Annotated in this window: 198 protein-coding genes, 3 tRNA genes, 1 other RNA gene and 2 pseudogenes (1 of these 204 running past the window's edge); 70 read left to right on the top strand and 134 right to left on the bottom strand. The window is 71.4% G+C overall.

The genetic code is table 11. The features are described from left to right. Positions 1 to 219: 219 nt before the first annotated feature. The 15 genes from ACIBM5_RS26420 to ACIBM5_RS26490 all read right to left on the bottom strand — a co-directional run bounded on the left by ACIBM5_RS26420 (position 220) and on the right by ACIBM5_RS26490 (position 14,434). The gene (locus ACIBM5_RS26420; RefSeq protein ID WP_396009112.1) at positions 220 to 1,401 is read right to left on the bottom strand and encodes a lysophospholipid acyltransferase family protein; all 1,182 of its coding nucleotides are present in this window, start codon (positions 1,399 to 1,401) and stop codon (positions 220 to 222) included. Next, complete coding sequence (locus tag ACIBM5_RS26425) at positions 1,394 to 2,413, bottom strand: NAD-dependent epimerase/dehydratase family protein (protein ID WP_396009113.1); 1,020 nt, start codon at positions 2,411 to 2,413, stop codon at positions 1,394 to 1,396. The genes ACIBM5_RS26420 and ACIBM5_RS26425 overlap by 8 nt, the downstream gene beginning before the upstream one ends. Positions 2,414 to 2,703: 290 nt before the next feature. Further along, positions 2,704 to 2,802, bottom strand: a complete 99-nt coding sequence (locus tag ACIBM5_RS26430; RefSeq protein ID WP_012854759.1) for a 30S ribosomal protein bS22 — start codon at positions 2,800 to 2,802, stop codon at positions 2,704 to 2,706. A gap of 119 nt (positions 2,803 to 2,921) precedes the next feature. After that, positions 2,922 to 3,125: a helix-turn-helix domain-containing protein gene (locus tag ACIBM5_RS26435; RefSeq protein WP_020549639.1), complete on the bottom strand. Its 204-nt coding sequence runs from the start codon at positions 3,123 to 3,125 to the stop codon at positions 2,922 to 2,924. Between the two features lie 146 nt (positions 3,126 to 3,271). Beyond that, positions 3,272 to 4,090 carry a phosphatase gene (locus ACIBM5_RS26440; RefSeq protein WP_396009114.1) on the bottom strand — a complete coding sequence of 273 codons (819 nt, stop codon included), beginning with the start codon at positions 4,088 to 4,090 and terminating at the stop codon, positions 3,272 to 3,274. Between the two features lie 54 nt (positions 4,091 to 4,144). Continuing rightward, a complete protein-coding gene (locus ACIBM5_RS26445; protein WP_396009115.1) occupies positions 4,145 to 5,347 on the bottom strand; it encodes an acetoin utilization protein AcuC in 1,203 nt (400 codons plus the stop codon). A gap of 32 nt (positions 5,348 to 5,379) precedes the next feature. After that, entirely contained in the window at positions 5,380 to 6,579 is a 1,200-nt protein-coding gene (locus tag ACIBM5_RS26450) for an MFS transporter (protein WP_396009116.1), read from the bottom strand. Between the two features lie 65 nt (positions 6,580 to 6,644). Beyond that, positions 6,645 to 7,328, bottom strand: a complete 684-nt coding sequence (locus tag ACIBM5_RS26455) for an HAD family hydrolase (RefSeq protein WP_396009117.1) — start codon at positions 7,326 to 7,328, stop codon at positions 6,645 to 6,647. Continuing rightward, positions 7,325 to 8,134 (bottom strand): pyrroline-5-carboxylate reductase, encoded by an 810-nt coding sequence (gene proC, locus ACIBM5_RS26460; RefSeq protein WP_391586470.1) that lies wholly within the window; start codon positions 8,132 to 8,134, stop codon positions 7,325 to 7,327. Before proC ends, ACIBM5_RS26455 begins: the two co-directional genes overlap by 4 nt. Positions 8,135 to 8,218: 84 nt before the next feature. Then, positions 8,219 to 8,956 (bottom strand): ABC transporter permease, encoded by a 738-nt coding sequence (locus ACIBM5_RS26465; RefSeq protein WP_396009118.1) that lies wholly within the window; start codon positions 8,954 to 8,956, stop codon positions 8,219 to 8,221. After that, on the bottom strand, positions 8,953 to 9,768 hold the full coding sequence (locus tag ACIBM5_RS26470; RefSeq protein ID WP_396009119.1) for an ABC transporter ATP-binding protein: 816 nt from the start codon (positions 9,766 to 9,768) through the stop codon (positions 8,953 to 8,955). Before ACIBM5_RS26470 ends, ACIBM5_RS26465 begins: the two co-directional genes overlap by 4 nt. A 138-nt stretch (positions 9,769 to 9,906) precedes the next feature. Continuing rightward, entirely contained in the window at positions 9,907 to 11,760 is a 1,854-nt protein-coding gene (gene ilvD / locus ACIBM5_RS26475) for a dihydroxy-acid dehydratase (protein ID WP_396009120.1), read from the bottom strand. Between the two features lie 145 nt (positions 11,761 to 11,905). Continuing rightward, complete coding sequence (locus ACIBM5_RS26480; RefSeq protein WP_396009121.1) at positions 11,906 to 12,523, bottom strand: TetR family transcriptional regulator; 618 nt, start codon at positions 12,521 to 12,523, stop codon at positions 11,906 to 11,908. Continuing rightward, entirely contained in the window at positions 12,516 to 13,484 is a 969-nt protein-coding gene (locus ACIBM5_RS26485; RefSeq protein WP_396009122.1) for a sugar phosphate isomerase/epimerase family protein, read from the bottom strand. Before ACIBM5_RS26485 ends, ACIBM5_RS26480 begins: the two co-directional genes overlap by 8 nt. A gap of 23 nt (positions 13,485 to 13,507) precedes the next feature. After that, the gene (locus ACIBM5_RS26490) at positions 13,508 to 14,434 is read right to left on the bottom strand and encodes a Ppx/GppA family phosphatase (RefSeq protein ID WP_391586568.1); all 927 of its coding nucleotides are present in this window, start codon (positions 14,432 to 14,434) and stop codon (positions 13,508 to 13,510) included. Between the two features lie 295 nt (positions 14,435 to 14,729). On the opposite strand from ACIBM5_RS26490, the gene ACIBM5_RS26495 reads away from it, so the two are divergent. Then, on the top strand, positions 14,730 to 15,473 hold the full coding sequence (locus ACIBM5_RS26495; protein WP_396009123.1) for a hypothetical protein: 744 nt from the start codon (positions 14,730 to 14,732) through the stop codon (positions 15,471 to 15,473). A gap of 22 nt (positions 15,474 to 15,495) precedes the next feature. Here ACIBM5_RS26495 and ACIBM5_RS26500 read toward each other — a convergent pair whose 3' ends face one another. After that, on the bottom strand, positions 15,496 to 17,085 hold the full coding sequence (locus ACIBM5_RS26500) for a hypothetical protein (RefSeq protein ID WP_396009124.1): 1,590 nt from the start codon (positions 17,083 to 17,085) through the stop codon (positions 15,496 to 15,498). 186 nt (positions 17,086 to 17,271) lie between these two features. Further along, positions 17,272 to 18,777 (bottom strand): hypothetical protein, encoded by a 1,506-nt coding sequence (locus ACIBM5_RS26505; RefSeq protein WP_396009125.1) that lies wholly within the window; start codon positions 18,775 to 18,777, stop codon positions 17,272 to 17,274. A 133-nt stretch (positions 18,778 to 18,910) separates the two neighbouring features. Between ACIBM5_RS26505 and radA the strand changes: the two genes are divergently transcribed. Then, complete coding sequence (gene radA / locus ACIBM5_RS26510) at positions 18,911 to 20,302, top strand: DNA repair protein RadA (RefSeq protein ID WP_391586462.1); 1,392 nt, start codon at positions 18,911 to 18,913, stop codon at positions 20,300 to 20,302. Between the two features lie 335 nt (positions 20,303 to 20,637). Beyond that, positions 20,638 to 21,747, top strand: coding sequence for a DNA integrity scanning diadenylate cyclase DisA (disA, locus tag ACIBM5_RS26515; RefSeq protein ID WP_391586461.1), 1,110 nt, complete (start codon positions 20,638 to 20,640; stop codon positions 21,745 to 21,747). Between the two features lie 79 nt (positions 21,748 to 21,826). Here the strand turns inward: disA and ACIBM5_RS26520 are convergent, their stop codons facing one another. Beyond that, entirely contained in the window at positions 21,827 to 22,687 is an 861-nt protein-coding gene (locus tag ACIBM5_RS26520; protein ID WP_391586460.1) for a hypothetical protein, read from the bottom strand. Between the two features lie 181 nt (positions 22,688 to 22,868). Between ACIBM5_RS26520 and ACIBM5_RS26525 the strand changes: the two genes are divergently transcribed. After that, entirely contained in the window at positions 22,869 to 23,822 is a 954-nt protein-coding gene (locus ACIBM5_RS26525; protein WP_391586459.1) for an A/G-specific adenine glycosylase, read from the top strand. On the opposite strand, the gene ACIBM5_RS26530 is transcribed toward ACIBM5_RS26525, so the two are convergent. Beyond that, on the bottom strand, positions 23,746 to 25,518 hold the full coding sequence (locus tag ACIBM5_RS26530; protein WP_396009126.1) for a hypothetical protein: 1,773 nt from the start codon (positions 25,516 to 25,518) through the stop codon (positions 23,746 to 23,748). The genes ACIBM5_RS26525 and ACIBM5_RS26530 overlap by 77 nt on opposite strands. Positions 25,519 to 25,995: 477 nt before the next feature. Between ACIBM5_RS26530 and ACIBM5_RS26535 the strand changes: the two genes are divergently transcribed. Then, complete coding sequence (locus tag ACIBM5_RS26535; protein ID WP_396009127.1) at positions 25,996 to 26,232, top strand: hypothetical protein; 237 nt, start codon at positions 25,996 to 25,998, stop codon at positions 26,230 to 26,232. 88 nt (positions 26,233 to 26,320) lie between these two features. On the opposite strand, the gene ACIBM5_RS26540 is transcribed toward ACIBM5_RS26535, so the two are convergent. Further along, positions 26,321 to 28,591 carry an MMPL family transporter gene (locus ACIBM5_RS26540; RefSeq protein WP_396009128.1) on the bottom strand — a complete coding sequence of 757 codons (2,271 nt, stop codon included), beginning with the start codon at positions 28,589 to 28,591 and terminating at the stop codon, positions 26,321 to 26,323. 175 nt (positions 28,592 to 28,766) lie between these two features. Here ACIBM5_RS26540 and ACIBM5_RS26545 point away from each other — a divergent pair, with 175 nt between their 5' ends. Both ACIBM5_RS26545 and ACIBM5_RS26550 read left to right on the top strand, forming a co-directional pair. Beyond that, entirely contained in the window at positions 28,767 to 29,939 is a 1,173-nt protein-coding gene (locus ACIBM5_RS26545; protein ID WP_396009129.1) for a sensor histidine kinase, read from the top strand. Continuing rightward, positions 29,914 to 30,576 (top strand): response regulator, encoded by a 663-nt coding sequence (locus tag ACIBM5_RS26550; protein ID WP_396009130.1) that lies wholly within the window; start codon positions 29,914 to 29,916, stop codon positions 30,574 to 30,576. Before ACIBM5_RS26545 ends, ACIBM5_RS26550 begins: the two co-directional genes overlap by 26 nt. A 69-nt stretch (positions 30,577 to 30,645) precedes the next feature. On the opposite strand, the gene ACIBM5_RS26555 is transcribed toward ACIBM5_RS26550, so the two are convergent. Continuing rightward, positions 30,646 to 31,101: a GNAT family N-acetyltransferase gene (locus ACIBM5_RS26555; protein WP_396009131.1), complete on the bottom strand. Its 456-nt coding sequence runs from the start codon at positions 31,099 to 31,101 to the stop codon at positions 30,646 to 30,648. Positions 31,102 to 31,515: 414 nt separating this feature from the next. Between ACIBM5_RS26555 and ACIBM5_RS26560 the strand changes: the two genes are divergently transcribed. The 3 genes from ACIBM5_RS26560 to ACIBM5_RS26570 all read left to right on the top strand — a co-directional run bounded on the left by ACIBM5_RS26560 (position 31,516) and on the right by ACIBM5_RS26570 (position 34,358). Continuing rightward, the gene (locus ACIBM5_RS26560; protein ID WP_396009132.1) at positions 31,516 to 32,652 is read left to right on the top strand and encodes a DUF2382 domain-containing protein; all 1,137 of its coding nucleotides are present in this window, start codon (positions 31,516 to 31,518) and stop codon (positions 32,650 to 32,652) included. Between the two features lie 168 nt (positions 32,653 to 32,820). Further along, positions 32,821 to 33,681 carry a sterol desaturase family protein gene (locus ACIBM5_RS26565; protein ID WP_396009133.1) on the top strand — a complete coding sequence of 287 codons (861 nt, stop codon included), beginning with the start codon at positions 32,821 to 32,823 and terminating at the stop codon, positions 33,679 to 33,681. Further along, positions 33,678 to 34,358: a lysoplasmalogenase gene (locus ACIBM5_RS26570; protein WP_396009134.1), complete on the top strand. Its 681-nt coding sequence runs from the start codon at positions 33,678 to 33,680 to the stop codon at positions 34,356 to 34,358. Before ACIBM5_RS26565 ends, ACIBM5_RS26570 begins: the two co-directional genes overlap by 4 nt. A gap of 7 nt (positions 34,359 to 34,365) precedes the next feature. On the opposite strand, the gene ACIBM5_RS26575 is transcribed toward ACIBM5_RS26570, so the two are convergent. The 4 genes from ACIBM5_RS26575 to ACIBM5_RS26590 form a co-directional block, all read right to left on the bottom strand. Beyond that, positions 34,366 to 34,716 (bottom strand): tetratricopeptide repeat protein, encoded by a 351-nt coding sequence (locus ACIBM5_RS26575; RefSeq protein WP_391586449.1) that lies wholly within the window; start codon positions 34,714 to 34,716, stop codon positions 34,366 to 34,368. A gap of 93 nt (positions 34,717 to 34,809) precedes the next feature. Beyond that, positions 34,810 to 35,850, bottom strand: coding sequence for an NAD(P)-dependent alcohol dehydrogenase (locus ACIBM5_RS26580; protein ID WP_396009135.1), 1,041 nt, complete (start codon positions 35,848 to 35,850; stop codon positions 34,810 to 34,812). A gap of 144 nt (positions 35,851 to 35,994) precedes the next feature. Then, positions 35,995 to 36,747 carry an SDR family NAD(P)-dependent oxidoreductase gene (locus ACIBM5_RS26585; protein WP_396009136.1) on the bottom strand — a complete coding sequence of 251 codons (753 nt, stop codon included), beginning with the start codon at positions 36,745 to 36,747 and terminating at the stop codon, positions 35,995 to 35,997. Positions 36,748 to 36,821: 74 nt separating this feature from the next. Next, positions 36,822 to 37,511: a TetR/AcrR family transcriptional regulator gene (locus tag ACIBM5_RS26590; protein ID WP_396009137.1), complete on the bottom strand. Its 690-nt coding sequence runs from the start codon at positions 37,509 to 37,511 to the stop codon at positions 36,822 to 36,824. 144 nt (positions 37,512 to 37,655) lie between these two features. Here ACIBM5_RS26590 and ACIBM5_RS26595 point away from each other — a divergent pair, with 144 nt between their 5' ends. Next, on the top strand, positions 37,656 to 39,836 hold the full coding sequence (locus ACIBM5_RS26595; protein WP_396009272.1) for an MMPL family transporter: 2,181 nt from the start codon (positions 37,656 to 37,658) through the stop codon (positions 39,834 to 39,836). A gap of 129 nt (positions 39,837 to 39,965) precedes the next feature. Here the strand turns inward: ACIBM5_RS26595 and ACIBM5_RS26600 are convergent, their stop codons facing one another. Then, positions 39,966 to 42,488, bottom strand: coding sequence for an ATP-dependent Clp protease ATP-binding subunit (locus tag ACIBM5_RS26600; protein WP_391586445.1), 2,523 nt, complete (start codon positions 42,486 to 42,488; stop codon positions 39,966 to 39,968). Positions 42,489 to 42,948: 460 nt separating this feature from the next. Here ACIBM5_RS26600 and ACIBM5_RS26605 point away from each other — a divergent pair, with 460 nt between their 5' ends. Then, entirely contained in the window at positions 42,949 to 43,662 is a 714-nt protein-coding gene (locus tag ACIBM5_RS26605) for an SCO3374 family protein (RefSeq protein WP_396009138.1), read from the top strand. A gap of 112 nt (positions 43,663 to 43,774) precedes the next feature. Here the strand turns inward: ACIBM5_RS26605 and ACIBM5_RS26610 are convergent, their stop codons facing one another. The 4 genes from ACIBM5_RS26610 to ACIBM5_RS26625 all read right to left on the bottom strand — a co-directional run bounded on the left by ACIBM5_RS26610 (position 43,775) and on the right by ACIBM5_RS26625 (position 46,466). After that, on the bottom strand, positions 43,775 to 44,116 hold the full coding sequence (locus tag ACIBM5_RS26610) for an Lsr2 family protein (RefSeq protein WP_396009139.1): 342 nt from the start codon (positions 44,114 to 44,116) through the stop codon (positions 43,775 to 43,777). 230 nt (positions 44,117 to 44,346) lie between these two features. After that, positions 44,347 to 44,856: an amino-acid N-acetyltransferase gene (locus ACIBM5_RS26615; protein ID WP_396009140.1), complete on the bottom strand. Its 510-nt coding sequence runs from the start codon at positions 44,854 to 44,856 to the stop codon at positions 44,347 to 44,349. A 221-nt stretch (positions 44,857 to 45,077) separates the two neighbouring features. Beyond that, positions 45,078 to 45,947, bottom strand: a complete 870-nt coding sequence (locus ACIBM5_RS26620; RefSeq protein ID WP_396009141.1) for a DUF11 domain-containing protein — start codon at positions 45,945 to 45,947, stop codon at positions 45,078 to 45,080. A 162-nt stretch (positions 45,948 to 46,109) separates the two neighbouring features. Next, entirely contained in the window at positions 46,110 to 46,466 is a 357-nt protein-coding gene (locus ACIBM5_RS26625) for a BlaI/MecI/CopY family transcriptional regulator (RefSeq protein ID WP_396009142.1), read from the bottom strand. A 315-nt stretch (positions 46,467 to 46,781) separates the two neighbouring features. Here ACIBM5_RS26625 and ACIBM5_RS26630 point away from each other — a divergent pair, with 315 nt between their 5' ends. Beyond that, entirely contained in the window at positions 46,782 to 47,636 is an 855-nt protein-coding gene (locus ACIBM5_RS26630; protein ID WP_396009143.1) for a M23 family metallopeptidase, read from the top strand. A gap of 58 nt (positions 47,637 to 47,694) precedes the next feature. Here the strand turns inward: ACIBM5_RS26630 and ACIBM5_RS26635 are convergent, their stop codons facing one another. From ACIBM5_RS26635 to ACIBM5_RS26690, 12 genes are all read right to left on the bottom strand, one after another. After that, positions 47,695 to 48,324: a GDSL-type esterase/lipase family protein gene (locus ACIBM5_RS26635; protein ID WP_396009144.1), complete on the bottom strand. Its 630-nt coding sequence runs from the start codon at positions 48,322 to 48,324 to the stop codon at positions 47,695 to 47,697. Between the two features lie 126 nt (positions 48,325 to 48,450). Then, positions 48,451 to 49,959: a bifunctional lysylphosphatidylglycerol synthetase/lysine--tRNA ligase LysX gene (lysX, locus tag ACIBM5_RS26640; RefSeq protein ID WP_396009145.1), complete on the bottom strand. Its 1,509-nt coding sequence runs from the start codon at positions 49,957 to 49,959 to the stop codon at positions 48,451 to 48,453. Positions 49,960 to 50,212: 253 nt separating this feature from the next. Continuing rightward, a complete protein-coding gene (locus ACIBM5_RS26645; RefSeq protein WP_396009146.1) occupies positions 50,213 to 51,493 on the bottom strand; it encodes a hypothetical protein in 1,281 nt (426 codons plus the stop codon). Between the two features lie 90 nt (positions 51,494 to 51,583). Continuing rightward, positions 51,584 to 52,372, bottom strand: coding sequence for a type III pantothenate kinase (locus ACIBM5_RS26650; RefSeq protein WP_020549599.1), 789 nt, complete (start codon positions 52,370 to 52,372; stop codon positions 51,584 to 51,586). A 110-nt stretch (positions 52,373 to 52,482) separates the two neighbouring features. After that, positions 52,483 to 53,373 carry a carboxylating nicotinate-nucleotide diphosphorylase gene (gene nadC, locus ACIBM5_RS26655; protein ID WP_391586435.1) on the bottom strand — a complete coding sequence of 297 codons (891 nt, stop codon included), beginning with the start codon at positions 53,371 to 53,373 and terminating at the stop codon, positions 52,483 to 52,485. Further along, positions 53,370 to 55,019 (bottom strand): L-aspartate oxidase, encoded by a 1,650-nt coding sequence (locus ACIBM5_RS26660; protein WP_396009147.1) that lies wholly within the window; start codon positions 55,017 to 55,019, stop codon positions 53,370 to 53,372. Before ACIBM5_RS26660 ends, nadC begins: the two co-directional genes overlap by 4 nt. Beyond that, positions 55,016 to 55,447, bottom strand: a complete 432-nt coding sequence (gene panD / locus ACIBM5_RS26665; RefSeq protein WP_396009148.1) for an aspartate 1-decarboxylase — start codon at positions 55,445 to 55,447, stop codon at positions 55,016 to 55,018. The genes ACIBM5_RS26660 and panD overlap by 4 nt, the downstream gene beginning before the upstream one ends. After that, positions 55,444 to 56,304, bottom strand: coding sequence for a pantoate--beta-alanine ligase (gene panC, locus ACIBM5_RS26670; RefSeq protein WP_391586432.1), 861 nt, complete (start codon positions 56,302 to 56,304; stop codon positions 55,444 to 55,446). The genes panD and panC overlap by 4 nt, the downstream gene beginning before the upstream one ends. Continuing rightward, on the bottom strand, positions 56,301 to 57,239 hold the full coding sequence (locus ACIBM5_RS26675) for a Rossmann-like and DUF2520 domain-containing protein (RefSeq protein ID WP_391586431.1): 939 nt from the start codon (positions 57,237 to 57,239) through the stop codon (positions 56,301 to 56,303). The genes panC and ACIBM5_RS26675 overlap by 4 nt, the downstream gene beginning before the upstream one ends. Positions 57,240 to 57,303: 64 nt before the next feature. Beyond that, on the bottom strand, positions 57,304 to 57,738 hold the full coding sequence (locus ACIBM5_RS26680) for a hypothetical protein (RefSeq protein ID WP_396009149.1): 435 nt from the start codon (positions 57,736 to 57,738) through the stop codon (positions 57,304 to 57,306). Positions 57,739 to 57,934: 196 nt separating this feature from the next. Continuing rightward, the gene (locus ACIBM5_RS26685) at positions 57,935 to 59,116 is read right to left on the bottom strand and encodes a cytochrome P450 (protein ID WP_396009150.1); all 1,182 of its coding nucleotides are present in this window, start codon (positions 59,114 to 59,116) and stop codon (positions 57,935 to 57,937) included. A 34-nt stretch (positions 59,117 to 59,150) separates the two neighbouring features. Next, complete coding sequence (locus ACIBM5_RS26690) at positions 59,151 to 59,609, bottom strand: 2,4'-dihydroxyacetophenone dioxygenase family protein (RefSeq protein ID WP_396009151.1); 459 nt, start codon at positions 59,607 to 59,609, stop codon at positions 59,151 to 59,153. Positions 59,610 to 59,748: 139 nt separating this feature from the next. Here ACIBM5_RS26690 and ACIBM5_RS26695 point away from each other — a divergent pair, with 139 nt between their 5' ends. Then, positions 59,749 to 60,558, top strand: a complete 810-nt coding sequence (locus ACIBM5_RS26695; RefSeq protein WP_396009152.1) for an SDR family NAD(P)-dependent oxidoreductase — start codon at positions 59,749 to 59,751, stop codon at positions 60,556 to 60,558. Positions 60,559 to 60,634: 76 nt separating this feature from the next. Here the strand turns inward: ACIBM5_RS26695 and ACIBM5_RS26700 are convergent, their stop codons facing one another. The 3 genes from ACIBM5_RS26700 to ACIBM5_RS26710 all read right to left on the bottom strand — a co-directional run bounded on the left by ACIBM5_RS26700 (position 60,635) and on the right by ACIBM5_RS26710 (position 63,858). After that, on the bottom strand, positions 60,635 to 61,333 hold the full coding sequence (locus tag ACIBM5_RS26700) for a response regulator (RefSeq protein ID WP_391586426.1): 699 nt from the start codon (positions 61,331 to 61,333) through the stop codon (positions 60,635 to 60,637). Continuing rightward, a complete protein-coding gene (locus tag ACIBM5_RS26705; RefSeq protein WP_396009153.1) occupies positions 61,330 to 62,562 on the bottom strand; it encodes a sensor histidine kinase in 1,233 nt (410 codons plus the stop codon). Before ACIBM5_RS26705 ends, ACIBM5_RS26700 begins: the two co-directional genes overlap by 4 nt. A gap of 117 nt (positions 62,563 to 62,679) precedes the next feature. After that, entirely contained in the window at positions 62,680 to 63,858 is a 1,179-nt protein-coding gene (locus tag ACIBM5_RS26710) for a sensor histidine kinase (RefSeq protein WP_391586424.1), read from the bottom strand. Between the two features lie 106 nt (positions 63,859 to 63,964). Between ACIBM5_RS26710 and ACIBM5_RS26715 the strand changes: the two genes are divergently transcribed. Continuing rightward, positions 63,965 to 64,939, top strand: a complete 975-nt coding sequence (locus ACIBM5_RS26715) for an SAM-dependent methyltransferase (protein WP_396009154.1) — start codon at positions 63,965 to 63,967, stop codon at positions 64,937 to 64,939. A gap of 225 nt (positions 64,940 to 65,164) precedes the next feature. Here the strand turns inward: ACIBM5_RS26715 and ACIBM5_RS26720 are convergent, their stop codons facing one another. Genes ACIBM5_RS26720 through ACIBM5_RS26730 form a run of 3 tightly spaced genes read right to left on the bottom strand, consistent with a single transcriptional unit; the run spans position 65,165 to position 68,319 of the window. Beyond that, entirely contained in the window at positions 65,165 to 66,418 is a 1,254-nt protein-coding gene (locus ACIBM5_RS26720; protein ID WP_396009155.1) for a CaiB/BaiF CoA transferase family protein, read from the bottom strand. A gap of 36 nt (positions 66,419 to 66,454) precedes the next feature. Then, positions 66,455 to 67,825: a PH domain-containing protein gene (locus tag ACIBM5_RS26725; RefSeq protein ID WP_396009156.1), complete on the bottom strand. Its 1,371-nt coding sequence runs from the start codon at positions 67,823 to 67,825 to the stop codon at positions 66,455 to 66,457. Then, the gene (locus ACIBM5_RS26730; RefSeq protein ID WP_396009157.1) at positions 67,822 to 68,319 is read right to left on the bottom strand and encodes a PH domain-containing protein; all 498 of its coding nucleotides are present in this window, start codon (positions 68,317 to 68,319) and stop codon (positions 67,822 to 67,824) included. The genes ACIBM5_RS26725 and ACIBM5_RS26730 overlap by 4 nt, the downstream gene beginning before the upstream one ends. A 70-nt stretch (positions 68,320 to 68,389) precedes the next feature. On the opposite strand from ACIBM5_RS26730, the gene ACIBM5_RS26735 reads away from it, so the two are divergent. Further along, complete coding sequence (locus ACIBM5_RS26735) at positions 68,390 to 69,541, top strand: NADH-quinone oxidoreductase subunit D (RefSeq protein WP_391586419.1); 1,152 nt, start codon at positions 68,390 to 68,392, stop codon at positions 69,539 to 69,541. 43 nt (positions 69,542 to 69,584) lie between these two features. Here the strand turns inward: ACIBM5_RS26735 and ACIBM5_RS26740 are convergent, their stop codons facing one another. The 4 genes from ACIBM5_RS26740 to ACIBM5_RS26755 form a co-directional block, all read right to left on the bottom strand. Further along, the gene (locus ACIBM5_RS26740; RefSeq protein WP_396009158.1) at positions 69,585 to 71,357 is read right to left on the bottom strand and encodes a hypothetical protein; all 1,773 of its coding nucleotides are present in this window, start codon (positions 71,355 to 71,357) and stop codon (positions 69,585 to 69,587) included. Between the two features lie 212 nt (positions 71,358 to 71,569). Further along, on the bottom strand, positions 71,570 to 72,466 hold the full coding sequence (locus ACIBM5_RS26745; RefSeq protein WP_391586566.1) for an ABC transporter substrate-binding protein: 897 nt from the start codon (positions 72,464 to 72,466) through the stop codon (positions 71,570 to 71,572). A 50-nt stretch (positions 72,467 to 72,516) separates the two neighbouring features. Then, on the bottom strand, positions 72,517 to 73,191 hold the full coding sequence (locus ACIBM5_RS26750) for an ABC transporter permease (RefSeq protein ID WP_396009159.1): 675 nt from the start codon (positions 73,189 to 73,191) through the stop codon (positions 72,517 to 72,519). Further along, a complete protein-coding gene (locus ACIBM5_RS26755; protein ID WP_396009273.1) occupies positions 73,188 to 73,928 on the bottom strand; it encodes an ABC transporter permease in 741 nt (246 codons plus the stop codon). The genes ACIBM5_RS26750 and ACIBM5_RS26755 overlap by 4 nt, the downstream gene beginning before the upstream one ends. Positions 73,929 to 74,096: 168 nt before the next feature. Here ACIBM5_RS26755 and ACIBM5_RS26760 point away from each other — a divergent pair, with 168 nt between their 5' ends. Continuing rightward, complete coding sequence (locus ACIBM5_RS26760) at positions 74,097 to 75,245, top strand: ABC transporter ATP-binding protein (protein WP_396009160.1); 1,149 nt, start codon at positions 74,097 to 74,099, stop codon at positions 75,243 to 75,245. A gap of 120 nt (positions 75,246 to 75,365) precedes the next feature. Here ACIBM5_RS26760 and ACIBM5_RS26765 read toward each other — a convergent pair whose 3' ends face one another. From ACIBM5_RS26765 to dacB, 11 genes are all read right to left on the bottom strand, one after another. Next, entirely contained in the window at positions 75,366 to 75,851 is a 486-nt protein-coding gene (locus ACIBM5_RS26765; RefSeq protein ID WP_396009161.1) for a DUF3180 domain-containing protein, read from the bottom strand. Beyond that, entirely contained in the window at positions 75,848 to 76,435 is a 588-nt protein-coding gene (gene folK, locus ACIBM5_RS26770; RefSeq protein ID WP_396009162.1) for a 2-amino-4-hydroxy-6-hydroxymethyldihydropteridine diphosphokinase, read from the bottom strand. Before folK ends, ACIBM5_RS26765 begins: the two co-directional genes overlap by 4 nt. Then, positions 76,432 to 76,794: a dihydroneopterin aldolase gene (folB, locus tag ACIBM5_RS26775; RefSeq protein ID WP_391586564.1), complete on the bottom strand. Its 363-nt coding sequence runs from the start codon at positions 76,792 to 76,794 to the stop codon at positions 76,432 to 76,434. The genes folK and folB overlap by 4 nt, the downstream gene beginning before the upstream one ends. Before the next feature lie 192 nt (positions 76,795 to 76,986). After that, positions 76,987 to 77,451 (bottom strand): nuclear transport factor 2 family protein, encoded by a 465-nt coding sequence (locus ACIBM5_RS26780; RefSeq protein WP_391586413.1) that lies wholly within the window; start codon positions 77,449 to 77,451, stop codon positions 76,987 to 76,989. Beyond that, positions 77,448 to 78,332, bottom strand: coding sequence for a dihydropteroate synthase (folP, locus tag ACIBM5_RS26785; RefSeq protein WP_396009163.1), 885 nt, complete (start codon positions 78,330 to 78,332; stop codon positions 77,448 to 77,450). Before folP ends, ACIBM5_RS26780 begins: the two co-directional genes overlap by 4 nt. Positions 78,333 to 78,440: 108 nt before the next feature. Beyond that, positions 78,441 to 79,046, bottom strand: a complete 606-nt coding sequence (gene folE / locus ACIBM5_RS26790; protein WP_020549572.1) for a GTP cyclohydrolase I FolE — start codon at positions 79,044 to 79,046, stop codon at positions 78,441 to 78,443. 2 nt (positions 79,047 to 79,048) lie between these two features. Then, complete coding sequence (gene ftsH, locus ACIBM5_RS26795; protein WP_391586411.1) at positions 79,049 to 81,103, bottom strand: ATP-dependent zinc metalloprotease FtsH; 2,055 nt, start codon at positions 81,101 to 81,103, stop codon at positions 79,049 to 79,051. Between the two features lie 307 nt (positions 81,104 to 81,410). Beyond that, the gene (hpt, locus tag ACIBM5_RS26800) at positions 81,411 to 81,977 is read right to left on the bottom strand and encodes a hypoxanthine phosphoribosyltransferase (protein ID WP_078979398.1); all 567 of its coding nucleotides are present in this window, start codon (positions 81,975 to 81,977) and stop codon (positions 81,411 to 81,413) included. Between the two features lie 46 nt (positions 81,978 to 82,023). Further along, positions 82,024 to 83,004 carry a tRNA lysidine(34) synthetase TilS gene (gene tilS / locus ACIBM5_RS26805; RefSeq protein WP_391586410.1) on the bottom strand — a complete coding sequence of 327 codons (981 nt, stop codon included), beginning with the start codon at positions 83,002 to 83,004 and terminating at the stop codon, positions 82,024 to 82,026. Between the two features lie 228 nt (positions 83,005 to 83,232). Beyond that, complete coding sequence (locus ACIBM5_RS26810) at positions 83,233 to 84,381, bottom strand: zinc-dependent metalloprotease (protein ID WP_396009164.1); 1,149 nt, start codon at positions 84,379 to 84,381, stop codon at positions 83,233 to 83,235. A 134-nt stretch (positions 84,382 to 84,515) separates the two neighbouring features. Continuing rightward, a complete protein-coding gene (dacB, locus tag ACIBM5_RS26815) occupies positions 84,516 to 85,919 on the bottom strand; it encodes a D-alanyl-D-alanine carboxypeptidase/D-alanyl-D-alanine-endopeptidase (protein ID WP_396009165.1) in 1,404 nt (467 codons plus the stop codon). 151 nt (positions 85,920 to 86,070) lie between these two features. Here dacB and ACIBM5_RS26820 point away from each other — a divergent pair, with 151 nt between their 5' ends. After that, complete coding sequence (locus ACIBM5_RS26820) at positions 86,071 to 86,562, top strand: inorganic diphosphatase (protein ID WP_020549566.1); 492 nt, start codon at positions 86,071 to 86,073, stop codon at positions 86,560 to 86,562. A 113-nt stretch (positions 86,563 to 86,675) separates the two neighbouring features. Here ACIBM5_RS26820 and ACIBM5_RS26825 read toward each other — a convergent pair whose 3' ends face one another. The 4 genes from ACIBM5_RS26825 to ACIBM5_RS26840 form a co-directional block, all read right to left on the bottom strand. Next, positions 86,676 to 88,052, bottom strand: coding sequence for an NlpC/P60 family protein (locus tag ACIBM5_RS26825; protein ID WP_396009166.1), 1,377 nt, complete (start codon positions 88,050 to 88,052; stop codon positions 86,676 to 86,678). Positions 88,053 to 88,271: 219 nt separating this feature from the next. Further along, positions 88,272 to 89,210 (bottom strand): hypothetical protein, encoded by a 939-nt coding sequence (locus tag ACIBM5_RS26830; RefSeq protein ID WP_396009167.1) that lies wholly within the window; start codon positions 89,208 to 89,210, stop codon positions 88,272 to 88,274. 40 nt (positions 89,211 to 89,250) lie between these two features. Beyond that, positions 89,251 to 89,970 (bottom strand): DedA family protein, encoded by a 720-nt coding sequence (locus ACIBM5_RS26835; protein WP_396009168.1) that lies wholly within the window; start codon positions 89,968 to 89,970, stop codon positions 89,251 to 89,253. A 146-nt stretch (positions 89,971 to 90,116) separates the two neighbouring features. Continuing rightward, the gene (locus tag ACIBM5_RS26840; protein ID WP_396009169.1) at positions 90,117 to 90,995 is read right to left on the bottom strand and encodes a metal-dependent hydrolase; all 879 of its coding nucleotides are present in this window, start codon (positions 90,993 to 90,995) and stop codon (positions 90,117 to 90,119) included. A gap of 118 nt (positions 90,996 to 91,113) precedes the next feature. On the opposite strand from ACIBM5_RS26840, the gene ACIBM5_RS26845 reads away from it, so the two are divergent. Then, positions 91,114 to 91,872, top strand: a complete 759-nt coding sequence (locus tag ACIBM5_RS26845) for a hypothetical protein (protein ID WP_396009170.1) — start codon at positions 91,114 to 91,116, stop codon at positions 91,870 to 91,872. Between the two features lie 103 nt (positions 91,873 to 91,975). On the opposite strand, the gene ACIBM5_RS26850 is transcribed toward ACIBM5_RS26845, so the two are convergent. Then, positions 91,976 to 92,956 (bottom strand): LLM class flavin-dependent oxidoreductase, encoded by a 981-nt coding sequence (locus ACIBM5_RS26850; protein WP_391586402.1) that lies wholly within the window; start codon positions 92,954 to 92,956, stop codon positions 91,976 to 91,978. A 120-nt stretch (positions 92,957 to 93,076) separates the two neighbouring features. After that, positions 93,077 to 93,493 (bottom strand): MarR family winged helix-turn-helix transcriptional regulator, encoded by a 417-nt coding sequence (locus tag ACIBM5_RS26855; RefSeq protein ID WP_396009171.1) that lies wholly within the window; start codon positions 93,491 to 93,493, stop codon positions 93,077 to 93,079. A 111-nt stretch (positions 93,494 to 93,604) separates the two neighbouring features. Here ACIBM5_RS26855 and ACIBM5_RS26860 point away from each other — a divergent pair, with 111 nt between their 5' ends. The 3 genes from ACIBM5_RS26860 (at position 93,605) to ACIBM5_RS26870 (ending at position 96,893) form a co-directional block, all read left to right on the top strand. Then, positions 93,605 to 94,456: an SDR family NAD(P)-dependent oxidoreductase gene (locus tag ACIBM5_RS26860; RefSeq protein WP_396009172.1), complete on the top strand. Its 852-nt coding sequence runs from the start codon at positions 93,605 to 93,607 to the stop codon at positions 94,454 to 94,456. 107 nt (positions 94,457 to 94,563) lie between these two features. Beyond that, entirely contained in the window at positions 94,564 to 95,487 is a 924-nt protein-coding gene (locus ACIBM5_RS26865) for a TIGR03619 family F420-dependent LLM class oxidoreductase (RefSeq protein WP_396009173.1), read from the top strand. Between the two features lie 140 nt (positions 95,488 to 95,627). Further along, a complete protein-coding gene (locus ACIBM5_RS26870) occupies positions 95,628 to 96,893 on the top strand; it encodes a TerD family protein (RefSeq protein ID WP_396009174.1) in 1,266 nt (421 codons plus the stop codon). 107 nt (positions 96,894 to 97,000) lie between these two features. On the opposite strand, the gene ACIBM5_RS26875 is transcribed toward ACIBM5_RS26870, so the two are convergent. Continuing rightward, positions 97,001 to 97,702, bottom strand: a complete 702-nt coding sequence (locus ACIBM5_RS26875; RefSeq protein WP_396009175.1) for a L,D-transpeptidase family protein — start codon at positions 97,700 to 97,702, stop codon at positions 97,001 to 97,003. 94 nt (positions 97,703 to 97,796) lie between these two features. After that, entirely contained in the window at positions 97,797 to 98,477 is a 681-nt protein-coding gene (locus ACIBM5_RS26880) for an HAD-IA family hydrolase (protein ID WP_396009176.1), read from the bottom strand. A 220-nt stretch (positions 98,478 to 98,697) separates the two neighbouring features. Here ACIBM5_RS26880 and ACIBM5_RS26885 point away from each other — a divergent pair, with 220 nt between their 5' ends. Together ACIBM5_RS26885 and ACIBM5_RS26890 are read left to right on the top strand one after the other, a co-directional pair. After that, on the top strand, positions 98,698 to 99,027 hold the full coding sequence (locus ACIBM5_RS26885) for a hypothetical protein (protein ID WP_396009177.1): 330 nt from the start codon (positions 98,698 to 98,700) through the stop codon (positions 99,025 to 99,027). Positions 99,028 to 99,081: 54 nt separating this feature from the next. Next, positions 99,082 to 99,855, top strand: coding sequence for a phosphotransferase (locus ACIBM5_RS26890; RefSeq protein WP_391586394.1), 774 nt, complete (start codon positions 99,082 to 99,084; stop codon positions 99,853 to 99,855). Between the two features lie 238 nt (positions 99,856 to 100,093). Here the strand turns inward: ACIBM5_RS26890 and ACIBM5_RS26895 are convergent, their stop codons facing one another. Together ACIBM5_RS26895 and ACIBM5_RS26900 are read right to left on the bottom strand one after the other, a co-directional pair. After that, positions 100,094 to 100,363: a DUF4235 domain-containing protein gene (locus ACIBM5_RS26895; RefSeq protein WP_396009178.1), complete on the bottom strand. Its 270-nt coding sequence runs from the start codon at positions 100,361 to 100,363 to the stop codon at positions 100,094 to 100,096. A 53-nt stretch (positions 100,364 to 100,416) separates the two neighbouring features. Continuing rightward, on the bottom strand, positions 100,417 to 101,202 hold the full coding sequence (locus ACIBM5_RS26900; protein ID WP_396009179.1) for a hypothetical protein: 786 nt from the start codon (positions 101,200 to 101,202) through the stop codon (positions 100,417 to 100,419). A 927-nt stretch (positions 101,203 to 102,129) separates the two neighbouring features. Here ACIBM5_RS26900 and ACIBM5_RS26905 point away from each other — a divergent pair. After that, entirely contained in the window at positions 102,130 to 102,756 is a 627-nt protein-coding gene (locus tag ACIBM5_RS26905; RefSeq protein ID WP_396009180.1) for an Ig-like domain-containing protein, read from the top strand. Between the two features lie 79 nt (positions 102,757 to 102,835). Here ACIBM5_RS26905 and ACIBM5_RS26910 read toward each other — a convergent pair whose 3' ends face one another. After that, entirely contained in the window at positions 102,836 to 103,030 is a 195-nt protein-coding gene (locus tag ACIBM5_RS26910) for a DUF5708 family protein (protein WP_391586390.1), read from the bottom strand. 669 nt (positions 103,031 to 103,699) lie between these two features. Here ACIBM5_RS26910 and ACIBM5_RS26915 point away from each other — a divergent pair. Both ACIBM5_RS26915 and ACIBM5_RS26920 read left to right on the top strand, forming a co-directional pair. Continuing rightward, complete coding sequence (locus tag ACIBM5_RS26915) at positions 103,700 to 106,453, top strand: SdrD B-like domain-containing protein (RefSeq protein WP_396009181.1); 2,754 nt, start codon at positions 103,700 to 103,702, stop codon at positions 106,451 to 106,453. Between the two features lie 133 nt (positions 106,454 to 106,586). Continuing rightward, a complete protein-coding gene (locus ACIBM5_RS26920; protein ID WP_396009182.1) occupies positions 106,587 to 107,387 on the top strand; it encodes a hypothetical protein in 801 nt (266 codons plus the stop codon). A 37-nt stretch (positions 107,388 to 107,424) separates the two neighbouring features. Here the strand turns inward: ACIBM5_RS26920 and ACIBM5_RS26925 are convergent, their stop codons facing one another. Beyond that, on the bottom strand, positions 107,425 to 108,732 hold the full coding sequence (locus tag ACIBM5_RS26925; protein WP_396009183.1) for a nitrous oxide reductase family maturation protein NosD: 1,308 nt from the start codon (positions 108,730 to 108,732) through the stop codon (positions 107,425 to 107,427). A 160-nt stretch (positions 108,733 to 108,892) separates the two neighbouring features. On the opposite strand from ACIBM5_RS26925, the gene ACIBM5_RS26930 reads away from it, so the two are divergent. Continuing rightward, complete coding sequence (locus ACIBM5_RS26930) at positions 108,893 to 110,041, top strand: Dyp-type peroxidase (protein ID WP_396009184.1); 1,149 nt, start codon at positions 108,893 to 108,895, stop codon at positions 110,039 to 110,041. A 79-nt stretch (positions 110,042 to 110,120) separates the two neighbouring features. On the opposite strand, the gene ACIBM5_RS26935 is transcribed toward ACIBM5_RS26930, so the two are convergent. The 13 genes from ACIBM5_RS26935 to ACIBM5_RS26995 form a co-directional block, all read right to left on the bottom strand. After that, a complete protein-coding gene (locus tag ACIBM5_RS26935; RefSeq protein ID WP_396009185.1) occupies positions 110,121 to 110,888 on the bottom strand; it encodes a DUF4365 domain-containing protein in 768 nt (255 codons plus the stop codon). Between the two features lie 66 nt (positions 110,889 to 110,954). Continuing rightward, positions 110,955 to 111,028: transfer RNA gene (locus tag ACIBM5_RS26940), tRNA-Thr, on the bottom strand. 81 nt (positions 111,029 to 111,109) lie between these two features. Then, the gene (locus ACIBM5_RS26945) at positions 111,110 to 112,660 is read right to left on the bottom strand and encodes an alpha/beta hydrolase (RefSeq protein ID WP_396009186.1); all 1,551 of its coding nucleotides are present in this window, start codon (positions 112,658 to 112,660) and stop codon (positions 111,110 to 111,112) included. A 286-nt stretch (positions 112,661 to 112,946) separates the two neighbouring features. Then, positions 112,947 to 114,578: an alpha/beta hydrolase gene (locus ACIBM5_RS26950; RefSeq protein WP_396009187.1), complete on the bottom strand. Its 1,632-nt coding sequence runs from the start codon at positions 114,576 to 114,578 to the stop codon at positions 112,947 to 112,949. 106 nt (positions 114,579 to 114,684) lie between these two features. Next, a complete protein-coding gene (locus tag ACIBM5_RS26955) occupies positions 114,685 to 115,782 on the bottom strand; it encodes an alpha/beta hydrolase (protein ID WP_396009188.1) in 1,098 nt (365 codons plus the stop codon). Positions 115,783 to 116,546: 764 nt separating this feature from the next. After that, positions 116,547 to 117,731: a DNA polymerase III subunit delta' gene (locus ACIBM5_RS26960; protein ID WP_396009189.1), complete on the bottom strand. Its 1,185-nt coding sequence runs from the start codon at positions 117,729 to 117,731 to the stop codon at positions 116,547 to 116,549. A 285-nt stretch (positions 117,732 to 118,016) separates the two neighbouring features. Next, the gene (gene tmk, locus ACIBM5_RS26965) at positions 118,017 to 121,217 is read right to left on the bottom strand and encodes a dTMP kinase (protein ID WP_396009190.1); all 3,201 of its coding nucleotides are present in this window, start codon (positions 121,215 to 121,217) and stop codon (positions 118,017 to 118,019) included. Between the two features lie 184 nt (positions 121,218 to 121,401). Continuing rightward, positions 121,402 to 124,272, bottom strand: coding sequence for a type I DNA topoisomerase (gene topA, locus ACIBM5_RS26970; protein ID WP_396009191.1), 2,871 nt, complete (start codon positions 124,270 to 124,272; stop codon positions 121,402 to 121,404). Positions 124,273 to 124,688: 416 nt separating this feature from the next. Further along, the gene (locus ACIBM5_RS26975) at positions 124,689 to 126,221 is read right to left on the bottom strand and encodes a methyltransferase (RefSeq protein ID WP_396009192.1); all 1,533 of its coding nucleotides are present in this window, start codon (positions 126,219 to 126,221) and stop codon (positions 124,689 to 124,691) included. Positions 126,222 to 126,248: 27 nt separating this feature from the next. Further along, positions 126,249 to 127,016: a hypothetical protein gene (locus ACIBM5_RS26980; protein WP_396009193.1), complete on the bottom strand. Its 768-nt coding sequence runs from the start codon at positions 127,014 to 127,016 to the stop codon at positions 126,249 to 126,251. A gap of 134 nt (positions 127,017 to 127,150) precedes the next feature. Continuing rightward, the gene (locus ACIBM5_RS26985; RefSeq protein ID WP_396009194.1) at positions 127,151 to 129,505 is read right to left on the bottom strand and encodes a sodium-translocating pyrophosphatase; all 2,355 of its coding nucleotides are present in this window, start codon (positions 129,503 to 129,505) and stop codon (positions 127,151 to 127,153) included. Positions 129,506 to 129,759: 254 nt separating this feature from the next. Then, the gene (locus tag ACIBM5_RS26990; RefSeq protein ID WP_396009195.1) at positions 129,760 to 130,227 is read right to left on the bottom strand and encodes an ATP-binding protein; all 468 of its coding nucleotides are present in this window, start codon (positions 130,225 to 130,227) and stop codon (positions 129,760 to 129,762) included. 74 nt (positions 130,228 to 130,301) lie between these two features. After that, positions 130,302 to 130,643, bottom strand: a complete 342-nt coding sequence (locus tag ACIBM5_RS26995; RefSeq protein ID WP_020549531.1) for an STAS domain-containing protein — start codon at positions 130,641 to 130,643, stop codon at positions 130,302 to 130,304. A gap of 126 nt (positions 130,644 to 130,769) precedes the next feature. On the opposite strand from ACIBM5_RS26995, the gene ACIBM5_RS27000 reads away from it, so the two are divergent. Next, a complete protein-coding gene (locus tag ACIBM5_RS27000) occupies positions 130,770 to 133,133 on the top strand; it encodes a DEAD/DEAH box helicase (protein WP_396009196.1) in 2,364 nt (787 codons plus the stop codon). Positions 133,134 to 133,222: 89 nt separating this feature from the next. Here ACIBM5_RS27000 and ACIBM5_RS27005 read toward each other — a convergent pair. The 7 genes and pseudogenes from ACIBM5_RS27005 to ssd all read right to left on the bottom strand — a co-directional run. After that, positions 133,223 to 133,498, bottom strand: a pseudogene (locus ACIBM5_RS27005) (Rv3654c family TadE-like protein); the annotation flags it as partial. After that, a complete protein-coding gene (locus ACIBM5_RS27010) occupies positions 133,495 to 133,923 on the bottom strand; it encodes a TadE family type IV pilus minor pilin (protein ID WP_396009197.1) in 429 nt (142 codons plus the stop codon). The pseudogene ACIBM5_RS27005 and the gene ACIBM5_RS27010, both read right to left, overlap by 4 nt. Further along, entirely contained in the window at positions 133,910 to 134,125 is a 216-nt protein-coding gene (locus ACIBM5_RS27015; RefSeq protein ID WP_396009198.1) for a DUF4244 domain-containing protein, read from the bottom strand. The genes ACIBM5_RS27010 and ACIBM5_RS27015 overlap by 14 nt, the downstream gene beginning before the upstream one ends. A 42-nt stretch (positions 134,126 to 134,167) precedes the next feature. Next, entirely contained in the window at positions 134,168 to 134,725 is a 558-nt protein-coding gene (locus ACIBM5_RS27020; protein ID WP_396009199.1) for a type II secretion system F family protein, read from the bottom strand. A gap of 309 nt (positions 134,726 to 135,034) precedes the next feature. Beyond that, positions 135,035 to 135,886 carry a type II secretion system F family protein gene (locus ACIBM5_RS27025; protein WP_396009200.1) on the bottom strand — a complete coding sequence of 284 codons (852 nt, stop codon included), beginning with the start codon at positions 135,884 to 135,886 and terminating at the stop codon, positions 135,035 to 135,037. Next, positions 135,883 to 137,271 carry a TadA family conjugal transfer-associated ATPase gene (locus tag ACIBM5_RS27030; RefSeq protein ID WP_396009201.1) on the bottom strand — a complete coding sequence of 463 codons (1,389 nt, stop codon included), beginning with the start codon at positions 137,269 to 137,271 and terminating at the stop codon, positions 135,883 to 135,885. The genes ACIBM5_RS27025 and ACIBM5_RS27030 overlap by 4 nt, the downstream gene beginning before the upstream one ends. Continuing rightward, positions 137,268 to 138,362: a septum site-determining protein Ssd gene (ssd, locus tag ACIBM5_RS27035; RefSeq protein WP_396009202.1), complete on the bottom strand. Its 1,095-nt coding sequence runs from the start codon at positions 138,360 to 138,362 to the stop codon at positions 137,268 to 137,270. Before ssd ends, ACIBM5_RS27030 begins: the two co-directional genes overlap by 4 nt. 594 nt (positions 138,363 to 138,956) lie before the next feature. On the opposite strand from ssd, the gene ACIBM5_RS27040 reads away from it, so the two are divergent. After that, the gene (locus ACIBM5_RS27040; protein WP_396009203.1) at positions 138,957 to 139,763 is read left to right on the top strand and encodes an HAD family hydrolase; all 807 of its coding nucleotides are present in this window, start codon (positions 138,957 to 138,959) and stop codon (positions 139,761 to 139,763) included. Between the two features lie 436 nt (positions 139,764 to 140,199). Here ACIBM5_RS27040 and ACIBM5_RS27045 read toward each other — a convergent pair whose 3' ends face one another. After that, entirely contained in the window at positions 140,200 to 141,006 is an 807-nt protein-coding gene (locus ACIBM5_RS27045; RefSeq protein ID WP_396009204.1) for an oxidoreductase, read from the bottom strand. 258 nt (positions 141,007 to 141,264) lie between these two features. On the opposite strand from ACIBM5_RS27045, the gene ACIBM5_RS27050 reads away from it, so the two are divergent. Further along, on the top strand, positions 141,265 to 142,245 hold the full coding sequence (locus tag ACIBM5_RS27050; protein WP_396009205.1) for an ATP-binding protein: 981 nt from the start codon (positions 141,265 to 141,267) through the stop codon (positions 142,243 to 142,245). 61 nt (positions 142,246 to 142,306) lie between these two features. On the opposite strand, the gene acs is transcribed toward ACIBM5_RS27050, so the two are convergent. Together acs and ACIBM5_RS27060 are read right to left on the bottom strand one after the other, a co-directional pair. Continuing rightward, positions 142,307 to 144,295 (bottom strand): acetate--CoA ligase, encoded by a 1,989-nt coding sequence (gene acs / locus ACIBM5_RS27055; protein WP_391586360.1) that lies wholly within the window; start codon positions 144,293 to 144,295, stop codon positions 142,307 to 142,309. 148 nt (positions 144,296 to 144,443) lie between these two features. Then, positions 144,444 to 146,792: a SulP family inorganic anion transporter gene (locus ACIBM5_RS27060; protein ID WP_396009206.1), complete on the bottom strand. Its 2,349-nt coding sequence runs from the start codon at positions 146,790 to 146,792 to the stop codon at positions 144,444 to 144,446. Between the two features lie 245 nt (positions 146,793 to 147,037). Between ACIBM5_RS27060 and ACIBM5_RS27065 the strand changes: the two genes are divergently transcribed. The 5 genes from ACIBM5_RS27065 (at position 147,038) to ACIBM5_RS27085 (ending at position 152,693) form a co-directional block, all read left to right on the top strand. Next, positions 147,038 to 148,039, top strand: a complete 1,002-nt coding sequence (locus ACIBM5_RS27065) for a sulfite exporter TauE/SafE family protein (protein ID WP_396009207.1) — start codon at positions 147,038 to 147,040, stop codon at positions 148,037 to 148,039. A 262-nt stretch (positions 148,040 to 148,301) separates the two neighbouring features. Continuing rightward, entirely contained in the window at positions 148,302 to 149,585 is a 1,284-nt protein-coding gene (locus ACIBM5_RS27070; protein ID WP_396009274.1) for a hypothetical protein, read from the top strand. 263 nt (positions 149,586 to 149,848) lie between these two features. Beyond that, positions 149,849 to 151,171 (top strand): Na+/H+ antiporter NhaA, encoded by a 1,323-nt coding sequence (gene nhaA, locus ACIBM5_RS27075; protein WP_396009208.1) that lies wholly within the window; start codon positions 149,849 to 149,851, stop codon positions 151,169 to 151,171. Between the two features lie 110 nt (positions 151,172 to 151,281). Beyond that, on the top strand, positions 151,282 to 151,701 hold the full coding sequence (locus ACIBM5_RS27080; RefSeq protein WP_391586355.1) for a phage holin family protein: 420 nt from the start codon (positions 151,282 to 151,284) through the stop codon (positions 151,699 to 151,701). Between the two features lie 71 nt (positions 151,702 to 151,772). Next, a complete protein-coding gene (locus ACIBM5_RS27085; RefSeq protein WP_391586354.1) occupies positions 151,773 to 152,693 on the top strand; it encodes an alpha/beta fold hydrolase in 921 nt (306 codons plus the stop codon). A gap of 478 nt (positions 152,694 to 153,171) precedes the next feature. On the opposite strand, the gene ACIBM5_RS27090 is transcribed toward ACIBM5_RS27085, so the two are convergent. The 4 genes from ACIBM5_RS27090 to nth all read right to left on the bottom strand — a co-directional run bounded on the left by ACIBM5_RS27090 (position 153,172) and on the right by nth (position 156,919). Continuing rightward, a complete protein-coding gene (locus ACIBM5_RS27090; RefSeq protein WP_396009209.1) occupies positions 153,172 to 153,858 on the bottom strand; it encodes a metal-dependent hydrolase in 687 nt (228 codons plus the stop codon). Positions 153,859 to 153,938: 80 nt separating this feature from the next. Further along, entirely contained in the window at positions 153,939 to 155,123 is a 1,185-nt protein-coding gene (locus tag ACIBM5_RS27095) for a MarP family serine protease (RefSeq protein WP_396009210.1), read from the bottom strand. A 150-nt stretch (positions 155,124 to 155,273) separates the two neighbouring features. Further along, entirely contained in the window at positions 155,274 to 156,008 is a 735-nt protein-coding gene (locus tag ACIBM5_RS27100) for an NUDIX hydrolase (RefSeq protein WP_391586351.1), read from the bottom strand. Beyond that, positions 156,005 to 156,919: an endonuclease III gene (gene nth, locus ACIBM5_RS27105; RefSeq protein ID WP_396009212.1), complete on the bottom strand. Its 915-nt coding sequence runs from the start codon at positions 156,917 to 156,919 to the stop codon at positions 156,005 to 156,007. The genes ACIBM5_RS27100 and nth overlap by 4 nt, the downstream gene beginning before the upstream one ends. 217 nt (positions 156,920 to 157,136) lie before the next feature. On the opposite strand from nth, the gene ACIBM5_RS27110 reads away from it, so the two are divergent. Then, positions 157,137 to 157,811 (top strand): Crp/Fnr family transcriptional regulator, encoded by a 675-nt coding sequence (locus tag ACIBM5_RS27110; RefSeq protein WP_020554920.1) that lies wholly within the window; start codon positions 157,137 to 157,139, stop codon positions 157,809 to 157,811. A 64-nt stretch (positions 157,812 to 157,875) separates the two neighbouring features. Here ACIBM5_RS27110 and ACIBM5_RS27115 read toward each other — a convergent pair whose 3' ends face one another. The 5 genes from ACIBM5_RS27115 to ACIBM5_RS27135 all read right to left on the bottom strand — a co-directional run bounded on the left by ACIBM5_RS27115 (position 157,876) and on the right by ACIBM5_RS27135 (position 160,883). Further along, positions 157,876 to 158,709, bottom strand: coding sequence for an MBL fold metallo-hydrolase (locus tag ACIBM5_RS27115; protein ID WP_396009213.1), 834 nt, complete (start codon positions 158,707 to 158,709; stop codon positions 157,876 to 157,878). An 82-nt stretch (positions 158,710 to 158,791) separates the two neighbouring features. After that, complete coding sequence (locus ACIBM5_RS27120) at positions 158,792 to 159,667, bottom strand: NUDIX hydrolase (protein WP_396009214.1); 876 nt, start codon at positions 159,665 to 159,667, stop codon at positions 158,792 to 158,794. A gap of 114 nt (positions 159,668 to 159,781) precedes the next feature. Then, positions 159,782 to 160,249: a RidA family protein gene (locus ACIBM5_RS27125; protein ID WP_396009215.1), complete on the bottom strand. Its 468-nt coding sequence runs from the start codon at positions 160,247 to 160,249 to the stop codon at positions 159,782 to 159,784. Next, on the bottom strand, positions 160,246 to 160,419 hold the full coding sequence (locus ACIBM5_RS27130) for a hypothetical protein (protein ID WP_396009216.1): 174 nt from the start codon (positions 160,417 to 160,419) through the stop codon (positions 160,246 to 160,248). Before ACIBM5_RS27130 ends, ACIBM5_RS27125 begins: the two co-directional genes overlap by 4 nt. Positions 160,420 to 160,430: 11 nt before the next feature. After that, the gene (locus ACIBM5_RS27135; protein ID WP_020554915.1) at positions 160,431 to 160,883 is read right to left on the bottom strand and encodes an Lrp/AsnC family transcriptional regulator; all 453 of its coding nucleotides are present in this window, start codon (positions 160,881 to 160,883) and stop codon (positions 160,431 to 160,433) included. A 180-nt stretch (positions 160,884 to 161,063) separates the two neighbouring features. On the opposite strand from ACIBM5_RS27135, the gene ACIBM5_RS27140 reads away from it, so the two are divergent. From ACIBM5_RS27140 to ACIBM5_RS27155, 4 genes are all read left to right on the top strand, one after another. Beyond that, complete coding sequence (locus ACIBM5_RS27140; protein WP_396009217.1) at positions 161,064 to 161,939, top strand: tryptophan 2,3-dioxygenase; 876 nt, start codon at positions 161,064 to 161,066, stop codon at positions 161,937 to 161,939. Positions 161,940 to 161,962: 23 nt separating this feature from the next. Beyond that, complete coding sequence (gene kynU, locus ACIBM5_RS27145) at positions 161,963 to 163,258, top strand: kynureninase (protein WP_396009218.1); 1,296 nt, start codon at positions 161,963 to 161,965, stop codon at positions 163,256 to 163,258. A 148-nt stretch (positions 163,259 to 163,406) separates the two neighbouring features. Then, positions 163,407 to 164,480: an ArsA-related P-loop ATPase gene (locus ACIBM5_RS27150; protein ID WP_396009219.1), complete on the top strand. Its 1,074-nt coding sequence runs from the start codon at positions 163,407 to 163,409 to the stop codon at positions 164,478 to 164,480. Continuing rightward, positions 164,477 to 165,685: an ArsA family ATPase gene (locus ACIBM5_RS27155; RefSeq protein WP_396009220.1), complete on the top strand. Its 1,209-nt coding sequence runs from the start codon at positions 164,477 to 164,479 to the stop codon at positions 165,683 to 165,685. Before ACIBM5_RS27150 ends, ACIBM5_RS27155 begins: the two co-directional genes overlap by 4 nt. 238 nt (positions 165,686 to 165,923) lie before the next feature. On the opposite strand, the gene ACIBM5_RS27160 is transcribed toward ACIBM5_RS27155, so the two are convergent. Next, positions 165,924 to 166,238, bottom strand: coding sequence for a WhiB family transcriptional regulator (locus ACIBM5_RS27160; RefSeq protein WP_020554910.1), 315 nt, complete (start codon positions 166,236 to 166,238; stop codon positions 165,924 to 165,926). A 369-nt stretch (positions 166,239 to 166,607) separates the two neighbouring features. On the opposite strand from ACIBM5_RS27160, the gene ACIBM5_RS27165 reads away from it, so the two are divergent. Further along, complete coding sequence (locus ACIBM5_RS27165; RefSeq protein ID WP_396009221.1) at positions 166,608 to 168,965, top strand: transglycosylase domain-containing protein; 2,358 nt, start codon at positions 166,608 to 166,610, stop codon at positions 168,963 to 168,965. Between the two features lie 276 nt (positions 168,966 to 169,241). On the opposite strand, the gene ACIBM5_RS27170 is transcribed toward ACIBM5_RS27165, so the two are convergent. Continuing rightward, positions 169,242 to 169,697 carry a GatB/YqeY domain-containing protein gene (locus tag ACIBM5_RS27170; protein WP_020554908.1) on the bottom strand — a complete coding sequence of 152 codons (456 nt, stop codon included), beginning with the start codon at positions 169,695 to 169,697 and terminating at the stop codon, positions 169,242 to 169,244. Between the two features lie 246 nt (positions 169,698 to 169,943). On the opposite strand from ACIBM5_RS27170, the gene ACIBM5_RS27175 reads away from it, so the two are divergent. Both ACIBM5_RS27175 and ACIBM5_RS27180 read left to right on the top strand, forming a co-directional pair. Beyond that, entirely contained in the window at positions 169,944 to 170,876 is a 933-nt protein-coding gene (locus ACIBM5_RS27175) for a metallophosphoesterase (protein WP_396009222.1), read from the top strand. Positions 170,877 to 170,925: 49 nt separating this feature from the next. Beyond that, a tRNA-Pro gene (locus tag ACIBM5_RS27180) sits at positions 170,926 to 171,002 on the top strand. A gap of 195 nt (positions 171,003 to 171,197) precedes the next feature. On the opposite strand, the gene ACIBM5_RS27185 is transcribed toward ACIBM5_RS27180, so the two are convergent. Continuing rightward, positions 171,198 to 174,497, bottom strand: coding sequence for a CHAT domain-containing protein (locus ACIBM5_RS27185; protein WP_396009223.1), 3,300 nt, complete (start codon positions 174,495 to 174,497; stop codon positions 171,198 to 171,200). A 59-nt stretch (positions 174,498 to 174,556) separates the two neighbouring features. Between ACIBM5_RS27185 and ACIBM5_RS27190 the strand changes: the two genes are divergently transcribed. Further along, a complete protein-coding gene (locus ACIBM5_RS27190) occupies positions 174,557 to 175,114 on the top strand; it encodes a hypothetical protein (protein ID WP_396009225.1) in 558 nt (185 codons plus the stop codon). 189 nt (positions 175,115 to 175,303) lie between these two features. Here ACIBM5_RS27190 and ACIBM5_RS27195 read toward each other — a convergent pair whose 3' ends face one another. The 4 genes and pseudogenes from ACIBM5_RS27195 to ACIBM5_RS27210 form a co-directional block, all read right to left on the bottom strand. After that, positions 175,304 to 175,954: a DUF6338 family protein gene (locus ACIBM5_RS27195; protein ID WP_396009226.1), complete on the bottom strand. Its 651-nt coding sequence runs from the start codon at positions 175,952 to 175,954 to the stop codon at positions 175,304 to 175,306. 198 nt (positions 175,955 to 176,152) lie between these two features. Beyond that, positions 176,153 to 176,344 (bottom strand): annotated as a pseudogene (locus ACIBM5_RS27200) (Txe/YoeB family addiction module toxin); the annotation flags it as partial. A 20-nt stretch (positions 176,345 to 176,364) separates the two neighbouring features. Beyond that, positions 176,365 to 177,675: an SWIM zinc finger family protein gene (locus tag ACIBM5_RS27205; RefSeq protein WP_396009227.1), complete on the bottom strand. Its 1,311-nt coding sequence runs from the start codon at positions 177,673 to 177,675 to the stop codon at positions 176,365 to 176,367. 58 nt (positions 177,676 to 177,733) lie between these two features. Then, positions 177,734 to 180,685, bottom strand: coding sequence for a DEAD/DEAH box helicase (locus tag ACIBM5_RS27210; RefSeq protein WP_396009228.1), 2,952 nt, complete (start codon positions 180,683 to 180,685; stop codon positions 177,734 to 177,736). 51 nt (positions 180,686 to 180,736) lie between these two features. Here ACIBM5_RS27210 and ACIBM5_RS27215 point away from each other — a divergent pair, with 51 nt between their 5' ends. Next, a complete protein-coding gene (locus ACIBM5_RS27215; protein WP_396009229.1) occupies positions 180,737 to 181,297 on the top strand; it encodes a hypothetical protein in 561 nt (186 codons plus the stop codon). Between the two features lie 21 nt (positions 181,298 to 181,318). On the opposite strand, the gene ACIBM5_RS27220 is transcribed toward ACIBM5_RS27215, so the two are convergent. Next, positions 181,319 to 181,861 (bottom strand): ATP-binding protein, encoded by a 543-nt coding sequence (locus ACIBM5_RS27220; protein ID WP_396009230.1) that lies wholly within the window; start codon positions 181,859 to 181,861, stop codon positions 181,319 to 181,321. Between the two features lie 147 nt (positions 181,862 to 182,008). Between ACIBM5_RS27220 and ACIBM5_RS27225 the strand changes: the two genes are divergently transcribed. The 7 genes from ACIBM5_RS27225 (at position 182,009) to ACIBM5_RS27255 (ending at position 188,186) form a co-directional block, all read left to right on the top strand. Continuing rightward, positions 182,009 to 182,851: a helix-turn-helix domain-containing protein gene (locus tag ACIBM5_RS27225; RefSeq protein ID WP_396009275.1), complete on the top strand. Its 843-nt coding sequence runs from the start codon at positions 182,009 to 182,011 to the stop codon at positions 182,849 to 182,851. Continuing rightward, positions 182,848 to 183,039, top strand: a complete 192-nt coding sequence (locus ACIBM5_RS27230) for a DUF397 domain-containing protein (RefSeq protein WP_396009231.1) — start codon at positions 182,848 to 182,850, stop codon at positions 183,037 to 183,039. The genes ACIBM5_RS27225 and ACIBM5_RS27230 overlap by 4 nt, the downstream gene beginning before the upstream one ends. 322 nt (positions 183,040 to 183,361) lie before the next feature. Beyond that, positions 183,362 to 183,739, top strand: coding sequence for a hypothetical protein (locus tag ACIBM5_RS27235; protein ID WP_396009232.1), 378 nt, complete (start codon positions 183,362 to 183,364; stop codon positions 183,737 to 183,739). Further along, a complete protein-coding gene (locus ACIBM5_RS27240; RefSeq protein ID WP_396009233.1) occupies positions 183,736 to 184,302 on the top strand; it encodes a hypothetical protein in 567 nt (188 codons plus the stop codon). Before ACIBM5_RS27235 ends, ACIBM5_RS27240 begins: the two co-directional genes overlap by 4 nt. A 211-nt stretch (positions 184,303 to 184,513) precedes the next feature. Further along, positions 184,514 to 185,836, top strand: a complete 1,323-nt coding sequence (locus tag ACIBM5_RS27245; RefSeq protein WP_396009234.1) for an MFS transporter — start codon at positions 184,514 to 184,516, stop codon at positions 185,834 to 185,836. Continuing rightward, a complete protein-coding gene (locus ACIBM5_RS27250; RefSeq protein WP_396009235.1) occupies positions 185,820 to 186,305 on the top strand; it encodes a cell wall hydrolase in 486 nt (161 codons plus the stop codon). The genes ACIBM5_RS27245 and ACIBM5_RS27250 overlap by 17 nt, the downstream gene beginning before the upstream one ends. Positions 186,306 to 186,317: 12 nt before the next feature. Next, complete coding sequence (locus tag ACIBM5_RS27255; RefSeq protein WP_396009236.1) at positions 186,318 to 188,186, top strand: prolyl oligopeptidase family serine peptidase; 1,869 nt, start codon at positions 186,318 to 186,320, stop codon at positions 188,184 to 188,186. A 116-nt stretch (positions 188,187 to 188,302) separates the two neighbouring features. Here ACIBM5_RS27255 and ACIBM5_RS27260 read toward each other — a convergent pair whose 3' ends face one another. The 9 genes from ACIBM5_RS27260 to ACIBM5_RS27300 all read right to left on the bottom strand — a co-directional run bounded on the left by ACIBM5_RS27260 (position 188,303) and on the right by ACIBM5_RS27300 (position 198,020). Continuing rightward, positions 188,303 to 189,094: an SURF1 family protein gene (locus ACIBM5_RS27260; protein ID WP_396009237.1), complete on the bottom strand. Its 792-nt coding sequence runs from the start codon at positions 189,092 to 189,094 to the stop codon at positions 188,303 to 188,305. Positions 189,095 to 189,271: 177 nt separating this feature from the next. Then, a complete protein-coding gene (locus tag ACIBM5_RS27265) occupies positions 189,272 to 190,261 on the bottom strand; it encodes a DUF4232 domain-containing protein (protein WP_396009238.1) in 990 nt (329 codons plus the stop codon). After that, a complete protein-coding gene (locus ACIBM5_RS27270) occupies positions 190,258 to 190,845 on the bottom strand; it encodes a SigE family RNA polymerase sigma factor (protein WP_391586561.1) in 588 nt (195 codons plus the stop codon). Before ACIBM5_RS27270 ends, ACIBM5_RS27265 begins: the two co-directional genes overlap by 4 nt. Positions 190,846 to 191,230: 385 nt before the next feature. Then, positions 191,231 to 192,298 carry an aspartate-semialdehyde dehydrogenase gene (locus ACIBM5_RS27275; protein WP_020554885.1) on the bottom strand — a complete coding sequence of 356 codons (1,068 nt, stop codon included), beginning with the start codon at positions 192,296 to 192,298 and terminating at the stop codon, positions 191,231 to 191,233. Beyond that, entirely contained in the window at positions 192,295 to 193,563 is a 1,269-nt protein-coding gene (locus ACIBM5_RS27280; protein ID WP_391586322.1) for an aspartate kinase, read from the bottom strand. The genes ACIBM5_RS27275 and ACIBM5_RS27280 overlap by 4 nt, the downstream gene beginning before the upstream one ends. Positions 193,564 to 193,806: 243 nt before the next feature. Next, complete coding sequence (locus ACIBM5_RS27285; protein WP_391586321.1) at positions 193,807 to 194,427, bottom strand: DUF5063 domain-containing protein; 621 nt, start codon at positions 194,425 to 194,427, stop codon at positions 193,807 to 193,809. Continuing rightward, positions 194,420 to 195,019 (bottom strand): recombination mediator RecR, encoded by a 600-nt coding sequence (gene recR, locus ACIBM5_RS27290; RefSeq protein ID WP_391586320.1) that lies wholly within the window; start codon positions 195,017 to 195,019, stop codon positions 194,420 to 194,422. Before recR ends, ACIBM5_RS27285 begins: the two co-directional genes overlap by 8 nt. Before the next feature lie 237 nt (positions 195,020 to 195,256). After that, positions 195,257 to 195,601, bottom strand: coding sequence for a YbaB/EbfC family nucleoid-associated protein (locus ACIBM5_RS27295; protein WP_020554881.1), 345 nt, complete (start codon positions 195,599 to 195,601; stop codon positions 195,257 to 195,259). Between the two features lie 268 nt (positions 195,602 to 195,869). Next, positions 195,870 to 198,020: a DNA polymerase III subunit gamma and tau gene (locus ACIBM5_RS27300; protein ID WP_396009239.1), complete on the bottom strand. Its 2,151-nt coding sequence runs from the start codon at positions 198,018 to 198,020 to the stop codon at positions 195,870 to 195,872. 380 nt (positions 198,021 to 198,400) lie between these two features. Between ACIBM5_RS27300 and ffs the strand changes: the two genes are divergently transcribed. Together ffs and ACIBM5_RS27310 are read left to right on the top strand one after the other, a co-directional pair. Continuing rightward, positions 198,401 to 198,499, top strand: an RNA gene (gene ffs / locus ACIBM5_RS27305) — signal recognition particle sRNA small type. A gap of 83 nt (positions 198,500 to 198,582) precedes the next feature. Further along, positions 198,583 to 198,670 (top strand) — tRNA-Ser (locus tag ACIBM5_RS27310). A gap of 154 nt (positions 198,671 to 198,824) precedes the next feature. Here ACIBM5_RS27310 and ACIBM5_RS27315 read toward each other — a convergent pair. Together ACIBM5_RS27315 and ACIBM5_RS27320 are read right to left on the bottom strand one after the other, a co-directional pair. Then, on the bottom strand, positions 198,825 to 199,784 hold the full coding sequence (locus ACIBM5_RS27315) for an alpha/beta hydrolase (RefSeq protein WP_396009240.1): 960 nt from the start codon (positions 199,782 to 199,784) through the stop codon (positions 198,825 to 198,827). A 97-nt stretch (positions 199,785 to 199,881) separates the two neighbouring features. Continuing rightward, a complete protein-coding gene (locus ACIBM5_RS27320; RefSeq protein WP_396009241.1) occupies positions 199,882 to 200,199 on the bottom strand; it encodes a putative quinol monooxygenase in 318 nt (105 codons plus the stop codon). 144 nt (positions 200,200 to 200,343) lie between these two features. Between ACIBM5_RS27320 and ACIBM5_RS27325 the strand changes: the two genes are divergently transcribed. From ACIBM5_RS27325 to ACIBM5_RS27370, 10 genes are all read left to right on the top strand, one after another. Continuing rightward, positions 200,344 to 201,249: an AraC family transcriptional regulator N-terminal domain-containing protein gene (locus ACIBM5_RS27325; protein WP_396009242.1), complete on the top strand. Its 906-nt coding sequence runs from the start codon at positions 200,344 to 200,346 to the stop codon at positions 201,247 to 201,249. A gap of 157 nt (positions 201,250 to 201,406) precedes the next feature. Next, positions 201,407 to 202,156, top strand: a complete 750-nt coding sequence (locus ACIBM5_RS27330) for an SDR family oxidoreductase (protein ID WP_396009243.1) — start codon at positions 201,407 to 201,409, stop codon at positions 202,154 to 202,156. 732 nt (positions 202,157 to 202,888) lie between these two features. Continuing rightward, the gene (locus ACIBM5_RS27335; RefSeq protein ID WP_396009244.1) at positions 202,889 to 203,923 is read left to right on the top strand and encodes a hypothetical protein; all 1,035 of its coding nucleotides are present in this window, start codon (positions 202,889 to 202,891) and stop codon (positions 203,921 to 203,923) included. Between the two features lie 480 nt (positions 203,924 to 204,403). Beyond that, positions 204,404 to 206,242, top strand: a complete 1,839-nt coding sequence (locus tag ACIBM5_RS27340) for a DUF262 domain-containing protein (protein ID WP_396009245.1) — start codon at positions 204,404 to 204,406, stop codon at positions 206,240 to 206,242. An 832-nt stretch (positions 206,243 to 207,074) separates the two neighbouring features. Next, the gene (locus tag ACIBM5_RS27345) at positions 207,075 to 207,497 is read left to right on the top strand and encodes a cupin domain-containing protein (RefSeq protein WP_396009246.1); all 423 of its coding nucleotides are present in this window, start codon (positions 207,075 to 207,077) and stop codon (positions 207,495 to 207,497) included. A gap of 134 nt (positions 207,498 to 207,631) precedes the next feature. After that, the gene (locus ACIBM5_RS27350; RefSeq protein WP_396009247.1) at positions 207,632 to 208,483 is read left to right on the top strand and encodes an NAD-dependent epimerase/dehydratase family protein; all 852 of its coding nucleotides are present in this window, start codon (positions 207,632 to 207,634) and stop codon (positions 208,481 to 208,483) included. A gap of 29 nt (positions 208,484 to 208,512) precedes the next feature. Next, positions 208,513 to 209,127 (top strand): GNAT family N-acetyltransferase, encoded by a 615-nt coding sequence (locus tag ACIBM5_RS27355; protein WP_396009248.1) that lies wholly within the window; start codon positions 208,513 to 208,515, stop codon positions 209,125 to 209,127. Between the two features lie 35 nt (positions 209,128 to 209,162). Further along, entirely contained in the window at positions 209,163 to 210,587 is a 1,425-nt protein-coding gene (locus ACIBM5_RS27360) for a PLP-dependent aminotransferase family protein (protein WP_396009249.1), read from the top strand. Between the two features lie 94 nt (positions 210,588 to 210,681). Continuing rightward, a complete protein-coding gene (locus ACIBM5_RS27365) occupies positions 210,682 to 211,575 on the top strand; it encodes a phosphorothioated DNA-binding restriction endonuclease (RefSeq protein ID WP_396009250.1) in 894 nt (297 codons plus the stop codon). Positions 211,576 to 211,782: 207 nt separating this feature from the next. Beyond that, complete coding sequence (locus ACIBM5_RS27370) at positions 211,783 to 212,568, top strand: SDR family NAD(P)-dependent oxidoreductase (RefSeq protein ID WP_396009251.1); 786 nt, start codon at positions 211,783 to 211,785, stop codon at positions 212,566 to 212,568. Between the two features lie 101 nt (positions 212,569 to 212,669). Here the strand turns inward: ACIBM5_RS27370 and ACIBM5_RS27375 are convergent, their stop codons facing one another. From ACIBM5_RS27375 to ACIBM5_RS27385, 3 genes are all read right to left on the bottom strand, one after another. Continuing rightward, positions 212,670 to 213,296 (bottom strand): pentapeptide repeat-containing protein, encoded by a 627-nt coding sequence (locus ACIBM5_RS27375; protein ID WP_396009252.1) that lies wholly within the window; start codon positions 213,294 to 213,296, stop codon positions 212,670 to 212,672. 384 nt (positions 213,297 to 213,680) lie between these two features. Continuing rightward, a complete protein-coding gene (locus ACIBM5_RS27380; RefSeq protein ID WP_396009253.1) occupies positions 213,681 to 214,589 on the bottom strand; it encodes a PDR/VanB family oxidoreductase in 909 nt (302 codons plus the stop codon). Positions 214,590 to 214,762: 173 nt separating this feature from the next. Beyond that, positions 214,763 to 215,392 (bottom strand): MSMEG_1061 family FMN-dependent PPOX-type flavoprotein, encoded by a 630-nt coding sequence (locus ACIBM5_RS27385; RefSeq protein WP_396009254.1) that lies wholly within the window; start codon positions 215,390 to 215,392, stop codon positions 214,763 to 214,765. Between the two features lie 197 nt (positions 215,393 to 215,589). Here ACIBM5_RS27385 and ACIBM5_RS27390 point away from each other — a divergent pair, with 197 nt between their 5' ends. Beyond that, the gene (locus ACIBM5_RS27390; protein WP_396009255.1) at positions 215,590 to 216,225 is read left to right on the top strand and encodes a TetR/AcrR family transcriptional regulator; all 636 of its coding nucleotides are present in this window, start codon (positions 215,590 to 215,592) and stop codon (positions 216,223 to 216,225) included. Between the two features lie 261 nt (positions 216,226 to 216,486). Here ACIBM5_RS27390 and ACIBM5_RS27395 read toward each other — a convergent pair whose 3' ends face one another. The 5 genes from ACIBM5_RS27395 to ACIBM5_RS27415 all read right to left on the bottom strand — a co-directional run bounded on the left by ACIBM5_RS27395 (position 216,487) and on the right by ACIBM5_RS27415 (position 224,799). Next, entirely contained in the window at positions 216,487 to 218,973 is a 2,487-nt protein-coding gene (locus ACIBM5_RS27395) for a protein kinase (RefSeq protein ID WP_396009256.1), read from the bottom strand. 559 nt (positions 218,974 to 219,532) lie between these two features. Continuing rightward, the gene (locus ACIBM5_RS27400) at positions 219,533 to 220,186 is read right to left on the bottom strand and encodes a response regulator (protein ID WP_396009257.1); all 654 of its coding nucleotides are present in this window, start codon (positions 220,184 to 220,186) and stop codon (positions 219,533 to 219,535) included. A gap of 85 nt (positions 220,187 to 220,271) precedes the next feature. Beyond that, positions 220,272 to 221,588, bottom strand: coding sequence for a sensor histidine kinase (locus ACIBM5_RS27405; protein ID WP_396009258.1), 1,317 nt, complete (start codon positions 221,586 to 221,588; stop codon positions 220,272 to 220,274). A 262-nt stretch (positions 221,589 to 221,850) separates the two neighbouring features. Continuing rightward, a complete protein-coding gene (locus tag ACIBM5_RS27410; RefSeq protein ID WP_396009259.1) occupies positions 221,851 to 223,230 on the bottom strand; it encodes an FAD-binding oxidoreductase in 1,380 nt (459 codons plus the stop codon). A gap of 234 nt (positions 223,231 to 223,464) precedes the next feature. After that, positions 223,465 to 224,799, bottom strand: a complete 1,335-nt coding sequence (locus ACIBM5_RS27415; protein ID WP_396009260.1) for a BTAD domain-containing putative transcriptional regulator — start codon at positions 224,797 to 224,799, stop codon at positions 223,465 to 223,467. Between the two features lie 124 nt (positions 224,800 to 224,923). On the opposite strand from ACIBM5_RS27415, the gene ACIBM5_RS27420 reads away from it, so the two are divergent. From ACIBM5_RS27420 to ACIBM5_RS27435, 4 genes are all read left to right on the top strand, one after another. Next, on the top strand, positions 224,924 to 225,517 hold the full coding sequence (locus tag ACIBM5_RS27420) for a hypothetical protein (RefSeq protein ID WP_396009261.1): 594 nt from the start codon (positions 224,924 to 224,926) through the stop codon (positions 225,515 to 225,517). Positions 225,518 to 225,703: 186 nt separating this feature from the next. After that, positions 225,704 to 226,537 (top strand): isocitrate lyase/phosphoenolpyruvate mutase family protein, encoded by an 834-nt coding sequence (locus ACIBM5_RS27425; protein ID WP_396009262.1) that lies wholly within the window; start codon positions 225,704 to 225,706, stop codon positions 226,535 to 226,537. A 430-nt stretch (positions 226,538 to 226,967) separates the two neighbouring features. Further along, positions 226,968 to 228,416, top strand: coding sequence for a hypothetical protein (locus ACIBM5_RS27430; protein ID WP_396009276.1), 1,449 nt, complete (start codon positions 226,968 to 226,970; stop codon positions 228,414 to 228,416). Between the two features lie 75 nt (positions 228,417 to 228,491). Beyond that, a protein-coding gene (locus ACIBM5_RS27435; protein ID WP_391586262.1) for an AAA family ATPase crosses the window boundary here: on the top strand, positions 228,492 to 229,781 show its 5' portion. 582 nt of this gene lie beyond the right edge of the window; 1,290 of the gene's 1,872 nt are visible here — the first part of the coding sequence; it begins with the start codon at positions 228,492 to 228,494; its stop codon lies off the right edge, out of view.

A 229,781-nucleotide genomic window follows, 5' to 3' on the forward strand; every position in this document is an offset into this window, starting at 1 on the left:
GGGGCGGCCGGCCCGGGGGGGATGGGGCACACCCCGGCCCGCCCCCGCCGGGGCGCCCCCGCCGGGGTGCGCGGCCCCCCCCCCCCCCCCCCCGGGCCCCCCGGCCGGGGGGGGGGCCCCCCCCCCCCCCCCGCCGCTCGCGTCGTCGTGCGCCAAAAGCCTCGCTCCCGGCCCGCAACGCCCCGGGGCCCAGGCCGTGTCCGGCGGATCGGACACGGCCTAGAAGAAAACCGACCGACGCTGCATCAACAGCCGGTAGATGGTGTGCTGGATGGTCTCGCGCACCTCGTCGGTGAGGTTGAAGACCACCATCGGGTCGTCCGCCGCCTCCTGCGCGTACGTGTCGGTGCGGATCGGCGCGCCGAACTCGATCCGCCACCGGGTCGGCAGCGGAACCAGGCCGAGCGGGCCCAGCAGCGGGAAGGTCGGGGTGATCGGGAAGTAGGGCAGGTTCAGCAACCGGGCGAGCGTTCGCACGTTGCCCACCATCGGGAAGATCTCCTCGGCGCCCACGATCGAGCACGGCACGATCGGCACCCCGGTGCGCAGCGCCGCCGAGACGAAACCGCCCCGCCCGAAGCGCTGCAACTTGTACCGCTCGCTGAACGGCTTGCCCAGGCCCTTGTAGCCCTCGGGCCACACGCCGACCAATTCGCCCTTCGCGAGCAGGCGTTCGGCGTCGGCGTGGCAGGCCAGGGTGTGCCCGCTCTTGCGCGCCACCGACCCCACCAGGGGCAGTTGGAAGACCAGGTCGGCGGCGAGCAGCCGCAGGTTGCGCCGGCCGGGGTGGTGGTCGTGCACCGCGACCTGGGTCATCAGCGCGTCCACGGGCAGCGTGCCGGAGTGGTTCGCGACGATCAGCGCGCCGCCCTCGGCCGGGATGTTCTCCAGGCCGCTGACCTCGATCCGGAAGTACTGCTCGTAGACCACCCGCAGCGCGGCCATCAGCGTGTCGTTGAGCTCGGGGTCGAAGCCGAACTCGTCCACCTCGTAGTCGCCGGCGATCCGCCGGCGAAGGAAGGCGAGCCCGTCCGCGGCCTTGTCCTCCCAGCCCGGTCCGGCCACGCCGTCCAGCAGCCCGGCGGCGGCACCGCCCACGACCCCGCCGACCGCACCCGCGAGCGACCCGAGCAACGAGCGACCGCTCCCCGGTGCCCGCCTGGGCCCCGGGCCCGCGCCTTCCGCACGCTCGCGAACCGGCCGCTCGCCGGTCGGGTGCTCGTCGGCCGAACGCTCCCCGGTCGGGCGCCCCTCGATCGACCGCACCGGCACCTCGCCCTCGACCGGCTCGGGCACCCGAACCGCCCGCGCGGGTCGGGTGGGCCGTCGCCCCGACCGGGGCGCGGGGGTCCGCGCACCGGAAGCGGCACCGTCGAAGGGAATGATCCGGGCGTCACCCATCGGGGCTCCTCCTGGTGAGCAGCAACGTGGCGAGTCGATCGGGCACCTGGGCCAGGCGCCTCGGGTCGAACAAGCCGGCCGATTGTCGACCCCAGGCGTAGTCGGCGAACGTCTCGGCCGTGTTCCTGGCCGCGACGAAGCCCAGTTTCTCCCGGGCACGCGTGGGGTCGACCACACGCCCGTGGGTGAGCAGCCGCACCTGCTCGGCGGACAGGTGCACCGAACCCGCGCGGCGCAAACCCTGATTGACCAGACCGATCGCGGCGGCCGGGAAGGGCATCACCGGTCGGCCCAGCCGACGGGCGGCCTGAGACAGGAACAGCACGCCCTCGGCGGCGATGTTGTAGGTGCCCGGCCGATCGGCCAGCACGGCGATCCGCAGCGCCTCCAGCAGGTCGTCCTCGTGCACGAACTGCAGGCGCGGGTCGTAGCCGAGCACGGTCGGCAACACCGGGAGCCCGAAGTAGGAGCCCATCGGCGAATCGGTGCGCGGCCCGAGCTGCGGCGCGAACCGCAGCACCGTGACCGCGACATCCGGCCGGCGCCGGGCGAAGCCGCGCACGTAGCCCTCGATCTCGACCGCGTCCTTGGCCCAGCCCGCGGAGGGCTGCACGCGCGGTTCGGTGTCCTCCGCGAACAGTGCGGGGTCGCGCGGCGAACCGCCGTAGACGGCGGTGGTCGAGCGCACCACGAGGCGGCGGATCGACGGCGCCTTCTGGCAGGCGGCGAGCAGCTGCATGGTGCCGATGACGTTGGTCTCCTTGACCGAGACCGCGCCGCCCTGGGTCGCCGGCACCTCGCTGGGGCTCAGGTGCACCACGGTGTCCACCGCCGCCGATGCGACCACCTTGGCGATCATCGGGTTGCGGATGTCGGCGAGCACGAAGTCCACGCCGTCGGGTCTGGTCGCGGGCTCGACCATGTCGACCCCGATCACCCGATCGACGCCGGGCTCGTCGCGGATCATCCGCACGAAATCGGCCCCCGGGTCGCCGGCTACACCGGTGACCATGACGACACGTCCCATGCTGTGCCTGCCCCCGCCCATGTTTGCTCGCCAGGTGATCGCCATGCAGCCGAATGGTTACGGAACGCATACGCGAGACGACAAGTTCCAACGTATCCGTCCCGACTACCCACCGGGCGCGCGTTTACGAGGCGTTCACACCGACTCCGTCCATCCGGGTGCCGGGACATCCGCTCGCCACGCCCCGAAACGCACGACGACCGCCCGACGCGTCCCCCGAAGGGAACACGACGGGCGGTCGCCCAAGGCTTCAGCGGCATACGCCGGTGGGATGCCTACTTCTTGTTGCGACGCTGCACACGCGTCTTCTTGAGAAGCTTGCGGTGCTTCTTCTTCGCCATGCGCTTGCGACGCTTCTTGATGACAGAGCCCACCGACAACCCTCGCTCACGTGACGTTCCTACCGCGCGGAGCCGGATCAGCCCGCACAACTGGGGGCCAGCCTACTCGCCGCCCCGGCCCACCTCTAAACGAGGCGGTCCGTAATGCCCCCCTACGCTGTTTCCACGTAGGAGTCTCGCAGGTAGTCGTGGACGGCCTGCTCCGGAACTCGGAAGGACCGACCAACCCTGATGGCCGGCATCTCGCCACTGTGGACCAGGCGATACACCGTCATCTTGGACACCCGCATCACCGCGGCCACCTCGGCCACAGTCAAGAAGTTGACCTCGTTGAGAGGCCTCTCTCCAGAAGCCATGACGCACCGAACCATTCAGCACGCGTCGGGCGCCGGCTTCCCCTCCGGCGACTGCCACACGCACGTGCGTCCCTCCAGAGTAGTGGCGTGTGGTACCAGTGGGGAAGAGGAGTAGTTATCCCACCTGAATCGCCCATCAGGCTGTTTTATGGATTGATTCCGGACAGTCCGGACCGGTCGAGCAGATAGGCCATGAGCGGTTCGTACAGGTGCGGCGCGACGTTGTCGTCGAGCGGGACGACCACCTCGACCCGGCCCTCCTCCGCCGCCACGAACAGCGCGGGGTCGTTGCAATCCGCGAAGCCGATCGTGGAAACACCCGCCTGACCTGCACCTCCGGCCCAGCCGTGGTCACCGATCAGCAGATCCGGGAGTGGCTCGCGCGCAGCCGCCAACTCGGCCAGCATCGCCCGGACGCCGCGCGCGGAGTGGGTGTGCCGGAAGTCTCCCTCGTCGTCGACGACCATCGCCACATCGCCCCGGTAGCGGATCGTGCGACCCTCCCCGCCCTCGGCGGTGGGCGTGCGATAGGCCCATCCGGCGGCGGGGCGCAGGAGCGTGCACCCGGCGCCGCGCAGCACACGCGCCAGTGTGCCGTACCACTCCTGTAGCCCTTTCGGGTGACCCGTGGCCACGATCACCCGCTCGCGGCGCTCGGCGGCCAGCGCCACCCGGTCCGCGTACGCGTCCAGGGCGGCGATGGTCAGATCCGGGTCGATGGTGTCCTGGCCGTTGCGGTGCGCCGGGTCGGCGACCACACCGCAACGACGCACCATCAGTGCCAGCACGTCGTCCGCGTTCCACCGGCCGTCCGGCTCCAGGCCGAACAGGTGCCCGGGGTGCCGCTCGCTCATCAGTCGGTAGTGCCGGAGGTTGTTCTCCCTCGTGGTCGCCACGTCGCCGGCGATCCGGCCGCGCACGAGGTGGGAGCGAAGCTCCGCGGGGGTGGGAACCGCAACGGTCACGCACAGCTCCTTGGGTCACGGGTCGAGGTCACGGCAGGCGTCGGGGGCGCCGGATCACAGGTCGAACATCGGGTCGAGACCGTGCGCCGGGAAGACCGCCCGCCGAGTGGCCAGAATTGATTGGTCGGTCCGATCCGCCGGGTCGTAGCCCGTAGAGAACGGCCGAAAATCGCCGGTCCCGCCGTCGGTCATCCGCTGTGGTCCCGTCTCGCGGGTCAACATCCGGACCTCCTCGCGCCAGTCCAGCGGCACGTCCCGGGCGGGATCGATGGGGTGCCCGGCCGCCTCGGCCACCAGGTGGGTCCAGGTGCGCGGGACCACGTCCACCGCCGCGTAGCCCCCGCCGCCGGTGGCGATCCAGCGCCCGCCGGCGTGTGCGTGCGCGAGTGCGTGCAGCGCGGCGTGCGCCGCGCGCTGCGCGTCCACGCTCAGCGCGAGGTGGGCGAGCGGGTCCTCCACGTGGGTGTCCGCGCCGTGCTGGCTGACCAACACGTCCGGGCGAAAGGCGGCGAGCAGCGGCGGCACCACGGCGTCGAACGTGCGCAGCCAGGCCGCGTCGGCGATCCCGGGCGGGAGCGCGACGTTGACCGCGAAGCCCTCGGCGTCCGGGCCGCCGATCTCGTCCGGGAAGCCGGTGCCCGGGAACAGGAAGCGCGGGCTCTCGTGCAGGCTGACGGTGAGCACGCGCGGGTCGTCCCAGAAGGCCCGCTGCACCCCGTCGCCGTGGTGCACGTCGATGTCCACGTAGGCGACCCGTTCGGCGCCGAGTTCGAGCAGGCGTGCGATCGCCAGCGCGGGGTCGTTGTAGACACAGAATCCGGCCGCGGCGGCGGGCATCGCGTGGTGCAGACCGCCCGCGAAGTTGATCGCGTGGTCGGCGCCGTCCGGGTGTTCGGGTCCCAGCCACACCGCGTCCGCCGCGGCGATCGAGGCGCCGGCGATCAGCGCGGACACGTCGTGCATGTCCGCGAACGCGGGGGTGTCCTCGGTGCCGATCCCGAACGCCGGATCGGCGTTTCGGGGGTCGAGCGAGGCGGCGCGCACGGCGGCGACGTAGGCGTCGGTGTGCACCATCGCCAGTTGCTCGTCGGTGGCGACGTGCGGTGCGCGCACCCGCAGTTCCGGCAGGTTGTGCAGGCCGAACGCGCGGATCAGGTCGATGGTCAGGCGCAGGCGTACCGGCTTCATCGGATGCCACGAGCCGAAGTCGTAACCGGTCATCCGGTCGTCCCACATCACCTGCACGGCTCGACTCATGCGGTCACGCTACCGCCCGGGCCGGCCCGCGATCATCGGTCGTGAGCGGGTTCACCGTGCGGGGCGAAGGCGCGGGCCAGCGGCACCACGGCGAGCACCAGGAACAGCGGCACCAGCATCGCGACGCGGAACGAGGCGAGGTCGGCGATCCCGCCCACGAGCGGGGTGCCGACCAGGAAGCCGACGTAGTTGAAGATGTTGAGTCGGGCCACCGCCTCGTCCGCGTCCTGCGGCGACTGGCGCCCGCCCGCGGCGAACGTCTGCGGGACCAGGACGCACAGGCCCACGCCCAGGATCACGAAGCCGAGCAGACCCACCGCGGCGTGTGGGGCGGCCAGGACCACCGCGAAGCCGGCGGCGGCGACCACGGCTCCGCCGCGGACCACGTTGACCATGCCCCAGCGGCGGACGCCCAGGTCGCCCACGCTGCGGCCGATCAGTGTGGTGATCATGTACGCGATGTAGGGGACCACCGCGAACGCCTCGGAGCTGTCCAGCACCTTCTCCAGGTAGACCGCGCTCCAGTTGGCCACTGTCGAGTCGCCGATGTAGGCGAACGTCATCACCAGGCACAGCGGGATCAGCGGGCGCCAGGGCAGCCTGCGGGCGGAGCGATCCGGGTCGGCGACCGGCGTCGCGGTGTCGGTGCCCAGGTAGCCGGGGCCGACCACGAGCAGGGCCGGCACGGTGACCACGACGGCTCCCGCGTACATCCACGCCAGCGGGACGTCACCCCACGCGCACAGCCCGGCGGCGCCGGCGCCGGCCAGGCCGCCGAGGCTGTACGAGGCGTGGAAGCCGAGCATGATGCTGCGTCCGGCCCGGGCCTGGATCGCCACGCCCTGCATGTTCATCGTGGCGTCCACCGCACCGAGGGAGAGCCCGAACACGAAGAGCACGATGGCCAGTTGCCACAGCCGATCGCCCGCACCGACGCCGATCAGGATCGCGCAGGCGATCGGCTGGGACACCCGGAGCACAAGCCGACTGCCGAAGCGCTTGGCCAGCGCGCCGGCGATCACGCTGCCCACGCCCGCGACGATCGGCACCACCGACAGGACCGCGGTCAGCGTGCCGTCGCCCATGTCGTAGCGGCGCTGGATCGCCGGGATCCGGGTCACCAGGAGGGCGAAGGACGCGCCCTGGATCAGGAAGCACGCGAGCAGGCTGAACCGCGCGCGGCGCAACATCTCGTCCTTGGACGGCCCGGCCGCCGGTTCGGTCACCTGCATGGGCGTGCACGCTACCGACGGGTCACTTCGACGGACAGAGGCCGGGAAGATCTTTTGATGAATCGTCAGATTCCGTGGCCCGGCAAACCGGGTGCAACCGGCCCGATTCCCAGCAGCTCCGGCAGGTCGGCCATGTCCTTGAACAACGAATCGGCGTCCGCCAGCCGCTCCGGCGGGGTCATCGCGGCATAGCCGTGGACGGTCATCCCCGCCGCCCGCGCGGCCTCGACCCCCAGCGGGCTGTCCTCGATCACCACGCAGCGCGCCGGGTCGACGCCCATCGTGGCCGCCGCATGCAGGAACAGGTCGGGCGCCGGCTTGCCCTGCGCGACGTCCTGGCTGCTGAACCGCACCGCGTCGGGGAAGTGCCCGATCAGGTCGGTCCGGGTCAGCGCGAGCCGGATCCGCTCGTGCGTGCCGGACGAGGCCAGGCAGTACGGGACACCCGCGAGGTCGAGTGCGGCGAGCACGTCGGCGACCCCGGCCACCGCCCGCAGTTCGGCCCGGAATCCGGCGAACACCCGCTCGTGGTAGACGTGATCGAAGTCGTCGGGCAGCGTGACGCCGGCCCGCTCGCGCACGGTCGTGTGCACGCGGGCCATGGTGCCGCCGAGGTAGTCGCGCAGCGAGTCCTCGTAGCTGGTGGGCACGCCCAGCTCGGTGAGCAGGCCGGCGAGCGCGCGGTTGGCGATCGGCTCGCTGTCCACCAGCACCCCGTCGTTGTCGAAGAGCACCAGCTCGGGCTTCACTTGAGGCCCTCGGCGATCTCCTGCGACCGGTTGCTCGCGGCCTCCAGCGCGGCCAGCAGCGCGGCCCGCACGCCGTGGTTCTCCAACTCGCGGATCGCGGCGATCGTGGTGCCGGCCGGGGAGGTCACCGCCTCGCGCAGCAGCGTGGGGTGCTCGCCCGAGTCGCGCAGCATCACCGACGCGCCGATCGCGGCCTGCACGATCAGGTCGTGTGCGGCGGCACGCGGCAGCCCGAGCAGGATGCCGGCGTCGGTCATCGCCTCGACCAGGAAGTAGAAGTAGGCCGGGCCGGAGCCGGACAGCGCGGTGACCGCGTCCTGCTGCTTCTCCGGGACACGGATGGTCTTGCCGACCGAACCGAAGATCTCCTCGACCCGCGCCAGGTGCTCCTCGGTGGCGTGCGCACCGCCGGAGATCGCGCTCATCCCCTCGTCCACCAGTACGGGCGTGTTCGACATGACCCGCACCACCGGGGTACCGGCGGCCAGGCGCGCCTCCAGGAAGGAGGTGGTGATGCCCGCCGCGCCGCTGACGACCAGCCGGTCGGCGGGCACGTGCGGGGCCAGTTCGTCCATCAGCGCGGCCATGTCCTGCGGCTTGACCGTCAGGATCAGGATGTCGGCCGCCTTGGCGGCCTCGGCGTTGCCGACCGCCTCCACGCCGTAGCGGCGGCGCAGATCCTCGGCACGCTCGGCCCGGCGCGTGGTGACCAGGAGGTCACCCGGGCTCTTGCCCGCCCGGATCATCCCGGACAACAGCGCTTCACCGATTTTCCCGGTGCCGACGACGGCGACCCGCTGAGCCATGGCCCCACACTTTCTCGCGTCCGTTGCTCCACCGGAGGCACGCCGGGTGCCTCCAGTGGCCACCGTACGGTACGTACACGTGTCCTACGGGGTGCGCCGGCGCAGGGTCAGCGCACCGAGGCCGAGAGCCGCGAGCGCGCAGCCGGCGACCACCGCGACATCGCGAAGCAGCAGGCCGGAGACCTCGCTGTCGGTGGTCAGTCGGAGCATCGCGTCCACCGCGTAGGACAGCGGAAGCACGTCGGAGACGGCTTCGAGCGCCGGCTGCATCTGCTCCCGCGGCACGAACAGCCCGCACAGCAGGAACTGCGGCAGGATCACCGCGGGCAGGAACTGCACGGCCTGGAACTCGGTGTGGGCGAAGGCGCTCACCAGCAGCCCGAGGGCGAGTCCGAGCAGCGCGTCCAGCACCGCGACGCACAGGATCAGCCAGGTCGGCCCGGCCACGTCCAAGCCCAGCAGTCCGATCGCGAGACCGGTGGCCGCGGCCGCCTGGACCACCGCGACCAGACCGAAGGCGAGCGCGTAGCCGCCGATCAGTTGCAGCTTGCCGATCGGCATGGTGAGCAGCCGCTCCAACGTGCCGGTGGACCGCTCGCGCAGCGTGGCCACCGAGGTGACCAGGAACATCACCACGAACGGGAAGATCCCCAGCAGCGGTCCACCGATGTGGTCGAACTTGCGCGGGTCGGCGTCGTAGAGCCAGTACAGCAGCGTGAGCAGCAGGCAGGGCACGAGCAGCATGAGGGCGATGGTGCGCGGGTCGTGCCGCAACTGGGCGAGCACGCGGCGCGCGGTGGCGGTGGTGGCGGTGCCGGTCATGACGCGCTCCCGGAGGCCGAGGCCGTGGACTCTGCCGAGGACTCGGGCGAGCCCGAAGGCGAGGGGGTGGTGGAGGTCGAGCCCGGCCCGGCCGCCGCGTCGACCAGCGCGAGGAAGGCCGACTCCGCGTCCCGCGTCCCGGTGCGATTCAGCAGCGCGGCCGGGGTGTCGTCGGCGAGCAGCACACCGTCGCGCAGCAGCAACAGCCGCTCGCAGCGCTCGGCCTCGTCCATCACGTGGCTGGACACCAGCAGCGTGACGCCGGTGTCGGCGAGCCGGTGGAACAGGCCCCACAGGTCCCGCCGCAACACCGGGTCGAGGCCGACCGTGGGCTCGTCCAGGACCAGGAGCTCCGGTGCCCCCAACAGCGCGGCGGCCAGCGAGACCCGGGCCCGCTGCCCGCCGGACAGTCGGGCCACCGCCGCGTCCTGGCGGTCGACCAGGTCCACCTCGCCGAGCACCCGGTCCACCTCGCTCGCCGCGGCGCCCAGGATCGAGCCGAAGTAGCGCAGGTTCTCCCGCACGGTCAGGTCCGCGTAGACCGACGGCGCCTGGGTCACATAGCCGATCGCGCTGCGCAGCCCGCGGTGTCCGGCGGGCCGGCCCAACACGTCCAGCCGCCCGCTCACCTTCGACTGCACGCCGACGATCGCGCGCATCAGCGTGCTCTTGCCGCAACCGCTCGGCCCGAGCAGCCCGGTGACGCTCCCGCGCGGCACCACGAACGAGACGTCGTCGAGCACCACGCGCCCACCACGTACGACCCGCAGCCCCTCGGCCCGGATCGCGTCGCCTCCGGCATAATTCATCATGTGTTGAATATGAGCCTGTCGCCCCACGCCGTCAAGCGGTCGGGACATTCCTGTTCACCGCGTCGGCCCGATGAGTCCGAACGCCGAAAGGGGCGCCCCGGCCGCAGCCGGGACGCCCCTTTCGAAAAGCGCCGTGGGTCAGTCGAACATCGACACGTCGCGCACGGCGCCCCGGTCCGCGCTGGTGGCCATCGCCGCGTACGCCTTCAACGCGGTGCTGACCACCCGGTCGCGGTCGACCGGGCGGTACTTGCCCAGGTCGTGCAGCAGCCGCTCGCGACGCTCGGCCAGCTCCTCGAAGGAGACCTCCAGCTCGATCCGCCGGTTCGGGATGTCGATGGTGATGATGTCGCCGTCCCTGACCAGCGCGATCGTGCCGCCGGCCGCCGCCTCCGGTGAGACGTGCCCGATGGACAGACCCGAGGTGCCGCCGGAGAAGCGCCCGTCGGTGATCAGCGCACACTTCGCGCCGAGCCCGCGGCCCTTGAGGAAGGACGTCGGGTAGAGCATCTCCTGCATGCCCGGACCGCCCTTGGGGCCCTCGTAGCGCACGACCACGACGTCGCCCTCCTTGACCCGCTTGGTCAGGATCGCGTCGACGGCCGCCTCCTGCGACTCGACCACCACGGCCGGCCCGGAGAAGGTCCAGATCGACTCGTCCACGCCCGCGGTCTTGACCACGCAGCCCGCCTCGGCGAGGTTGCCGTACAGGATGCCCAGGCCGCCGTCCTTGCTGTACGCGTGCTCGACGTCGCGGATGCAGCCCGCGGCCACGTCCAGGTCGAGCGAGTCCCAGCGCTCGGACTGGCTGAACGCGGTGGCCGAACGCACGCAGCCGGGCGCCGCGTGGAACAGCTCGACCGCCTCGGCGGAGGGCGAGCCGCCGCGCACGTCCCAGGTCTTGAGCCACTCGGCGAGCGAATCGGTGTGCACCGAGCGCACGTCCTCGTGCAGCAACCCGGCGCGGTACAGCTCGCCGAGCAGCGCCGGCACGCCGCCCGCGCGGTGCACGTCCTCCACGTGGTAGGGCGCGTTGTTCGGCGCCACCTTGGCCAGACACGGCACGCGCCGCGAGAGCGCGTCGATGTCGGCCATGGTGAAGTCCATCTCGGCCTCCTGCGCGGCCGCGAGCAGGTGCAGGATGGTGTTGGTCGAGCCGCCCATGGCGATGTCCATCGCCATCGCGTTCTCGAACGCCTGCCGGGTCGCCACGTTGCGCGGCAGCACGCTCTCGTCGTCCTGCTCGTAGTAGCGCTTGGTGATCTCCACCACCGTGCTGCCCGCGTTCTCGTACAGCGCCCTGCGCGCGGTGTGCGTCGCGAGCACCGAGCCGTTGCCCGGCAGCGCCAGGCCCATCGCCTCGACCAGGAAGTTCATCGAGTTGGCGGTGAACATGCCCGCACACGAACCGCACGTGGGACATGCGGCGTCCTCGATCCGCTCCAGGTCCTCGTCGGAGACCCGGTCGGACGCGGAGTCGGAGATCGCGGTGATCAGGTCCAGGTGCGGACGCACCCGGCCGTCCACCATGACCGCCGTACCGGCCTCCATCGGACCGCCGGAGACGAACACGGCCGGGATGTTCAGCCGCAGCGCGGCCATCAGCATGCCGGGGGTGATCTTGTCGCAGTTCGACACGCACACCATGGCGTCCGCCTGGTGCGCGTTGACCATGTACTCCACGGCGTCGGCGATCAGCTCGCGCGAGGGCAGCGAGTAGAGCATGCCCGAGTGGCCCATCGCGATGCCGTCGTCGACGGCGATCGTGTTGAACTCGCGCGGGATGCCGCCCGCGGCGGAGATCGCCTCGGACACGATCCGGCCGACCGGCTGGAGGTGGGTGTGCCCCGGTACGAACTCGGTGAAGCTGTTGGCGACCGCGATGATCGGCTTGCCGAAGTCTTCACGCTTGACGCCTGCGGCCATGAGGAGCGCACGGGCGCCCGCCATTTCGCGACCGTGGGTGACCGTCCGAGACCTGAGTTGCGGCACTGCACACACCCTCTCAGCAATTGGTCCGGTGGATCCGGGGTGCTTTCGAGCTTACGTCCGCGAACGGGAACGACGGGGCGGACGTCCACCATGCGACCCGCCGCGGGCCGGTCCCGGGTGGGCGTGCGCCCCGCCCGGTCGGCGCTCAGCCGGTCAGATGGCGCTGCAGGATCGGCGCGAGCCGGTCGGCGACGTGGGCCGCCGACGTCGAGGCGATCGGCTCCAGCCGCAGCACGTAGCGGGTGAGCGCGACCCCCAGGAGCTGGCTCACGCACAGGTTCGCCCGCAGCGCCCCGTCCTCGCCGCCGATCCCCTCGGCCAGGCGCGCGATCAGTTCGGCACCGACGAACTCGCGAAACGCCGGGCTGCCGCCGTCGGACACCGCGGTGCGCAGGATGGCCAGCAACCGGGTTCCGGTGTCCGGGTGCTCCCACAACGTCACGAACGCCTCGGCCAAGCGCTCGCCCGCATGCTCGACGCCCGCCGCGAACACCCGGCCGATCAGCTCCTCGGGCTCCAGCGGCAGGTCCATCGCGGCGATGAACACCCGGTCCTTGGGGCCGAAGTAGTGGTGCACGAGCGCCGGATCCACCCCCGCACCGCGGGCGATCGCGCGCACCGACGCACCGGCGTAGCCGCGCGCGGCGAACTCGGCGCGGGCCGCCTCCAGGATGCCCTCGCGGGTCGCCGAGGCGTCGCCGCGCCGGCCGGGCGGTCGGCCCGGACCGCGCCGCGCGCCGGCCGCGGTTCGCGCCTCAGCCATAGCGCCGCTCCGCCTCCGCCTCGGCCTCGGCCGCCAGGTGCAGCCGGGTGTACGCGAGCGCCTCGGCCAGATCCGCCTCGCGTTCGGCGCGCGAGGCGGCTCGGCGGGTGTTGACCTCCAGCACGATCGCCCCGGCGAACGAGGTGCGGGCGAGGTGTTCGAGCAGTTCCGCGCACGGTTGGGTGCCGCGCCCGGGCACCAGGTGCTCGTCCTTGAGCGAGCCGCTCCCGTCGGCCAGGTGCACATGCCCCAGCCGGTCGCCCATCCGGGCCAGCATGTCCAGCGCGTCCGAACGCGAGGTCGCGGTGTGCGACAGGTCGAGCGTGAAGTGCCGGTAGTCCTCGTCGGAGGGGTCCCAGTCCGGCGCGTACGCGGCGACCTCCTTGTCCCGGTAGCGCAGCGGGAACATGTTCTCCACCGCGAACAGCACGTCGGTCTCGCCCGCCATGCGGTCGATGCCGCGCACGAAGTCGCGGGCATAGCTGCGCTGCCAGCGAAACGGCGGATGCACCACGACGGTCTTCGCGCCGAGTCGCTCCGCCGCGTCCCGCGCGCGCACCAGCTTGGTCCACGGGTCCGTCCCCCACACCCGCTGGGTGATCAGCAGGCAGGGCGCGTGTACGGACACGATCGGCACGCCGTGATGGTCGGACAACCGGCGCAGCGCCTCGACGTCCTGGCTGACCGGGTCGGTCGAGACCATGACCTCGACCCCGTCGTAGCCCAGCCGGGCCGCGATCTCGAAACCGTCGGCGGTGGATTCGGGATAGACGGAGGCGGTGGACAGGGCGATCTTCGCGTCGGGGACGCGCAGAACCGCGTCCGGCACCCGCGCCTCGGACGTCTCGGCCCCCGTACCGTGGAGTATGTCGTGGTCGGCCACGTCGCCCAGAGTAGAACCATCCGCCGCCGACCCGGCCATTTCCCACCCATCGGTACGGGCGATCCGCGCGTCGGCCACGGCATCCGGGTGACCGGCCGGCCTCAGTCCATCCAGTCCAGCCGCCGCAGGATGATCCCCTCGCGCAGCGCCCACGGACACACCTCCACGGCGTTCACGTCGAACAGGTCCAACGCCGCGTCGGCCACTATCGCGCCCGCGACCAGTTGCGGGGCCCGACCCACGGACACCCCCGGCAGGCCGGCCCGCTCGCTCGCGGCCATCGCCGCGAGCCGGGGCAACCATTCGGCCAGGCCGGCCCGGCTGAGCGAGCGCTTGACGTAGGGGCCCTCACCCGAGGACGCCGCGCCGGCTATCCGGGCCAGCTGCTTGAACGTCTTGGACGTGGCCACCACGTGGTCGGGCCGACCGAGCCGGCTGAACTCGGCGACCGTGCGGGCGATCTCCGCGCGCACGTGCTTGCGCAGTACCCGCATCTCGTCCGGCGACGGCGGGTCGGTGTGCAGCCAGGACCGGGTGAGCCGGCCCGCGCCCAGCGGCAGCGAGGCCGCCGCGTCCGGCTCCTCGTCCACGCCCGCCGCGATCTCCAGCGACCCGCCGCCGATGTCGAGCACGAGCAGCCGCCCGGAGGACCAGCCGAACCAACGACGCACCGCCAGGAACGTCAGCCGGGCCTCGTCGGCGCCGGTGAGCACCTGGAGGTCCACGCCGGTCTCGCGGCGCACCCGATCGAGCACCGCCTCGGAGTTGGCCGCCTCGCGCACCGCCGACGTGGCGAACGGCAGCAGGTCCTCGACGCCCTTGTCCTCGGCGATCTCCAGGGCGGCGGCCATCGTCCGGACCAGCAGATCGACCCCGTGCGGGGCGATGCTCCCGTCCGGCTCCAGGAGCTCCGCCAGGCGCAGCTCGCGCTTGTGCGAGTACGCGGGAAGGGGTCGAGCACCCTGATGGGCGTCGACCACGAGCAGGTGGACCGTATTGGAGCCCACGTCGAGAACACCGAGTCGCATGGTCATGAAGGTAATCCGTCGCCCCCGGCGCGCGAGCGGGGGCGTTCCCTCGGTTGCCACACCTTTGCCCGACGGACCCCCCGGCCGCGAGCCCGAGGCCGGGTCCGGCGGATCCCGGTGGGGCCGCGCCGCCCGGCATCCGGCCTTCGGGCTCCTCGCTGCGCTCGTCTCGCCGCACCGGAGAAACAGCCGAAGGGAACGACTGTGCGGCCCCTTCTCCGGCCCGCCGAGCCACGGCACCCCACGACGCGACCTGATCCACCAGGATCCGCCGGACACGGCCTAGGCTTGTCCCGTGCCTGAGGTAGACCTGGATTTTCCGCGCGCTTGGTTCGAATTCCCCGACCCCGAGGACGCCGATCAGCTCTTTCGCTGCGACCTGACCTGGCTGACCTCGCGTTGGCAGTGCATCTTCGGCTCCGGCTGCCACGGGGTGGTGGCCGGGCGCGCGCCCGACGGGTGCTGCTCGCTGGGCGCGCACTGGTCGGACGAGGACGACGAGACACGGGTGCTGACCTGGGCCGAACGGCTCACCCCGCAGACCTGGCAGTTCCACGACCTGGCCATGGAGCAGGGCGTCAGCGAGTTCGAGGACGGCGACAAGCGCACGCGCCTGGTCGACGGGGCGTGCGTGTTCCTGAACCGGCCCGGCTTCGCCGGCGGCACGGGCTGTTCGCTGCACGCCCTCGCGCTGCGGGAGGGCGTGCACCCGCTGGAGACCAAGCCGGATGTCTGCTGGCAGCTGCCGGTGCGCCGGACCTACGACTGGATCGACCGGCCGGACGAGACCCGCGTGCTGATGGTGACCATCGGCGAGTACGACCGCCGGGGCTGGGGACCGGGCGGCCACGACCTGCACTGGTGGTGCACCGGAAGCACCGAGGCGCACGGCGCGGGCGAGCCGGTGTACGAGTCGTACGGCCCGGAGCTGCGCGAATTGATGGGCGAGGCGGCATACGCGGTGCTGGTCGCGGCATGTGAGGCCAGGCTGGCCGGCGGCCGGCCGTTCGCCCCGCACCCGGCGGATCCGATCGACTGAGCCCGGCCGGGGCCGGCTCGGCTCAGCCGGTCGGCTCGGGGCTGCGCGGCGGCGGCGTGCTCGCGGGGGGTGTGCTCGGCGGCGGGATGGAGGGGGTCGGCTCACCGGTACTGCCCTCGATGGTGATCACGGTGCCGCCCGGATCCACCACCATCCCGGCCGTCCACGCCCCCCGCGGGGCCCGCTTGGGATCGACCGAGACGGTGACGGTGTCCTGCTGCCCCGGGGCGAGCGTGCCGTGTGCGGGGCTCGGGCGCAGCCAGGTCGCCGCCGTGCGGGCCTGCCAGTCGACCGGGACCGAGCCGATGTTGCGCAGCGTGACGACCGTGCGATCACCGGTGTGGGTGGCGCTGACCAGAGGCGGCACGGGAGCGGGCGGCCCGGGCGGCGGGAGGACGGCGACACCGGGCGCGACCACCTCGGCGGCGAGCGGGGCGGGCGCCGGCGCGGAGGAGGTCGGGGTGAAGCCGGGTCCGCGCGACGCGCCCGAGGCGGCGGGGCTCCCCGTCGTCGCCGGCGACCTCGCCGGCCCGATCGGCGGCGCGGCCGTGCCGGGGCCGGCCGGGCTCTCCACCCGTGCGGAGGCGATGGTGACCGCCTTGGCGCCGGACTCGCCGGCGGACCCGCCGGACGCCTGCCACAGGGCCAGCGCGGGCGCGGCGACCACCGCGGCCACCACGACCGCCGCGATCACCGTGGCCCGGCGACGGTTGCCGCGCTCGACCACGCCGGCCCGAAAGACCGGGAAACCGGCTCGGTCGAACTCGGCGACCCGCCGGGCGATCTCCGGCGGCCGCTGGGCCGAGCGCCCCTTGCCGACCTCGCCCAGCACCTCGATCCGCAGCGCCGCCGGCGGCGCGACCAGCGCAAGGGTGACCGGCGCCGCCGCCGCACCCGTGGTCGGCGCCAGGTAGGTCGCGGCGCGACGCACGTGCGGTCCGCATCGCCGACACGTCTCCACGTGCGCGATCAGCCGCTCGCGCAGCGCGGAGGTGAGCCGCCCGGTGGCCAGTTCCCGGCCCTCTGGGCACCCGGACGAGGCCTCGACGCCGGCGATCGCCGCCCGGGTGCGGTCCACCTCCCGACCGGCCGCCAGCAGCAGGCTGCGGGCGTGCTGTTCGTCGCAGCCGAGCACGGCGGCCAGGCCGCGCGGGTCGAGCCCGTGTCGCACGGACAGTTCGAGCGCCTCGCGCTGCTCCGGTACCAGGCCCACCGCGTCCGGCCAGGCCAGTTCGTCCAGGTCGCCGCGCCGGGCGGGAGGGCGGCCCGCCTCGGTGCCGGGGAACAGATCGGCGGGCTCGTCGGCGCCCGCGGCCAGCGGCGGCAGGCTGCGCTCGTGTGCCCACACCACCCGCACGTCCTCGGGCCGCCCCGGCCCGGTGCCCACCCGCACGTGGGCATCCAGGCGGACCAGGCACTCGTACCGGGCGAGCGCGTACAGCCACGGTTTGAGCAGGTCCAGGTCGGGGAGCCGGCCGATGTGACGATCGGCCAGCACGAACGTGCTGCGCAGCGACTCCGCCGCCGCGTGGTGATCTCGGAGCACCGAGAGGCAGTAGGTGTAGAGCCCTTCGGCGTAGGCGTCGTAGGCGGCGCGTCCCCATGACAGCACCGCGGCGGGGGGAGCGGAGCAAGGAGCTCCGCCAGGAGCGGCTCCCGGGCCGGTTACCGAATCCGTCACGCTCGTGAACGTAGGTGTCCGAGAGCCGTCGACTCAGGCGATTTGCACTTTCATACGCCTTTCGAGGTCGACAATCATACTTTCGAGTGAATGTCCGTCACCTTTGGCCGGATTCTTTCATCGAACGTCCACACGACGACCCTCGCCGTTGACCACGAGCGAAGCACCCGTCGGATTCGCCGAAAGGATCACCTGCCACGTGGCGGCCGGGGTCCTGTCCGAATTCGCGGAGATCGTGATCGATATCGACTGACCATTGGCCAGCGTCCCGGAATTCGGACTCACCGTGAGCCAATCATTTTCCGCCATGGCCACGGACCACGTGACCGGCCCGCCGGTCGCGGTGAGCCGGACGGTCTGCGCGGCGCCGTCCGCGCCGAGCCCCACCGACGTGCGCGACCACGCGAGCGTGCCCCGCGGCGCCGGGTTGCCCGTCGTCTCCAGCGCCCGCGGCCGATTCACCGGCACCCCGCCCACCGACGCGGGGCCGGCCGTCGAAGGCTTGGCGCTCCTGCTGGTGCGGGCGGTCGGCTTCGCGCTGCCGGCCCGCGTACTCGGCACCGAGGTCGGCGCACTCGACCCGGGCGACCTCGACGGGGCGACACTGGGCGCGGGCGGGGGCGCAAACACCGTGGGCGGCCCGCCGACCGCCGGCTGATCCGGCGCCTCGGTCGAACCCAGCGCGACCGGCGATCCCGCGTCCCCGTCGCCCGGCCGCACCAGCACGGCCAGGCCGAGCACCAGCGCCACGGCCACCGCCCCCGTCACCACGACCGGAACCCGCGAGCGGGGCCTGCCCATCCCCTTCGGGAAGCCGCTCCGGTCGACCGGCCCGCCGCCGTCCCACCCGCCCGCGGCCGTCGCCCCGGCCCCGAGCAACCCGGTCCGGATCGAATAAGGCGCCGCGGGCGGTACGGCGGCGACCAGCACCGCCCGCACGTCCACCTTCCCCGGCCGCAACACCACACAGTCGGGGCACGAGTCGACGTGCAGGTAGAGCGGTTGGCGCAGCGACGCCTCCACCGCCGCACCCGCGTCCGGCAGCAGCAGCGCGAGTTCGGGGCAGTCCCGCCGCGCGTGCGTGGCCACCGCGTACACCGCGAGCGCGTGCTCGAACTGCTCCCGAGCGCGGATCAACGCCCGCTCCACCCGCCGCTCGGAGAGCGCCAGCACATCGGCCAGTTCGCGCTCGTGCAGGCCGTGCCGTACGGACAGGTCCAGCGCGATCCGCTCGACCTCGTCCACCGCCCACAACGCGTACGGGACCAGCGGCACCAGGCGCCGGCGATCGGGCACGCTCCAGGCCGCCCCGCCCGCGGCCAACACCTGCTCGACCACCCCGGGCCCGCGTCGGTCGACCGCGGTCAGGGCACACTCGGCCCGGGCCAGCCCGTACAGCAGCGCCCGGGCCCGGCCCGGCTCGCGCAGCGCGCGGATCCGCTCGGGCGCCACCGCCAGCGTCGCGCGCACCGCCTGTGCCGCGACCCCCGGCTCGTATCCCAGCGCCACGCAGAACCCGAACAGGGCGTCGCCATGGGCGTCGTACAGCGCGACGGCATCGGGCACCGCACCGCTCACGTCCGTCGTACCCGATCCCTGCCCCGCAACGTCCCCACCCGCCATGCCGCCTCACGGTAGGGAGAACGTCCCATGGTCACCATCGCTTTGCCGGCTCGGTGACAGGATCAAGACATTCCGACCATGATCGATCGGCGGCCGGCGATCGATGTCGGCGCGGGCCGTTAACGTTCCTGGCATGGCCAGGACCACCACGAAGGATCGCCCGTCGTACCGCTGCACCGAATGCGGCTGGACCGGGCCGAAATGGCTGGGCCGCTGCAACGAGTGCCACGCCTGGGGCACGGTCGAGGAGTTCGGCGCGCCCAAGGCCCGTTCGATCGTCGCCGGACCCGTCACCACCGCCGCGCTGCCGATCGGCCGGATCGACGTCCAGGCGGCCAAGTTCCGCTCGACCGGCGTGGAGGAACTGGACCGCGTGCTGGGCGGTGGCCTGGTCCCGGGCGCGGTCGTGCTGCTCGCGGGCGAGCCCGGCGTCGGCAAGTCCACCCTGCTGCTGGACGTGGCCAGCAAGTCCGCCTCGCCGGCCGCGCGCACGCTCTATATCACCGGCGAGGAGTCCGCCGCCCAGGTCCGGCTGCGCGCGGGCCGGATCGGCGCGTTGAACGAGGAGCTCTACCTCGCCGCCGAGACCGACCTCGCCGCGCTGATCAGCCACGTCGACGCGGTCAAGCCCGCACTGCTCGTGGTCGACTCGGTGCAGACCATCGCCTCGCCCGCGATCGACGGCGCGCCCGGCGGCGTGTCCCAGATCCGCGAGGTCACCGGCGCGCTGATCCGCATCGCCAAGGAACGCAACATCGCCACCGTCCTGGTCGGCCACGTCACCAAGGACGGCTCGATCGCCGGCCCCCGCGTGCTGGAGCACCTGGTCGACGTCGTGTTGCACTTCGAGGGCGACCGGCATGCCCGGCTGCGCCTGGTCCGCGCGATCAAGAACCGCTACGGCACGGCGGACGAGGTCGGCTGCTTCGAGCTGCACGACGAGGGCATCACCGGCCTGACCGACCCCAGCGGCCTGTTCCTGACCCAGCGCCAGGAGCCGGTCTCCGGCACGTGCGTCACGGTCACCCTGGAGGGCAAGCGCCCGCTCGTGGTCGAGGTGCAGGCGTTGGTGGCGCCGTCCCAGATCCCCACCCCGCGCCGGGCCACCTCGGGGCTCGACTCGGCCCGGATGGGCATGGTGCTCGCGGTCCTGGAGCGACGCGGCGGGGTGCGGCTGGAGAAGACCGAGATCTACACCGCCACCGTCGGCGGCGTGAAGCTCACCGAACCGGCCGCCGACCTGGCCGCGGCCCTCGCGCTCGCGGGCGCCGCCGCCGACCACCCGCTGCCGTCCAAGCTGGTCGCGGTCGGCGAGGTCGGCCTCGCCGGCGAGATCCGTCGGGCCACCGGCGTGCAGCGCCGGCTCGCCGAGGCATTCCGGCTCGGCTTCACCCACGCGCTGGTGCCGCCCGACCCGGGCAAGATCCCCAAGGGCATGAAGGTGATCGAGGTGGCCGACATCCGCGAGGCGCTGCGCGCGTTCAACCTGGTCTCGCACCGCGAGCGCAAGGCCGACCGCGAGTGAGCGGGCCGCCGCGGGCCCGCCCGGACACGACGCAGGCGGCACCGCGCCGTGCCGGCCGGCAACTTTCCGGTGCCCCGAGGAGTGACCACGTGTCGCCTCGGAGATACTCGACAAGCGGAACGGCATGCGCGACCTGTGCCGAAACACGGCTTCGGGCCGGATAAGGCGACCGGTCGGCGGCCGGGAGGCACTAGACTTTTCCACCGATCTTCCGACGTAGCGGCCGACCTGTGTCGACCGCAGGTCCTGAGGCGCTCCCGGCCGTGCATACCGGAGCAAATGCCCGGGTGACGGCCGATGGCCGGCCGAGGATGGCAACGACCACGGGGAGTTCTGTGGCTACGAATGACCGGACCGACAAGGGCACGAGCGCCGATGCGGCCCTCGTGAGGGCCGCGCTGCAGTCCGTGGCCCCGGGCACCGCACTGCGCGACGGCCTGGAGCGCATTCTCCGGGGCAACACGGGCGGCCTGATCGTGCTCGGTTTCGACAAGACGGTGGAGGCGCTGTCCACGGGCGGCTTCGTGCTCGACGTCGAGTTCTCCGCGACCCGGCTGCGCGAGCTGTGCAAGCTCGACGGCGGGGTCGTGGTCGACCGCGAGTGCACGAAGATCGTCCGGGCGGGCGTCCAGCTCGTCCCGGACCCGTCGATTCCGACGGAGGAGACCGGCACCCGACACCGCACCGCCGAGCGGGTCAACAAGCAGACCGGCTATCCGGTGGTCTCGGTGAGCCAGTCCATGCGGCTGATCGCGCTCTACGTCAACGGCAAGCGGCACGTGCTGGAGGACTCGGCGGCGATCCTGTCCCGGGCCAACCAGGCGCTGGCCACCCTGGAGCGCTACAAGCTCCGGCTCGACGAGGTGTCCGGCACGCTGTCCGCGCTGGAGATCGAGGACCTGGTCACCGTGCGGGACGTGTGCGCGGTGTCCCAGCGCCTGGAGATGGTGCGCCTGATCGCCCGCGAGATCGACGGCTACGTCACCGAGTTGGGCGTCGACGGGCGGCTGCTCTCGCTGCAACTCGAAGAGCTGATCGCGGGGGTCGAGGACGACCGCAAGCTGGTCGCCCGCGACTACGTGCCCGAGCGGGCGATCAAGCGCGGCCGGACCGAGGCCGACGTGCTCGCCGAGCTCGACGGTCTCGCCCATGCGGATCTGCTCGATCTGCAGACGGTGGCCCGGGCGCTCGGCTTCACGTCGGGCCACGAGGTGCTCGACTCCGCGGTCAGCCCGCGCGGCTACCGACTCCTCGCCAAGGTCCCCCGGCTCCCACCCGTGGTGATCGAGCGGCTCGTGGAGCACTTCGGCGGCCTGCAGAAGCTGCTCGCGGCCAGCGTCGACGACCTCCAGGCCGTGGACGGCGTCGGCGAGGCCAGGGCGCGCAGCGTGCGCGAGGGCCTGTCCCGACTCGCCGAGTCCTCGATCCTGGAGCGCTACGTGTAGCCGCGGTCGTACGCAGGACACGAGAAGGGCCCCGGCGCGTGCGCCGGGGCCCTTCTCGTGCTCGGATGCGGAACTCCCGCTACTTGCCCACCGTCGCGGTGAACACGAACTCGCCGGACGGCTCCAGGCCCGCCAGCGTGCCCTTGGCGCGGTAGGCGGCCTTGTCCGCGGGAGCCGCCTTGGTCTGGCCGCCGTTGGTGGCGCACTGCCCGGCGTTGGAGCGGGTCCAGGCCCAGTCCCGGGTGATCGACACGGCCTGGGCGGCGCCCTGCTGCAACTGCCGCACGTCGGTGGGGGCACCGGCGGCACAGTCGGCCGAGCTCCACAGCCGCTCGCTGCCCGAGAGCACCTCGATGTAGGCGCGGCTCGGCGCGAGGTCGACGTAGCAGGTCGGGCCGGACTCGTTGGTGACGATCAGCTTGAGCGCCACGTTCTGCGAGGCGTTGTACGCGCTCTTGCCCGACTCCACCGGCTGGATCTGCACCCGGATCATGCTCGGCGTGCACCAGTTGCCGCCGGCCGGGGGCGCCGCCTTGCCACCGCCGGGCGCGCCGCCACCGGGTGTGGTGCCGCCGCTGCCGGCGCTGCCCGCGGACTGCCCGGCGCTCTGGCCCGTTTGCCCCGCGGACTGGCCGGCCGTGCCCGCCGACGCGCCGGCGCTGCCCGCACCGGGCGTGCCGGTACCACCGCCCGGGATCGGCGGATTGGCACCGTTGGTCGGGTTGGGCCCCGGCGTGATGGCGCTCGGACCGGGCGAGCCCGATCCGGTCGCGATCGGCTTCTTGTCCGAGGCGTTCTTCTTGTCGTCGGAGTCCCCACCGGCAGTACATGCCCAGGCCACCAGCGCAATCAACAGCGCGAGGGCGAGCAGCACGACGACCCGCCGTCGCCAATACACGGTTGACGGCAGGTGACCCACGGGACGGCGCATCGAGTCCACGCGCAAACTCTAGGGGTAATCGTTACGCCGTCCGGTGTAGCCACACCGTCGAAAGCGTTGGAATTTCGCGCCGTGTCGCGGCCGAAGAAGCCCTGGTCGCAGGCTCATTCCGGCATTTGCGGGCAGAAGCCCCGGTCACTCGCCCGAGTGACCCCGCGTAACGTGCGAGGATCGGGGAGAGATGTCACACGCACTGCACGAGCCGATCCTCGACTGGTATTCGGCCCATCGACGCGATTTGCCCTGGCGCGCCCCCGACGCATCCGCGTGGGCGGTCGTGGTCAGCGAGTTCATGCTGCAACAGACTCCCGTGGCGCGGGTGTTGCCGGTCTACGACGCCTGGTTGACCCGCTGGCCCACGCCGGCCGCGCTGGCCGCCGACGAGCCGGGCGAGGCGGTCCGGATGTGGGGCCGACTCGGCTACCCGCGCCGCGCGCTGCGGCTGCACGGCGCGGCCGTCGCGATGGTCGAGCGCCACGACGGCGAAGTCCCCTCCGCACACGCGGATCTGCTGGCGCTGCCGGGCGTCGGCGAATACACCGCCGCGGCGATCGCCTCGTTCGCGTTCCGGCAGCGGCACATCGTGCTGGACACCAACGTGCGCCGGGTGATCGGCCGGGCGATCGACGGCGTGGAGTACCCGCCGCAGGCCACCACGCCGGCCGAGCGGCGCACCGCGACCACACTGTTGCCCGCCGCCGCGGAACGTGCCGCGACCTGGGCGGTGGCGATCATGGAACTGGGCGCGTTGGTGTGCACCGCGAAGTCGCCCAAGTGCGTGGGCTGCCCGATCGCCGCCCTGTGCGCATGGCGGCTGGCGGGCAAGCCCGCGTACGACGGCCCGCCCCGGCGCGGCCAGACCTACGCGGGCACCGACCGCCAGGTCCGCGGTCGGCTGCTCGCGGTGCTGCGGGAGAGCGCCGGACCGGTCTCCCAGGCCGCGCTGGACGCGGTATGGGACGAGCCCGTCCAACGCGCACGGGCGCTGGACGGGCTGGTCGCGGACGGACTGGTCGAGCCGCTGGCGGCGGGCGTGTACCGACTGCCCGCCGGTCCGCTCAGTGGCAGTACCGCTTCTCCGCATCGATCGGATTCGTCGGAATCCGCATCGAGTTCCGTTTCGGCGACCCGATGAGGTTCTTCCAGAATCGCGATACCGACATGGGTTCGCGGGTCGCTTCCCGGAGTTCGCGAATACCGCCGCAGTTCAATGCCCGCCGAGCCGCCTCGACCTTGGCCGGATCGACATTGCGCAGGTCCAGTGCGGTACCCGGCTCGGTGAAGTCGGCCAGAATCCATTCGATGTAGGTCAGCTTGTCGTGCCCGGACCGGGTGCGATAGTCGAGGTCCAGGTGCGCACCGAGCGGATTGGCCAGGCCGAAGATGTCGATCGCCAGTCCCGAGGTGGGCACCAGCACCGCAGGCTGCCCGAGCGCGCCGTAGACCACCGAGTCGGTGACCGGGACGTGGTACTTGAGCGGCGCCGAGCGGAAGTCGAAGTTCAACATCCAGAACTTGTCGGGCTCGTGGTAGTAGGTCAGGTAGACGAACTGCGCACCGGGCGTCGCGGTGTCCTTGCGCCACTCGGTGCCGACGCCTTCGAGCCGCTTCACGAAGGCGTCCCGGTAGGCCTTCGAGGTGACCGGGTTCCGCTCACCGGTCCAGGTCACGTACCACGAGCGGGTGTCCTCGATGTTCTTCGGACCGAAGCCCTGGTACGGCACTCGCATCGAGGCCGCGCAGATCACCGACCACACGGCCAGCCCCGCCGCGGTGCTCGCGTACAGCCGCTGCAACGGCAGCACCAGGACCGGCAGCAGGAACGCGAACGTGCCGGGCAGCAGCAGTCGGGCGTGCATGAAGTCGCCGCCCACCACGATCACGTAGCCGAGCAGCACCGTGCCCACGACCAACGCGGTCGCGGTCAGGACCCGGATCCGGTAGCGCTCGAAGTCGCCGATCGAGCGGCCCACACCGACCAGCAGACCGACCGCCACCACGGTCAGCAGCAGCGGCGCCCAGATGTTGTACGGGCTCGCGTAGTCCTCGAAGTAGGTCCAGCCGCGACCGACGTCGGTCTTGGTGCCCTCCTTGGCTATCGCCGTGTTGGGCAGCAGGACGCCGTAGTAGCCCATCCGGAAGATCTGGTAGAGCACCGGGAGCAGGCCGCCGCACAGCGCGAGCAGGGCCAACCGCTTGCGGGAGGGCCGCAGCAGCAACCACGCGGCCACCGCGAAGACGATCGTGCCCAGCGCGAGGTCGGGCCGCACCAGCACACCCATCCCGAGCGCGAACGAGGTCCACGCCTGGCGGGCGAGGGAACTGTCCCGGTCCAGCCGGCCCAGCAGCGACCAACTCGTGCCCAGCCAGACGAAGATCAGCCCCATCTCCAGGCCGGAGGTGGCGAAGTCCCAGAACGGCGGCAGCGCGGCGATCACCAGCGCCCCGGCGGGCAGCGGCCATCCACCACCCGGGAGGTCGCGGTACAGCCGCCGCGTGCCCATCGTGGCGATCGCCAGACCGGCGACCGCGCACACCAGTGAGCCGTACACCGCGACGGCGACCAGGTCGATCCCGGTCACCCCGCCGACCAGCGCGAGCAACCACGGCCACAGCGTGGACGTGGCCGCCTCGGCGCGCTCGCCCACGTTGAAGTTGGGCCCGTTCCCGTCCAGGATCTGCTGCGAGACGCGGACGAAGATCAGCCCGTCGTCGCCGATCCAGCGTCGCCGGAAGGCGGCCAGTCCGAGCAACAGGGCCGGGACCAGCACGACGGCCAGGGCCCATCCGGTCCGCGCGTCCGGCCGATACCACGGCCTTTTTCGCGACATTTCCGGATCGGCATTCTCCGTGCCCTCGGTCGCATTCTTTTCGACCAAGGCGTTTTCTACGCCCATCGCCTTGCTCCCGAGCTCTTGTCGTCCCGCACACCGATCGGCGGCATAATATCATCGTGGAAATAGCCGCCTGAAATTGACCCTCATCGATGTTCGGCAATTCGATCGAAAACTGTATCGACGATCCGAGCGGCGCGTGTCATTTCGGCGACCATTGTTTTCCAACGCGGCGGAACAACCGGGCAAAGGGATTGCAATGCGCATGCCGGCCGACCGGCCCCGGGTGCCGCAGCCCCCGCGCCGCGGCCGAGCCCCTCGGCTCGCCGCACTCCGGCCGCAACCGACCCGGAAACCTTTCTGTCCCGAATCCCGGCACCCGGCGCACGGCCCGCGAATACTGGGTGTACACACGCCCATCACGGAACGCGATACGGCTCGATCGTGGGCGCACACCGATCGAAGGGGAACGCGGTGACGGAGGAAGCCGGACGCGACGAGTCCACGGCGGGCGAGGCGATCCGCTGCATGGGGTGCCAGGGCACCGGCCTGGACACCTCCGGCCGGGTGTATCGCAGCCGGCATCGCGAGGTGTCGACGATCTGGGCCGGTACCCGCTGTCCGCACTGTCGAGGCACCGGCTGGCTGCACAACGGCCCCACCGACCCCCCGGAGGGCTCCCTCGGCGGCCCTTGGCGCACCGGCAGGTGACGCCGGGCGGACGCGGCTGTGGCGAGCGACCGCGGCAGCGGTTCGAGGGCGTGATCCGGCGGTTCAAGACGGGCGGGCAGGAGTTGTGTCACCGGTCGACCAGCCGTGGACGCGGGGCCTCACCCGTGGATCCCGCGTCGGTGTCGTCGGTGCCGACCGGGCTGTGGGGAAGCATCCGGTCCAGCCACTTCGGCAGCCACCAGTTGGTCCGGCCGAGGAGTGTCATGGTCGCCGGTACCAGCACCATGCGTACGACCGTGGCGTCGATGAAGATCGCGGTGGCCAGGCCGAGCCCGAACATTTTGATCGAGGGGTCCTCGGAGACGGCGAAGGACAGGAAGACCGCCACCATGATGAGGGCGGCCGAGGTGATGATCCGGGCGGTGCCCGAGATGCCCTCGACGATCGCCGTGCCGTTGTCGCCGGTGCGCACGTACTCCTCGCGTACTCGGGAGAGGAGGAACACCTCGTAGTCCATCGACAGGCCGAACAGGATGGCGAAGAGGAACATCGGGATGAACGACACGATCGGAACCGTCGCTTCCAGCCCGATGAGTGCGCCTCCCCAGCCCCACTGGAAGACCGCGACCATGATGCCGTAGGCCGCGCCGATGCTCAGCAGATTCAGCAATACCGCCTTGAGCGGTACGAGTATCGAGCGGAAGACCAGCATCAGCAGCAGGAACGACATCGCCAGCACGGCGGCGATGAACGCCGGCAGGCGTTGGCTGGTGCGTCGGCCCACATCGGACAGGCTCGCGGCGGCGCCGCCGACGTGGGCCCTGGCCGGGCCGTGCCCGATCGCCGTGGGCAGCACGTCGGTGCGCAGCCGGGCGATGGTGTCGGCCGTGGCCTTGTCCTGAGGGCTGGTGGTCGGGAACACCACGAGGGTCGCGATCCCGGTGGCCCGATCGATGTGCGTCGGCGCGACGGATGCGATGCCCGGATCGGCGGCGACGCCGGCGACGAGTCGGTCCAGCACTCCCGGATCGCCGGTGGGGTCCGCGGCGATGACGAGGGGACCGTTGGTGCCCGGGCCGAACCCCTCGGCGACGAGGTCGTAGGCCCGGCGCTCGGTACGGCCGTGGGGCAGTGAGCCGTCGTCGGGCAGGCCGACGCGCAGGCCGAGCACGGGCAGCGCCGCGGTCAGCAGCAGCCCCGCCGCGCCGACCGCGTACGGCACCGGGTGTCGGCTGACGTGCCCGATCCAGCGACGCCACCCGGCGGCGTGGGCGGCGCCTGCCGCCGAGTCCCGCCGCCGCGCGAGTCGGCCCGGCCTCCCGGTCTGCAGAGCCCGGCCGATCCGGCCGACCCGGGCCAGGCGCGGGCCGGCGGCGCCGAGGAAGGCCGGCAGCAGCGTCACCGACGCGAGCACCATGGTCAGCACGACGATCGAGACGGCGAACCCGCCCACCGTCATGAACGGTACGTTCGCGACCGCCATGCCGAGGATCGATACGACGACGGTGCCGCCGGCGAAGACCACGGGCCTCCCCGCCGTGGCCACCGCTCGCCCGGCCGCCTCGCGGGGATCGAGCCCGCGCGCGAGGTACTCCCGGTGCCTGGCGAGCACGAACAGCGCGTAGTCGATGCCCACTCCGAGCCCGACCATGCTGCCCAGGACGGGGGCGAAGGTCGGGACGTCCGTCACCCCCGCCAGTACCGTCATCACGGCAACCCCGACGGTCAGCCCGAAGACCGCCATGCCGATCGGCAGCGCGGCGGCGACGAGCGAACCGAACGCCAGGAACAGGATCGCGGCCGCGGCGAGGATGCCGATCAGCTCGCTCGCGCCGCCGTCGGGGTCGGAGAAGGCGTAGAAGAGATTCCCGCCCATCTCGATGCGCAGGGGCAGTTCGGCACGCAGCCGGCCGCCGAGATCGACGAGGGCGTCGAGGTCTTCGGCCGACAGCCGGCTCTGGTCGGGGTACTGCACCCGGACGACCGCGATCCGCCCGTCGGCCGAGACCAGGCCGCCGCGCACGCCGGTGTCCCCGCCTGCGTCGAGTGCCCCCGCGGGGTCGCTCGTGCCGAGCACGTGCGGCAGTCGCTGCACCTCGGTCTGCAGCCGCGTGAGAGCGGTGCGCGCGCTGCCGTGGTCGAAGAACGTCGCACCGCCGTCGAGGGGGGTGACGACCACTTGGGCGGTCATCCCCTCCTGGCCGGTGCCGGCCCGCTCGATCAGTTGCGCGGCCCGTTGGGAGTCCAGTCCCGGAGCGGTCATCGAGTCCGCGGTCCGCCCGCCGAAGGCGATCGCGGCGAGGACGGCAAGCGTGGCGGCGATCAGCCATGCCGCGATCACCCGCCAGGGATGGCGGGCGGCGCTTGTGCCCAGGCGCAACAGGGCTTTCGAGAGCATCGGTTCCTCCAACCACCTCGGCGGCCGTCCTTGTACGGTCGCCGATGCCGAGGTTCCTCGCCACGGCGCTCCGCGGCATCGGCTCGCGGGCCGCGGATCCTTCGGCCCCACGGCGGAGTGACGCCCCGTCCTTTCGGCCGATGCGCGGCACGGCGCGGTCCCTAGGCTGAGAAGCGTGCTGCGAGACGACCTGCGAACCCTGTGGACCGAACCCCCGCCACCCGACGCGCCCGCCCGGGTGTGGCGGGACTGGGCGCTGCTCGCCGCGAGCCTGGGCGGTGTGGTGCTGGAGGCCACCCTGCGCGAGAACGTCGTGTGGCGGCCGGTGGCGGTGGTGTGCGCCGTATGGCTGTGCCTGCTGCCCCTGTGGCGCCGGACCCGCCCACTGGTGATGGTCGCGCTGGCGTTCGGCTCGGTGATCCTGCTTCAGCTGGCCTCGCTGGTCGCCGGACCGCGCGAGCCCGTCGGCCTGGACACCGGCGCGGTCGTGCTCGTGCTGGTGTATGCGCTGTCCCGGTGGGGATCGGGACGGGAGATCGTGTTGGGCGGCGCGGTGATCCTCACGGCCTTCGCGCTGTGTGCCGTCACGGGCGAAATCCCGGCCGCCGAAACGGTCGGGGGCTTTGTCTTCCTGTTCCTGCCCGGCTTGATCGGGGCTGCCGTGCGGTTCCGGGTGACCGCTCGCGAGCGGCAGTTGGAGCAGGTACGTTCCCGCGAACGTGAGCAGCTCGCCCGGGAACTGCACGACACGGTGGCCCACCACGTTTCGGCCATGGTGATCCGCGCCCAGGCGGGCCAGGTACTCGCGGGCACCGACGCGTCCGCCGCCGTCGAGGCGCTGGAGGGGGTCGAGGAGGAAGGGGCGCGCACGCTGGAGGAAATGCGAGCCATGGTCGCCACGCTGCGCAACCGCGGGACCGGCGCCGAGCTGGCGCCGCTTGCCGGTGTCGCGGATCTGGAGCGCCTGGTGCGCACCCCGGGCGGTCGCCTCAGAGTCGACCTGGGGCTCGACGGCGAACTGGACACGCTGCCCCCGGCCGTGGACGCGGCCGTCTACCGCATTGTGCAGGAGTCGATGACCAACGCCACGCGCCATGCGGTCAACGCGACCGAGGTCGTCGTCCGGGTCACCGCGGAACGGCACACGGTACGGGTGAGTGTGCGCGACAACGGCCACCGCACGGGCCGAGGCCGTGCCGGATACGGACTTGCCGGACTGCGTGAGCGCGCCGCCCTGCTCGGCGGCAAGCTCCGAGCCGGCCCCGGCGCCGACCAGGGCTGGCATGTCGAAGCCGAGCTGCCGAGAGGGAGGACCGAGAACGGTGCCCATTCGCGTCCTCGTCGCTGACGACCAGACCATCATTCGCACCGGGCTGCGGATCATGCTGAACGCCCAGCCCGACATCGAGGTGGTCGGCGAGGCCGCCGACGGACGGGAAGCGGTACGTCTGGCCCGCGAACTGCTCCCCGACGTCTGCCTGTTCGACATCCGCATGCCCGTGATCGACGGGCTCGAGGCCACCCGGTCGGTCGCCGGCCCGGGCGTCGCCGACCCGCTGGCCGTGGTCGTCATCACCACTTTCGACCTCGACGAGTACGTCTACGGCGCGCTGCGTGCCGGCGCCCGCGGATTCCTGCTCAAGGACACGGGACCGGACCTACTGGCCCAGGCCGTACGGTCGGCGTCCGGCGGTGAGGCGCTCATCGCGCCCAGCGTCACCGTCCGTCTGCTCCAGGCATTCGCGGACCTGCCCGCCGGCCGGCCCGTGGCCCAGCCGGTCTCCCCCGTCACCGCCCGCGAGGAGCAGGTACTCCTCGCCGTCGCTCGCGGGTTGACCAACACCGAGATCGCCGATGCACTGCACATCAGCCTCAGCACGGTGAAGACGCATCTGGCCAGCCTGATGGCCAAACTCGGCGCCCGCAACCGGGTCGAGATCGCGATGTGGGCCTACGAAACGCGCCGCATCCTCCCCGGAACCTGAGCCGGGTGCCGGGCCATGTCCCAAGACCCGCCGGACACGGCCTAGTCGGGCACGACCGCCGGACACGGCCTAGTCGGGCACGACGGATCGCAGGTATCGGCGGAAGCCGAGAGCCGTGGTCCCGAAGCCACAGGCCCGGTAGAACTCCTGCGCCTCGGCGGTTTCCGCGGCCAGGAGTTGCAGCTTGTAGCACCCCGCATCGGCGGCGAGCGTGCCGGCGGCGGCCAACAGCCGGCTGCCGGTCCCCCGTCTGCGGCGGGCCGCCGCCACCACGATGTTCTCCACGAACATGATCGAGTGCCCGCCCCGGGTGAGGTTGGGCAACACCACGCAGTCGGCGGTGCCGACGATGTCCCCGTCCAGATCCGCGACCAGCACCGTGCGACCGCGCTGCGTGGCGATGTCCGCCCAGATCAAGTGGGCGTCCTCGATCGGCAGCGGCACGTCGTCGGGATGGAATTCCGCGTACAGCGCGAGCAGCCCGGGCAGATCCCGAGCCGTCGCGGGGCGGATGGTCATGGTCATAACGAAAGCCTACAAATCCCGAACTGCCCACCCCGAGTGTGCGCCGACCCGATCGTCGCCGAATCGGTCATCGGGCATCCGTCCTCGGCCATCGGAAGCCCGACCGCCCGCCCGGCCCTCGCCGCACTCCCTCCGCAGGCGCCCCGAGCAGCGCGGATCCTCTTCTTGATAACCGCTCCAGCCCGACTGGTCACTCACCCACACGGGTGAATCTCGCCGACCCCGCTCGTCGGCCGACACGGGTTGCATTCCCGCTGATGACAGCGCCGCGACGGGCCCTCGACCGGCACCGCCCCGACCGCCTCCGGTTGTCGCTTCGACCGAATCGCCGTCTGCTGGTGATCGGAGCTCCCACACGACGACCGCCATGTCGCGACACCCTTGCCGCGACGCCGGGAACAGGAGCGTTGGCTCGTGAAGACGAATGTCACCCCGCAGGAACTCATCGGCCGCAAGGTCGTCGATTCCGAAGGCAACAAGATCGGGACCATCGGTCAGGTGTACCTGGACGACCGCTCCGGCGAGCCGGAATGGGTCACCGTGAAGACCGGCATGTTCGGCGGACGCGAGAGCTTCGTGCCGCTGGGCCCGGCCGACATGCAGGGCGACGACCTGCGTGTGCCGTTCGACAAGGAACTCGTCAAGGAGGCGCCGAGCCTGGGCACCGACGAGCACCTCTCGCCGGAGGAAGAGGCCCGCCTCTACCGTCACTACAGCGTCACGCCGTCCAGCGGCATGACCCGCACCGAGACCTCCCAGGGCACCGGCACCGGTACCGCCGGTACGGCCGCCGGAGCGGCCGGCGCCGCCGGCGCGGCCGGCACCCACCGGCGGGCGGACATGTCCAAGTCCCAGCTCGCGGGTTCGGACGACGGTTACGAGGAGCTGACCGGCAAGCACGATCCGTCGGTGCGCACCAACGACCCGCCGACCGGCCGCACCCGGACGCCGTCGCCCACGGCCACCGGGCTCACCGGCACCACGACCGGCCGGCACGCCCGGTCGGGCATGGATCCGGATGCCAAGGCAGGCATGGCGTCCTCCACCACGGCCCGCACGACCGGTGTCGGCACGGGCACGGCCCGGGCCGGGTCGATGTCCGGCAAGGCCGGTTCCGACGACGCGATGACCCGCTCCGAGGAGCGGCTGGACGTGCACGTCGAGATGGTCGAAGCCGGGCGTGTGGCACTGCGCAAGGTGATCGAGACCCAGCAGGTGGAAAAGGTCGTGCCGGTGATGCACGAGGAGTGGGAGATCGTCCGCGAGCCGATCGACAGCTCCAACCGCGGCGCCGCGCTCGAAGGTCCGGACATGCGCGAGAGCGCGCAGGAGATCGTGCTGCACGCCGAGCGGGTCGTCGTCCGCAAGGAGGTCGTCCCGATGGAGCGCATCCGGCTGGTCGCCAAGAAGGTGCAGGGCGAGCAGCGGGTGACCGAGGAGGTTCGGCGCGAACGCATCGAGTTGCACGACGGGGACAAGGTGCAGGTCCTCGACGGCAAGGGCGAGCGACTGGACAAGAACGACCGCATGGACAAGAACAAGAACATGTAGGCCCGTTCCGCTCCGCCTCCCGCGAAGCCCCCGATCGCCCCGCCCCCGGCACGTCCGCGACGGCGGCCGGGGGCTTCGGCCGTATTCGGGGACGACCGCCACGACCGGGGGAAATCAGCGGGAAATCACCTCTTCCGCCCGGCGTTACTCGCCAGTAGGGTCCGAGACATGGACCTCACGGTGTTCGCCATTCCGGCCTTCACCCTCCTCCTGGTCGTCGAGTGGGTGTCGTACCGCTTCGCCCCCGACGACGACGAGCGCGGGTACGCGGTGAAGGACACCGCGACGAGCCTGACCATGGGCCTCGGCAGTATCGCGGCCGGGCTCGGCTGGGGGTTGTTGACCGTATTGGCCTGGGACGGGCTGCACGAACTCACCCCGCTGCGGCTGGGGCACACGTGGTGGGCGTGGGTACTCGTGATCGTCGGCGTGGACTTCTTCTACTACTGGGAGCATCGCGCCGGCCACGAGATCCGGCTGTTGTGGGCCAGCCACGTCGTGCACCACTCCAGCCGGCACTACAACCTCTCCACCGCGCTGCGACAGACCTGGACCGGGGCGCACCACATCGTGTTCATCGGGCCGATGTTGCTGCTCGGGTTCCCGTTGGCGATGGTGGTCACGTCCTTCTCGATCAACCTGCTCTACCAGTTCTGGATCCACACCGAGCGGATCGACAAGCTCTGGAAGCCGATCGAGTACGTCTTCAACACGCCGTCCCACCACCGCGTGCACCACGGTTCGAACCGGCAGTACCTGGACCGCAACTACGGCGGCATCCTGATCCTGTGGGACCGGCTGTTCCGCAGCTTCGAGCCCGAGGGCGAGCCGGTGAACTACGGGCTCACCAAGAACATCGAGACGTACAACCCGCTGCGGGTGGCCTTCCACGAGTACGCGGCCATCGCGCGCGACGTCCGGGCCGCGGGCACCTGGCGGGTGCGGTTCGGCCGGGTGCTGCGCGGACCCGGCTGGCAGCCCGCGACCGAGGCGGTCGAGGCATCGGCCGTCGCCCGGGCCGGCGCGTGAGGGCGCGCGCGCTGCTCGCCACATATCTGACCCTGGGCGTCGTCGACACGGTGCTCGCCGCGAGCGGTGTCGACGGGCCCCGCTGGGTGACCAAGACGTTGCTGATGCCGGTGCTGATCGCCTTCGTGTGGGTTGCCGCACGCCCCGGTGCGCGACCCGACCTGCGGCTGCCGATCGGTGCCCTGGCGGGTGGGTTCGTCGGCGACGTCGGGCTGCTCGTGGACCACGACGCGACCTTCATGATCGGAATGGCCGGGTTCGCGGTCGGCCACGTCTGCTACCTCCTGGCCTTTCGGCGCATGGGTGGCACGCTCTCCGCGCGCCGGGCCGTCGGGTACCTGCTCGCCTGGGGCGCGACGATGGCGCTGGTGTGGCGCGGCCTGGACGACCTCCTGGTGCCGGTGCTCGGCTACAGCCTCCTGCTCACCGCGATGGCGGCGTACGCGGCGGGGGTCGGCCGGCGCACCGGGCTCGGCGGCACGTTGTTCCTGCTCTCGGATGCGGTGATCGCACTGGGCATCGCCGACGTGGACCTGGTGCCCGGTCAGGACGCGGTGGTGATGCCCACCTACGTGGCGGCCCAGTTGCTCCTCGCCCTCACGTGGGCGACGTGGCCTTTCGGCCGCCCACACGCCGACGAGGCGGTGGACCGTCGGTCCACCGCCTCGTCGGGCTGAGTCGGCCTCAGTCGGCGTACTTCGCCGCTGCCGCCGTGTACTGCGGCTCCGGGTTCATCGCCGCGGCGAGCCGCAGGAACGGTGCGGCCTCCGCACCGCGGCCGGCCCGCTCCAGGGTCCGGCCCAGTGCGTGCGTGGCCCACGCGTCACACGGGTCCAGCTCGACCACCCGCCGCAGCGTCGCCTCGGCCCGGCGCAGTTGGAGCGAGAGGAAGTACGCCCGGCCGGCCAGCTGCTGCACGGCCACGTTGTCGCGCTCGTCCTCCAGCACCGGCTCCAGGATGCGCAGCGCGCCCAGCGGGTCGCGTCGCTCGACCAGTTCCTCGGCAACTCGGTAGTTCTCCAGGGTCAGCGTCACGGTGGCTCCCTTCGCAATGCTCGTGACGGCGTCGGACACCAGGCAGAACCGAGTACCCCGGCCGGGTATTCCGCAGGTGGCTCGGTGCCCGAGTCAGGCCCCCGGAACGAGCACGGCGCGGCCGTTGATCCGGCCGTGGTGCAGCCGGTCGTACACATCGGGAGCCTGGTCGAGCGGGAACTTCTCCACCTGCGCGCTCACCGCGCCGCGCCGGGCCAGCTCGATCAGTTCGATCAGTTCGGCGCGGGTGCCCCAGTAGGGCGTGCTGACCGAGCACTCGAACGGGATCAGGCCGAAGCCGACCGGGAGAGTGCCGCCGCCGATGCCAACGATGGTCAGATCGCTCTCCGTGGCGGCGCACTTCGCGGCCAGGTCGACGGTGGGCTGGACACCCGCGAAGTCCAGCACGAGCTGCGCGCCGACGCCGTCGGTGGCCTCGCGGACGATGTCGGCGGCCTTGTCGTCGGACCTGATCGCCAGATGCGCACCCGAGGCGCGGGCCAGTTCCAGCTTGTCCTCGCTCACGTCCAGGGCGATCACCCGGGTGGCGGACAACGCGCGCAGCAGCTGCACACCGATGTGGCCGAGGCCGCCGACGCCCAGGACCACGGTCGTGCTGCCCGCGTGGAGCTTGTCCAGCGAGCGCTTGATCGCGTGGTACGGGGTCAGCCCGGCGTCGGTGAGCGGAACGGTCTGCACCGGGTCCAGGTCGCCGATCGGGACCAGGTGCCGGGCGTCGTCGATCAGCACGTAGTCGGCGAGCGCGCCGGGAGCACCCAGCCCGGGCGGACGGATGCCCAACTCGGCGGCGCGCGTGCAGTAGTTCTCCTTGCCCTGCGCGCAGGCGTGGCAGGCGCCGCAGCCCCACGGTCCGTACACCACGACGGCGTCGCCGACGTCGAAGCCGGTGACCCCCTCGCCCAGGGCGGCCACGATGCCGGCGCCTTCGTGGCCGAGGGTGAGCGGGGCGTTCGGGCCGAAGGTTCCCGGCGGTTGACTCATCACGAAGATGTCGGAGTGGCAGACACCGCCGGCGGTGACCTCGAGCAGCACCTGTCCGGGGCCCGGTTCGGGCGCGGGGATCTCCCGCACCTCGACCGGCTTGCCGAACTCGACGTATTGGACGGCCTTCATGGGTTTCTCCCTTTCCGGCGTACCGGCCCCCACGTGGGTACCCGGGTGGTGCTCGGGTGGCACGGTGGGCCGGCGACGTCAATGGTCAGGCTATTACTCGCCAACCGATTGGATTACCGGGGCGGGGTATCCGTGCGCCCGGCGCTACGGCGCGGTGTAGCCGCCGTCCACCAGGTGGTAGCTGCCCGTGACGAAGGAGGCCCGATCGGAGAGCAGGAAGGCGACCGGTTCGGTCACCTCGTCGACCGTGCCCAGCCGGCCCATGGGATGCAGCCTGGCCAGTGCGGCGTGCGCCTCGGCGTCGGATTCCTTCAGCAGTGGGGTCTCGATGAAGCCCGGGCCGATCGCGTTGACCCGGATCCCGCGCTGCGCGTACTCGATCGCGGCGGTCCTGGTCAGGCCCAGCACGCCGTGCTTGGCCGCCACGTAGCCGACCGCGTTCGGGAAACCGACCGAGGACAGGATCGACGCCATGTTGACGATCGCGCCGCCCCCGGATTCCAACATCGCCGGGATCTGGTGGCGCATCCCGTAGAAGACGCCGCTCAGGTTGATGTCGATCACCTTGCGCCACCCGTCCGTCGGGTACTCGCCGGTGTGCGCGTGCGGGCCGGTGATGCCCGCGTTGTTCACCGCGAGGTGCAGTCCGCCGAACGCCTCCACCGTCGCCCGCACGAGCGCGGCGCAGGATTCCGGCTCGGCCACGTCCACTCGCATACCCCGGGCGGTTCCGCCGGCCTCGGTGATCTCGGCGGCGACCCGGGCCGCACCGGCGTCGTCGAGGTCGGCGACCACGACGCTTGCGCCGTCGGCGGCGAGCCGGCGGGCGATCGCGGCACCGATGCCCGAGGCGGCACCGGTGACGATGGCGGTCCTGGTTGCGAAGTCGGCGCTCATGCCTTCGATCCTGCGAGCGGGCGACCGCCGGCGCCCGTCGGACGGGACCTAATGGGGGATGGCGGCGCCCGGCCTCACAGACCGCTCAGGGCCACGTCGATGCCGCGCCGGACGATGTCCGCCTTGATCTCGTCCGGGAGGTGGGCCAGCTCGGTGTCCAGCAGCAGCACGCTCAGGCCGTGCACGGCGGACCACATCACCACGTCCGAGTACTTGCGCCGCTCGGCGGGGAGTCGTCCGAGCGCGACCAGTTCGTCCAGCGCCTGGGACATCAGCGAGTAGGACTCCTCCGACTCGTCCGGTGTCCCGGGCAGATGCCCCTCGTCGTCGCCCGCGGCCCGAGCCGCCTGCCGGCGACCGATCATCCGCTCGCCCTCGGTGACGCCGTGGAAGATGGTCCGGAACAGGCCCGGTTCGGCGAACGCGAAGCGCACGTAGCCCAGCCCCGCCGCGCGCAGCCGACGCAGCGCCTCGTCGCCCGGATCCGGACACGGCTCCCCCTCGGCCAACTCGGCCCGCATCGTCGCCGCGAGCATCGCCAGGCCGCGATCCTTGACCGCCACCACCAGCTCGTGATGGTTGGCGAAGTGCCGGTAGGCGGCGGTGGAGGACACGCCCGTCGCGCGCGCGACCTCGCGCAGCACGATCGCCTGCGGACCACCCGCCCGGGCCCGTTCCACCGCAACCTCGGTCAGCGCGTTCCGCAGGTCGCCGTGGTGATATCCGCGGCGACCGGAGGCGCCGGCCGCTTGTTCGCTTGGCATGGTTCTCCGTTCGATCCAGCCCCATGTTGACACCGCGCACATTCGATGCCAAGTTATCGATGCAAACATTGTTATCGGCGTCAACATGGCTTTCCCGGCTCTGGCACGCCGTCTCCCCACGGACCGCATGGAAGGTCGATGATCATGCTCGAACGACTGGGGGATCTCGTATTCCGCCGGGCACGCGCGGTGCTCGTGGTCGGCGCGTTGTTGTTGCTCGTCTCGGCCGGGGTGGGCTTCGGCGCCTTCGGCAAGCTCCAGGCGGGCGGATTCGACGCGCCGAACTCGGCCTCCACCCGAGCCCAGGACGAGATCAAAAACACTTTCGGCGGCCGGCCCAACCTGGTGGTCGAGGTCCGCGCCAAGGACGGCTCGAACGTCGACGCACCGGCCGTCGCGGAGGCCGGCCGCCGCCTCACCGCGTCCCTCGCGGCCGTACCGGGCTTCGACCAGGTGGCCTCCTACTGGACCACCAACGCGCCCGGGCTCAAGGCCGACGGGGGCCGCGGCGCGCTGCTCGTCGCCCACTCGGTCGAGGACGACGTCAGCGAACTGCCCAAGGCCGCACAGCTGCCCCCGGACAGTCCGCTCGAGGTCCGGGTCGGCGGCGACGCCTCGATCGGGCCGGCCGTCAACGGCCAGGTCGGCAAGAGCCTGGCGATCGCCGAGTCGATCGCGATACCGCTGACCCTGCTGCTGCTCGTGCTCGCCTTCGGCAGCCTGATCGCGGCCCTGGTCCCGCTCGTGATCGGCTTCATCGCGATCATGGGCACCTTCGCCGAGTTGTTCGTCCTCGGCAGCCTGACCGACGTGTCGATCTTCTCGATCAACCTCACCACGGCACTCGGCCTGGGCCTGGCGATCGACTACGCGCTGTTGATCGTGGCACGACACCGCGAACTGCTGCACGCGGGGCACGACCTGCACGACGCGGTGGTCGGCACGCTGCGCACCGCCGGGCGGACCATCGTGTTCTCCGCCGCGACGGTGGCCGCCGCGCTCGCCGTGCTGCTGGTCTTCCCGCAGTACTTCCTGCGCTCGTTCGCGTACGCGGGCATCGGAGTGGTGATCGTCTCCGCGCTCGCCGCGCTGATCGTCGCCCCGGCCCTGCTGACCGTGCTCGGACCGCGCGTGGAGTCGATGCGGATCAAGGGCGTCCGAGGCGTCCAGGGCGCGGAGGCGCCGATGTGGTCGCGGCTCGCCGGCTTCGTCACCCGCCGGCCCGCGCTCACCGCGCTGCCGGTGCTGGCGGTGTTGCTGCTGGCCGCGTCACCGCTGCTGGGGGTCACGTTCGGCACGCCCGACGAACGGGTCCTGCCGACCGACACCCAGGCGCGCCAGGTCGGCGACACGTTGCGCGCGGACTACAGCCTCGACGACACCCGCACGCTGGACGTGGTGCTGCTCGGCTCCGGCGCCCAGGCCCCGGTGGACGCCTACGCGGCCCGGCTCGCCACGCTGCCGGGAGTGACCCGGGTGGACAGTGCGGGCCCGGACCGGATCCGGCCGAACGCGCGCCTGCTGTCCGTGGTCACCACGCTGCCCGCCAAATCGGACGCCGCCCAGGACCTGGTCCACGACGTCCGGGCGATCCCGGCACCGGACCGCACCGAGGCCCTGGTCGGCGGCACGGACGCCCGCCTGGTCGACACCAAGACCTCGATCGGCGACCGGCTGCCGCTCGCCTTCGGGTTGATCGTGCTCAGCACGTTCGTGCTGCTGTTCCTGTTCACCGGGAGCGTCCTGCAACCGCTGCGCGCGTTGCTCCTGAACGGGATCAGCATCACGGCCGCGGTCGGCATCACCGTCTGGGTCTTCCAGGACGGACACCTCTCCGGCCTGCTCGGCTTCACCCCGCTGCCCATGGACACCTCGATGACAGTGCTGCTGTTCTGCATCGCGTTCGCGCTGTCGATGGACTACGAGGTGTTCGTGACCAGCCGGATCAAGGAGCTGCACGACGCCGGCGCGTCCGACGAGGACGCGGTCCGGCAGGGTCTGGGCCGCACCGGACGGATCGTCACCACCGCCGCGGCGCTGCTCGCGGTGACCTTCGTGGCCTTCCTGACCAGCAGCGTGAGCTTCCTCCAGCTGTTCGGCTTCGGTGCGGCGCTGGCGATCCTCCTGGACGCGACCCTGGTCCGGGGCATCCTGGTGCCGGCCGCGATGCGCGTGCTGGGCCGGCACGCGTGGTACGCCCCGCGGTTCCTGCGCCGGGTGCACGACCGGGTGGGCCTGCACGAGTCGACCGAGCCGGCGGTGCCGTCGGCCCGGTCGGCTGCCGCGAGCGAGACCGGCGAGCGCGTACCCGACGGCATGCACTGACCCGGCGCGGCCGATCGGCCCTGCCCGGTTCGCCGACGGCTCGGTCGGCAAAAAAGGGGCCGCCTCCGGGAAGTGATTCCCGGAGGCGGCCCCTCCGTCGTTGCCGTGCGCGGTCTCGCGCGGGCCCGACTACTCCTTGGTCAGGTTCGGGCCCGAGCCGGTCGCCTCGATGGGCGGTGCGTCCGGCAGCGGGGCCTTCTCCATGCCCTCGAAGGTGAACTTCTCGTCCTTGCCCTCACCCTCGGTGTCGACCACGATGATCGACCCGGAGCGCAGCTCGCCGTAGAGGATCTTCTCGGAGAGGTTGTCCTCGATCTGGCGCTGGATCGTCCGCCGGAGCGGACGGGCACCCAGCAGCGGGTCGTAGCCCCGCTTGGCGAGCAGTGCCTTGGCGGCGGGACGGAGCTCGATGCCCATGTCCCGGTCGCGCAGCCGCTCGTCCACCTTGGCGATCATCAGGTCGACGATCTGGATGATGTCTTCCTCGGAAAGCTGGTGGAAGACGATCGTGTCGTCGACACGGTTGAGGAACTCGGGACGGAAGTGCTGCTTCAGCTCTTCGTTGACCTTCGCCTTCATCCGGTCGTAACCGGTCTTGACGTCGGACGATCCGGAGAAACCGAGGCCGAAGCCCTTCGAGATGTCCCGGGTACCGAGGTTGGTCGTCATGATGATGACGGTGTTCTTGAAGTCCACCACCCGACCCTGGGAATCGGTCAGTCGACCGTCCTCCAGAATCTGCAGCAGCGAGTTGAAGATGTCCGGGTGGGCCTTCTCGACCTCGTCGAACAGAACCACCGAGAAAGGCTTGCGACGGACCTTCTCGGTGAGCTGGCCACCCTCTTCGTAACCCACATATCCGGGCGGCGAACCGAACAGCCGGGAGACCGTGTGCTTCTCGGAGAACTCGCTCATGTCCAGCTGGATGAGCGCGTCCTCGTCGCCGAAGAGGAACTCGGCGAGCGTCTTGGACAGCTCGGTCTTACCGACGCCGGACGGGCCGGCGAAGATGAACGAACCACCGGGACGCTTCGGGTCCTTGAGCCCGGCGCGGGTGCGCCGGATGGCCTGGGAGAGCGCCTTGATGGCGTCCTTCTGGCCGATGACCCGCTTGTGCAGCTCGTCCTCCATGCGGAGCAGACGGGCCGACTCCTCCTCGGTCAGCTTGAAGACCGGGATGCCGGTGGCGGTCGAGAGGACCTCTGCGATCAGTTCCTCGTCGACCTCGGCCACGACGTCCATGTCGCCGGCCTTCCACTCCTTCTCCCGCTTCGCCTTGTCGGCGAGCAGCTTCTTCTCGCTGTCGCGCAGGGACGCGGCCTTCTCGAAGTCCTGCGCGTCGATCGCGGACTCCTTGTCCCGACGCACGTTGGCGATCTTCTCGTCGAACTCGCGCAGGTCCGGCGGCGCGGTCATGCGCCGGATGCGCATCCGCGAGCCGGCCTCGTCGATGAGGTCGATCGCCTTGTCCGGCAGGAACCGGTCGGAGATGTACCGGTCCGCGAGCGTCGCCGCGGCCACCAGGGCCTGGTCGGTGATCGACACGCGGTGGTGCGCCTCGTAGCGGTCGCGCAGACCCTTGAGAATCTCGATCGTGTGCGGCAGAGACGGTTCCGCGACCTGGATCGGCTGGAACCGGCGCTCCAGCGCCGCGTCCTTCTCCAGGTGCTTGCGGTACTCGTCGAGCGTGGTCGCACCGATCGTCTGCAGCTCGCCGCGCGCCAGCATCGGCTTGAGGATGCTCGCCGCGTCGATCGCGCCCTCGGCGGCGCCCGCACCGACGAGCGTGTGCAGCTCGTCGATGAACAGGATGATGTCGCCTCGGGTGCGGATCTCCTTGAGCACCTTCTTCAGCCGCTCCTCGAAGTCACCGCGGTAGCGGGAGCCCGCCACCAGCGCGCCGAGGTCCAGCGTGTAGAGCTGCTTGTCCTTGAGCGTCTCGGGCACCTCGCCCTTGACGATCGCCTGGGCCAGGCCCTCGACGACGGCGGTCTTGCCGACGCCGGGCTCGCCGATCAGGACGGGGTTGTTCTTGGTGCGGCGGGACAGCACCTGCATGACCCGCTCGATTTCCTTCTCGCGCCCGATGACCGGGTCGAGCTTGCCTTCGCGCGCCGCCTGGGTCAGGTTGCGCCCGAACTGGTCGAGCACGAGGGACGTCGAAGGCGTCCCCTCCTGGCCGCTTCCGCCCGGCGCGGTGGATTCCTTGCCGGTGGAGTAGCCGGAGAGCAGCTGGATGACCTGCTGGCGGACCCGGTTCAGGTCGGCGCCGAGCTTCACGAGGACCTGGGCGGCGACGCCCTCGCCCTCGCGGATCAGGCCCAGCAGAATGTGCTCCGTGCCGATGTAGTTGTGGCCGAGCTGGAGCGCCTCGCGAAGCGACAGCTCGAGGACCTTCTTCGCACGGGGCGTGAAGGGGATGTGACCGGACGGGGCCTGCTGACCCTGACCGATGATCTCCTCAACCTGCTGACGCACTGCCTCAAGCGAGATGCCGAGGCTCTCCAGGGCCTTCGCAGCGACGCCCTCACCCTCGTGGATGAGGCCGAGGAGGATGTGCTCAGTACCGATGTAGTTGTGGTTGAGCATCCGGGCCTCCTCCTGAGCCAGGACGACAACCCGCCGCGCGCGGTCGGTGAACCTCTCGAACATCGTTATCGCTCCTCAGAGCGGTCGTGCAGATCGGGGACGGTCCCCTCCCTGTCCTTCCGCATGCTAGTCCTGCACGCAGGACCGCTCGATTCGTCCGTGAAGACGTGCGACCCACGTGTTGCGGACCGCGTTGGACAACTAGTCAAACCCGATGGTGCGTGTCGGTGTTCCCGCCGGCCACGTCCTGAGGCCGATTCCGAGTACGCCAGAAGCGAACGCGGCTTTTTCCGGCACACACTCGCCCCGGCACCGACGCCGATTCCGCCTCCCCGACTCCCCACCATGTCCGGGTCATACCCAGGACGACACCCGCTGTATACCGGCAGGTCACGACCACCGTGCAGGCAATCGTGCGGGCGCTCGGCGAGATTCGGCGCGGCCGTGCCGCGCGTCATGTCACTCATCGCGGTTGCCATATCACCTTTCGTAACCTCGCTGTCGTCCCGGAGTTGAACACGTTATGGCAGCCACCCTTGTTTTCGCGTCCCGTTCGGCGCCCGTCGTGCCCGGTCCGTTGGACGAGGCCCTCTGGTACGCGCGGGCCCTCGGCTGGCCGGCGGGCCCGGGATCGCCCGACGCGGCGGGCGGGCCCGCGGTGGCGACCACCGATCCGCAGGCGCTCTCCCGGTACTGGGCGGCCGACCCGGCGGCCTCGGTCCGACTGGCCGCCGGGGTGCGGTTCGACGTCCTGGATGTTCCCGGGGCGGCCGGCGTCCGGGCCCTGGACCGGGCCGAGCGGCTCGGGGCCCCGGTCGGGCCGGTGGCCGCGACCGGCACGGGTCGGATCCAGTTCTTCGTGGCCCCCGGGGTCGCGGGCGACCTGCCCGCCCTGCTGGACTGGCTGGACTGGGCCGATCTGGACCTGGACCTGCGCGCGTACGGCGAGGGCGACACGGTGGCCGCGCCGTCGCCGTGGCCGGCCACCTGGCGGGCGCCGTGGCCGCGCGCGTGGGAGCACGCGCGCTGGTTGCGCCCGCCGGTCGACCCGGGCCGCGTGCGCCCCGTCGGGGACCTCGGGGCCCTCGGCGCGGTGCTGCACGTGGACGTGCGCTTCCCGGACGTCACCCGGCTGCTGAGCACGTTGGCGCACGCGTGCCAGCACGTGCGGCTGTTCCCGCGGCCGCGGGCCACCGAGCCGAGGCCGCTGACCCACCACCGTCCGGTACCGGCCTGAGCCACGGCCGGCCACCGGCCCCGGCGCCGATCCGGCCCCGGGAAAACGACATGAGCGGTGCCCTCCCCCGGTTCGTTCGGGGGAGGGCACCGCTCGATGATGGCGTCGACGATCAGGCGTGGGCCTTCTCGTAGGCGTCGCGGATGTTGCCCGGCACGCGACCGCGCTCGCTCACGTCAAAGCCGTTCTCCTTGGCCCAGGCGCGAATCTTGGCGGTGTCGCCGGAGGCGGCACCACCCTTGGCCACCTGGCGGACGCCGCGGCGAGCCGCGACCCGGCCACCGGTCTTACGGCCGGCCTCGACGTAGGTCGTCAGGGCCGCGCGGAGCTGCTCTGCGTGCGTGGCGCTCAGGTCGATCTCGTAGGAGACACCGTCGAGCGCGAACGTCACCGTCTCATCGGCCTTGCCGCCGTCGAGGTCGTCAACGAGAAGAATCTGGACCTTCTGTGCCACCAGGATTCCCTTTCATCGGGAGGGTTCAACCAACTCAAGAAAAGGAAACCGCTTTCTGCGGGAAAATACAAACCCACCCGCGCGGAACCCGTCGAGTCGGCAATACGTTACCGGGTTTGTGGTTGCGACTTCCCCGCACACCACACCGTCATGGGCAAGAAGCGTCAAGGGGTTCGCCGGCGCGGGGCACGCGATCTCCACCACACTCGCGCGGTCTACGCGGATCGAGATCACTGCCAGAGATGGAGCAGCATCCGCGTGTTGCCAAGGGTGTTGGGTTTGACGCGTTCCAGATCCAAAAACTCGGCGACGCCCTCGTCGTACGAACGCATCAGTTCACTGTAGACATCGCGGTCGATCGGGGTCTCCTCGATCTCGACGAAGCCGTGCTTCGCGAAGAAGTCGACCTCGAAGGTCAAGCAGAATATCCGTCGAACACCGAGCCAACGCGCGGTCTCCAGGAGTTTGCTGAGCAAGAGGTGGCCCACTCCGTGGCCGCGGCACGCCGGATCCACCGCGAGAGTGCGCACCTCGGCGAGGTCTTCCCACATCACGTGCAGCGCACCGCACGCGACCACCTCACTGTCCGCGTCCCGCTCGGCGACCCAAAACTCCTGCACGTCTTCGAAGAGGGTGACCGTGGGTTTGTCCAGAAGGATACGCAGCCCCACGTACCCATCCACAAGGCGTCGAATGGCCCGCACATCGGACGTTCTGGCACGTCGGATCGTCACTTCCATGGGCTGACGCTATCGCGATCACGATAGCCGTCGCCGCTCCGCCCTGTTTACCACCGATCTGCCCCGGTGGAAGCGGAAACACCCGGACCGACGACGGAGGTCCGGGCGGGGTTTCGCACCGCCCGGACCTCGCGTTCTTCATACATCCGGCACCGATACCCGCAGCCCGCCGCCACCGTCGTGGAGTGATCGGGTCGGATATGGACCGATTCCCCCGGTGATTACCGGGTCTTCGAATCGGCCACCCGCGTGCTCGCGCAAGCCGCCTCGGCGTCGTCGCTACACGCGTTGCGGATGACCGGCTTGGCACCCGGCGCACTGACGAAACTCGATCGCGCCGTCATCTCGGATCCGGCCGCGCCTTGCGGCACCTGGAACACGAGAATCAGGGTGACCTCGGAGCCGCCCTTGATCCCGCCGGTCTTCCACACTCCGGTCGCCGCGTCGAATTCCCCCTGCGAGACCTTGGATTTCGTCGGTTTCACACCCGCCGGCAACGCGTTGCGCACGACCGCGGACTTCGCCTCGTCGCCGCCGGAGTTTCGTACGGTCACCGTGTGGGTGACCGTGTCGCCCGGCTTGGCCTGCACGGGGTCGGCCGTGCGGCGCAATTCCAGCTTCGCCGTCGAGGCCGGGTCCACCGCCCGGGTGGGCGGCTGGTCCGGCAGCGTCACCGAGGTCGTGTCCACCCCGAGGTCGGCCGGGTTCGGCAGGTCCGGCAGCGTCACCCCCGGCGGCAGCGACGTGACCGGCGTGCTCATCAGGCTCCCGAGCGTGTCCTGGAGCCGCTGCCCGAGCGTGGCCCGCAGCTGATCGAGTTGGCCGCGCAGGTCGGCCATCGCGTCGTCCAGCGCGGTCATGTCGGACCGCGAGGGTGCGGGCACGCGCGAGGTCGACCACAGGGACCACCCGTGCGACGTGGTCCACCCGTTCGCGGTGGTCCACTCGTACGACCTCGTGACCGGGTCCGGCTGCTGCCGGGGTGCGGCTGCCGCCCGGCCGACCGTGGCCGGAACGGCGCCCAGCACCGCGCTCACCGCGACGCCGGCCACCACGAGGGCGCGTCCCGTCCGGGTTTTCACTCGCATCATGTCGGTCCACTTTCCGTTCCGCCGTGCAGAAGTCGCATTTCTTACGTAGATCATTAATACGATTACGCAGAGTTGCACTCCGAGGCGGCGCGAGCTGCGCCGAACGAATTGGCAACGCCCCCGAACAGCCCAGGGCCGCATCGAACGGGCCGTCGATTCGGCTCAGGGCAGGGCGACCCGCAACGCGTCGCGCAACGCCTGGATCTGTTCCGGCGTCATGCCCTCGACGAAGTGCACGAGAGCCCCGGCGCGACTGTCGCCCGCCGCCCAGTCCGCGCGCATCAACTCGGCGGTATACGCGTCCCGCGAGCGCACGGCTTCGTACCGAAAGGCCCGTCCGTGCAACCTGCGGCGCAGCAGACCCTTGCGAAAGAGTTTGTCGAGCACGGTCATCACCGTCGTATAGGCGAGTTCGCGTTCCGGCAACAGCGCCTCCTGCACCTCGCGCACCGACGACGGGCGATTGAGCCGCCAGATGCAACGCATCACCCGGGCCTCGAGTTCGCCGAGACGCCGCATACCGACCCCTTCCCGAAACCTCGGCGCGTCGTGAGCTGCATCACGCATGGCGCGCGATCTCCTACGCGGCATCGTAGACACGGTTTCGTCCGGAATCGTGGCATTCGGCTCGCCTGCGTCTCGCCTGCGCCTCGAATGCGGCGATTCGAGACTCGGGCGTATGCGCGAGCACGGAACGAACTACTACGCAGCCGCGTAGTGTCCGCTCCGTCACGACTTGGTCGATGTGCGGTGGATTGTTACCACTGATCCCGGCCCAGTCGTCGATTCCCCGAGGTGTTCGTGCCGCACTCCCCCGAAGCTCCGCACACGTCCGTGTCCACGTCCACGTCCACGTCCGCCGATCGGCTTTCGCGGCTGAAGGCGCTGCGTCCGAGCCGTCCGGTCACCGTGGTCGCCGGCCTCGCGCTGCTGGCCATGGCCGTCACCACCGGGGTGCAGGCGTCGGGGTCGGACGCGGACGCGGGCGCGAAGCGGGCGGCCGGCTCGCCGAGCGCCGATCCGGAAATCGCACAGCGGCTTGCCGGCCGCGGCGCGGACGTCGCGGCCCGCTCGCAGGAGCGCCCGGCGTTGGACGCCGCGCGGGAGGCCGCGCGGGAGGCCGAGCGACAGGCCGCGGCGGACGCGTCCGCGCGGGCGGAGGCGGAGCAGGCCCGAGAGGCCGAGCGAGCCGAGCAGGCGGAAGCCGAGCAGGCCGAGCAGGCCGAGGCCGAGCGGGTTCGGGAGGCCGAGCGGCAGGCCGAGGCCGAGCGGGTCGCGGCCGAACGGGCCGCCTCGGGATGGGTCGTGCCGACGTCCGGCTACACGCTGACCGGCCGCTTCGGCAACAGCGGCGCACGCTGGGCGCACACGCACACCGGCCTGGACTTCGCGGCGCGTTCCGGCACGCCGATCAAGGCCGCCGCCGCCGGGAAGATCGCCTCCGCGGGCACCGCCGGCGCGTTCGGCAACCGGATCGTGATCACCCACCCCGACGGCACCCAGACCTGGTACTGCCACCAGTCGCGATTCGCGAAGACCTCCGGCTCGGTGACGGCGGGCGAGGTGATCGGCTACGTCGGTACGACCGGCAACTCCACCGGTCCGCACCTGCATTTCGAGGTGCATCCCAAGGGCGGCGCGGCCGTGGACCCGAACAAGTGGCTGACCGGCAAGGGCGTCGCGCCCTGATCGCCCTGCCCCACGGCGCCCGCATCGAGCGGGCGCCGTGCGCGCTTCGGCCGAGCCGTCAGCTCCCGACCGCGAGCGAGTCCAGCCAGTCCCACCAGCCGCCCACGGCGATCAGGGCGGCGAGCTTGGCGTAGCCGGCCGAGTCGCAGTGTGCCCCGTCGCCGTACGCCTCGATGCTCGCCCACCACTCGGGGTCCTCGCGCAGGGTGCGCTGGAGGGGCACGAAGGTGATGCCGCGCGCGGCGCACGTCTTCGCGTAGGCGTCCTCCAGGGCCAGCGCGTCCTCGCCGCCGTCCACCTCGCCGGGGACCGGCGGCGCGCCGACGACCAGGCAGGTCCAGCGGGCGCCGGTGGCGGTGTCCAGTATCGCGTCGAGGTTGGCGACGCTGTCCTCGTGCCCGACCCGGCGTCGGCCGCGCTCGATCTTGACGTCGTTGACGCCGAACGCGAAGACCATGCCGGTGCCGTCGGCGTGCCGCATCCGCGGGACCGCCTCGCCGTACCAGCGCTCCGCGACGTCGGCCGAGGTCTCCAGCCGCACGCCGAGGTTGTACGCGGTCAACTGCCGGCCCCGGCGACGGGACTCGGCCGCGAGGCGACCGACCCATCCGCCGCCGGCGAGATCGCCGACGCCTTGGACGAACGAATCGCCGGCGACGCAGATCCGGAGATCGGGGGCTGCTTCCATGCGGCCGACCCTATGCGTACGAACGGGTGATGCGCCCGGGAATACGACAGGAGCCCCCTCGGGGGCGACGATCGGTCACCGAGAGGGCTCTCCCGCGCCGGAGCGGCGGACCCGCCCCGGGGTGGATCAGTCGGTGGTCGGCTTCACCAGCGGGAACAGGATCGTCTCGCGGATGCCGCGGCCGGTGAAGGCCATGATCATCCGGTCGATGCCCAGGCCCAGACCGCCGCTCGGCGGCATCGCGTATTCGAGCGCGCGCAGGAAGTCCTCGTCGATTTGCATGGCCTCGACGTCGCCACCCGCGGCGAGCAGCGACTGCTCGGTGAGCCGACGACGCTGCTCGACCGGGTCGACCAACTCGGAGTACGCGGTGCCCAGTTCCATGCCGAAGCCGATCAGGTCCCACTTCTCCGCAACACCCGGCGTACTGCGGTGCTGGCGGGTCAGCGGCGACGTCTCGATCGGGAAGTCGCGAACGAAGGTCGGCTCGGCGAGGGTGTGTTCGACCAGCGCCTCGTAGATCTCCTGAACCAGCTTGCCCTGGCCCCACGCCTTGTCGTACTCGATCTCGCGCGCGTCGGCGAGCTTGCGCACGGTCTCGATCGGCGTCTCGGGGGTGACCTCCTCGCCGACCGCCTCGGAGACCGAGCCGTAGACGGTGATCTCGCGCCACTCGCCGGAGATGTCCACCTCGCGGTCCCCGTAGCGGAAGGTGTGCGTCCCGAACACGGCCTGGGCCACGTGCTGGTACACCTCGCGGGTGAGCGTGGCCATCGTGTTGTAGTCGCCGTACGCCTCGTACGCCTCGAGCATGGTGAACTCGGGGTTGTGCGTCGAGTCCGCGCCCTCGTTGCGGAAGTTGCGGTTGATCTCGAAGACCTTCTCGGCGCCGCCGACCACCAGGCGCTTGAGGTACAACTCCGGCGCGATGCGCAGGTAGAGGTCCATGTCGTACGCGTTGATGTGGGTGACGAACGGACGCGCGGTGGCGCCGCCGTGCACCGGCTGCAACATCGGGGTCTCGACCTCCAGGAAGTCCCTGGTGTCGAACCACTCGCGGATCGAGCGCACGATCCGGCTGCGGGTGCGCAGCATCGCACGCGACTCGTCGTTGACGATCAGGTCGACGTAGCGCTGGCGAACCCGGGCCTCGGGGTCGGTCAGGCCCTTGTGCTTGTCCGGCAGCGGGCGCAGGCACTTGGACGTGATCGCCCAGGTGTCGACCATGATCGACAGCTCGCCGCGGCGGGAGGTGATGACCTGGCCCTCGACGCCGACGTGGTCGCCCAGGTCGACATCGCTCTTCCAGGCCGCCAGCGACTCGGCGCCGACGCCGTCGAGCGAGACCATCACCTGAATGTCGCCGTCACCGTCGCGCAGGGTAGCGAAGCACAGCTTGCCGCCGGTGCGGTACAGCACGACCCGGCCGGTGAGGCCGACCCGACGCCCGGTCTCCACATCGGCTTCGAGACCGTCGAACTCCGCGCGCAGGGCGGCCACCGTCGTGCTGCGGGGGAATCCGACCGGGTACGGGTCGGTCCCCTCGGCGCGAAGTCGATCGAGCTTGTCGCGGCGGACCCGCATCTGCTCGGGAAGGTCGTCGATCTGCGGCTGCGCTGCGCTCTGCTCGGTCACGGGACAAGGCTACCCATGGCCGACCGGCTCCCCGAACCGATATCCGCCGGACCGGACAGGGCCCGGCCGTGGAACAACCCCGGCGGCGGGCTCCCGGTCGGGGCTGCGACGAGGATCGCGTGGGGGCGGCGCCGACTCCGACGGTCGAGGTCGGCGATGAAGCCGTCCCGGCTCTCGTACGCCGGATCCGGGCCGGAAGGATCGCCGAACGGGGCTTCGGCCGGACGCCGCGCCCGAACTCGGTGTGGCGGCGTCAACCGGTGCCGGTGTGCAGGATTTCCGGGGCCGGGAGTTGGCCGAGGGGGCGGCCCTGACGGCGGTGCGGAATGACCGGGGAGAGGGTTTCCCGGGTGGGGGCGGGCCCGGTGGAGGGTCGGGCGGGGTCGGGCGCGTCGGGCTCGGGTTCGGCCGCGTCGGGCTCGGCCGCCCGGGCTTCGGCGGGGTCGGGCTCGGGCTCGGCGCGCTCGGCTTCTGCGCACTCGGGTTCGGCACACTCGGGTTCGGCACACTCGGGTTCTGCGCACTCGGCTTCGGCAGGCTCGGGGGCAAGAGTTGCGCGCTCCGGAGCCCCGTCGTCCGGGGTCTCCCGGGCTGCCGACTCGGGTCCACAGGCTTCGCGTTCGGCCGGCTCGGGTGGGCAGGATCCGGCTTCGGCGGGCTCGGGTTCGGGGGCTTGGGGTTCGGGGGCTTGGGGTTCGGGGGCTTGGGGTTCGGGGGCTTGGGGTTCGGGGGCTTGGGGTTCGACCGTCGGAGGTTCGACCCCTTGGAGTTCGACCCCTTGGAGTTCGACCCCTTCGAGTTCGACCCGTTGGGGTTCGCTCGCTCCCGATTCGGCTGCCTCGGGTTCGGCCGGTTCGCGGTATTCGGCCGTCTCCGATTCGGCCGTCTCGGGTGCGGCCGTCGCCGATCGGGCCGGTTCGAGGGCGGCCGGGTCGCCGTGGGTGGTCGGCGTGGGGGCGGCCTCCGGGAGTGGTGGTGCCGCGAAGGGGGTTGCCGGCGGCGGGGCGGCGGAGGGGGCCCGGCGTCGGGGTTGCGCCGCGGGGCGGGGGCGGGTGGGGATCAGGATGTCCAACGGGTCGGTGCGGGTGGCCCGGTCTGCCTCGGCGGCGGCGCGGCGGTGGGCCCGGGCGACGAGGCGCTGTTCGAGGTCGGCCTCGGCCAACCGGGTGCAGCGGTGCAACAGCGCGATGCGGCTTGCCCGTTCGCGCTCACCGCAGGGCAGGTCGACGGTGCTCCGCAGGGCGGCCAGGTCCTCGGCCGACGGGATGTGCGCGACCTCGTCCACCGCGTTCCGCAGGCAGTCCAGGAACGTGGACGCGGTTCCCGGCAGTGCGGCCCGATAGCGCCGCAACTCGGCCGTCATGAACGTGCGCAGCCGCTCCCGCTCGTCCTGCGCCTCGCCGATCGCCCGGCCGAGCAACCAGAAGTCGACCGAGTCGCGACCGCCGCGCAGCGCAACGGCCAACGCGCGGCGCAGTACCCGCACCTCGTGCGCGCTGAAGGCCATCCCCTGGTCACCATGTGGCGTCGGCATACCACGCACTGTATGTGGCGAGATGGACAATCCGGCTTATTTGATGCGTGTGTTTTTCCGATATGGAGCCGGCCGCGAGGCCGGCTCCGCTCAGACCGCCGCGTTGCGCTCGTAGACCATGCGCAGGCCGATCAGGGTCAGCCACGGCTCGTGCACGTCGATCACCGAGGCCTCGCCCAGAACCAGCGTGGCCAGCCCGCCGGTGGCCACCACGGTGACCGCGTCCGGGTCGTCCGGGGACAGTTCGGCCGCCATGCGCTTGACCACGCCGTCCACCTGCCCGGCGAAGCCGTACAGGATGCCCGCCTGCATCGCCTCGACCGTGCTCTTGCCGATCACGCTGCGCGGGCGCATCAGCTCGATCTTGCGCAACTGCGCGCCGCGGGCACCCAGCGCGTCCACCGAGATCTCGATGCCGGGGGCGATCGCGCCGCCGACGTACTCGCCCTTGGTGCTGACCGCGTCGAAGGTGGTCGCGGTGCCGAAGTCGACCACCACGCACGGGCCGCCGTACAGCTTGACCGCCGCGAGCGCGTTGATGATCCGGTCGGTGCCGACCTCCTTGGGGTTGTCCATCAGCACCGGCACGCCGGTCTTGACCCCGGGCTCGACGACCACCGTGGGGATGTCGCCGTAGTAGCGCCGCACCATGTCGCGCATTTCGTGCAGTACGGACGGCACGGTGGAGCAGATCGCGATGCCGTCGATGCCGTCGGCACCGATCAGCGGGTGCTGGCCGAGCAATCCCGCGAGGACGACGGCGAGTTCGTCCGCGGTCCGCCGGGCCTCGGTCGAGATGCGCCAGTGCTCGACGATCTCGTCACCGTCGAACAGGCCGAGCACGGTATGCGAGTTACCGACGTCGATGGTGAGCAACATCGTGGGCGTCCTTGGTGTTCTGGCTCGGGCCGTGGGGGACGGAGCGCGGCTTCGGAAGGGGAAGAGCGGCGGGGCGGGGACGGGCTGATCCGGTGAACGGTACCGGTCGCTCAGGCGCGCAGATCCACGCCGACGTCCAGGATCGGGGCGGAGTGGGTGAGCGCACCGACCGCGATGTAGTCCACGCCGGTCTCGGCGACCTCGCGGGCGGTCGCCAGGGTGAGGCCGCCGCTGGCCTCCAGGCGGGCCCGGCCCGCAACCAGGGTCACCGCCTCGCGCATGCGGTCCGGCGTCATGTTGTCCAGCAGGATCAGGTCGGCGCCCGCGTCCAGGACCGGCGGGATCTGGTCGAGGTGGTCCACCTCGACCTCGACCGGCACGTTCGGGAAGGCCGCCCGCACGGCCTTGAACGCCTCGGCGACGCCGCCCGCGGCGACCACGTGGTTGTCCTTGACCATCGCCGCGTCGGACAGCGACATCCGGTGGTTGACCCCGCCGCCGCAGCGCACCGCGTACTTCTCCAGGGCGCGCAGCCCCGGCGTGGTCTTGCGGGTGTCCCGGACCGAGGCACCGGTGCCCTCGATCGTGTCCGCCCACGCGCGGGTGGCGGTGGCCACGCCGGACAACCGGCACAGCAGGTTGAGCGCGACCCGCTCGGCGGTGAGCAGCGTGCGGGTGCTCGCCTCGGCGGTGAACAGCACCGTGCCGGGGGTCACCGCGTCGCCGTCCCGGACGTGCCGGGTGACCACCAGGTCGGCTCCACAGACCAGTTCGAGCACCGCCTCGGCGACCGGGAGGCCCGCGACCACGCCCGATCCGCGGGCGGTGAACTCGGCGTGACCGCGCGCGTCCTCGGGCACGGTGGCCACCGAGGTGACGTCCACGCCGCCGTCGAGGTCCTCGGCGACGGCGGCGGTCACCAGCGCGGCGACGGCGAGCGGGTCGAGCCCGGCCTCGGCCAGGCGCGACGTGAGATCGGCGGACAGCTGGGCGGTACTCACGCGGTCGACTCCTTGGGTTCGAGTGCCTGGTAGGCGACGTGCAGGGCGCCCTCGCGCAGCGACGTGACCAGGTTGCCGCGCCACGCGGCATCGTCGAGGTCCGGGCGGTCCTCGCGCCAGTGGCAACCGCGCGTCTCCTCGCGGATCAGCGCGGCCCGGGCGAGCGCGCTCGCCACCAGGTGCAGATTGGTGGTCTCCCACGTCCGAGTGCACGGATCGGTGCTGGTCCGGGCGGCCAGCGCGGACAGTGCCTCCTCGGTGTCGGCCAGGCCGGCCGCGTTGCGCAGCACCCCGGCGCCCGAGGTCATCGCGCGTTGCAGGCGCAGCCGGACCTCCTCGCCGAGCAGCCCCGCCGGGCCCTCGGGGGCGACCGGCGCGGCGAACGGCGGCATGTCCCGGGCCAGATCGGCCGCGATCCGCTCGGCGAAGACCAGGCCCTCCAACAGCGAGTTGGACGCGAGCCGGTTGGCGCCGTGCACACCCGTGCAGGCCACCTCGCCGCACGCGTACAACCCCGGCACGCTGGTCCGACCGTGCAGGTCGGTGCGTACGCCTCCACTCGCGTGGTGCGCGGCGGGCGCCACCGGGATCGGCTCGGTCACCGGGTCGATCCCGTGGGCACGGCAGGCGGCCAGGATGGTCGGGAAGCGGTGCTTCCACATCTCCGCGCCGAAGTGCCGGCCGTCCAGGTACATGTGCTCGGTGCCGGTCTCGGCCATCCGGCGCATGATGCCCTTGGCCACGACGTCGCGCGGGGCCAGTTCGCCGAGTGGATGACGATCCGTCATGAACCGGATGCCGGCCGCGTCCACGAGGTGCGCGCCCTCGCCGCGGACCGCCTCGGAGACCAGCGGCTGCTGGCCCTCGGCGCCCGCGCCGAGCCACAGCACGGTCGGGTGGAACTGGACGAACTCCAGGTCGGTGACCTCGGCCCCGCCGCGCAGCGCGAGCGCGACCCCGTCGCCGGTGGACACCGACGGGTTCGTGGTGGAGGAGAAGATCTGGCCCATGCCGCCGGTGGCGAGCACGACGGCGCGCCCCAGGGCGGCGCCGACCCCGTCCCGCGCGCCCTCGCCCATCACGTGCAGGGTGACCCCGCAGGCGCGCCCGGTGGCGTCCTTGAGCAGGTCGAGCACGAGCGCGTTCTCGATCACCTCGATGTCCGGCGTGGCCTGCACGGCGGCGACCAGCGCCCGCGATATCTCCGCACCCGTCGCGTCGCCGCCGGCGTGCACGATCCGGTTGCGCAGGTGACCACCCTCGCGGGTGAGCAGCACGTCGCCGTCCGGTCCCCGGTCGAACTCGGCGCCGGTGTCGATCAGTCGGCGCACCGCGTCCGGACCCTCGGTGACCAGGACCCGGACCGCGTCCTCGGCGCACAACCCGGCGCCGGCCACGAGCGTGTCGTGCAGGTGCTGTTCGGGGCTGTCGCCCTCGCCGAGCGCGGCCGCTATCCCGCCCTGCGCCCAGCGTGTGGAGCCCTCGTCGAGCTGTGCCTTGGTCACCAGCAGGACCCGGCCCGCCCGGCGCGCCCGCAGCGCGACGGTCAGGCCGGCCACCCCGGAGCCGACCACGATGACGTCCGCGCGCACGCTCCACCCGGGATCGGGGGCGGCCAGGCGCGCGGGAAGTGCGGGCGTGTTCATTGCGCGACCCGGTCGCCGACCACGCGGTCGCCGCGTACCGTTTCGCCACCGGGAAGGGCCTCGGCCGGGTCGTGACCGGTTCCGGTGATCGTGTTCGCCGCGTCCACGAACACCACGCGCGGCTTCAACGCCCGCGCCTCGGCGTCGGTGACCTGGGCATAGGCGATGATGATCACCAGGTCGCCGGTGTGCACCAGGCGTGCGGCGGCACCGTTGATGCCGATCACGCCGGTGCCGCGCGGGCCCGCGATCGTGTAGGTCTCCAGGCGGGCGCCGTTGTCGATGTCGACCACGTGCACCAGTTCGCCGGGGAGGATGTCGGCGGCTTCGAGCAGATCCTCGTCGATGGTGATCGAGCCGACGTAGTGGAGGTCCGCCTGCGTGATCGTCGCGCGGTGGATCTTGGACTTGAACATCGTGCGCATCATGACCGGGGGACTCCCGTGATCTTCAGGCGGGCGTTGTCGATGAGCCGGGTGGCGCCCACGCGGGCCGCGATCGCCAGGATCGCCGGGCCGACGTGGTCGGCGGCCACCGGGGTGAAGTCGTCGATGTCGACCAACTCCACATAGTCGGGTTCCAGCACGGCGCGCAGCACGTCCTCGGCGGCGGCGCGCACGGCGTCCGCACCGTCGCCGGCGCGCCGGGCGCCCGCGTCGAGCGCGCGGCTGAGCGAGAGCGCGATCTCCCGCTCGGCCGGGGACAGGTAGCGGTTGCGGCTGGACCGGGCCAGCCCGTCGGGTTCGCGGACGGTGGGCACGCCCACGATCTCGACGGGGAAGTTCAGATCGCGCACCATGCGCCGGATCAGCGCGAGTTGCTGGGCGTCCTTCTCGCCGAAGAAGGCGACCTTCGGTGCGGTCAGGTGCAGGAGTTTGGCGACCACGGTGAGCATGCCGTCGAAGTGGCCGGGTCGAGAGGCCCCTTCGAGTACCGCGCCGGTGGGTCCGGCGGCGATCCGCACCCGCGGCTCGCCGCCGGGGTAGACCTCGTCCACCGAGGGCGCGAACACCACGTCGGCGCCCGCCTCCCCGCTCAGTTCCAGGTCGGCGTCCAGGGTGCGCGGGTAGCGGTCCAGGTCCTCGCCCGCGCCGAACTGGAGCGGGTTGACGAACACGGTGACCACGACGTGGCCGGTCGGACCGACGAACTCGCGTGCCGCCCGGATCAGCGCCGCGTGGCCCTGGTGCAACGCGCCCATCGTCATCACCACGGCGCGCAACCCGTACGGCCTGGTGTCCTCGGTGAGCTCCGCCGCGGTCCGGGCCACCCGTACGGCGGTCACGGCCGGCCTCCCTCGGCCAGCACGCCCAGCAGCGCCTCGGCCGCCTCGGCCTTGAGCAGGCCGGCGTTCAGCGCCCGGTCGGCGGTCAGTCGGGCCATCGCCACGTAGGCGGCCAGCGCCTCGGGCGAGACCCGGCGCAGTTCGGCCACGTGCGCGGCCACGGTGCCCGCGTCGCCGCGCGCGACCGGGCCGGTCAGCGCCTGATCGCCGGCGCGCAGCGCGTTGTCCAGGGCGGCGCCGAGCAGCGGTCCGAGCATGCGGCCCGGGGCGCGGACGCCGGCCGCGCCGAGCAGTTCGATCGATTGCGCGACGAGGGTGACCAGGTGGTTCGCGCCGTTGGCCAGGGCCACGTGGTAGAGCGCGCGGTCGCGCTCCTCGATCCACTCGGGTTCGCCGCCCATCTCCACCACGAGCGCCTCGGCGACCGGGCGCAGCGGCTCGGGCGAGGTGACCCCGAAGGAGCAGCCGACCAGTCGTTCGAGGTCGATCGTGCTGCCGGTGAAGGTCATCACCGGGTGCAGCGCGAGCGGGAGCGCACCGGCGCGCGTGGCCGGTTCCAGGACGTCGACGCCGTAGCGGCCCGACGCGTGCACCAGGAGTTGACCGGCCTTGATCGCACCGGTCTCGGCCAGGCCCTGCACGAGCGCTTCGAGCGCGTCGTCGGGCACGGTCAGCAGGGTCAGGTCGGAGGCCGCGATCACCTCTTGCGGGGTGACCAGCGGAACACCCGGCAGGAGGTCCTCGGCGCGGCGCCGGGAGGTCTCCGATACGCCGGAGGCGGCCACCACCGAGTGCCCGGCGAGGGCGAGGGCGGCGGCCAGGGTCGGGCCGACGCGGCCGGCGCCGACGACTCCCACGCGCAGCCGCGCGGGGCGGTCGGCGGGGTCGGGCGAGCGGCCGTGTGGATGCGGACGTGCGGTGATGTCGTTGTTCACGCGAGCGAGCCTTCCGTTCCAGTCCGCGGCGGGTACCGGACGAGTACTGGCCCGATCAGGGTACTCACGCGCCGCGCGAGCCGGTCCCCGGGTTGGTCGGCAGGTCGGTCGGCAGCGGGCCCGGCGGTGCCCACCGATAGCGGGTGGAGCCCGCCTGGTGGACGACGCGGTGCACGACCTTGCGTCGGATCAGCTCGGGCCCGCGCATGCCGATCGCGCCGAGCGCGGTCAGCACGAGGCCGGTCAACAACATCGTGCCGGTGACCACCCGGGCCACCCGGACGCTGCGCGGGCCGCCCTGGGTCTGCAGCGTGTAGGTGGAGGAGGTCGAGCGGTCCGTGTCGGCGGTCGATTCCACCGATGCGGCGCTACTGCGCTCGGGTGACGGCGAAGGGGGCGGGCCGGCGTCCAGGGCCCCGGCCGCCGCGACGATTCCGACCGCGGCGACCGCGAGCGCACAGCGTCGACCCGCGCGTATGACCAGCTGACGGCTTCCCATGGGGAGCCTCCCGGAGACCGGTGACGATTGACCAGGGGCGAGGGTTCGGCCCTCTTCTTTCCCCGAGTCGGTCGCTTATGTGTCCCCTTTCGACCGCCTTCGCATGCCTCCCGTCGTGCCGAGGACCCGGCGGCCGGGCCCTGCCGGGGCGGGCCCCGGGCGACCCGGCCGCCGGTCACCGAAAGTCACCCCGGCGCTACCCGAGGCGGACCGGCAGTCGGGTGAGCGCGTTGTTGAGGTTCGAGCGCAGCCGCTCGGGCTCACCGGTCGCCTCGATCGTGGGGTATCGCGCGAGCAGCTCCTCGAAGAACACCCGCCCCTCCAGCCGCGCGATGTGCACGCCCAGGCAGAAGTGCTCGGCGAAGCCGAAGGACAGGTGCGGGTTGGGCCTGCGGGTGATGTCGAAGCGCTGCGGGTCGGTGAACACCTCCTCGTCGCGGTTCGCGGAGGTGTAGTACATGGCCACCTTGTCGCCCGCCTTGATCGGCACGCCGCGCAGCTCGGTGTCCCGGGTGGCGGTCCGGCGGAAGTAGTGCAGCGGGTTGGCCCAGCGCAGGATCTCCTCGACCGCGCCCGGGACCAGGGCCGGGTCCGCGCGCAGTGCCGCGAGTTGCTCGGGGTGGGTCAACAGCGCGTGCAGCCCGGCGGACAGCATGGTCTTGGTGGTGTCGTTGCCCGCCGTGACCAGCTGCACGAAGAACTGGCCGAAGTCGAGGTCGGTCATCATCCGGCCGCCGAACTCGGACTCAAGGATCAGCGAGGTGACGTCCTCACGCGGCTCCTCGGCCCGGCGCGAGGCGGCGAAGCCGATCGCGTAGCGGGCCATCTCGATTGCCGCCCCGCCGCCCTCGCCCGCCGTGTTGCGCTCGGCGAGCGCGTGGATGTGGTCCCAGTCGGCCGGCGGCAGGCCCATCAGCTCGCCGATCACCTGGGTCGGCAGGCTGGAGGTGACGTCGTGTACGAACTCGACCTCACCGGTGCCCACGCGCGCGAGGATCTCCCGACAGATGGTCCGGATCCGGTCCTCCATGCCGCCGACCACCTTCGCGGTGAAGGACTTCACCAGCGGCTTGCGGTAGGCGCGGTGGCGGGGCGGGTCCATCGACAGCAGCGTGCCGCGCAGGGCTTCGAGCCGCTCGGGTTCGAGGTCCTCCAGGATGATCCCGCCGGCCTCGGCGGAGAAGATCGCCGGGTTCTGCGACACGTACTCGACGTCGGCGTGCCGGAGCACGGCCCAGTAGCCCGGCTGTCCGGGGATGTCCTGCCAGTGCACGGGGTCGGTGCGGCGCAACTCGGCGAACAGCTCGTGCGGCGGGCCGTCCATGTACAGATCGGGGCTGTAGAGATCGGGTCCGGTCGGGATGGGTGTGACGGTCATGGCATCTCCCTCGCAATCTCGGATCGGACCGTCGTCAGCCCACGACCACGTTCGGCCGGCCGAAACCCTGCGCCTCGCACAGGGCGTAGTAGGCGCGCAGCGTGCCCGCGCCGTCGGTCACCGAGGTGATGTTGCCCTCGGCGTCCAGGTTGAGGTTGGCGCCGTACATCTGGAACCACACCCGGGTGTCGGGCTCGACGCAGGTGAGCGTGTGCACGGAGCCGGCGGGCTCGTACAGGAACGAGCCGGCCCGGTTGACGTAGTCGTACTCGGTGTACTTCCAGGCACCGGACACGGTGTATCCGTAGACCGGACCGGTGTGCCGGTGCGTTTCGACGGCGAAGCCGGGCTGGAAGACGTTCTCCACGATCCACAGGCCCTCCTCTTCCTTGACGCACAGCACCTTGAGCTTGTTGCCGCCGCCGATCTCGACGAACGGCAGGTCCTCGGCGCCGATGTGCACGGCGGGACGTCCGGTTTCGGTGGTGGTCATGCGGTTCCTCCCGAAGGCGAGCACTGCTTCTGTAACGGTGTAACAGCATGCCTCAAGGATCGGTGAGTTTCGAGGGCCGCGTGGGATGGGCAACACCATCGATCGCACATGCGACGGGGATGGAGACGGGGGGCGGGAGATGGGGCAGCTCGACGGGAAGGTGGCCGTGGTCACCGGCGGCGCCAACGGGATCGGTCGTGCGTGTTGCGAGCGCTTCGCCGAGGAGGGCGCCGACATCGTGATCGCCGACCTCCTGGACGAGGCCGCGATCGGCACCGTCGAGGCGGTCGAGAAGCGCGGCCGGCGGGCCACCTACATGCACACCGACGCGAGCAGCCCGACCGACATCGGAACGGTGATGCAGCACGCGATCGACACGTTCGGGGCGATCGACGTCCTGGTCACCGCGGCGGGCATCAGCACGGCCGACTACGTCAGTGGCCGACCGAGCAACACGGCGGCGGTCGAGCGGGACCCGATCACGCGGTTCGTGGACAGCCCGCTCGCCGAGTGGCAGCGCGTGCTCGACGTGAACCTGACCGGGACGCTGCTCGCGGTCCAGGCCGCCGCGCGCTGGATGGTGGCCCAGGGTCGACGCGGCTCGATCATCACCATCGCCTCGATCGCCGCGAAGCACCCCGAGGCGGGGTCGGCGGCCTACTCCGTGTCCAAGGCGGGCGTGTGGATGCTGACCAAGCAGGCCGCGCTCGTGCTCGGCCCGGCCGGGATCCGGGTCAACGCGATCGGTCCGGGCTTCATCGAGACCAACATGACCGCGGTCCTGCGCGGCATGCCCGAACTCGAGCAGCGCCTGCTCGGCAGCGTGCCGCTGGGCCGGATGGGCAGCGCCCGCGAGGTGGCCAACGCGGCGCTGTTCCTGGCGAGCGACCAGTCGTCCTACTTCACCGGCGAGATGTTGCACCCGGACGGCGGCTTCTACACCGACTGAGCCACCGCGTGCCCGCACCCGCACGCGGGTCGCACGATCCGCGTGCGGGTGCGGGTACCGGTGCGATCGGCGGGACCTACCGTCCCCGGGCCTTGACCAGGCCCGTCTCGTACGCGAGCACCACGACCTGGACCCGGTCGCGCAGTCCCAGCTTCATCAGGATGCGACCGACGTGGGTCTTGATGGTGGCCTCGGACAGGAACAGCCGCTGGGCGATCTCCGCGTTGGACAGGCCCTGGGCGACCAGCATCATCACCTCCAGCTCGCGTTCGGTCAGCGCGTCCACCACGTCCGGCCGCGGCTCGTGGTCGCTGGGCAGGATCGGCGCGAACCGGTCGAGCAGGCGCTTGGTCGTGCTCGGCGCGACCACCGCGTCGCCGGAGGCCACCGCCCGAATCCCGGACAGCAGCTCCGGCGGCGGGACGTCCTTGAGCAGGAAGCCGCTGGCTCCGGCCTTGAGCGCGGCGAACGCGTACTCGTCCAGGTCGAAGGTGGTCAGCATGAGCACCTTGGGCCGCAGCCGGCCCTCGGGCAACACCAGCGCGTTCTCACCGCCCTCGGCGCAGATCCGCCGACACGCCTCGACCCCGTCCATGCGCGGCATCCGCACGTCCATCAGGACCACGTCCACGTCCACGTGCCGAAGCTTGTCCAGCGCCTCGACCCCGTCGCCGGCCTCGGCGACCACGCTCATGTCCGGCTGGGCCTGCAACACCATGGTGAAGCCGGTCCGCAGCAATTCCTGGTCGTCGACCAGCATCACCTTGATGCTCACTGAGCTCCTTGAAGAGTCGTCCTGATGGGCGTGGCGGAGGAGATGGAGGAGTCGTCGGGACGGCCGGCGTAGGGCAACATCGCGCTGACCGACCACCCGCCCCCGATGCTCGGCCCGGTCCGCAACCGACCGCCCAGCATCGCGACCCGCTCACGCATGCCGACCAGGCCGTGGCCCATCCCGTCGCCGGGAGCCGCCGCACCTCGGCCGTCGTCGCTGATCTCCATTTCGAGCCCATCTTCCCCGTAGCCGACACCGACCGTCGCGGTGGCATCGGGGCCGGCGTGTTTGCGCGTGTTGGTCAGCGCCTCCTGGACGATGCGGTAGGCGGTCAGCGCGACGCTCTGCGGCAGTTCGACCGGCACCCCCTCGACCCGGAGCTCGACGTTGAGGCCGGTGGTACGCACCTGCTCGACCAGTTCGCCGAGCTGTTCGACACCCGGCTGCGGCACATACGCGTCGGTCTCGCTCTGCGAGCGCAACACCCCGAGCAGTCGGCGCATCTCGGCGAGCGCCTCGCGCCCGGTCGCCGCGATCGTGCCCAGCGCCTCGCGGGCCCGGTCCGGCGACGACTCGATCGCGTACGCGGCGCCGTCCGCCTGCACCACCATCACCGACACGTTGTGCGCGACCACGTCGTGCAGCTCGCGGGCGATCCGGGCCCGCTCGGCCGCCGCGGCGATCTGCGCCTGCTGGTCCCGCTCGAACTCCAGCCGGGTGGCCCGCTCCTCCAACTCGGCGTAGAACGCCCGTCGGGTGCGCATCGAATCGCCCAGCACCCACGCGATCGCGAGCAGCACCACGAGGAAGCCGAAACCGATGACGTTGTCGCGGAACGAGGCGTCGTCCGATTCCGGGAAGCGCCCGAGCAGGATCGCCGGTCCGAGCAGGATCATCACGAGCCCGGTGCGCGAGAGCCATCGCGGGCCGGACTTGGCGGCCGTGTACAGCGCGACGAGCATCGCGTAGTTGGCCGAGGTGAGCGTGTCGTCCCAGACCAGCTGCATCAACCCGCCGACCACGACCAGGGCGGTGGCGGTCAGTGGCCGCACCCGGTGCAGCGCCATGCCCAGACTGAGCAGCACCACGATCACGAGCCACCACCAGCGCGGAACGGATGCGGCGGGGTCCTCCAGGACCTGGAGCAGCGCAAGGCCGAAGACCGGAATCGTGCATACCGAGTCGACCCACAGGGGGTGTGCTCGCAGCCACGCATAGATTCGTTGCACACTTCGACGCTACGTGGCGCCGGGCCGTATGCGCGTCAACCGACGTATCGAATCGTTCCTCCGCCACAAGTCGCACCCGACCATGCGGCGCGCACACCCCTGGTGCCGTCGGGACGCTCAGACGCCCTCCCCCGGGCGTACCGGCAGCCGGGCCAGGACCTGCCAGCCGCCGCCCGACCGGGGCCCGGTCTCCAGCCGGCCGCCGAACAGGGCGACCCGCTCGCCCATGCCGACCAGGCCGTGCCCCATCCCGTCGCCGGGAGCCGCGGCGCCTCGACCGTCGTCGCCGACGTGCAGTTCGACGTCCTCGCCCAGGTAGCGCAGCCGCACCAGCGCCTTGACGTTCGGCCCACCGTGCTTGCGGGTGTTGGTCAGCGCCTCCTGAACGATCCGGTACACGGTCAACGCGACGCCCTGGGACAGTTCGACCGGCACCCCCTCGACGGTCAGGTCGACCGCCAGGCCCGCGCTGCGCACCCGCTCCAGGAGGTCTTCCAGCTGCTCGACGCCCGGTTGCGGAACGTAGGCGTCGCCCTCGTTCTGAGCGCGCAGCACGCCCAGCAGTCGGCGCATCTCGGCGAGCGCCTCGCGTCCGGTGGCGGAGATCGTGCCGAGCGCCTCACGGGTCAGCTCGGGCGCGCCGTCCAGCGCGTATGCCGCGCCGTCGGCCTGCACCACCATCACCGACACGTTGTGCGCGACCACGTCGTGCAGCTCGCGGGCGATCCGGGCCCGCTCGCTCGCCGCGGCGATCTGCGCCTGCTGGTCCCGCTCGCGCTCCAGCCGGTCGGCCCGGTCCTCCAGTTCGACGTAGTACGCCCGCCGGGTGCGCATCGAATCGCCCAGCACCCACGCGATCACGAACGGGCCCATCAGCAGCAGCGTGAAGAAGACGATGCCGGTGGTCGGCACATCCGGGTTGTCCCACCAGCGCAGCATCGCCGCGATCGGCGCGAGCACTCCGCCGACGAGCGCCGAGCGCGAGGCCCAGCGCGGGCTGTACGCGGCGGCGCTGTAGGCGATCGCGGGCATGGCGAGCGCTTCCAGACCGGGCGGTATGTCGTCGAAGAGCTGGAAGATCCCGATCGCGAGGGTGACCACCAGCGCGTGGGTGGGCAGGCGCCGCCGGATCAACAGCACGAGCGACATCGTGCCGAGCGCGATCAGATGCGGGACGTCGGGCGGGCCGGGCTGGTCAATGATCACCTCGAACAGGCCGAACATGAGCAGCAGCAGCGCCCACGCTCCGTCCACGAGCAGGGGGCGTCCGCGGAGCCAGGCGTACAGGTGGTGCACACAGGCAGGGTAGACGGGCACATCCGGCCGTCCGCAGGCCGGACGGACCGGCACGGACCGACCTCGCTCGCACGGCGGCGATCTCGGGCCGGTACCGTCGGGAGCGATGGAACGACGGCTGACCTGGAAGGAAGCCACCCGTCGGGCGTTGTACGGAGCCGAGGGCTTCTACCGCCGGGCCGAGGGCCCCGCCGGGCATTTCCGCACCTCGGTACACGCCTCCCCGCTGTTCGCCCGCGCGCTGGCCGAGCTCGCGCGCACCGCCGGTCTCGACACGATCGTGGACGTGGGCGCCGGGCGCGGCGAGTTGCTGGTCGCGCTGCGCCGGGTCACCCCGCACCTGGAGCTGATCGGCGTGGACATCGCCGGCCGGCCGGAGGCGTTGCCGCCGTCGATCGGCTGGGAGCCGGAGACGCCGCCGGGCCGAACCGCGCTGCTGATCGCCAACGAGTGGCTGGACAACGTCCCCGCCGACGTCGCGGAGGTGGACGAACACGGCGTGCCCCGGGTGGTCGAGGTGGACGTGCGCACCGGGGAGGAGCGGCTGGGTGCGGCCACCCGCGATCGGGACGCGCGCTGGCTGGATCGCTGGTGGCCGCTGGTCGGCGCGGAGCCGGGCACGCGGGCCGAGATCGGCGAGCCCCGGGACGCCGCGTGGGCGCACGCGATCGAGCGTCTGGAGCGCGGGGTCGCGGTGGCGATCGACTACGGGCACCTGTCCGGCGGGCGTCCGTCGTACGGCTCGCTCACCGGGTATCGGCAGGGCCGGCAGGTGCCGCCGGTTCCGGACGGCACCTGCGACGTGACCTGCCATGTCGCGATGGACGCGGTGGCGGCGGCGGGCGAGGCGGCGGGGGCGCGGGACACGGTCCTGACCACCCAACGACACGCGTTGCGCGCGCTGGGCCTGACCGCCCACCGCCCACCCTACGAACTGGCCCGCACCGACCCGACCGCCTACCTGGCCGGCCTGCGCGACGCGGGCGAGGCCGGCGAACTCACCGCGCACGGCGGCCTGGGCGACTTCCACTGGCTGGCCCAGGGCGTGCGGATGTCGGTCCCCGACCGACTCCACCCCTGAACCGGGCGACCGTCGACGGGGCCGGCACTCGAACCGGCCGGAGCACGAAGCACCAGCCGACCCGAGCCACCCGGCCCCGCCGGCGTTCGAGACCGCCGTTCGGCCCGGCCGGCGCTCGCACCCCGCCGGGCCGACGCACGAGGCCGCCAACCCGCCGAAGCCGACCCGGCCCGGCCGGCGCTCGGGGCCACCACCCCGGCAGACCCGGCCGGGCTCGGGTCGCCGTCAGCTCTCGCCGAGGACGCCGGCCGCCCGAAGCTCGGCGATCCGGGCCTCGTCGTACCCCAACAGGTCCGCGAGCACGGCCGCACTGTGCTGCCCGACCGTGGGTGCGCGCTCCGGGACGGGCAGGGACTCGCCGACGAACTTGATCGGCGACGGCAACTGCTCCGCACCGAGCCGGTCCTGCCCGATCCACGGGAACCGGTGCTGGAACTGCGGGTCCTCGGCGATCGTCTGCGGCGTGTTCACCGGCGCGATCGGCGTGTTCGCCTCGTTGCCGAACTCGATCCACTCGCGCGCGGTCCGGGTCGCGAAGATGTCCCGCAGAATGCCGCGCAGTTCGACGTTGCCGACCGCGTGGTCCGCGTACTTGGAGCCGGGCCAGCGCTCGAACAGGTCGGCGCGGTCCACCGCCTCGCAGAAGTTCTTCCACAACGACTGCTCGGACGCCATGAACAGCACGTGCCGATCGTCCTTGGTCGCGTAGATCTGGTAGCGGACACCCTTCTCCATGCCACCGGTCCCGGGCGCACGCCGCTCGTAGTTGTCCGACTTGTTGCCGGTCACCTCGGACTCCGGGCGCTCGTACGCCTTCCAGGTCTCGCTGCGCAGCCAGTCCATCGACGCGGCCGCGTCCGACTGGGCGATGTCGATCACGCTGCCCTCGCCCGTGGCCCGGGCACGGATGATGCCCGCGAGCACACCGAGCGCGCCGAACATCGGGCCGGCGTGGATACCGATCGAGGCGTGCTCGGGCAGGTACGGGAAGCCGTCCTCGTCGATCGCCGGCTTCACCACGCCGGCCCAGGTGTCGTAGGCGACGCCGTGGCTGGGCATGTCCCGGTAGGGGCCGGTGGCGCCGTAGCCCGAGATCGTGCAGAACACGATCCGGGGGTTGATCTTCTTCAGGTCCTCGTAGCCGATCCCGCGTCGGGCCAGTCCGCCCGGCCGCATCGCCTCGATCACCGCGTCGGCGTCCTTGACCAGCGCCTTGAAGGTCTCGATCGCCTCCGGCTTGCGCAGGTCCAGGACCAGTGACTTCTTGCCGCGGTTGACGTGCAGGTGCATCAGTGACGAGCCCTCCACGATCGGCCACGTCATGTCCCGGATGTAGTCGCCCTGCGGCGGCTCGATCTTGATCACCTCGGCGCCCAGGTCCACCAACGACGAGGTGATCGCGGCCGGCCCCAGCATCGAACACTCGATGATGCGCACCCCTGCGAGCGGGGCCCCACCCTTCGACTCGACCTGACTCATCGCTGCCTCCCTGCGAATATGACGATGCGTCAGATATTAACCGGCGCCCTCGCCGAGGGAAGAGGCGGAACCTGACGAACTGTCAGATGCGGGTGCGATCCAGCGCTCCGCACCCGCCTCGCGACGGCCGGTACGCGAGCGTTCGGCCTGTTCGGCGACCATCGTGTGCGCCTCGGCCGCGTCCCGTCGGGCCGCCTTGACGTGTACCGGACCCGGCGTGGAGTCCAGGTGCACGGTGGCCAGGCCGAGCCGGCGCTCCCACGGCCCCTGGGTCCGCCGCACGCTCTGCACCTTCGCGTGCGGGATCACGTCCAGGATCCGGTGGAACCGGCCGCTGCGGGCCACGAACACCTCGGTGTCGGCGCCGTAGGCGTATGCCGACCAGCCGACGGGATCGTGCCACCGGGCCCGACGCGGCGCCGGGATCAGCTCGACCGCGTCGATGTCGACGCCCGGCAGGATCTGCCCGAGCAGCCCGTGGGCGACCGCGCGCGGCGCGACCGGCAGCAGGATCGTCTCCTTGTCGTCCGTGTCCTTGCCGCCGTAGCCGGCCACGTTGATCTCGACCCGGACCCAGCCGCGCAGCCGCCACAACCACGGCTGCACGATCCGCACCGCCTGGACCCGGCCGGGCGGCACCGTCTGATGCCGCTGTTCGAGCAGGCCGTGCCGCAACCGCAGACCGTCCGGCGAGCGGGCCACGGTGAAGTCGAAATTCCGGATCACCCGCCCGGCGGTGAACTGCCACGCGGCCAGGAACAGCGGCACCGACCCGAACACGAAGGCGGGCGCCTGCAGTGCGAAGGCCAGGACCACCACCGCCACGCTGGGCGCGAGCGCGGCCCAGGTGCCGACCGAGAGCAGCACCGAGCCGACCACCGCCGACAGCGGCACCGACACCAGCGCCTGCTCGGGCGCCTCCCCCACGTCCGGACGCACCCCCGCCGCACGCGCGAGCAGCTCGGCGCGCAACTTCTGCGCGTCCGCCTCGGCCAGGTACGACAGGCTCGCCTCGGCCTTGTCCCCGCCGGCGACCTGGAGCTGCAACTCGGCGAGTCCGAACAGCCGGGCGGCCAGCGGGCGGACGATGTCCACCGCCTGGAGCCGGGACAACCGCACGTGCCGGGTCCGGCGGAACAGCACCCCCGAATCCAGCCGCAGGTCGTCGCCCTCGATCCGGAACGTGGTGAACCACCACGAGACGTAGCCGTAGCCGAACGCGAGCGGCACCACCACGGCGAGCCCGATCATCAGCCGACTCGGGGTCGCCCACCCGGAGTTGACGTTGTGCACGACCACACCCAGGCAGGCGGCGATCACCACCCAGCCACGGGCGGGCGGCGTCAGCGGGTGCAGTCGGCGCGGCTCGCCGACACCGCCGACCGGCCGCTCGACCCCGGTGCTCACAGCCCCGCCGATCGGGCCTCGCCCAGCGCCGCGAGCCGATCGCGCAGCCGCGCGGCCGCCGCCGGCGGCCGGCCGCGCCCGACCGCGTCCGAGGAGGCCGACGCGGTGTGCAGGGTCACCGTGGCGATGCCGAATCGGCGCTCCAGCGGGCCCGCCTCGACGTCCACGAACTGCATCCGCCCGTACGGCACCACCACCAGCCGGCGAAACAGCACGCCGTGCGCGATCAGCAGGTCGTCGGCCCGCTCCGCGTAGCGCCACGAGCGCTGGTTGCGCCGGATCGCCGGCAGGCCCCAGGCGCCCGCCCCGACGCAGGCGAGCACCACCACGGCGCCCGCCCACCAGGCCACGAACCAACCGAGCGGACCGCCGGCGAGCACGGCGAACAGCACACAGCCGGCGAGCAGCAGGGCGCGGCGCATCCGGTACAGCTGCTCCGAGACGGCCAGCCAGTCGAGGTCGGGCGGAGCCAGGGCGTCATCGGCCGGTTTCATAGGGGCAACCTTCCCAGGTGGGCATACAAGGGTGCGAAGGAGCACACGACTACTGGCAGACTCAGGGTCCATGACCGCCAGGACCGTGGGCGTGGGTATCGGCGCCGACCAGCTCGACACGACCGACATGGTGCTCAACATCGGGCCCCAGCACCCCTCCACGCACGGCGTGCTGAGGTTGCGACTCGTGCTCGACGGCGAGCGGATCCTCTCCGCCGAGCCGATCGTCGGCTATATGCATCGCGGCGCGGAGAAGCTCTTCGAGGTGCGCGACTACCGGCAGATCGTGATGCTCGCGAACCGGCACGACTGGTTGAGCGCGTTCGCGAACGAGCTGGGCGTGGTGCTCGCGGTGGAGCGCATGCTGGGCATGGAGGTACCGCAGCGCGCGGTGTGGGCGCGAACCCTGCTCGCCGAGCTGAACCGAGTGCTCAACCATCTGATGTTCCTCGGCTCGTATCCGTTGGAGCTGGGTGCGATCACCCCGATCTTCCACGCCTTCCGCGAGCGCGAGGAGATCCAGGCGGTGATGGAGGAGATCTCCGGCGGCCGGATGCACTTCATGTTCAACCGGGTCGGCGGGCTCAAGGAGGATCTGCCGGCGGGCTGGACCGGGCGGGTGCGGCACGCGGTCGCGACCGTGCGCACGCGGCTGGCCGGGCTGGACGGCCTGGTCTCGGGCAACGAGATCTTCCGCGCCCGCACCCGGGGCGTGGGGGTGCTGACACCGGCCCTGGTGGCCGCGTACGGGGTCAGCGGTCCGATCGCGCGGGCCTCGGGGGTCGACTTCGACCTGCGCCGGGACGAGCCGTATCTGGCCTACGGCGAGCTGGCCGACGTGCTGCGCGTGGTCACCCGCGAGGAGGGCGACTGCCTGGCCCGGTTCGAGTGCCTGCTGGAGCAGGTACACGTGAGCCTGGACCTCGCCGACGCGTGCTGCGACCGGCTCGACGATCTCCCGCAGGGTCCGGTGAACCTGCGGCTGCCGAAGGTGCTCAAGGCGCCCGAGGGCCACACCTACGCGTGGACCGAGAACCCGCTCGGCCTGAACGGCTACTACCTGGTCTCCCGGGGCGAGAAGACCCCGTGGCGTCTCAAGCTGCGCTCGGCGTCCTACAACAACGTGCAGGTGCTGACCGAGCTGCTGCCGGGCTGCCTGATCGCGGACATGGTGGCGATCCTGGGGTCGCTCTTCTTCGTCGTGGGCGACATCGACAAGTGACACCTCGGACGCCGGTCGGCGGTCGGGCGGGGTGCCGGCCGGGTCAGGCGTGCTTGCGGATGTCGATCCGGGGGATCTCCTCGGTGTCGTCGTGTGCGGTGAGGTCCACCGGCAGCGGCTTGGGCCGCGGTACGCCCGGACGCGCCCGGTCGGATTCGCTGGGCGCGAACCGTACGCCCTGCCCGCGGTGCACCGGAGCCGGCTGAGCGGCCGGCGCCTGCTCGGTGGGCACCGGGTCGGCGAGCCGATCGGCCTCGATGTCGTCCACGGCCGCGTCCGGGGCGGACATCGCCTCGGCCGGCTCGATCTCGTCCCCGTGCGGGCGCCCGGCGACGAGCGCGTCGTAGTGCGCGTCCGTGCCGAACAGCTCGTCGGTCAGGAAGCCGGTCGCCTCGGGATCGGCCAGGGCGGCCCGCGGCGCGAAGAAGTCGAACCGCCCGGAGGCCCCGGAGCCGGCCACTCGGCGAGTCACCTCCAGCACCTTGTCCCGCACCATCCGGGTGACCTCGGCGGTATCGGAGACGGGGCCGAGCGCGGTCGGCTCGGCGGGTGTGGGCGCGGTCGCGCCGACCGGCGCGAGGGCCGAGGACGCGGGCTCGCCCTCGGGCTCGGGCGTGGCGGCGGGCGCCGGCGAAGCGAAGGCGGGTGTGGGCGCCTGCGTGGGCGCGGCGGCGGGGGCCGAAGCGCCGGGCGCGGCGACGGCCGGCGCGGGCACAGCGGCGCCGGGCGCGGCGACGGTCGGCGCGGGCACGGCGGCGCCGGGCGCGGCGATGTCGGGCACGGGTGGTTGCGCGAGCGGGGGCACGGCGGTGGAGTCGGCCGGGGTGACTTCCGGCGAGGGAACCTCGGGGGCCCCCTCCGCGGTCGCTCCGCCGGCCGCACGGGCGACGCTCCGGCTGAGCTCGGCAGGCGGCGCGATCGGCGCGGCGGGACGCACCCCGGCGGTCGACCCGACCTCGTCGCCGGCCTCGGACCCGGCCCGCGCGGCGGAACGAGCGGCGGCGGCAACCGAGGTGCCCGGCGTCGCGGCGGTCGACCCCGTCCCGGCACCAACCCCGGCCCCGGCCCGCGCGGCGGAACGATCGGCGGCGGCAACCGAAGTGCCCGGTGTCACGGCGGTCGACCCGGCCCTGTCGCCGGCCTCGGACCCGGCCCGCGCGGCGGAGCGCGCGGCTTCGGATTCCGGCCGTGCGGGGGAGGGCGCCGCGGTGCGCGCTGCGACGGTGGGCTGCGCGACTGCGGTGGCGGCCTCGGCCCGCCCCCGCGAAGCGGGGTGCGCAGCGGAGCGCGTCGGCGGGCCGAAGACCGAGGCCGCGTAGGCCGGGACCAGGTCCGGCGCGGACACGGGCGGCCGGCGCACGGCCGGAACGATGGAGGGAGCCGTGGGACGTACCTCGCCGCCCCGCCGGTCCAGCAGGTCCAACACCGCCGCACCGCGCGCGAACAGGTCCGGGGTCAGCCGCTGCGGACGCGACACCAGGTGGGCGGCGGCCAGTTCGCCGGCCTGCACCGCGGCGAGTTCTTGCTCGTCGGCCCGCTCGATCGCGGCGCGCAACTCGTCCGCCATGCGCTCGCGTTCCCGACGCCGGGCGATGCTCTCCTCGGCCATCCGTCGGTGGTGTGCGGTGCTCCCGCGAACCACCCACGCGATCGCGCCGGCGGCGGACGACACACCGAGCAGCACGGCGAGTCGAAGTGTGGTCGCACCTCCCGCAACGACCGCCAGGACGACGGCGACGAGCGCCGGCGCGCATATGGCGGCAAGCAGGGATATGCGTGTGGCGGTCGAGACCGAGCGATGGCGTCCACGTGGCATGCACCAGACGTTAGCGCGATACGGCCTTCCCCTCGGTGCGGGGGTTGCCGTGGGCGCGGGTTTTTTGCATTCCGTGGAAGGAACTCGGTTGGGGTGGCCTCGAACGCGGCCGGGCCGATTCGACCTCGAACGCCAGCCGGGCTATTCGAACTGCCCGGCCGGCGTGGAGTGTTACCCCGGCCCCTGAGAATTCACCATCGCCAATTCGGCGATCAGATCAGGTTCTTGGACTTCAGGTAGGCCTTGGCGACGTCGGCCGGCTTCTTGCGGTCCTCGTCGACCTGCTTGTTGAGCGCGGTCAGATCCTCGGTGGTGAGGATCGGGGCAAGCTTGTCGACCAGCGGCAGGATCTTGTCGGCCTTGCCGGAATTGACCACCGGGAGAACGTTGTCGGCGTTCTGCAACTTCTTGTCGTCGGTGAGGACGACCAGGCCGAACTGGTCGAGCGTGGCGTCCGTGGAGGTGGTCAGGACCAGTTGGTCCTTGCCGTCCTTGACCGCCTGCTTGGCGGCGGTGGTACCGACGCCGAGCGGGTCCACGCCGCCGACCTTGATGCCGTACGTCTTCTCCAGGCCCGGCGCGCAGAACGGGCGCGTCTTGCACTCCTCGCCCGCCGCGATCTTCACCTCGATGCCGGCCTTGCCCAGATCGGAAAGGGTCTTCAGGTTGTTCTTCGCGGCGAAGTCCTTGGTCACCGCGAACGCGTTCTGGTCCACCGCCTGCGACGGGGTACCGGACTTGAGCCCGGCCGGGCCCGCGAGCGTGTTCAGCGCAGCGACCGTGGCCGCCACGTCCGGCGAGGCGACCGGTGCGGCGTCCGGACCGTTCTTCTTCCGGTTCAGGAACTCCGCCATCGTCGCCGCGTACTCCGGCACGACCGCGATCTTGCCCTTCTCCAGCTCGGGTTCGTAGAGCTCACGGTTCTTGACCGTCTTGATGCTCGCCTTCACCCCGCCCTTGTCGAGCAACTGTTTGTACATCTGCGCCAGGATCTCCGACTCGGTGAAACCGGCCGAGCCGACCACCGTCTTGTCGTCGTCCGAGGACGAACACCCTGTCGCGCCGACCAGAAACACCAGGGAGAGCCCTGCCGCCACACCGACCGTCATGCCCGTCTTGCCGCGCCGTATAAGCACGCGATGCACCGCCCTTTCCGTTCTCACGAGGTCACACCGCCACGCGGTGTCCGGGCCGTGAACCGCTGCACGAGCGCGAACAGGCCTTCCACCACCAGAGCCAACGCGGCCACGAGGATTGCCCCCGCCACCACTTGACCGTTGTCCTGCAGGTCGAAACCGGCCGTGACGATGCGCCCGAGACCGCCCCCCGCGACGAGCGCCGCGAGTGTTGCCGTGGCAACAACCTGAACGGCACACGTTCGAATTCCCGTCATGATCAACGGAAGTGCCAGGGGCAACTCGACGCGGAACAACATCTGCCCGCCCGTCATACCCATGCCGCGCGACGCCTCGACCACGTCCCGGTCCACCCCGCGCATGCCGACGTACGCGTTGGTGAGCACCGGTGGGATGGCGAACAGCACGAGCGCGATGATCGTCGCGGTGTCGCCCATGCCGATCGGACTCAGCCCGAGCAGCACCAGCACCGCGAACGTCGGGATCGCCCGCCCGATGTTGGAGATGTTGATCGCCAGCGCGCCGCCCTTGCCCAGGTGCCCCAACCACAGTGCGACCGGCAGCGCGACGGCGACCGCGATCAGCACGCACACCACGGTGAGCACGATGTGCTCGACGAGCCGATTCCACACCCCGCTCTCGCCGCTCCAGTTCGCGCCGTCGGCCAACCAGTCCCAGGCATCGCCGAGTACGTTCACGCCGCGGCCTCCGCCTTCAGGTCGACCTCCGCCGTCGGCGCGGGCACCGCCGGCAACCGCCGCTTGCGCCCACCGGCCCGCTCCCACGGGGTCAACAGCCGCTGTACGCCGAGCAACAGCAGGTCGGCCACGATCGCCAGCGCGACGCACAACACCGACGCGGTCAGCACCTGCGCCTTGAACAGCGTGTCGATGCCCTTGTAGATCAGGTTGCCCAACCCGCCCGAGCCGACGATCGCACCGACCGTGGTGAGCGCGACGGTGGACACCGTGGCGACCCGGACGCCGGCCATGATCGCGGGCAGCGCGAGCGGGAGTTCGACCTGGAACAACAACCGTCCGGGCCCGTAGCCCATCCCCTTCGCCGCCTCCACCACATCCGGCGGCACCGATTGCAGACCGGCCAGCATGTTCCGCACCAGGATGGTCAGCGAGTACAGCACCAGACCGATGATGACCGTCGTCTCGGTCAAGCCCGTGAACGGCTGCAGAATCGCGAACATCGCCAGCGAGGGAATCGTGTAAAGGATCGTGGTCGAACCGAGCAGCACGCTCCCGGTCAATCGCCAACGCCGGGCAGCCAGGGCCATCGGGAACGCGACGAGCAGACCGATCGTCACCGACACGACGGTCAGATAGATGTGTTCGCGCAACGCGGTGGTGATCTCCCCGGAGTACTCGTCGAAGTACTTCCCGCAGACCCACGAGTTGCGCTTCAGGCAGTCACCGGAGGCCACAATCACGGGCGGACAGTACCCCAGCGGTCGGACGGGCATTCCCGTGACGGCGGACACACCCGGTGTGTGAACGGGGCCACCCGGGTACGTTGCCACCCCTGGGGGTCGGGAATCACCGGGTCTCCGGACACCTGCCACGGCCGCCTGCCATACCCCCGGAGGGTCCCCATGATCCGGCTCGACCGCGTCACGAAGCGGTACCCCGACGGCACCGAGGCGGTCGCGGAACTGTCGCTGGAGGTCGCCACGGGCGAACTGGTCACCCTGGTCGGCCCGTCCGGCTGCGGCAAGACCACCACGATGAAGATGGTCAACCGGCTGATCGAGCCCACGTCCGGGAAGATCTTCCTGGACGACGAGGACATAACCCGGGCCGACCCGGTCAAGCTGCGCCGACGGATGGGCTACGTGATCCAGTCCGGCGGCCTGTTCCCGCACCGCACCGTGCTGGAGAACACCGTCACCGTGCCCAGCCTGCTGGGTTGGGACCGCAAAAAGGCCCGGGCCCGCGGCGTCGAACTGCTGGAGCTGGTCGGCCTGGACCCGAGCAAACTCGGCGATCGCTACCCGCACCAGCTCTCCGGCGGTCAGCGCCAGCGGGTCGGTGTGGCCCGCGCCCTCGCGGCGGACCCGCCCGTGCTGCTGATGGACGAGCCGTTCGGCGCGGTGGACCCGGTGGTGCGCGAACGCCTGCAGACCGAATTCCTGCGGCTCCAGGACGAGTTGAAGAAGACGATCCTGTTCGTCACGCACGACATCGAGGAGGCCGTCCGGCTCGGCGACCGGATGGCGGTCTTCTCGATGGGCGGCCACATCGAGCAGTTCGACACACCCTCCAGCGTGCTCGGCGCACCCGCCACCGACTACGTCGCCGACTTCGTCGGCGCGGACCGCGGCCTCAAGCGCCTGTCGGTGACCGAGATCACCCCCGAGGACCTCGAACTGCCGCCGGTCGTGCACCTGGACGACCCGATGTCCGAGGCGCTCGCGAAGCTGCGCGCGGCCGATTCGCGCTGGGCCGTCGTGCTCGACGACGCGGGCAACCTGCACGGGTGGGTGGACGACCGCCCGGCCGGCGGCACGGTGCGCGACCGGGCCCGCCGGATGGAGGCGTGGGTGCCGGTGCGCGCCACGCTCAAGCAGGCGTTCGGCGAGATGCTCCAGCACGACGCCGGGTGGATCGCCGTGGTGGACGGCGACCGGTTCGTGGGCGTGCTCACGCCCGCGCGGCTGCACGAGGCCCTGCGGCGGTCCATCGGTGCGGAGGAGCGGGACATCCCGTTGGCCGAGGTCGTGCTGGACACCATCGAGGGGTGACGGGCCGGCCCTCGGCCGAGGTACTGTCCGGGGCGGCCGGCCGGGCCGGCTCGGCCGCCCCGGACTTCGTCGTTCCCGACGTTCTCGGGGAGATCGACCCGGCCTCGGGCCGAGCGGTCCTCAGGCGTCCGACCGGCCGGCCTTCTTGTCCTCGGGGTCCTCGGGGATGCGCAGTATCCGCTCCAGGAACAGGCACCCGCCGACCAGCAGCACGCCCGCGCCGACGGCGAAGGCGCAGCGCTGGGCCTGGGCCGAGCGCTCGGTGACCTCCAGGAAGCCGGTCAGGTAGAGCGCGTAGCCGCCGTACAGGCCCACCACGAGCGCGCCGACCAGCGAACCGGCCTTGGCGAAGACCACCGCCCGGGCGGCGACCAGCGGATCCACCGGGCGCGCGTTCGGCCGCCGCTCGCGCTGCGCCTTCAGCCGCGAGCGCAGCGACAACGCGGTCGCCAGCGCGATCGCGGCCAGGCACAGGAGCACGATCGGAGCCAGGATCGGGACCACGGGTGGCGTGCCGCGCGAGTCCCACAGGTCGATCCCGGCATACGCGATGCCGCCCGCACCCAGCGCGAGGGCGAGCAGGAAGAGCGGGCGCGTGGGCTTCATCGGTCTGCGGTCAACTCCAGGTCGTCACGGCGATGCACCCCGCCGAGGCCCACCTGCGCGAGCAGGTCGGCGACCCGGCCGTGGCCCGGTACCTCCGCCTCGGGGTCGATGTCGTGCCACGGCGCGAGCACGAAGGAACGCTCGTGCGCGCGCGGGTGCGGCAGGGTCAGGTGCGGGTCGTCCTGCTCCACGCCCTCGAACCGGATCACGTCCACGTCCAGCGTGCGCGGCCCCCAGCGCTCGACCCGGACCCGCTGGAACGCCTCCTCGATCGAGTTGGCGCGCTCCAGGATCAGGTCCGGCGTGAGCAGCGTGCGCACCTCGATCACCGCGTTGAAGTAGGTGCCCTGGTCGGGGCCGCCCACCGGGTCGGTCTCGTAGACCGGCGACACCCGCAGCAGGCTCACGCCCGGGGTGTCGGCGATCTCGTCGACGGCGCCCTGGAGGGTCTCCAGGCGGTTGCCCAGGTTGCTGCCGAGCGCGAGCACGACCCGGCTCCAGGTCGGCAGCGCACGCCGGCCGGTGGTCTCGGCGGGCTGCTCCGGGGCCGGTTCGCGGGTGGGTTCGCGGACGGTGTCGGTCATCGGTCCCGCCCCCGCACGATGGTTACCGTCACGTCGTCGAACGGAACGGTGATCGGGGCGTCGGGCTTGTGCACGATCACTTCCACCTCCTGCACGAGCGGGCGGGCCAGGCACACGTCGGCGATCCGCTGCGCGAGCGTCTCGATCAGATCGACCGGGTCGCCCTGGACCACGCCGACCACGTCCTCGGCGACCTCGCCGTAGTGCACCGTGAGGGTGAGATCGTCGGACTGCGCGGCCGGACGGGTGTCCACGCCCAGCACGACGTCCACGACGAAGGTCTGGCCCTCTTCGCGTTCCTTCGCGAACACTCCATGGTTGCCGCGGGCCTTCAGTCCCCGCAACGAGACGCGGTCCAGCATCAGTCGCCTCCTCGGCGCTATCCCATCACTGCGCACCCCGACCGGTCGGTTGTCGACCCGTCCAGGGGCGGTCGCGCCGACGGCCGGACCACCTCTGTGCGGTATGAATGTACCCAGCGATCCCGACAGGTTCGCTCGGCCGGGTGCCTCGAAGGCACCCGAACGACGCATCGAAGCGGTCGGGATCGGTCAGATCTCCTCTTCGGCGTCGACCTCCGCCATCACCGGCGACGCGTGGTGCAACCACAGCCGCCAGCCCGAGGGGGTGCGCCGGAAGACGTTGGTGACCACCGCCCGGCCGCCCGCGAACCCGGCCTCGTCGCCGCCGTCCTCCTCGGCCATCCCGGTCAGCATGTTCGCCGTGCAGGACAACACCGCGACCTCGCCGGCCAGCTTGACCTCGACGTCGGTCAGGAAGAACTGCACGTACGCGGTATTGGCCATGATCAGCGCGTACGAGCGCAGAATCTCCGCGCGTCCGTGCAGCGCGGGCCAACCCGGATGCACGCACGTCACGCTCGGCGCGTCGGGGCCGTCGGCCCAGATCGCGCCGAGGGCGTCGATGTCGCCCTCCTCGACCGCCGTCCACAGTGCGAGGTTGACCTCGCGTACCGCGTCCGCCTCGGGCGACGTCTGGTCGTCAATCGGGTTCATCGGGCCTCCTGCCAGGCAGCCGCCACCTTGACCGCGTCGAGCGAAGCGGGCACCTCGTGCACACGGACGGCCCACGCGCCCGCGGCGGCGGCCAGCGCGGAGACCGCGGCCGTCGCATCGTCGCGTCCGCGGGGCGGGCGCAGTGTGCCGTCCTCGGCGGCGAGCAGCCGCCCCAGGAAGGTCTTGCGGGACGCGGCCACGAGCAGCGGACGACCGAGCTCGTGCAGCGCGTCCAGGTGGGCGAGCAGCGGCCAGTTGTGCGCGGCCGTCTTGGCGAAGCCCAGACCGGGGTCGAGCACGATCGCCTCGGGATGCACGCCCGCCGCGATCACCTTCTCCATGCGCTCGGCCAACTCGGTGCGCACCTCGGCGACCACGTCGGTATACACCGCGCGCTCCTGCATCCCGCGCGAGTGCCCACGCCAGTGCATGACCACCACGGGCACCCCGCTGTCGGCCACGTACGCGGCCATCGCCGGGTCCGCGAGCCCGCCGCTGACGTCGTTGACCAGGCGGGCGCCGGCCTCGACCGCGGCGCTCGCCACCTCGACCCGGGTGGTGTCCACGCTGACCACCGCACCGGCCGAGGCCAGCTCGCGGACCACCGGGACGACCCGGCGCAATTCCTCGTCCACGTCCACCCGACCGGCCCCCGGCCGGGTCGACTCGCCGCCCACGTCGATCAGGTCGGCTCCCTGGTCGAGCAGCGCGAGCCCGCGCGTGATCGCGGCCTTCGAGTCGAACCACAGGCCGCCGTCGGAGAACGAATCGGGGGTCACATTGACCACACCCATGACCGCGCACCGGCCGAACTCGGGCAGGCCGCGCACCCGTGGTGGGCGGTCGGGAGCCCGATGTCGCGGGCCGGTCGTCGCTGTCATGGGGAACAGAGTAGGGGTTGACCGGGTACTGCCCGGTCAACCCCCGAGTACTGCGTCGCGACTTGTTATCGGCGCCGTGCCGGCCCGCGACCGTGCGCCGTCGAGCCGCTACCGGCTCAGGATCAGGCTCATCGCCTCGGCCCGCGTGGCCGCGTTCAGCAACTGGCCGCGCACGGCGGAGGTGAGGGTGCGGGCACCCGGCTTCCGTATGCCGCGCATGGTCATGCACAGGTGCTCGCACTCGACGACCACGATCACCCCGCGCGGGCGCAGGATGTTCACCAGCGCGTCGGCGATCTGGGTGGTCAGCCGCTCCTGCACCTGCGGACGCTTGGCGTACACGTCCACCAGGCGCGCGAGCTTGGACAGGCCGGTGATCTGACCGTCCTCCGACGGGATGTACCCCACGTGCGCCACCCCGTGGAAGGTCACGAGGTGGTGCTCGCACGTGCTGTAGACCTCGATGTCCTTGACCAGGACCATCTCGTCGTGGCCGAGATCGAAGGTCGTGGTGAGCACGTCCTCGGGATCCTGCCGCAGTCCGGCGAAGATCTCCTGATACGACCTGGCCACTCGGGCCGGGGTGTCCTTGAGACCCTCGCGGTCGGGGTTCTCCCCGACCGCGAGCAGCAGCTCCCGGACCGCGCGCTCGGCGCGATCCTGGTCGAACTCACCCACGGCACGACCGTCGAAGGTGACCGGGTCGATCGTCACGTTCAGTTCTCCGGAGAATCGGACGGCGGTTCGGGGTGCGCTACCGCCCCACCGGACCCCGTCGTGGTGCCCGTCGCAGAGGTCGAGCCGCCGTTGAGAATCCCGTTGTCACTGCCGCCACCGGAGAGCGTGAGCTCGCGGGGCGTCATCACGGGGGGACGGCTGGACGGCTGACGCCGGCTGGAACCCGTCCACGCGGGACGAGCCGGCCGCTTGGTGACCGGAGCGAAGATCTCGGCGACCTGGGCCTTGTCCAGGGTCTCCTTCTCCAGCAGCTCCAGCACCAGGTTGTCCAGCACGTCGCGGTTCTCGACGAGAATCTCCCACGCTTCGTTGTGGGCGGTCTCGATGAACCTCTTGACCTCTTCATCGACGATAGCCGCGACCTCTTCGGAGTAGTCGCGCTGGTGACCCATTTCACGACCCAGGAAGGGCTCGGCACCGTCGTTGCCGAACTTGATCGCACCCAGCCGCTCGGTCATGCCGTACTGCGTGACCATCGAGCGGGCCAGACCGGTGGCCTTCTCGATGTCGTTCGAGGCACCCGTGGTCGGGTCGTGGAAGACCAGTTCCTCCGCCGCGCGCCCGCCCATCATGTAGGCGAGCTGGTCGAGCATCTCGTTGCGCGTGGTGGAGTACTTGTCCTCTTCGGGCAGGACCATCGTGTAGCCGAGCGCGCGACCGCGGGACAGGATCGTGATCTTGTGCACCGGGTCGGTGTTCGGCAGCGCGTGGGCCACCAGGGCGTGGCCGCCCTCGTGGTACGCGGTGATCTTCTTTTCCTTGTCGCTCATGATCCGGGTGCGCTTCTGCGGCCCGGCCACGACACGGTCGATCGCCTCGTCCATCGCCAACGCGTCGATCAGCTTGGCGTCCGCACGGGCGGTCAACAGGGCGGCCTCGTTGAGCACGTTCGCGAGGTCGGCACCGGTGAACCCGGGAGTACGCCGGGCGACCGCCTTGAGGTCGATGTCGTCGGTGACCGGCTTGCCCTTGGCATGCACCTTGAGGATGTCCCAGCGGCCCTGCATGTCGGGACGGTCGACCGCGATCTGCCGGTCGAAGCGGCCCGGACGCAGCAGCGCCGGGTCGAGGATGTCGGGCCGGTTGGTCGCGGCGATCAGGATCACGCCGCCCTTGACGTCGAAGCCGTCCATCTCGACCAGGAGCTGGTTGAGCGTCTGCTCGCGTTCGTCGTGCCCGCCGCCCATGCCCGCGCCGCGGTGTCGGCCGACCGCGTCGATCTCGTCGACGAAGACGATCGCCGGCGCGTTGGCCTTGGCCTGCTCGAACAGGTCGCGCACCCGGGAGGCACCGACACCGACGAACATCTCGACGAAGTCGGAACCGGAGATCGAGTAGAACGGCACGCCGGCCTCACCCGCGACCGCGCGGGCGAGCAGGGTCTTGCCGGTTCCGGGCGGGCCGTACAGCAGCACGCCCTTGGGGATCTTCGCGCCGACCGCCTGGAACTTGGCGGGCTCCTGGAGGAACTCCTTGATCTCGTGGAGTTCCTCGACCGCCTCGTCCGCACCGGCCACGTCGGCGAAGGTCGTCTTCGGCGTGTCCTTGGAGATCAGCTTGGCCTTGGACTTCCCGAAGTTCATGACCCGGGAGCCGCCGCCCTGCATCTGATTCATCAGGAACAGGAAGACCACGACGATGAGCACGAACGGCAGCAGGGAGAACAGGATGCTGACGATCGTGCTCTGCTTGCTGAGCTTGACCGTGTAGGAGTCCTGGATCTTGCCCTGCTCGTACTTGGACTGGAGCAGGCGCTGGATCTCCACGCCCTGCTCGTCGATGTACGAGGTCTTGATCTTGGAATGCTTGTCGACCTTCACCCCGGGGATCAGGGTGAGCTCGAGTGACTGGTCGTTACCGCCGATGAGCTTGGCTGACTTGACCTGGTCGTTTTGGATCGCCTGGATCGCCTTGCCGGTGTCGACACCCTTGAAGCCGCTCGAAGAGGAGACGAGCTGCATCAGGAGGATCACAGCAATGACGGCCAGCGCGATCCACATGACCGGCCCGCGGAAATAGCGCTTGACGTCCATCGATGCGGGGCAGCAGACGCCCCGTCCCTCCTGCCGACTTTTGACCCGGACGCCTTATGGCCCCCGGGTACGTTGCCTGTCCGGTATCGCCCGGCACGGTCGCCCGTGCTGATCGGATGTCGCTGCGTTAGACGGTACACCGGGTGTCCGCACGTCAACGCGCCGCGCGTTCACTCACCTTGCGCGCCTTCGTGCATCGACCCCCGACGCACCCTCCAACGAGGGAAAACGTTCCCCTTGTTCCCGGATGCTGTTACAGGATGTCGATCGCGCAAACCCGAAGCCGTATTCCATGCGCCCGAGCGGGTCAGGTCGGCTTCGAACCGCCGTACACATGCTCGGCCAGTGTGCCCACGAACGGCAGGTTGCGGTAGCGCTCGGCGTAGTCGAGGCCGTAGCCCACCACGAACTCGTTGGGGATGTCGAAGCCCACGTACTTGACCGGGATGTCGACCTTGGCGGCCTCCGGCTTGCGGAAGAACGCGCACACCTCCAACGAGGCGGGGCCTCGCGAGGTGAGGTTGGCGAGCATCCACGACAGGGTCAGGCCCGAGTCGATGATGTCCTCGACGACCAGGACGTGCCGACCGGCGATGTCCGCGTCGAGGTCCTTGAGGATGCGCACGACGCCCGAGGACTTGGTGCCGGAGCCGTAGGAGGACACCGCCATCCAGTCCATCTTGACCGGCGAGTGCACGGCCCGGGCGAGGTCGGCCATGACCATGACGGCGCCCTTGAGCACGCCGACGAGCAGCAGGTCCTGACCCCGGTAGTCCTCGTCGATCCGTTCGGCGAGCTCTACGAGCTTCGCCTCGATCTCCTCCTGCGTGACGAGGACCCTTTCGAGGTCGGCGCCCATGTCCTTCTCGTCCACCACATGCCTTACTACGAAGTTTTCGACTGAGCCCCGCGGTCACCGGTCAGGATTGAGCCGGCCGGTGAAAGAGAAGCCTGCCACACCGCCTGCGTATCTCGACGCCCCCGGGCAGGTGGATGGGCCCCTGGCCGTGCCAGGAGATGACCAGCTTCTCCACCGCCTCCACGTGCCGGGCGAACAACGCGCCGGAGGGGCTGCCCGCGCCGACCGCCGTACGGCGCAACACCCGGCGGCGGACCGCGGCGGGCAACTCGGCCAGCCCGGCGACCTCGAGCTCGCCGTCGTCGTGCGTGACGTCGGCCTGGGCCCGGTCGGCCCACTGGTCGAGTGCCTCGGCATCGTCGCGGAACAGCCGCGCGGTGCGGGCCAGCGCCTCGGACACCCCGGGGCCGAGCGCCTTCTCCAGCACCGGGAGCACCTCGTGGCGCACCCGTGCCCGGGTGTAGGCGGGGTCGGCGTTGTGCGGGTCCTCCCAGGGCAGCAGGTCCTGCGCGACGCACGCCTGCCGGGTGATGTCGCGGCCCAGCTCCAGGAACGGGCGCTGGTAGTGGCCGGTCAGCGGCGGCATGCCGGCGAGCGAGCGGGCTCCGGAGCCTCGGGCCAGCCCGAGCAGCACCGTCTCGGCCTGGTCCTCCAGGGTGTGGCCGAGCAGCACCAGCGCGGCGCCGTGCTTCTTCGCCGCGGTGTCCAGCGCGGTGTATCGGGCCAGCCGCGCGGCGCCCTCGGGGCCGCCCCGGGTGCCGACGGTGACGCCGAGCGCGTCGACCGGGCCCAGCCCCAGGTCGCGCAGCCGGGCGACCAGATCCACGGCGCGGCGGGTGGAGCCCGCCTGGAGTCCGTGGTCGACGGTGATGGCTCCGGCGCGCAGACCCGCGCGGGGGGCCTCGAACGCGGTGGCCGCTGCGAGCGCCAACGAGTCCGCGCCACCACTGCAGGCCACCAGGACGAGGTCACCCGGTTGCAGCTCGCGCAGGGTCTTGCGGACGGCCAGCCTGGTGGCGGCCACGGCGGGATGGGGTCCCACGACTCGACGACACCTCCTTGCACGTCCGGTTCGGCCGGTTCGCGGAGGTCGCGGCCTCCGCGAGAAATGCCGAAGAGAATTGGTTTGCCCACGCTACGTCACCCGAAGCGCCCCGGGCCGCAGACACCACCGGATGTCGCCCGGATGAGGACGCGGGCGGGCCGGCGTCGGCCCGCCCGCCGCGCGAGAAAGCGCGCCGAGGCGCCGCGTCGGGTGTCGTGCGCCGCCTCACGCGGGGTCGGCGGGGTCCTCGGTCGACGCGGTCCCGGCCTTGCCGTGCACCCGGTCCACCCACATGCCCGGCTCGGCCACCTCGGCCTTGGTGGGCAACGTGTTGGGCGAGGTCCACACCCGGTTGAAGCCCTCCATGCCGACCCGCTCGACCACCTCGCGCACGAACCGCTCGCCGTCGCGGTACTGGCGCAGCTTCGCGTCCATGCCGAGCAGCTTGCGCAGTGCCTGGTCGAGCCGCCCGGTGCCCTGGGCGCGCCGCTCGGCGAACTTCTCCCGGATCTCCCTCACGGTCGGGATGACCTGCGGCCCGACGCCGTCCATGACGAAGTCGGCGTGCCCCTCCAGAAGCGACATCACCGCGGTGATCCGGCCCAGGATCTCGCGTTGCTCGGGTGTCTGGACGAGTTCGACCAGCGAGCCGCCCTCACCGTCGCCGTCGGTGCCCGCACGGCGCGCGCCCGCGAACGTGGAGACCGCCTCGCGCAGCCGGCCGAGCAGCGCGGACGGGTCGACCTCGGTCTGCCCGAGGAAGCCGTGGATCTCCTGCTCCAGGTGGTCGCGCAACCACGGCACGGCGGTGAACTGGGTCCGGTGGGTCTCCTCGTGCAGGCACACCCACAGCCGGAAGTCGTGCGGGTCCACGCCGAGTTCGCGCTCGATCTGGACGATGTTCGGGGCGACCAGGAGCAGCCGCCCGGGGCCGCGCCCGCTCGCGCCCGGGCTCTGCGGCGCGAAGGTCTCGTACTGGCCGAGCACGCGCGAGGACAGGAAGGCGAGCAGGGTGCCCAGTTCCAGGCCGGTCACCTTGCCGCCCACGGTGCCCAGCGCGGCGCCGCCCGGCACGCTCTCGCGGCGCTGTTCGACCTTGTCCAGGAGCGGTCGCAACACGTGCCGGAAGCCCTGCACGTTGGCCCGGGCCCAGCCCGGTCGGTCCACCACCAGGACCGGGGTGTCGTTGTCGCCCGAATCGAGTCCCGTAAACGCTCGTACGTGTCCTTCGGACGTCTTGGCGTGGGCGCGCAGCTCCGCCACGACCGCCCGTGCCTCGTCCCGTCCGACGTCCGGTCCCGGCCGCACGAGCCGGTTCGCCGTCGCCACGGCCAGGTCCCAATCGATCATGTCCGCACCGTTGCCGCTCGTCATACGGCCACGGTACGTGCTCGGCGCGGCATCGAAAGAGGAACCGGGGGCCACGACTTCATCGGGATCGGGATTTGTGGGCGCGCGGACCGGCTCGGCCGCCGGTGCGAAGCGGGCCGGTCGCCGCGACCCGCGGGTCAGGCGGTGGTACAGCCGCAGTCGGCCAGCGCGGCAGCCATCCGGTCGATCGCCGCGCGGGCCGGGTCGGGGTCACCGGTGAATTTGTCGGCCAGGATCGCGAACGCGAGCAGCCTGCCGTCCCGATCGCGGACCAGGCCGGACAGCGTGCTGACCCCGGTCAACGAGCCGGTCTTGGCGCGGACCACGCCGGCCGCGTCGGCGGAGCCGCTGTTCGGGCCGTACCGCTCGGTCAGGGTGCCGGTGAAACCGGCGATCGGCAGGCCGGTCAGGGCCCAGCGCAGTTCGGGGTGCGGCTGGGACGCGGCCACCGCGAGGGTCTGCACGAGCGTCTGCGGGGTGAGCCGGTCCTCCTTGTCCAGACCGCTGCCGTCCTTGAGGGCGGACGCCCCGTAGTTCACGCCCAGGCCCTCCAGGACCTTGCGCGCCGCGACGGTGCCGCCCTGGAAGCTCGCGGGTTGGCCGCCGGCGATCGCGACCTGCCGCAACAGCGCCTCGGCCAGGTCGTTGTCGCTGAAGGTCAACATCTGCTCGACCATCGCGGACATCGGCGGGGACTGGACCGAGGCGAGTTCGGGCGCACCGCCCGTGGGCGCGGTGCCCTGGGCGGGCGTGCCGTCGACGGTGATGCCCGCGGTCTTGAGCAGCGCCGCGAACTTCTTCGCGGCGTCGATGCCCGGGGACGGCACCCGGTTGCTCTCCTTGCCGACCACGGTCGGGTCCACCCGGCCCTCGTCGACCATCAGCGACACCACCGGGGCGATGTTCTCGTTGACGCCGATCGCGTGCAGGGCCGGGCCGGTGTACAGGGTGGTGTCGTACTGCAGCTTGACCTGGGTGGTGCCGGTCGCCTTGAGTGCGTTGGCGGTCGCCGCGGCCAGGTCGGACAGCCGGGCGGGCCGGTAGGCGCTGCCGTACTGCTGCCCGTCGAGCGCGGTCAGCGTCGGGTCCCCGCCGCCGACCAGCACGATGGTGCCCGGCGTCGCGCCCGGCACCACGCGGGTGGCGATCCGATGATCGGGGCCCGGCGCGGTGAGCGCGGCCACCGCCGTGGTGATCTTCGTGGTGGACGCGGGGGTGGCCGCCCGGTCCTGGTTGGCGCCGTACAGCGCCTTGCCGGTCAGCGCGTCGACGACGGCGATCGCAGGCGGGGCGCCCAGTGCGGTGGCCTTGGTCAGCGGGTCCAGCGCGGCCCGGATGCCGGCCTCGGTCGGGGTCGCGCCCGCGGCTTCCCCGGACACCGGTGCCAGCACCGGCTGCGCGCTCGCGACCCGCTTGGTCTTCTCGTCGGCTCGGGCGGCCAGGGGCTCGCCCTTCCACGACCCGTGCACGAGCGTGGTGAGAACGGCCAGCACGATCGCCGCCAGGGCCGCGGCGATCGCTTTGCTCCTTGTGCCGGCCACGCGAGACCATCCCCTTCCGCCGGACCACCGGCCATGCGAGACACTGAGATCAGATCAGGTTCTGTCCGGGACCTGTGCCGGGTTCGGCCTCGCGGACAGAACGACCCTAACGGTCCCGGCAACGGTCCCGGCGCAGCACTATGGAGGAGCCTTGGAGTTCGACGTCACCATCGAGATCCCCCGGGGATCGCGCAACAAGTACGAGGTGGACCACGAGACGGGCCGCATCCGGCTCGACCGGATGTTGTTCACGTCGACGCGCTACCCGGCGGACTACGGCTTCATCGAGGACACCCTCGGTGAGGACGGTGACCCGCTGGACGCGCTGGTGCTGCTGGACGAGCCGACCTTCCCGGGCGTCCAGGTCCGGTGCCGCGCGATCGGCATGTTCCGGATGACGGACGAGGCCGGCGGCGACGACAAGGTCCTGTGCGTGCCGGCCACGGACCCGCGCGTGGAGCACCTGCGTGACATCCACCACGTCTCGGAGTTCGACCGGCTGGAGATCCAGCACTTCTTCGAGGTCTACAAGGATCTGGAGCCGGGCAAGTCGGTCGAGGGCGCCAACTGGGTCGGCCGCGACGAGGCCGAGGCCGAGGTCGAGGCCTCCCGCAAGCGGCTCACCGAGCAGGGCCACCACTGACCGGGTAGCCCCTCGCACGAACGCCGGTCGCCGGCAGGCACCTTCCGGGGTGGCTGCCGGCGACCGGCGTTCGTCGTGATGGCGGTAGGTCGGCCGAGCAGTCGTGGGCCCGGTCAGGACGGGCGGGCGTAGTAGTCCGGGGTGCCCATGTAGAACATGTTGCTGATCTTGACCACGTCGCCGGTGCGCGGGGCGTGGATCATCCGGCCGCCGCCCAGGTACATCGCGACGTGGTGGATGTCGGAGGCGCTCTTGGTCTCGGTCCAGAAGATCAGGTCGCCCGGGCGCAGGTTCCGGTACGACACCGGGGTGCTCTGGGAGTACTGCGTGGCGGCGAAGTGGGACATGCTCACGCCGGCCTTGCGCCACGCCTGCATGACCAGGCCCGAGCAGTCGTAGCCGCGTGGGCCCTCGCCGCCCCAGACGTAGGGCTTGCCCAGTTGCGCCTTCGCGTACGCGACCGCGGCGGCCGCGCGGCCGTTGTTCGCGGCGGTCTTGCCGGAGGTGTCGGGTCGCGTGGCCGGGCTCTTGGCGGGCTTGGCGGGTTTGGCGGGCTTGGCGGGCTTGGCGGGCTTGGTCGACTTGGTCGACTTGGTCGGCGTGCTCGGCTTCGCGGGTTTCGCCTCCTGCGCGCGCGCCTCCTCGGCCTGTCGGTCGGCCTCCCCGCGGGCGTCCTCGCGGGCCGCCTCGGCCTCGGCCCGGGCGCGGGCCTCCTCCTCGGCGCGGCGCCGAGCCTCGGCCACCGCACCGTCCCGGCGCTGTGTCTCCAGTTCGACCGACGTCTGCTTCAGCGTGGCCAGTTCGGTCAGCAGCGCGGTGCGCCGGGCGGCGATCTCGCCGACTCGGCGCTGCTGTGCGGCGAGTTCGGCCTCGACCCGGTCCTTGGCCGCGCGGACCGCCTCGGTCGCGCGGGCGGCCGTGTCCGCGCTGTGTTCGGCGTCGGCTTTGGCGGTTGCCGCGTCCTGGACGGCGATGGTGCCGCGGCGCAGGGTGTCGTCGCCGTCCTGGGAGATCCGGCGCATGCTCTCCATCCGGGAGACCAGGTCGGCGGGCGAGTCCGCGCCCAGGACCGCCTGGAAGGTGCCCAGTCGGGCGCCGCCGCCCATCCGGTAGGTCTGCGCGGCGAGCCGGCCGAGTTCGGCTCGGGTGCCGACCAGTCGGGCGTCCGCCGAGCGCAGGTCTGCGTCGGCGGCCTCGGCCCGGTCGCGGGTCTGCCGCTGCGACTCCACGGCCCCGTTGTACGCCTCGACGGCGGCGCCGGCGCGAACGTCGAGCCGTTCCAGGTCGTTTCCCTCGCGGTCGAGTTCGGCCTCGATCCGACCGATGTCGGCGACCTTGCCGGTGACCGCGTCCTGCGCCCGGCGAACCTGGTCGGCGCCGGGGTGGGCGGTGCCGGAGGGATCGTCGGCGAGGGCTCCGGGGGTGATCGTGAAGACGAGGACGGCGGCGAGTCCGGCCGGGACTGCGGCGCGGATGAACGGTCGAGGCATGCGGTCTCCCTCCAAGCGGCGGGCACCGAGGGGAACCGGACGTTCCGATTCCGGGCAGGTCTCCTCACGCTAACGATCGGTGATCGCAATCGCACCATAAGCGACATATTTCCCGCTAATGGGCTTATCCCTCACGCGCCGCTCGAACATCGGTGCGCCACCCGGGACTCGGCGTTCGCCCGCGCCGGCCCGGGCGCCCGATCGCACCCCGCGGTCGGTTCAGCCGGTGGCCGCCGGCTGCTCCAGGGACCACATGCACACCGTGCCCGACTCCGCGTCGGCGGTCAGCCAGACACCGTCGGAGCGCACCACGAGCCATTCGCGCGGCGCGTCCTCGGGGTACTCGACCTCGGCGATGGCCCGCAGGTCCGGCACCGAGAACAGCACGTGCCGCTCGCCCGAGGAGGCCGCGAGCACCAGGTCTCGGCGCACGAAGCCGGCATAGATGTCGAACACCTCGTCCGGGTCCGGGAAGACCTGCTCCCCCGGCCGGGCCGCTATCACCGCTCCGTCCGGGTAGCGCACCAGGGCAAGCGGGCCGGCCTCGATCGGCGTCGTCAGCATCATCCGACCGGAGCCGTGGATGTCGGTCAGCACCCGGCTCTCCCCGGGCGGCACCTCGGCGACCCGATCCGGGGCGTCCGTGCCGAGCACGAAGACCCGGTACGCGTCGTCGGCGTGCGAGGCGGCCAGGCCCACATGCCCGCCGTCGGGGTGCGGGATGAGTTCGGAGCCGACGGTGGCCGGATCCAGCGGCCACACCGCCCGCGCGGTGCCGTCCGCGCCGTCCAGCAGCACGCACCGATCGCCCTCGGCGGTACGCACCACGGCCCAGATGCCGGCCGAGGTGACCGCGCAGGAGCCGGCCTCCTCGAACTCCCACGCCTGGTGCGGGTGGGCCCACACCTCGCTCCCCTGCGCGTCCAGCACCACCACTCGGTCGGGTGCCGACGCGACGAAGTACCCGAGGTCGGGAGTGACCGAGTGGCCGCCCCGCCAGTCCTCGGGCAATCGCACCTCGCGCACGATGCCCAGCGAGTCGTCGAGCACGACGAGCGAACCGTCCACGCCGTGCGCGAGCCAGGCCGCCGCGCCGGGAATGCGGTCGAGACTCCACAGGGACGGCAGGGTTGCCCGGGCCAGAAGTTGAGCGCGCATGGCGTGAACTCTATTGGCGCCCGGCACCAACCCGTACGGCTCAGCGCCGATGACCCGGTTCCGGGTCCGACCGGTCGTCGCTCGCGCGGTGCCGACCCCGCCCCGGGGCCGGCTCCGACCCGTCCACCGCGGCCTGCTTGCGCGACGCCGAGCGGGCGCGCAGGAGTTCGATCGCGACCGGAATCACCGAGATCAGCACGATCGCGACCAGGATGAATTCGATGTTGTCGCGGACGAACCGCACCTGCCCGAGCGAGTGGCCGAGCAGGGTGACCCCGCACGCCCACAGGAAGCCGCCGACCACGTTGTAGACCACGAATGTGCGGTACCTCATCCGGGCGACACCCGCGACGATCGGCGTGAATGTGCGCACGATCGGCACGAACCGGGCCAGCACGATCGAGCGCGGTCCGTACTTCTCGAAGAACTCGTGCGCCTTCTCCACGTTCTCGCGCTTGAAGAGCCGCGAGTCGGGTCGGTTGAACAGGGACGGCCCCACCTTGCGACCGAACAGGAAGCCGACCTGGTCGCCCGCCACCGCCGCCACCCACAACAGCAGGCACACCAGCCACAGCGGCTGCGAGAACTTGCCGTCCGAGACCAGCAGACCGGTGGTGAACAGCAGCGAGTCGCCCGGCAGGAAGAAGCCGATCAGCAGCCCCGACTCGGCGAAGACGATCACCAGGATGCCGATCAGGCCGAATGTGGAGATCAGCTTGTCGGGATCCAGGAACGATGGACCCAGGGCGATGGTGTGCACGGCGCGAGCCTCCCGGAACGGGTGATGGCGGACGTCGGAAGTCCCCCGACCAGGTCATGGTTAGGCAAAGAGAATTCCTTCCGAAGGTAACGTCCGCATCGTGGGACCGGTTCCCGACGGGCGCTGCGGAAGTCCTCGGACGGGTCTCAGGCGCGGACGGGCCGGGTCCGCGCGACGAGTGCGCCGTCCTCGTCCAGGTTCAATTCGATCGTCAGGGCCCGGAGTTCGCCGAGCCGGCCCAGGTGCGAGCCGCCGCACGGGATGTGCGCGTCGCCGTCCGGAAGGCCGCAGTGCCACACCCGACGGGCGGTGAGCGCCGGGCCGGGCACCTCGATCCGCACCTCGGCATCGGTTTTCAGCCATTGCGCCAGCAGCGCCTCGACCTCGTCGCGGATGCCGGGCAGCTCCTCGGCCAGGCCGTCCGCGGTGAAGCCCTTCTTGCGCAGCGACTTGCCGATCCGGTAGTCGTCGCGGCTGCCGCCCTCGTCCATCCGGGACGAGGTGATCGCCAGGTTGTCGAAGTCGGGGCGGCCGAGGCTGTCGGTGCGCACCTCCTTGCGCCAGCGCGGCGCGAGCACCGCGTTGAGCGCGAACGCCAGCAGGTGGCACGAGGTGTGCGCGGCGCTGAGCGCGGCCCGACGGTCGGCGTCCACGGCCAGTTCGGCGCTCGCCCCGACCAGGTCGCCCACATCGCCCGGGGCCCGGTCCAGGACGTGCAGCACCAGCCAGGACCAGTCCTCGTCGCCGCGCCGGACCCCGATCGCCTCGCCGACCGCGAACTCGCCGTCCGGGCCGACCGCGCCGGTCACACAGTCCGACACGACCAACTCCGCGCCCGCCACCCGGATCACCCCGGTGTCGGCGGGCTGGTCCGGCCAGGTGTGGTCCAACGGGTGGAACGGCGTCCTGGCCACCACCAGGGCGGTCCGCCCGTCCGGCAGCACGGGCGCGGCCAGGATCGGCGCGTCGCCGGTGATCGCGCCCGCGGGGAAGGTCACCTCGGTGGAGGTCGTGGGGAGAGCCATCTGCGTCCTAACCTCGATTCGATCCGGTCGCCATCGTGCCGGTGCGGCAATGGCGCCGTGCAGTCCATTCGATCATGGACAATCCTCCTCACACAGGAATCGCGAGCAGGGACGGTTTGTGCAACACCACGGCTGGATCTCGACCACGGCGCGGCTGGCGGGCGACCCCGAGCCCGGACCGCACGGTGTCGGCTGGATGCTCGTCGCATTCATCTTCACGTTCGCGGTGACCCGCCTGATCACCCGGCTGATCCGCGCGGGCAAGGGCCCGTTCCGCAACATGGTGGTGGGCAAGGTGCACGTGCACCATCAGGTGTACGGGATCTTCCTGATGTTGATCGCGGGCGCGCTGGAGTTCGCCTACGAACCGGGCGGCGCGCTGCGTCAGGTGCTCGCCGGGTTCTTCGGGATGGGCGCCGCCCTGACGCTGGACGAATTCGCGCTGCTCGTACACCTGGACGACGTGTACTGGGCGGCGGACGGCCGCAAGTCGGTGGACGCGGTACTGATCACCGCCGCGATGGGACTGCTGCTGTTCGTCGGCGCCAACCCGCTGGGCCTGGGCGACGGCGACAGCAAGCCGGTGGCCGCGACGGTGGTGGTGTTCAACCTGGCCTTCGCGCTGTGCGCGCTGGCCAAGGGCAAGGTCGCCACCGGACTGATCGGCGTCTTCGTACCGTTCGTCGCGATGGTGTCGGCGATGCGCATCGCCAAGCCCGAATCGCCGTGGGCGCGCTGGCGGTACAAGGAGGGCCCGGGGCGCACCTCGCCGCACGCGGACACCAAGCTGGCCCGCTCACTGCGCCGCTTCCCGCCCGACCGGCGCACGTGGTGGGACCACACCAAGGACTTCGTCGCGGGCGCACCGCACCGCTGACCGCAGGGGTGGCCCTCCGGCGCGGTGCGGTGGCGGCACGCGGCCGGCCGATGTCGCCGACGTGCCGCGGCCCTCGACCGCGGTGCGCACCACGGTTGCGGCGCTACAGGTTCGGGAGCACCTCGTTCTCGAACAGGCGCAGGCTCTCCCACGCGAGCTCCGGCGGAATGCCGCCCATCATCGGGTGCAGGATCGCGAACGCCGCGTCGCCCTGGGCCTTGAGCTCGGCCACCAGGGTCTCCGGAGTGATCACCCGGTACTGCCCGCCCGCGCGCAGCGCGTCGGCATCGGTGACGCTCGCATAGCCGCCCACGCCCGAGGTGCCCGCCGCGGCCATCGTCTCGCCGTAGGCGTTGACCTCGTGCAGCGCGTGCGGCGCGATCCGGTCCCAGTCCCGGTCGGGGTCGTTCGAGAGGTGGAAGAAGCTGGTGTCGCCGCCGAAGTAGGGACCCGGGTCCTCCTCGCCGAGCTTGACCTTCTCGTCCCGGTAGAACTCCCAGATCGCCGGATTGGACGGCATGAACCCGTCGGCGATGCGCGCGGCACGGCGCGCGGCGGCCTCGACGCTGCCGCCGAGAATGATCGGCGGGCCACCCTTTTGGAACGGCTCCGGGGTCACCCGCACCGTCCGGCCCCGGAATTCGAACTCCTCGCCCGTCCACGCCTTGCGCAACGTCTCGACGGTCTCCACGGTGCGCTTGACCCGCTCGCGCATCGGCACGTCGTACATCGCGAACTCGGCGTCGACGTAGCCGTTGGTGAGCACCACGTTGACCCGGCCCTGGCTGAGCAGGTCGAGCACCGCGAGTTCCTCGGCCAGGTGCAGCGGATCGTGCAGCGGCGCGGGTATCGCCGCGATGGTCACGCCCATGTTGCGGCTGCGCGCGGTGATCGCGGCGGCGAACTGGAGCGGGGCGGGCAGGTAGCCGTCGGCGAAGCCGTGGTGCTCGGACAGCGTGACCATGAAGAATCCGCGCTGATCGGCCCATTCGACCATGTCGAGTGCCGCCGCGTAGCGCTCCCCCATGCTCGTCCCGGCGAAAGCCGGATTGCGGAAGTCGAAACGCAGCGCGAACACAGCCATGCCGTACTCCTGTCCCCGGCGTCGCCGGGATGAGCGGCGCCGCACTCTCTGATGGGGCGTCAGGTTAGTCGTGCACGTCGAGGAGAACCAGGGCCGGCCCAATGCCGGGCGCGGCACCGGTCAGCCGATGCGCAGCGCCCGGTCGAGCAGTACGCGCAGGGCACGCCGGTCGGCGTCCGACAGGCCGGTCAGCGGCGGATCATTGGCGAGCGCGGCGAACAGGCGCTCGCGCAACGCGGCGCCGGCCGGGGTGAGTGCGATCAGTTTCGCCCGGCGGTCCCCCGGATGCGGCCGGCGCTCGACCAGGCCGCGGTCCACCAGGCGGTCCACCACGAAGGTCACATTGGGTGGTTCGCAGCACATCCGCCGCCCCAGCTCGCGCATGCCCAGCGGCTCGGCGAGTTCGTGCACCGCGTTCGCCTGGGATGCGGTCAGGCCGACGGAGCCCGCGCACGCGGCGAAGTGCGCGTCCAATCGTGCGGTGGCCGCGTAGAGCAGCGCGGTCAGTCCCGGCAGCTCGCCTTTCCCCGTGGTCATGGCCACACTCTAGCCGAACTTCATTACAGCTCGAATGATTCGAGGTGTAACGTCTGCCCGGAGCTGACACGTCGTCAGTTCTCTTGGTCACCCCGGGAGAGGAACCCGCCCATGCCCGCAATCCTGGCCGGCCGGATGGCCCTGGTCACCGGTGGCAGCGGCGGCATCGGCTCCGCCTGCGCGGCCCGACTGCTGCGCGACGGCTGCTCGGTCACCCTCACCGCCCGGCGGGCCGATGCCCTGGCCGCGACCGCCGAACGCCTGCGTGCGCAGGCCCCGGCCGGCACCGAGGTGCGCATCGTCGCGGCGGACGCCTGCAGCACCGACGGGATCCGTACCGCGGTCCGGGCGGCGGGCCCCGAGCTCGCCGTCTGCGTAGCGACCGTGGGCGGCGGGACCACCGCACCGATCCTGGCCATGGACGACGACACGTTCCTGGCCGACCTGCACCGCAACACGCACAGCGCGTTCCTGGCGATCAAGTACGCCGCACCCGTGATCGCCGCGCGCGGCGGCGGCGCGATCGTGTGCGTGTCCTCGACCGCGGCCAAGCTGACCATGCCGTTCCTGAGCGGCTACGCGGCCGGGAAGGCGGGCCTGGAAGCGCTGGTCCGGGCCGCCGCGGACGAGTTGGGCGCGGCCGGCGTCCGGGTCAACGCGGTCCGTCCCGGCCTGGTGCGCTCGCACGAGGAGGCCCGGATCTTCCGCGACGACGAGATGATCGCGCACTTCCTGGCGAACAAGCCGCTGGGCCGCACCGGCCTGCCCGAGGACATCGCCGAGGCGGTCCGCCATCTGGCCGGCCCCGAATCGTCCTGGACCACCGGCCAGAGCCTGGCCGTGGACGGGGGCAACGAGCTGCGCCGGGCGCCGTCCTTCGAGAAGTACGCCCGGGCCGCGCTGGGCGACGCGGTGATCGACGCCGCGACGGCCGGCCGCGATCCCTACGCCGAATCGCGCTGACCCACCGGCAAGCCCGGGCCCGCCGGCCCGCCGAAACCCACCTCGATCCCACTTCGATCCCACTTCGACCCGACCTCGACCCGACCTCGACGCGACGGAGCATCCGCATGACCACCGACGTGCAACTTTCCATCGGCCTGCCCAACTTCGGCACCTGGCCCGCCGGCGACTGGCGCGGTTTCGTGGACGTCGGCCGGGCCGCCGACGACGCGGGCATCGACCGGATCGTCCTGGTCGACCACGTGGTGATGGGCCCCAACACGCAGAACTACACGTGGGGCCGCTTCCCCACGCCGCCCGAGGCGGCCTGGCCCGAGCCGCTCACCCTGCTCGCCGCGATCGCCGCCGTCACCTCGAACGTGCGCCTGGCCACCGGCATCCTGGTCGCCCCGCTGCGCAGCGCCACGCTGCTCGCCAAGACCGCGGCGACGCTGGACCAGGTCTCCGGCGGGCGGCTGGAGTTGGGGGTGGCCACCGGATGGCAGCGTGAGGAGTACGACGCGGCCGGGATCGACTGGGACGCGCGCGGGCGGCTGCTGACCGACACCCTGGCCGCCTGCAAGGCGCTGTGGACGAACCTGCCCGCGTCCTTCGCGTCCGAGACGGTGAACTTCGCCGACGTCTACTGCGCACCGCAGCCGGTGCAGGCCGGCGGAGTACCGCTGTGGATCGGTGGCACGCTGAACAAGCGCAACCTGGAGCGGATCGTGCACAGCGGCGACGGCTGGATTCCGATCATGGGCCTGTCCACCGCCGACATGGCCCGGGACGTGGTCCGCATCCGCGAGGCGCTCGCCGACGCCGGGCGCGACCCCGCGGCGCTGCGGGTGCAGGGCCCGCTGCCGATGGTCAAGGACGACGCCGGGCGCTTCGACCTGGCCCGCACGATGGCCGGTGCGAGCGAGGTGATCGCCGCCGGTGCGACCGCCGTGCACCTGCCCATCCAGGTGTTCTGCTCCGGTCCCCAGGACGCGCCCGCGTTCTTCGCCGAGGCCCGGAAGTTGTTCGACCGGGTGGTGTCCGGGGGCTGAGCCCCCGGGTGACGCTTTCCACCTGGGGCTTTACCCCTGCTTGGGGAAAGTTGCGGGATTGCGGAACGTCGTCGGTGGGAGGGTCGTTCCCCTGATCAGGGCGCGAAACGGCGCCTTTGTCCAACGCGGGAGGGCCCTCCATGTCCGACGTCACGCTGCCCACCGGCGCCAACGCGCCCCTGACCGGCGACCGCGCCGAGGTCTCGATCGGGTGGGGCTCGACCGACGTCGTGGACGTGTCCGCCGTGCTGCTGACCGACGCGCACAAGGTACGCACCGACGAGGATCTGGTCTTCTTCAACAATCCGGTCGGCGGCGACGGCGCGGTGCGCACGGCCGCCGGCCCCGCGGGAACCACCCACGTCAGTGTCGAATTGGCCAAGCTGCCCGCCGAGATCGCGCGCGTGGTGGTCGTGGTGAGCTCGGACGCGGACCGCCCCGGGATGACCCTGGGCCAGGTGCCGGGCCTGGGCGCGGTCACCGTGTCCGGGGACGCGCGGATCGGCTACACGCCGGACGCGTTCGCAGACGGCGAGACGGTCGCGGTCCTGGTCGAGCTGTACCGCCGCGGCGACGCGTGGAAGGTGCGCGCGGTCGGTCAGGGCTATGCGAGCGGCCTCGCCGGGCTGGCGACCGACTTCGGCATCTCGGTCGAGGACGAGCCGGAGCCGGAGCCGACCCCCGCTCCTGCCGCGCCCGCGCACGTGATGGTCAAGGAGCCCGCCGCGGCTCCCGCGCCGGCCGCGCCCGCGCCGATCTCGATGGCCAAGGAGCCGCTCGGCCGGGTCGACCTGGCCAAGGGCGGCCGGGCGACGATCAACATGGACAAGGCCGACCGCTCGATCACCGTCACCGCGTCGCTGGTCTGGGACGGCGGCGACGACGCGCGCCGCAAGACCGGCGCCGACCTGGACCTGTACGCGCTGTTCGTGCCGCGCTCCAAGGTGGGCGCGAAGAAGGGCGACAAGGACGGGGTGATCTACTACCGCGAGCTCGGCAGCCTGACCGCGGCGCCCTACATCCAACTGGACGGCGACTCGCGCGTGCCCGGCCGGGAGACGGTCCGGATCACCCGCCCCGACGAGCAGGGCTACGTGCTGATCTGCGCGTACAGCGCGGTCGAGAACGGCTTCGGCAGCTTCAAGTCCTACGGCGCGCACGCCGAGGTCACCGACGGCCAGGGCTCCACCGTGAACGTGCCGCTGTTCAACAACAAGCGCGCGGTGTTCTGGGTGGCGATCGCGCTGGTCGACTTCACCGACCCCGACGGGGTCTCGATCCAGCACGTGGAGAAGTACTCGAAGCTGATGCAGGAGCGCCGCCCGATGCTCTACCCGGACGGCACCTTCGAAATGGGCGCGGGCCCGGCGGAGTTCAAGACGGTGCGCTCGCCGCGCGAGCGCTGATCCGGTGGCCCGGCAGGGCACCACCGCTCGGTCGTCGTGGCCGAGCGGTGGTCGATCGCGGGGCTCGCCGGGGCGACCCAGCGGTGGACCATCCTCGGGATCCCGGACTACTTGGCCGAGCGGTAGACGATCACCTTGTCGCCGACGCGGGTCTCGTTGAACAACTGCTGCACCAGGCCCTTGTCCCGGACGTTCACGCAGCCGTGCGAGGCGCCGTTGTAGCCGTGGGCGGCGAAGTCTGCCGAGTAGTGCACCGCTTGGCCGCCGGAGAAGAACATCGCGAACGGCATCGGCGTGTGGTAGAGCGTCGACACGTGGTCGCGGCTCTTGAAGTTGATGCTGAACGCGCCCTCGCGGGTCGGCGTCTCGGCCGAACCGAAGCGCACGGCCGTGGAGTACTGGGCCTTGCCGTCGATCACCCAGGTGAGCCGGTCGGTGCGCTTGTCGATGCAGATCGCCCGGCCGGTCAGGCACCGCTCGTCCAGTCCGGCCTGGGCGGCCGGCGGCTTGGGTGAGGCGGGCTTGGTCGTCGGCGGCTTGCTGGTCGGCGGCTTGCTCGTGGCGGGCTTGCTGGTGCTGGGCTTGGCGGACGTGGGGGTGGCACTGGTCGGCGCACTGGTCGTGGGTGCGGCGGAGGTCGGCGCGGTGGTCTCCGGCGCCGGCGTCACGGGTGCGGACGAGGAGGTGGCGGGCAGGGACGACTGCGCACCGGCCTTCGCGGTCGAGTCACTCGACGAGCCGGAGTTGCAGGCCGACAAGGCCAGGATCGCGGTCACGGTGACCGCGAGGGATATACGAGTCTTCTTCATCGAGTGGTGCCTCTCCCGACCCAAACCCAAATGTGGAGTGTTCCCCGAGTCGTGCACCCTTGTAGACGCCGATGGGGCTCGGGAGGTTGCGTTCCTAGTTTGACCCATTCGTGTGAATGTTCAGCCGGACATGTCCCGCCGTGACCAGTTCGGGATTCACCGGACGCAGATCCGCCGCCCATGCGTCCAGGGCGGCGCCGATCCCGCCCCCGGCCAGGGCCGCCCCGATGCCCAGGCAACGCATCCCGGCCGCCTCCGCGGCCCGTACCCCGCTCTCCGCGTCCTCCACGACCAGGCAACGGTCCGGCCGCACCCCCAGCAGATCGGCCGCACGCAGGTAGCCCTCGGGGGCCGGCTTGCCCTCGCGGACGTCCTCCGCGGTGACCATGTACACCGGTTCGGGCAACTCCGCCGCGCGCAGTCGGCCACTGGCCACCCGGCGGGTGCCGGACGTGACGATGGCCCAGCGCGCCGCGGGCAGCGTCGCCAGCAGACCGGCCGCGCCGGGCATCGGGCAGATGCCGGTGAAGTCCCGTTCCTCGCGCTCGACGATCCACGCCGCCTCGACCTCGGCGTCCAGCGTGGGGGCGACCACGCGCACCAGGTCGATGTCCCGTCGTCCGTAGGAGGCGGCGACGGCCGCGTCCGGATCGACGCCGCGGTCGAGCGCCCACATCCGCAGGATGCGTTCGATCAGGGGATGGGAGTCCACCAGCACGCCGTCGAGATCGAACAGGATCGCGTCGCAGTCGAGCGTCGTGCCGTCGTTCACCATGCGGCCAGGCTGTCAGGAGCGGCGGCGCGGCGTCGAGGTCTTCCCGCCGGATGATCACGTTACGGGACTCAATCACCCACACAGCTCTGATATAGCTCCGAATCGACCATCTTCGGACCCGGGTCAACGAGCTCCGTTGCCTAACTGTCACGTTTGCGCCGATCCCTACCGGCTAGGGGGTGACTACGGCCCGGACGCGCTCACCCCCAGGCGGCAGATCATGTACTTGGTTCTCGCTTTGCTGGCATTGATCGTGATGTTCCTGTTGATACCCGGGCTGGCCTGGTTCGAGGACCGCATGCTGGGGCCCCAGGCCCTGCCGACCCCGACACCCCCGCCGTCGACCACCCGACCGGCGATCGAACCCGCCGCCGCCTCCACCGCGTCCGCCGCGCCGGCCGCACTCGCGCTGCCCGCCGTGCCTCGGCCGACCGGGCACACCGTGCGATCGGGTCGAGCCCGCCACGCCCGCCGCCCGACGACCTCCCTGCACGCCTACCGGCACCACATCGGTCGCCGCCGTCCACCCCGAGCCCCGGTCTTCCGTTGACCGCCGGCGCACGTCCCGGAGTCGACCCTGAGCGAGCCCCCCGCGCCGCCGCCCGTGCGGATCGAATCCGTACCGCCCGAGCTGGGTTCTCCGCTGGGCGCCGCACCGCTGTCCACCCGCTCCGACGTCTGGCACGTGCTCGGCAGCCGCGCGGACGCGGTGCTCAAACTCGCGACGCCGGACGGTACGGCGCCGGCCAATCCGCGCTACTGGGCCCGCGAGGTCGAGGCGTACGAGAGCGGCTTCGCGGCCGAGGTGTACGCCGCCTACGGCCTGACCGCGCCCAGGGCGCTGCGCGCCGATCGGCGCGGGGACGGGTCGGTGGCACTGTGGCTCGACTACGTGCGCGGCTGCCCCGGGACCGCGTGGGACCTGACCCGATGGATCGACTTCGCCCGCCGGCTCGGCGCGGCACAGGCCGCTCCCCGACCGGCCGGGCCGTCCTGGCTGTTCGAGCGCCCGCCCCCGGTCGGACGGCTCGCGGCGCGTGCCGCCGAACTGCCGTACGTGCAGTGCCACCTGGATCTGCGGCCGGTGGATCTGATCGCGCGGGACGAGGACATCGTGCTGCTGGACTGGTCGCACGCGGGCTACGGACTACCGGGCGAGGACCTGGCCGGGCTGATCCTGGCGCACTCGGCCGAGCCCGAGTCGGCCTCGGCGCTGGACGCCGTGTTGCCGGCCGAGTACGCGCGGGGCGCGGGCCGGTCGGAGGCGGACGTACGGGTCGCGATCGCCGCGACGGCGCCCACGAAGTACGGGCCCGGCGCGGACGAGGCGACTCGTCGGATGTTGCGGATGTGGACGCGGAGCGCGGCGGCCGGCTGAGGCGGGCGAGTTCGCCCGTGCCGCGACACACTCCTCGCCGACCGGTCGCTGGAGCCGGACGACGAGTTCGTCGGGCGGTGGTATCTGCTCGCCCAGGCGCAGGCGGACGGCCTGCGCACACGAGGCCGGACGGACCGATGGGGCGGCTCGCCTCGGGCAGGGGGACGGCCCGCGCACGCGAAACCCGGCGCGCCGGTGGGGCGGGCCTGTGCGCCCGCCCCCTCCGCCGGCCGATCGTTCAGTGACCGGGCCAGATACCGGTGCCGCGCCTGAAGGCGATGGCACCGCCCCGGTTGACGGCGGCGTGCACCACGGCGTAGATCGCGCCCTGAACGGCGGCGGCGGCCAGGATCTCGCCCCAGCCCCGGTCGCGGTCCATCGCGTCGGGCGCGTCCTCCTGGTGGGTGAGCAGTTTCCAGGTCTTGTTGAACGTCCTGGTCGCCGCTATCCCGCCCACCACACCGACGACCATGCCGATCGGGCGGTACATCAACTTTCCGGTACGCATGGCGGACTTGGTGTTCACCTCGTCCGAACGCCCGCGGGACCCGGATCCGCCGCTCACCGGCGGGACCTTCGAATCGCCCAGATCAGGAGTGCGACGGTCGCGACCGCGGCGGCGATCGCGGGCAGCGGGCGCTTGCGGACCTCCGCCGACCCGGTGAGAGTCGCGTGCCGAAGCGGATCCGGGGTGTGGTCGAAGAGTTGGTCGCGGCCGGTGCGCCCGACCTCGACGGTGCGGTCCTTGGCCTCGACGATCCGGTCGCCGGCCGTCTCGCGGACCCGGTCCGCCTTGTGCCCGGCCTGCGCGGCCTTGTGCCGGGCGGCCTCCTTGACCTGATCGCCCGCGTGCGAGGCGGCCTCCTTGAGCTGTTCGGCCCGGTGCAGCGTCGCCTCCTTGGCCCGCTCGGCCCCGTGCTTCGCGGCCTCCTTGGCCTGATCCGCCTTGTGCGCCGTGCTTTCCTTGGCTCGCTCGGCTCCGTGCATTGCGGCCTCCTTGGCCTGCTCGGCCTTGTGCGTCGCGGTCTCCTTGGCCCGGCCGGTCGCCCGCTGCGCGCTCTGCTTGGCCCGGTCGACCCGCCGGCCGGTGTTCTCGGCGGCTTCGCCGACCTTTTGGTGCACCTCGGCCGGCAATTCCGCCTGGGTCAACTCCTCGACGGCGTGCGCAACCTGCTCCTGCTTGCGGTTCGGCCGCCGATCCGGCCCGGTTTCCCGATCCGGTTCCTGCCTGGGGAGGCGGGGCTCGCCGAACGCCGCCGTGGCGGGTTCGCTCGGTGGCGCGACGACGGTTTCCTCCGGCTCGCCCGACGCGGACTTGCCGCCGGGGTTCCGGCCTGGGGTACTCATCGGTGCGTACTCCTCTTCACGGTCTCGATGTCCTCGCGCCGTCGCCGAGGACCGCGCCCTGCGCCTGCCCGGCGGAAGGCCGGTCATTCGTCCTCGGCGGGCCTTCGACGGCCGGGGCCGTCTCCCCGATCCTGCCGGGGGCGCAGACCCGGCAGGACCGAGGACACGGTCCCGGCGTTCGGTGCGTCGATGCCGGAGTCGGTGTCTCCCGGTCGAGGCTAGGAACAACCGAGCCGCAGATCCGGGAATGTCACCCGGATGCGCGGCGGCGTGTCCGACGGATCACCCGCTCGGCGGGTTCGGGGGGTCGTCGGGACGGGGCGGGACGGGGCGAGGGCGTACTGCTGTGGGCGGGCGCTGTGGGCGCTCGGGCCGGGGGTGAGGGCTTTGTCGGCGGGTCGCCGGCCGTCGGTCGGGTCGCGGGCCGCCGGGCTGGAACGAACGGCGGGTGGGACAGCCGGTCGAGGTGGCGCGCGGTGGGCGGGGCGACGGTCGTGGGTCCATCCGCCGCCGTGCCTTGTTCGTCTCGATCGGCGCCCGGGTCGGGCGTCCGGCGCGCCGGGGGCGCTGTCGGGACCGAACGATCCACGCGTGTGGGTGAAGCTCGGCGCCGCCCCGCGTGCCGTGTCCCGAACCGGCGGGCATTCGGCACAGGATCGGGCTTCGAGAGCGGCTCCCTCGACCGGCATCGGCTCCGGCGGGCGCCGTCGGACCCACCCGAGATCCGGCCGCGCCCGGATGGCAGTGCCGGAGGTATGCGTGCCCGCCGTGTCCGGAACACCCGAACCGCCCCGCCGGGTGCGTCGAGTCGGGGCGGTACTCACGTGCTGCGCCGTGCTGTTCGGCACGAGCGCCGGCATCGGACATCCCGCCGCATCCGTGATCCCCATCCCGTCCCTTCCACCCGTCGGGGCCGACCGGCCGGGCGTGTCCGGTACCCCCGCCGTCTCCGGCCGGCCCGTCGTATTCGGGACGCCCGCCGGATCCGCCGCGGGCCGAGCCGGCGGCCGGACGTGGCCGACCGGCGGACCCGGAGCCCTCGTGCCGCCCGCGCCGCGGGCCGCCGCGGACCGGGTCGGCACCCGAACCGGGCAGTCCGTGGACGTCCCGGTCCTGGCCGGGGACACGGGAGAGGGGCTGGTCGTGCTGTCGCACACCAACCCCGAGCACGGTCTGGTGCTCGACCTCGACGACTCCCGGGACGCGACCACGACCGAGTCCGTGTTGCGCTACACGCCGGGGCCGGGTTTCGCCGGTCGGGACGGCTTCCACTACACGGTCGTCGACCGGCTCGGTCGCCAGTCCACCGCGAGCGTCCGGATCGACGTGGCGGCCGAGCCGGGTGCGGCGGGACGCACGGCCGAGCCACGGCCGGGCAGGATCGGCGCGCATCGCGGCGTGGACGAACTCCGGGCTCCCTCGGCCGCACGGAGGCAGGCCGGACACGACTCGGGCGGCGGGCTGCTGCTCGTGGCCTTCCTGTCCTCGGCCCTGCTCGCCGCGGGCATCCTGGCCTGGGTCGCACACCGTCGACCGGGCCGGCACGTGCACTGAGCCGGGGCGGGCGGGTCGGTTCGGTCGGGCGGGGGCTGGTCGGGACGGGCCGGGGCCGGTCGGGTGGGGGCCGGTCGGCTCAGGTCTTCCGGGCGTCCTGGGTCAACAGGTACAGCCCGTACAACACTTCGGCGATGCCGACGATCAGCAGCACAAGGCCGACCTTCCCGAGCGCGATCACAGGCGTATCCACGTCGTCCGCGAACACCTTCAAGGCACCCCCCACCACCGCACTCGCGAGGCCTGCCGCCAACGAACCACGCGCCTTGGCCACGGTCTTCCTCCTCCACTCGACCTGCGAAGACGCCTCCGAGGCTAGATCCGGGCCACGGGCCGGCACGCCCTCCGCGAGGACGACCCGCCCTACACACTTCGGCCCACTCCCCACCCGAGGCAGCCTCCGCGCAGCCTGCCCCCAGGGCGGCCGTCGGTCACGGTGAATCCGCACCCGGCGCGATGCCGGACTCGTGACACGAGCGTGGGCAGGACGCATCGCGGGTCGCCCGGCCGCAGTTCCCACACGCGGGGCACAACGCGGCGCCCGAACGCCCTCGCGCCCAGCAGGGCATGGCCAGGAACACCCGCCCAGGTGGCGATCGAGGTCGGATTACGGGCGACCGGCGGATCCCTCCGGCCGGCGGGCCGCTCGGCCGACTTCGCTCCGCCCGAGAACAACGGCGAAGCCGACGGCCTGGTGCGTGGCCGTGGCGGTGGTCGCCGCCCGAGGAATCCGGATTCGTCCTTGTCGTCCGACGGGACTTCCCATCGGCACAACGCGGTCGCCGAGATCGTGGCGGAATCCGTTTCAACGTCAACTTCGGCTTGTCGTCATGCAGTTGGCGAATCCCCTTTAGGCTTCGCCCAACAAGATGGGCTGCGGCTGATCCGTGGGGGGGTCCCTGCGGGATCGCACGTCCGGCCCTTTCAGATGATGAGAGTGGGTATGACACCTTTCAGTGAACGGACGGGCGGCGCCGCGCAGGGGCGGGGCCGACTGCGCTCGGCGTTACCCGCGCGTCGCTCCATGGGCGGCCTCGCGGCGCTCGCCGTAGGGTTCGGCGGTTTGGCGCTGGCAGCGGCGCCGGCGTATCCGCAGACGGACGACGGCTCCGTGACGGTCCGGGTGGTGCGGGCCGTGGACACGACCGGCGTGTGGAGTCCCGCTCTGGAGCCGGGCTTGGGCGGCGTCACGGTGAACCTCACCAATGACGAGGGCGCCAAGGTCACCGGTGTGACGGCCGCCGACGGCACGGTCACCCTCGCGCCCGGTACGGCTCGGTCGACGGCGGGCAAGTACCGAGTCCAGGTCGTGAATCCGAAGCCGGGTGTGCTGTTTCCGGCGTTCGCCTCGCGGCAGGGCCTGGACGGCGCACCGAACCAACTCAGCAGCAACGAGGAGTTCGTCGACCTCGGCAACGGCAAGCATGTGGCGTACACGACGGGGTTGTGGAGCCCGGGCGACTACTGCCAGAAGAACGCGCCGCTGGCGACCGCATGCCAGCCCGCGACGAACGAACAGGCGTCCAAGCGGACGTTGGTGACGTTCCCCTACAGCGCACGCGGCGTCAACACGAACGTGACGGATCTGTCCACGAACGCCGAGACCGGCAATCTCTACGGCATCGGCTGGAGCAAGCCCGGGAAGCGCCTGTTCAGTTCGGCGCTGGCCAAGCGCGACACGATCTACGGTCCCGGCGGCGCCGGCGGCATCTATGTGACCGACGTCGCCCGCAAGACGACGTCGTTGTTCACCACCGTCCCGAACGCCGGATCCTCGGCACACGGCGTGGGCGCCAGCGACAACGCCTTCCTCGCCGCGCCGGGCAAGGAGAGTCTGGGCGACCTGGAGGTCTCCGACGACGGCCGCGACCTGTTCGTGGTCAACCTCGACAACCGCAAGCTGTACCGCTACGACGCCACCCTGCCGTCCGCGACGGCCCCGGTGGCCTCCTACGCCATCCCGGACCCCGGTTGCCCGGCTTCGGGCGACTGGCGTCCCTTCGGCCTGGGCCTGCAGGACGGAGTCGGATACGTCGGCGGCGTCTGCTCGGGCGAGTCGACCGGGAAGGTCTCGGACCTGCGCGCCGTGGTCCTGTCCTTCGACCCGGCGACAGGCGTCTTCGGCAAGGCCGTGCTGAACCAGCCCCTGGACTACCCGCGCAAGGCCACGCTCGGCGGGGCCTGCTCCGGGGCGGGCTGGTTCCCGTGGACGGACACGTTCCCCACGCAGCAGAACGGGCAGCCGTGCAGCGGCGCCATGGCCAACCCCGAACCCGAGTTGGCCGACATCGCCTTCGAGACCGACGGCTCGATGTTGCTGGCGTTCCGCGACCGGTTCACCGACCGCACCACGGCGTACGCACGGCCCGGAGACCCGACGACCGCCATTGCCATGGTGGCCGGCGGCGACCTGAACAAGGCGTGCCTGTCCGACGGCAAGTACGTCATGGACACCAATACCGGCTGTGGGAAGACGCCGCGGGGAACCAGGTTCTTCGACGTCAACACCATGGGCGGCGGCCACCCGAACGCCGCCTACGCCGGCCTCGCGCTGTCGAAGGTGGAGGAGTTCGTCGCGACCGCCGGTGTCGACCCCGTCGACACGGCGTGGGGCGCCGGCACGATGTTCACCAAGCGCGACGGGACGCGGCAGCCCGCCGCGGGCCTGCGCTTGAACACCGAGGGCAACGCCTCCTTCGGCAAGGGCGCCTCGATGGGCGACCTGGAGGTGCTCTGCGACCAGGCGCCGCTCCAGATCGGAAACCGGGTCTGGTACGACCCCGAGCGCAAGGGCATCCAGAGCCCGGGTCAGCGTCCGGTTCCCGGCGCCACGGTCAACCTCTACGACGAGTCCGGCAAGGTGGTCGGGACGACGAAGACGTCACCGCGCGGTGAGTACTACTTCGACGACTCGAACGTGACCGGCGGTCTGAAGCCGAAAACCAAGTACACGATCCGGATCGACAACCCGGCCGACTACGCGCCGAACGGACCGCTGTACCAGTGGGTGCCGACCGACGAGGGCGTCGGCGACAACCGCTTCGTGGACTCCAAGGGCAAGGTCCCGCCCGGCGGGCGCTACCCGGAACGGGCGCTGACCACCGGCGGACCGGGCGAGAACGATCACACGTTCGACTTCGGATTCCGCCAACAGGAAGGCGCGGTGCGCCTGGTCAAACACGACCAGGACGGCAAGGCGCTGGCCGGGGCGAAGTTCGAGTTGTGGCGGGAGACGAACGGGACCGACGGATTGCAGTCCGACGGCACCACTCCCGATACGAAGGTCGGTGAGCCCTGCACGACCGGGACCGACGGCGGCTGCAAACGCGACGTGCTGCCCGGGACGTACTTCTGGAAGGAGATCAGTCCACCCCAGGGCTACGCCCCTCCGGAGAAACCGGTGCTCGGCCCGCTGGTGCTGAACGCGCAGAATCTCGACGTCGGAGTCGAGGTGACGGCGGTCAACCGACTGCTGCCCACCACGCCTCCGCCGACGACGCCTCCGCCGACGAGTACGCCTACGGCATCCGCCACGCCGACCACGTCGGGTGGGAACCACGGCGGCTCTTCGGGGCCGCTGGCCCGTACCGGTCTGGGCGGGAACCTGCCCTTGGTCTTCGGCGTCTCGGCGGCGATGATCGCGCTCGGCAGTGGGGCGCTGGTGCTGTTCCGCAGGCGCGGGGTCCGGCAGCGGTAACTCCGGGCTCGGCGGCCCGGGTTCGAGACCGGACGCCGGGCCCCGGCTGTCGAAAGAGATGGATCGGGCGGGTTCGTGGACCGAGGGTTCACGAACCCGCCCGTGTGTTGATCGACGTGAGGAAGGCATCCGCATGGCCCGGAAGAAGACCGGCGACCGCCCGCCGCGTCGGCGGCGGCTCTGGTTCGCGCTCCTGGCGGCGGTCGCGCTGGGCGGGACGACGGCAGGTGGCCTGGCCGTCCATCGGGCGCTCTCCGACGGCGGCGACAGGGACCGGGCGGTGACCGTCGACGAGGCGTCGCGCCTGGCGCTGTCGCGGCTCACGCTGTTTCAGGCGAGTCCGGTCGCGATGACCCTCACCGCCGACGAGGGCGGCGGTGTCTCGATCCGGGTCGAGGGGGTCGTGGACTACCGCAACCACCGGGGCGTGGGCGGCTACGAGGTCACCGGAGCCGGCGGCCGAGTCGATCGCGGCCTGATCGTCTGGGACGGCGGCGGGCTGGGCCTGGCACCGCCACCGCAGGGCGCCGGCGGTCCGCCCTGGGAGCAGGCCGAGCGCATCCCCCGCCAGGGCTGGTCCTCGCGCGCCTACACCGCGGACCCCCTGGACTCCGGGCTCCGCCTGCTGGTCGGGCTCGGCGCGGACCGGCCCGACAATCCGCTGCTGCTCGCGCAGTCCGGGGCGCGATGGCTGGGCAGCGATCGCATCCAGGGTCGCGACTACGACAGGTTCGCCGGCCCACGTGCCCAGGACGCCGCGCGCGGCGGGGCGACCGACGGCGAGTTGTCGCCGCTGACGTACTGGGTCGATGGTGACGGCGGGCTGCGGCGGGTGACGATGCGCATGCCGGGCCTGGGTACCCCGACGACCGTCGAGATCACCGGACGCGACGACAGGGCGCGCATGCCCGAAGCGCCGTGGGTCGCCGGTTGAGCCTGCTCCCCGCCACACCGGTGTACGCCGGCCCGGCTCATCCCGGCTGCGGCATCGCGGCGGCGTCGGTCGGCAGCGGGTAGCGGTCGGGATCGACGGCGCCGGGCAGGTCGATCGCCGGCCGGCCGGGCACCGCGGGGTCGGGCATCGAGGGTTGCGCGGGCGGGGCGGGCACGGCGTGGAACGGAACACCGGGCGGCGGCTGGACGGGCACGGCCCGACCCGCCGGGACGGCACGCCGAGGGGCGACGCCGCACCCGGCGATGTCCTCCAGGCCGTTCGGGCTCTGCGTCGCGGGGGAGTTGCCGGTGAAGCAGTTGCCGGCGTCGGCCGAGGCCGTGACCAGGTCGGCACCGTTGTCCGTGACGCGGTTGCCTTCGACCCGGTTGCCGACGGCCGGGTGGCCGGCCGGGTCGGTGACGAGGACACCGGCCGAGCGGTTGCCCCGGATCAGGTTGCGCGCGATGCGGTTCTCCTGGCCGCCACCGATCCCGATGCCGATCCCGAAGCCGCCGTCGGCCTGTTCGGGCGTGTCCGACGCGTTGTTGTCGGTGATCACGTTGCCGGCGATCACCGCGCCGTGCTGTGGCGCGAGCGCCTCCAGGTCGTTGGAGTTCACCGTGACGCCGACCCGGTTGCCGACGACGCGGTTGCCGAGCACCGACAGGCCCTCCGAGGCGTTGGTGATCTCGATGCCGACCGCGTTGCGCTCCACCGTGTTACCGCGCACCAGCGTGTCGCACGGCTTGCACTGGCCGACGTAGATCCCGGAATCGGCCTGCCCGGACGCGTACGAGTCCTCGATGACGCCACCGCGCGCGTCGAAGGCGTAGATGCCGTAGAGCCCGTTGTTGTACGCCGTCACCTTGGTGGCCCGGAACCCCTGCACCATCGGAAAGCGGGTGGTGTCCAGCGGGTTGTACGCCGAGCCGCCCGCGCCTCGCTGTTGCAGTCGCTCGTCGGTGACCCCGGTGAACAGGACGCCGTTGGCGAGGTAGCCGCGGACGGTGAGGTTCTCCACCACGGAGCCGGCGCCGGTGACGGTGATGCCGTTGGCGAGCCGCACACCCCCGTCGAAGACCACGGTGTTGCGATCCGTGCCGCGCAGCACCACGCGCGGCTTGGTGACCCGCACGCTCTCGCGATATACGCCGGGGCCGACCAGCACCGTGTCGCCCTCACGAGCGATGTCCACCGCCTTCTGCACGGTGCGGAAGTCCTGCGGCACACGAAGCACGTTCCCGGCGGGGTGCTTCCCGGCGGACGGTTCGGCGTCCGTCGACGACGAGCAGGCCGCGACCGTCGGCGCGAGACAAACGAGCGCCAGGGACAGGTGGCGCAGCATCGTCGTCCGCGTCCGAAGGACGACAGGTCGGGACGTCCATGGACGTAACGAGCTTTGCGGAGGCAGGAGTTGCATGACAGGTGTTCTATCGTCTGCAATGTCGCCCATGCATACCGACCCGGAAAGTCGACAGGAGCAGGCGCGACCTGCCACATCCGGTTTGGGACGCAGAGCCCTGCTCGCGACCGGAGCGGCGCTGGCCGCGGCGGTCGGCGCGGCGGCGGAACCGAAGGCGAGCCGACCACAGCGCCGCGACACCGCGTCCGGCGCCCCGCCGGCGGCCGCGATCCCCTTCCACGGCCCGCGCCAAGCCGGTGTGACGGGGCCTCAGTTACCCGCCACCCACATACTCTCCTTCGACATCCCGCCGACGACCGCCGGCGCGGACCGCGAGACGCTGCGCAACATCCTCACCGAACTGACCCACACCCTGTCCGGCGCGGCCGCCGGCACACTGCCCGACCCGCGCCTGCACACCGGAGAACCGACCCGCCTCGCCTGCGTCGTCGGCGTCGGCCCCGCCCTCGCGACCCGCCTCGCCCTGAACGTGCCCGCCGAGCTGGCCGACCTGCCCGCCTTCCCCGGCGACCGCCTGGACCCGGCCCGCAGCAACGGCGACATACTCCTCCAACTCTGCGCCGCCGACCGCTGGACGCTCACCATCGTCGCCGAACTGGCCACCGCCGCCGCACAGTCCGCCGGCGCCGTCCCCCGCTGGACCCAATCCGGCTTCCTGCCCCACACCCCACCGGGCATCACCCCGCGCAACCTCTTCGGCCTCAAGGACGGCACCGCCAACCCCGACGACCCGACCGCCGGGCGCTGGGTCTGGGGCCCACCGGGAGCCCACGAACACGCGACCACCCTGGTGTTCCGCAAAATCCACATGGACGTAGCCGGCTTCGCGGCCATCCCCCAAGACCACCAAAACAAGATGATCGGCCGCCGAGCCACCGACGGCGTCCCCTTGACCGGCACCACCGAACACGACGACCCGGACATCTACGCCAAGCACCCGGACGGCTCCTACGTCATCCCGGTCACGGCCCACGTCCGCCTCACCAGCCCCCGCCTCGACGCCGGAGCCCGCATGCTCCGCCGCAGCTACAACTACGACGACGGCCCCACCGACCGCGGCCTGCTCTTCTGCGCCTACATGCGCGACCCGGCCCTGTTCACCCGCGTCCAGACCCGCCTGTCGGCCCGAGACGCCCTGAACCCATTCCTCGAACACCGCTCATCGGCAGTGGCCTACATCCTCCCGGGCACCCCCGAGGGCGAACCCCTCGGCGCCCGTCTCCACGCCTGAGGAACAACACAGGGCCCGGGTCGGAAACGTACCGACCCGGGCCGGATGACCCCGGTAACCTATGCAGATCCGACGCGGGTCACGCAGGATCGGACTGCCCGATCGGGCGTCGCCACCATTCCGTGGACTTGAAACACCCCATGAGCCAGTGCGCTTCCGCGGTATTGAGAATGACGTTGCCGATCGACGGAATCGGTTCGAAGCGAAGCATCCGCTCCTGAACGGGCACCGGGTCCCAGTCCAGGTCGTGGTGAAGAAGAACCGCGAACGGCTCGCCACGCCGCTGCCAGAAGACCATGGGCTCGCCGTACTCGTTCTGGAACGGCTTGACGATGTCCTCGGGAGCGAATTCGACATCCGCCATGTCCGCCCACCTGCCGACACCCTCGCGTTCTCGAATCAGATAGTGGCGCATGCCCTCCACGAATGCGTCGATGTGCGCATCGTTCAACACGAAGTGCCGGGAGACGACGATGGACTTCGGCGTCTTGCGCAGCGCACGAGCCCGACGGAGCTGACGGGTCGCGTTGGCCCAGAAAAGGCCGCCTCGCTCGGGATCGTGCACCACACAGAGCACCGGGAGGCTGCCGTCACGCCAGTTGCTCCCGTGGTCACCGACGGGAATGCGGTGACCCTTTCTCGTTCGTGTCGAGACGCCGCCCTTCACCTGAATGGCCAGGGAATCCTCCGTCCGCTGTTCATTCCGGACGAAGGTGACGTGCAGATCCTCGCCGTGGTCGTTGCCACCGTCGATCTCCTGCACGATGTGGCCGTGCCGCTCCAGCAGCGCCCGGACCTCATTGACAGCCATGCGCGCGACGCGCCGACTTTCCGGCACCTTCGGCATCCAGCCCCCCACCCGGACCAGCAGAAAACCCCAGGTCGGCAGCCTGCCCGACCTGGGGTTTCACGGAGCCGCCTAAGGGAGTCGAACCCTTGACCTACGCATTACGAGTGCGTCGCTCTAGCCGACTGAGCTAAGGCGGCTTGTCTCTCCACCTCGAAGGTGGCGACAGGGAATGAGTGTACACACCCGTCGGGGTGGTCCACACGCGCGTTTGTCGGGGGTCAGCGGCAGGTCTTGCCCTTGGTGGGGACGGTGCCCTGGGTGAGGTAGTCGACCACCGTGCGGTCGATGCAGTCGCTGCCTCGGCCGAAGGCGGTGTGGCCGTCGCCGTCGTAGGTCAGGAGGGTGCCGGAGGCCAGTTGGCCGGCCAGGGATTGGGCCCATGTGTATGGGGTGGCCGGGTCCCGGGTCGTGCCCACCACCAGGATCGGGGCGGCGCCCTCGGCCCTGATCGGGTGTGGCCGGCCGGTCGGCGGGATCGGCCAGGAGGCGCAGGTCAGGCCGGCCCAGGCGAGGTTGCGGCCGAAGGTCGGCGAGTCGGCCAGGTAGCCGGGCAGCTCGCGCTCGACGTCCTCCCGGGACGTGGCGGCCGGCGGCGCGTCCAGGCAGTTCACCGCCGCGTTGGCGGCCATCAGGTTCTTGTACTTTCCGTCCGGGCCGCGCTCGTAGTACTGGTCGTTGAGTTCGAGCAGCGGTTGCCCGTCGCCGCGCAGTGCCGCCTCCAGCGCCTGCCGCAGGTCCGGCCACTGGTCCTTGGAGTACAGCGGCGACAGGATGCCCGTGGTCGCGATCGACTCGGTGACCCTGCGGGTGGCGTCGCCGGGCAGCGGGCGCGCGTCGAGTTGTTCGAGCAGGCCGCGGATCTTGGCCAGGCCGGCCGCGCGGGTCGCGCCGAGCGAGCACGAGCCACCGCCGACGCAGTTGTCCAGGAACGCCGCCAGCGCCGTCTCGAAGCCGCCGCCCTGCACCTTGTTGGCGGCCACCGCCGACTGGCTCGGATCCATCGCGCCGTCCAGGACCAGCCGGCCGACCCGGCTCGGGTACAGCTCGGCGTAGGTCGCGCCGAGGAAGGTCCCGTACGACGCGCCCACGTAGTAGAGCTTCTCGTCGCCGAGGGCCGCACGCAGCAGGTCCATGTCGCGCGCCGCGTCCACGGTGCTCACGTGGCCCAGCAGATCGCTCGACCTGTTTGCGCAGGCCCGCCCGTAGGCGCCGGTGCCGTCCAGCCAGGCCTGCTCCTCGGCGGGGGTGTCCGGTGTCGCGTCGAGCTGGGTGAAGGTGTCCATCGCGTTGTCGGTCAGGCAGCCGATCGCCGTGCTGCGGCCGACGCCGCGCGGGTCGAAGCCGACGATGTCGAAGCGCTTGCGCAGGTCGGCCGGATACCTGAGGGCCGCGTACTGGGCGAAGTCCAGACCGGAGCCGCCCGGACCGCCCGGGTTGAGCACCAGCGAACCGATGCGATTCGGGCCGCCGGCGGGCTTCTTGATCACCGCGAGCTTGATCTTCGGGCCGTCCGGCTTGGCGTGGTCCAACGGCACCTGGAGCGTGCCGCACTGGAAGCCGCCGGTACACGCGGTCCACCCGATCGGCTCGACCGCGGCGGTCGGCGGCGCCTTGTCGGTGGGCGTGCCGTCCGGGTCGGCGGTCGCGGGCGCCTTGGCGGAGTCCGCGACCCGGTTTGGTGATTTCGCCGACGATCCCGACTCGCAGCCCGCCACCAGGAGCAGGCCGACCACCGCCGCGACGACCCTCGCGCACGAACCCCGCATCATGCGACCCGCTCCTCAGCTAGCCCAGTACGACCGTGCACCTCAGGGGAGGGTAACCACGCAACCCGGCGATACTCCCGACGACGCGACGACGCGGTCCCGCGGTCCCGCGGTCCCGTGGTCACGCGGTCACGCGGTCACGCGGTCACGCAGTCACGCAGTCACGCAGTCACGCAGTCACGCGGTCACGCGGTCACGCGGTCACGCGGTCACGCGGTCACGCGGTCACGCGGTCACGCGGTCACGCGGTCACGCGGTCACGCGGTCACGCGGCAACGCAGCCGCCCGATCAACTACACCGCTTCCCCTTCGCCGGCATGGTCCCCCGCAGCAGGAACCCCTCCACCGCCCCGTCCACGCACGTGCTGTTGCCGCCGTACGCCGTGTGCCCCTCGCCCTCGAAGGTCAGCAGCGTCGCGTCGGCCAGCTGGCTCGCCAGCTTCTCGGCCGAGGCGTACGGCGTGGCCGGGTCACCCGTCGTCCCGACCACCAGGATCGGCGCGCTGCCCTGCGCGCGGATCGTGTGCGGCTTCGCCGGCGACTTGAACGGCCAGTCCTCGCAGCTCTGCCCGGTCAGGTCCTCGGCGGTGACATCGCGCGACAGCAGCGGCGCCTCGGCCTTGAGCCGGGTCAGCGCGGCCTGTACCTGCTGCGGCGTCGGCGCGTCCCCGGACCCGTCCGCACAGCCGATCGCGATGAACGCGTCCGAGCTGTTGTCGTAGTGCCCTTCCTCGTCCCGCCCGTTGTAGTTGTCGGCGTAGAACAGCAGCGCGTCCGGCGACTTGCGCACGATCGCGTCGGCGAGCGAGTCGCGCAGGTACTTCCACGCGGTGTCCTTGTCGCCGTAGAGCAGGCTGATCACGCCGGTCCAGCCCAGGCTGGAGGTGAGCTTGCGGCCGCCCCGGCCGGTGAGCGGGTTCTCCTGCAGACCGTCGAGGAAGTCGGCGGCCCTGGTCGGCGCGGTCTTCGGGTCGTTGCCGAGCGCGCAGCCCGAACGCCCCGCGCAGTCCTCGGCGAAGCGGCGCAACGATCGGTCGAAGCCCACCTGCTGCTCGACCGACGCACTCAGGTTGTCCGCGGCCGGGTCCACCGCTCCGTCCAGGACCAGTCGCCCGGTGCGGCTCGGGAAGCGTTCCGCGTAGGTGGCGCCCAGGTAGGTGCCGTAGGAGAAGCCGATGTAGTTGAGCTTCTCGTCACCCAGGGCCGCGCGCAGGACGTCCATGTCGCGTGCGGCGTTGTCGGTGCCGACGTAGGGCAGCAGTTCGCCGGACCGGCTCTGGCACTCCGCCGCGTAGGTCTTCTCCCGTTCCTTGGCCCGCGCCTCGGCCCGGACCGGATCCTCGGGCAGGTCCTCCGCCACGTACGCGTCCCGCTCGGCGTCGGTCATGCACTTCACCGGCGCGCTGCGTTCGACCCCGCGCGGGTCGAAGCCGATCAGGTCGTAGGCGTCCTGGAGCGGCTTGCCGATGGTGTCCTCGGCCATCCACCACGCCGCCTCGACCCCGGAGCCACCCGGACCGCCGGGATTGAGCAGCAGCGAGCCGATCCGCTGCCCGGGCTTGCCCGCGGTCTTGCGGGTGACCGCGATGTCGATGGTCTTGCCGGTCGGCCGGGAGTAGTCGAGCGGCACGGTGAACGTCGCGCAGCGGAACGCCTTGGCCTGGCTGCGCTCGTCGGGGTCGTCGCTCTCGCACGCCTTCCAGGCGGGCTGCTGGGTGTAGAAGCGCGTCAGCCGGGGATCGGGGTCACCGGGCGTGGCCGGTCCCTTGGCACCGGCCGCGGTGGGCCGGGCCGGGCCGGATCGGGCGCCACCCGCGGCATCACCGAGATCGGACGCGACCGTACAGCTCGCGACTGTCGCGACGGCGAGCGCGACCGGAATCGCACGGCCGAGGAGTCCCACCCGGGATATTCGTTTCACGCGTACTGCCTACCATCGAACGGACACTCACGCACGAACGGTACGCGGCGGGCCCGGGCCACGCGCGCCCGCCCCGGGGCGCCCGGTCCGATCCCGCCGCGTCGCGTCATGCCGCCGGGGTCCGGGTGTTGCGCCCCAGGAAGGCGAGTGCCTCGGGCAGTTGACGCACTATGTCGCCGGAGGCTCCGCCGGCGCCCGGGATCGCCTTGACCGACGTCGGCGCCTTGGCCTTGGCGGCGAATTCGCTGCCCGTGCTGCCGGTGTGACCGGAGAGCAGGATCTGTACGTCGGGCCGCGCGTCGAGCAGCCTGACCGGGTCGTTCGCCGTCTTCGCCGCCGCATCGGCGCCCCACAGCGGGGACTTGAGCGTGGTCCGGCCGGACAGGCTGACCGCCGCCGCGTAGTACTGCGGGTACTGCAACGCGTACTTGACCGAGCACAGGCCGCCCGAGCCGTCCCCGATCAGCGCCCACGAGGCGCGGTCGGCACTCGCGCGGTAGGTCGCCAGCACCGCCTCGCGCACGTCCTCGTTGTGGAAGGTGGCCATCTTCGGCCCGTTCGGGATGTCGCTGCACTCGGTGTCCTTGGCCGCCGTCCGACCGGCTTCCGCATCCTGCTTCGAGTACGGCATCAGTTCGGGCGCGACCACGATGTACGGCGGGACCGTACCGGCCTCGATGGCCGCCGCGAGCTTGGTCAGGAACGGCACGGAGTCGTCCACGAAGCTGTTCGACTCGATGCCCGGGAGCGCGGACTGGGTGACCAGTACGGGGTAACTGCGACCCTGGTTGGCGGCGTTGTCGTAGCCCGGCGGCAGCCAGACCCACACATCGGCGGTGACTCCGGACCGGCCGCCCGCGAGGGTCGTCCTGTTCAGCGTGCCACCGGACTTCGCGCCCACCTTGGTGAACTTCTGTGGCGCGGCCTTGGGTTGGGCCGACGTGGCGGACGGTTCGACCGACGGGTCGGCGCCGGTGGAGGACGCTACGTTCTGCTTGTCGTCGTCGGAGATGCCCTTGTACGCGAAGGTGCCGCCGACACCCGCCGCGACCACGGCCAGCGCGAGCAGCCCGATGCCCAGCGGCGAGCGCACCCCACGCTTACGACGAACGGACGCCGGGTCGGCCCCGATCGGCCGGGGCTCGGCAACGCGCATCGACTCGTGTCGAGCCAGACCCGCGGGCGCGGACGAGGTGAGCTCCACCGGCGCGAACGGCAGCGGCGCCTCGGCTCGAATCCGGGGCGACTGCGAAGCACTCGTCCGCTCGGGCGCGTTCGTCGACTCGGCCGCACGGACCCGCGCGGCCGGAGCGACGGGCGCATCGGGCGCAACGGGCGCGATCGGCCCGGGCCGGCTCGACGTCCCACCCCGCACCTCGGCCGGCGTCGACATGGCGGCCCGGAACCCCGGTTCGCCCCTCGGACCGGCCTTCGGTCGCGCCGGAACCTCCGTTGGATCGGCCTTCGCACCGTCCGTCGGACCGGCTGTCGAATCGGTTGCCGAATCAGCTGCCGAATCGGTCGACGAGAGGCTCTCGGCCGGGTCGGCCGCACCACGCGACTTGCGCGCTCTCAGCACGAGAACGACAACCGCCCCGAGGGTCACCGCGATCAGCAGACCTTTGAGCGTCCTGGTCACGGAACGCAACCCCGCACCGTCCTTCCGAACCTCACCAGCCACAATGTTCCCGCGAACTCTCCCACGATGACGTCCGAGCGGGGGTTCCGGGTTCCGCCCGAAGAGCACCTCCGCTCCAAGGAGTGAAGGCCCGAACCGAACACACCCGCAAACAACCGGACGGCCTTCCGACGCACCCGTCGAGCGGACGACCGAACGGGCCGAGCGCAGCGCACGAGCAGCACGAACACGGACCACGCCGACCCCACCCGACCACCGAGCGGACGCGCGACGCGGCAGTCGGCCGAGCCGGCGCCGAGGCCGGGAAGCGCTCGCCCCGACCGACCGGCCTATCCCGTCCGCAGTGTCAGCACCATCGCCTCGACGGCCAGCAGGGGCGCCACGTTCGCGTCGATCGCCCGCCGACAGGCCAGGATCGCCTCGATCCGGCGCAGTGTCGCCTCCGGGGTGGAGGAGCGGGCGATCGTGTCCAGGTCCGCGCGCAGCACGTCGTTGGCCAGGGGCACGGCCGCGCGCAGTTGCAGTGCCAGTACGTCCCGGTAGAACGCGGTCAGGTCCACGAGTGCCCGGTCCAGGCAGTCCCGCTGGGTGCGGGTGGCCCGCTTCTTCTGCTTGTTCTCCAGTTCCTTCATCACGCCGGCCGTGCCGCTGGGCATCCGGCCACCGCCGACCGCCCCCAGTGCGGCCCGCAGATCCTCGGTCTCGCGACCGTCCAGGTCCGCCGCGACCTGCTTCGCGTCCTCGGCGGCGGCGTCCACCAGCCGTTGTGCCGCGGCCATCGCCAGGCCGATGTCGCCGACCACCATCGGGATCCGCAGCACGTCGGCCCGGCGTCCACGCGCCTGTTCGTCCAGTGCCAACCGGCGTGCGCTCTTGATGTCGCCGCCGGACGCGGATGCCGCGAACGCAGCCATCGCCGGGTCGATTCCGTCCCGGCGCATCAGCAGATCGGCCACCGCGCCGGCCGGAGGCGTACGCAGTGCCACATTGCGACAGCGCGAGCGGATCGTGGGCAGCGCGTCCTCCAGGGACGGTGCGCACAGCAGCCACACGGTACGGTCGGCGGGTTCCTCGATCGCCTTGAGCAGTACGTTGCCCGCGCCCTCGGTGAGCCGGCCGGCGTCCTCCAGGATGATCACCTGCCAGCGCCCGCCCGCCGGCGTCATGGCCGCGCGGCGGACCAGGTCGCGGGTTTCCTTGACGCCGATCGAGAGCAGTTCGGTGGCGACCACGTCGACGTCGGCGTGCGTCCCGGTAAGCGCGGTGTGGCAACCGTCGCAGTGCCCGCAGCCGGGCTCGGCGCCCAGGGCCAGGTCCGGGCTGACGCACTGCAGCGCCGCCGCGAACGCCCGCGCGGCGGTCGCCGTGCCGACCCCGGGCGGGCCGGTGAACAGCCACGCGTGGGTCATCCCGCCGACGCCCTCGCCCGCGAGGACCGCCCGGGCGGCGCCGGCGGCCGTGCGCAGTTGCTCGGCGACGCGATCCTGCCCGACGAGGTCGTCCCAGACGGTCACGCGCTCTTGTCTCCTCGATCCGGTGTACCCCCGATACGACCGTACCGGGGTGACGTGACAATCGAGGCCACGTCACCCTCGGACGGACCCGACCGAGGCCGGGCCGTCGGAGCCCGACCGCCGGAGCCCGACCGACGACCGGACCACCAGGCCCGCCCGAGGGCCGAACCGACACTCCGCGGCCGACGACCGGACCGACAAGACCCACCCGACGACCGGACGCCAGGGCCGTGTCAGGCCCCGGCGTCAGACCCCGTGATCAAGCCCCGTGATCAGGCCCGGGCGTCAGGCCTTGTTACGACGCCAGCGCCGCTTGCGCCCCGGCTCGCCCGACTCGTCGGGCGTACCCGCGTCCGCCGCTTCCGCGTCGTCCGCGTCCGGGCCGGCCGTCCACGGCCCGAGCAGGTCGTCGGCCAGTGTGTGATCGCCCGGCTCCGCCGGCGGCGGCACGACCGTGGGCAGTGCGTGCGTCTCGTCCAGGTTCACCTGCGGGATCTCCCGGGTGTCCTCGGCCGCCTCGCGCAGTCGGATCTGCTGCAACTCGGTGGTGTCGGCGTCGTCCGCGGGCGGCTTCGGGATGCCGTGTACGGGCGTGTCCGCCATCGACGGGTCCGGCCGCCGGATCCCGTGCACCGGCGTCTCGACCATGTCGCCGTCCCGGGAGGGACCCGCCTCCGCGGCCAGCGCGGCGGCCTCCTGCGCGGCGCGGGCCTGGGCGGACGCCGCGGCCTCGGCCGCACGCGACGCCTCCCGCTCGGCCCGGCGGCGATCCGACTCGGCCCGGCGCAGCGCGTCCTCCGCCCGCCGGCGCTCCTCGGCGGCCCGGCGCTCGTCGGCGACCCGGATCGCCTCCTCGGCCCGCATGCGCTCGACGTCGCGGGCCGCCTCGGCCTGCAACCGGTCGCGCTCCTCCTCGGCCAACCGCTGCCGCTCCAGAGCCGCCTCGCGCTCCTCCTCGGCATCGGCCCTGGCCTGCTCGGCCTGGAGCGCGGACGCCTCCTCCAGCCGGCGGCGCTGCTCGTCGCGGCGCTCGGCCTCCTCCTCGGCGCGCACCCGAGCCTCCTCGGCCCGGGCCTTGGCCTCCTCGGCGACCCGCTGCTGCTCCTCGGCCCGGCGCTCGGCCTCCAGCGCGAGCCGACGGCGCTCGGCCTCGGCGTGCAGCCGGGCCTCCTCGGCCGCCTCGGCCGCGGCACGGGCCCGCTCGTCCGCCTCGGCGGCGATCCGGCGGGCCTCCTCCTCGGCGTGCCGCTGCTCCTCCTCGGCCAGCCGCGCGGATTCCTCCTCCAGCCGGGCCTGCTCGGCCTGGCGCTGACGCTCCTCGCTCTCCGCCCGCAGCCGGGCGATCAGCGCGGCCTTCTCCGCGTCCCGGGCGGCCTGCTCGGCCTTGCGCCGGGCGTCCTCCTCGCGCATGCGCTTGGCCAGCTCCAGCGCCTGGCGCTTCTCCTGCTCGGACAGCGGCAGTTCGCGGTCGAGCCGGTGCCGGATCGGCGTGGTGACCGCGTCCGGCTCCTGGTCGGCGTCCACCACCAGGTAGCGGTCGGGGTCGTGCGCGGCCAGGTCCAGGAACGCGTGCCGCACCCGCAGGTGGAACTCGCGCGGCTCGGACTCCAGGCGGTCGGGCGCCTCGGTGAAGCGGCCGTGTCCCACCGAGGGGTCCAGGTCGAGCAGGATGGTCAGGTCGGGCAGCAGCCCGTCGGTGGCCCAGCGCGAGACCCGGCCGATCTCCCGCGCGCCCAGGCCGCGACCGGCGCCCTGGTAGGCGATCGAGGAGTCGATGTAGCGGTCGCTGATCACGATCGCGCCGCGCCGCAGGGCGGGCAGGATCACGGTCTGCACGTGCTCGGCGCGGTCCGCCGCGTACAGCAGCGCCTCGGTGCGCGGGTCGACCGGAGCGCCGTCCAGGTCGAGCAGCATCGCCCGCAGCCGCTTGCCGACCTCGGTCGCGCCGGGCTCGCGGGTGACCACGACCTCGTGTCCCTTGGCCCGGATCCAGGCCGCGATCGCGTTGGCCTGGGTCGACTTGCCCGCGCCCTCGCCGCCCTCCAGGGCGATGAAGAAGCCGGTGGCTCCGGCCGGTCGGCCGGTGATGTGGTCCTCGTTGCGGGTGGCCGCGGCGAGGTCGCGCAGGATCGGCACGCCGCGCCGGTCGTCCACGCTCAGCAGCGCGACCCAGCCCAGGATCACCACGAACGCGCCCGTGCCGGCCAGGACCAGCGCGGCTCCGTTGTAGTCGAAGGTGAACCGGTCCGCGATCACCCACGAGCGCATGCCCAGGTAGCCCGCGGCGATCGGCCCGGCGACCAGCGCCACGAACAGCACGATCCGCACGATCAGTTGCGCGAACGCGAACGCCCGGGCCCGCAGGTCCTCGCCGAAGTCCAGGCCGTACATGGTGTATCCGGTGACCCACGCGACGCCCGCGAACACGCCGAGCACGGCGGCGAGTACGGCGGCCACCACCACGTTGGCGACCGCGGCCAGGATCAGCAGGGTCAGTCCGGCGAACATCACCGCCATGCCGTACAGCCGACGTCGGCTGAACGCCGGCACCACCCTCGGGCCCCACAACATGCCCGCGCTGACGCCCGCGATGAGCATCAGGAACACCGTGCCGTAGGCCGCGTTGCCCGCATGCAGGCCGGCCACCAGCAGCGGAGCGGTGGCCACCAGCGCGCCGCCCGCCAGGAACAGCGCGATCATCCCGACGATCAGGCCGCGCGCGGTGCGCCCGTGCCCGAACACCCTGCGGCCGTCGGCGAGCACCTTGAAGGGGTTGGGTCGCCGGGTGCTGACCGAGCGGCCGCGGGTGGGCATCCGGATCAGGAAGGCGAACACCGAGGCGAGCAGGAACACCGCGCCCGCGGTGTAGCAGGCCAGGTTCGAGGGGTGCTCGACGAACATCGACACGTCGTGCGAGAAGGCGGTGCCGATCAGCGCGCCGAGGATGAACAGCAGCGCCGCCGCCGGGGCCGCGCCGTAGGAGGTGACCAGGTTGAACTGGTTGGCGGTGCCCAGCCGTTGGCGCGGCACCAGGTTGGGCACGGTGGCGTCGCGGGCGGGTCCGGCGAGCGCGCCGACCACACCGACCACCGCGGTCGCGCCCCAGACCCACCACAACTTGTCCACGAACGGCACGGACACGAGCACCAGGGCCCGGATCACGTCGCACGTCACCAGCGTCCAACGCCGGTCGAGGTGGTCCACGATCGCGCCCGCCACCGAGGAGACCACGGCGGCCGGCAACATCCGCAGCGCGAACACCACCGCGACCGCGGTGGCGTGCTTGCGGTAGTCGCCCTCGACGGTCCACAGCGCGGCCGAGGTCAGCGCCAGCAACGCGAGCCAATCGCCCAGCGCGGAGGCCGCGACCGCGAACCAGAAGCGGCGGAAGGGGCGGATGCTCAGCACGCCCCCGATGCCCTCTGTCGGTTCGACCTGACGGGGCGGTATCGCCGAATCCGGCGCTTGCTGCTCCGCGTGCGTCATACGGAGAACCCTAACGTCGTCACCTGACGGGAAACGGCAACCTCGGCCGGATCCCCCGTGCTCCGGCGGCGGACCGTAGCACAGGGCCCGATGTCGTCGCCGGAACCGACCGAGGCGGCGCCGGATCCCGCCGGCGCCGCCTGGTCGAAACGTACCGAGATATCCCTACCTCAGTCTTGTCGCCTCACGCCTTGTCGGCCGCGTTCTTCGCGCCGGCACTCGCCGTCGCCTTCGCGGCGGCCGACTTCGTGGTCTTGCCGTCGGCGGCCGGCTTCTTGGCCGCCGTCTTCTTCGCGGCGGTCTTCGTCGCCGTCGCCTTCTTCGCCGGGGCCTTCTTGGCCGCCGCCTTCTTGGTCGTCTTCTTCGCCGGGCCCTTGGCCCGCTTGTCCGCGAGCAGCTCGTAGCCCCGCTCGGGGGTGATCGTCTCGACCGAGTCGTCCGCACGCAGCGTCGCGTTGGTCTCGCCGTCGGTCACGTACGGGCCGAACCGGCCGTCCTTGACCGTGACCGCCTTGCCGCTGACCGGGTCGGTGCCCAGTTCCTTCAGCGGCGGCTTGGCCGCGGCCCGCCCGCGCGCCTTGGGCTGGGCGTAGATGGCCAGCGCCTCCTCGAGGGTCACCGTGAACAGCTGGTCCTCGGTCTCCAGCGAGCGCGAGTCGGTGTCCATCTTGAGGTACGGGCCGTAGCGACCGTTCTGCGCGGTGATCTCGGTACCCGTCTCCGGGTGCTTGCCCACCACGCGCGGCAGCGTGAACAGCTTGAGCGCGTCGTCCAGGGTGACGGTGTCCAGCGCCATCGACTTGAACAGCGACGCGGTGCGCGGCTTGGGGCCGTTCTTCGCGGCGGCCTTCTTCGCGGTCTTCTTGGCCGGCTTGGCACCGTCCGCGGCCGGTGCCGGGGCGGCGGGCGCCTCGGGCTCGGGCAGCACCTCGGTCACGTACGGGCCGTAGCGCCCGTCCTTGGCCACGATCATGTGCCCGCTGACCGGGTCGATGCCCAGCTCGTGGTCGCCGCTGGGCTTGTCGAGCAGTTCCTCGGCCTTGGCCACGGTCAGCTCGTCCGGCGGCAGGTCGTCCGGCACGTCCGCGCGCCGCTCGCCGCGCTCGACGTAGGGGCCGTACCGGCCCACACGCAGCACGATGCCCTCGCCGACCGGGAACGAGTTGACCTCGCGGGCGTCGATCGAGCTGAGGTCGGTGACCAGGGCCTTGAGGCCGCCGAGGTGGTCCTCGTCGGGCCGGCTCTCGTCGCCGAAGTAGAACCGGCGCAGCCACGGCACGGCCTCGGTCTCGCCGCGCGCGATCCGGTCGAGGTCGTCCTCCATCTTCGCGGTGAAGTCGTAGTCGACCAGCGTGGCGAAGTGGCCCTCCAGCAGGCCGACCACGGCGAAGGCGAGGAAGGAGGGCACCAGCGCGGTGCCCTTCTTGAAGGTGTAGCCGCGGTCCAGGATGGTGCCGACGATCGACGCGAACGTCGAGGGGCGACCGATCTCCCGGTCCTCCAGCTCCTTGATCAGCGACGCCTCGGTGTAGCGGGCCGGCGGCTTGGTCGCGTGGCCCTCCGGGGTGAGCTCGTCGGCGCTGAGCGCGTCGCCCTCGGTGACCATCGGCAGCCGCCGCTCGCGGTCGTCCAGCTCCGCGTCCGGGTCGTCCGAGCCCTCCACGTAGGCCTTGAGGAAGCCGTGGAAGGTGATGATCTTGCCGCTCGCGGTGAACTCGGCGTCGCGCCCGGGCAGGTCCGCGCCCTGCGCGATGCCGCCGATGCGCACGGTCACCGACTGGCCGACCGCGTCCTTCATCTGCGACGCGACGGTGCGCATCCAGATCAGTTCGTACAGCCGGAACTCGTCGCCGGACAGCCCGGTCTCGGCCGGCGTGCGGAAGCTCTCGCCCGAGGGACGGATCGCCTCGTGCGCCTCCTGCGCGTTCTTGACCTTGCCGGCGTAGACCCGCGGCGCGTCCGGCACGTACTCGGCGCCGTACAGCTCGCGCACCTGCGCCCGGGCGGCCGTGACGGCCGTCTCGGACAGCGTGGTGGAGTCCGTACGCATGTAGGTGATGAAGCCGTTCTCGTACAGCTTCTGGGCGATCTGCATGGTGCGCTTGGCGCCGTAGCCGAGCTTGCGCGAGGCCTCCTGCTGGAGGGTGGTCGTGCGGAACGGGGCGTACGGGGAGCGGCGGTAGGGCTTGCGCTCGACGGCGCGCACGGTGAACGACGCGGATTCCAGCGCCGCGCTCAGCGCACGGGCGCCGGACTCCTCCAACTGGAGCACGCCGGCGTTCTTGAGCTTGCCGTCCGGGCCGAAGTCGCGACCGGAGGCGACCCGCTTGCCGTCCAGCGAGACCAGGCGCGCGTTCATCGTGCTCGGGTCGGTGGGGTCGCCCGCCCGGCCGGTGCCGAACACGCCCAGCAGGTCCCAGTACGAGGCCGAGGTGAACGCGCGGCGCTCCCGCTCGCGCTCGACCACCAGGCGGGTGGCCACCGACTGCACGCGGCCGGCCGACAGGCGCGGGCCGACCTTCTTCCACAGGACCGGCGAGACCTCGTAGCCGTAGAGGCGGTCGAGGATGCGGCGGGTCTCCTGCGCGTCGACCAGTCGCTGGTTCAGCTCACGCGGGTTGTTCACCGCGTTGCGGATCGCGTCCTTGGTGATCTCGTGGAACACCATGCGGTGCACCGGCACCTTGGGCTTGAGCACTTCCAGGAGGTGCCACGCGATGGCCTCGCCCTCGCGGTCCTCGTCGGTCGCCAGGAAGAGTTCGTCGGCGTCCTTGAGGAGCTTCTTCAGCTTGGCGACCTGGGACTTCTTGTCCGCGTTGACCACGTAGATCGGCTCGAAGTCGGCGTCGACGTCGACCCCGAGTCGGGCCCACGGCTTGCCGGCGTACTCCGCCGGTACCTCGGCGGCGCCGTTGGGCAGGTCGCGGATGTGTCCCACGCTCGCCTCGACCACGTAACCGGGGCCGAGATAGCCCTTGATCGTTTTCGCCTTGGCCGGGGACTCGACAATGACGAGTCTCAGGCCGTCGCGCGCGGTCTCGCTGCTCGGGGACACCTTCGCTTCTCTCTCCATCGTCGTCGGCAGCGGCCGTGCCCGGTTGGGCAAGGCCGTACTCGGGGATTCGTATTCACATTGCGGTTGCCGGGTGGCGGAGCGTGACCGGGAGTCGGCCCCGTGTGTCAAACCGGTTCTGCTCGGCTTGTCACGGAGTCGTCCCGAGGCCGCCGTCCGACCGGACCGTCCCCCGGATCCGGCGATTCGCTCCGACGTCCGCGTCCCTCGCCCCTCGAACGGTAACGCGCGCATCGCGGTTCCCGCCTCCCGACCCCGTTGGTTCGCGGTCGAGCTGGAAGCCGCCGCCTCCATACAACACATTTTCTTGGCAACGGCAAGGAGCATCCTGTGGGGACAACACCTGCGACTGTACAGGCGTGCTGCCCCGGATCACGGTGCACCGGCCCAAGCCGCGCTCAGTCGGTGGGGTCGGGCCGCTCCCCGGCAGGCTCCCCGACCTCGGGGAACAGCAGGAATCCGTCGGCCACCAAACCGCGCAGTTCGCCGGGTACGGCATCGCGCAAGCGGGCCGGATCCTCGTCGAGCAGCTCGGCGATCGCGTCCACGATGACGCCGGCCGGAAGCCGGCCGTCGCTGGCTCCGGCCAGCGCCGCGCCGACGGTGTCCACCCGGTCCGCCCGGCACATGCCGCGCCGCTGACGCAGCACGACCGCCTCGGGGTCCTCGGCGCCCGGCGCGCCGGTCTGCTCCTGGACCACGTGGTCGGCGAGCCGGAAGGCGACGTCGAGCAGGCCGTCGTCGTCCGTCCGGGCCAGCGCGTCCTGTCGGCCGAACCAGGCGTGCACCTCCGCGCCGAGCGGTTGTTCGATCGCGTGCGGCCAGTCCTCGATGTGCACGTTCGGCGTGTCGGAGCCCGACGCACGCAGCGTGATCCAGCCGAATCCGATGCCCTCCACGCCGTCCCGCTCGAACGCCGCCAGCCAGGCGTCGTAGCGTTCGGCGTACGCGGCGCCGTGGTGGTCACCCGAATCGCGCAACCACAGCTCGGCGTACTGCGCCGGGTCCTGCACGTCGCGCTGGACCACCCAGGCATCGCAGCCGGTGGGCGCCAGCCAGGCGGCCAGCCGGTCCTGCCAGTCCCGGCCGCGCAGGTGCTGCCAATTGGCCAGCAGCTGGCAGTAGCCGCCGTCGTTGAGGAACCGCGGCGCCTGCGCCACCAGCAGCCGACACACCTCGTCGCCGGGCAACCCCGCGTCGCGGTAGGTGTACCGCTCGCCCACCGGAGTGATCACGAACGGCGGGTTGGACACGATCAGGTCGAACCGCTCGCCCTCGACCGGCTCGAACAGGCTGCCCTCGGCCAGGCCGACGTTGCCCACCCCGGACAGCGCCATGGTCAGCCGGGTCAGGTCGAGCGCCCGCTTGTTGACATCGGTGGCCAGCACCGAGTCGGCGTGTCGCGACGCGTGCAGCGCCTGCACGCCACACCCGGTGCCCAGGTCCAGCGCGCGGCCCACCCGCTCGCGCACGGTGATGCCGGCGAGCGTGGTGGACGCCCCGCCGATGCCCAGCACGTGATCCGCCCGGACCGGGCCGTTGACCCCGCCGATGCCCGCGCCGAGGTCGGACACGACCCACCAGTCGGTGTCCGCCTCGCCGTAGGGCCGGATGTCCACCAGCGGCCGCACCTGGTCGCCGTCCTGCTCCAGCAGCCCCCCGGCCAGCGCCTCGGCCAGCGGGAGGGCGCGCCGTACGTGCGCCTCGGGCGCGGGCGTCTGCAGCAGGAACAGCCGGATCAGCACCGCGAGCGGGCTCGCCGCGTCCGCCCGCAGGGCACGCAGCGCCGGCACGGTCTCACCGCGCGACAGCGCCGCGTATGCCTGGGGGCCGAGGGCGTCGAGGCAGCCGTCGACGGTGTAGCCGGCCGCGATCAGGGCCTCGCGAAGTCGGGCCACCTGGGAGGTGTCGTTCATCGTCACGCGCACCATCCTGCCTCGTGCGCGCCGGGGCGGCGGTCAGCCGGCCGGTGCCGTGCCGGTCGGCGGGGCCGAGGAGGACTCCGCGCCGGCGCTCGGCGGCGGGCTGCTCGGCGCGGTGGAACCGGTCGAGGACGCGCTCGGCGAGGTGGACTTGTCCGGCGCGGGACTGGAGGCACCGGCGCTCGGCGTCGTGCTCTTCGTGGGCGCCGAGGTGACCGGGGTGGTCGGGATGGCGTCCGGCTTGCCCGCCGCGCACCCCGGCACCGCCGCGAGCGCCTTGCCGGCCTCGCCGCGGTGCAGCCTGTCCAGGGCCGTGTGCGAGGACGCGCGCAGCCCGTCGATCTCCGGGTTCAGCGAGCGCAGCCCGTCGGCGAACTCGTTCTGCTTCTCGATGGTCAGGCCCTCGACCTTGGCCTGGATCCCGGCCCAGCCCTTGGCCGCGTTGCGCAGCTCCGCGACCACCGAGGTGCGCAGCGTGGCGCCGTCGGCGACCGCGGGTATGCCCGCCTTGTCGATCGCGTCGGCGAGCGCGTTGTCCGCGTCGGCGAGTCGGGAGATGTCGGCCGCCAGCCGGGTGCGCAGGGTCGCGGGCTGCTCGTTGGGGATCACCTTCCCCACATCCGCCAGCGCCACCCGGGACTCGTCGATCCGCGCCGTCACGTCCACCGCGCAGACCTTCGCGGCCCAGGCCCGCAGTTCGGCCTGCTTCTTCTTGTTCTCGTCGTTCTTGTCGTCGCCGCCGCCGCATGCGGTCAAGGCCGATGCCAGGACCAGCGCGGAGACCACCAGGAACTTCCTCGACACGCTTTCCACCTTTGCTCGGAGCCGGACGCAGACTCGCACAGCGCAAAGGTGTTCGGCCAAACGTGCACTCTGCCCGCGGCACGGGCGCGGTTCCGGTTTCTCCGGTTCCGCGCCCGTACGTACCTCGGGTCGGATCAGGCGGCCGCCTTCGTCGCCCGCTCCTCGTGGTCGCCCTCGTCCTCGCCGACGACCACCGACTTGCGCTTGCTGTACCAGACCGCGCCCACGATCACCACGATCGAGAAGGCCGCCGCCAGGGCGCGCAGCGCGCCGTTCTCGTCCGCGCCGATGCTCAGCTTGATCACCGCCGGCGCGATCAGCAGCGACACCAGGTTCATCACCTTGAGCAGCGGGTTGATCGCCGGTCCGGCGGTGTCCTTGAACGGGTCGCCGACCGTGTCGCCGATGATCGTGGCCTCGTGTGCGGCGGAGCCCTTGCCGCCGTAGCTGCCGTCCTCGACCATCTTCTTGGCGTTGTCCCACGCGCCGCCGGAGTTGGCCAGGAACACCGCCATCAGCGTGCCGGTGCCGATCGCACCGGCGAGGAACGCCGCGAGCGGGCCGATGCCCAGGGTGAACCCGACCGCGATCGGGGCCATCACCGCGAGCAGTCCGGGGGTGGCCAGCTCACGCAGCGAGTCGCGGGTGCAGATGTCCACCACTCGGCCGTACTCGGGCAGTTCGGTGCCGTCCATGATCCCGGGTCGGGTCCGGAACTGGTTGCGCACCTCGAACACCACCGCGCCCGCGGCCCGGGAGACCGCGTTGATCGCCAGGCCGCTGAACAGGAACACCACGGCCGCGCCGAGGATCAGCCCGACCAGGTTGTTCGGCTGGGTGATGTCGGTGGAGAACGCGAACGAGGTGAGCTTGGAGGCGTCCGCGAGTCCGCCGGCCTCGTCCACGGCCGTGCGCACGGCGTCGCGATAGGACCCGTACAGCGCGGTCGCCGCGAGCACGGCGGTCGCGATGGCGATGCCCTTGGTGATCGCCTTGGTCGTGTTGCCCACCGCGTCGAGCTCGGTGAGCACCTGGGCACCCTCGCCCTCGACGTCGCCGGACATCTCGGCGATGCCCTGCGCGTTGTCGGAGACCGGTCCGAAGGTGTCCATGGCCACGATCACCCCGACCGTGGTCAACAGGCCGGTGCCCGCGAGTGCGACCGCGAACAGCGCGAGCATGATGATCCCGGCGCCGAGCAGGTACGCGCCCAGCACCGCCACCGAGATCAGCACCGCCGCGTACACCGCGGATTCCAGGCCGAGCGCGATGCCGGACAGGATCACCGTGGCCGGACCGGTCAGCGAGGTCTTGGTGACATCGCGCACCGGTCGCCGGCTGGTCTCGGTGAAGTAGCCGGTCAACTGTTGGATGACCGCCGCGAGCACGATGCCGATCAGCACCGCGACCAGCGCGAACACACGCGGGTCGGCGTCGTGCGCGAGGATCTCCTGGTCGCTCAGCCCGTCCAGATCCGAGAACTTGCTCGGCAGGTACAGGAACGCGGCGCCCGCGACCAGAACGAGCGAGATGATCGCCGAGACGAAGAAGCCCCGGTTGATCGCGGTCATGCCGCTGCGGTCGCCCGGCCGGGGCGCGACGGTGTAGATGCCCACGATCGCGGTCAGCACGCCGATCGCGGGCACGATCAGCGGGAAGACCAGGCCCGCGTCGCCGAAGGCGGCCTTGCCCAGGATCAGCGCGGCGACCAGGGTGACCGCGTACGACTCGAACAGGTCCGCGGCCATGCCCGCGCAGTCGCCCACGTTGTCGCCGACGTTGTCGGCGATCGTCGCGGCGTTGCGCGGGTCGTCCTCGGGGATGCCCTGTTCGACCTTGCCGACCAGGTCCGCGCCGACGTCGGCGGCCTTGGTGAAGATGCCGCCGCCCACGCGCATGAACATCGCGAGCAGCGCGGCGCCGAAGCCGAAGCCTTCGAGCACCTTGGGGGCGTCCTCGCGGTAGAGGATCACCACGAGCGCGGCCCCGAACAGGCCCAGGCCGACCGTGAACATGCCCGCGACGCCGCCGGTGCGGAAGGCGATCCGCATCGCCGCGTCCCGACCGGCGTTCCCGGCCCGGGCGGCCGCCGCGACGCGCACGTTGCTGCGCACCGCGAGCCACATGCCCACGTACCCGGTGACGGCCGAGAAGACCGCGCCCACCAGGAAGAAGATCGAGCGGCCGATCCGCTCGTTCCAGTCGTCCGCCGGCAACAGCATGAGCAGGAAGAAAACGCCCACGGCGAACACCGCGAGGGTGCGGAACTGACGGGCCAGGTAGGCCGCCGCGCCCTCTTGGATCGCACCGGCGATCCGGCGCATGGATTCGGTGCCCTCGTCGGCGGCGAGCACTTGACGCACGAGTCCGGCGGCGACGCCCAGGGCACCGAGGGCGATCACCGCGACGATCACGACGTAGGTGAGGTTGCCGCCGGAGACGGAGACGTCCGCGGCGACGGTGAGTTCGGAGGGGTGGATCCCGGACATTCGTCCTCCTTGGCTAGGAGCACTTTCAGATCGGGACTTCTCAATGCGAAAGGAGTGTATGCAAATGATCAAGATCAGACCATGGGAATCGCCATGATCAGATCAAATTACCGATGAAATCCGGGCGTGATTCCCAAAATCGGCGTGTCGATCCGGAATCAGGTTTTACGACCCGAAAAAGGGGATACACGAGAACGCCGAAATCGCCCCCGGGCATCCCGGAGGCGATGAGGGTCGTACGGAGTGGGGCTCGGTCAGCCCACGGTCTCGGCGGACTTCGCGCCGGAGGGCCACGACATGCGGATCACGCCGCCCTCGGCGCCGGTCCGCACGTCGAGGTCGTCGACCAGGCCGAGGATGACGGCCAGGCCCATCTCGTTCTCGATCAGTTCCAGGCCGGAGCCGTTCGCGGACAGGTCGGGCACCATTCCGGCGCCCTCCGCGAGGCCCGCCTCGGTCAGCGCCGGCTGTGGCACGCCGTCGTTGACCTCGATACTGAAGCGGCCGTTGCCGTCGTCCAGGGTGACCGTGACCGGGCGGTCGTCGTCCACCCGGTCCTGGTGCATCCCGACGGCGCGGGAACACGCCTCGCCGACGGCGAGACGCACCTCGTCGAGCACCGTCTCAGCAACCCCCGCGCGCCGCGCCACGGCGGCGGCGACGAGCCGCGCCGTGCGGACGTGTTCGGGCAGCGCGCTGAAGCGCAGCTCGACGATGGCCATGGTTCCCCCAGCCGTGCGAGCACCCGCCCGGGCCGGCGCGGGTGCGGTGTGCGTCCGGTCAGGACGTACGTCGGTCAGTCGGACGAGGCGATGGCCACGGCCACCGACGGATGAATCGGGAAGACCTTGGTCAGGCCGGTGATGCGGAAGATCTTCAGGATGCGCTCCTGAGTGCACACCAACTGCAGCGACCCTTCGTGGGCACGCACCCGCTTCAGGCCACCCACCAGCACACCGAGCCCGGTCGAGTCCAGGAAGTCGACGGCTTCCATGTCGACGATCAGGTGGAACTGGCCTTCGTTGACGAGTTCCACCAGTTGCTCGCGCAGCTTGGGTGCGGTGTATACATCGATCTCGCCGCCCACCTCGACGATCGTACGACCGCCCTCGGTTCGGGTCGACAGGGACAAGTCCACGGATCCTCCAGCACCTTGCTCTTGAGCGGTCGCCCCCCATGGATCGGCAGCCGCCAAGGCATTCAACCACTTATGGGCACTAGGGGACGATGAATCCCGCGACATTGGATGTAACACTGGTGCCCGATGCAGCCCAGAACACGCCCCCCGGAAGGTCTTCTCGGCCGCCTTTTGGCGGGTCGGGATCGACCCGATCGAGTGACGCACGTCCGGCGCATACCCGCTCGCGAAGGCGTTACCGCGGCCTGGCCCGACTGGGTTCGGCCGGAAGTCGGCGACGCGTTTCGCGCTGCGGGTATCGAAGTGCCGTGGGAGCATCAGGCCCGCGCCGCCTCTGTTGCGGCACAGGGCCGCTCGGTCGTGATCGCCACCGGCACCGCCTCGGGCAAGTCCCTCGCCTATCTGTTGCCGGTCCTCACGACCCTGGTCGAGGGCGCGGACGCGCCCAGTGGGCGCGGTGCGACCGCACTCTACCTCGCTCCGACGAAGGCGCTGGCCTCGGATCAGGCGCGCGCCGTCGAGGAGTTGCGGACCGCGAATCCCGCGCTCGGGTGTGTCCGGGTCGCCACCTACGACGGCGACACGCCCGTGGAGGTGCGGCAATGGGTGCGCTCCCACGCGTCCTACGTCCTGACGAATCCGGACATGTTGCACCGTGCGTTGCTGCCCGGACACCGCTCGTGGGCGGCGTTCCTGCGCTCGCTGCGCTACGTGGTGATCGACGAATGCCACACGTATCGCGGCGTTTTCGGCTCCCATGTGGCCCAATTGATCCGCCGGCTGCGCCGGGTGTGTCGCCGGTACGGATCCGACCCGGTGTTCATCCTGGCGTCGGCGACCGTATCCGATCCGGCGGTCGCCGCCGAACGGCTGATCGGCGTGCCGGTGGTCGAGGTGACCGAGGACGGCTCGCCGCACGGCGAACTGGTGTTCGCCCTGTGGGAGCCGCCACTGACCGGCCACGAGGGTGAACACGGAGCACCCGTCCGGCGTACCGCGACCTCGGAGACCGCGGATCTGCTCACCGACCTGGTGCTCGACGGCGTACGCACGGTCGCCTTCGTGCGCTCGCGACGCGGCGCCGAGGTGGTTCGGGTGATCGCGCGCGATCACCTGGCCCGGGTGGACGAGGCACTGGCCGATCGGGTGGCCACCTATCGCGCGGGCTATCTGCCCCAGGAGCGGCGGGCGATCGAGCGCGCGCTGCACGACGGCAGCCTGCTGGGGGTGGCCGCGACCACCGCGCTCGAACTGGGTGTGGACATCTCCGGCCTGGACGCGGTGCTGATCGCGGGCTATCCCGGCACCCGGGCCTCGCTGTGGCAGCAGGCCGGGCGCGCGGGTCGGGCCGGACAGGAGGCGCTGGCCGTCCTGATCGCCCGCGACGATCCGCTGGACACCTTCCTGGTGCACCACCCCGAGGCCCTGTTCGACCGCCCGGTCGAGGCGACCGTGCTGGACCCGGACAATCCGTACGTACTGGCCCCGCACCTGTGCGCGGCCGCGGCCGAGTTCGCGCTCACCGAGGAGGACCTGGAGTTGTTCGGGCCGGTGGCCGCGGAACTGCTGCCGGGCCTGGAGCGGCGCGGGCTGCTGCGCCGGCGGTCCACCGGCTGGTACTGGACGAGCCGGGAGCGGGCCACCGACCTGACCGACATCCGCGGCGCGGGCGGGCCGGCGGTGCGGGTGGTCGAGCAGGACACCGGGCGCCTGCTCGGCACGGTCGACGCGCCCGCGGCGCATTCCGCGGTCCACCCCGGCGCGGTGCACCTGCATCAGGGCGACACCTTCCTGGTCCGCGAACTCGACCTCGGCGAGGGCGTGGCCCTGGTGCGCGCGGCGAATCCGGACTGGACCACCAGCGCGCGCGAGGTCACCGAGATCCGGATCCTGGAGACCGTGCGCAGCCAGGAGTGGGGCGCGGCCCGGCTGCACTTCGGCTCGGTCGAGGTCACCGGCCGGGTGGTCTCCTTCCAGCGCAAGCGGATCATCACCGGCGAGGTACTGGGCGAGCACAAACTGGACCTGCCCGAGCGCAGCCTGCGCACCCGCGCGGTGTGGTGGACGGTCACACCCGACCAGGTGGCGGCGGCGGGCATCGAGCCGACCGACCTGCCGGGCGCCGCGCACGCGGCCGAACACGCCTCGATCGGCCTGCTGCCGCTGTTCGCCACGTGCGACCGCTGGGACATCGGCGGCGTGTCCACGTCGCTGCACCCCGACACCGGCCTGCCGACCGTATTCGTCTACGACGGCCACCCGGGCGGCGCGGGCTTCGCCGAACGCGCCTACGTCACCGCAGCGGCCTGGCTGAGCGCGACCCGCGAGGCGATCGCGTCCTGCGAGTGCGAACACGGCTGCCCGAGCTGCGTGCAATCCCCCAAATGCGGCAACGGCAACCAGCCGTTGGACAAGCTCGGAGCTGTGGCGCTGCTGGACGCTTTGCTGGGGGCGGGTGGGGCCGGAGAGGCGGGCGGCGGGGGCGCCTGAGTCGCGGGGCCGGCGGGTCGGGTGGTTGTCGGGCCGGCGTGGGCGCCGGCGTGGGCCGGGGGGCCTGCGGGGGTGGGGGTGGTCACCTCGACCGTCGCGAAGTCGTTGGTGAGGCGGCAGCGGGTCAGCGTGGCGTGCTGGGCCCTGGCCACGCGGCGGGCCAGGGTGCACGCCTCCTCGGGGCCGGCGGCGGCCCTGCCTGCCGCCGCGAGTGCGGCCAGGTCGGCCGCGGCGGCTGCGCGGTGGCGGGCCGCGACCGCGCCGGCGAAGGCGAACACGAACGCCACGGCGCACATCGGCACCAGCGCGAGCGCGAGCACCCACAACGTTGCCGAGCCCTCCTGCGCCGAGGGGCGTGGGCTCACGGCGGCACCTCGTCCTCCATGGCGGCCACCGCCACATGTTCCACGTGGAACCGCACCCCGGCCCAGGCCGCGCCCGGAACGCCGACCTCGCCGGCGACCCGGAAGCGCACCAGGCCGTCCGCGCGGGACACCTCCGTCCGCGCTCCGACCGGCCCGGCGGCCCGCGCCCGCTCCTGGGCCACCGCCGCCGGCTCGCCCCGGGCCAGTGCCCGCGCCCCCGCCTGCGCCGCGTCCACGCAGCGGATCTGCGCGGCGGCGGCACCGATTCCGGACACCGACACGGCGGTCAGCAGGACCAGGACCGGCAGTACGACCGCGGTTTCCGCGGTGACGAAGCCGTTCGCCGCACCTGCCCGGCGAGTGGCGGTACGGGGCTCGGGACGAGGCTTGGTGCATGGCTCGGGACGAGGCTCAGAACGAGACATCGAGGGCCTTGGTGATCACGCCGGTGAGCGCCTGCGCGACGCCCGGACTGGTCACGATCTTGAACAGCACGGCCCCGAAGGCCACCGCGGCGACCGTGCCCACCGCGTACTCGGCCGTGGTCATTCCGGCGTCGTCGCGCAGCCGCAGCCACATCCGACGCGCGGTCGTAGCGGGAATCGGCAGAAGAAGGCGCAAGCTCATGTGAGTCTCCCTTTTTTCTGTGTACGTGGATGAGTTGGAAGGTCAGAAGGGCTGCAACAGGGTCGTCGTCAGCCCGATCACGATCGGAACCACACCGATCAGCAGGAAGGCCGGCAGGAAGCACAATCCGAGCGGAACGGTGGCGCGCACCCCCACCCGGCGCGCGGCCGCGGCAGCCGCCCGTCGATGCTCGGCCCGTTGTTCGTCGGCCATCCGGGCCACCAGGGCCGCCGCCGGCGCACCGCCCGTCGCGGCCCGGGCCAGCGCCCGGCCCAGCGGCGCGAGCACCGGATCGTCGGTCAGCCCGAGCCAGCACCGACCCGGATCGCCGCCCAACCGCAGCGAGGCCACGATCGGCCGCAGCCGGGCCGCCAGCGGTCCCCCGACAGCGTGCGCGACCGCCTCGGCGGCCTCCACGGGCGAACTGCCGGCCAGCAGACACGCCGCGAACAGGTCGGCGGCAGAGGGCAGATCGGCCCGCAGCCGCACCCGGAGCACGCGCCCGGAACGGGGCTCCAACCGGCCCAGCCGCCGGTCGAGCGCGAGCGCCACCACGATCCCCGCGCCGCCTCCGATCCACCCACCGAACAGCACGAACACGGCCGCCCCACCCAGTAGCGCCGCCCCCCGCCGCCGCCACACCGGATCGTGCCCCCGCCCCGGCTCCCGCCGGCCCCGCCGGCTGCCGCCGCTCCCCCGCACGGCACCCCCGGCGCCCGCCGCCGCGACGACCGCCACCGACATCGCCACGCCACTCACGCCCACCACCCGCCCCCGATCCACCCCCGAGATCAACCCCGCCCGAGGCCCACCGCGCCGAGCCGCACCCGACCTCCCGCGCCCGGCGCCATACCGGCCCCTCCCCCGAGCCGGCCCCCGCCCCGGCCGATACGAGGAACGCGCCGCCCCTCACGCCGCCCCCGAGGCCGCGTGCGCGGCCAGGCGGTCCGTCCACTCCAGGCCGATGGCCACCAGGGTCAGGCCCACGCACAGGCAGGTGATCCCGGTCGGGGTGCGGAGCAGTACGTCCAGGGGTCGGGCGCCCAGGCCGCTGCCCAGGAACAGGCCGAAGACCGGCAGCGCGGCCAGTACGTGCGCGGTCGAGCGGGCTCCGGCGAGTTCGGCGAGCGATTCCTCGTGCGCGTCCTCCTCCGCTCGCAGCGTGGCCGCGATGCGTTCCAGCGCCGACGCGAACCCGGCGCCCCGACCGGTGGCGATCCGCCAGCACGCGGCGAGCCGCCGAAGTCCGGCCGCCCCGGGTCGGGCCGCCGCCCGGTCCAGCGCGTCCGGCACGTCGCCGCCGACCCGGGCCGACCCGATCGCCTCGCCCAGCACCGCCGGGATCGGTCCCGACACCGCGCGCGCAGCCGCCGCCAACGCCTCCTCCGGCGACCGCCCCGCCCGCAACTCCCCGGCGAGCGCGGCACACAACCCGACGACTCCGGCCCGCACCGCGGCGGCCTCCCGAGCGGCCGCAGCCCGCGCCCACCGTCGACGCAACGCCCACGCCCCCGGCAGCGCCACCAGTGCGGGCACCGGCGACGCCAGCAGCAGCGCCGCACCGCTTCCGGCCGCGAGCACCGCGAGCGGCACCCGATGCCGCCGCACCGCCGTCCCGAAGGCCGATCGACCCATCCGCTCGACGTCGAACGCCCCCAGCACCCCCCGCAGCCGGGCCGGCCCATCCCGAGTCGTCGACAACCACACCAGCCCCGCGACCCCACTCGCCGCGACCAGCGCCGCCCCCATCCCGGCCCTCACCCCCGCCACCACCCCGCCAGCAGCGTGGTCAGCCGCTGGTGACCCGGGCCGGGGCGAGAGGCGCCGCCGCGCTCGAAGCGCATCGCGGACACCGGGTGCACCCGACCCGCCGCATCGCGTTCGAGCACATGGATCTCGGCCACCCGACGCAGGCCGTCCCGCTCGCGCACCACATGCACGACCAGATCGAGTGCGGCGGCCAGTTGGCTGTGCAGCGCGTCCCGGCCCAGGCCCGCCAGCGCGCCCAGGGCCTCGAGCCGCGCCGGTACGTCCGCCGCCGAGTTCGCGTGCACCGTGCCGCAACCGCCCTCGTGGCCGGTGTTGAGCGCGGCGAGCAACTCGACCACCTCGGCGCCGCGCACCTCGCCGACCACGAGTCGATCCGGCCGCATCCGCAGTGCCTGCCGGACCAGGTCCCGCAGCGTCACCTCGCCCGCGCCCTCGACGTTGGCCGGGCGCGACTCGAGCCGCACCACGTGTGGGTGACGTGGCGTCAGCTCGGCCGAATCCTCGGCCAGCAACAGCCGTTCGGCCGGGTGGGCACACCCGAGCAGTGCCCCGAGCAGGGTGGTCTTGCCCGAGCCGGTGCCGCCGGAGACCAGGAAGGCGGCGCGCGCCGAGACGACCGCGCACAGCAGTTCCGCCGCGACCGGCGACAACGAACCGGCCCGGACCAGATCGGCCAGGCCCAGCGAGGTGCGCCGGGGCACCCGCAACGACAGACATGTGCCGCGCACCGCGACCGGACGCAGCACCGCGTGCAGGCGGATCCCGTCGGCGAGCGTCGCGTCCACATACGGCGAGGCGTCGTCCAGCCGTCGCCCGGCGCCGCTCGCCAGCCGCTGGGCCAACCGCCGCACCGCCGCGTCGTCGGCGAACGTCACCGCCGTGCGCTGCGGCCCCGCGCCGCGGTCGATCCACACCTCGTCGGGCGCGTTGACCAGCACGTCGGTGACCTCGGGATCACGCAACAGCGCGTCCAGCGGCCCGGCCCCGGCGATCTCCGACCGCAAGGCCCGAACCAGCTCAGGCAACGCGGCCTCGCCGAGCACCCGCCCCTCGGCACGCAGCGCGGCGGCCACCGCGCCCGGCGTGGGCTCGTGTCCGCCCGCGGCCAACCGCGACCGCACCGCCTCGACCAGATCCGGGTCCGGCGGCGCCGGCACGGCCTGCGCGGCGGCGACCGTGCCCGCCGCCGGCACCGTCCGCAGTTGCGGCGCAGAGAAGACCCCGGTGCCCCCGTTCGCCGGCGTCGGCACCGGCCACGGCGGTGGCTGCGGCACCCCGGCCGGCCGCTCCTCCCGCCCACCCCGCGGCGGCGACCCGCCCGGGAGCGGCGTCGGCGGCGGGAACGGCGGCATCGGCGGCACCTCGCGCGCACTCACGCGGCCTCCCTGCGCACCATGCCGGCCGGGTTGCCCGCGAGGTATTCCCGACAGAACCGAGCCAACGGTCCACGCGAGCGCAGACCCGGCGGATCGCCCCGCTCGGCGGCGGCCGACAACCCCGCCTCCGGCCGCAACTCGCCCGCGAGCGGCAGGCCGAGACCGCGTGCGGCCGCCTCCGAGGTCAGCCCCGAGGAACTCGGCTGCCGCACCACCGCCCGCAGATCGCGCAACATCGGCCCGATCCGCGCCGACACCTGTGCCGCCGCGGCCAGCGCCCGCACCTCGGCCGGCACCACCAACAACCCGGTGTCGCACTGCCGCAGCGCCTCCGCGCCCGCCGAGTCGGCGTGCCGCGGCACGTCGAGCACCGCGAGGTCGTGTCGTCTGCGCACCGCCCGCACCACCGAACGGATCGTGTCCGGCGGGATCCCCGGTGGTCGCTCGCGGTCCCACGAGAGCACGGTCAGCCCGTGCAGATGCACCAACGCGTCGGACAGCGCGCCACCGTCGATCCGGCCCCGCGCGCTCGCCAGGTCCGGCCAGCGCAGGCCGCTCTCGTCCTCGCCGCCGAGCAGCACGTCCAGTCCCCCGCCCAGCGGATCCACGTCCACCAGCGCGGCGTTCAGTCCCCGACGCCCCGCGGTCACCGCGAGCGCGCAGGCCAACGTGCTGGCCCCGCTGCCGCCGCAACCGCCGAGCACGGCGATCGTGTGCGCGTCCGGCCCGGTGCCCTCCGCGACATCGCCCAGCCGGTCGACGATCCATGCCTCGGCGTCGGGCAGGAACACCACGTGGTCCGCCCCGACATCCAGGGCCCGTCGCCACACGTCCCCGTCGTCCAGGTCGGCGCCGATCAGCACCACGTCCTCCCGGCGGGGCAATCCGCACCGGGCCAGGCCCGGCGTCACGTCGTCGCCCACGATCACCAGCGGCGCCGCCGGCCACGCGGTCCGTGCCGCACCCGGGTCCGGCTGCACCTCCGGCTCGATCCCGGCGGCGGCGCACAGCCGCAGGAGTTCGTCGAGCAGGGCCGGATCGCCGGTCACCAGGAGCGGGCGGGCCGGCCGGGGTGGGGAAAGCGCTGCCACGGAACCTCCAGGGGGTCGGGGAGGTCCGTCCGAACCGGGCCTCCCGAGAGCTGACCCCACCGTCGCCGCCGGCGCGCGCTCGGCCGAGCGGGTGGTTCGTGCCTGTGTACAAGGCCGTGGTTGTGGATAGCGGATTCACTCGTGTGAGGGACGCCCGAGCGGTTGCGGACATGTTTCCGTGTCGGTGCGCGCGTAGAACACCGAAAATCGCCCGGGAATCCACCCGAAACAGCGGAGAACGACCGGTCCGAAAAAGCCGCCGGCCCCAAGCTCGTGCGGCCGACCCGAAATCGCGGATTCAATCCGAGCCGGGTGGCCGGAGGCCGCACCGACAACCACGCATCCCGGCGGTTGGTCGGACAAAGGCCGACCCACGCACGCGTACGGACACAAAAAAACCCCCCGGACAAGCGACGACCCCCGCCGGGGGGGAGAGCGGGGGTCGTCTCCACGGCCGACTCGGGGGGGGAGGAGTCGGACCGGGTTAGCACGGTCGCGAACGATCCGTGACTTCCAGGATGTACCCGAGGGGGTTCTCTAGCAAACCCACGACGTGGAGTTTACGCCGAATGGCTGCCCTTATCCTCGTGAACTGTGGAAACCCAGGCGCCGAAGCGGACAGCAGCCTTCTTCGACCTCGACAAGACCATCATCGCCAGGTCCAGTGCGCTGGCGTTCAGCAGATCCTTCTACAACGGCGGTCTGATCAATCGCCGCTCCGTCCTCAAGAGTGCCTACGCGCAGTTCGTGTTCCTCGTCGGCGGCGCGGATCACGACCAGATGGAGCGCATGCGCGAATATCTCTCCGCGCTGTGCCGCGGGTGGGACGTCCAGCAGGTGCGCGAGATCGTCGCGGAAACCCTGCACGACATGATCGACCCGATCATCTACGACGAGGCCGCGTCGCTGATCGAGGAGCACCACGCCGCGGGACGCGACGTGGTCATCGTCAGCTCCTCCGGAGCCGAGGTGGTCGAACCGATCGGCGACATGCTGGGGGCGGACCGGGTGGTGGCCACCCGGATGGTCGTCGAGGACGGCCGCTACTCCGGCGAGATCGACTTCTACGCGTACGGGCCCAACAAGGCCGCGGCGGTCAAGGAGTTGGCCCGCACCGAGGGCTACGACCTCACCTCCTGCTACGCGTACAGCGACTCGATCACCGACCTGCCGATGCTCCTGGAGGTCGGTCACCCGTACGCGGTCAACCCCGATCGCGGCCTGCGCCGCGAGGCGACCGGGCGGGGCTGGCCCGTGCTGGTGTTCAGCCGGCCGGTCGCGCTGCGCCAGCGGGTGCCGTCCCTGTCGGTACCCTCGCGCCCCGTGCTCGCGGCGACCGCGATCGGCGCGGGCGCCACCGCGGCCGGCGTCGTCTGGTACCTCGCCAAGAAGCGCCGCTGACCCCGGGACACGCCACCGGGACGTGGATCGCGGGGCCGGGTCGGTCGGGCCGGGCGCGGGACCCGAGCGGGTCGACGGGGCGGCGGAGCGGGAGCAAATCCGACAAAGGCCAAAAGTAAAGATCTTGGGCCAGGGGTTCCCCTCCTCCCGGCAACCCACTAGAAAAGGGACCAACGGCCCGTACGGCCCCGCCTCGGCGGTCGCCGGAGCGGACCGGACACGACTGCCGGGAACCCACGTGCGACCGACCCTCGTAGGGGCCGAACGCGTCGGACGACCTGCATGTTCTTCCCCCCGTGGATGCGCATGCCGGGGCCGATCGTCATAACAGGTACACGCTTGGTACCCCGGTGGGAGTGACCAAACGGCGGCGTCCACAAGGGCGCCGCCGTCTCGTGTGTCCGGGTCCGTCCGACGGGCGGGCCCGCGGGACGGATCAGATCCCGCGCATCACCGCTTCGCAGACCGCGACGCTCTCCCGGGCGCCCAGCGTCATCGCCTCGGCGCAGTGCCGGATCCAGGTCGCCACCCCTTCGGCGGTGCCGCTCTCGTACGCGCGCAGCGCCGCCGCGTAGGCGTCCACGCCCAGTTCCAGGTGACCGACCTCGGGCACGGCCGCGCCCTTGGGGTCCAGGCCGCGGGTGACCAGTACGATCCGCTGCGCGGCTCGGGCGACCAGGCCGTTGCCCCAGCCGAACGGGGCGAGCGTGAGGATCTCCGCGTGGGTGACGGCGGCGACCACGATCGCCGGGGCCGAGGACGGTGCGAGCAGCAGTCGGGACAATCCGTCCAGCCGGGCGGCCACCTCCTCCGCCGACGGCAGCGGGCCGGGCAGTTCGCCGTCACGGCGCGGCCGACCGAGCGCCTCCGCGGGCACCGCGTCGGCGGCGGCGACCACATGCAGCCGGGCCAGCACCTGGAGCGGACTGTGCCCCCAGGTGCCCAGCAGCGAGCCGATCTCGGCGGACAACCGCAGCGCGCCCGCGATCACCGCGCCGCCCTCCTCGGCCGAGGACGAGAAGTCGGTGCGGCGGCGGATCTCCTCCAGCGACCAGTCGACCCCTTCGAGCGCGGCACTCGCCCGCGCGCCCCGAAGCGCGGACTCGGCGCTGATGTCCATGCTGCGGCGACGCATCGTGCGGTGGCCGAGCAGTCGGTCGACGGCCGTACGGGTGTCCTCGACGGCCTCCGGCACGCCGGGCAGCGCGGCGAGGGCGGCGAGGGGATCGGTTGCGGTGCTCACCCGGGCGACCCTACGCCGCGCGGGAAAGCACCCGCGACACCGGCCCGCGCGCGCCCCCGCGGTCGGCGCACCCCCCGCGGTGCGACTACCCAACGACTTGACGTGGGCACGGTAAGCGACGGATGATCCTATTCGAAAACGATTGTCAAACCCGATTGACGAACCCGGACGCTCGGACCCGACCGGTTCGGACCCGACCGGTTCGGACCCCGCTGTCCGATTCCGGATCGTCGAACCCGTCATCGAAGGGCCCCATCCGTGAAGATCGCCTTCGTCGGCAAGGGCGGCAGCGGCAAGACCACGTTGTCGTCCCTGTTCATCCGGCATCTCGCGACCACCGGCCGGCCGGTGGTCGCCGTGGACGCGGACATCAACCAGCACCTGGGCGTGGCCCTCGGCCTGGACGAACACACCGCCGCGGCACTGCCCGCGATGGGCGCCGAGCTGCCCGCGATCAAGGACTGGCTGCGCGGCGACAACCCGCGGATCGGCTCGGTCGCCGAGATGGTCAAGACCACGCCGCCCGGCCGGGGTTCGCGGCTGATCCGACTCGCCGAGGACAACCCGATCCACGCGGCCTGCGCGCGCGAGGTGCCCGGCCTGCCCGGTCTGCGGCTGATGGCGACCGGGCCGTTCGAGGAGTCCGACCTGGGCGTGGCGTGCTACCACTCGAAGGTCGGCGCGGTGGAGCTCTACCTCAACCACCTCGTCGACGGCGCCGGGGAGTACCTGGTGGTGGACATGACCGCCGGGTCCGACTCGTTCGCCTCCGGGCTGTTCACCCGCTTCGACATCACCTTCCTGGTCGCCGAGCCGACCCGCAGGGGCGTCGGCGTCTACCGGCAGTACCGCGACTACGCCCGCGACTGGGGCGTGTCGCTCGCGGTGGTCGGCAACAAGGTCCAAGGCCCCGAGGACGTCGAGTTCCTGCGCGAGCACGTCGGCGCGGACCTGTTGACCTGGACCGTGCAGTCCGACTTCGTCCGGGCCCTGGAGAAGGGCCGCGCACCGGGCTTCGAGACCCTGGAGCCGGCCAACCGAGCCGCGCTGGACGAGCTGGTACGGGCCTGTGACGCCCGCTTCGAACACCGCGACTGGGAGCGGTACACCGCGCAGATGGTCGAGTTCCACCTCAGGAACGCGCGCGGCTGGGCCAACGCGAAGACCGGGGTCGACCTCGCCGAGCAGGTCGACTCGGCGTTCGTGCTGGGCCCGCACGCGATCTCCGCCCCGGTCTGAACGCGGCGGGGCGGCCCGCCCCCGAAGGGACGGGCCGCCCGGGCCCGGTGATCGACCCGGCTCAGTCCTCGGCCGCCGCCGACGACTGCTGCGCGGAGATCTGGTCCATCACCGACGAGTCGGTCAGCGTCGTGACGTCGCCGAGCGTGCGCCCCTCGGCCATGTCCCGAAGCAGGCGGCGCATGATCTTCCCGGAGCGCGTCTTGGGCAGTTCGGTGACGACCTGGATGCGCTTGGGCTTGGCGATCGGACCGAGCACCCGCCCGACGTGCTCGCGCAGCTCGGCGACGAGTTCGTCGGAGGAGTCGCCGGCCGAGCCGCGCAGGATCACGAAGGCCACGATGGCCTGGCCCGTGGTCGCGTCGGTCGCGCCCACCACGGCCGACTCGGCGACCTTGGCGTGCGAGACCAGCGCCGACTCGACCTCGGTGGTGGAGATGTTGTGGCCGGAGACGAGCATCACGTCGTCCACCCGGCCGAGCAGCCAGACGTCGCCGTCCTCGTCCTTCTTGGCGCCGTCGCCGGCGAAGTACAGCCCGTCGAAGCGGGACCAGTAGGTGTCCTCGAACCGCTGGTCGTCGCCCCAGATGGTGCGCAGCATCGACGGCCACGGCTCGTCGAGCACCAGGTAGCCGCCACCGCCGTCGGGCACCTCGGTCGCGGTGTCGTCGACGACCTTGGCCGAGATGCCCGGCAGCGCGCGCTGCGCGGAACCCGGCTTGGTCGAGGTGACGCCCGGGAGCGGGCTGATCATGATCGCGCCGGTCTCGGTCTGCCACCACGTGTCGACGATCGGGGTCTTCCCGGCGCCGATGTGTTCGCGGTACCAGATCCACGCCTCGGGGTTGATCGGCTCGCCGACGCTGCCCAGGATGCGCAGCGAGGACAGGTCGAACTTCGCCGGGATGTCGTCGCCCCACTTCATGCAGGTGCGGATCGCGGTGGGCGCGGTGTACAGGATGGTGACCCCGTACTTGGCCACGATCTCCCACCAGCGGCCCTGGTGCGGCGAGTCCGGCGTGCCCTCGTACATGACCTGGGTGGCGCCGTTGGAGAGCGGGCCGTAGGTGATGTACGAGTGCCCGGTGACCCAGCCGATGTCGGCCGTGCACCAGTACACGTCGGTCTCGGGCTTGAGGTCGAACACCGCGTTGTGGGTGTAGCTCGCCTGGGTCAGGTAACCGCCGGAGGTGTGCAGGATGCCCTTCGGCTTCCCCGTGGTGCCCGACGTGTACAGGATGAACAGCGGGTGCTCGGCGTCGAACGCCTGCGGCTCGTGCTCCTCGGACTGCGCGTCGACCAGGTCGTGCCACCAGATGTCGCGACCCTCGGTCCACGCGACGTCGCCGCCGGTGCGGCGCACCACGAGCACGTTGCGCACGTCCGGGCAGGACGCCAGCGCCTCGTCGATGGCCGGCTTGAGCGCGGAGGGCTTGCCGCGGCGGTAGCCGCCGTCGGCGGTGATCACGATCCGCGCGTCGTTGTCGTTGACACGTGAGGACACCGCGTCCGCCGAGAAGCCGCCGAAGACGACCGAGTGCGGGGCGCCGATGCGCGCGCACGCCAGCATCGAGATCACCGCCTCGGGGATCATCGGCAGGTAGATCGCGACCCGGTCGCCCGCCTCGACGCCCAGCGCGGTCAGCGCGTTGGCCGCCTTGGACACCTCGCGCTTGAGGTCGGCGTAGGTCAACGTGCGGGTGTCGCCCGGCTCGCCCTCGAAGTGAATCGCCACCCGGTCGCCGTTGCCCGCCTCGACGTGCCGGTCGACGCAGTTGTAGGCCACGTTGAGCTTGCCGTCGGCGAACCACTTCGCGAACGGCGGCGTCGACCAGTCCAGCGTCTCCTGCGGCTCCACCGCCCAGTCCAGCCGCCGGGCCTGCTCGGCCCAGAAGCCGAGCCGGTCGGCCGACGCGCGCTCGTACGCGTCGGCCTTGACGTTGGCGGCGGCCGCGAGCGCCGGCGGGGGCGGGAAGCGTCGCTCCTCGCGCAGCAGGTTCGACAGTGCCTCTTGGGCCTTGTCCCCGGTGTTCCGGTCTGCGTTGCTCACGCGTACTCCTCCGTGCTGCTGCGGTCGGTTCCTTCCGCCGTAGCTCATCAGGGACCGGCCCGAGCCGGCAAGAGGAGGACCGCGATTGGTTTAGACCACTTATCAGGCCACGACGCATCGTGGCCGACGGCGCGATCGTACGGGGTGGCTACCCCGCGTTGAGTGCCGGAAAAGTGTGATCTTCGGCGCCCGCCGCGACGGCCGGCGGCAGCGCCCCGGACTCGGCCCGCTCCGCGTCCACCGGCCCGAAATCGCCGCGTACGCCGTCGTAGAGGTACAGCTGTGCGGAGGCGATGTCGAAGTACAGCCCGAACAGCCGGAGCCGGCCCGCGGCCACCGCTTCGGCGACCACCGCGTGGTCGAGCAGGTTGTGCAACTGCTGGACCACGTTGGTCAGGCACAGTTGCTCCACCGGCGGCACCCGATGACCGGTCAGGGTCGGCGCGGGACCCGCCGCGAAGCGCGCCATGGACGCGTCGCCGTTGCGCAGCCAACGATCGAGGTGCGGCGTGGTGGCCTGCTCCGGCCCGGCCTCGCCGGCCTTGCCGACCTTGTCGAGCAGCGCGCCCATCGCGCCGCAACCGGAATGCCCGCACACCGTGATGCTGCGCACGCCGAGCACGGCCACCGCGTACTCGATCGCCGCGCCCACCGAGGCGTCGGCCGTGTTCGGGTCGGTGTACCCGGCCTCGCCGCGCGGCACCAGGTTGCCGATGTTGCGCACGGTGAACAGGTCGCCGGGGCCGCTCGCGGTGATCAGGTTCGGCACGATCCGCGAATCGGCGCACGTGATGAACAGTTGCGCGGGCTTTTGCCCCTCCAGTGCGAGCCGCTCCAGGAACGGCTGGACCAGGGGCGCGGTGCGCTGCCGGAACTCGCGCGCGCCCGCCACCAGCGCCTGGGACGCGGTGCCGTCCTCGCGCGGGCAGGCGCGCTGCCAGTGCCACCACGGCGCGAACCAGCGCGGCGAGGGGGTCAGCCGGGAGCGCCCGGGGCCCGGCGAACCGCCCGCCGCCCGCTCGTAGCAACCGTCGTGGATCTCCTCGATGTCCACCCGCCCACCGTGCGCGAGGTAACTCGCCCGCCACGAGTGCACCGCCTCGAACGCGGCCTGGTCGAGGTAGTCCACCGTCATGTCGACCACGACGTGCTCGCCCGGCGGCAACTTGCCCAGCACCCGGGACAGTCGCGGCACCGACAGGAAGGTCAGCGACCCGTGCACCTCGACGTGCAGCACGCCGTCGCCGGGATGCACCCGCACGGTGCTGCGGCTGAGCCGGTACAGCGCGGTGAGCACCGCGACCACCACGCCGAGCAGCACGCCCTGGAGCACGCCGGCCAGGATCACCCCGGCGATGGTGGCCGCGTAGGCGGGGAATTCGCGATGCCGGTGCACGTGTCGGATGTGCGCGAGGCTGACCATCTGGACGCCGACCACCATCACCAGCGCGGCCAGCACCGCGAGCGGGATGCGCTCGACGAACGCACCGAGCAGGCCCACGAACAGCATCACCCACACGCCGTGCAGGATCGTCGCGGCCCGGGTGAGGGCACCGGCCCGCACGTTGGTCACCGAGCGGATCGCCACGCCGGTGACCGGGTAGCCGCCGATCGCGCCGGAGACCACGTTCCCCACACCCTGGCCGATCAGTTCGCGATCGAGCTTGGCCCGCGGCCCGTGGTGCAGCCGGTCGACCGCGGCGGCCGAGAGCAGCGACTCCATGCCGGAGACCAGGGCCACGCTGACCACACCGACCGCGATCGCGCCCCACGCGCCCGCCGGCGGCAGCACCGGCGTGGCGAAGGCGATCGAGGACAGGTCCACCCGGGCCACGTTCAGGTGCAGGACGCTCGCGGCCACCGTCGCGAGCGAGACCGCGATCAGCGGCGCGGGCACCTTGGCCAGGCCCGCCCACCGCCCGGGCAGCCGGCCGAGCATCGGCCAACCGAGCAGCAGGACCACGGTGATCACCCCGACCGCGACCGTGGGAGCGCGCAGGTTGCCCACCTGGGTGGGCAGTTCGCGCAGGTTCTCCCAGGCCGAACGCTGCGGCGCGCCGCCCAGGACCACGTGCAACTGGGCCAGCGCGATCACCACGCCGATGCCCGCGACGACGCCGTGCACGACGGCCGGCGACAGGGCGAGGGTGGCCCGGGCCACCCGGAGCAGGCCGAGCAGGATCTGCAGCAGGCCGGCACCGACGGTGACCAGGCAGGTCATCCGCCAGCCGTAGGTCTGCACGAGGCCGGCGACGATCACGGTCAGACCCGCGGTGGGTCCGCTCACCTGGAGCGGTGCGCCACCGAGCAGGCCGACCACGATGCCGCCGACGACGGCCGAGATGATGCCGGCGCCGAGTGGGGCGCCGGCGGCGAGCGCGATGCCGAGCGATAGCGGCACGGCGACCAGGAAAACCACGAGCGAGGCGCCGAGATCCGCGCGCAGCGTGGCCGCCCGGGAGACCGGCGCGGGCGTGGTGTCAGGGGCAACGGGCATGTCCGTGTCCTCCGGGTCAGTCATGTCAGTCATGTCATGGCGGGCATGGCTGCCGCAGGGATGGCGGCGCGCGCGAGTCGAACGAGAGTTCCGGGCCGGATAAGGCCAAGTTAACTCTAAGTATTTACCTCGTCACAGTAAGGCTATCCTTTTCGGAACGTAAAATATGCACCCACACGGGTGAAACGGGTGTTTCGGGGCGAGAAGCTTCCACACCGTGCGTGATGGCCCGTAACCTCCCCGGAGTGGGGGGTGGTTCCGTGCAGGTGCTCACGCTGTTCGCGACCGGGCTCGGTGCGGGGTTCGTCGCGGGCGGCGCCTCCTGCGCGGCGGTCCAGGGCGGCCTGCTCGCCGGCGCCGTCCGCCCGTGCCCGGCCCCGGCCGGCGACTGCGCGACCACATCGCCGCGCGGCCTGCTTCCCCGGGCACTGGCCGCGTTCCTGGGCGCCAAACTGGCCGCACACGCCGTCCTGGGGGCCCTGCTCGGACTGCTCGGCGGGGCGATCCAACCCACGCCCGGCATACGCGCGTTCCTGCTGCTTCTGGCGGGCGCGCTGATGGTGCTCTTCGGCCTGTCGATGCTCGGCGTGCCCGGGGTCGGCAGACTGCTGCCGCGCGCCTCGTCCCGCGGCCCCGGGCGTGGCCCGCTGCTGCTGGGCGCCGCCACCGTGCTGGTGCCGTGCGGGGTCACCCTGGGCGTCGAACTGATCGCGGTGACCTCGGGAAACGCGTTCGGCGGAGCCGCCGTACTGACCGGCTTCGTGCTCGGAACCCTCCCGCTGTTCGCCGCGCTGGGCCTGCTGGTCGGCTCCTCCGGACGGGTCCTGCGCGGCCGACCGACCGCGCTGCTGGGCCTGTTGGTGCTCGCGGTGGCCGCGTGGACGATCGCCTCCGGACTGCGCCTGGGCGGCTGGTGGACCCCGGCCGCGGCGGGCGCCGTGGACCACGCGGCGGCGAGCACGGGCGCCGACGGCGTGCAACGGGTCACCATCCGGGTCGAGAACCACGGCTACCGCCCGGCGCGCGCGCCGGCCCGGGCGGGCGTGCGCACTGTCCTGGTGTTGCGCACCGACCACACCACCGGTTGCACCCGGGGCTTCGTGCTGCCCTCCCGGGACCTGCAGCGGGTGCTGCCGGCGACCGGGGAGACCGGGATCGACCTGGGCACACCGCACGCCGGCACCCTCACCTGGACCTGTTCGATGGGCATGTACAGCGGACGGATCGAGTTCCGGGCCGACCCCTGAGCGCCGCACGCGGCCCGGATCGCTTCCGGGGCCTCACTCCCCGTACGGTGATGTGTCCGCGCTCACGCTCCCCGGGTGATCCGATGCGTCCCGACTCGGGTACGCCGGGAAGCGGTCCGGGCACGCACGCAACCGGGTGACCCCGGCGTGCGTATGTATCGATAGGGAATACAGCCCGGTCCGGCATGTCCATGGGAAGAGGTGAACTGTGCGAACTGTCCGCGGCGCTGCGGTGCTCGTCGTTGTCGCAGTCCTGGCCGCTATCGGTTTCGTGGTTTTCGCAAAGGACGGGAAAGATTCCGGCAACTCCTCTGCAAAGAACCCTGGCAACGGAAATCCGAGCGCTCCGGGCAAGGAATCGGACAAACCGAGAGGTCCGGTCAAGCCGATCGGCGACGGCTCGACGGCCGATACCGGCCCGCAGCCGAACCAGCCCAAGGTGGAGAAGCTCAAGCCGGGCGAGAAACCGCCGCAGTTCGTCGTGTTCTCCTGGGATGGCGCGGCCGAGGACGGAAACAAGCTGGTCTCGGAATTCTCGAAGCTGTCCGAGGCGAACAAGGCCCAGATGACGTACTTCCTGAGCGGTATCTACGTGCTCCCGAAGGCGAAGAAGGCCATGTACACCGGCCCGAAGCACGCGGCCGGCGCGTCCGACATCAACTTCATGTCGGACGAAACGGTGCGCAACACGATCATCCAGATGCGTGAGGTCTGGCTCAAGGGCAACGAGATCGGCACGCACTTCAACGGGCACTTCTGCAACAGCGCCACGAGCGGCAAGACCTGGAGCCCCGCGGACTGGAAGAACGAAACCGAACAGGCGGTCAAGTTCGTCCAGAACTGGAAGACCAACACCGGGTACGCCGACCTTCCGCCGCTGCCGTTCGACTACGCCCCGGGCAAGGAACTCATCGGCGGCCGGGCCCCGTGCCTGGAGGGCCAGTCGAATCTGATGCGGGCCGCCAAGGAAATGGGTTTCCGCTACGACGCGAGTTCCCCGGGTGGTCTCCAGGTGTGGCCCAAGCGCGGCAAGGAGACCGGCATTTGGGACTTCCCGCTCCAGTCGCTGCCGTGGCCGGGAAGCCCGAACAAGTCGCAGCTCTCCATGGATTACAACATCATGTACGAGCAGGAAGCGCAGCACGGAAAGTTCGACCCGTCGAAGAAGGACGCGTGGGAGAAAGAGGCCCACGAGTTCTACATGAACGGATTCCAGCGCGCCTATACCACCAACCGCGCGCCGTTGTTCATCGGCAATCACTTCGAGGACTGGAACGGCGGCATCTACATGAACGCCGTCCGGGACACGGTGACCTCGGTCTGCACGAAGTCCGACGTACGGTGTGTGACCTTCCGTCAGCTCACCGACTGGCTCGAGGGTCAGGACCCCGCGGTGATCACCAAGCTCCAGGGTCTGGGCGTCGGGCAGACCGTGGCCGACTGGAACACGATCGTCAACGCGTCCGCGCAGTCCCCGAACAAGCCCGCCGCGAACCGCTCGTTGTCCGCCCCGGACAACGCGGTGCTGCCGCGCCGCCAGGACTGAGCGACCGGCCGGATCCACGCGGGCCCCGTATCGAGGACATCTTCGGTACGGGGCCCTTGCGTTGCCGGTGTGCCGCCGCCGGTACCGGTCGGTTCCGCCGGGCCGCGCACATTATCGATATACTTACGGCGATCGGGGTCGGATTTCACACCCCATGTCGTGGGCCTCCCCTCGGGAGGCATGCCGGGAAGTCTGGTCGGCGCTGTTTTGTCGTTTTCGCAGGGCGGTATACGCCTGCGAGCCGCAGCCGACCTGGAGGTCCCGTGGGTGCCGAGTCCGCACCGCGCAACAAATTCTTTCGGCGTCCGTCCACCCTGGCCGAGCGGAATTTCATCGCCGACGCGCTGCGCACCGAAACGGTCGGCGGCGCGCTGTTGCTGATCGCGGCGGTGGTCGCGGTGATCTGGGCGAACACCGGGTGGAGCGAGGCGTATTACGACCTGCGCGACTTCCGGATCGGCCCCGAGGCGATCAACCTGAATCTGTCGCTGGGCACTTGGGCCGCGGACGGGCTGCTCGCGGTGTTCTTCTTCGTCGCCGGCATCGAACTCAAGCGCGAACTCGTGGTCGGCGACCTGCGCGATCCCGCCCAGGCGGTGCTGCCGGTGGTGGCCGCCGCGTGCGGAATGCTCACACCCGCGCTGTTCTACTTCGCGGTGAACGCGGGCGGCGGCTCGCCCGACGGCTGGGCGATCCCCACCGCGACCGACATCGCCTTCGCCCTGGCCGTCCTCGCCGTGATCGGCACCAACCTGCCCTCGGCGCTGCGTTCGTTCCTGCTGACCCTCGCCGTGGTCGACGACCTCGGCGCGATCCTGATCATCGCGATCTTCTTCACCGATTCGGTGAACTTCCTCGCCCTGGCCGCGGCGTTCGCCCTGCTGGTGGTCTTCGCCCTGCTCCAGCGCTTTCGGGTGCGCGGCTGGTGGTGGTACGTACCGCTCGCCCTGGTGATCTGGGCGCTGATGCACGAGAGCGGGGTGCATGCCACGGTCGCGGGCGTCGCGATGGGCCTGTTGATGCGCGTACTTCCCGACCGCGACGAGCGGACCTCGCCGGCCGAGCACGTCGAGCACCTGATCCGTCCGCTCTCCGCCGGCCTGGCGGTGCCGATCTTCGCGCTGTTCTCCGCGGGCGTCGCGGTCTCCGGCCCGGTGCTCGCCGACGTGTTCACCCAGCGGCCCACGCTCGGCATCATGATCGGGCTGATCGCGGGCAAGACGGTCGGCATCTTCGCGGGCACCTGGCTGGTCGCCCGGTTCACCCGGGCCCAACTCAGCGACGACCTCGCGTGGTGGGACGTGTTCGGCATGTCGATGCTGGCCGGCATCGGCTTCACGGTCTCGCTGTTGATCGGCGAACTCGCCTTCACCGACGACCCGACGCTGACCGAACAGGCCAAGGCCGCGGTGCTGGTGGGTTCGGTGCTGGCGGCCATCGCGGCGTCGATCGTGCTGCGGATAAGGAACAACACGTATGCCCGGTTGTGCGCCGAGGAGAATCGCGACGACGACGGCGACGGCATTCCGGACGTCTATCAAGCGGAGGCCGATCGACTGCGCGACGGGAAGCTCGGGCACTCCTGACCGCTTCGTTTCCCATCCGAAACACTCGTACGACGCGCCCCAGTGGATACGAATCCCCGCAGCAGGGCATGATCGGGGTCGGATTATCCGTACCCGTACAAGGAGTGACCATGGCAGGCACCGACAGGTCCCCGGCCCAGGACGTGCCCGTCGACGCACAACGTTCCCTCGGCGAGCTCTTCTCGTCGGCCAGCCGAGACATGTCCACGCTGGTGCGCAGTGAGATCGCGCTCGCCAAGAGCGAGGTCAAGGTCAGCGTGGTCAACGTGGCGAAGGGTGGCGGCGCGTTCGGCGCGGCGGCCTTCATCGGCGTGTTCGCGTTCGTCTTCCTGAGCTTCGCGATCGTGTACGGGATCCACGCTCTCGGTCTCGGCGTGGCGTGGAGCTTCCTGATCGTCGGCGGCTTCTATCTCCTGCTCGCGGGGGCTCTCGCGTTCTACGGCGTCAAGTCGTTCAAGAAGGTTCGGGCGCCGGAGCGGACGATCACCACGACCCGGGACACGGTCACCACGCTCAAGAACGTCGGCTGAGCCGGCGGCACGGGCTGCCCGAACCGACGCGGAAACAAGAGTGCGATCGCGAGTGTGCGACGCTGCTCGGCATGACGGTTCCCGAGAGCACCGTGGTCAACGTGGCCGGGCCCTGGACACACCGCGACATCGCCGCCAACGGCGCGCGGTTCCACATCGCCGAGATGGGCGAGGGCCCGGTCGTGCTCTTGCTGCACGGCTTCCCGCAGTTCTGGTGGGCGTGGCGGCATCAGATGCCGGTGCTGGCCCGGGCCGGCTACCGCGCGGTCGCGCTGGATCTGCGCGGATACGGCGGCAGCGACCGCACCCCGCGCGGCTACGACCCGATCACCCTGGCCCTGGACGTGACCGGGGTGATCCGCTCGCTGGGCGAGCCGGACGCGATCGTGGTCGGTCACGACCTGGGCGCCTATCTGGGCTGGACCGCCGCGGTCTTGCGGCCCAAGGTGGTCCGCCGGCTGGTCGCGGTGTCGATGCCGCACCCCCGGCGGCTGCGCGGGGCGCTGCTGACCGATCGGCACCAGATGGCGGCGAGTTCGCACATCTTCGGCTTCCAGCGGCCGTGGGTGCCCGAGCGGCAGTTGATCCGCGACGACGCGGCCATGGTCGGCGACATGGTGCGCGCGTGGTCGGCGCCGGGCCGGCCGGACGACGAGTCGATCGCGCGCTACCGGCAGGCGATGCTCGTGCCCGGAACGGCGCACTGTGCGGCGGAGCACTACCGCTGGCTGATCCGCTCGATCCCGCGACCGGACGGGATTCAGTACTCGGCCCGGATGAAGGCACCCGTCGAGGTGCCCACGCTGCACCTGCACGGCGCCCTCGACCCGGTGATCCTGCCCCGCACCGCGGCGGGCTCCGGGCGCTACGTGGAGGCGCCCTACCGCTGGCGGTTGCTCGAGGGCGTGGGCCACTTCCCGCATGAGGAACAACCCGCGACGTTCACCGAGGAACTCCTGGGCTGGCTGAAAGATCCGGAACCCGAACGCTGAAGTTTTACAATGGTTCCGGCCTTTTCTTGTGTGATCTTGCCGGGGATATCCGACACTTCCGTACAGATCGTCCCGGTAGTGTTCGGGAGCCATTTCCGGCCCGCCCAAGCGGTGCGATTACGCCGTCGGCGACCCGGGTAGGCGCCCCCGTATGAGCCGGACGTACAACGCTCCGAGCATGGCGGCGGGGGCCGGGGACACCCGGTCGGAGACGGCAGAGACCCTCATGGTTGAGATCGGCACCACTGGCACTCACGGGTTCGAACACACGCGAGGGGCGCCGGTCGGCGCGGTTGCCGACCGGGGGGATCATGTCCCGGGGCTGATGGGGATATTGCGCCGACGAGCACGATGGTTGACTCTGCGGCTGCGCTTCCCGCGCTGACGCATCGACGCGGCCCGACACCGGGCCGCGTCACGCCACCGCTTTCCCGCGGGCGCCTTCTTCGCATTCACCGATCGATTCGTCTTTTCGTTTTCAGGCGAATGCGCCGAACCACAAAAGCGCGACGGTGGCGATCATCATCACCGGCACCAGGACGAGCGTCTCCATGCGATTCCCGGTCCGGCTGACGATCGCCACCTCGAAGCGGGTGCCCAACGGCCAGAACAGCGGTATCCCCTGCTTGGTGAGGAAGTCGCCGAGCAGGTGCGCGATGCAGCCGAGCACGACCACCATGGGCAGCCAGTCGGGAGCCGCCGGCATCCAGTGGTCGACCACGGCCGTGCCGCCGCCGGCGAGCGCGACGATGGTGATCCAGGACGCCAGGCCCTTGCCCGGCGGACACAGGTTCAACGCCCGCAACGCCAGCGCGAGCAGCAGGAAGACCATGGTCAGGGTGAACGGCCGACCCAGGTGCTCCACGCCCTGCCAGGTCAGCAGTCCGGCCAGCACCACGAAGGCGATCGAGTGGGTCGCGTGCCGATGTCCGCCGGAGACCTTGGCCACACCCGTGCACAGCGCGCGCGAGACGGGGCCCAGGAAGTTGGCGATCGTGCCGTTGTGGTGATCGAGGTCGGGCAACAGGGCCGCACCTGCGGTCAAAAGCGTGCCGATCACGATCTCGGACCCGGACAGGTGGTTGTGCCACAGGTGTTGCGGTAGGAACGGCGCCGTCGCGGCGAACACCAGTGCCCCGCTGACCGCATGCGAATGCCCGAGCATTCCCCCACCCCACCCTGCCGGTTGCCCCACCACATCGCGGCGCTGCTCGCACATCTGCCCGAACAGGCTTCGAACATGCGTCACATGGCGCAGCTCTGGGTATCGACCGGGCGATCGGCGACCGCGCCCGCCTCGGCGTCGGCGCGGACCTCCTCGACGGTGAGCGCATACCCGGTGGACTCGTCGTCGAGCGACTTGGCGAAGATCACCCCGGCGACCTTGCCGCCCGGTGAGATCAGCGGCCCGCCGGAGTTGCCCTGGCGGACCTTGGCGTACAGCGAGTACACATCGCGGCTGACCGTGCCGCGCTTGTAGATGTCCGGCCCGCCGGCCTGGATCCGGGCGCGCACCCGGGCGGGTTCGACATGGAAGGCGCCGTTCTCCGGGAAGCCGACCACGATCGCGTCCGCGCCGCTCTCCACCTTCGGTTCGAACTGCAACGGGGTGGCCTTGAGGCCGGGCACCTTGAGCACCGCGATGTCGCGCTTCCAGTCGTAGAGCACGACCTCGGCCTGATACTCGCGGCCTTCGCCGCCGATCTGCAGGGTCGGCTTCTTGACGCCGCCGACGACGTGGGCGTTCGTCATCACCCGCTGCGGGGCGTAGACGAAGCCGGAGCCCTCGATCACCTTCCCGCAACTCTTCGCGGTTCCGACGATCTTGACGATGCTGTCCCGGGTCTCCTGGACGGCGGGCATCGACAGCAGCTTGGGGTCCGGCGGCGGGACCTGCGGGATGTCCTCGCGCACGAACGGACTGAACACCTGCGGGAAGCCGTTGCGGTCGAGCAGGTTGCCGAACGAGGAGAACCACGTGTCGGCGCCCTGCGGCAACACCTTCTGCACCCCGCCCAGCACCTGGGACGAGCGCACCTCGCGCGAGATGGTGGGCATCGAGGCGCCCGCGACCGAGGATCCGATCAGCCACACCACGATCAGCAGCGCGCAGACGCTCACGATCGAGCCGCCGGCCGCGTCCACCAGCCGCGCCGGGCGCCAAGTGAGCCGACGGCGAAGCCGGTTGCCCGCCGCGGTGGTCAGCGCCTGGAGCGCGGTGGCCAGCACGAGCACGACGCAGATCGCCGCGATCGAGGGGCCCAGACCCGGCTCGAAGCGGTTGAGCAGCGAGGGCACGAGCCACATGCCGAACACGCCGCCGCCGATGAAGCCCAGGAACGAGAGCACGCCGACGATGAAGCCCTGCCGGTATCCGGAGATGGCGAAGGCCACCGCGGCGGCGAGCAGCAACAGGTCCAGGACATTCACGCGCTCACGTTCTCATGTACGAGCCTGCGCTGTCCGCAGCCGTGCCGGTTCGTCGAACACCGGTGACACGGCTGTACAGGGCGGTATTGACGCCCCGTCAGCCCCGCCGCGGCACCGGACGCGGCGGCCGGCCGAGGGCGACCGGCCGGATCAGTCCCGGACCTCGGGTTCGGAGGCGGTCTCCTCGTAGCGATCGAAGCCGCGCCGGGCCAACCGGGCCTCGGTCTCGGACAGCGTCACCTCGCGCCGTTCGTCCCACGGCCGTTCCCAGCCGGTGTAGTGCAGCACCCGGTCGATCAGCCCCGCGGTGAAGCCCCAGACCACCAGGTCGTGCACCAGGAACGCGGGGCCCAGGTGACCGCCGGGGTGGCGCAGCCGGGCCCGGTTGGCCGGATCCGCGAGATCGGCGATCGACACCCGCAGCACCCGCGCGACCTCCTCGGGCGCCCCGGGGGCCACCTCGCTCTCGCGATGCCACCACGCGAGCACGGGGGTGACCACGAAGTCGCTCACCGGGATGTACAGATCCGGCAACCGGCCGAAGATCCGCACGCCGGCGGGGTCGAGCCCGACCTCCTCCTGGGCCTCGCGCAGCGCGGTCCCCTCCGGGCCGTCGTCGCCCGGGTCCACCGAGCCGCCGGGGAACGCGGGCTGGCCCGCGTGCGAGCGCAGCGTCGCGGCGCGCTGGAGCAGCAGCAGATCCGGGCCGTCGGGCCCCTCGCCGAACAACATCAGCACCGCGGAGCGCCGACCACCCTCGGCCGGGGGCAGGAAGCGGCTCAGTTGTTCGGGGCTGATCGACTCGGCGGCGCGCGCGACCGGGCGCAGCCATTCCGGCAGATCGGCTTCGGCCCAGGTCTGGATCCCGGTCCCGGTCTGAGTCACCCGGCGTCCCCCTCGTCTTTCGGTGCGCCGTCCTGCGGTGCGTTCTGCGCCGCTTCGTCCTTCGGTGCGTTCGTCGCCGCGTCGACCGGCACGGCCAGCACCGGCAGGGCCGGCGGCTTGAGCCGTTGGCCGGGCTGCCCGGCCATCTCGTACTTGAGCAGCGCCTTGGCCTTGATCGGATCCGTCTCGCCCTCGCCGTACGCCGGACACAGGGGGGCGATCGCGCACGCCCCGCAGGCCGGGCGACGGGCGTGGCACACCCGGCGGCCGTGGAAAATCACCCGGTGCGAGAGCAGGGTCAGGTCCTTGCGCGGGAACAGCGCCGCGACCTCCTTCTCGACCTTGACCGGATCCTCGTCCTTCGTCCAGCCGAAGCGCCGGGCCAGTCGGCCGAAGTGGGTGTCGACGGTGATACCGGGGACGTCGAAGACCTCGCCGAGCACCACGTGGGCGGTCTTGCGTCCCACTCCCGGCAGGGTGACCAGGTCGGCGAGCCTGCCCGGCACCTCGCCGTCGTAGCGCTCCAGGAGCGCCTGGGCCAGACCCTGGACCGAGCGGGTCTTGGCCCGGAAGAACCCGGTCGGCTGAATGATCGCCTCCAACTCGGCCGGCTCCGCGGCGGCGATCGCGGCGGCGTCGGGGAAGCGGGCGAACAGCGCCGGGGTGACCGTGTTGACCCGCCGGTCGGTGGTCTGCGCGGACAACACCACGGCGACCAGGAGCTGAAAGGCGTCGCCGTAGTCGAGTTCACAGTGCGCACCCGGGTATATCTCACCCAGTTCGCGATTGATCCGGCGCGCACGGCGCACCAGAGCGAGATGGGACTCGCCCTTCACGGCTTTTGTGGACTTCACGACCTTCGCGGCTGCCCGCGGCCTGCGCGGTGCGGGCTCCGTCACGTTGCTCGACACCCGGCCAGAGTACGCAGATGTGCGGGGACTACGGTCGAGCAGTCCGCACACGCTTGATCACAGGAGCGACATGTCCGGTTACTGTGGATCCGCCCGTTCGTGATCCAGGCCACCCCGCGTGATGATTGCGGGTACCGGTGCGTCAGACTGTGACCGATCGCACTGTTTGACCGCTCGGCTTCATTGGTGTCGACCAGGCCGGCCTAGGAGGAACCTCGTGGACGACGTTTTGCAGCGGGCTCCGCTGTTCGCGGCGCTCGAAGATGAGGACGCCGCCGAGCTGCGGGCCTCCATGACGGAGGTCGCGCTCGAGCGCGGGGACTCGCTCTTCCACGAGGGTGACCCGGGTGACCGCCTGTACGTGGTGATCGAGGGCAAGATCAAGCTGCACCGCAGCTCCAACGACGGTCGCGAGAACATGCTCGCGGTGCTCGGCCCGGGCGAGATGTTCGGCGAGCTGTCGCTGTTCGACCCCGGACCGCGTACGGCGACCGCGACCGCGCTCACCGACGTGCGGCTGCTCGGCCTGGGCCACTCCGACCTGCAGCCCTGGCTGACCGGTCGGCCCAAGGTCGCCGCGGCACTCCTTCGGGCGATAGCCCGTCGGCTGCGGCGGACCAACGAGAGCCTGGGCGACCTGGTCTTCTCCGACGTCCCCGGCCGGGTGGCCAAGGCCCTGCTGGACCTGTCCCGCCGCTTCGGGGTGCCGGCAGACGAGGGCATCCACGTCGCGCACGACCTCACCCAGGAAGAGCTGGCCCAGCTGGTCGGCGCCTCGCGGGAGACCGTCAACAAGGCGCTGGCCGACTTCGCGAGCCGGGGTTGGCTGCGGCTGGAGGCGCGTGCGGTGGTCCTGATGGACGTCGAGCGGTTGTCGCGCCGCTCCCGCTGACACCTCGCGAACACGACGCGGGGCCCGCCGTCGGCGGGCCCCGCGTCGTGTTCCGGCGTGTGCCTCAGGCCTCCGGGTGCTCGGCCAGGTAGTCCAGCTGGGCCCGGACCGACATCTCGGCGGCCCACCACAGTCCTCGGTCCACGTCCGCGTAGACCCGCTCCACGACGTCCTGGGCGGTCTTGTCGCCGGCTGCGACCGCGGCCTGCACCTGGGCCAGCCGGGCCGCCCGGTGCGCCAGGTAGAAGTCGAGCACGCCCGCCGCGTCGTCCAGGATCGGACCGTGCGCGGGCAGTACGGCGGTGATCTCGCCGGAGTCGACGAGCGCGCGCAACCGGCGCAGCGAGTCCAGGTAGTCGCCGAGTCGGCCGTCGGGGTGCGCCACCACCGTGGTGCCGCGGCCGAGCACGGTGTCGCCGGTGATCACGAAGCGGTCCGCGGCCACCAGGAAGCACACCGAGTCACCCGAATGGCCGGGCGTGGCCAGCACCCGCAGATCCAGCCCGCCGTCGTCGATCACCCGGCCGTCCACCAGCCCCTCGCCGCCGTAGCGCCACTGCGGGTCGACCGCGTGCACGACGGCGTTGGTGAGTGCCTTGAGGCCGGCCACGCCCGCCGAGTGGTCCGGGTGGCCGTGGGTGAGCAGGATACGGCCCACCCGGCGGCCCTCGGCCTCGACCGCGGCGACGATCGCGCGCAGGTGGCCCTCGTCGTCGGGTCCCGGGTCGATCACCACGGCGGTGTCCGAGCCGGGCTCGGCGACGATCCACGTGTTGGTGCCGTCCAGCGACATCGCGCTCGGGTTCGGCGCGAGCAGACAGGTCACCCGGGGGCTCGCCGGCCCACCGATGGTCGGGCGGGGGTTGCCGGGCAGGGGCTGTGCGTTCATGGTCGCCATCCTGTACCTCAGTGCCTGTACCTCGGTTGCCCGGGACCGGTCCGGTGGGGGTCCGCGGACCAGCCGGGTCGTCGGTGGAGCCTCAGCGCAGACCGAACGGGTCGGCGATGCCGGGCCATTCGAGCACGAGGCGGTCTCCCTCGAAGCGGCCCTGCGCCATGATCGGAGCGATCTTCCGGTCCGCCGCGGCGGCCAGCGCCGCCGCCGGGTCGGCGAGCTCCGCCAGGTGGCGCAACGTGTCGATGGTGGGCGGCAACATCGCCATGTCCTGCGCCCGGTGTTGCTTCAGCGCGTCGGCGGGCCGGGCCCAGGTGACCCGGTCGGCCTCGCCGGAGACGTCCCGGGTGCGCTGGCCGGTGGGCAGGGCCGCGACGAAGAACCACGTGTCGTAGCGCCGGTCCTCGAACTCCGGGGTGATCCAGCGCGCCCACGCGCCCAGCAGGTCGGAACGCAGGACCAGGTCGCGGCGCTCCAGGAACTCGGTCATCGTCTGCTCGCGCGCCACCAGGGCCGCGCGGTCCGCCTCCCAGTCCGCGCCGGTGGTGTCCGAGACGATCGTGGTCGGGTCGGGCCCGGCGAGCAGCACGCCGGACTCCTCGAAGGTCTCGCGCACGGCCGCGCAGACGATCGCGCGGGCCTCGGCCGCGTCGGTGCCCAGCCGCTCGGCCCAGGCGTCCGGCTCGGGTCCAGCCCAGGCCACCGAGTGGTCCGCGTCCCGCGGGTCGACGCCGCCGCCGGGGAACGCGTACATCCCGGCCGCGAACTTCATCGTGGTGTGCCGACGGAGCAGGTACGCCTCGGCGCCCCCGGGGCGGTCGCGCAGCAGCACCACGGTGGCCGCACGGCGCGGGGCGACCGGCTCCGCCTCGCCGGCGATGATCGCGCGGGCCCGCTCGGCCCAGGACGCGGGCATGCCCGACTGGGCGTTTCCGGCTTGCGTACTCCCCGTTTCGACCATGCGCCGGATCGTACGCCTGACCGAGTCAAGTTCCACCCCTCACCCCCGAAAACGATCGGACCCGACCCGAAAGGGGCAGGTCCGATCACCACGGTGGCCGCATGGGCGGTCCGCTCAGATCACCTCGACGAGGATCTCCACCTCGACCGGGGCGTCCAGCGGCAGCACGGCCACGCCGACCGCGCTGCGGGCGTGCCGTCCGGCCTCGCCGAAGACCTCGCCGAGCAGTTCGCTGGCGCCGTTGATGACACCGGGCTGACCGGTGAAGTCCGGCGCGCTGGCCACGAAGCCGACCACCTTGACCACCCGGCGCACCAGCGACAGGTCGCCGAGCTCGGCCTTGACCGCCGCGAGCGCGTTCAGCGCGCACTGCCGGGCGAGCTGCTTGGCCTCCTCGGGGGTGACCTCGGCGCCGACCTTGCCGGTCGCGGGCAGCTTGCCCTCGATCATCGGCAACTGGCCGGAGGTGTGGATGTAGTTGCCGGTGCGGATCGCCGGCACGTAGGCGGCGACCGGGGGCACCACTCCGGGCAGGGTCAGACCCAGCTCGGTGATCCGCTGTTCGGGGTGTACCTCGCTCACTCGGCCGTCACCGCCTTCTGCTTCGCGCGCTTCATGTAGGCCACCAGGCTCTCCGGGTTGGGTCCCGGCACCACCTGCACCAGCTCCCAGCCGTCGTCGCCCCAGTTGTCCAGGATCTGCTTGGTCGCGTGCACCAGCAGGGGGACCGTCACGTATTCCCACTTCGTCATGTGTGCAGACTTTAGACGGACACGTCGGGCGGCTCGACGGGGCGCCACGCCACCGGCGAGGACAACACCATCGTGCTGGACGGTTTCCCGTGCTCGGCGAGCCGGTCGATCAGGACCTGGAAGTCCGCCATGGTGGCGACCGCGACCATCAGCAGGCAGCACGCGTCACCGGTGACCCGGTGCACCTGGAGCACCTCGGGCCATTCGCGCACGGTGTCCGCGTCCCGGCGCAGCAGGCAGCCGGGGCCGTAACAATTCATCCGGACCAGTGCCACCACACCGCGACCGGCCGCCGCCGGGTCCACGTGCGCGTGGTAGCCGGTGATCACGCCGGCGTGTTCGAGCCGGCGCACCCGGGTGGCCACCGCGGGCGCGGAGAGGTTGATCCGTCGGGACAGCTCGTTGAGCGAGACCCGGGCGTCGCGCTGCAGTTCGGCGAGCAATCTGCGGTCGATCGCGTCCATGCGCACCCTCCGTTGACGATCGTGAGGAGATGCCCTCCGATACGTTGCGAGCGTAAACCGAAACGGCCCTTCGGATGCTCGACAGCCATTCCCAACCGAATGGTCGCACGATTCCATATGGGCACTCCCCGACCGGCCCTTCCGGCGCACCGGCGGGACGGGCCGGAGAGGTGGTCTGCGATGACGGTCGACGAACGAACGCCCCGCGCCGATCCGGCGGACGGCGGGTGCCCGATGGCCGGACCGCGCGAGCACTTCGCCGCCGCGGTCGCGCCGCCCTACGCGGACTACGTGCAACTCGACCGGCTGCTCGCCCTCCAGCGCACCCGCACCGACGTGCCCGCCGAGTTGTCCTTCCTGATCTCCTCCCAGGTGATGGAACTGCTGTTCGCGCTGCTGCGGCACGAGTGGACGATCGCGGGCGAGCGACTGCACGCGGACGACGTGCCCGGCGCGATCGGCACGCTGCGGCGCAGCATCCACGAGTTGGACGTGCTGGTGTCCACCTGGGACCTGCTCGCCACGCTCACCCCCGGCGAGTTCGGCGCGTTCCGCGAGGCGCTCGGCGAGGCGTCCGGCTTCCAGTCGCACCTGTACCGGCACCTGGAGTTCCTGCTCGGCATCAAGCGCGCGGGCGTGCTGCGGCCCTACACCGGCTCCCCGGACGTGCACGCCGAGCTGGCCCGCTCGTTGCGTGCGCCGAGCCTGTACGACCACGCGCTGGGCGTGCTCGCCCGCCGCGGCCTGTACTCCCCGGGGCAGGTCGCGGATCCGAGCCGGCCGTACGTTCCGTCCGAGGACGTCGAGCGCGCATGGGCGCGCGCGTACGGCGACGCCGTTCCCGACCTGGTCGACCTCGGCGAGGTGCTCACCGACATCTCCGAGCGCTGGACCCGCTGGCGCGAGCGGCACCTGGCCGCCACACTGCGAGCGCTGGGAAATCGGCCGGGCACGGGTGGCTCGGCCGGAGCGTCTTGGTTGGAACAGACCGTACGTGTGCGCGTTTTTCCCGAGTTGTGGACCATGCGCACCTTGGTCGAACCATCGAAGATCTGAGTTCATCGAAAGATGGGTGAAGCATGTCCGATTCCTTGTCGAACACGGCCACTGACGATTCGTCAGTCCTGTTTCCGACCGGTCGCCTCGCGGCCGATCGGGTCACCGAAGCCGCAAAGCTGGACGCGGCCGACCCGCTGGCGCACGTGCGCGAGCGTTTCCTGCTGCCTGCCGGTGTGATCTACCTCGACGGCAACTCGCTCGGCGCACTGCCGGCCGCCGTGCCCGAGGCGCTGAACGACGCGGTGCACCGCCAGTGGGGCACCGACCTGATCCGCTCCTGGAACGCCAACGACTGGTGGGGTGCGCCCGCCCGGATCGGCGACCGGATCGGCACGCTGATCGGCGCCGCGCCCGGCCGGGTGATGTGCGGCGACTCGACCTCGGTGCAGATCTTCAACGCGATCGCCGCGGCCTTGCGGCTGCGTCCGGGACGGACCGTGGTGCTGGCCGACCCGGACAGCTTCCCCACCGACCTCTACCTGGCCGACTCGATCGCCAGGCTGCTCGGCGCCGAGGTGCGTCGGGTGCCGGTCGGCGAGGTCGCGGAGGTGCTGCGGACGGACGGCGCCGCGATCGCGGTGATCGCGTACAACCACGTCGACTACCGCAGCGGCGAACTGCGCGACCTGCCCGGCCTGACCGCCGCCGCGCACGCCGCCGGCGCGCTGGCGATGTGGGACGTGTGCCACTCCGCGGGCGCCCTCCCGATCGACCTGGACGCGCACGACGTCGACCTGGCCGTCGGGTGCGGCTACAAGTACCTGTCCGGCGGACCCGGCGCACCGGCCTTCATCTATGTGGCCGAGCGGCACATCGCCGGCTTCGAACCCGCGCTGACCGGCTGGCAGGGGCACGCGAACCCGTTCGGGATGGAGCCCGGCTACACACCCGCGCCGAGCATCGAGCGGGCCCGGATCGGCACCCCGCCGCTGTTGTCCATGCTCGCGCTCGAAGCCGCCCTGGGCGCGTACGACGACGTGTCGATGACGGCCGTGCGGGACAAGGGCCTGGCGCTGACCGACCTGTTCATCGCGTGCGTCACCGACCTGGGCCTGGAGACGCTGACCCCGATCGAGCACGCCCGGCGCGGCAGCCAGGTCGCGGTGCGCCACCCGGAGCCGCACGCGGTGATGGCGGCGCTGATCGATCGGGGTGTGATCGGCGACGTTCGCCCGCCGGACGTGCTGCGCTTCGGCTTCAACCCGCTCTACGTCGGTTACGCCGACGTGGTCGAGTCCGCGCGCATCCTCGGCGACATCCTGGAGACGGGGGCGTACCTGGACGCGCGCTACGCCGTTCGGGCGACGGTGACGTGACGCGGGTCACCCCTGGGGGATCACCTCCGACCCGGCGGGGACCGGGTGGTTAGGCTCGACTCGTGAGTTTGGGTGCGCGGTCACACGGATCCGGTAACGCCTCGGCTGCGGCCGTATGGCGGAGGCCTTCGAGGGCAGGGATCCGGGCATGCCGGCTCCCCGAAACGAGCGTCGCGCCGCCCGGCCCGACCGCACCCGCTGGACGGACGTCGTGAACACCGCGACGGCAGGCGCACGCACGACCGACGGCAACGCCGATTGGGAGGGCGTGCGCCTGCACGTGGTCAGCGGCAAGGGCGGCACCGGCAAGACCACCGTGGCCGCCGCGCTGGCGCTGGCACTGGCCTCGGGCGGGCGACGCACCCTGCTGGTCGAGGTGGAGGGACGCCAGGGCATCGCCCAGCTCTTCGACTGCCCGCATCTGCCCTACGAGGACCGCAAGATCGCGGTCGCACCGGGCGGCGGCGAGGTCTACGCGCTGGCGATCGACCCGGAAGAGGCGCTGCTCGAATATCTGGACATGTTCTACCACCTGGGCCGGGCCGGAAAGGGCCTGAAGAAGCTCGGGGCGATCGACTTCGCGACCACCATCGCGCCGGGTCTGCGCGACGTGCTGTTGACCGGCAAGGCGTGCGAGTCGGCCCGCCGCCGTACGCACGGGAAGTTCGCCTACGACGCGGTGGTGATGGACGCCCCGCCCACCGGCCGGATCGCGCGTTTCCTCAACGTCAACACCGAGGTGGCCGGGCTGGCCAGATTCGGCCCGATCCACACCCAGGCCGAGGCGGTGATGGGCGTGATCCGCTCCCCGCAGACCGCGGTCCACCTGGTCACCCTGCTGGAGGAGATGCCGGTCCAGGAGACCGTGGACGGCGTCACCGAGCTGCGCCACTCGGGCCTGCCCACCGGCGGCGTGGTGATCAACATGGCCCGGCCGCCGCTTCAGGCCGAGGACGAGAGCGACACCGGACAGCGGCTGACGCCCGAACTGCTGGAGGCCGGCCTGATCGCCGGCGGCATCAAGCCCACCCGGCCGCTGATCTCCTCGCTGCTGGCCGAGGCCGACGAGCACGCGAGCCGGATCGAGCTGGAGAGCACGGGGCGCGCCCTGGTCCGCGGCCTGGACCTGCCGGTCTACGAACTGCCGCTGTTGGCGGACGGGATGGACCTGGGCGGTCTGTACCGCCTCGCCGAGGCGTTGCGCGAGCAGGGGATGGCATGAACAGGCTGGAGATCGACGAGCTGATCGACGACCCGGGCACCCGCATCCTGGTGTGCTGCGGCTCCGGCGGCGTCGGCAAGACCACCACGGCCGCGGCACTGGGACTGCGCGCGGCCGAACGCGGTCGGGACGTGGTGGTGCTCACCATCGACCCCGCGCGCCGGCTCGCCCAGTCGATGGGCCTGACCGAGTTGGACAACACGCCCCGGCGGGTCGTCGACGTCGACGAGACCAAGGGCGGCAGCCTGCACGCGATGATGCTCGACATGAAGCGCACGTTCGACGAGATCGTCGAACAGCACGCCGACCCCGAGCGCGCGCAGCAGATCCTGGACAACCCGTTCTACCAATCGTTGTCCTCCAGCTTCGCCGGCACGCAGGAATACATGGCGATGGAGAAGCTGGGCCAGTTGCACGCGACCGGCGAGTGGGACCTGATCGTGGTGGACACCCCGCCGAGCCGGTCCGCGCTCGACTTCCTCGACGCCCCCCAGCGCCTGGGCTCGTTCCTGGACGGCCGGCTGATCCGCATACTCTCGGCTCCCGCCAAGGTCGGCGGACGCGGCGCGCTCAAGTTCCTGTCCGCGGGCATGGGTCTGATGACCGGCGCGCTGAGCAAGGTGGTCGGCACCCATCTGCTGACCGACATCCAGACCTTCGTGGCCGCGCTCGACACCACGTTCGGCGGCTTCCGCAAGCGCGCCGACGCGACCTACAAGCTGCTCCAGGCCCGAGGCACCTCGTTCCTGGTGGTCGCCGCGCCGGAGAAGGACGCGCTGCGCGAGGCCGCGTACTTCGTCGACCGGCTGGGCACCGAACGCATGCCGCTGGCCGGCCTGGTGCTCAACCGCGTGCATGCCACGCGTGCGGGTCGACTGTCCGCGGAGCGCAGTGTGGCCGCGGCCGAGGCGCTGACCGAACAGGCCGACCAGGCGGAACAGGGTGAGCAGGGTGAGCAGGGTGAATCGTCCGGACAGGGTGAACCGGACGGGCTCGCGTCGCGTCCCGCCGACTTGCGCCTGGTCGCGGGGCTGCTCACGCTGCACGCCGAGCGGCTGCGGGTGATCGACCGGGAGGAGCGGATGCGTACCCGCTTCACCTCGATCCACCCCGAGGTGCGGGTGGCCGAGGTCCCGGCGCTGCCCGGTGACGTGCACGACCTGGACGGCCTGCGGGTGATCGGCGAAAGTCTGGGCGCGGGCTGACCACGCGGTTCGCTCGCGAGCCGCCGGCCGGCGGGACGCGTGCGGACCCGCCCGGTGGCGAGCCCGTCGGCGGCCGATCCGTCGCCGGCCCGCCGGGACCCGGGCCTGACTCCCGGCCCCGGCAGGTGATGACGTTCGGAACGCGGTGGCGTTCGGAACACCGTGACGTTCGCGACGCGGTGGCGTCTCGGAACGTGGTGGCGTTCGGCTGCCGACACGTGTTCAGCGCGCAGCGTGCTCAGCCGGCGACCCGAAACTCCTCGTCTCCGTGGATGTCGCGCTCGTACTCCTCGCGCGCGGTCTCCAACAGCCGACGCCACGAGGTGATCATCGGCCGGCGACGCAGCAGCGCGCGCCGCTCCCGCTCGGTCATGCCGCCCCAGACGCCGAACTCCACTCGGTTGTCCAGCGCGTCCGCCAGGCACTCGGTGCGGACCGGACACCCGGTGCACACTGCCTTGGCGCGATTCTGCGCCGCCCCCTGCACGAACAGCTCATCCGGATCGGTACTCCGGCAGGCGGCCTGCGTGCTCCAGTCGGTAACCCAGCTCATGCTGGTGCCGTCCTCTCCCGATTTTCGAGGCTCCCCCAACGGCGGCGAAGGGAATTCCCGACGCCAAGCAGGACGGTACGAAACCCTGGGCACGCGCAACAGCCCCTGCACGGGCAGTCATCGATGGCCCGGAAGGACTATGCGCAAATATGGACCCACCCGTCCGGGTGAATGCTCTTGCGTTTCCGGTCGCGGCTTCACTCAGAAGGAGGCACGTCGACGGCACGAAGCTCGGTACTGGGACCCGACATCCGGCCACATTCACTCTAAAGAGTGAAATGCCTACTGACACGGATCCCCCGGCTGCTTCGCCAGCTTAAGCGAAGTGCCTTCCCCGCGTAGGGTGTTTGGCCACGTAGGCTGTCGCCCATGGCCCGAACTTCCTCCGGCTCGGCCCGCCCGAAAAGCGGCTCGGCCCGCCCACGATCCCCGCTGGGCTTCGTGGGCCGGTTCGCCGCCTTCGTGGGTGCGAGCATCCTCGCCGGTGCCCTGGTCGCGGGAATCGCGCTGCCGTTCGTGGGTGGCTTCGGCCTGACCGCGAAGGCGGCGTCGGAAAACTTCGACGACCTGCCCGGTGACCTGGACCAACCGTTCCTGTCGCAGCCGTCGTACATCCTCGACTCCGAGGGCAACCAGCTCGCGATGGTCTACGACCGGTATCGCATCCTGGTGAACTTCGACCAGATCTCACCGATCATGCGTCAGGCGATCGTGGCGATCGAGGACTCGCGCTTCTACGAGCACGGTCCGATCGACCTCAAGGGCACCCTGCGCGCCCTGATGCGCAACCAGCAGTCGGGTGGTACCGGCACCAAGCAGGGCGGCTCCAGCCTGACCCAGCAGTATGTGAAGAACATCTTCGTGGAGGAGGCCGGCAACGACCCGGCCAAGGTGGCCAAGGCACAGGCCCAGGAGATCTCCCGCAAGATCAAGGAACTGAAGTACGCGATCGGCCTGGAACAGCGACTGTCCAAGGACGAGATCCTGACCAGGTATCTCAACATCACCTTCTTCGGCCGCCAGGCGTACGGCGTGGAGGCCGCGTCGCAGCGCTACTTCAGCAAGCACGCCAAGGACCTGACCCTGACCGAGTCGGCCACCCTGGCCGGCGTGGTGCAGGCTCCCTCGGCGTTCGACCCGATCGGCTATCCGAAGGCCGCCCGGGAACGCCGCAACATAGTGTTGCAGCGCATGGCCGAGGTGAAGGTCATCTCGCAGGCCGAGGCCGACGCGGCCAAGGCCACCGAACTGAACCTGAAGACCCAGCCGCTGCCCAACGGCTGCATCACCGCCGACCAGATCGACGGTGCCGCGTTCTTCTGTGACTACGTCGAACGGGTGGTCAAGAACGATCCGGTCTTCGGAGCGAATCGGGAGGAACGCGACAAGTTGTGGCGCGAGGGTGGTCTGCGGATCACCACCACGTTGGACCGAAAGGCCCAAAAGGCGGCCTACACCGCCGCAACCAAGGGCGTACTGCAAAAGGACCCGGTCGCCGACGCGGTCGTGATGGTCGAGCCGGGCACCGGCAGGATCAAGGCGATGGCGCAGAGCCGGCCGTACGGCTTCGGCGACTACGAGACCACGCTCAACTACTCGGTCGACCACTCCATGGGCGGCTCGACGTACGGCTTCCAGACCGGGTCGACGTTCAAGCCGATCACCGCCGCGGCGGCGCTGGAGAACGGGATGAAGGTCGATCAGGAGTACTCGACCGAGGCCCAGATGGACATGCGGAAGGAGAAGTTCCGCACGTGTGACAAGCCCACCTCGCCGGACCCGTCGTTCAAGGTGAACAACGAGAGCACGAGCGAGGTCGGCACCTGGAACATGCAGACCGCCCTGGAGAAGTCGATCAACACCTACTTCGTCCTGTTGTCCAAGGACGTGGGGCTGTGTCCGATCGCAACCCTGGCCGATCAGCTCGGAGTGCATTCGGGCGACGGCAAGGCGCTCCAGCAGGTGGGCAGCATGACGCTCGGCTCCAACACGGTGGCGCCGATGAACATGGCCGCCGCGTACGCCGCTTTCGCCAGTCGCGGCGTGTACTGCGCACCGGTCGCCGTCACCGAGGTGGCCAAGCTCGACGGCACCAAGTTGCCCGTCCCCCAGGCGGGCTGCAAGCAGGTGATGAAGCAGAGCACCGCGGACACGATAAACGCCCTGCTCGAAGGTGTGGTCGAGGACGGCACCGGCACCCAGGCCGGCCTCAAGGATCGCGACAACGCGGGTAAGACCGGCACCACCGACTACCGCAAGGCGGCCTGGTTCGTCGGCTACACGCCGAACATGTCCACCGCGGTGTGGGTCGGCGGTGCCAAGGACGATGTCAAGATGTTCGACATCACCATCGCCGGCGTCACGCACGAGAAGGTGTACGGCGGTCAGGTACCGGGCCCGATCTGGAAGAGCGCCATGAACGGCGCGCTCAAGGGCGTGGACGCGCCGAAGTTCGTCGACCCGCCCGCGGGCACGATCCCCTCGAAGCCGGACCCGAACAAGAAGCCGACCGACGGCAAGCCGCGGGACCGGGATCAGAACCGGCCCCCGACCGGCGGCGGCAACACGCGACCGCCGTGGACTCCCCCGACCCTGCCGACGAACACGACGCCGCCGGGCGGGGGCGGCAACACCAAGCCGCCGCCGGCTACCCGACCGCCCGGCCATTCGTGGCCGCCGCCGATCGGGGGCGGGTCGGGGGGTGGTGGGTTCGGTGACGACGGCTGACGGCTGACGGCTGATCACACTGGTCACTCTGACCGATGGTGACCGGCTGCGGGTCGGTGTCGATCCGGGGCCGTGGTGAACGCGGATGGCGGTGCTCCCCTTTGGTGGGGGCACCGCCATCGGCGTTGTGGGGTGGAGTCGGCCGGGGCCGGGGCCGGGACCGGTATCGGGCCTGGGTGGGCCGGGTCGGCCGAGGTGGGGTGGGATCCGGGCCGAGGTGGCCGGGGCCGGGGCGGGTCCGAGGTGGGCCCGCCCGAGGTGGGCCCACCGTCCGGGTCAGACGCCCAGCTGGCTCTTGATCTCGGCGGCGATCCGGCCGCCTTCTGCCTTGTCGCCGACCTTGGGGCGGACCACCTTCATCACCTGGCCCATCGCCTGCGGACCACTCGCCCCGGTCTGCGCGATGGCGTCCGCGACGATCACCTTGAGCTCGTCGTCGGACAACTGCGCCGGCAGGTAGGCCGCGAGGACCTCACCCTCGGCACGCTCGCGCGCGGCGGACTCGGTCCGGCCGCCGTTCTCGAAGGCTTCGGCGGCCTCCCGGCGCTTCTTCGCCTCGCGCACGATGACCTTGAGGACCTCGTCGTCGGACAGCTCGCGGGCGGTCTTGCCCGCGACCTCCTCATTGGTGATCGCGGTCAGGGTGAGGCGCAGCGTCGAGGAGACCAGTTCGTCACGGGACCGGATGGCCTCGGTGAGGTCGCTCTGCAAACGGCTCTTGAAGGGGCTCATGCGATCAAGTGTCGCAGCCGACACCACGCCGGCCGTACCCAATTACGGCCGCGGGGGTGGCGAGGCGACGGCGGGGCTCGAGATCGGGTGTGGCCGGGACGACCCCGCTGCGAGGTGGCCGCGGGGTCGATCGTCCGCCCGTGCGGTCGGGTGCGAGGACGCCGGGGCCGGCCGTCCCGTCGCCCCGCAGGGTCGGGAAGGGCGTCGAGACTGCCGACGACCGGCCGGCTCTGCCAGCATGGAGGGATGCGACCGCGTTCAGCCTTCCCCCTAGCCGTAGCCGTCACCGGGGCTGCGTGCCTCACCTATGCGGCGGCCTACGAGGCCCGTTCGTTCCGTCTGCGCCGGGTCGAGGTGCCGGTGCTGCCACGCGGGGCGCGGCCGGTGCGGATTCTTCAGGTGTCCGACATCCACATGGTCTCCGGTCAGCGCCGCAAACAGGAGTGGCTGCGTCGACTCGACGCGCTGCACCCCGACTTCGTGCTGAACACCGGCGACAACCTCTCCGACCCGGACGCCGTACCCGAGACGCTGGACGCGCTCGGCCCGCTGCTCGGCCGGCCCGGAGCGTACGTATTCGGGTCCAACGACTACTTCGGCCCCCGCCCCAAGGACCCCACCGGCTACCTCCGCCGCGACGACGGCACCCGCCGGCTCGGCCGGGAGAACCCGTGGACCGACCTGCGCGACGGCTTCGACGCGGCGGCCTGGGAAAACCTCAACAACGCGCGCGGCCGACTCAAGGTGGACGGCCTGGACATCGAGCTGGTCGGCCTGGACGACCCGCACATCGACCGGGACCGCTACGAACAGGTCGCCGGCGGCCCCGACCCGACCGCGGACATCTCGCTCGCCGTCGTGCACGCCCCGTACCTGCGTGCCCTCGACGCCTTCACCGCCGAGGGCTACCCCCTCGTGATCGCCGGCCACACCCACGGCGGCCAGGTGTGCGTCCCCTTCTACGGCGCCCTGACCACCAACTGCGACCTCGACCGCAAGCGCGCCAAGGGCCTCTCCACCCACACCTCCGCCGGCCGCGAGGCCTACCTCCACGTCTCCGCCGGCTGCGGCACCTCCCGCTACGCCCGCTTCCGCTTCGCCTGCCCTCCCGAAGCCACCCTCCTCACCCTGACCCCCCGCCAATCCACCCCCGGCACCCCCGCCCCCACCCCCCGCTAAACCGGATTTCGCCTCAGGCCCCCGACCCGCTAAGCTGAACGCGCAGCATCGGGGTGTGGCGCAGCTTGGTAGCGCGCTTCGTTCGGGACGAAGAGGCCGTGGGTTCAAATCCCGCCACCCCGACCAGCAGGGCAGAGGCTCCATCGGAGAGATCCGGTGGGGCCTCTGTCGCGTTTGCGGCGCGGTTGGGTCCGCGTCGGTTCTCGTGGTGGCGGCCACGGCACGCGTGGCCGGCTGCTGCGATCGGGCGGCCGACGGTGGGTGGCCGGTGGGTCGCGTGGTCGGCGGGTGAGGGGCCGTCCGTCGTGGGGTGGCGCGGGATCATGCGCCCATGTGGATGTGGGCGGACCACAGGGTCGGGAAGTTGGGGAAGCGTCGGCGCGTCAGTCGGGTCGCCCGGTGTACACATGCCGCGGTGTGGGCCGCGTCGAAGTCGTGGGACTCCAGGCGGGCGTAGATGCGTTTGGCGATCTCGGCGGCGATGGTGTCGTTGACTTCCCACAGGGTGCCGATCACGTACGGGAATCCGGCCAGCTGGAAGCTACTGGCCACGTGGATGGACTCGTCGGCCAGGTCGCGCTTGGTCACGGCCGTGCTGCAGGCGGACAGGTAGGCGAACTCGGACGTCTCCAGGCGCAGTCGGGAGATCTCCAGCACGCTCAGCGGATGGGCGACATGGTCGTGGACCAGGAGGTGGCTCCGCGACGGATCGGTGGGATCGGCGCCGGCGTGGCAGGCGAAATGGACCCACGGGTGAGTGGTCAGGCCGGAGAGCACGGCCTCACGGGTCGCCTCGCCGGCGATCAGACCGCTCATTGTCGGGAAGACCTCGGTCAGATGGTCGTACTCCTGCCGGGCGCCCGGCAGGTTCGATGCGCCCGGCGTGTGGGGCATGGCGACGGCCAGGATCCTCGGCGGGTGGGCTGCGCTGGCGGGCTCCGGCCGGGTCCGTCGTGCGCGGGCGTATGCCAGGGCCCGGACGGTGGGCGTGTACGAGGACACGACCCGGTCCATGACCGTGCGTCCGGGCCCGCCCTCGCGTGGTTCGAGATGGTGGCCGGCGGCGTGCAGCGGTAGGAGCGCGAGCGGGCCGCAGGGGACCCACCACATGCGCTGCGGGTCGAGTTCGGCCACCGGGTCGGTGAAGCCGAGCCGTTCGAGGACCGGCTCTGCCACCTTGTCCCAGAGCCACGGCAGGATGTCGTGTGCCATGGCGTGTTCGCCGGCACGGCGCGACGTGGCGGAGGTGTCGATGCGTCCGATGAGTTCGTGCATGCCGCCGAGCAGGTCGTGCAGGTCCTCGTAGCGCGCCTCGGGCAGCTCGCACACCCGGACTCCGTCCGTGGTCAGGATGAGTGCGTCGCACCGATATCGGCTGACATTGACCACGACGACGGGCCCGCTGTGCGCCTCGGCGGTCAGTTGCGCCGCCTGCGGAGGCAGCAGGAACCGCTCCAGGCCGGACAGCGTGCGCACTCGGGCGAGCAGCGCTTCCAGTTCCTGAGCCATCGTGCGTCGCCGATCCGGATCGTGCTCGCCCTCGGCCGCTTCGGCGCCGGCGCTCGGGGCGAACGCCGGTCCCGCGGCCCGGTCGGCGAAGGTCTCGCCGTCCAGCCGGGTACACAGGTAGACGAACCGATCCGCCAGCTCCGAGTCGCGCTCGCGCAGTTCCGTGAGGTCCGTACGGGACTCCAGCGCCTGCCCCAACAGCACGCCCCGCCCGACTTCGAGCAACTCGACCGCCTCCTCGGGCCGGCCGGTGGTCAGCGCGCACGCCGCCGCGTCACTCGCCAGCCGCGAGTACTCGGTCATCCACCGCGTTGCGTCGGCGCGCACGAGGCCACGTGCCGCCAGCCGCGGCAGCAGGCCCACACCGAGCGCAAAGCCGCGTGCCGCAAGCTCCGGCTGTTCGAGGAGCACGGCGAGTTCGCCCCATTCCCGGGCGGCGGACACCCGCACCGACGTGGGGGCGCTGCTTCTGGAGGCTGCCGCCTGAAGCAGTCCGACCGCCTCCTCCACCATCCCTTCGTCGCCCACGGCCAGTCCGTACGTACTCAACGAAGCGGCGAGGTTGAACTCGCAGCGGGATCGGAACGGGTGGTCGTCGGCGGTTGCGGTCACCGCCTCGCGTCCCACCGAGACGGCTTCCCGCAACGCGGACTCGTCTCGCGTCAACTGGTGGTACAGACGCAGCGAGTTGCCGAGGTTCGATACGGCCGTGGCCTGTTTGTGGCCCGCTCCGAGCGTGGGAGCGGCGACTTGGCGCTCGATCGCGATGGCGCGCCGCAACATGTCGGGATCCTCGGTGTGCTCGGCCTTGGCCTTCAGGGAGACCGCGAGGTTCGCCAAGTACATCCAGCGGTTGGGGTGATCCTTCGGCGCGGCCTCCACCGCCTCGGTCCCCAGGCCGATCGCCTCGTCCAGCGCGTCGACGTCTCCGGTTCGGCGGAAGCGCTCGTGCAACTGTCCGACGAGGTTCGAGCGGTACAGCGGGGCGTCCGGGTGGTCGACGGGCGTCTCGCGCACCACGGCGCGTACGACCTCGCCTGCCTCGTCGAGTGCGGACAGGTCTCCGGTGTGGCGGGAGTACTCGTCGAGCGCGCCGCCGAGGTTGTACAGGCAGGTTCGCCAGGTCGGTGTGCCACGCGGCGCGGCCGAGACCGCTCGGCGCGTCATGACGATCGCCTCGTTCAGGACGGCCGGATCCCCCGCCCGTTCGAACCGACTACGCAGCAAAATGGCGGAGTTCACCAGGAGTGCCGCCGGCGCCTCGTCATGGTCGGGCACGGCGGCCAGTGCGGCGGCGCTCGTGCGCAGGGCCTCGTCCAGCAGGGCGGATTCACCGGTGTGCTCGTACAACAGCCGCAGGGAGTCGGCCAGGCCGTCCAGGGACACGTACCGCTTGGTGTTCGCCTCCGGTGGGCTGCGCACCACTTCGCGTCCGGCGTCCACGGCCTCCCGCAACAAGTGCAGTTCGCCCGTGCGCTCGAACGACGTACGCAACGCCGCAGCCAGATTGTGCAAGGACTTCATGCGCTCCGGGCTCGTCGCGGGCGCGTGCTCCACCGCACGACGGGCGGCGGCGACGGCTTCCTCCAGCGCGGCCAGGTCTCCGGTCTCCTCGAACAGACGTTGACACGCCAGGCCCAGAACCCGCAGCCGGCCGACGAGCCGGTCCGGGTCCCGGGTGCCCTCGGCCACCGCGTTGCGGGCCGCGTGAATCGCCAATCGCACCGCATGCGGATCGGCCCCGTTCTCGATCCGCAACGCCATTGTCTGGAGCAGGACTTCCCACGTTCCCTCGTCGTCCGGCCTCGGCGCCAGCGGGGCGGCCGGCGGTAGATGGTCCGGTAACGGCAGTTCCGCGCCCATGAGTTGCACCAGAACGAGCAACGCAGTGGCCGTCCGCGCCTCGGGCACCGCACGCTCGTCGCCGAAAGCCAGGCCCCGATGCCAGTGCAGCAGCCCGACAAGGTGGCACGACTCCACGATCTCCCGCGCGCTCGTCGTACAGGCGAAGAGTTCCACCGCCTCGGTCAGAGCCTGTGCGTCGAGCAGCCCGTACGGTCCTCCGGTGTCTTCGAGTCGGGATCGGAGGGCTGTCGTCCACTGCTTCCGCATGAGCTCTCCATCACTGCGTTCTCCGGCGAACCCTGTGGAGTCGCCGATAAACTGAGCGGATGTCAGAGATTGTCGAGGCGCTGACCGACAGCATTCTGCACGCCGGCGAAGTGCTTCTTCGAGAGCATGGTGCCTGCCCTCGACCCCAAGTCCACATCCTGGCCGAGGACATGGACCAGCCCTACGTCGGATTCGTTACGTGTCGGCCCTTCTACCGGGGCACGGACGCGGCCAACGCACTCGCGGGCCTGGGGTTGCTTCCGTCGGTGCTCATGGCGACCCGGCTCGTCGTCGCGTGGGAGGACTGCGACCTGCGCACCGCGCTGGAGATGCCCGGGGAGTTCTTCGCGACGGGTCTCACCATCCTCGACGCGAGGTTCCAGGAGCACACCCTCCGCTGGTACCCCTATGACGTCGAATGGGGAGACCCCAGCCCGTACGGCATACCCACCGTCGTCCCGGGCTGGCGTACTCCCGCGCGATACGAAAATGTGCCGCTGTTGGCGCCGATCGAGGCTCTGCTCGACGTGTGGCGGACGTTCCGGGACGACGACATTCAACAGACCGCCACCGAACTTCAGGACGCGGGCTACGAGTTGACCATGATCAAGCGCTGACCGGTCCGGGCTCGTTCGGGCCCGCCTGCCTCGTCGTCGGACCGGGCGCCGAGGCGCCCGCCGGGCCTGCGGGCGGCGCCGGCGGCTCGTCCTGGTCGTCCGTCACCCCATTCGGTTGGTATCCGCGTGAGCTTCCGGGGTCGCCGAGCAATGCCCGCTCCCACGGCGTGAGTTCGTCATGCGGTTCCGTCATTGCGGATTCCTTTCGGGGCTTTTGACCAGTTCCACCACGTCGACATCGGCCATCCGAAGATAGATCCCGTCCGTGGACTCCACTCGAGGTCCGAAGGAGCCGTCCGGACCCATCCGGTACGACGATTGCAGATACAGGTCGGCGTCCTGTGGATAACCCGAAGCGTACGACCGGGTACCGAACCATCCGCCGATCCACGTCCCGTCCTTGAGCCGGGCTCGCACGAAGCGCGGCCCGCTGTCGGCCCGGGTGCCGAAGGCGTAGTCCCACGCCGTGGGTACCGGCCGGTACGCCGAGCGGGCACGTCGCCGTTCCCGGTACGACACCGCGGCGGCCGCCGCGGCCGGCGCTCCGAGAAAGAGCACCAGCGCCCAGAGGCCGATCATCCGCGGGTGCTCGAGCGCCAATGCGCTCGGCCCGGACCGCTCCGCCTTTCGCCACGCCTCGACGAGAACCGGCCCGGCGACGAGCACGTACAACCCGTCCAGCGCCACACTGGCCGTGATCGCGCGAAGTATGCGCTCCCCCAACTGCGCTTCCCCGGCAACCGGGCCGCGCAGCCGCTCGCGGAGGAACTGGTAGGTCAGCCCGGGCAGAAGAAACAGCACAAGGGCCACCAACTGGCCGACAGTGGACGGCGGTTGCATACCTCCCCCTTCATGTGGTCCCGCCGACGAGCCTGCCAGACGACGGGAAGCCCTATCGAAGAAATCCGATAGGGCCTCCGGCACATCTCCTGCACGAAGATTCAGCACACGCCGGTTGCCGGCGCCATTCGTCGACGGGCCGCTGTACCGGCCACCGTCCCAGCCGACCGGGGCTGCGCTCGGGCCGCTCGGGTCGCGTCAGTTCTCGTAGTGGTAGCGGCACTGGGCGATCAGGACGGCGTCCTCGGTGGCCTTGTAGATCAGTCGGTGCTCGTCGTTGATACGGCGCGACCAATAGTCCTGGAATCCGTGCTTGAGCGGCTCCGGTTTGCCGATCCCCTCGTTGCCGTTCCGGGAGATGTCCGCAATCAGCGTATTGATGCGCTTCAGCGACGCCGGGAGCCAGGCCGTCAGGGGTCGAGGAGGGCGCTCAGGACGATGGCGGGGTCGGCGTCGGGTGGGCCGGCGGGGCGCCAGGTGGTTCCGTCCTTGGTGTACGGGTACCACAGGCCGTCCCGGCCCAGGCGTAGTTGGGCGGCTCGGCCCTCGACGGTCCAGCGGTTGCGCCAGGCGCGGAGGCGGGGTGGCTTGCCGTCGGGCCAGTCCGCCCGCAGCGCCTCACGGTCGCGCTCCAGGCGGGCGACGGGCGGCGTCCAGTCGTTCTCCAGCACATCCAGGGATGCCGCGCCACCGTGCCGCCACGCGTGGGTCGCGGCGGCGAGTTCGCCGGGCGTACGGCCGCAGTTCGAGCAGATTCGAGCCAGGACCTCCGGCGTCGGGTGGGCTGCCGCGAAGCGGACGGCATCCTGCCATTCGGTGAGCGGGACGGGCGGGATGTTGTCCGCGTGCCGGTCGCCGAGGGCTGCGGCCAGCAGGTGACGGGCGCGCGTCGCGGCGTCGGCGGCGAGCAGTTCGAGCGCGGCGGGGTCCACACCGGGCTCCGGGAGCGCCGAGTCCACCAGTGTGGGGCCGCGACCGGGCCGATCGGGCAACGGCGGCGGCGGGGGCAGGGGCGGCAGCTCGGTGCGGGAGGCGAAAGCAAGTCCGGCCGGATCGGCGGCCCGGGCCTGGGGTATGGCCGGGCCCGCGCTCACGGCGTCGGCCGCGGCTTCGGCCGCCGCGCGAGCGGTGTTGCGACGGCCGAGCTCGTCCATCAGCTCCCGCTCGCCGCGCCCGCGCAGGAGCAACAGCACGAAGGGGTCGCGGTCGAGCAGTCGGGCGACCTGGTAGCACAGGGCAGCGGCGTGTTTGCAGGGGTAACCCCAGTCGGGGCAACTGCACTCGGGGTCGAGGTCGCGGGGGCCGGGCAACATCGGGACACCTGCCGCCGCGGCATCGTCGGCGAGCCCGGCGGGCATCTCGCCGTCCAACAGTGCGGCGATGTTGGCGGCTCGCTCGGCGATCATGTCGAGCAGTCGGTCCCACTGCCGGTCCGTCAGCTGCTCGACCCGAACCGTGGAGCGGTACGGGGTGCGGCGGCTCCCGTGCACCGGGGCGGCGGCCGTGCCGCGATTGATGGTGACCCGGTCCACCGCGCCGCCGCGCGCGTAGGTCCGGCCGCGTTGGAGGCGCCCGGAGTCCAGGGAGGATTCCTCCAGGGCACGCAGCCATTCGCGGCCCCACCAGGACTCGGCGAACGGCGCTCGACTGCCCTTGGCGGGCGGGAACGCCTCGAAGGTGCGGACGGTGTCCTGGTCTTCCGACCGAGTGCGCCTGGTCATCGTCCCGTCCCTCGCAGCGTCGTCGGCGTGGTCTCCTGGTCCGACCCGGCATGCCCGGTCATCGTCCCGTCCTTCGCAGCGCGACCAGTTCGGCCAGTTCGTCGTCGCCGAGTTCGCTGAAGGCCGCCTCGCCCGAGTCCAGCACCGAGTCGGCGAGTTCGCGCTTGTGCCGCAGCATCTCCGCGACCCGGTCCTCCACGGTCCCCTCGGCGATCAGTTTGTGCACCTGTACCGGCTGGGTCTGTCCGATCCGATAGGCACGGTCGGTGGCCTGGTCCTCCACCGCCGGGTTCCACCAGCGGTCGTAGTGGATGACGTGTCCGGCCCGAGTCAGGTTCAGGCCCGTCCCGGCGGCTTTGAGGGACAGCAGGAACACCCTTTGCTCGCCGCGCTGGAAGGCGTCGACCATCTCCTCACGGCGCTTGACCGTGGTACCTCCGTGCAGGAAGAGCGTGTCCACGCCGCGTTCGGCCAGGTGACGCTCGATCAGCCGGCCCATGGCCACGTACTGGGTGAAGACCAGGGCCGATCCCTCCTCCGCCAGGACGGTGTCCAGGAGTTCGTCCAGGAGTTCCAGTTTCCCGGAGCGGCCCGGCAGCTTCGCGCCGGCCGGCTCCTTCAGGAACTGCGCGGGGTGGTTGCAGACCTGCTTGAGACCGGTGAGCAGTTTCAGCACCAGACCGCGTCGGGTGATGCCCTGTTTCCCCTCGATCTCGGCCATGAGTTCGCGTACCAGCGCCTCGTACAGCGAGACCTGTTCCTTCGTCAGCGACACCGGCCGATCGGTCTCGGTCTTGGGTGGCAGTTCGGGCGCGATGCCGGGGTCGGCTTTGCGCCGGCGCAGCAGGAAGGGGCGAACGAGCGCCGCCAACCGCCTGGCGGCCTGCTCGTCGCGATCGCCCTCGACGGCCTTCGCGTAGCGATCGCGGAAGGAGGTGAGCGTGCCGAGCAAGCCGGGGGTGGTCCAGTCGAGCAGTGCCCACAGCTCGGACAGGTTGTTCTCGACCGGGGTGCCGGTCAGCGCGACCCGACCCCGCGAGGGGATCCGGCGCAGCGCCCGAGCGGTGTGCGCGTACGGGTTCTTGACATGCTGCGCCTCGTCGGCGACGAGCAGGCCCCAGGGCCGGTCCGCGAGGCGTTCGGCGTCACGGCGCATGGTTCCGTAGGTGGTCAGGACGAAGCCGCCCTCGGCTCCCGTGTCGAGCCCGTCCAGGTCGCGGCCGGGGCCGTGGAAGCGGCGTACCGGGGTGGCCGGTGCGAAGCGCCGGATCTCGCGCTCCCAGTTGCCGAGCAGGGAGGCGGGACAGACCACCAGGGTCGGGTCGGCGGTGGCCTCTCGTTCCTGGCGGCGCAGGTGGAGCGCGATGAGGGTGACGGTCTTGCCCAGGCCCATGTCGTCGGCGAGGCAGCCGCCGAGGCCGAGCGAGGTCATCCGGTGCAGCCAGTTCAGGCCGCGCAGTTGGTAGTCGCGCAGGGTCGCGAGCAGAGCCTTCGGGGGTCCCTGAGGCTCGCGGGCGGCGCGGGCTTCGGGGTCGGCGATCCGGGACCGCAACTCCTCCAGTGCACCGCTCGCGGTGACCGCCACCCGTTCGCCGTCCACCTCGACGCCGCCGGTCAGCGCGGCGCCCAGCGCGTCGATCGCGGTCAGCGACGGCGTCCCGGATTGCGCGGCCCGGCGCAGGCGGCGTACCAACTCCGGGTCCACGACCACCCACTGGTCGCGCAGCCGCACGATCGGCCGGTGCGCCTGCACCAGCCGTTCCAGCTCCTCCTCGGTGAGTTCCCGGTCTCCGAGCGCGACCCGCCAGCGAAACTCCGACAGCCCGCCGGAGGACAGGAAGGACTCGGCCGAGGACCGCGTGCCCTTGCGGCGGGCGGGTTCCAGGACCCCGGCGGCGGTCAGCTCGCGGACCAGCTCCTTGGGCCAGTGCACGGCGACGCCGGCCGCGGCAAGGCTCTCGGCTGCCTCACCCAGCAACGCCCGGGCCTCATCGTCGGACAGCTCCAGGCCGGTCGGGGCGGCCGTCTCCAGCAGCCGCGCGGCCGGGGGCCAGGCACGCGCGGCCCGGCGCAGCGTCAGCAAGGTGTCCACCCGGGCCCGTGGGCCGAACAGCTCGGGGGCGAAGGCCCGGCCGGACCACAGGTCCGCGGCGTCGGCGAGCATGGTGGGATCGCTCAGGCTGCGTAGTTGGACCACGGCGCGGAAGGAGTCCGCCCGGCCCAGTTCCAGCCGCAGCGACACCGCCAGACCCGCGTCGCGGCCGGCGGCGACCTCCGCCGCCCAGGCGCGCTGCCCGGGCACGGACTGCGGCGCTCGCACCGCGAACGCCGGTCCGCCGGCCACCGTGTGGGCGGCGGGAGGCCGGGTGAGGGAATCGGCCACGGCATCCAGGAAGGCCCGTAGCAACGGCTCGGCCGGCGGGAGGGCAAGCGGGGAAAGCCCGGGGACCGCGACCGCGCGGGCCTCGGGAGGCATGGCTGCGGCCAAGCCGGCCAGCCGCTCATGGTCGTCTGCGTCCAGCGGGCCGACTCGCCACGCGTCGAAGCCCTCCGGTGACACCCCTGGCAGCACCCGGCCCCGGGCCACCAGGTCCAGAGCGTGCAGGGCCGCCGCACCCCAGAACGCGGTTCCGGCCGACACTCGCCCGTCGCCGTGCACACCGAGTGCCCGGCAACGGGTCAACAGCGGCAACGCCTGCTCCACCGGCAGCAGTACGGCGGCCACCCGGGCCCGGCTCACGGACGAGCCGCGCGGTCGCACCACGGTGAGTTCCTCGGGGTCCATCCCGAGGTCCGGCGGCTCGCCGCCGAACGTCCAGAACGCCACCCGGCCCGACCGAGGCGGGTCCGCGGGAAGAAACACCGCCTCGCCCGCGGCGAGTTCGGACAGCAGAGCGAGCAGTTGCTCCCGGTCCGCAGGGGCCGCCCCGGACGCGGCCGGCCCGCCGGACTCGGCCGGGCGTACGCTCGCGGACTCCACCGACGGGTAGATCTTCGCCACCACACCCACTCCACAGCTAGGTCGGGACGGCGCGGAACCCGCGCGAACCCTCGGCCGGTCATGGCTATCCACACAGGTGGACAGCACGTGTCAAATGCGACTTCGCCCACTCGGCGCAATGCGAGAACCGAACTCCTGCCCTTCGAGGGCCGGCGGTTGGAGTACACCTATGACTTCGGTGACAACTGGCGGCACCTGATCACCCTGGAGAAGATCCTCCCCGCGTCCTCCGGCAGCCGGCGCGTCCGCTGCACCGGTGGGCGCCGCGCCATGCCCTTCGCCGAGCACCGGCTACCGAGCCGTGCACGGACCGGATCGAATCCCTGCGCGAGGAGGGATTCGACCCCGCTGCCTTCGACCGCGCGGCCCTGGACCGGCAACTGGCCGCCCCGGAGCCGAGGCGGCCCAGGGCCACCCCGGCGTCCGGATCGGCCAAGGCCACCCCCGACGGGCGGCGCTGCTCCTGCGGAGAGATCCACGACGACCTGTGGCGCTGCGACCACCCGGCCACCGGCGCCGCCCCTGGAAGCGGCCGGGCGACACCTGAGGACTCGGGACAAGGCGCCGGCCAAGCGGCTGCGCAGGTCCGCGACCAAGGTCGGATCCCGGCGCCGACGGTGAGGTCGGGCGCGAGGGACGCCTTCACCACGACCGAGGGGATCGGCTTGCACCGAAGCCGGCGGGCAAACCAGGCCGACGACGGCTCGCGAGGTCGCCGGGCCCCGACTCATCCGGCTCGGGGGCTTCGTCTTCGCGGGCATTCATCTCCGCGAAGACGATCTTGCCCGGTCCCGGTCGCTCGGCTACTCCCCAACAGGTCGTGACGGAGCGGACGATGAGCAGGCCGCGACCGCTTTCGGCGTCTCCGGTCGTGGCAGGTGCACACACGGGTCGGGCCGGGTGGGCATCGGCGACCTCGACTCGCACAACGCCGGTCGCGCTGTCGTAGGCGAGTCGTAGCGCGAAGTCGGTGTCCGGAACGCGACCGTGCAGCACGGCATTCGCGGCGAGTTCTCCGACCACCAGGGCCACCGTTTCGGAAGCCCTGCTGCCGTACGGGATGCCCCAGGTCGCCAGCTGGTACGTGGCGAGACGACGCGCCTGGCGCGCACCGCTCCCGGTCGCCGCGAAGCACCGGGTGAACACGCGTGCGGTGGCGCCGACTTGCATCAGTGGAAAGGTCATCCCCCAGAGTTCGCAGCTCGACGGAGCCGAGAACAGGGATTGTGCCAGTACAACCGGATCTGTACTGGTTAACCATATGGACCGGGCGAGTAACCCACCGTGACAATGAACCACGTTGCCGGGGCTCGGGAACGGAGGGTGGCAGAGATGACGGCGGAGAATGGCGGCAGGTGCGGTGAGCCCGAGTTGTCGGACAGTCTCAAGACGTTCGGCGTGGTACTCAAGGCTCTTCGAGACGAAGCCGGTCTGACACAAGAGGAGTTCGCGCCACTCGTGGGCTACTCGGGTCACTACGTCGCCAAGATCGAACAGGGCAGACGCTTCCCGCCCAAGGACCTGGTGACACGCTCCGAAGCGGCGCTCGGACCGACCGCGGGGCGCGTGCTGAAGGCCGCGGCGCAGAGCTTGTCGCGCAAGGCGGGATTGGCGTCGTGGTTCCGGCAGTGGGCGGGGATCGAGGAGGACGCGGTATCGCTGTGCACATACGAGTGCCGGGCGGTTCCGGGACTACTGCAACCAGAGACGTATGTCCGAACCATCTTCGAGCGTCGGCTGCCTCCGCTGTCCGAGGACCAGATCGAACAGCAGGTGGTCGCTCGACTCGAACGACAGCGCCTACTGATCGAACGGCCGAACACGGCATTCAGCTTCATCATCGAACAAGCCCTGCTGGAAAGGCGCTTGGGAGGCACGGAAGTCACTCGTGCCCTGATGGACCACCTCCTTGCACACACCAAGCTGCGCAATGTGGAGATTCAGGTCATGCCTCTGTGCCAGGAGGACCACGCGGGCATTGATGGTCTCATTTATCTGGCCGAGACCACCGAGCACACCTGGGTCGGATACTCCGAGGGCCAACAATCCAGCGTTCTGATCACAAGTCCGAAAGACGTGAGCGCGATGCTCCAACGCTATGGCAGGCTGCGCTCGCAGGCCCTCGGCCACGATGCCACGGTGAGCCTGTTGGAGGAGATGCGAGGAGCGCTATGAGTACCCCAGAGTCGACATGGACCAAGAGCAGCTACAGCGGCAGCTCCGGCGACAACTGCGTCGAGGTCGCCGTGCTCCCCGAGATGGTCCATGTCCGAGACTCCAAGGATGTACGCATCCAGGCCCTGGTCGTCTCGCCCACCGCGTGGTCCCGCTTCACCGCGCACACGGCAGGCAACCGGGGCTGAGTACCCGACGGTGGCCAGGCAGTTGGCCACCGCCGCGGCATGGCCGCCGACCGCAACCACCCCGCACCCGAAGCCCATTCCTTCGCGCACGTCTCCACCTGTCGCTCGCGCGGCGGACGACCCCTCATCCACGACGCCGATTCCACCACGACCGCGATAGATCGAGCGATTCGTCAACAAACCGAATGTCTGGCGCCGAATAGTCGCAAACACGCGCGGAGCGCCGTGCCGCCGGCTACCGTTGACGGTGGCATTTCGGACGCGAGGGGGAAATCGCGTGGATCCGTTGACACTTGCTGCGGCATCCGCAGTGGTGGGGGCTATGGCGACGCAGACCTGGGAGCAGGCACGCCAGGTCGTGGTGGCGTTCTGGCGGCAGCGTCGTGCCGAGGAGGTCCCGGCCATCGAGGCGGAACTGGCGCACTGCCGCACCGAGATAACCGAGGCACGCGCGGCCGGAGACGGTTCCGTCGAAGAGGCCCTGATCGGCGACTGGCAGCGCAAGCTCAGGCGGCTGCTGTCCGAGGACCCTTCGCTGCGGGCCGAGTTGCAGCGCGTCCTCGACGAGGAGCTGACACCGCTGCTCCCGGACGCCGCACGCGCCGAGATCACCAACATCCGGATGAGCGCCAACGTCTCCGGCCACGGAGAGGCCTATCTGGCCGGTCGCGACATGACGGTCAAGAAGACCTCCCCATGACGCAGCCATCGCCGCCGTCCCCGGACGAGGACCCCGGTCGGTCGGACCTGCACGCTTCGGTGAACGATCACGCCTCGGCGTACCTGTCCGGGCGCGACATGACCGTGGACAACAGTTCACGCACCCACAACAACAAGAGCATCGTCAAGCAGTTGGGGCCCCTCACACTGGTCATGCTGGTCACGGTCGCCGTGGCCGCGATCGTCGCCGTGGCGTGGCTCGTCGGGCGCGCGACCGAGGACAACGGCACAACGCCGGCCGCGACCTCGGCCAACTCCGAGATCACCATCGAGCCGAGCTCGGGTCCTCCCGGGACGCCCATCCGGATCTCGGGCACCGGGTTCCAGCCCGGCAAAATCGTTCAGGTGATCTGCCAGGATCCGATGAATCCGCAGCTCGGCGAGTTCCGCGCGGCCGCGGATGGCTCGTTCTCCGGAAAGGCCGTCATCCCGGACGACGATTGGATCAGGAAAGTCGGCGTCCAGCTCGCGATCGTGGCAGCGAGCGGCCAGGCACAGGACTCGGACCAGCAGGGCTTGACGTTCTTCACCGTACGGCGTTAGGGCGACGGCGCATCCGCGCAGGTGGGCACGGTCGGCGCACGCTGTGTGACGCCCGGTGGAGCCGCGGTCGGGGTCAGAGCCGTGCGCGGCTCCGGCCGGCGGGAATCAAGCGGCCGGTGTCTATGGTTGGTCGGTTGGTCCGCTTCGGTTCGCTCCGCCGGGGGTCGGCGAGCGCAGCCGTTGTCGTCTTCACGAACGAGGTAGTACAGCCATGCCGTCAGCCCGTGCGCAGGTGCGTCGTGATCTTGTCGCCGAGTCGGCGCCGCGTGGGCGAGCCGAGCGGGCGCCCGGGGCCGTCCTGACGTTGGTCGCGCTGTTCCTGGTGGCGATCAATCTGCGTGGGGCGATCACCGATGTGCCGCCGCTGCTCACCTCGATCCGGGACGATCTCGGGCTGTCGGGGGCCGCCGCCGGGGTGTTGACGGCTATCCCGGTCGTGTCGATGGGGGTGTTCGCGCCGCTCGCGCACCGTGGGGCCGCTCGGTACGGGTACGAGCGCACCGTGGCCGCGTCGGTGGTCGTGCTGCTCGTGGGGGTGCTGATCCGGCTGGGTGGGGCCTCGGTCGTGTTGCTCTTCCTGGGCACGTTGGTCGCCGGTGCCGGGATCGCGGTCCTGGGCGCGGCGCTGCCGGGTGTGGTCAAGACGCACTTCGCCGAGCATGCGGGGGCGGTCACCGGGTTGTACAGCGCGGCGGTCGGGGTCGGCGCGGCGGGTGCGAGCGCGCTCGCGGTACCGCTGTCCGACGGCTTCGGGTCGTGGCAGCTCTCCCTCGGTGTGGTCGCGATCCCGGCGGTGCTGGGCCTGTTCGCCTGGCTCCCGGTGATCCGACGCGCGAAGCCGGTACGGACCGACCCGAGCCGCACCGGCACCGGCACCGTCACCGGCACCACCGACGCAACCGAGGCCCGGCGCACCGAGCCGACGCCCGCACCCGCACCCGGCACCGCGGCGTTCGACACCTCCCCCTGGCGACGCCCCGTGGCCTGGATCCTCGCCGTCTTCCTGGTCATGCAGACCACCGCCTACTACGGCGTGGTCGGCTGGGTGCCCGCCGCCTACGAGGAGCAGGGCTGGAGCGCCGAGCGCGCGGGGCTGCTGCTGTCGGTGTTCGGCCTCACCGGGATCGTCTCCGGCCTGGTGATCCCGCTGCTCGCGGACCGCTTCACCGATCCCCGGCCGCTGTTCGCGGTCACCGTCGCGGGGGCCGTGGTCGGCATGGGCCTGCTCGCTTTCGCGCCGGATCTGGCGCCGTGGCCCACCATCGCGCTGCTCGGCCTGACGCTCGGCGGCGCGTTCCCGTTGATGCTGGTGATGCTCGTCCGCTTCGCGCCGAGCCCGGCGGCGGCCGGCCGGCTGTCCGCGATGACGTTCCTGATCGGCTATCCGATCGCCGCCGCGCTGCAGATCGTGTTCGGCACGATCCACGACCTGACCGGCGACTACACCGCGGTGTTCGCGGTGCTGTTCGCGATGACGCTGGTGGAACTCGCGGTCTCGCTCGGGTTGGATCCCAAGCATGCCCGACACCCCTGAGCATCCGTCACCGCCCGTCCCCCCGGCACTGTCCGCCCTACCGCCCCGCTTCCGGGACGTCCCGTACGTCCACGCCCGCCACCCGCAGGCCGTCGCGGCCGGTGACCTGAGCACCGGTGCCAACTGTCAGCTGTACGCGTACGCCTTCCTCGCCCATCACGGCCTGCACGTCCCGCCGCTGCGCTCGTCCGAGTTGTGGGCCGACGACACCGCCACCGTGCGGGTCGCCGAACCCGCGCCGCTGGACCTGCTCCTGTTCGACGCCGGCCCGCGCCCGGACCGCGATCCCGGCTACGCCGCGCACATCGGGGTGCATCTGGGCCCCGACCGGGTGCTGCACCTGTGCCGGGAGGTCGGCCGGCCGGCCGTCTGGTCGTACGCCGAGTTCGCCGCCCGCCCCGGCTACGCACGCCTGTTCGGAGTCAAACGGTGCCGCCCGGTGACGGAACACAACCACCCCCTCCCGTAGTTGAATTGCGACATGCCCGCTCCCGAGAACAGCGCCTTGAACTCCACCTCCGTCACCGAACCCCAGAGCCCGTCCGATGCGCCCCCGCCGCCCGTTCCGGCCTGGGAACGCCGCTACCGCGCGGCCCGGATCGGCCTGCCGCGCTGGGCCGACCACGCGCCCGCGAAGTCCGTCTTCGTCTCCAACGCCTCCGGCACCTTCGAGGTGTACGCCTGGGACCGGGTCAGCGGCGCACAACGTCAGGTGACCGACCGGCCCAACGGCACCTCGTCGTCCCGGATCAGCCCGGACGGGCGCTGGATCTGGTGGTTCGCCGACACCGACGGCGACGAGCTCGGCGTCTGGATGCGCCAGCCGTTCGACGGCGGCCCGGACGAGGTCGCCGTTCCCGGCCTCGCACCGTCCTACCCCGGCGGCCTCGGCCTGGCGAACGACGGCACGGTCGTGGTCGGCCGGATGACCGACGACGAGGGCTCCACGATCCACGTCGCCCGCCCCGGCGCCGAACCGGTGACCGTGTACCGCCACACCGAGTCGGCATGGTTGTCCGCGCTGTCCGAGGACGCCACCCACCTGGTGGTCGCGCACAACGAGCACGGCGACGCGATGCACGCTTCGCTGCGCGTGCTGCGCCTGGACGGCACGCCCGTGGCCGACCTGCACGACGGTCCCGAGGGCGGGCAACCCGACTCGGACCTGTCCGCGATGGGCTTCTCCCCCGTCGCCGGCGACCAGCGCGTGCTGGTCATCCACCAGCGCCGCGGCCGGGACGAACCGCTGCTGTGGGAGCCGCTGACCGGCATCGAGACCGAGCTCGACCTCGGGCTGCCCGGCGACCTGTCCGCCGACTGGTATCCCGACGGCCGGGCCCTGCTGATCGACCACGAGCAGCACGGACGTTCCGAGCTGTACCGCTACGACCTGGCAAGCAAGGAACTCACCCGGATCGACACCCCGCCGGGCACCATCGGCGCCGCCGGCGCCCGGCCCGACGGCAGCGTCGAGTACCACTGGTCGAGCGGTTCGACCCCCTCCGAGCTGCGCTCGACCGCGGGTGACGTACTGCTCACCCCGCCCGGCGAGCGTCCGCCCGGGTCGGTCCCGGTCACCGACGCGTGGGTGGAGGGGCCGGGCGGCAAGGTGCACGCACTGGTGTCCAAGCCCGCGGGCGAGGGTCCGTTCCCGACCGTGTTCAACATCCACGGCGGGCCGACCGCACACGACGGCGACCACTTCGCGGCGGACGTCGCGGCCTGGGTCGACCACGGCTTCGCGGTGGTCCGGGTCAACTACCGGGGCTCGACCGGCTACGGCAAGGACTGGACCGACGCGCTGCGGGTGCGGATCGGCCTGATCGAGCTGGAGGACATCGGCGCGGTCCGCGAGTGGGCCGTCGAGTCGGGCCTGGCCGATCCCGAGCGCATCGTGCTCTCCGGCGGCTCGTGGGGCGGCTACCTGACCCTGCTCGGCCTGGGCGTGCAGCCGGACGCGTGGGCGCTGGGGCTGGCCGCGGTGCCGGTCGCTGACTACGTCACGGCGTACCACGACGAGATGGACGTACTGAAGGCGATGGACCGCACGCTGCTCGGCGGTACGCCCGAGGAGGTCCCCGAGCGCTGGGCCGCGTCCTCGCCGCTGACCTACGTCGAGAAGGTGCGGGTCCCGGTGTACATCAGCGCCGGCGAGAACGACCCGCGCTGCCCGATCAAGCAGATCGAGAACTACGTCGCGCGGCTGGCCGAACTCGGCAAGCCGCACGAGGTCTACCGCTACGACGCGGGCCACGGCTCGCTGGTCGTCGAGGAGCGCATCCGGCAGATGCGCCAGGAGTTCGCCTTCGTCGACCAGGTGATCGGACTGCCGATCCCGAACCCGGCGTAGGCCGCCCCGGCCGGCGAATCTCGGCGGGTCGCGCTGCCGGCCGGCGCGATCCGCCGGCCACCGCGGTCCGCCGGACGGGAACCGGCTGCGCACGTGCCGCACGACGGGGCTGGGTGTCAGCTCTCGACGCCCAGCTCCGCGAGCAGTTGCGCCTCCCGCTCCTCGGCCCGATCGTCCGCTTCCCGGCGGACCACGCGCCACCACACGAACACGGCGGCGCCGGCGAAGACGAACCATTGCGCGGTATAGCCCAGGTTCTGCCAGGCCCGGCCGGAAATCCCGCCGCCCTCGGTCTTCTTCGCCGCCGGCATCGGCGCCAGCGCGGCCGCATCGGCGGCCGGGGTCTGCGCGGTCAGCGCGACGAACCCGTCGGTGAGCGGGTACGGCAGCATGTTGACCAGCTCGGGGGTGCTGATCATCGAGAGTTGACCGGGCCGCAGGTCGGTGGCGCGTTCCGCGTCCGAGGTGTGCTCCGCCTCGGACCATTCCAGCCGACCGGTGACGGTGACCGGTCCGGTCGGCGGCGCAGGGACGCTGTCGCCCTCGACCCAGCCGCGGTTGACCACGACCGCCGGCGCCCCGGCGACCAGCAGCGGGGTGACCACGTACGACCCCGTACGCCCGTCGAGTCGGCGCCCGGGCACCACGAGTTGGCGGCTCACGTCGTAGGTGCCGCTCACCGTGACCGAGCGGCCGCGATCGGCCCCCTCGACCCGGCCACCCGGCGGCACGAGGTCACCGATCGGCACCGCGGGAGCCGTGGACACCTTCTCCCCGCTGCTCCCGCCGCCCTTGTGCTCGCCGTAGCGGTGGAACTGCCACAGCCCCAGCGCCGCGCACACCGGGACCGCGACGAGCACGATCATGTGGAAGACCAGCCAGCGCGGCTGGAGCAGGAACCGGTACACCCCCCAACGGTAACCGTCGGCCGACGGCATCCGAGCGCGGGTGTCACCTCGCGCGCGGGTAGTCCCCGCGGCGGCGCGGTCGCGGCGATCCCGTCGAGAGGGGTCACCTCGCCCGCGAGTGGTCGGGCCCGGAAGATCCGCCGCCCGTACCTCGGCCCGGCTCGCCGAGGCGGAGTCTCACCTCGCGCGCGGGTAGTCCCCCGTCCGATAGATGTCGGTGCGGAACACGGTGCCGCCGCACGTGGGCGTCAGCGCCACCTTGGCCACGTTGAAGTCGTTGGCGACGAGTGCGTAGCCGAGCGCCGGCACCGGCGCCTTGGGCGCATCGGGGGCGCACCTGCCGTCCGCGGCCGGCACCTGCGGTTGCCACGCGAACTGGAACTCGTAGGCCTGGCCCGGTCGAAGCGTGATCACCGTGCCCGTCGACTCGGGCAGCAGCGGCAACCCGGCCGCGCCGTCGCCGGCCGTGTGCTGGTGCACGGTGACCTGCACGATCGGGTTCCCGGGCGGCGAGCCGACCGAGACCACTCCGGGGCCGGTCACCTGGCAGTCCTTGCGCGCGTTGCTGCGCACCTGGAGCACGCCGTACGCCAGGCCGTCGGCGCCGACCGGTCCGAGCCGGGCGTCCTCCCCGGACAGGTCGGTGGTCAGACACGCGGGGGTCGGCTTGGCCGGCGGCGCGGTCTCGCTCGGCGGCGCGCTGCTCGCGGGCGGCGCGCTCTGCCCGGTGCCCGCGCTCTGCCCGCTCGTCGGCGCGGTCGAGGCGCCGGATCCGTTCGTCGGGGTGCCGCCTCGGGTCGGCGGGTGGGACTGTCCGGCCCCGCCCGGAATCCCGGCGCTCATCCCCTCGCTCGGCCCCGGCAACGGCTCCGTGACGTTGACCGGGGACGACGAGGACTGGATCCCGCCGACATTCGACTTCGAGTCGTCGCCGCCGTCCACGGCGGTCCGCAACACGGGTGTGCCGACCAGCAGCGCCACCACCAGGCCGGCGGCGCCGAGCGTGGCCACCCGCCGTTGTCTGCGCCGGGCCGGCACGGCCACCCGCAGCCGGTCCAACGCGTCCGACGAAGGCCGCACGTCGGCCACCGCCGCATGCAGTCGCCGGCGCACCTCTGCCGCGAGGTCGTCGGGGTCGGGACCAAGGGTCCCCGGGTCGTTCGTCACGGCGTCTCCATCCGGGCCCGGAGGGCTTCCAGTCCGCGTGAGGCGTACGCCTTCACCGAGCCGACCGACAGTCCGAGCAGATCGGCCACCTGAGCCTCTGTCAGATCAGCGTAATAGCGCAGCACGATCACTTCCCGCTGCCGCCGTTGCAATTCGCGCAACGCCCTTACCAGCACGTCACGTTCCAACACGTGCCGTGAGCCGTCCTCGGTACTCGTCGATTCCGGCTCGGGCTTGGACAGCAGGCGCATGCCCATGATCCGCCGCCGCAGCGTCGACCGGGACAGGTTCACCACGGTCTGTCGCAGGTAGGCCAGCGTCTTGTCGGCCTCGCGCAACCGATGCCGGGCGGTGTGCACCCGGACGAACGACTCCTGCACCACGTCCTCACACGAATCGGTGTCGTCGAGCAACAGGGAAGCCAAGCGCAACAACGAACCATAGTGGGCGCGATAGGTCTCGGTGAGGACGTCTATCGAGACGCCCGCGTCAGAGGACACGGAAACTCCCGAAACGCCCTGATCCAGCGCGCCGACCACAGGCATTCGGACCGGGCGCAGCGCCGGTTCCGCCCTCACGACCATTTCTGCCACGACTGTTGGACACTCGACCCCCCGGGAAGGTTGTATACGCCTGCGATCCGGGGACGGTCGTCGGCTCAGCCACACATCCGCCCACCGTAGTGGGCCGGGTGATGTGCAGTCAGCTACTCGGGTCCTGGAAGGGGCTGTCTCGGGTCCGGGGGGCGGTTGTCTCGGGTCCGGGGCGGCTGCTCGGGTCCGGGAAGCGGCCGTCTCGGGTCCGGGAGGCAGGCAGGTGCTCGGGTCCGGAAGCGGCTGTCTCGGCCGGCAAGCGGCTGTCTCGGGTCCGGAGGCGGTTGCTCGGGTCCGGAAAGCGGTCGCCGCACGCACGGCAGCCGGTGTCCCCACTCGGGGAACACCGGCTGCCGCAACGGTCCGCGGTCCGCGACTAGTCGCGCTCGACCAGTTCCGCGGCGACGACCTCGGCGATCTGGGCGGTGTTCAGCGCCGCGCCCTTGCGCAGGTTGTCCCCGCACATGAACATGTCGAGCGCGAACGGGTCGTCGATCGAACGACGCACCCGGCCGACCCAGGTCGGGTCGGTACCGACCACGTCGGCCGGCGTCGGGAACTCGCCGTTCTCCGGGTCGTCGCACAGCACGACGCCGGGAGCACCGTCCAGGATCTCGTGCGCGCGGGCGACCGAGACCTCGTTCTCGAACACGGCGTGCACCGCGAGCGAGTGTGTGGTGATCACCGGGACGCGCACGCAGGTCGTGTGCACCTTCAGGTCGGGCAGCCCCAGGATCTTGCGGGACTCGTTGCGAACCTTGAGCTCCTCGGACGACCACCCGTCGTCCTTGAGCGAACCGGCCCACGGCACCACGTTGAGCGCGAGCGGCGCCGGGAACGGGCCGAAGTCGCCCACCGCACGACGCACGTCGCCGGGCTGGGTGCCCAGCGTCTGGCTGCCCGCGACCTTGCCGATCTGCTCGCGCAGCGCGTCGACACCGGGCTGCCCGGCGCCGGACGCGGCCTGGTACGACGCGACCACGAGCTCCTTGAGGCCCAGCTCGGCGTGCAGCGCGCCCAGTGCGACGACCATGGTCAGCGTCGTGCAGTTGGGGTTGGAGATGATGCCGCGCGGACGCACCCGCGCCGCGGCGGCGTTGACCTCGGGCACCACGAGCGGGACCTCGGGGTCCATCCGGAACGCGCCGGAGTTGTCCACCGCGACCGCGCCCTTGCTCGCGGCGATCGGCGCCCAGTGCGCGGAGACCTCGTCGGGCACGTCGAACATCGCGACGTCCACGCCGTCGAAGCATTCCTCGCTCAGCGCGATGACCTCGACCTCCTCGCCGCGCACGACGAGCTTCTTGCCCGCGCTGCGCGCGGAGGCGATCAGCCGGATCTCGCCCCACACGTCCTGGCGGGTGGAGAGCAGTTCGAGCATCACCGTGCCGACCGCGCCGGTGGCGCCGACCACGGCCAGGGTGGGCTTGTCCTTGCGGGTCATCGGCCGGTACCTCCGTAGACGACGGCTTCGCCGGACTGGTCGTCCAGGCCGAACGCGGTGTGCACGGCCTGTACGGCGGCCGGAACGCCGTCGGCGCGGCAGACCACCGAGATCCGGATCTCGGATGTCGAGATCAGCTCGATGTTCACCCCCGCGCCGGTGAGCGATTCGAAGAACTTGGCGGTGACGCCCGGGTGCGAGCGCATGCCGGCGCCGACGAGCGAGATCTTGCCGATCTGGTCGTCGTAGCGCAGCGACTCGAAGCCGATCTCGGCCTGGGCCTTGGTCAGCGCGGTCATCGCACTCTGACCGTCGGACATCGGCAGCGTGAAGGAGATGTCGGTACGGCCCGTGGAGGCCGCGGAGACGTTCTGCACGATCATGTCGATGTTGATCTCGTTGTCCGCCACCAGGCGGAAGATCTTGGCCGCCTCGCCCGGCTTGTCCGGGACCCCGACCACCGTGATCTTCGCTTCGCTGGTGTCGTGGGCGACCCCGGAGATGATCGCGTGCTCCATGTCGTCCCCTTCGGGTTCATCCGTCACCCAAGTGCCGACGAGTCCCGAGAAGGACGACCGCACGTGCACGGGCATGTCGTAGCGGCGGGCGTACTCCACGCACCGCAGGTGCAGCACCTTGGATCCGCTCGCGGCCAGCTCCAGCATCTCCTGGTAGCTGATCCGGGAGATCTTCCGGGCCTTCTTCACCACACGGGGGTCGGCGGTGAAGATGCCGTCCACGTCCGTGTAGATCTCGCAGACCTCGGCGTTCAGCGCGGCGGCCAGCGCGACGGCGGTGGTGTCCGAGCCGCCGCGGCCGAGCGTGGTGATGTCCTTCGTGTCCTGGGACACGCCCTGGAAGCCGGCCACGATCGCGATCGCGCCCTCGTCGAGCGCGGAGCGGATCCGCCCCGGCGTCACATCGATGATGCGCGCTTTGTTGTGGACCGCGTCGGTGATCACACCGGCTTGGCTGCCGGTGAACGACCGTGCGTCGACGCCCAGGTTTTTGATCGCCATCGCCAACAGCGCCATCGACATCCGCTCACCCGCGGTGAGCAGCATGTCGAGCTCGCGCCCGGAAGGGATGGGACTCACCTGCTGCGCCAGATCGATCAGCTCGTCCGTCGTGTCGCCCATCGCGGACACCACCACGACCACTTCGTGGCCCTGCTTCTTGGTGTCGACGATTCGCTTGGCCACGCGCTTGATGCCCTCGGCATCGGCGACGGAGGAGCCGCCGTACTTCTGCACGACAAGGCCCACGTGCGCTCCTCGCTTGATATCTGTGCGGTCGGCACAGTCTAACTAGGCCGCTCGGTGGTCAAAGCTTTATTCACATTGTGAGACGTACGTATCAGTAGGCGGGATTGTGCGACGTACGCATCACTGAGCGGCATTCGGCATCAACAGCACCAAACGCCCTAGCCGGCGCCGGGAATCATCTGCGAACCGCCCGAATCGCCTGGTTCCGGGGAGTTCGGAGCGATCGGGGCGCGGTCGGGGCGATCAGGTGTGCGGGCCGCCCAGGACCACGGCGTCGTCGAGTTGCTCGGCGAGTTCGTCGACCAACTCGTCGGCGAGCGCCTGTCCGTCCGGGTCCAGACTCTCCGTGATCGGATCGTCCAGGCGGGCGTGCGACACCACCGATTGCAGCGCACGCAACACGGCGCTCGCGGTCGCGCCCCAGTTGGACATGTACGAGAACTGCCACCACCACAGCGCCTCCCGGCTGCGTCCGGCCCGATGGTGGGCCAGCCCGTGGGCGAGGTCGGCGACGACGCCGGCGACGTCGTCCGACAGCCGCGCCGCGACCGGTTTGGACTTGGGCACGTACGGGTCGAAGACCTCGTAGTACACGTCGATCGGCTCCAGCAACCGGGACAGCGCCGAACGCAGCGCGTCGACGTCCGGGTCGGGACCCGAGTCGGGCTCGAAGCGGTCGTCCGGCACCACGTCGGCGATCGCACCGAGTCGGCCGCCCGCAAGCATGAGCTGCGAGACCTCCAGGAGCAGCATCGACACCGCCTGCTCCGGTTCCTCGCCCTTGGCCACCTCGGTGACGGCCAGGACGAAGCTGTCGATCTGGTCGGCGATCTCACTGGTGAATTCGTTCAGGTCGTCAGACATCGAGCAGTCGTCTCCCCTCGAAGGCACGCCCGAGCGTGACCTCGTCGGCGTACTCCAGGTCGCCCCCCACCGGCAGCCCGCTGGCCAACCGGGTCACACGCAGACCCATCGGCTTGCACAGGCGAGCCAGATACGTCGCGGTCGCCTCTCCTTCCAGGTTCGGATCGGTGGCCAGGATCAACTCGGTCACCACACCGTCCGCGAGCCGGGTCATCAGCTCACGAATCCGCAGGTCGTCGGGCCCCACGCCCTCGATCGGGCTGATCGCGCCACCGAGCACGTGATACCGGCCCCGGAACTCGCGGGTCTTCTCGATCGCCACGACATCCTTGGACTCCTCGACCACGCAGATCACCGCGACGTCGCGTCGCGGGTCGAGACAGATTCGGCACTGCTCCGATTCCGCCACGTTGCCGCATGTGGCGCAGAACCGCACCTTGTCCTTGACCTCGGTGAGCGCGTGCACGAGGCGCCGGACGTCGGCCGGGTCGGCCGCCAGGAGGTGGAAGGCGATGCGTTGCGCGCTCTTCGGCCCTACACCGGGCAGTCGGCCCAGCTCGTCGATGAGGTCCTGTACGACGCCTTCGTACACCTACCGTCTCCCTGCTTGCTTTGGTTGTTCGGGGGCTGCTTGTGGGCTGCTTGGTGGGCTGCTTGTGGGCTGCCTGGTGTTTCGGTGGGCTTTCGGTGGGCTCTAGGTGGGCTTTCGGTGGGCTTTCGGTGGGCTTTTCGGCTTCGGCGGGGTTTTTCGGCGGGTTCTTGCTGGGCCTTGTGACGGGCTTTGCGATGAGTCTTCGGTGGGTTCGGCTTTCGGTTGTGGGGGCTCGGCTCACATGCCGGGCAGCCCGAGTGGACCGCCGCCGCCCATGCCCTGGGCCAGCGGGCCCATCAACTGGGACTGCATCTCCAGAGCCGCGCGGTTGGCGTCGCGCACCGCGGCGACGATGAGGTCGCCGAGGGTCTCCGTGTCCTCAGGATCCACCGCGGACGGCGAGATCTCCAGAGCCAGCAGCTCACCGGCGCCGGACACGGTCGCGGTCACCAGGCCGCCGCCGGCGCTCCCGGTCACCTGGGTGCGCGCGAGTTCGTCCTGCGCCGCCATGAGGTCTTGCTGCATCTTCTGCGCCTGCTGCAGCAGCTGCTGCATGTCGGGCTGGCCACCACCGGGAAACACTGGACACCCTTCGTCGCTCGGACGCGGCTTCGCACCGCCTCGGGGCGGCGCCCGCTCGGCCGCCGTCCTTCCGTCGAGCCTACGGCTCCGGGCGGGGCCGATGCGCGGCGACGGCACGCATCGGTGGGTCGGTGGTGAGTCGGCGGTGGGTCGGGTGCCCGTCGCCGGCGGTCGGGTAATGGGGGTGCCGGGTCGGTGCCGGGGCGGGTTGGGGTCGGTACCGGGTGCCGGGGCGGGTTGGCGTCGGTACCGGGTGCGGGTGGGTGCGTCAGGTGGTGGGCGACTCGTCGATGATCGTGGCGCCGAGTTCGCGGGTGAGCAGTTCGTGGGTGGACAGGCCGCCGTCGTCGGCCAGGTCCTCGTCGTCGTAGCGGCCGATGTCCTCGGGGATGTCGAAGTCCGGCTCGGGCGGCGGCGGTGGTGCCTGCCTGGGCTGCGGGCGGGTGGGCGGCGGCTGCGACGGGGCGGTGGCGGGGCGGGCCTGGGCGGGCGGCGGGGGCGCGACCGGAGGGGTCGGGGCGGGAGCCGTCGGGGCCGGGGCGCCGGGCCAAGCGCCGGGGGGCGGGGCGGCGGGCGCGCGATCGACGGGCGGGGTCGCGGTCGGGACGGGAGCCGGGGCCGGGGCTGCGGACGGGGTCGGGGCCGGGCCGCCGGGGCGGCGGGCGGGCGCGGCGCCTGCCTCGCCGGTGACGACGCAGTCGATCCGCCAGTCGAAGCCGAAGGCGTCCTGCACGGACTGCCGGACGATCTCGTCCCGACCGCTGCTGCGGAAGCCCTCGCGGGTGCCCGCCTGCTCGAAGGCGAGGGTCAGCGTGGTGCCGTCGAATCCGGCCACGGTCACGGTCTGCAACATCATCCAGGCCACCCGGTTACGGCCGCGCACGGCGTCCAGGATCTGCGGCCACATTTCGTGGACACGGGCCAGGTCGCCGGTGGCCTGGGCGGGGGCGACGGGGGGTGCTTGGTGGGGCTGGTGGGGCTGTTGCGGGTGCTGCTGGGGGGCGGCGGGGGGTGGGCCGGAGCCCGCGGTGCGGGCTTGGGGCCAGGCGCCGGGGGTGGCGCCGGGCTGCTGTTGTGGCTGGGGCTGCTGAGGTTGCGGCTGCTGGGGTTGTGGCGGCTGCGGTCGGGTCGCGGGAGCCGGTACGGGGGGCTGGGGCGGAGCGGCCTGCTGGGGGCGGGCCTGCCCGGGGGCCGCTCCGGCGTCGGTGCGAGCCTGGTCCGGGGCGGTGGGGGCGGCGGGTCCCGTGGGGAGGCCGCCGACGGACACGCGGCGTTCGAGGCGTTCCAGGCGCGTCTGCAGGCCCTGCTCGCCGGAGTCGACGGCGGGCAGCAGTACCCGAGCACAGATCAGCTCCAACTGGAGCCGGGGCGCGGTGGCGCCGCGCATCTCGGTGAGGCCGGTGTTGACGATGTCGGCGGCGCGGGTGAGCCCGGCCCGGCCGAACTCGGCGGCGTGCCGGACCATGCGCTCCAGCTGGTCGGCGGGCACATCGATCAGGCCCTTGTCGGCCGCGTCCGGCACCGCGGCCAGAATCACCAGGTCGCGCAGCCGCTCCAGCAGGTCGGCCACGAACCGGCGCGGGTCGTAGCCCCCCTCGATCACCCGGTCCACCAACTCGAAGGCGGCCCCGCCGTCCTGCGCGACGAACGCCTCGACCACGTCGTCCAGCAGCGACCGATCGGTGAACCCGAGCAGCGAGGTGGCCATCGCGTAGGTGACACCGTCGTCGGTGGCACCCGCGAGCAACTGGTCCATCACCGACATCGAGTCCCGCACCGACCCGGCGCCGGCCCGCACCACGAGCGGCAGCACCGCCGGCTCGACCTTGATGCCCTCGGTCTCGCACACGGAGGCGAGGTGGTCGCGCAGCACACCGGGCGGCACCAGCCGGAACGGGTAGTGGTGCGTCCGGGACCGGATGGTCCCGATCACCTTCTCCGGCTCGGTGGTGGCAAAGATGAACTTCAGGTGCTCCGGCGGCTCCTCGACCACCTTGAGCAACGCGTTGAAGCCCGCCGACGTGACCATGTGCGCCTCGTCGATGATGTAGATCTTGTAGCGCGAGCTCACCGGCGAGAAGTGCGCCTTCTCCCGCAGATCGCGAGCGTCGTCCACACCACCGTGCGACGCGGCGTCGATCTCGATCACGTCGATGCTGCCGGGCCCGCCGAGACCGAGGTCCCGACACGACTGACACTCACCGCAGGGCGTGGGCGTGGGCCCCTGCTCACAATTGAGACACCGGGCAAGAATGCGCGCGCTGGTGGTCTTGCCACACCCTCGCGGCCCACTGAACAGATAGGCGTGATTGACGCGGTTGTTCCGCAGGGCCTGCATGAGGGGTTCCGTCACGTGCTCCTGCCCGATGACCTCTGCATAGGTCTCGGGGCGGTAGCGACGGTAGAGGGCGAGCGACACGCCCCCGACGATAGCCGGGCGGAAGGACACACGCGGCCCCTCACCACCCACCGACGCCCGAACAGCCGGGGACTCCCTTCACCGGCCCGTGCCCGAACAGCCGCCGACTCCCTTCGCCCGCCGGCGCCCGAACGGACGCGGACTCCCACCGTCCGCCGCACCTGGACGGTCACGGACCCACACCACCCGCCCGTGCCCGAACGGTCGCGGACTCCCACCGTCCGCCGGCGCCTGAACGGTTACGGACCCTCACCGCCTGCCTGTGCCCGAACGGGTCGCGGACCCACACCGCCCGCCCGCACCCGAACACCGGCCCCATCCGTGCCCGAGCACCGACCCCACCCGTACCCGAGCACCGGCCCCGGTCGGGTACTGTAGGCCCCGGACCCCCCGTGCGGCGGTATCCTCCTGAACCTCCCCAGGGCCGGAAGGCAGCAAGGATAGGGAGGCTCTGCCGGGTGCACGGGGGGTTCACAGCATCCCCACCCCGCCCGGCCCGCTCCTCCGCCCCCTTCGAATAGGGGTGCGCGAGCACCCGCCGACCTCCTGTAAGCTTCCGCACGGAGGATTCGCCTAGTGGCCTAGGGCGCACGCTTGGAAAGCGTGTTGGGTTCACCCCCTCACGAGTTCGAATCTCGTATCCTCCGCCAGCCTGAACAGGCAAAACGTTGCCCCCGGTCGCCCTGCGACCGGGGGCAACGTCGTTGTGGGTCTCGGTTGCGGCGCATCAGCCCCTTGTTCCCGATCCCGGCGTTCGTGTGCCGAGACGGGCCGGGCGCGCCGGCGGTACCGCGCGTTGCGGCGTCATGCGGCGTGCAGGAGCCGGGCGAGCCAGTCGGTGCGGGTGCGGCGGGCCGTGGCCGAGATGTGCGCCTGCGGGTACAGGGCGTCGAAGCCGTGGAAACCGCCTGCCCAGACGTGGAGTTCGGCCTGTCCGCCGGCCGCCCAGATCCGGGTGGCGTAGTCGGTGTCCTCGTCGCGGAACACTTCGGCTGAGCCGGTGTCGATGTAGGTGGTCGGCAGGTTCGAGAGGTCGTCGGCCAGCGAGGGTGAGACGTACGCGGGTACGTCGTCGTCGGTGAGGTCGCCGAGAACGCAGCGCCAGCCGAACTCGTTCATCTCGCGAGTCCAGACGCCGGGCCCGCCGGAGTACTGGCGGCTGGAGGTGCTGGTGTTGCGGTGGTCGAGCATGGGGCAGGTCAGTATCTGCGCGGCGATCGCCGGAGTGCCGAGGTCGCGGGCCAGCAGGGTGACGCCGGCCGCCAAGCCGCCGCCCGCGCTGGCTCCCGCGACGATGATCCGGGCGGGATCGACGCCCAGTTCCGCGGCGTGTTCGGCCACCCAGAGCAGTCCCTGGTAGCAGTCGTCGACGGGGACGGTGCCGGTGGCCTCGGGCGCCAGCCGGTAGTCCACGGACACCACGACCGCGCCGAACTCGTCGAGCCACTCCAGCGGGATGTCGATCTGCGAGAAGCGGTCACCCATCACCATTCCGCCGCCGTGGATCCAGTACACGCAAGGCGCGGCGGTCGCGCGGTCGGCGCGCACGGGGGTGTAGACCGACAGGGGTATCGCAGTGCCGTCCTTGGCAGGCACGGTGACCTCGCACCGGTCGACCCGCCGGTCGGCGAGCAGGGACTCGACCGGCGTCGAGGGGTACTGCCGCAGTTGTGCGAGCACTTCCGGGGTGAGCTCGGACATCAGCGGCATGTCGGAGAGGAGGTCGCGAAGTTCGGGGTCCAGGGCGGGGCGCGCTGTGGTCATGGTCGTCGGCCTTTCGCGGGGTGGTGCGGGGTGCTCGGTCGGGATTCCGGGTGGAGTAAAAACCGCGTTGGCAGGCGCCGGGGCGGCTTCTCCGGGCCTAGAAGGCGGCCTTGCCGCAGATCGGGACGTAGTCGGTGTTTTCCGGCTCCTTGGCCAGCAGTCCGCCGATCCGCGCCACGATCGCCTGGGCGGCGTCGCCGGCGAACGTCCGGTGGTGGTCCTCCTCGCTGGTCCATCCCTCGGTGACGTGGACGACGTCGGGGTCCGAGGCGGAACGCGAGACCAGGTAGACGACGCAGTGCTCGCTCGCGCCGGGGCTGCCCTCGTCCAGACCGGTCGACAGCAGATCGACCAGCCGGTCGCCCATTCCAGGGGCGGCGGTCAGAGTGGCGTTGAATCCGTAGTTGGCAATCATGAGGAACCTTCTTCGTTTCGGTGGAGTGGACTGCTTCCATTCAATGCCACTGACCTGCGGAAACGTTAGAAGGATTCTCCCGCGCTCTTGCACGATCCTCGCGAATTCGGGAGTACTACCGCGCACTGCTGCTGAAATGGGCGCATGCCCCTCGATGAGTTCCGCGACCTGCTGGCCCGGCACGCCCGCCCCGACTGGACCACCGCCGTCGACGGCGTCCTGATCTCGAAGGTCGACCGGCCCGACCCGCCCGCGCCCTCCATGTCCGGCACGGTCCTGGCGGTCATCGCCCAGGGCGCCAAACGGCTCGCGCTGGGCGACCGGGTCTACGAGTACGGACCGGGGCAGTACCTGGTCGCCTCCGTCGACATGCCAGTCACCGGACAGTTCACCCAGGCCGACCCCGGCCGCCCGGCGCTGGGCTTCGGGCTCGTTCTCGAGCCGTCCGCCGTTGCCGAGCTCCTGCTGCAGGCCGGCCCCGGAGACATGCCCCGCGCCGGCGGAGGCCCGCCGTCGGGGATCGCCGTCAGCAACGCGCCGCCCGCCCTCCTGGACGCGGTGGTCCGGCTGCTGCGCCTGCTCGACGAACCCCGCGACCGCGCCGTACTGGCCCCGCTGGTCAAACGCGAGATCCTGTGGCGCGTGATCACCGGCGAGCAGGGGGCGACGGTGCGCCAACTGGGCATCGCCGACAGCGGCCTCAGTCATGTCTCACGCGCCGCACGCTGGATCCGTGAGCACTACGCCGAGCCCTTCCGGGTCGAGGACGTGGCCCGCCTGTCCGGCATGAGCGCCTCCGCGTTCTACCGCAACTTCCAGGCGGTGACCGCGATGAGCCCCATCCAGTTCCAGAAGCAGATCCGGCTCCAGGAGGCACGACTGCTGCTGGCCACCCACCCGGGCGATGTCGCCGGGGTCGGCCGGCGCGTCGGCTACGACAACCCGTCGCAGTTCAGCCGCGAGTACCGCCGCCGGTTCGGCGCGCCCCCGGGCCGGGACGCGGTCCGCCTGCGAGACGCCGCCCGCAGCCCGGCAAGCATCATGCCCTAAGTACGGTCGGACAGAGTGGGAGAATCATGCAAGGAAGGGCGAGGATAGTTCTACTGTTTTCGCAGTTCAGGGCGATTCAATGGGATCACTGAAACCACCGCCGAGCAGGAATGAACATTCCGGTCCGCGGATCCCACCACATCGCAAGGGGCACAGCATGAACACCGTTCTGATCACCGGGACCTCGTCCGGCTACGGCCGCGCGACCGCCCTCCACTTCCACGCGCAGGGGTGGAACGTCATCGCGACGATGCGCAGCCGGCGCCCGGGGGTCCTGCCCGAGTCGGACCGGCTGCGCATCGTCGAACTGGACGTGACCAAGCCCGACACGATCACCACCGCGCTCGAGCTCGCCGGGCCGATCGACGCCCTGGTCAACAACGCGGGCGTCCCCTCGATCAGCGTGTTCGAGGGGACCCCGATGGCCCGCGTACGGGAGGTCTTCGAGACGAACACGTTCGGCGTGATGGCCACAACGCAGGCGGTGCTGCCCCAGTTCCGCGAGCGCGGATCCGGCGTCGTGGTCAACGTGACCTCCAGCGTGGTGCTGGGCCACATGCCCCTCACGGCCGTATACAAGGCAAGCAAGGCGGCCGTCGAGGGGTTCACCTCGTCCCTCGCGCTCGAACTCGCCCCCTTCGGCGTACGGGCCAAGACGGTCCAGCCGGGCGCCTGTCTGACGACGAACTTCGCGGGGAAGGCCATGGACGGCCCGCCGCTGGACGAGCTGGTCCCGCCGCCCTACGCGCCGTTCGCAAGGAAGGCCATGGCCGACTTCACCGGCCAGGATCTGTTCACCCGGGAAAGCGACGTCGCCGAGACGGTCTGGCGCGCCGTCCACGACACGACCGGCCAACTGCGCTTCCCGGCCGGCCCCGACGCCGTCCGACTCGCCCAGGCGATGTGACCGGACCGGATGCGCGCGCACGCGTACCGGCGTGGGGCTGTCCGAGACGGACCCGCCGGCAGCGGCGCTGTACGCGCCTGCATCCCAGGGCTGCCACAGACCGCCCGCAGCATCACCGAGTCGTAGGGCGCAGCCCCGAGAACCCCCGGGGCGCAAGAGAGGTTGTCAGCCCGATCAACTGCAATCAAGAGCCACCACCCTGGTTGCAGTTCTGGTTGCCTTCACCTGCGTACAGCGGCGTTCCCGAGGCTGAGGCCGCGCACTCCACCGCACGTCAGAACGTTGGCGAGCGTCGCCGGATCGGCGCATGACCCTTTGGAAAGCGTGTTGGGTTCACCCCCTCACGAGTTCGAATCTCGTATCCTCCGCCAGCCTGAACAGGCAAAACGTCAGCCCCGATCGCATCGCCGACCGGGGCTGACGTCGTCTACGGCTCAGTTCACGTGCAACGTCGCCGACCTGCTTGCGCGTCCCAAAGCCGTCATCGTTCGCGCAGGTTCGCCGACCCTCGATGCGGTATCGCGAGGTGTGCACGGTGCGGTCGGCGCCTTGGGGCGGCGAACACTCCAAGGGGTGTAGCGACTTGGCGACGTGACCGCAGACTCCGCCCTCATGTGCGATCGCGAAACATATTTCACTCGATACGGCCAAACCTGGGCAGAAGCTACCGAATCCCACCAACCGCATCCCATGCTTTCCCCAAGGCCCGATTAACGGCGCGAGAGGAAAAGCATGCAAGACGTCTTCTCCCGTATCACCGAACGAGTTCTGCACGAGTGCGGCGGGGACCCTTTCTGTGCGCACGTCGCAGATATTCGGACGTGCGCAATCAAAACCCATCCCACATACTGGGTGCTACGCAAGAAAACTCAGCTCGGGCGATCGAAGTCCGCCGCCAGTTTGCGCCTCTGGGAGTCGGCGAACACTTTGGCGCGCGAAAGCAACCCGCGAGATCGGGACAAGTGGCTGATGATCCTCTTGGATCTCTTGATGCCGTATCTGGGCGGCTGGTCAAAAGACTTGGCGCGACAATGGCACTACGAAGTCGCCGATATCCGGTCGGCAATGGTGGTAGGCGCCCTGGAGGAGTGGTCCTCCAGAGCCAGCATGCCTTCCAGGAAACTGCTGGATGCCATGATAAGCCGCGCGTTCACCAACGCTCGGCGTCTGGTGGAAAGCGGGAGACCGGAAACTTGTGCAGGAACTTTCGAATACCCGACTGCACCTGCCGCAGCAGATATAATCTCCACGATGCGGGCGTCGTCAATCGTCGAATCCGGCAAGATTCGGAATCCGGAGGCGAACGAGAGAATTCGCGGCGAGTGCTTCGGGGCCTTGCTACAACGCGTGGGAGCCATGGGTTGGACCAGGGATTTCCATGAAGAAATTCGCAACGGCTGCCGCGACGAGGCGGATACACCTGCCCTCACTCCCGCGCAGGAAGGACGGTCTTGGGTCGACGGAAAGAATCTGTACTACAGGATCTCTGACCTTCTACAGCAGGATATCCCCTTCCGCGCCGCTGCCCGAATTTTCAACCTCTCAGAATCTCAAGCGTCGAAGATGGCCCGGGATGGCACCCTCCCCTTCCGAGTGCGGTGGATCGGCAACAGCCGGTCCGCTTCGGTGAGGTCGATCATGCTCCTCTTGGAAATCCCGGACTCAATCGTGCACCCCGATGACGTGGAGAATGGAGCGGCCCACGCCAGCGGAGCAGAGAAGATGTATTGTTCAGTTCCGCCTAGGACGCACAGTCCAGACGGATAGAATCTCCGCTGACTCGTGCAGGCCAGGGAACCATCGACACGGGCAGTGACGCGGCGGCGGGTGCCAGCGCGGAGGTATTGGCCAGACGACGCCAGTTCGGCCTGAGGGGACGTATCAAATACAAACGCGAGCGGACACGCGAAGGAAAACCTGCGTCCCCGATACGTCGTACTAGACCTCGCCACTCAACACCTGGCCCGTTTGTGCCCCGACAATCGACCGGGCGCAAACTCGGTGGTGGTGACGCGCCTCCGCCGGCGCTCTTCCCATCTCTCACCCTGGCTGCAGTTCTGGTTGCATTCGCAGGTATGCAGGGGCGTTCACCGAGTAACCCGCCACGTGCCGGTCGGCTTCGGCATCAGGACCTCACGACCGCCTCGTAGCCAGTAATCTCGGGCACACCAACAAACTTGCGGCCTGTCGACGGGCGTCCGTTCCACGGGAAGGGGCTCCCCGGAAAGCCGTCGCGAAGGAGCCAGTGTGTCCGACGAGGCGTTCAGCATCGACAAGCGGCCGCTCAGAGATCTTCTGCAGCAGGTGGAGGACGGCAGGGCTCAGTTGCCCGAATTCCAACGAGGCTGGGTGTGGCCGTATCCGAACATCGTCAGCCTGCTCGCGTCAATCTCGCTGAGTTATCCCGTCGGCACCATCATGCTGCTCAAGTCAGGCGGCGACGTACGGTTCAAATGCCGTCCGATCGAGGGCGCCGAGCCGGTCGGCAACCCCGAGCCGGAATCACTGGTACTCGACGGGCAACAACGGCTGACCTCGCTCTTCCAGGCGCTCAAACTCGAACGCCCCGTAGTCACTCAGAACGTACGCAAGCAGCAGGTCTCCGGCTGGTTCTACGTCGACATGCTGAAGGCGCTGGACGAGAACACCGACCGGGAGGACGCCATTCGTTTCCTCCCGGCCACGCGCAAGGTGCTGAACTTCCGGGGTGAGCCCGTCGAGGACTACTCGACTCCCGAGCTCGAATACCGAGCCGGCCTCTTCCCCCTGTGCTCCGTCTTCGATGCGGACGAATGGGATTCAGGGTTCGAGGACTACTGGAACGGTGACCGAGCGAAGCGTTTGCTGTGGCGCTCCTTCAACAAAGCCTTCGTGAAGCCCTTCGACCGCTATCACGTTCCGGTGATCGAGCTGGGCAAGGCAACTCCGCGTCAGGCCGTTTGCCAAGTCTTCGAGAAGGTCAACACCGGCGGCGTCACGCTCACCGTCTTCGAACTCCTGACCGCCACATACGCAGCGGACGAGTTCGACCTGCGGCGGCACTGGGAACAGGAGTGCCGGACCGCATGGGCAGCACCCGAATACCGGGTCCTCAGAGAGGTGTCGAACACCGACTTCCTCCAGACCGTCACTTTGCTGGCAACCGCCGAACGGAACCGGCAGGAGGCTGCGCGAGGGACAGAAGAGGATCGACTGCCGCGCATCGGCTGCAAGCGCAAAGACATGCTCGCGCTCAGCCTCAAGGACTACCAACGTTACGCCCCGGACGTCATCGCAGGATTCAGGGCCGCAGCCAAATTCCTGCATCAACAGTTTTTGTTCGACACAAAGTTCCTGCCGTACGGAACCCAACTGATCCCGCTCGCCGCCATACTCGCACTAGCCGGCGACGACGCACAGAGTGCGGGCGCTCAGCAGAAACTCGCACGTTGGTACTGGTGCGGCGTTTTCGGAGAACTTTACGGCGGGTCGACCGAGACCCGCTTTAGTCAGGACTTGCCAGATGTGGTCGAGTGGATCCGTGGGGCCTCGACAGAACCACGGACCGTCACGGCCGCCCAGTTTGCCTCCGGGCGTCTGCTGACCCTGCGAACCCGCAACAGCGCCGCGTACAAGGGTATTTACGCGCTGCTACTCAAGGCCGGCGCCATGGACTGGCGTACCGGTGAGAAAGCAGAGGTCATCGGGTATTTCGATGAGTCCATCGACATCCACCACATCTTCCCCAAGATGTGGTGCGAAAAGGCCCAGCACAGCCCAAGCATCTACAACTCGATTGTCAACAAGACCCCTTTGGCGGCCCGAACGAATAGGATCATCGGCGGTGCTGCGCCTTCCATCTACCTCGGCAGACTCGAAAAGAGCGCGGAGACAAGCCCAGAGAGCCTCGGTCAACGCATCCGATCCCACCTCGCGGAGCCGGATCTCCTGGCCACCGACGACTTCGAGGCCTTCTTCGCCGCTCGCAAAGTCGCACTGCTCACCAACATCTCGGATGCCATGGGCAAGATGATCCTGATGGATGAGCCAGCAGGCGATGAGCCCTGGGTTAACCTCGACGCGTCGGACGACACCGACGATCTGTGATCGGTGGATCTTGACTGCACCTGGCCTGCCGTAGTGCAGTCGGGGTGCTTCCGCCCCCTGACTCGGCTGGATTCGGTCACCATCCGAACCGGGTTCACCTGACCCCTGCCCGCAGTTCCGCGAGAGCGTATCGGACGCACCACGGGCGGGATGGAGATCTTGGGCCTCGTCGACGATGACGTGCCGGTCGACGGCCGGCCATCCTCCAGCCGCAGGATGCGTGCGGCCTCATCGGCCACTTGCAGGAAAAACCACCGCCCGACGTCGCTCAGCCGGGGCGCGAAATGCCTCGACGGCGGCCCATTCGAAACCCATATCCTTCGCCCGCCTTAGCAGGCAACGTTGCCCTCGATCGCAGCGCGGCCGGGGGCAACATCGTTGTTGGTCTCAGGTCTGATCTCCCTTGCAGCGCATCAGCCAATGTCACGATCCGTGAGAGCGGGTTCGAGGTCCGAACTGCATCTGCAGCGGCTGCGCATGGGGTCGGTGCGGATGTTCGGCCAGGTCCTCCTGGGTAACTGTGTCCTGGCGGTCGTGCGGTTGGTGCTGGAGCGTGGCCCCGCCGACCTGGGTCCCTCGTTGGCGAGGCTTCCGTTCGGGCCGCCGGGCGGACAGGAGTCGGGGCAGCACGTGGTGGTTTGGTGCGGTGACGACCGTGGTGGATCTGTGGTTGCCCGGTTGTGGTGCGTCGATTGCCACCTGCCGCGTGGCGGACCCGGTGGGGCGCGGGGCTGGGGGTGTTGCCGTGTGCGTCGCTTCGGGCAACCGGTTCAGTTGATTCGGGGTCGAGTGGACCACTTGCCTGGGCCGGCTCTTGTTTACCGTTTCGGGCATGATCGAACAGCGTGGTGGGGCCGTACTGACCACACTCCTTCACCAGACTCCGCCACTTCTGCCGACGGACGCCGAAGTGATGGCGATGACGGTCGAATTGCCGCCCGGCGACGCGGGTACGCCGCCTCACAGGCACTCGGGGCCGGTCTTCGGCTACATGCTCGAAGGCGAGATGGTGTTCGAGCTGGAAGGCGAGCCGGAGCGGATCATTCGGGCCGGTGAGGCGTTCTGGGAGCCGGGCGGCGACGTCATCCACTATCAGGCGGGCAACAACCTCGCGGACGCGTGGAGCCGGTTCGTGGTGGTCATGGTCGGCGTCCCCGGCGAGCCCATGCTCACGCTCGTCGAGGAGGGTGAGTTGCTCGAACGGCGGGATCGGCGAGCGGCACAAACACTGCGAGCACCGCGAGCAGCTTTGTGAGTATCACGCCCGCCCACTGTCTCGACGCCGACGCCGACGCCGACGCCGACGCGGGCTCCGGCCCGGCTCCGGCTCCGACTCCGACTCCGACGCTGACACTCAGCCAATCCCGACCGAAGGTCGAAGTGCCACCCATGCATGTTTTCGTTGCCGGCTCGACCGGCGTTCTCGGCCGGCGGGTCGTACCCGCGCTCGTCGCCGCAGGGCATCGCGTCACCGCGCTGACGCGCCGGGCGGAGGCCGCGGCGGGTCTGCGAGCGCAGGGCGTCGCGGTCGCGGTCGCGGACGCCTACGACCGTGAGGCGCTCATGCGCGTGGTGAGCGAGGCCGGGCCCGATGTCGTGATGCATCAGCTCACCGACCTGTCCACGGCCGATCTGGCAGCCAATGCGAGGATGCGTGACGTCGGTACTCGCAATCTCGTCGATGCCGCCCACGCTGCGGGAGTTCGTCGCATCGTGGCGCAGAGCATCGCGTGGGCGTACGAGGCGGGGGAGGATCCTGCCGATGAGACGACGCCGCTGGACGACGCGGCGACCGGACCTCGACGCGGCACGGTCGATGGCGTCATCGCGCTGGAACGGGCGGCATGCGAACTACCCGAGTGGGTGGTGCTGCGCTACGGCCTGTTCTACGGCCCGGGTACCTGGTTCGCGGCCGACGGGATCAAGGCAGCCGACGCGCGGGCGCTTCGGCTGCCTGTCGGCCGGGACGTGTCGAGTTTCGTGCACGTCGACGACGCCGCCGCAGCGGCGGTGGCCGCGTTGGATTGGCCGTGCGGCGTGGTCAATGTGGTCGACGACGAGCCGGCGACTGCCGACGAGTGGGTGCCGGCGTTCGCCCGAGCGGTGGGTGCCTCGTCTGCCGGAGCCGTCCACGCCCCACATGCCCACTGGGCGCGAGGCGCGGACAACCACTTCGCCCGCAAACACCTGAACTGGAACCCTAACCACCACACTTGGCGATCCGGGTTCGACACCATATAGGCCAGCGGAATGAGGAGAGTGCGGCAGAAATGAACGAACGCGAACGCGAACGCGACCGCGACCGCGACCGCGACCGTCCGTCGGACGTCAAGGTCCGGCGAATCCTCGTCGCCGACCTGCCCGCGCACCTCAAGGATGTGCGCGACGTCTACCAGGCGGTGTTCTCCGCCGAGCCCTGGAACGAGGACGAGGCTGCGGCCGAGCGCTATGTGCGCCGACTCGATACCGACAAGGAACGCGACGGGTTCACCGTCGCCGTCGCCGAGGATCACAGCGGGGTGGTGGGATTCGCGGTCGCCTGGACGACACCCGCCGTGTTCCCGACCACTCGCAGCTATACGCGGGTCGAGTCGATTGTGGGGGCCGCTCGTACACAGGCGTGGTTGTGCGGCGCGCGGGAAGTGGACGAACTCGCGGTGCACCCGGGCGTGCGAGGCTCGGGAGTGGGCCGAGCGCTGCTGGCGGCGGTCACCGACGACGCCCCGGCCGGGAGGTGCTGGTTGCTGACTTCCGCGCACGTCGACCTGGCCGTGCGCTTCTACGAACGCGCCGGATGGCACCGACTCGGCACCGATGCATCGGGCACCACGGTTTTCCTATCACCGCACCACCCGGCCTTCGACGCTTCCTCCGCACCCCGTTGACAGCCTCGCCGAGCCGGCGCGTCGGCGTCCGAGCCGTGCCCGCCGTCGCCGGGGTCGATCTGCACATCGACCTCGTGCCACGCGGCGTCGGAGCCGGTCGCGCCGTGGAGGACGCGTTGCGCGAGGCCGTGCGGTCCGGTCGGCTGGCCGCGGGGACACGCCTACCGGGCTCGCGCACGTTGGCCGCGGACCTCGGGCTGGCCCGCGGCACGGTTGTCGGCGCGTACACCCAACTCGTTGCCGAGGGTTGGTTGACCGGATCGCCGGGCTCCGGCACGCGGGTCGCGCACGTGAGCGCGCCCGAACCCTCCGACGCCGGTCACGGCGCGGAATCCGGGCCGACCGAACGTCGTTGGCGGGCCGATCTGCGGCCCGGTCGACCCGACTTCACGTCGTTTCCCCGTACCGCGTGGACGACGAGTGTCCGCCGAGTCCTGAGCCGGGTCGAGGCGGGAGTCCTCGACTACGGTGACTTCGAGGGGACGGCGACCCTGCGCGCGAGCCTGGCTGCGTACGCCGCACGGGCCAGGGGTGCGCGGGTCACCCCGGACGCGGTCGTGATCACCGCGGGCTTCACCCACGGACTCGCCCTGCTGGCACGCGCACTGCACGGCCTGGGGGTGAGGCACGCCGCGACCGAAGACCCCGGACTCGCGCGGCATCGCGAACTGCTCACGGCAGCGGGTCTGGCCTGTGTACCGCTGCGCGTGGACGAGTTCGGCGCCGATCCGGCCGATCTCACCCCGCAGACGGGGGCCGCGTTGCTTACGCCCGCGCACCAACACCCCAGTGGTGTCGTGCTGTCGCCCGCGCGCCGCGCCGAGTTCGTCGCCTGGGCCGGACGCTGTGACGGCTTCCTGATCGAGGACGACTACGACGGCGAGTTCCGCTACGACGGCAGGCCGGTGGGGGCACTCCAGGCGCTCGATCCCGAGCGGGTCGTGTTCGCCGGCAGCGTCAGCAAATCCCTCGCTCCGGGGCTGCGTCTGGGCTGGCTCGTCGTGCCGCCGACGCTGCGCGCGCCGGTGTCCGCGGCGATGCGCGAGAGTGGCGGCGGCGTGTCCGTGATCGAGCAATTGACGCTCGCCGACATGGTCGCGCAAGGGGACTACGACCGACACGTGCGCCGTGTGCGTACGGCGTACCGGCGGCGGCGCGCCGAACTCGCCGATTGTGTGGGCACGTTCAGCGGGCTGCGGCTCGTGGGCGCGGCGGCCGGCCTGCACGCGTTGTTGCCTCTGCCCTCCACCGAGCACGAACGTCGACTGATCGCCGCCGGCGAGTACGTGGGGCTGCGGTTGCACGGCCTGCACTCTTCCGGCTACCGCCATCCTCCCGACGCGTCGGCCCCGGCCGCACTCGTCCTGGGCTACGCCACACCGGCACCGCACGCCTGGGGACAGGCTTTGGACCTACTCGGCGAAGTGTTGGAGGCGGAGGGATTGCGCGCGCAGGGTTGACCGGCGGTCGATCCCGGCCTTGCGCTTTCATGAAGCGGCGCTCCCCCATGCGGCCGGAGCGGAGCTCCGCCGGACGACCCCTATGATCCTGCGCATGGACTGGCCGGCGCGAGCCGCGAACCTGAGGCAGTGGACGAACAACGGTGTCCGGGCGCCTCACAAGCCGCTTCTGCTTCTCTACGCCCTCGGCCGCTACCAGCAGGACGCCGATCAGGAGCTTGTCTACAGCGCGATCGAAGCGGACCTCAAGCGACTGCTCGCAGAGTACGGACCGGGCAACCGGAGCACGCCCGCGTATCCGTTCCACCACCTGGTCAGCGACGGGGTATGGGAGGTACGCACGCGTCGCGGGGCCGGTAGCCCCGGGAGCGGCGTGCGGGAGCTGCGGGATTCCGGAGCCGCCGGGCGGCTGACTCCGGACTTGCGAGCCGCGCTGCGCCGCGACCCTTCTCTGCTCGGTCGGATCGCGCGCACGTTGCTCGACCTGCACTTCCCGCCCTCGCTTCATCAGGAGCTGTGCGAGGCCACCGGCCTGGAACTCGAGTACGCCGAGACCCAGCCGCTGATTCCGGGACGCCGGCCGCGAAGCCAGGCGCTGCGCGAACTGGTCCTGACCGCCTATGAATACCGGTGTGCGTTCTGCGGTTACGACGGCCGGATCGGCGCGATTCCCGTAGGGCTGGAGGCCGCGCACGTGTACTGGTGGGCGCTCGGCGGACCCGACGAGGTGGACAACGCGCTGTGCCTGTGCTCGCTCCACCACAAGCTCTTCGACAAGGGCGTCCTCGGGGTGAGCGACGAACACCGGGTCATGGTCGCGCAGCGATTCGTCGGCCATAGCCCGGCAGCACAGGACCAGGTCGTCTCCCTGGCCGGGCGCCCGCTGCTCGGCCCCCAGCCGGGGACACCGTCGATAGCCGCGGCCCACCGGTCCTGGCACGCCACACAGGTCTTCCACGGACCTTCGCGCCCTGCGATGGCTTCGTAGTCCCGGAGTTCGCCACCGCCCGACCACGTTGGCGGGTATCGAAGCATCTCCACGCCGCGTCTCGGGTTCACACCCCTACGGGTTCGAATCTCGCGCGCTCTGCCGACCCCCGAACAGGCGCAACGGCGCTCCTGGTTGTGGTGCAGTCGGGCGCGACGTCGTTGGTGGGATCGGTTGTTGGGGGTGGGCGTTGGGTAGCGAGGCGGCATGAGACGTTTCGAGGGGTACGGCGTGCTGATAACCGGTGCGGGGCGGGGCATCGGGGAGGCCGTCGGCCATCGGTTGGCCGGGGAGGGGGCCCGGGTGCTGGTGACCGACCTGGATGGGGAGCGGGCCGAGAAGGCGGCGGCGGGTATCCGGGCGGTCGGGGGTACCGCCGAGGCGTCGGCCTGCGATGTGGGCGACCGCGGCTCGGTCGAGGCGGCCGTGGCGTATGCGGTCCAGTGCTTCGGCACGCTCGACGTGCTCGTCAACAACGCCTATTCCTGTCACCCGGACGCGCCGCTTTTCGAGGACGAGACGGACGAGGTCTGGCACCGGGACCTGGACATCACGCTCACCGGGGCCTACCGCTGTGCCCGCGCCGGCCTCCCGCACCTCGCAGTCGCCCCCGACCGCCGCGGGGCGATCGTCAGCATCGGCTCGGTGAACGCCGAGCAGGATTTAGGCAACCACGCCTACAGCGCGGCAAAGGCGGGTCTCGCGAGTCTGACCCGCACCCTTGCCGGGCACGCGGCATCTCGCGGCGTCCGCGTCAACCTGGTCGCCCCCGGCACGGTCGACACCGAGGTCTGGGTCGGGCGCGAGTCCGCCCTGGAGGCCGCCGCCCCGCACTATCCGCTCGGCAGGGTCGGCCGGCCCGACGACATCGCGGCGGCGGTGGCCTTTTTGGCCTCCCGGGATGCCGCCTGGATCACCGGCGTGACCCTCCCCGTGGACGGCGGCATGCTCGGCAGCCGGGTGGGCATGCGCCGTGCCCTGCACGGGGAGTGAGCGTTGCCGCCAACCGTCGGGATCGTGTCCGACTGCGCGGCTGCGGTCCGGGTCACCGGGACCACGGCCGGCGGGGCGTGGTCCCGGCGTGCCGAGCGGACTCAGCCGGCCAGATGGCACACGGGGTGGTGCCTGCACAGCCAGTTGGTGCGCCAGGTGGAGATGTAGCGGTAGACGACGGCACCGTTGAGGTCCGAGTAGTAGAGATTGGTGTCGCTGAAGTCGGTGAACACCATGCTCGTGTACGACAGGTCCGCGTCGACGACGGTGGCCCGGGTGAGGTTGGTGCCGACGAGGTCGGCCCCCACCAGCCCGGAGCGGGTGAGGTCGGCGTCGGTGAGGTTGGCCCCGCGGAGGTTGGCACCGAGCAGACCGGTGTGCGAGAGGTTGGCGCCGCGGGCGTCGGCGTTGGTGAGGTCGGCGTGATTCAGGCCCGCGCTGAGAAAGTCGGCGCCCTTCAGGTCGGCGGCGGCGAGGCGGGCATCCGTCAGGTCGGCACCGAGCAGATGGGCTCCGTGCAGGTCGGCGCCGTACAGGTCGACGCCGGCCAACGAGCGGTACTCCAGGTCGATCCCCGCCAGATCCGCGAAGGCGAGGTTGGGCACGACGGTCGGGTCCTGCCGCCGCCAATCGTTCCAGGCAGCCGAGCCGCTCTTGAGCAGCGCGACGTGGGTCGGGTTCGGCCCGGCGGGTGTGCCGGTCGGGGCCGCGCCGGCAGTCGTGGCCATGGGCACCGCCACGAGGAGGGACGCGAACAGGGCGACCACTGCCGCCCATACACCGTGCTGTACGCGAAGCAAGCGCACGAGGAGCCTTCCTGACGAGCGATCACGCATCCGTGATCGGCAACGAATGAGGAGGACACCACCGCAATGGGCGCGGCCCGCACTGCGGCCCTCGACGGCGCGTCACGGGAAAACTAGAGCTCCGCCCCACCCACCCGAACCTGTCAAAAGTTGCGTCCTACGGGGGATTTGCCGGCCATTCGGACCTGCCGCGTCCATCGTCGCCTTCGCCTCTTCTGCCTTCGCCGCTTCGGTCCTTCGTCTCTTAGATCCTTCGTCTCTTCGGCCCCTCCCATCTGCGATGGACCGATCCCGGCCCCGATCGGGTCAGAGGTCCAGGACGAGGCGGGGGGATCGGGCTCGGGAGACGCAGGTGTATATGCGGTCCGGTGGGGCGCCGATGTCGTCGCGGTGGTCGGGGGTGCCGGCGAGGACGGTGAGTTCGCAACTGCCGCAGACGCCTTCGCGGCAGCCGGAGGGGATGGCGTGGCCGGCGTGGTGCAGGGCGTCCAGCAGTGATTCGTTCGAGGCGACCTGAATCGTCCGGCCGGAGCGGGCGCATGTCGCCTCGAAGGCCGTGTTGGGTGCGAACGTGCGGGCCGCCGGGCGGAAGCGCTCGGCGTGCAGACGGTCGGCGGGGAACGCGGCGTCGGCTGCGGCGAGCATCGACGACGGGCCGCAACAGTAGGTCAGTGCCCGGGGGTTCAGGTCGGCCGCGAGGGTGGCGAGGTCGAGTCTGCGCCGATCCTGCGTGGCGACGAGGTGTACCAGGTCGCCGTAGGAGGCGCGGAGTTCGGTGGCGAAGGGCATGGTGGCCGGTGACTTGCCGGTGTACACGAGTGTTGCCGGGACGCCGGCTTCGACGGCTGCCCGGAACATCGGCAGGATGGGGGTGATGCCGATGCCGCCGGCGAGGAACAGGTACTCCTGGGCCGGGACGAGCGGGAAGTGGTTGCGTGGCAGCGAGACTTCGAGGGTTCGTCCGGGGCGTAGGAAGAGGTGGATGTACTCCGATCCGCCTCGGCTGAGCGGGTCGTGGCGTACCGCGATGCGGTAGCTCTCCCGGTCGGCCGGGTCTCCGCACAGCGAGTACTGCCGAGTCAGGCGGTTCGGCAGGAGCAGATCGAGGTGCGCGCCCGGCTCCCAGGGGGCGAGCGGCTCCGTGGTGGCGCGCAGGACGAGGGAGACGACGTCGTCGGCCACCCGGTCCACGCTGTCGAGCAGGGTCTGTTGCATGGAAGTCACCTCGGGAAATCACCTCGGGAAGTTGCCTGGGGAAGTTGCCTGGGGAGGTCGCCACGGGGAGGTCGTCTCGGGGAACTGCCCAGGAAAGTCGCCTTGGGGAGTCACCCGCGGAAATCACCCAGGGAAATTGCCTGGGCCCCGGGGAGTCCCCTCGGCGCGCTCGGTCAGTACAGGTTGCGGTAGCCGAGTTCGAGGCCCTGTTCGATCAGTTTCGGATCGATGTCGAGTCCGAGTTGGGCTACGGCGACCTCACCCGTCGAGGGCAGTTCCGCGGCGAGGGCCTGGCTCGCGGGGTCCCACAGCCGGGATCGGATCAGCGCGCGGCCGCAGTGGAAGTAGGCCTCCGCCACCTCGACGACGATGGCCAACTCCGCCTCCCTGCCCTCGATTTGCATGCGAGTGAGCACGTCCGGCTCGTCGGTGGGATAGGCGCGGCCGTTGACTCGCAACGTCTCCCGGAGGCCGGGGATGAGGAACAGCAGCCCGATGCCGTCGTTCTCGGCGAGATTGCGGAAGGAATCGGCGATCTTGTTGCCGGGCCGGTCGGGAATCGCGAGCGTGTGCTCGTCGAGGACCTTCACGAAGCCCGGATAGTCACCGCGGGGTGAGCAGTCGGCGCGGCCTGCCGCGTCCGCCGTGGCCAGCGCCAGGAACGGGGAATGGGCAATGAAGCGGTGAAAGTGTTCGTCGATGCGGTCGAGAATCTTGGCCTCGGTCATGGCCTCGGGCTCCCCGAGCCGAGCGCGGACCTCGTCCGGTGGCACCCGTCGGGGGCGCGTGCGGGCATGCGTCATCGGGGGCTCCTTCTGCAGGTTCTCCGGAGTCGAGCGAGGGTGGGCGCGAACGGCCCGCCGGCCAGGCCGGCGCCCGGCGGGCGTTCGTACCTTCCTGCGATCGTCGTTTCTCGCTCCGAGGCAGGTCAGGGCACTATTGTGAGCAATTATTCAGTTCGCGCGCTACTCGCTTTTGGCGTGGTCGACCAGGAGGTGGCATGACATCGGACCGACGCCGGCTTCAACCACGTAAACAGCCCCGTCAGATCCGGGCCGAGCTCACCCGGCAGCGCATCCTCACGGCGGCTGCTCACGTTTTCGCCGAACACGGCTACGCCGCCGGCACCACCAACCGGATCGCCGAACAGGCCCGGATCTCGATCGGCTCGCTCTATCAGTACTACCCGAACAAGGACGCGATCCTGGTCGAGCTGATGAGCCGCCACCTCGACAGCGGCATGGTCGCCACCCACAGCCGCCAGACCGGTGAACTGCCGGAATCGATCGAGGAGATCATCCGCGTCTTCGTGCGCATCGCCATCGAGAACCACCGCGAGGATTCGCAGTTGTTGCGGGTCATGATCGAACAGGCGCCCCGATCCCCCGAATTGCTGGAGAAGATCCGCCGACACGAGCAGGTGCGGGTCACCTTCGTGCGGGAACTGTTCGACGGCCACCCCGAGGTCCGCATCGACGACACGCACACCGCGGCCCGACTCGTGGTCTCGACAGTCGAACTCGTCGTGCACCAACTCATCGCCGCACCGGAACCGATCGACATCCCCCGGTTCGAGAACGAACTCGTGGCCATGCTCACCCGCTACCTCACCGCCGGGCCGGGCGGGGGCGGGTAGCCGTGGGTACCTGGGAGGCCGTCGGCCTCCGGGAGCCCTGAGCACACCGGTAGCCGTGAGCACGCGGGGAGCCGTGAGCACGCGGTCGGGACGCCCGGCGGGACGGGCACGGGCGACGCTCGGTCGCGCGGGCCAAGCCCGCGGGCGCCCCTCCACGCGGGCGTCGGCCCGGCCCTTCCCGCGCGTTCCCGTGGTTCGGGGTCGAGGGCGCTTCCTCCGGGCCCGTGTCCTACCGCGAAGCGGTGTGCGGCCGGGCCGGGGTCAGGGGATGCGCCATTGCTGGGACTTGTTGCCGGGGGTGCACTCGGCCACCGACAGGGCCTTGCCGGGGCCGTTGTTGGTCAGGCAGTTCTGGCCCATGTAGTCCTTGATGTAGACCGCGCCCGAGGTGGGGGCGTCGGACAGCCGCCAGTTGGTCGAGTAGCCGAATCCGATGGCGAGTTCGGGGCGTGTGGCGTTCCCGTACGGCTGGCCGAGGGCGGGGCCGCTCAGGCTGCAGGTGTTGAAGGTGTCCCAGGTGGAGACCGAGTGCACCCAGCCGAACTGGGAGTTGCCGCCCATGATCAGCTCCTTGCCCTGGGTGGGGCTGTCGGCGGCAAGGCCGATCCTGCGTCCGTCGGCGACGCTGGTGATGGCGCCCCAGCGGTCGCCGCCGCAACCCTGCGGGACGCTCTGGGCCGGGGGCGAGGTGGATGCGGGCGGCTTCGGTTGCGTGCCGCCGCCGGGATTGCCGCCGCCTCCACCGGGTGAGCCGCCGGCCCCCGCGGACGTGGAGCCGTTCGCGCCGCCGGGAGGGGGTACCGGGGCGCCCGCGTTGCCGCTGCCCTGTGCGGTGCCCGGGGGTTGGCTCGCACTCGCGTTCGTGCTCGGGGTGCCGGTGGCGGCTGTCGAGGGCGGCGCCGAGGCCGGTCCGGGATCGGCCGCCGCGCCTCCGGCGGTCCGGCTCTCGGTTACGGCCGGTTGTGCGTTCGGTACGTTGCGGTCCGCGTCGGATCGGCCGGAGAAGGGCTTCACGAACAGGACCGTGGCGACGACCCCGGCGATGACGCCCAGGACCAGCAGGACGGCGGCCACGCCGTGCCGCTTCCAGGCCCGAGTGTTCGCGGACGTCGCCGTTGGTGCGTCGCGCGGAGCGGAAGTGGCTTCCGGCGGCGTCGGAGGGGACGCCGGGGCGGGGATCGCCTCGGAAGCGGAAGCGGAAGCGGAAGCAGAAGCAACAGCGGCAGCGGCAGCGGCAGCGGCAGCGGCAGCGGCAGCGGCGGCGGAATCGGAGGCGGGAGTGGATCCGGAGGCGGTAGCGGGAATAGATCCGGCATCCGTCGCAGGAACCGAAGCGGACGCCGGTACACCGGGCGACGAAACGTCCGCAGCGACGGACGCAGCGGCCGCGGCCGATCCCCCGGGCACGCTCGGAACGCCGTCCGCCGCTGCTCCCGACACCGAACCGCCGGGCGCCGCCGCCTTGGCAAGGTCGATACCGCCCGAACCCGGCTCGACCCCACCCGCGATGCCTGCGGCGACGCCCCCGGCAGCCGCGTTGCCCGCCACCGCACCCACGGAGCCGCCGCGGTCGCCGCCGGAGTCGGACGCGGAGTCGGACGCCGAGGAGCCGCCACCGGAGTCGGACGCGGGCTCGGCCTCGGAGGAGCCGTCAACCGAACCCAAACTCGCACCAGCCGAACCCCCGGAAGCCACACCCCCCGAACCCGAACCCGATCCCGAGCCCGATCCCGACCCCGACCCCGAACCCGCCGCCCCCGAGCCGGTCTCGACATCGACAGCCGCCGCCGCACCCGCGATGCCCGAAGCCGCCCCACCCGCCCCCACATCCCCGACGGCGGCCACCGTCACCGCCGTCACCGCCGTGACAGCCGCCTCCGACCCACCCACCGCCACCCCGCGCACCGCCTCGCGCGCCGCCGCGCGGGCCACCGCCGCCATCTCGGCCGCGTCGGCGTACCGCTCCTCCGGCTCCTTGGCCAACGCCTTCGCCACAAAAGCGCGGACCGCTTCGGGGAACGCCGCCGGGAGTACGGGCGCCGGCTCCCGAATGTGCTTGAGCAGCACCTCGAACACCGCATCACCGGAGAACAACGCTTCCCCGGTGAGGAGTTCGTAGCACAGCACGCCGATCGCGTACTGATCGGACGCCGGCACCGCGCCGCTGCCGCGGGCCTGTTCCGGAGCGATGTACCGAGCCGTGCCGAGCACCGCGTGCGAAGCGGTGAGCTTGGTCTCGGCCATGGAGCGGGCGATGCCGAAGTCGGTGACGGTCACCCGGTCGTCGGCGCCGATCATCAGGTTGGACGGCTTGACGTCGCGGTGCACGACGCCCCGCAGATGCGCCGCGTGCAGCGCGTCCAACGCCTGGACCGCAATGCCGAGCACCCGGTCGACGGGCATGACCGCACCGCCACCCTCGCCCGCACCCTCCGCCATGACCGCGTCCAGCGTCCGCCCGGCGACCAGTTCCATGACGATGTACGCGACGCGCGGCTCCGACCCGCTCTCGCCGTAGTCGTGCACGTCGACGATGCCGGGGTGATCGAGCGCGGCCAGCACCTTTGCCTCACGCCGGAAGCGCTCGGCGAACTTGACGTCGGCCAGCAGCGCGGGCAGCAGAAGCTTGACCGCGACCTGCCGTTCGAGTACGCGGTCGTCCGCCCGCCACACCTCGCCCATGGCGCCGCCGCCCAGCCGCTCGGCCAGCGTGTACCGGCCGCCCAGCACCGTGCCCAAACCCCACATGCCCCGCTCCCCCGTAGGCTCCCGAGTTTCCCGCCCGTCGGCGACGTGCGGTCCGCCGGGGCGTCAGCGTCAGGGCGCCGAGGTCCCCGAACCACCCGTGACAGGCGATCATTTCATCGCACCGCACCGACCGAGTCCGCCGGGAGTCCCTCACCCGCATCCGTCTTCCTACCGACGCCCGGCCCCGAACCGCCGCGGCAGCCCCCGAAGCCGCGCCCTTCAGGCTTCCGGTGGCCCCCGCAGTGCTGCGCCGCAGTCACCACGGTCGTCCGGCGCACCCGCGCACCGCCGCCACGACAGCAGCCGGGCGGCGCGGGAGAGTGAGGCCCGGGGTCCGGTACGACGAGCACCGAGCGTCGACGATGCCGGCCGTCGACGTGATGGACCGCGCGTAGGCAAGCAACGAAAGGACCGCCGCTCCGGGAACCACCGAGTCACGGTCGGCACCGGGGACGACCCGGTCGGCGGGCACGAATCCGAGCCCGAGAGCCGGGTCGGCCCCCACCAGGCTCGCCCTCGGCCCGCTCGATCGTGCCCACCGAGTCCCGCCGCCGAGTGCTCAGGTCGTCGTCGTCCGGAGCCACGTCAGTACCGCCAGGACGCGGCGGTGGGCGTCGGCGGACGGCGGGAGGGTCAGTTTTTCGAAGATGGCGGAGATGTGCTTCTCGACGGTGCCAGGGGTCAGCGACAGGAGTCGGCCGATGGCGCCGTTGCGGTGGCCCTCGGCCATCAGACCGAGAACTTCGCGTTCGCGAGGGGTCAACGCGGCCAGCGGGTCGTGCCGGTGCCGGCGGGTGAACAGCGCGGAGACGACTTCCGAGTCGAGGACGGTGCCGCCGGCCGCGACCCGGGTCAGGGCGTCGGAGAGGTCGTCGAGGCGGGAGACGCGGTCCTTGAGCAGATAGCCGACGCCGCCGCCGTCGGCGAGCAGGTCCTCCGCGTAGGCCTCCTCCACGTACTGGGACAGGACCAGGATGGCGGTGCCGGGTACTTCGCGGCGAATCCGCAGGGCCGCGCGCAGGCCCTCGTCGGTGAACGTCGGCGGCATCCGGACGTCGACCACGGCGACATCCGGGCGGTGCGCGGCAACCGCCTCGACCAGCGCCGAACCGTCGCCGACCGCGGCCACGACCTCCGCGCCGATCTCCTCCAGCAACCGCACCAGGCCCTCGCGCAGCAGCAGCGAATCCTCGGCCAACACCACCCGCTTCAACGCTCCCCCAGTCCCCTCGACGAAACCCCGGCCGTCCCGCAGAGCGACCCGCCCGACCACCGACCCCCGGTCACCACCACCCGCATCAACCCTCCCCCACCCCGCTCAACGGAACCTCGGCGGCGAGGGTGGTCGGCCCGCCCGCCGGGCTGTCCACGTCCAGCCGACCCTCGACCGCGGCCAGCCGATCGATCAGGCCGGCCAGACCGTGCCCCTTGCCGGGATGCGCCCCGCCGCACCCGTCGTCCCATACCCGTACGAACAAAGCCCGTTCGTCCATCCGCACGGACACCGCGCAGTGCTCGGCCCGGGCATGCTTGGCGACGTTCGTCAGTGCCTCGGTGACCACGAAGTACGCCGTGTTCTCCACCGCCGCGGCGAACCGCCGCCCCGGCGGCAGGTCGGTGGTCAGCTCGACCGGGATCGGACAACGCGCCGCCGCCGCGGTCAGCGCCGGGGCCAGGCCGCGGTCGGCCAGGATCGGCGGCGCGATCCCGCGCGAGAGGGCGCGCAGTTCGGACAACGCCTCGTGGCTCTGCGAGATCATCTCGGCCACCAGCGGCCTGGCCCGATCCGGATCGTCGTCCAGTCGGCGCGCCACCGTCTCCAGGTCCATGGTCAGCCGGACCAGTCGCTGCTGTGGACCGTCGTGCAGGTCCCGCTCCAGCCGGCGCAGCGTCTGCGCCTCGGCCGCCACCGCGCTGCGCCGGCCGAGCGCGAGTTGTTCGGTCCGGATCTGCAGGGCGCTGCGCTCGTTCGTCAGCAGACCGCGCGCGAGCGCCGCCTGTACCGCCACCAGCGCCCGCACCACCGGCGCCGCCGTCGCGAGCAGTAGCACGCCGATGCCGGTGTTGAAGGCGATCTCGGCCGCTCGCGAGGAAATGCCGAACATCAGGTCCAGCAGGCCCTGCTTGCCCGGGTCGCGCGGGATCGGCCACGACCACGCGGCGTAGAGCAGTTCACCGAGACCGCCCAAGGTCCAGGTCAGCGCGATGCAGCAGCTCACCACCCGCAGCGGGAAGGACACCAGGATGTGCGCCAGGTCGCGCCAGGACTGCGGCTCGCGCAGCGCGCGCCACCACCCCTTGAACCCCTCGCCCGCCCGTTCCCGGTAGGCGTGCGGCGGCAGTTCCCGCCCGGTGACGGCCACCACCCGCCGGCGCTCCAGCTCGGCGAAACCCCGGGCCGCGGCCAGCGTGGCGACCAGGATCGGTACGCCGAGCAGCACCGCGAAACTCGCCGCCCCGGCCGCGAGGCCGCCGATCGCGACCACGAACGCCGCCGCGCCCAGCGGGAATCCGACGAGCAGATAGCTCAGTTGCCGACCGAACCGGCCGCCGCGCGGGACCGGCGCCGCGACCGGGACGGGTATCGGCTCGAATGAGGTCGTCGTCTCGGTCATGGCCATATCCTCCCCGCCGGAAACGGCCGCGCCCAGCCGGCATTCCCGGTGGCGAGGGTAGGGCACACCCCCATACCGATCGGCAGCCGAAGCAACCGGCCCGACGACCGAAACGACCCGAGAGCCGAAACAACCCGGGCCGAAACGACCCGAGATCCGAATCAACCCGGGCCGAAACGGTCGAGCCGCCGAACCGAGCCGCCGAACCGAGCCGCCAGGCCGATCCGTCCCCTCTCCCGCATCCTCTCGACCCGTCGCCGCCTCAACCCCTCGGCTTGATGTTCTGATTGGCGTGGAAGAGGTTGTGCGGGTCGTACCTGTACTTGACCCCACCGAGCCGCTCGTAGTGCTCGCGATAGGTGGCCTCCACCCGATCGTGGCTCTCGTCGGCGCCGATGAAGTTGACGTAGGCGCCGCCCATGGAGTGCGGGTGCAGGTCCTGCCAGTAGTCGACGCACCACTGCCGGATGGCCTCGGCGTTGGCCGGGTCCGGGTCGATGCCGCCGATCACGCCGGACCACATGGCGTCCCGGTAGCCCCACGCGGTGTCCGCGGCGTCGACCCGATGCGCGGCTCCGTCGACCGGGTAGAGGTGCATCGTGGACAGCGCGGTGGGCAGGCTCTCCGCGTACTTGGCGTGTACGTCGACCGCGTCGTCCGGAATCGCGTCGAAGAAGTCGCCGCGCCAGTACCACTGCAGGCCGGTGGGGATCAGTTCGTCGAACATGGTCTGCAATATGGGATAGGGCATCGGCGCGGTGAAGTGGAAGGCGGGCGGGGCCGGTTCGCGCACCGCGGCGAGGTGGTCCTCGGCGGCGTCCGGGTCCCCGGTCCAGCACCACACGACGCCGCACATCTTGTGCCCGTGGATCTCCTCCGGGAACGGCGGACCCGGTGGGACCGTGAGCGCCGCGAAGAACCCGTTCAGGTCCTCGGGCGCCTGCGGCAGGAACTCGCGGTACCACCGCAGCACCTCGCGGGTCCGCTCGACCGGCCACAGGGTGACTCCGGCGGCCACGGTGTCCACCGGATGCAGACGGAAGCGGAACGAGGTGACGACGCCGAAGTTGCCGCCGCCGCCCCGCAAGGCCCAGAACAGGTCCGGGTGTTGGGACTCGCTCGCGATGACGAAGCTGCCGTCCGCCAACACCACGTCCGCGGCCACCAGACTGTCCACCGTGAGGCCGTACTTGCGGGTGAGGTGGCCGTGCCCACCGCCGAGGGTGAGACCGCCGACACCGGTCGTGGACATGATCCCGGCCGGTACGCCCAGCCCGAAGGCGTGCGTGGCGTGGTCGAGGTCGGCGAGCAGACTGCCGCCGCCGACCCGGGCCGTCCGGGCCACGGGGTCCACGCGTACCCAGCGCATCGGCGACAGGTCCAGGGTGACCGCGTCGTCGATCACACACAGGCCCGCGCCGCTGTGTCCGCCGCCGCGAACCGCGAGTTCGAGGTCGTGCTCGCGGACGAAGTCGACCGCGGCCATCACGTCCCCCGCGTCCGCACACCGCACCAGGGCGGCCGGATGTCTGTCGATCATCGCGTTGTAGATCCGGCGTGCCGGGTCGTAGTCGGAATCCTGCGGTGCGATCACCGGGCCGCGCAGCGCGCCGCGCATGTCTTCGAGGGTTTTGCCGTCCATGACCATCTCCCTGACGGGACGCGGACCGCAAACCCGCCCGGCCTTCTCGCTGACCGGCCCTCGGTAAGCAATCGTGCGCCAGTGCCCGGCGCCGCCGTGGCCTGCACGGTCACCGAACGCCGCAGGGCTTACCCCTCCAGCCTCTCGCCGAGTACACGGCGGCGCAATTCCGCGCCCCGCGCCGGCGAACCGGTCGCACGGCCGGGGTCGTGGGGGCGTCGATCGGGACAGGCTCTAGCTTCGGCAGCGGTTGCCGCAGGTGGCCAGACTGCACCAGCGGCGGCGTCCGCCGGGGTCCGCGAAGAGCCAACCGCAGTCTTCGTCGGGGCAGCGGCGGATGGTGAAGCGGCTCGGGTCCGCGAGGAGTTCGGCGGCGCTGCGGGCAGTGGCGTACAGGGGCGAGTGCAGACCTGCGGCGTCGGACAGCCGCCATTGACCCAGACCGTCCTCGCCGCGGACGAACACCGCCGAACCGGCCCCCTCGGAGGCGACTGCGGCCACCGCGTCGAAGGCGCGCGCGTCGTGCGGATCGGTCAGGCAGGCGTACAGGTCGCCGCGGAACACCCGCGCCCGCGCGAGCGCCTCGGCGGCCTCGTCCGGGTGCTCGCGGGCTCGCCGGCGCAGCCTCCGCACCAGGCGGTCGTCCACCAGGTCCAGGTGGCCCGCCCAGACCGCGAGGGTTTCGTAGCGGCGCAGCCAGTCGGCATCGGGGCGGCCGGGACGGCTCCAGCCGGCGTACGTGTTGCAGAACTCCAGCGCCGGGTGCCCGCCGGTGTTCCACGGCAACCACTCCCCGCCGACCCGGACCGCGTAGACGGGCGCCGACGGCCGGTCCAGACGCGGATCGCCGTGCAGGACCCGATCGTGCAGCGTGGTCAGTTCCGGACCCGGGTCGATGCCCAGCTCGGCCACCAGCAGCTTGCGGGTGTGCCGGTACACCTCCAGCGCCTCGGCTCGGCGCCCGGCGCGGTAGAGCGCCGTCATCCGGGCCGCGACCAGCCGCTCCCGGGTCGCGAACTCGTCGACGACCGGCGCCAGATCGGCGAGCACCCGGTCGTGCAGGCCCATGGCCAACCGGGCCTCGGCCCGCTGCTCCAGCGCGGCCGACCGAAGCTCGGCGAGCCGCCCGCCGAGTCGGCCACGCAGCGGTTCGTCGACCACGTCGGCGAGCAACGGACCCCGCCACAGCGCCAGCGCACGGTCGTGGAGGCGGATCCGCTCGGCGGGATCCCCGGCCTGCGCCGCCTGCTCGATCAGATTCACGAACTCCCACGCATCCACCGCGTGGCCGTCGGGGTCGATCGTGTAGCCGTCGTGTCGGGTCCGCACGCGCACTCCGTACGGCCCGAGCCGGGAGCGCAGCCGGGCGATGTAGGTGTGCACGGTGCCCCGAGCCCCGGCCGGCGGCGCCCCGTGCCACAGCAGGTCGATCAGCCGCGCGGTGCCCACCACCCGGCCGGCGTCCAGCAGCAGGACCGCCAACAGGCACCGCTCCTGACGGCGGCTGCCGACCGTGATCTCGGTGTCCTCGTGGCGCGCCTGGAACGGGCCCAACAAGCGGAACTCCATGGCTGCCACCTTCCCGGCCCGCGTGGTGAGAATCCGGTCAGCGACCGGGGCGAGGCTGGGCCGGTGCCGGGCGGGGCACCGCGGCCCGCCGGCTCTCCTCCCGCCGCCTCACCCAGGAGACACCATGCGCCGAACCCTCCTCGCCCTGCCGGTACTTGCCGCCGCCCTCGTCGCCGCGGCACCCGCCTCCGCGACGCCCGCAACCTCGCCGACCGCAGCCTCACCACCCACAGCCGCGTCGCCCGCGTCCGTGTCCGCCTCCGCAACCGCCACGGGCCGCTGGGAGCCCGCGCCGACGCCGCCGTTCGATTTCCCGGCCGGCGCGCGCTGTGATTTCCCCATGCACGCCGAACCGATCCTGGACGAGGTGGTCCAACAGGTGCTGGAGACCTATCCCGACGGCAGCCCGAAATGGGTCGCCTACAAGGGGCCGCTGATCGTCCGGGTCACCGACACCGCATCCGGTGCCGCGCTCGACGTGGACGCCGGCGGCAGCGCGGTCGTGCGGACCCGCCCGGACGGTTCCCGGCTGTGGTTCGTCCTGGGCCCCGTCCTGACCGGCTTCGGGGAGAACGGCGGCACCCTGCCGCGCGGCCTGTACCGGCTCGACGGGACGTACACGCTCGACATCGACGCCGCCGGCGGCAAGAAGCTGACCATGCTGCACGGCACCGCCGACGACCTCTGCCCGCGCTTGGCCGCCGCCGGGGCGTCGTGACCGACCGTGGTGCGCCACCTCGCGGGGCCGAGGTCGTCGGGAGCCCGGAATGAGCGGGCCTGCCGAGCCGAGGCTCCCGCGCCCGAGGCTCCCGGGCCGGGAGAGGTCGGATCGGGGGCTCCCGGCCCGGGGGATGCCGGCACAAAACCGCCGGCCCGATCGATGGGCGGATGATGGAGTAGGGGCATGACCAGTCTTCACGACACCGCCCTGACCTTCCGGGCGCTGCACACCGGTGCCGCGCCCCTCGCCCTCGCCAACGTCTGGGATGCGGCAAGCGCCCGACTCGTGGCGGACGCCGGAGCAAGCGCGGTGGCCACCACCAGCGCCGGAGTCGCCTGGGGCCTGGGCGCGGCCGACGGCGATCGACTGGGCCGTGAGCGGGCCCTCGAACTCGTCGCGCGGGTGGTGGCCGCGGTCGACGTGCCGGTCACCGCGGACATCGAGAGCGGCTTCGGCGACGACCCGGAGGGGGTCGCCGAGACCATCCGCGGCGTGCTGGCCGCCGGCGCCGTGGGGGTCAACCTGGAGGACGCCCTGCACGCCGGCCCCGTGCCGCTGCGGGCGGCCGCCGACCAGGTCGAGCGGATCGCCGCGGCGCGGGCCGCCGCGGACGCCGCCGGCATCCCGCTGTTCATCAACGCCCGGGTGGACACCTACCTTCGCGGCATCGGCGACGACGACGCCGAGCGACTGCGGGAAACGCTCGACCGGGCGACCGCCTACCTCGCGGCCGGTGCCGACGGCATCTTCGTCCCCGGCGTCACCGACCCGACCACCGTGTCCGGCCTCGCCGAAGCCCTGCCCGCCCCGCTGAACGTGCTGGCCGGCCCCGGCGCCCCCACCGTCGCCGAATTCGGCAAGCTCGGCGTGGCCCGGGTCAGCCTCGGCTCCGCGATCGCCGAGGCCGCGTACGCCGTGGTCCGCCGCTCGGCCCGGGAGTTGTTCGAGACCGGCACGTACAGCACGCTCACCGACTCGATCCCCTACGGCGACCTGAACGCCCTGCTGGCTTACTGACCACATCCACACCGCCGGCGCATCGCCCTCCCGGGGGCGGTGCGCCGGCGGTGTGCCCGCCCTCCGCCACGCGGGCCGGTGCATCACCCACTGAGACGCGAGCCCGCCCCCGCCGCTCCGGTCGGTCCGTACGTGCGTGCGGCGACCCGTCCACCCCGATCGAACGACGGAAAACAAACACGATCCGCTTCCCGCCGGCCCCACCGCCCGCCGCCCGCGAGCGCCGCCCGCCGATCGCGGGAAAACCCCCTGACCCCGGGCCCGACCGCGGCACACAATGTGGATCCGGCGGACCGAGCGACAGGGGTGGGGGCGGCCCGACCGAGCCGGCCGCGACCGCGACGGCGGTGGCCGGGAGTGCCCCGGGCCGGCCGAGCCGCTGTCGGTCGGCACTGGGATCATCGAACGACACCGAGGGGAGGTGACGGACGTGGCGTACGGCGAACGCGCCCCGCAGGCGCCGATCGTGAGTCTGACCGACCGTCGAGCGCTGGAGGCCTGGCGACCGGCCGACGACGAAGTGATCGCGCGGGCCCGCAAACTCAAGGAAGAGGCGCTGCTCGACTTCGGCATGGAACTGTCGGTCATCGCCTCGTGGTTGTACACCAAGTGCCACCACCACATCCCGACCACCGCGATCGACACCGCGGCCGTGATGGCCTCCGGCGACGGCACCTGCCTGCTGTTGTACAACCCGCAGTTCTTCTGCGATCTGGGCCTGGACGGCGTGAAGTTCGTGCTCTTCCACGAGGCCCGACACCTGATCCAGCGACACCTGTTCGCCGAGTCCGAGCTGCGCGCCGACCCGGTCTTCACGCTCGCGGCCGAGGTGACCATCAACCACGTCGCGATGACCCGCCTGGGCCGCAGCACGCTGCCGATCCTGCGCCGGCTCGACCCGGCCACCGGTGCCTCGATCGAGGACCCCACCGGCATCGACCCGCGCAAGGTTCACCACTCGTACGTGCAGGACCTCACCGACCAGGGCCTGGCGCCGCTGTCCTACAGCGACTTCGTGGACACCGACGCAACGGTCTACGCCGAGCTCAAGCGCATGAAGAACCCGCCGGTGCCGCCCCCGCTGTGCGTGCACGTGATCCTGGGCGGCGGCACCGGGCACAACGACGGCATGGACGGCGAGACCGCCGGCCGGGTCGCCTCCGAGGTGCTGCGCAGCGTCCTGCTCGCCGCCCGCCGAGGGGAGCGGCTGGCCCGACAGGAACTGCTCGACCTGCTCTCGCGCACCGACGGCGCCACCGACCGCGCCACCAAGCTGTGGGGCGACCTGGGCGCGGGCTTCCTGCGCGGCGAGACCCAGCGCACCCGCCGGGTCGAGTGGTGGCAGCAGTGGCTCGTGGACGTGCTCGCGTCCAAGCTGCGCGAGGGCGAGCGCCTGGTCTATCCGAAGAAGCGCGGCGCGCTGCTGGCGGCGCTGGGTCACGACCCGATGCTCGCCCGGCGCGGTCTGGAGCGCACCAAGGTCGTGGTGATCGCCTACGACACCTCGGGGTCGATGCCCGACCACGTGGTGAGCTGGCTGACCGAACTGGTCGGCAAGGCCGACGGCGTCGAGACGCACTGGCTCAGCTTCGACGGCACCGTGATGCCGTTCAAGCCGGGCGAACGGGTGCTGGGCGGCGGCGGCACCAACTTCCAGAACGTGGCCGACTACGTCGAGGGCCGACTGGAGATCGAAGGATCGGGCCGCTTCGACGAATCGGTCGACGCGGTGGTGATGCTCACCGACGGCTACGCGCCACCGATCACCCCCGCCGACCCGGACAAGTGGATCTGGCTGATCACCGAGGGCGGGGACGACTGGCCGGAGCGGCACCACCCGCCGATGGACTGTCACCGCGTCCTCACCGGCGACCACTGATCGGGGCCGTCCATGCCGACGCGCCTCGCCGAAGAGCCCTCCGCAGCACGCCGTGCGCAGCACCCGGAAGGAACCATGACGATCACCGCTGACACCACGCGCGCCGGCCGCCCCGCGGCCGAGCCCAAGTGGAAGGCCACCGCCACCTACCCCGAACGCCCCAAGGGCTGGAAGGGCGTGTCCAAGCTGGAGGAGTTCATCGACGCGATGATCGACCTCGGCCAGACCGGCCAGATCTTCGGCGAGCACGGCATCGGCAAGACGGCGACGTTCTTCAGCCACATCCCCGACCGGCACGACGACACGGTCCTGGTCTTCGTACCGGCGGCGAACCTCACTCCCGACGATCTGCTGATCAACGCGCCCGTCCGGGACGAGCGCACCGGCGAACTGGTGCTGCGTCAGCTGATCATGCGTCAACTGCGGCCCGGGAAGCGGTTCGTGCTGCTGATCGACGACGCGTTGCAGGCGGGCGAGACGATCCAGTCGCAACTGATGCAGGTCGCCTGCAACTGGACGCTCGGCGAGCACGACCTGCGCGAACTGGGCTGCGTGGGCGTGTTCCTCACCGACAACGAGTCGCTGGCGGAGACCGCGACCCGGCGCACCGACCTGGCCATCCTGGACCGGATGGTCACGGTCAAGATCACCGCGACCGACACCGCGTGGCGGTACAAGCTCGCCGAGCGCTTCGCCGGCACCGACCTGACCCCGGTCTTCCAGGTCTGGACGAGCCTGTCCCCGGCACTGCGCCAACTGGTGTCCCCGCGCACCCTGGAGCACGTGATCGACTGCGCGCTGGCCGGCTTCCCCCTGGTGTGGGGGCTGCCGCTGGTCAACGGCGACCGGCTCGCGCTGACCGAGACGAAGAAGGACGGCTCCCCCGGCCCGGACCGCACCGACGAGGTGCTCGACCGGATCGCCGCGGGCCTGAACGTGCGCAACCCCGACCAGACGCCGGACTCGGTGCGCCGGATCGTCCGCGAAGCGATCCACCGTCGCTGGTCGGTGCTGATCCAGGGCCCGCCCGGCTGCGGCAAGACCGAGGTGGTGCGCGACGTGGTCCGCACCGAACTCGGCCGCGAACCGCTCTACTTCTCGCTGCCGGTGACCAACGTCGAGGACCTGTGCGCGCCGGTGCCCACCCCGGACGGCTCGCTGGAGAACCTGCTCGCCGCCAAGTTCACCGATCCCGGCGCGAAGGTGATCGTCTGGGACGAGTACAACCGGCCCAAGGACAAGTCCACCTTCGCCAAGCTGATGGAGGTCACCCAGGAGTGGTCCATCGCGGGCCGTCCGATTCCCGGCCTGCGTGCCCAGATCGCGCTGCAGAACCCGCCGTACCACCTCGGCCGCAAGATGCTC

This window comes from Embleya sp. NPDC050493 (genome assembly GCF_044458105.1).
Classification (GTDB): domain Bacteria; phylum Actinomycetota; class Actinomycetes; order Streptomycetales; family Streptomycetaceae; genus Embleya.

What these genes read in the sequence shown, in the direction of transcription:
- ACIBM5_RS26420 (WP_396009112.1), bottom strand. Translation starts at nt 1,401, where the DNA reads ATGGGTGACGCCCGGATCATTCCCTTCGACGGTGCCGCTTCCGGTGCG.
- ACIBM5_RS26425 (WP_396009113.1), bottom strand. Translation starts at nt 2,413, where the DNA reads ATGGTCACCGGTGTAGCCGGCGACCCGGGGGCCGATTTCGTGCGGATG.
- ACIBM5_RS26435 (WP_020549639.1), bottom strand. Translation starts at nt 3,125, where the DNA reads ATGGCTTCTGGAGAGAGGCCTCTCAACGAGGTCAACTTCTTGACTGTG.
- ACIBM5_RS26445 (WP_396009115.1), bottom strand. Translation starts at nt 5,347, where the DNA reads ATGAGTCGAGCCGTGCAGGTGATGTGGGACGACCGGATGACCGGTTAC.
- ACIBM5_RS26450 (WP_396009116.1), bottom strand. Translation starts at nt 6,579, where the DNA reads ATGCAGGTGACCGAACCGGCGGCCGGGCCGTCCAAGGACGAGATGTTG.
- proC (WP_391586470.1), bottom strand. Translation starts at nt 8,134, where the DNA reads ATGGCTCAGCGGGTCGCCGTCGTCGGCACCGGGAAAATCGGTGAAGCG.
- ACIBM5_RS26465 (WP_396009118.1), bottom strand. Translation starts at nt 8,956, where the DNA reads ATGACCGGCACCGCCACCACCGCCACCGCGCGCCGCGTGCTCGCCCAG.
- ACIBM5_RS26470 (WP_396009119.1), bottom strand. Translation starts at nt 9,768, where the DNA reads ATGATGAATTATGCCGGAGGCGACGCGATCCGGGCCGAGGGGCTGCGG.
- ACIBM5_RS26480 (WP_396009121.1), bottom strand. Translation starts at nt 12,523, where the DNA reads ATGGCTGAGGCGCGAACCGCGGCCGGCGCGCGGCGCGGTCCGGGCCGA.
- ACIBM5_RS26490 (WP_391586568.1), bottom strand. Translation starts at nt 14,434, where the DNA reads ATGCGACTCGGTGTTCTCGACGTGGGCTCCAATACGGTCCACCTGCTC.
- ACIBM5_RS26505 (WP_396009125.1), bottom strand. Translation starts at nt 18,777, where the DNA reads ATGGCGGGTGGGGACGTTGCGGGGCAGGGATCGGGTACGACGGACGTG.
- radA (WP_391586462.1), top strand. Translation starts at nt 18,911, where the DNA reads ATGGCCAGGACCACCACGAAGGATCGCCCGTCGTACCGCTGCACCGAA.
- ACIBM5_RS26525 (WP_391586459.1), top strand. Translation starts at nt 22,869, where the DNA reads ATGTCACACGCACTGCACGAGCCGATCCTCGACTGGTATTCGGCCCAT.
- ACIBM5_RS26530 (WP_396009126.1), bottom strand. Translation starts at nt 25,518, where the DNA reads ATGTCGCGAAAAAGGCCGTGGTATCGGCCGGACGCGCGGACCGGATGG.
- ACIBM5_RS26540 (WP_396009128.1), bottom strand. Translation starts at nt 28,591, where the DNA reads ATGCTCTCGAAAGCCCTGTTGCGCCTGGGCACAAGCGCCGCCCGCCAT.
- ACIBM5_RS26555 (WP_396009131.1), bottom strand. Translation starts at nt 31,101, where the DNA reads ATGACCATGACCATCCGCCCCGCGACGGCTCGGGATCTGCCCGGGCTG.
- ACIBM5_RS26565 (WP_396009133.1), top strand. Translation starts at nt 32,821, where the DNA reads ATGGACCTCACGGTGTTCGCCATTCCGGCCTTCACCCTCCTCCTGGTC.
- ACIBM5_RS26580 (WP_396009135.1), bottom strand. Translation starts at nt 35,850, where the DNA reads ATGAAGGCCGTCCAATACGTCGAGTTCGGCAAGCCGGTCGAGGTGCGG.
- ACIBM5_RS26585 (WP_396009136.1), bottom strand. Translation starts at nt 36,747, where the DNA reads ATGAGCGCCGACTTCGCAACCAGGACCGCCATCGTCACCGGTGCCGCC.
- ACIBM5_RS26590 (WP_396009137.1), bottom strand. Translation starts at nt 37,511, where the DNA reads ATGCCAAGCGAACAAGCGGCCGGCGCCTCCGGTCGCCGCGGATATCAC.
- ACIBM5_RS26595 (WP_396009272.1), top strand. Translation starts at nt 37,656, where the DNA reads ATGCTCGAACGACTGGGGGATCTCGTATTCCGCCGGGCACGCGCGGTG.
- ACIBM5_RS26600 (WP_391586445.1), bottom strand. Translation starts at nt 42,488, where the DNA reads ATGTTCGAGAGGTTCACCGACCGCGCGCGGCGGGTTGTCGTCCTGGCT.
- ACIBM5_RS26605 (WP_396009138.1), top strand. Translation starts at nt 42,949, where the DNA reads ATGGCAGCCACCCTTGTTTTCGCGTCCCGTTCGGCGCCCGTCGTGCCC.
- ACIBM5_RS26615 (WP_396009140.1), bottom strand. Translation starts at nt 44,856, where the DNA reads ATGGAAGTGACGATCCGACGTGCCAGAACGTCCGATGTGCGGGCCATT.
- ACIBM5_RS26620 (WP_396009141.1), bottom strand. Translation starts at nt 45,947, where the DNA reads ATGATGCGAGTGAAAACCCGGACGGGACGCGCCCTCGTGGTGGCCGGC.
- ACIBM5_RS26625 (WP_396009142.1), bottom strand. Translation starts at nt 46,466, where the DNA reads ATGCGGCGTCTCGGCGAACTCGAGGCCCGGGTGATGCGTTGCATCTGG.
- ACIBM5_RS26635 (WP_396009144.1), bottom strand. Translation starts at nt 48,324, where the DNA reads ATGGAAGCAGCCCCCGATCTCCGGATCTGCGTCGCCGGCGATTCGTTC.
- ACIBM5_RS26645 (WP_396009146.1), bottom strand. Translation starts at nt 51,493, where the DNA reads ATGCCGACGCCACATGGTGACCAGGGGATGGCCTTCAGCGCGCACGAG.
- ACIBM5_RS26650 (WP_020549599.1), bottom strand. Translation starts at nt 52,372, where the DNA reads ATGTTGCTCACCATCGACGTCGGTAACTCGCATACCGTGCTCGGCCTG.
- ACIBM5_RS26660 (WP_396009147.1), bottom strand. Translation starts at nt 55,019, where the DNA reads ATGAACACGCCCGCACTTCCCGCGCGCCTGGCCGCCCCCGATCCCGGG.
- panD (WP_396009148.1), bottom strand. Translation starts at nt 55,447, where the DNA reads ATGATGCGCACGATGTTCAAGTCCAAGATCCACCGCGCGACGATCACG.
- ACIBM5_RS26680 (WP_396009149.1), bottom strand. Translation starts at nt 57,738, where the DNA reads ATGGGAAGCCGTCAGCTGGTCATACGCGCGGGTCGACGCTGTGCGCTC.
- ACIBM5_RS26685 (WP_396009150.1), bottom strand. Translation starts at nt 59,116, where the DNA reads ATGACCGTCACACCCATCCCGACCGGACCCGATCTCTACAGCCCCGAT.
- ACIBM5_RS26690 (WP_396009151.1), bottom strand. Translation starts at nt 59,609, where the DNA reads ATGACCACCACCGAAACCGGACGTCCCGCCGTGCACATCGGCGCCGAG.
- ACIBM5_RS26695 (WP_396009152.1), top strand. Translation starts at nt 59,749, where the DNA reads ATGGGGCAGCTCGACGGGAAGGTGGCCGTGGTCACCGGCGGCGCCAAC.
- ACIBM5_RS26715 (WP_396009154.1), top strand. Translation starts at nt 63,965, where the DNA reads ATGGAACGACGGCTGACCTGGAAGGAAGCCACCCGTCGGGCGTTGTAC.
- ACIBM5_RS26720 (WP_396009155.1), bottom strand. Translation starts at nt 66,418, where the DNA reads ATGAGTCAGGTCGAGTCGAAGGGTGGGGCCCCGCTCGCAGGGGTGCGC.
- ACIBM5_RS26730 (WP_396009157.1), bottom strand. Translation starts at nt 68,319, where the DNA reads ATGAAACCGGCCGATGACGCCCTGGCTCCGCCCGACCTCGACTGGCTG.
- ACIBM5_RS26735 (WP_391586419.1), top strand. Translation starts at nt 68,390, where the DNA reads ATGACCGCCAGGACCGTGGGCGTGGGTATCGGCGCCGACCAGCTCGAC.
- ACIBM5_RS26740 (WP_396009158.1), bottom strand. Translation starts at nt 71,357, where the DNA reads ATGCCACGTGGACGCCATCGCTCGGTCTCGACCGCCACACGCATATCC.
- ACIBM5_RS26745 (WP_391586566.1), bottom strand. Translation starts at nt 72,466, where the DNA reads ATGACGGTCGGTGTGGCGGCAGGGCTCTCCCTGGTGTTTCTGGTCGGC.
- ACIBM5_RS26760 (WP_396009160.1), top strand. Translation starts at nt 74,097, where the DNA reads ATGATCCGGCTCGACCGCGTCACGAAGCGGTACCCCGACGGCACCGAG.
- ACIBM5_RS26765 (WP_396009161.1), bottom strand. Translation starts at nt 75,851, where the DNA reads ATGAAGCCCACGCGCCCGCTCTTCCTGCTCGCCCTCGCGCTGGGTGCG.
- folK (WP_396009162.1), bottom strand. Translation starts at nt 76,435, where the DNA reads ATGACCGACACCGTCCGCGAACCCACCCGCGAACCGGCCCCGGAGCAG.
- ACIBM5_RS26780 (WP_391586413.1), bottom strand. Translation starts at nt 77,451, where the DNA reads ATGAACCCGATTGACGACCAGACGTCGCCCGAGGCGGACGCGGTACGC.
- folP (WP_396009163.1), bottom strand. Translation starts at nt 78,332, where the DNA reads ATGACAGCGACGACCGGCCCGCGACATCGGGCTCCCGACCGCCCACCA.
- ftsH (WP_391586411.1), bottom strand. Translation starts at nt 81,103, where the DNA reads ATGGACGTCAAGCGCTATTTCCGCGGGCCGGTCATGTGGATCGCGCTG.
- ACIBM5_RS26810 (WP_396009164.1), bottom strand. Translation starts at nt 84,381, where the DNA reads ATGACGAGCGGCAACGGTGCGGACATGATCGATTGGGACCTGGCCGTG.
- ACIBM5_RS26825 (WP_396009166.1), bottom strand. Translation starts at nt 88,052, where the DNA reads ATGCCTCGACCGTTCATCCGCGCCGCAGTCCCGGCCGGACTCGCCGCC.
- ACIBM5_RS26830 (WP_396009167.1), bottom strand. Translation starts at nt 89,210, where the DNA reads ATGCGCGCTCAACTTCTGGCCCGGGCAACCCTGCCGTCCCTGTGGAGT.
- ACIBM5_RS26840 (WP_396009169.1), bottom strand. Translation starts at nt 90,995, where the DNA reads ATGGCTCTCCCCACGACCTCCACCGAGGTGACCTTCCCCGCGGGCGCG.
- ACIBM5_RS26850 (WP_391586402.1), bottom strand. Translation starts at nt 92,956, where the DNA reads ATGGCTGTGTTCGCGCTGCGTTTCGACTTCCGCAATCCGGCTTTCGCC.
- ACIBM5_RS26855 (WP_396009171.1), bottom strand. Translation starts at nt 93,493, where the DNA reads ATGACCACGGGGAAAGGCGAGCTGCCGGGACTGACCGCGCTGCTCTAC.
- ACIBM5_RS26860 (WP_396009172.1), top strand. Translation starts at nt 93,605, where the DNA reads ATGCCCGCAATCCTGGCCGGCCGGATGGCCCTGGTCACCGGTGGCAGC.
- ACIBM5_RS26865 (WP_396009173.1), top strand. Translation starts at nt 94,564, where the DNA reads ATGACCACCGACGTGCAACTTTCCATCGGCCTGCCCAACTTCGGCACC.
- ACIBM5_RS26870 (WP_396009174.1), top strand. Translation starts at nt 95,628, where the DNA reads ATGTCCGACGTCACGCTGCCCACCGGCGCCAACGCGCCCCTGACCGGC.
- ACIBM5_RS26875 (WP_396009175.1), bottom strand. Translation starts at nt 97,702, where the DNA reads ATGAAGAAGACTCGTATATCCCTCGCGGTCACCGTGACCGCGATCCTG.
- ACIBM5_RS26880 (WP_396009176.1), bottom strand. Translation starts at nt 98,477, where the DNA reads ATGGTGAACGACGGCACGACGCTCGACTGCGACGCGATCCTGTTCGAT.
- ACIBM5_RS26885 (WP_396009177.1), top strand. Translation starts at nt 98,698, where the DNA reads ATGTACTTGGTTCTCGCTTTGCTGGCATTGATCGTGATGTTCCTGTTG.
- ACIBM5_RS26895 (WP_396009178.1), bottom strand. Translation starts at nt 100,363, where the DNA reads ATGCGTACCGGAAAGTTGATGTACCGCCCGATCGGCATGGTCGTCGGT.
- ACIBM5_RS26900 (WP_396009179.1), bottom strand. Translation starts at nt 101,202, where the DNA reads ATGAGTACCCCAGGCCGGAACCCCGGCGGCAAGTCCGCGTCGGGCGAG.
- ACIBM5_RS26915 (WP_396009181.1), top strand. Translation starts at nt 103,700, where the DNA reads ATGACACCTTTCAGTGAACGGACGGGCGGCGCCGCGCAGGGGCGGGGC.
- ACIBM5_RS26920 (WP_396009182.1), top strand. Translation starts at nt 106,587, where the DNA reads ATGGCCCGGAAGAAGACCGGCGACCGCCCGCCGCGTCGGCGGCGGCTC.
- ACIBM5_RS26925 (WP_396009183.1), bottom strand. Translation starts at nt 108,732, where the DNA reads ATGCTGCGCCACCTGTCCCTGGCGCTCGTTTGTCTCGCGCCGACGGTC.
- ACIBM5_RS26935 (WP_396009185.1), bottom strand. Translation starts at nt 110,888, where the DNA reads ATGCCGAAGGTGCCGGAAAGTCGGCGCGTCGCGCGCATGGCTGTCAAT.
- ACIBM5_RS26945 (WP_396009186.1), bottom strand. Translation starts at nt 112,660, where the DNA reads ATGATGCGGGGTTCGTGCGCGAGGGTCGTCGCGGCGGTGGTCGGCCTG.
- tmk (WP_396009190.1), bottom strand. Translation starts at nt 121,217, where the DNA reads ATGACGCACGCGGAGCAGCAAGCGCCGGATTCGGCGATACCGCCCCGT.
- ACIBM5_RS26975 (WP_396009192.1), bottom strand. Translation starts at nt 126,221, where the DNA reads ATGGTGCGCGTGACGATGAACGACACCTCCCAGGTGGCCCGACTTCGC.
- ACIBM5_RS26985 (WP_396009194.1), bottom strand. Translation starts at nt 129,505, where the DNA reads ATGTCCGGGATCCACCCCTCCGAACTCACCGTCGCCGCGGACGTCTCC.
- ACIBM5_RS26990 (WP_396009195.1), bottom strand. Translation starts at nt 130,227, where the DNA reads ATGGCCATCGTCGAGCTGCGCTTCAGCGCGCTGCCCGAACACGTCCGC.
- ACIBM5_RS27000 (WP_396009196.1), top strand. Translation starts at nt 130,770, where the DNA reads ATGCAGCCCAGAACACGCCCCCCGGAAGGTCTTCTCGGCCGCCTTTTG.
- ACIBM5_RS27010 (WP_396009197.1), bottom strand. Translation starts at nt 133,923, where the DNA reads ATGTCTCGTTCTGAGCCTCGTCCCGAGCCATGCACCAAGCCTCGTCCC.
- ACIBM5_RS27015 (WP_396009198.1), bottom strand. Translation starts at nt 134,125, where the DNA reads ATGAGCTTGCGCCTTCTTCTGCCGATTCCCGCTACGACCGCGCGTCGG.
- ACIBM5_RS27060 (WP_396009206.1), bottom strand. Translation starts at nt 146,792, where the DNA reads ATGCCCGTTGCCCCTGACACCACGCCCGCGCCGGTCTCCCGGGCGGCC.
- ACIBM5_RS27080 (WP_391586355.1), top strand. Translation starts at nt 151,282, where the DNA reads ATGGCAGGCACCGACAGGTCCCCGGCCCAGGACGTGCCCGTCGACGCA.
- ACIBM5_RS27085 (WP_391586354.1), top strand. Translation starts at nt 151,773, where the DNA reads ATGACGGTTCCCGAGAGCACCGTGGTCAACGTGGCCGGGCCCTGGACA.
- ACIBM5_RS27090 (WP_396009209.1), bottom strand. Translation starts at nt 153,858, where the DNA reads ATGCTCGGGCATTCGCATGCGGTCAGCGGGGCACTGGTGTTCGCCGCG.
- ACIBM5_RS27115 (WP_396009213.1), bottom strand. Translation starts at nt 158,709, where the DNA reads ATGGCGACCATGAACGCACAGCCCCTGCCCGGCAACCCCCGCCCGACC.
- ACIBM5_RS27120 (WP_396009214.1), bottom strand. Translation starts at nt 159,667, where the DNA reads ATGGTCGAAACGGGGAGTACGCAAGCCGGAAACGCCCAGTCGGGCATG.
- ACIBM5_RS27130 (WP_396009216.1), bottom strand. Translation starts at nt 160,419, where the DNA reads ATGACGAAGTGGGAATACGTGACGGTCCCCCTGCTGGTGCACGCGACC.
- ACIBM5_RS27135 (WP_020554915.1), bottom strand. Translation starts at nt 160,883, where the DNA reads ATGGACGCGATCGACCGCAGATTGCTCGCCGAACTGCAGCGCGACGCC.
- ACIBM5_RS27140 (WP_396009217.1), top strand. Translation starts at nt 161,064, where the DNA reads ATGACGGTCGACGAACGAACGCCCCGCGCCGATCCGGCGGACGGCGGG.
- kynU (WP_396009218.1), top strand. Translation starts at nt 161,963, where the DNA reads ATGTCCGATTCCTTGTCGAACACGGCCACTGACGATTCGTCAGTCCTG.
- ACIBM5_RS27150 (WP_396009219.1), top strand. Translation starts at nt 163,407, where the DNA reads ATGCCGGCTCCCCGAAACGAGCGTCGCGCCGCCCGGCCCGACCGCACC.
- ACIBM5_RS27155 (WP_396009220.1), top strand. Translation starts at nt 164,477, where the DNA reads ATGAACAGGCTGGAGATCGACGAGCTGATCGACGACCCGGGCACCCGC.
- ACIBM5_RS27160 (WP_020554910.1), bottom strand. Translation starts at nt 166,238, where the DNA reads ATGAGCTGGGTTACCGACTGGAGCACGCAGGCCGCCTGCCGGAGTACC.
- ACIBM5_RS27165 (WP_396009221.1), top strand. Translation starts at nt 166,608, where the DNA reads ATGGCCCGAACTTCCTCCGGCTCGGCCCGCCCGAAAAGCGGCTCGGCC.
- ACIBM5_RS27170 (WP_020554908.1), bottom strand. Translation starts at nt 169,697, where the DNA reads ATGAGCCCCTTCAAGAGCCGTTTGCAGAGCGACCTCACCGAGGCCATC.
- ACIBM5_RS27175 (WP_396009222.1), top strand. Translation starts at nt 169,944, where the DNA reads ATGCGACCGCGTTCAGCCTTCCCCCTAGCCGTAGCCGTCACCGGGGCT.
- ACIBM5_RS27185 (WP_396009223.1), bottom strand. Translation starts at nt 174,497, where the DNA reads ATGCGGAAGCAGTGGACGACAGCCCTCCGATCCCGACTCGAAGACACC.
- ACIBM5_RS27190 (WP_396009225.1), top strand. Translation starts at nt 174,557, where the DNA reads ATGTCAGAGATTGTCGAGGCGCTGACCGACAGCATTCTGCACGCCGGC.
- ACIBM5_RS27195 (WP_396009226.1), bottom strand. Translation starts at nt 175,954, where the DNA reads ATGCAACCGCCGTCCACTGTCGGCCAGTTGGTGGCCCTTGTGCTGTTT.
- ACIBM5_RS27205 (WP_396009227.1), bottom strand. Translation starts at nt 177,675, where the DNA reads ATGACCAGGCGCACTCGGTCGGAAGACCAGGACACCGTCCGCACCTTC.
- ACIBM5_RS27215 (WP_396009229.1), top strand. Translation starts at nt 180,737, where the DNA reads ATGGCTATCCACACAGGTGGACAGCACGTGTCAAATGCGACTTCGCCC.
- ACIBM5_RS27220 (WP_396009230.1), bottom strand. Translation starts at nt 181,861, where the DNA reads ATGACCTTTCCACTGATGCAAGTCGGCGCCACCGCACGCGTGTTCACC.
- ACIBM5_RS27225 (WP_396009275.1), top strand. Translation starts at nt 182,009, where the DNA reads ATGACGGCGGAGAATGGCGGCAGGTGCGGTGAGCCCGAGTTGTCGGAC.
- ACIBM5_RS27230 (WP_396009231.1), top strand. Translation starts at nt 182,848, where the DNA reads ATGAGTACCCCAGAGTCGACATGGACCAAGAGCAGCTACAGCGGCAGC.
- ACIBM5_RS27235 (WP_396009232.1), top strand. Translation starts at nt 183,362, where the DNA reads ATGGCGACGCAGACCTGGGAGCAGGCACGCCAGGTCGTGGTGGCGTTC.
- ACIBM5_RS27240 (WP_396009233.1), top strand. Translation starts at nt 183,736, where the DNA reads ATGACGCAGCCATCGCCGCCGTCCCCGGACGAGGACCCCGGTCGGTCG.
- ACIBM5_RS27245 (WP_396009234.1), top strand. Translation starts at nt 184,514, where the DNA reads ATGCCGTCAGCCCGTGCGCAGGTGCGTCGTGATCTTGTCGCCGAGTCG.
- ACIBM5_RS27250 (WP_396009235.1), top strand. Translation starts at nt 185,820, where the DNA reads ATGCCCGACACCCCTGAGCATCCGTCACCGCCCGTCCCCCCGGCACTG.
- ACIBM5_RS27255 (WP_396009236.1), top strand. Translation starts at nt 186,318, where the DNA reads ATGCCCGCTCCCGAGAACAGCGCCTTGAACTCCACCTCCGTCACCGAA.
- ACIBM5_RS27270 (WP_391586561.1), bottom strand. Translation starts at nt 190,845, where the DNA reads ATGGTCGTGAGGGCGGAACCGGCGCTGCGCCCGGTCCGAATGCCTGTG.
- ACIBM5_RS27275 (WP_020554885.1), bottom strand. Translation starts at nt 192,298, where the DNA reads ATGACCCGCAAGGACAAGCCCACCCTGGCCGTGGTCGGCGCCACCGGC.
- ACIBM5_RS27285 (WP_391586321.1), bottom strand. Translation starts at nt 194,427, where the DNA reads ATGTCTGACGACCTGAACGAATTCACCAGTGAGATCGCCGACCAGATC.
- ACIBM5_RS27315 (WP_396009240.1), bottom strand. Translation starts at nt 199,784, where the DNA reads ATGACCACAGCGCGCCCCGCCCTGGACCCCGAACTTCGCGACCTCCTC.
- ACIBM5_RS27320 (WP_396009241.1), bottom strand. Translation starts at nt 200,199, where the DNA reads ATGATTGCCAACTACGGATTCAACGCCACTCTGACCGCCGCCCCTGGA.
- ACIBM5_RS27325 (WP_396009242.1), top strand. Translation starts at nt 200,344, where the DNA reads ATGCCCCTCGATGAGTTCCGCGACCTGCTGGCCCGGCACGCCCGCCCC.
- ACIBM5_RS27330 (WP_396009243.1), top strand. Translation starts at nt 201,407, where the DNA reads ATGAACACCGTTCTGATCACCGGGACCTCGTCCGGCTACGGCCGCGCG.
- ACIBM5_RS27335 (WP_396009244.1), top strand. Translation starts at nt 202,889, where the DNA reads ATGCAAGACGTCTTCTCCCGTATCACCGAACGAGTTCTGCACGAGTGC.
- ACIBM5_RS27345 (WP_396009246.1), top strand. Translation starts at nt 207,075, where the DNA reads ATGATCGAACAGCGTGGTGGGGCCGTACTGACCACACTCCTTCACCAG.
- ACIBM5_RS27350 (WP_396009247.1), top strand. Translation starts at nt 207,632, where the DNA reads ATGCATGTTTTCGTTGCCGGCTCGACCGGCGTTCTCGGCCGGCGGGTC.
- ACIBM5_RS27355 (WP_396009248.1), top strand. Translation starts at nt 208,513, where the DNA reads ATGAACGAACGCGAACGCGAACGCGACCGCGACCGCGACCGCGACCGT.
- ACIBM5_RS27365 (WP_396009250.1), top strand. Translation starts at nt 210,682, where the DNA reads ATGGACTGGCCGGCGCGAGCCGCGAACCTGAGGCAGTGGACGAACAAC.
- ACIBM5_RS27370 (WP_396009251.1), top strand. Translation starts at nt 211,783, where the DNA reads ATGAGACGTTTCGAGGGGTACGGCGTGCTGATAACCGGTGCGGGGCGG.
- ACIBM5_RS27375 (WP_396009252.1), bottom strand. Translation starts at nt 213,296, where the DNA reads ATGGCCACGACTGCCGGCGCGGCCCCGACCGGCACACCCGCCGGGCCG.
- ACIBM5_RS27380 (WP_396009253.1), bottom strand. Translation starts at nt 214,589, where the DNA reads ATGCAACAGACCCTGCTCGACAGCGTGGACCGGGTGGCCGACGACGTC.
- ACIBM5_RS27385 (WP_396009254.1), bottom strand. Translation starts at nt 215,392, where the DNA reads ATGACGCATGCCCGCACGCGCCCCCGACGGGTGCCACCGGACGAGGTC.
- ACIBM5_RS27390 (WP_396009255.1), top strand. Translation starts at nt 215,590, where the DNA reads ATGACATCGGACCGACGCCGGCTTCAACCACGTAAACAGCCCCGTCAG.
- ACIBM5_RS27395 (WP_396009256.1), bottom strand. Translation starts at nt 218,973, where the DNA reads ATGTGGGGTTTGGGCACGGTGCTGGGCGGCCGGTACACGCTGGCCGAG.
- ACIBM5_RS27405 (WP_396009258.1), bottom strand. Translation starts at nt 221,588, where the DNA reads ATGACCGAGACGACGACCTCATTCGAGCCGATACCCGTCCCGGTCGCG.
- ACIBM5_RS27410 (WP_396009259.1), bottom strand. Translation starts at nt 223,230, where the DNA reads ATGGACGGCAAAACCCTCGAAGACATGCGCGGCGCGCTGCGCGGCCCG.
- ACIBM5_RS27415 (WP_396009260.1), bottom strand. Translation starts at nt 224,799, where the DNA reads ATGGAGTTCCGCTTGTTGGGCCCGTTCCAGGCGCGCCACGAGGACACC.
- ACIBM5_RS27420 (WP_396009261.1), top strand. Translation starts at nt 224,924, where the DNA reads ATGCGCCGAACCCTCCTCGCCCTGCCGGTACTTGCCGCCGCCCTCGTC.
- ACIBM5_RS27425 (WP_396009262.1), top strand. Translation starts at nt 225,704, where the DNA reads ATGACCAGTCTTCACGACACCGCCCTGACCTTCCGGGCGCTGCACACC.